This window comes from Clostridium grantii DSM 8605 (assembly GCF_900129965.1).
GTDB lineage: Bacteria > Bacillota > Clostridia > Clostridiales > Clostridiaceae > Clostridium_AF > Clostridium_AF grantii.
Window position 1 is genome coordinate 1 of the sequence record NZ_FQXM01000008.1, and the last position, 170,317, is coordinate 170,317.

Sequence of the window (170,317 nt, forward strand, 5' to 3'; positions counted from 1 at the left end):
TTTTAAATCCATGTGAAGTATTTTCAAAGGGTTGTACTTTACTAAATTCTATACCCCTGTAATCAAATGCTCTCGCATATTGAATTTCCTTTGCGATATCAATTCCTATAACTAAAGTTTTTTCTGTAATTGACAAAATCTTTTCATTTTGTGTATAATTCATATTGAGTACCTCCACTGATAATTTTTAATTAGGGATAAACGTTCGAACGTCTTATACCCCGTATTTTATCAGCAGGTGCTCTTTTTTTCAAATTTCATTTTACTTCATAACAGGAATGCTCCTAGTATAATAAAGCCATAGCAAACCTTATCCTAATTCTAAATTAATTTATATCTGAACTATGTGATGTAGTTCTTCTCTTTGATATTGTTCCAACAATTGACACAGCAATAAGTTTATATTTTCATTGTAAAGATATTAACATGCCACTTTCAGTGGAAACACAAAGCATCATATTTTGTTGTATAAAACTAAGTTTTTTTATAACCAAAATAAAATCTAATGCTAGTATAATATTAGTTCTTTATAATGCATGGAAAATTTTATCATAATTAAATAATGAATATAACCTGCTAAAATCAACTATATATGTTTTAATAAAGATACAAATATATGTGTATATGCGTATATTAACCCCAAAAGTCAATAAATAAAAATGTAATGTAGGTCTTTTGATTTTGATAATGCAATATTATTTATGTTTGAATATGTAGAAAAATTTTATAAGAATTTCAATTTTTGTATTTGATATATTCACTGATATCCATTACCTAGTGAATATACATTTTAAGCTTTTATAAAATAAACCTAATTTGATTCCACTTGGATTGCGATATAAATTTCAAACTAAGTTTTAATTTTAATATTTTTCTACATTTTACCATGTAATTTTATGTATTTAAATGTTTTTTTTTCATAATGTATTATATTTTACATTTTATAAAATTTCTTATGTTACATTGTATTTATTGTTTAATTAGTAGTTTTATTGCACCTAACTTTTTATTTAATAACCTCATATGTGAAAAATTCTACATGTTATTCCTTTGATGAAAATGTATTAACTCATAGTCGGACAAATGATTTATATATTCCTCCCAGGCTGCATTATCTAATTTTCTAGACATAGTTTATCCTCCCATCAATAATTTTATGAAATGATTTTATCAATGAGAGGACATTATGTCTAGGTACTTAATTTTTGACGCTCACTTATATTTCCCATAAAAAAACCAATCATTATAGTATTTTATCCCAATTGGTGTTAATGCATTTTAAATAAAGTGCGGACAAAACGGACAAATGACGAAAAAAAGCCTCTTGGATAATCTATCCAAGAGGCTCTTGCGTCAGTTATATCAATGGTGCCGAAGGTGGGAATCGAACCCACACGGTATTACTACCACAGGATTTTGAATCCTGCGCGTCTGCCAGTTCCACCACTCCGGCGCGTTTATTTATCTTACCGACGAAGATTATAATATCATGATTACAGATTTAAGTCAAGCTTATTTCAAAATATTTTTGATTTTTTATTTCAAAACATTTTTATTTTTTTTTCACAATATCTATTGAACATGTAATATTATGAGAATTAGGAGAATTTTTTTCATAATTCTTTCATTATCATGATATAATTAGTAAAATAAGTTACAATGATATTTATTGTTTTTTACGCTAAAAAGCTAAAACGTAAGCAAATTAAAAATTATAAAAAGGATGGTGCTACAATGATTAAACTTTCAAAGGAAATGCATGTTGATGAAAAAAGTAATTTTAGAGATGGGGAGGGGCTTATTTCTTTAACTAGAGTTCTGGAATCTGCACAGTTAAATGATAAATGTGATGTTTATTCTAAAGTTACGCTTCCTGTAGGCTCAAGCATTGGCTATCATGTTCACACTGGCAATACAGAAACTTATTATATACTAAAAGGAACTGCACTTGCCAATGACAATGGTATAGAAAGTGTTCTTGAAGCAGGAGATATGATTTTTACTCCTGATGGCAGTGGTCATGCTATTAAAAACATTGGCAATGTAGATTTAGAGTTTATGGCGCTTGTAATTAGAAGTTAAACTTTTTTTCATTTAAAAACAAAAGTATCTAATTCTTTATTATAAAGAATTAGATACTTTTTTAATAAATTTTAATGTTTTTTAAGTAATTCTCTTGGTATATGACAATACCCATTAGGATTTTTTTCTAAATACTTTTGATGATATATTTCTGCATCAAAAAAGTTTTGTAAAGATTCTATTTCTGTAACTATAGGTCTATCATACTTTAATTGTTCTTTATCCCTTGATGAAAGTATAATAGATAAATCGTCATCTGAATAATAATAAATGCCTGTTCTATATTGAGTACCTTCATCTGGTCCTTGTCTATCCTTTACTGTAGGATCTACTATAATCCAATAAGCTTCTAATAATTTCTCTAAACTTATTATTTTAGAATCATATTTAATATAACAAGCTTCTGCATACCCTGTTTCTTGTTCACACACCATTTCATAAGTAGGATTTTCAAAATTTCCATTTGCATATCCAACCTTAGTTTGTGCTACTCCATCTAATGTTTCAAAATAAGCCTCTACTCCCCAAAAACAGCCACCTGCTAACACAATTTCTCTCATTTTTCCCATCCTTCTCCATTTTATTTGATGTATTTTTAAAACCATAAATTTAATCATTTAATATTAACATTTTAGAAACATTTCTAACACAATAATGTCACATAAGTATATTAATATATAGATAAATAGTTAATAACTATTCCCCCTAAAATTTAATTTATATTTAAACCAGCTCTTAATCAGAAGTGCTGGTTTATTGTTTTGCTCTAATAACTCCTACTGCTTTTCCTATCAAATAAAAGCCTTCTTCCTTTACAATTATAGGTTTGTAATTTTGATTTTCAGGCATCAACATTACTTTTCCATTTTTATTATAAAGTCTTTTAAGAGTAGCATTTCCTTCAATGTTTACTGCCACTATATCATTATGTGTAGCAGATGATATTGTTTGAATCACCACCATATCACGGTCTTGAATATTAGCATTAATCATACTATCTCCTTTTACTTTTAGTATGAAACAATCTTGCATTCCTTTTGTCCAGTATTTAGGCAAAGAAAAGGAGTCCTGTTGTTCTGGTTCCATATATATAGGATCACCTGCCGCAATATTATTAAAAACAGGAATTTGATTTAATTCTTCTTTTCCATACTCTATTTCTTCTTCATCCTCAACTATTAATTCTTCAAAATTACTGCTATCTTTTAAAATATTAAATTCTTTTAAATGTTTGAGATCAAAATATTTAAACCTCTCCAAACTTTCATTGGGAGTAAAAGAGTGTTTTAAAGTATATTTTTTCGATACTCCAGGTAACTCTTCAGTATAAATACGTTTATTTCTTACAATTTTAGAAAATTGATTTTCTTTTTCTTTATTGTTAATATTAATAGAAAAGGTCATTGTTGAATGATCTTCATCATAATAAAGATTTTCAATTAATTCAATTTCAGAAGATGAAAATTTTTCTGTATCATCTACTATTATGTGGACATATTTACTTAAAAATTCACTTTTTTTATTGCTATTCTTTGAAGATAAAGTATTGTTAATATATTTAAGCATATCTTCGTAGTCAATATATCCTTGTTTTTCTAATTCTCTATTGTAATAATTATAAAGAGCTATTACAGCTTCTCTACTACTACTATTTTTTTTAAGGGTTGGCTTTGAATTACCTTTATGTTTCCATCCTTTTCTTGGAGAATCCAAATATTCTTTTACGTTTACCCATGAACTACTTTTTATCCATCTAATTTCGTTAGAAAAAAATTCCCAATTTTCTTTTTTTAATATTTTATTTCTTTTAAAATCTTTTTTTACTTCTTCGATGGCATTTACCATAATTTTCTCAATTTCTTTTCTTTCAATAAGTAGTTCTAGTTTATTATTTTCAACTAAATAATCAAAAAATAATTCAGAAATCACTTTTTCAAAAGTTACAAACTCAATGTTTTCTTCATTTGATAAAAAACCACTCAAAAGTGTATTGAATAATTCATCATTAGACCTACTTATTTTTTTATAACTTCTAACAAAATTTTCTTTATCCATTTGGTTAAACAATATGACCAAAATTTTATCTTTCGGATTTAATATATAATTATTTTTTAAAAATAATATTCTATAACTTAATGAAGTACTTTTACCACTAAATTTTTTGCCTTTAAGTATTTCAGTTGTTTTCCCACTTGGCTTACTTAAAATAAAGGACTTTTGTGATTTACTAGTTTCATAGTATTTATCCATTTAATCACCCCTCATCCTTCCACTAAAACTTTTTTTATTTCTACATAATTTATATTAATTATTCTAACATAAAAACTGCCTCTAAGGGCAGTTTTTTTATTATCTCAACTTTTGTTTTGTAAAATATGCGATACCTAGAGCACCAGGTCCTACATGTACGCCTATTACTGGTCCTATTGGACCTATTTGAATATCTTTTCCTGTTAGATTTTTCAATTTATCTGCTAAGATTTTTGCTTCTTCTTCACAGTTTATATGATGAACAATTGCCTCTCCTAAACCGTATTGTTCTATATCTTTCAAGAATATATCTATAATGGTACTTATAGCTTTTTTTGTTGTTCTAACTTTATTCGCAACTATTACTTCACCTTTGTCCACTGTTAGAATAGGTATAATCTTAAGCACGTTTCCCACTAAAGCACCTGCTTTTCCAATTCTTCCACCCTTTTGTAAATACTTTAAAGAAGCTGGAGAAAATACAAATTTTGCTCGCTCAATTATATTTCTTGTATATTCTATAACTTCTTTAAATGTTTTACCACTTGCAGCTGCTTTTGCTGCTTCTATAACAGCAAATCCAAGTTCCATTGAATTAGAGTTGGATTCTAATAACTCAATTTCTGCGTGAGGAAACTCCTCTAAAACCATATTTTTAACTAAATGAGCTGTTTGAAATGTTCCACTCATTTTAGAAGTAATAAATATTCCTATTACTTTATGTCCCTGTTTAATTTTATCGGCAAAAGCATCAAAAAGTTCTTGAGTTGATGGCTGTGAAGATGTTGGTATATAATCTTCTTTTTCTATTCTTTTATAAAATTCCTTATTAGTAATATCTTCTTCCCTAATGCTTTCATTAGGAAAAATAATATTAAGAGAAGCTATTGTAATGTCATATTTTTTTCTTACATCTTTCTGGATGTATGATGTACTGTCCGTTATAATTTTTATACCCATAATGCCTCCCTGAATAAATAATAAGTTTATTATAAATTATTGAATGCGACACTTTTCATGTCGCATTCTATAGGGAACCCATTGTGAAACTTAATTTATACTTGTTTCAAAAGCTCCGGCTTTTGGGAGTTTTGAGGCATGTATAAATTAATAGTTGAACTGGGATACCTATATAGACATACCCTACGTAAACTTAATCTATTCATGTCAAAAATCTCAGGTATTTGTGAATTTTGGACTTGAATAAATTTATAGTTGAAGTGGTATGTCTATAAGCTTAATTTGTAAATCAACTTATTTTGGATTATTTTTTACTTTTTCAGCCATTTCTCTTCCTAAAACACACAACTTTTCAAATTCTTCATATTTAGGGGTATAAGTAGCTTCAACCGCTTCTCCAACTCTTTCCCATTTAACTTTGTCTGCAAATTTTTCTAAAGTATTTACTCCTCCACCACTCCAAGATTTATTTCCGAAAATAGATAAATATCTATTTTTTAATCCTGAATGCTCTATCTTATTAATTACAGTTTCCATTGCTGGAAAAATTGTAGTATTGTAAGCACAAGATCCTAAAATAACTCCTTTGTATTTCCATATATCACTAATAATATGAGAAACATGTGTTTTTGAAGCATCATAAACTCTTATATTTTTAATGCCTGATTCAGCAATAATTCTAGCTATATACTCTGCCATTTTAGCAGTGTTTCCATACATAGAACCATAAACTATTACCACACCTTCTTCTGCCTCATATCTACTCCATCTGTCATAAAAATCTAGTATAGTTCCAGGCTTATCTCTCCATACTGCACCATGAGTAGGCGCAATCACTCCTATATCTAGTCCGCTTAATTTCTTCAAAGCACGTTGTACCATTGGACTATATGTAGAAACAATATTAGAATAATACCTTCTAATCTCATCCTCATAAAAATCTAAGTTAACTTCATCATCAAAAATAGTTCCATCCAAAGCACCAAAGCCTCCAAAGGCATCCATTGAAAACAAAATTTTATCTGTGGCATCATATGTAACCATAGTTTCAGGCCAATGCACCATAGGAACCATATAAAAACTTAATTTATGGTTTCCTAAATCTAACACGTCTCCTTCTTCTATGACATAATAGTTATCTACTATATCATAAAAACCTTTAATAAAACCAAAAGTTTTTTTGTTTCCAACAATTTTAACATCTGGCCACTCAGCTATAACTGAGGCCATAGAGCTTGAATGGTCTGGCTCCATATGGTTTACAATCAAGTAATCAACTTTTTTTTCTCCAATTATTGCTTTAATATTGTCAATAAATTCACTAGTTTTATTAAATTTAACTGTATCAAGAATTGCAACCTTTTCATCATTTATTATGTAAGAATTATAAGAAACACCTTTTTCAAGAGGCCAATAATTTTCAAATAAATGTGTCTCTCTATCATTAACTCCTATCCAGAATACATCCTTGTTAATGCTCATATTACATCTCAAACTAAACACGTCCTTTTTAAATATTATTATTATTTAAAACTTATTATAAATAAACATAAAATAATTTTAACACAAATCTATACTTATTTTAATATTAAATGAAATTTTTTTCAAAAGTTTAGAAATATTTTGACAAATGAGTGTTGATATAAATCATTGATTCTTGTTTTTTTCTAAGTATTCTCTTAAAATACCCTCTCTAATACCAGAATTGCTTACTATAATTGAATGAATATTAGTAAGTCTTAAGAAAGATAAAAGTATAGCTGCACCGCCTTTAACCACTTCTAAATTACGATCACTTACACCTTTTAATTCTTTAATGTCTTTTACACTTTTGTTTTTAATAAGATCATGAATTTCTTCCACATCTTCTCTACTGAAGTGAAAATTTTCATCCGTCAAAATACAAGAGAACAAATTGTGATTTATAAGTTTAGCCAGATTTTTCATAGTTCCACCTGAACCGATTACCGGAATATCGTTTTTGTTTATAAGCCATTTAATCTTACTAAAATATTCTTTAATCAAAAAAACTTCTAGTTCATCCTCTAATTCATCTGAAATTAAATCCTTAAGTTGAAATCTTTTGGTCATAGTTCTAGCTCCAATAGGAATACTAATAACATCAATTATACTATTTTCTTTAAAATAAATTATCTCTGTGCTTCCTCCACCAATATCAATCAAAATACCTTCGTTTATATCAAGCTCTTCCTTTACTCCTTTGAAAACATAATGAGCTTCTTGTTCTCCTGTTATAATATTAACATCAATATCACAAAGTTTTTTTACTTCGCTCAAAACTTGTTCCTTATTTTTTGCTTTTCTTATTGATTCTGTGGCCACCGCTACAATTTTCTTTACATCTTCATCTCTACAAAGATTGACGAATTTGTCAATGGTTTCTAAAGTTGCATTCATATTTTCTTCGTTTATGCTACCATTTTCGAAGTTTCCCTCTAAGCTTCTAGAACTTCTATACCTAATTTTGTTTATAATCTTTCCATCTTCCATTAAAGAAAAAATGTCTAGCTTTATAGAATTTGACCCAATATCTATAACCCCAACTTTATCCATTATTACCTCCGTGTAGTTTGATTATATTATATACATGAACAGTAAACTTAATATTTAGTTTATATTGATTTCCTTTAATTATATTTGAAAACAGAATACTCTGTAAATATCTTTTTAATTGAAAAACAAAAAAGATTCGCTTTTGCAGAATCTTTTTTATATAATCACCAAAAATTATATCTTATAAATTTCCATTTCAATTTTAAATATACTGGCAAAAATATCATTATAATTCATAGCATCTTTGATTTCAAAATCTATATTTCTATCCGACTGTACTCCTACCTTAAATTTATCATCTAAAATTTCACAACTCACAGCCTTTACACTTTGAGTTGCACTTCTATCCAAACTTTCAGCTATCCTTAACAAAATAGACAGCTTCTTCAAATTTTCAATATCCTTTTTATCTAACATTTTTTTATATTTAAAATATTTCTTTTTTATATCTCCATTTTCTTCTGCATCAATAGCTAAAGCTGTTTGAATTATTTCATTATGATTCATACCATTAATATCTATATTTAAAATTAAATAGGCAGAATGTGCTTTCCTTTTATCATAATTTATATTTATGCCACAATCATGTAAAAAAGCAGCTGATTTAAGAATTCTATCATATTTTTCATCTTCAAATTCACTTATATCTTCTAAAAAATAGTATAAAGCTTTTGTAATCTGATATATTTGATTGGCATGATTTATTTTTAAATTATTATTTATTAAAATATTATTTATAGAAAAGTTTAAAGGATTATTCATAGGAATTTTACTTCCTAAAACTCTTTCATAAATAAGTCCATCTCTTAATCCTTTTCCGCTTATAAGCATATCTTTTGTTTTAAAATACTTCATAGTAGCCACAACCGCTGTTAGTGCTCCTACAATAATATCAACTCTACTTTCAGATAAACCTCTTACATTTTTTCTTTGTAAAAAAGTCTTACTTTTAACTAAATCAAAAATTTCAAATACTTGTTCATTTCCTAACTTGTAATTATGTTCTAGATTCAACATATAGTTTACACGTTTTCTATGAATTTTCCCAATATTCCTTATACTTCCTCCTACTCCTATAAGAATAGGTTCTTTTACGCTTTTCATCCATTTTACAGAGTTCAATTGTTTTATAACGTATTCAGTTATATCCTCTTCTTGTTTCTTTGTTAATTTATCTTTTAAATCAAAATCTCTGGTTATAGTTATAGCCCCAAAAGGAAGGCTAACACTTTCCTTTATTTTTTTATTCTTTATATAAACTATTTCAGTACTTGATCCTCCAATATCCATTAAAATACCATCTTTTGCATCCATGGTATTCATAACCCCTAAATAATCATAGAAAGCTTCCATTTCTCCAGTAAGTACAGTTATTTCTATATCAGTTTCTTTCTTAACTTCAAGTAAAAATTCTTCTTGATTTTTTGCTTTTCTAACAGCTTCTGTGGCTACTGCTTTTATATCATTTACTTCTGACCCAACACATAAGTTTTTAAACATTTTTAAAGTTTCAATAGCCAAAGAAATTTTTTCATCGCTCAAAAATCCTTTTTTATTCATATCTCCTAATCTTACTGATTTTTTTAATACATCTATAATTCTATAATTCGTTTCTTCTTCATATTCACAAATAACTAATGTAAAAGAGTTTGACCCTATATCTATGAATGCTGTTTTTTTCATTTTTATCCACCTTTCCATAAAATAAGTTCAAAATTTATCATATATTATAAAATTATATATCTATTTCCTAGAATAATTCAAGATTTTTTTCTAAATACTCTTTTAAAAGCCCTTCTCTTATGCCTTTTTTAGAGATAATTATTTTTTCACAATTAATTTTTTCCAAAAAACAAGCTAGTATAATAATTCCTCCTTTTATAGTATCTGTTCTTCTTTCTGATAATCCTTTGAATTCTTTTAAATCTTTTATCTTTCTATATTCTATGAAATCATATAAATTTTTTACATCATCATATTTTATATGATATGCATTATCTTTCTTTAAACAAGAATTTAAGTTATGATTAATCATTTTACCAATGTTTTTAATAATTCCACCGGTACCAATCAAATAAATTTCACTTTCATTAAAATCATTGCTTATATCATTAAAATATTTGTTAATTATTTCCTTTTTGATTGAATCAAATGTTCTTTTATCAATAAAATCCTTAATCTCATATTTATTTGTAATTAATCTAGCTCCCATAGGAAAGCTATAACAATCTATTACTCTATTATTTTCAAATGACAAAATTTCAGTACTACTTCCTCCAATATCCATTAAATATCCTTTATTATTAATCAGCTTTTGGTCTACCCCTTTAAAAGCTAATTTAGCTTCTTCTAAACCTGAAATAACTTTCATTTCAATTTGACAAAGAGAATTAATTCTAAAAATTAAGTCTTCTTTATTTTTTGCTTTTCTAACAGCCTCTGTAGCCACAGCTATAATACTTTTAACATTAGAGTTATTACATAAATCAACATAATTTTTTACTACTCTTAGTATTATCGCCATGCCCTCATTAGTTATGTAATTGTTTTGTAGCATATTTTCAATTTTAGCAAAATTTCTCACTTTATTTTTCCTAATCATTTTCCCATCTTTTTTTATTACAAAAATGTCTAGTTTTATAGAATTTGATCCAACATCTATAATAGCTACTTTTTTCATAATTACCTCCCAGATTTTACTTCACTCTTTAATAATAATTTTTCAATGAATTAGGCCATAATATAAACATGTATATTTATATTTACTTTGTTAAGTACTGTTAAGTTTAATCCTTATAACTTTAATTTTTTGTTAAATTATGCTAGAATAAATAATAATATAAACTAATATTTTGTTACTTATATAAATATTATGTGAAGGGAAAGTCTATTATGAATAAATCAAAATATAATCTTATATCAGCCATAGACATAGGTTCTAATCTTATTAGAATGACTATAGCTCAAATAAATGAAGAAAATGAAATTATTATATTAGAAGATTTAAGAGTGTCTACCCTCATAGGCAAAGATACTTTTTCCTTTGGAAAAATTTCCTTTGACACAATTAATAAAACCTGCCATATTTTAAACGGGTTTCGTGATCTCATGGATTCTTATAAGATAGACTGTTATAAAGCAATTTCTACCTCTGGTATTAGAGAAGCTGCAAATAGAGATTTTGTTTTAGAAAAGATTATGTCAAAAACTGGTCTTTCTGTAGAAATAATAAGTGACTCTCAAGAAAGTTTTTTGTTATATAAATCTATATACAGCGATCTTATTAAAATTGAAGATATAAATTCCAAAGGTGCTTTAATTGTATATGTTGGCGCTGGCGGGGTGGAAATTTCAATTTTTACCAAAGGAAAGCTAGTGGTAACTGAATATATCAAAATTGGCTCTTTAAGAATAAAAGAATTATTACAAGATCTAGAAAGTAAAACTTTAGATTTTAATAAAATTATAGAAGAATATGTAGAATCTATTCTCAAACCTTTCTCCAGAGTATTCTCTACTCGTAAGTTAGGTTATTTTATTACTCTTGGAAGTAGTATTAAATATTTGTTATCCGAAGAATTTAGCCATATAGATTTTATTTCTAAAGAATCTTTTTCTACTTTTGTTAATAATTTTAAAAATATATCCGAGAATAGTTTACTTGATAACAGTATCACCAAAGATTCTAGTCCTGAGCTATTGATTCCTTCTTTAATTATTTTTGAAACAATATTAAAAATGTCTTCCTGCGAAAAAGTTTATACCTCTTTATCTCATTCTTTGAGGCATGGAATAATATCTGAGATAAACGACACTATGAGAAATACCGAAAGAAACATTATGCTTTCTCAGGATATAATAAATTCCATAAAATACACTGGCAGAAAATATAAAATCAATTTAGCTCATAGCCGTCAAGTAGAAAAATTATCTCTTTGCATTTTTGATTCTCTTTGTGATACCTTGAACTTGAATAAAAAAGATAAACTTTATCTACATATTGCTGCTATTCTTTGTGAAGTAGGTAAATATTTTGATATAAATGATTCTGGATTGCAATCTTATAATATAATTATGAACGAAAGACTTATTGGAATATCCGACAAAGAAGTGGAGATAATAGCAAATATAGCTTACTATAGTGGTTCACTTATTCCTAGTAACAATCATGACTTCTTTTCTAAATTAAGCTTTGATAAACGAATACTTATTTCTAAATTAGCTGCCATTTTAAAATTGGCTATATCCATGGATTTATCTCGTAAATCAAAAATAGAAAAATTAGATATAGAAGAATACGAAGATCATATTTATTTTTACGCTCATTCTAATTCAGACATACTTATTGAACAATGGGACTTTCAATTAAAAAGCGTGTTTTTTCAAGAAGTAACTGGGTTTATTCCTAAACTCGTTAGAAAGGAGATCTACTAATGCAAAAATTTATTAACCGCGAATTAAGTTGGTTAGAATTCAATGAAAGAGTACTAGAAGAAGCAGAAGACAATTCCAATCCATTGTTAGAAAGATTAAAATTTCTAGCTATTACATCTTCAAATCTAGATGAATTTTTTATGGTAAGAGTAGCAGCATTAAACGATCAAGTTCAAGTTGGTTATAATAAATTGGACCCTTCTGGACTCACTCCCGCCATGCAACTTACTCAAATTTGTACTAAAGTTCATTCACTTGTAAAAAAAGAATATAACACTTATACCAATATTATTTTACCTTTATTCAACCAAAACAATATTCAAATTTTAAAACCTTTAGACTTAAATTCTAAACAATTAAAATACTTAGAAGATTTATTTACTTCATCCATTTATCCAGTATTAACTCCCATGGTTGTAGATAGTTCTAGACCTTTCCCCTTAATATTAAATAAAAGCTTAAACATAGGAGTAGAATTAGATTTTGATGGTCAAACTTCCTTTGCTACTGTTCAAGTTCCTTCTGTTTTAGAAAGATATATAAAACTTCCTTCTATCGACTCAATTCACTATTCTTTTATTCTACTAGAGGATGTTATAAAACTTTTTATGGAAAATCTATTCTTGGGATATAAAATTGAAAGTATGTCTTGCTTCAGAATAACACGTAATGCGGATTTATCTTTTGATGAAGAAGGTGCCGAAGACTTGCTTAAAGAAATACAACAATCTCTACAGCAGAGACGTTGGGGTAATGTGATAAGATTAGAATCTGAAGAATCAATTAGTGATTTTCTTTTAAATACTTTAATTAAAGAAATGGATATTTCTACTGAAAATATCTTCAAAATCAAAAGTTCTTTAGATTTAACTTTTTTAATGAAATTAACTAAAGAAATTCCCAATAAAACCTTGTTATTTGAAGATTTTACCCCTGTAACCTCAAAAGAATTTAAGAATAGCGAAAATATTTTCGATGTTATAAAAAAGAACGATATTCTATTGCATCACCCCTATGAATCCTTTGAACCAGTTATAAAACTTGTTGAAGAAGCTTCAGTTGATCCCACCGTTTTAGCTATAAAACAAACCTTATATAGGGTAAGCGGAGATTCTCCTCTTACGAAAGCTTTAGCAAGAGCTGCTGAGAATGGGAAACAAGTTACTGTTTTATTAGAGTTAAAAGCTAGATTTGATGAACATAATAACATTGAGTGGGCTAAAAAACTTGAAAAAGCAGGTTGTCATGTTATTTATGGTTTAGTTGGTTTAAAAACTCACTGTAAGATATTATTAATAGTTCGTCGTGAAAAAGAAGGTATCACAAGATATGTACATATGGGCACTGGTAATTACAATGATATTACCGCAAAATTTTATACAGACATTGGCTTACTGACTTGCAAACCAAAATACGGTGCAGATGCTTCTGCTATCTTTAATATGCTATCTGGATATTCTAAACTTCACAAATTATTTAAAGTTTATGTAGCTCCTTTATCATTAAGAAACAAATTTTATAAGCTAATTGATAAAGAAATAGAACATGCTAAGAATGGTAAAAAAGCATCTATAATCGCTAAAATGAACTCTTTAACTGATAAAGAGATTATAGAAAAACTATATGAGGCTAGTGCTGCTGGAGTGAAAATAAAACTTATTATTAGAGGTATATGTTGCTTAATTCCAGGGAAGAAAGATTTAAGTGAATCTATTCAAGTTATAAGTGTTGTGGGAAGATTTTTAGAGCATAGTAGAGTTTTTTATTTCTATAATGATGGCAAAAAAGACATATATTTATCTTCTGCTGATTGGATGCATAGAAATTTAAGTAGAAGAGTAGAATTATTATTTCCAATTGAAGATCCTAATTTAAAAAATAGAATAAATAATTATTTGGAAATATATTTAAAAGATAATGTGAAAGCTCGTAAAATGACTTTAGATGGTAGCTATCATAAAGTTTCAAATAAACAAGATGATAAAATTAATAGTCAAGAATCATTCCACAAACTTTCGAAAAAAGGAAAATAATTTAAGCTACTGCTAAGAAGCAGTAGCTTAAATTATTGGGTCATTATATTCTTCTTCTTTTTTTGCTTCCATTTTATTTCTAATTTCACTTATTTGTTCTTGATCTAAACGTGTCTCATTAACAATTTGTCGAACACTCATTCCTTGTTGTAGGCAAGCTCTTACTTTTTCTACTGCAAGTTCATACTCACCTTTATTAAATCCTTTTCTTGTCAAACCAATCACATCCTTTCTGTAATTAGCTTAACCTTTATTGCTTAATACTATTCTTTTAAAATTCTCATAGAATTTAATACCGCAAGCAAAGCCACTCCAACATCTGCAAAAATAGCAATCCACATAGATGTTCTACCAAATGCAGCTAATAACAATACAAGTAATTTAATTCCTATAGAAAAAATTATATTCTGCATAACTATAATTCTAGTTGTTTTAGCTATTTGCAAAGCTTTTGCAATTTTATTCATATCATCATCCATTATAACAACATCTGCGGCTTCAATAGCCGCATCAGATCCTATTCCACCCATAGCAACACCTATGTCAGCCCTAGCAAGTACTGGCGCATCATTTATTCCATCACCAACAAAAATAATTTTTTCATTTTTCATCATACTATTTTTTATATTTTCAATTGATTTTACCTTATCTGCTGGAAGTAAACTATGAAATACATTTTTAATATTTAATTTTTCAGCAAAATACATTGCATTTCCTTGGTTATCACCAGTAATCATAGTTAAATTTTTAATACCCATTCTATTTAATTCTTCAATAGATTTTTTTGATTCTTTCTTTGCTTCATCATTAATTGTTAAATAACCAATAAAGGCCTTGTCCATACCAACATAAATATGTGTTCCTATATTTGTAATATTAGTTACTTCCATTCCCAATTCTTCTATTAATATTTTATTGCCCACTATTATAGTTTTTGTGTTATTTTCTTCTTTTATAGTTACTTTGATTCCCATACCAGCAATCTCTTCATAACTTAATACTTCAATATCCTTTAGATTTAATTTATTTTCATTCACAATAGCTTTAGCTATAGGATGTTGTGAATTACTTTCTGCAATAGCTGCATATTTCAATACATCTTCTTTTGTGAATTCACTAGTACTTTCAACATTTTGTACCACAAAAATTCCTTTTGTTAAAGTACCTGTTTTATCAAAAGCTATAGCTTTTACATTGTATAAAGCTTCTAAATAGTTACTTCCTTTAATCAAAATACCATTCTTAGATGCTAGTCCAAGTCCTGCAAAATAACCAAGTGGAATTGATATGACTAAAGCACAAGGACAAGATACAACAAGAAAAATAGCTGCTGTATAAATCCATTCTGAAAATGTCCCATTATTAAATATAAAAGGAGGTACAATAGCTAATATTACCGCCACAATAACAACAACAGGAGTGTATATTTTCGCAAATTTTGTGATGAATTTTTCTGTTTTCCCTTTACTATTAGAAGCATTCTCTACTAAATCTAATATTTTTGAAACTGTGGATTCCCCAAATACTTTTGTAACTTTTATTTTTAACAATCCATTCAAATTTATAGAACCACTATATACTTCACTATCAATACAAACATCAACAGGTAAAGATTCTCCTGTCAAAGCTGAGGTATTCAAAGAAGCTTTTCCTTCAACAATAATTCCATCTAAAGGGATTTTTTCGCCTGTTCTTACTTCTATAATATCTCCTATATTAACCTTATCTGGATCAACCTTATAAGAAATCCCGCTCATATATAAGTTTGCATAATCTGGCCTAATATCCATTATATCAGAAATCGATTTTCTAGATCTTTCTACTGCAGCATCCTGAAATAGTTCTCCTATTCTATAAAAAATCATTACCGCTACCGCTTCTGGATATTCTCCTATAAAAAAAGCAGCTAAAGTTGCTATAACCATAAGAAAATTTTCATCCAATAATTCTCCACTTTTTATCCCAGTAAAAGCACTTTGAATAATTGTTCCACCTATAATAGCATAAGATAACAAATAAAATATTAAAGCATATTTATTATCCCCATTTATCAATGCCAAAGCAAATATAGCTAGTCCAACCATTAAAACAATAAAATCTTTTTTATTTATATGCTGAGCTATAGTTATTTTGTTTTTATCCTCTTTTTTCTTAACTGATTTATCCAATAATTCTACCTTAACTCCTCGTTCAGTATTATCAACTATTATTCTAACTTGTTCTACCACTTCATCTTTATTGGTGTTTTTAGTATCCACCGTTAGTATAGACCTGGCAAAATTTAAATTTACATTCTCAATTCCAGCCAAGGTTTTCACCTTATTTTCAATTTTTCCTGCACAAGATGCACAATTTAATCCTTGTAATGTAATCTCAACTTTGTTTTTCATCCCGTTTTCCCCTCTTTTTATTATCTGACATTATTTCATTATTCTATTATGTGATCCAATCCTTGATTGATGATATTTCCAACATGGGCATCATCTAATGAATAGTATACGCTTTTACCTTCTTTTCTGTACTTAACTAATCTTGCTGCTCTTAAAACTCTTAACTGATGTGAAACTGCCGATTGCTGCATTTCCAGTAAATATGCTATATCACATACACACATTTCATTTAACAAAAGTGCATTTAATATTTTAATTCTGGTGGAATCTCCAAAAACTTTAAAAAAATCTGCTAAGTTTTTACACTTATCTTCATCAATCAAATCTTTTTTAACTTTATTAACTACTGATAAATGAACCACATTACATTTACACTTATCTAGCATTTCCTCTTTATTTTTCAAACAATCACTCCTTTCATATGAATAACTGCTCATATGTTTATTTAATAATACATCTTTTTTTTATTTTTGTAAATATATTATTTATTTTTATTTTGCTTAAAAGAGAATATTTTTTTCTTTTTTACAAAAAGTATATTGTATAAGTAAAAATCAAAAAAATTTCCACGTTTCTAGGAGTTTTCGACACTTATAAATTAATAGTTGAACTGGGATACCTATACTTTTAACTAAAATAAAATTAAATAAAGGAGATTAATCATGTATAATGCACCTCATTCACCAAAAAAAGCTACAAAAAAAAATAATGATAATAAATCAGACAGATTAAATCCAAACTCTAAAAGCTATGAAATGACACAAAAAGGTATGGTTAATAGAGTAGATGCACCGAATAATACTACTAAGAATAATAAAAGTAAATAATAAACTAAAATTTGATGAATAATTCTTTACTTTACGCTAATACTAACTATTGTAAAATTCAACATACAAAGGAGATAATATATGGCTAAGCAAGGAACTAAAAGACCTTCTGCTGAAGAAAATCAAAAGGGTCAATTTAATAAAAAACACAAAGGAAAAAATCCTAAGATGGTTCAAGAAACAAAATAATTTTATTCTCAAAATGACCAGTATTTGCTGGTCATTTTAATTTTTCCTAACACTTATTTTAAAAGCAATTATAATTATGGTATAATTCTATAGGGTTCCCATTGTGAAACTTAATTTATACTTGTTTCAAAAGCTCCATTTTTTGGGAGTTTTGAGGCATGTATAAATTAATAGTTGAACTGGGATACCTATAAATTCAAATCATAATAAAGGAGAATACTTATGAAAAGCGTTTTTATAGATACAGAAACAACTGGAATTAATCCTGGTAAAATAGTTCAATTGACTTATATAATAGAAGAAAATAAAGTTTTTACTGAAGCTAAGAATTTCTTTTTTATGATTGAAGATGGAGAGATGGAAGCTGGTGCTGAAAAAGTTCATGGCTTTAGTGTGGACAAACTGGTCACTCTTTCTAAAGGAAGAATATTTGAGGATTCAATAGATGAAATAATCGAGGACTTAACTGATTGTATTTTTATTGCTCATAATGTTAAGTTTGATAAAAAGTTTGTAGATGCCGAACTTAAAAGGCTTAACTTAAAATTGCCTTTCAATAAAGAATTTTGTACAATGAAATATTTTAAAGACATTGTAGAACTTCCTTCAAGAGATGGAAGAGGTTTTAAAAATCCAAAACTATCAGAAGTGGTTAAGTATTACAATTTAGACTCTAATGATATTCTAAAAACCACAAAGAAACTATTTCATACCAACGAAGTTTCTTTCCATGATGCAAGATTCGATACCACCGCTATGTATATGTGTTGTTTATTATCTCAAAATAGGCCAATGCTTGTAATAGAAGAATATGACCAAACAAATCTTTTTTAATCTTGCTTTTGGGTAAAATGTATTCAATTACAAACTGTGCTATTCAGTCATCTTTTTTTGAGTTGCTTGGATAGCATTCTATTTATAGCTTAATTATCATTTGTAAATATACCTATGAAAACTCTTTCCTTTAAAAATGAGCTTTTTATCAAGTATGTAAATTTCTAATTTTTAAGAATTACCTCTTGCAAATCCGAAGTTTTTTTGGTAATATATATTCATACCCATAGAAAAGGTTTTCTAGGTTGATTTATACCCATCTCACTTTCACAAAATCATTTTTTTGGACAATACCCCCATTATTATGTATTTGTGTAGAAAACCTTTTCCTTTTTGTTTTTATTTATTATATTTGAGTATACTATAGGTATATCACTGTGAAACTTAATATTATCTTGTTAGTCTTCCACCTTATGTGGGATAAAATATATACTAATTTTTAAGGGGGATATTATGAATATTAATTTTGAAATTGAAAGATTAATTCAATATGCTTTACATACTAACTTAATAACTGAGAGTGATAAAATATATTCTCGAAATAGAGTTTTATCTATATTAAATTTAGACAGTAGTGAAGAAGTTACAGTTGACTTAAACTCTGAATATAATCTTTCTGATATTTTAGATAACATACTTAATTGGAGCTTTGAAAATAATCTTTTAGAAAGTAATTCTCCAGTTTATAGAGATTTATTGGATGCTGAAATTATGAATTGTTTTATGCCAAGACCTTCAGAAGTTATTAATACTTTTAATGTAAAATACTCTTCAAACCCTGAATCCGCTACTGATTATTTCTATAATTTAAGCATAGCTTCAAATTATATTAGAAAAGATAGAATTGACAAAAATATTGTCTGGAAGGCTCCAACTGAATATGGAGAGTTAGATATTACAATAAATCTATCAAAGCCTGAAAAAGATCCCAAAGCAATTGCTGCCGCTAAAAATATGAAGTCAACCTCTTATCCTTTATGCTTATTGTGTAAAGAAAATGAAGGTTATAAAGGCCGTGTAAATCACCCTTCAAGAGGTAATCATAGAATTATACCTATTGAGCTAACAAAAACCCAGTGGTTTATACAATATTCCCCATATGTGTATTATAATGAACACTGTATTGTTTTCAAAGGTGCTCATGAACCAATGATAATAAATAAATCATCTTTCGATAGATTACTAGAATTCACTGAATTATTTCCTCATTACTTTGTAGGTTCTAATGCAGATTTGCCAATAGTTGGTGGTTCAATTTTATCTCATGACCATTTTCAAGGTGGCCATTATACTTTTGCAATGGAAACTGCTCCAATAGAAAGAAAAGTTGAACTTAAAAGTTTTCCAACTATAGAAGCTGGAATTGTAAAATGGCCAATGTCTGTTTTAAGAATAAGTTCTGAAAATAGAGAACTTTTATCTGAAGCTGCTGGCATTATTTTAAATAAATGGAGAGCATATAGCGATGAATCAGTAGATGTTTTGGCATTTACAAACGAAACTCCTCACAATACAATAACTCCAATAGCTAGAAGAAGAGGAAATCTCTACGAACTAGACTTAGTACTTAGAAATAATAGAACTAGTGATGAACATCCCCTTGGAATTTTCCATCCTCATGATGAAGTTCACCACATAAAAAAAGAAAATATAGGATTAATAGAAGTAATGGGTCTTGCGGTTTTACCTGCTAGACTTGAAACTGAATTAAGTGATTTATCTGCTTACCTCATTGACAAAGAATTAATTCTAGAAGATGAAGAATTATTAAAACATGCTTCGTGGCTTTCATTATTAAGAGAAAAATATACTGTTTCTTCTGAAAAGGAAGCTATGGATGTTCTAAAAAAAGAAGTGGGTAAAAAATTCATGACTGTTTTAGAACATGCTGGTGTTTATAAAAGAGATGAAAAAGGCGAAAATGCTTTTGTAAAATTTGTGGAATCAATAAAATAGATGCTATAAAAATTCAAAAAATCCTAACTATTTATTTAGTTAGGATTTTCTTTTAATTGTATTTTAATTCATCATTGAGAAAAATTGTGAACTAACTCGTAGGGGGCGGTTCCCACGCCGCTCCGCTATGCCTATAAATCACATATATAATATTGATAAAAAATACAAAATACAGAAAGTAGTATAATATTTTCATTACGATTTTACTGTAATTGTAATTTTATTAGGAAACAGCAGGCGGGCATGGAAACCCGCCCCTACAAATAGTTTCTTCGTCTTTTAACTTTAATATCCTTTAAATCAAATAATCATCACAACCAAAAATACTATCAAGACTATGGCAAATATAAAAATAGAATAATTAACGCTGTTAAAGGTAGTTCTTGCTTTCTTAACTCCCTCTTTTATATTTACAATTAATTTTTCTTCCCCTTCTAATATGTGTGTGATATATTCCACATCTTTTTCTGAATATAAGTTTTTGTTCATTTCAGAAAAATTTAATTTTACGTTTAGGTTTTTTCCAACCATTTTTTTTACTTTACTATACCCTCTTTTACTCATATCAATTTCTTTTTCACCAATTAATTCAACTGCATTTGAAGTTAATAAAGCTATAGTTGTTAAGCTTTCATCAACTATTTTAAGTAGTATTGATGAAACGATGATGATTGCTCTTCCCAAGGGTCTATATACATGTACATTTAAGTTAAACCAATTAAGAGCTATATTTTCGTAGTACCAATGAATTCCCTGTCCTTTTCTTAAAACTTTTCTAACAAAAATATAATAAATAACGACTCCTAATGAAATGGTAATTAAAGAGCTTTTTATATTTTCAAAATTATAAAATTCAAATTTTTCTAGTTTATGAATCTCATCAAAGGAATAAGTAACTTTATCTAGTATATTCATTATAAATTGTGGATTTAAACCTATAAATATAATCAATCCACCTAAAATAATCATTGGCATTAAAGCCCTCTTTGTTATTTTAGCTTTTATATTTTCAATATCATGATCACTTTCTTCTACAAAAACTGCAATAAATATTTTCATCAAATAAGCTACCGTAAAAGCTGAACTAATGATAAACACAGCCTCACCTAAATAAAACAATCCCCCATATATATGAGTTGCTTCACTTAAAGCATGATGTAGCAAAGTTTTACTAGCAAAACCTGAAAATCCTGGCAACCCAATAATAGCGCATAATCCAATAAAAAACACCATTTTTAATCTTTTTTGTTTTATTCCGAATCCACCTATTTTATTTATACTTAATTCATGAAGCACCATATAAACCAAACCTGCCCCTAAAAAAAGAAGTACTTTGTAAATAGCGTGATTTATAATATGAAATATACTTCCATATAAAGCAATAGCTTTATGCTCTCCTAAAAAACCCATTAAAGCTATACCAACTAATATATACCCCATTTGGCTCATTGAACTATAAGCCAAAATCCGCTTGATATTTCTTTGGAAAATAGCTAGTAAACCACCTGTAAACATAGTTATAAATCCTAATATCAATACAACCGTGGAAACTACTAAATCTCCTTCTAACATAAACTCAGTTATAATAAGTATGCCATATATTCCTGTTTTAAGTAGTATTCCTGATAGTATTGCTGAAGCTGGTGCTGGTGATGCCGGATGAGCTTTCGGCAACCAAACATGTAATGGAAACATTCCAGCTTTTACTCCAAATCCAAATATCATAAGTCCAGATATTAAATACTTAACACTTCCTATTTCCTGAAACTTATAATGAATTTCACTTATTACCAATGTGCCAGTGTAATCATAAACCAAGAATAATCCCATAAGAAGAACAAGTCCCCCTATTACTGCCATGGTTATATAAGTGTCTCCAGCATCATGAGCATAAACATCTTCATCATGAATAACTAATGGATAAGTAGTTAAAGACATAATTTCGAAAAATGTGAATAAATTTAGCAAATTCTCTGATAAAAATATTCCTATTGTACTCCACAGGGTTAACATAAAGAATAAATAGTATCTATTTCTATTTTTATAACTAATTAAATATTGAGTTGAATATATAGTTACTAAAAACCAAATAAAACTTGTTAACCACACAAAAACATATCTAAATACATCAACCTTTAAATAAAGCCCTGTCCCCATTATATAATCCACTTTAATCTCTACAGGAGAAACAGTTACAAACTTCCATAAAGCCATAACAGCTGCAAATGTGATTCCTGTCATTAAAACATTAAAAATATCTCTATATTTTTCATTTCTTAGTCCAATTAAAAATCCTATAGCAGACCCAAACAGTGGAAATATCATTATAAAAATCAATAAACTTATTTCATTCATGTCATCACCTCTCTTAATTCATAATCATAATACAGCTTGAGCTATTTCCCTTAAATAGTCTATTACTAAATTAGGAAATAGACCTAGAAGTATGGTTATTATTGTGATTGATACTATAGGTATAAGCATTTTAAGTGGTGCTTCTTTTATAACTCCTTCTTCAAAATCTCCTTTTTTGAAAAAGGCCGCTGAAACTACTGGCATTAAATACAATGCCGTAAGTAATGCACTGACCAATAAAATAATTGGGAAAATAATTTTTCCTACATGTAAACCCCCAATTGCTAAAAACCATTTTGATACAAATCCATTTGTTGGAGGTATACCTATAAGTGATATAGACGAAATAGCAAAACACCACATAGTTATAGGCATTCTTTTGCCAATACCATTTATTTCACTTATCTTTGTTTTATGGGTTGTATACATAATTGCACCAGCACAAAAGAACAATGTTATTTTTATTACAGCATGATTTATTAAATGTAATAAACCACCTATCAAAGCATCTTCATTTAATAAAACAATTCCTAGTAATATATATCCCAGCTGAGATATTGTTGAGTATGCTAATCTTTTTTTCAAATTATCTTGATGTAATGCTAAAAATGATCCCATCAATATAGTAAGTCCAATAAATACGCTTATTATTAATTGCCCTCCCGAATCTTCTATTGCTTTTGCGCCAAATATAAAATAACACATTCTAACCAAAGCAAATATTCCTGATTTCACAACTGCTACTGCATGAAGTAAAGAACTAACTGGCGTAGGCGCTACCATGGCTGAAGGTAACCAAGAGTGAAAAGGCACTAGCGCTGCTTTAACACCAAAACCCATAAACATTACCACAAAAGTAACTAATACAATTTCATTGTCTAAATTTGTTAAGTTAGATAAAATTCCCCCTGGCAAGAAACTCAAATCATTGGTCAAGCTAAACAATAATATCATTCCTACAAGTACAAGAGAAGCTCCACCAAATGAATATATTAAATATTTTTTACCTGCTTTTAATGCTTGTTTACTACCATTATGGATAACCAAAGGAAAAGTACATAAGGTTAAAAACTCATAGAAAAAATACAAAGTAATTAAATTTCCTGAAAATGCTATACCTAAGGTTACTCCTAAAGTAATTGAGAAGAACATAAAAAATCTATCTTCTTTTCCTTCATGTTTCATATATTCCATAGCATATAAAGCTGTAAATATCCATAATACTGATACTAAAAGTGCAAACATAATGCCCAACTTATCCACTTTAAAATAAATTTGCAAAAATTCATTTAATTTAAATAAGTGAAATTCTCTTACCCCTAAATATTTCAAAACAAATACAACAAAGAAAAAGTTAGAAGTTATTCCTATCCCCATTATATAATTTCTTATTTTTTCCTTTGGTTTTAGTAAAAATATCAAAACCGCTAATGCTGACGGAAATAAAACCGGCAACAAAATCCAAATGCTGTTCAATTTCCACGCCTCCTTTTAACTTAATCCAATTTCTATTAATGAAATTATTCCCTTAGAAGCTATTCCAACATAAACCATAGCTATAATAAGCATGATAACCGGAAGAATTGTTTTAAGTTCCATTGCCTTTGATTTATATACTTTATCCTTCAAATTTTCTTCTCCAAAAAAACCATTTATAACAATAGGCAAATAATATACTGCATTCAACAAACTAGATGCCACAATAATAAGAATCAACAATAAATTTCCTGATTCTATTGATGCTAATGCTAAATACCATTTACTAATAAAACCAGGTAGAACTGGTATTCCTACCATAGATAATGCCGCCATTAAAAATAAAAATAATGCTACTGGCATTTCTTTTCCTATACCTTTTAAATCTTCAATATTCTTGTATCCCGAATTGTGAATTACCGCACCCGAAAGCAAAAATAAAGCTGATTTTGTTACTGCATGCCCTATCATATGATATATTGCTATTGTAAATCCTAGTTGAGTTCCAATACCTATTCCAAAGAAAATATACCCCATTTGTGCCACACTAGAATAAGCAATAACTCTTTTTAATTCCTTTTGAAAAATTGCTAAAATTGAACCAAGTACCATTCCTGCGCCACCTAAAATCATCACAATTCTAAGCACTGGAAATTCATTTATTATTTCAAGTCCAAAGACTCTATAAAAAATCTTTATTAATAGATACACGTACCCTTTTAAAACTAAAGAAGATAAAATTGCTGAAGATGTTGTAGGTGCTGATGAATGGGCATCTGGTAACCAGGAGTGTAATGGAAACATTGCTGATTTTACTCCAAGTCCAATGGTAAATAACCCCAAAGCAATTAAAATAGCATCTGGATAATTTGTATAAACTTTCATCAAAGTTTCATGCATATAAGTTAAATTTAACTGGCCTGTTATTGAATACATAAATGCAATTGCCATTAATAATAATCCTGATCCTAAACTGCTCATAATTAGATATTTTAATGTGGCTTTAATATTTTCTTTCTTATCTTTAACAACAATTATTCCACATGAAGCTATTGTTCCTATTTCTACAAATACAAAAGCATTAAAAATATCATTTGTGTATAAAAGCCCTAGCAAAGAAGCTATTAATATATTTACAAGAAGATAATAAAAACTCATTCTGCTTTCTTTTATATCTTTATCTATGCTATAAACAGAAAACCATCCTATCATCACTGCTACAAATGAAAATACCGTTGCTAATAAAACCTCAATATTTCCCACATAAAATTCAATTCCTATAGGACCACCAAAGTGTCCTACATTATATATATATGCTCCATTATTATTTACAAAGTCAAATACTATAAAAGAAAGAAAAAATACAACAATCAATGAAATTAAACTTAACGCTTTTATAATTCCTTTATTTTTTATTAAAGGCATTATAAACGAAGTAATAAACAATATTAAAATCGAAATTAATGGCAAACTTTCTATCATATCCTATCCCCCCATTTTCATTATTTGGTCAAGTTCAATAGTACCGTAGTGTTCATATACTTTGATAGTTATTGAAAGTGCAAAAGCTGTTATACTTACAGCTACAACAATACCTGTAAGCATTAAAGCTGTTGGTATTGGGTTTACAAAATTTGTAGTTTTACTATTAACATCCAGTATTATAGGTGCTTCTGCTCCTTGAATATAGCCTTTTGCTATAAAAAACAAAAATACAGCAGTATCCATTATATTCATTCCAATTATTTTTTTTATAAGATTATTGTGAAGTAGTAGTATAGCAAATCCAATTCCGAATAATACTATAGCTGCAACTTCGTAATAATTTGTAATCAATCTCTCCATTTTAAACTTCTCCTTCACTGAATAAAGCATAAAATATATACATAGTTATTGATACAACAATGCCTACTAATATATTCAAGGGTAGAAGATACTTTCCGCTAAATACTTTTCCCGAAATTCCTATTCCAGGTTCTGGCAAATTAAGATGACTTCCTCCTATAAGAAAACTATATCCCTTAAGAACCCCGTATATTATTAATGAAATACAAATTACTTTCATCAATCGGCTGTAAGAAAGTTTTTTTTGAGCTTCTTTCATACCAAAAACTATTCTATACAATATAAAACTTGTTCCAATAACAGTTCCCCCTGCAAATCCACCACCTGGACTTAAATGTCCATGAAATATAATATATATACCAAAGATTTGTATAAAAGGAATTACGATTTTACTTGTTTCTTTTAAAATAGTATCCTTCATTTCAGCTCTCCTTATCATCTTTTTTTAGAACTATTAACACTGTAATGGCAGCTGTAAACAAAACACTAGCTTCTACAAAAGTATCAAAAGCCCTATAATCTAGTATAATTCCTGTAACTATATTAGTAGCCCCCGTATCTTTCATGGTATTTTCAACATAATAATCATAAACTTCATTATTAGCCGGATTATCTTTTTTTCCGAATTCTGGCAAGTCCATAACTCCCATTAATAATATAGAAATTAAACTAATAGCAATAAGAATAGAAAATATTTTTTTCATTTTTTAATCCCTTCAATCTTTTTTAAAGTCAAAACAAATAATAAGGTTGTAACTCCTGCTCCTACTGCAGCTTCAGTTATTGCTAAATCCGGAGCATTTAACTGTTCCCATATTATAGCCATAATCAAACTATATACCATAAAAACTATTATAGACCCTAAAATATTTTTTATAGATGAAACTGCTATTGAAAATATAATTAAAAACAATAACATTATTATGCTAAATATTTGCATTGTCTTTCACCTCTTTTTCCCTTATAACTTTTCCTTTTCCATAAGCCCCTTTAGTTATTATGTGAGTAGCTGTTGGATTGGTGATCCAAATGAAAATTATTATAAGTATGATTTTAAGACTCACCCAATTTATTCCGTTATATATAATTAGTGAAGTTAATGACAGCATAGCCCCTAATGTATCACATTTTGCAGCACTATGTGCTCTAGTAAAAACATCTTTAAATCTTAAAATACCTATTGTTCCGACCATAAAAAAGAATAATCCACCAAAGAGAAATATAGTAGCTATAATGACTCTCATCAAACCTCTCCTCCTTCTGTTTCTATGGATTTACTTATTACCACAGAAGCAATAAAACTTATCAAAGCGTAAACTAAAGCCACATCTACAAAATAAGTCTCATTCATAATAAAAGATGCTATTAATATAAGAACTATAGTTTTCGTGCCTACTACATTTACTGCTACTAATATATCTTCCACACTAGGTCCTTTAACCGCTCTATACATGCATAATAAAATAGTTACAGCTAAAAATATAGATGAAAATACTAATATATTATTCATATCTTTTCCTCTACTTTCAATAATATTTTTTCAAATTTTAAATTTTCCAAAGAAATTATATATTCTTCTTTTAAACAATGTATAGTTAATTCATCACCATTTATTTTAACGGTTATTGTTCCTGGCGTTAATGTAATTGAATTCGCTAAAATCGTTCTACAAAAATCACTTTTTAATTTTGTTTTATATACTGTAACACATGGATTAACATTACTCTTAGGATTTAATACAATCATAGCTACACTAATATTAGCTAAAACAATTTCTTTTAATAGTATAAATACATACTGACAAAGACATATAAAATTTTTTCTCACTTTTTTACCACTAAGTTTATTTTTTAAATATTTATCCGAATTTAAAACTAATATAATACTTCCCACAATTATCCCAACTATCACTGACTCCATAGTAAATTTTTCTGATAAAATAATCCAAAATATAGAATATATCAATATAATCAAATATGTCATTTAAGTTCCTCCTAATAAAATCTATAAGAATATAAGCTATAACCTTATTATGCAATTTTCATGCCAACAATACTAACGTTTACATTCGTGTTTGATTTTTCTTCTTACCCTTAGTCAAATGGCTATTTTGTTGAGATAAATCTTTAAAAATAAAAAAAGGATTGATTTATAATTTCAATCCTCTTTTTATGAGTGTATTATTTTGATACAGACTCCTTATATTTCTACTTTATTCGTGTATCAAAACGATTCATATGTGTCATTTTAATACATATGGTTTTTGCTATTAATATTTAGATATATTAATTATTTTGAATTTTTCTTCACTAATTTTATATTTTTCCATTTTTCTATATAAAGTACTTCTACCAACGCCTAAAATTTTAGCTGTTGCAGCTATATTACCCTTCATTTCCTTTAATGTTTTTTTTATGGCTCTACTCTCTAATTCTTCAAGAGTTAACAAGGGCTCTTCTATAAAAGTTACATCATTTGTGCTATTGTACTTTAAATTAGATGGCAAGTCTTTATATGATAAAATTTTTCCTTCTTCAACCACATTAACAACTCTTTGCATAACATTTTGTAATTCTCTTACGTTACCTGGCCAATTGTAAGATATCATAGCACTATAAAAACTTTCATCAATTTTATCTATTTTTTTCTCACTGCTATCGCAAAATTTTCTAAGAAAAAAGTCTACTAAAACCTTAATATCTTCTCTTCTCTCTCTTAAGGCTGGTGTATATATGGGCATTACGTTTATTCTATAAAAAAGGTCATCTCTAAAATTCCCCAATTCAACTTCTTTTTTTAAATCTTTATTTGTAGCCGCTATAACCCTTACATCAATAGGAATAACATCATGCCCACCAACTCTAACAATTTTTCTTTCTTCCAAAACTCTTAATAAGTTTGCTTGGGTATCTAAAGGCATATCTCCAATTTCATCTAAAAATATAGTTCCTCCATCTGCAAGTTCAAATTTCCCCGGATGCCCACCTCTTTTAGCTCCAGTAAAAGCTCCTTCCATATATCCAAATAGTTCCGAGGAAACAAGTTCTCTTGGAATAGCTCCACAATTCAAAAATACAAATGGAAAATCTCTTCTATCACTTTTATTGTGTATTGCTTGAGCAAACATTTCTTTACCTGTACCACTTTCTCCTTGAAGAAAAATTGTTGTATTGATATCTGCAGAGATACTCCCAAGTTTTTTTGCTTTTTTAATAGGTTCACTTTCTCCCAAAATATCATCAAAGGTAAATCTAGCGTTGGCCCCTACAATCTTATTTACTAAGCTATGAACAACCTTGCTTTCTCTAAAAGTAATAACTGAGCCATCTTTTACCACTCCACTTGAAGATTTAATGGGAAAAATATTAGCAATACACACTTTCTTTTGCCCTGTTCTTGTTCTAAAATGAATTTCCTCTTCTTCAAATTTTCTTCCACTAAGAATCCCTTTAATTAATTCCACTCTATTATCATGACTTAATATAGTTTTAAATTCTTCTCCAATTAGATCATTTTCTTTATAAGACAATAATCTTCTAGCAAATTTATTTACACTAACAATTCTTTCTCTACTACCTATTCTTAATATTCCTTCACTGATAGATTCTGTTATTTGTTGAAATCCATCATTAATACTTTTTAATTTCTCATTAGATTTTTCTATTGAAATTTCTTTTTCTATAGCTTCAGCTGCTGCTACAACCATGCCTAAGGTATGCGGATGCACCAATTCACAAGACCCAGTTATGCTTAGTACCGCAACTATATTGTTTTCTTCATCTTTAATAGGCGCTGCTGAAGAGGTCCATTTATGATTTTCTTTTAGATAATGTTCTGCACCAAGAACTTGAATAGGTTTACCTGTTCTTAAAGTTATTCCAATGGCATTAGTACCTATACTTTCTTCTTTAACACTATACCCATCACTATATCCTTTTTCAACGTAATTTTCTATAACTGTATCAGTCCCTATATGTAATAAAACATATCCTTCTTTATCTGTTAGTCTAATAATAAATTCTGTATCTTCTAGGAACTTATATATACTATCCATAAAAGGCTTTGACATTTTTAACAAAGGCATTAAATCTCTATACCTTTTATTAAGATTTTTTTTATCTAAAACATCATTTGTTTCACCGTTAAAAGGATCTATTCCGAACTCTTTGCATCTTTTCCATGATTGTAGTATTTCTTCTCTTAATCCTGTTTCTTCATTTTCTTCAATATATTTATTATTTATGAAACTTTCCCATTTCTCATATATTTTTTGATTATTATCTAACATTGCTTGAACCGGCAAACAAATCCCTCCTTTATCGAAAGATTATATTAGTTAACATCTCCCAAATAACAAGTGTTATTTAGTTCTTTACTTTCACCTAAATATTTTAATAATTCACTAGGGTAAACTCTATACTTATTTAATTCCTTTAATTCTATCCACTCTAAACCTATTTGCCATTCATCAGGAACATATCCTATTTCTAATTTTTCCTCGCTTACCAAATTACATTCAAACATAAATTCCACTTGATGAAAATCACTATCCCATTCAGCAAATTCGTGATTTCCTCCAATATATTCTCTTACCAATTTAAGTTCACCAACTTCAACTTGTGCTGATATTTCTTCCAAACATTCTCTTTTTAAAGTTTCCACCAAAGTTTCGCCATGTTCCTGCCCTCCACCTGGTAAAAGATAAAATTCTCCATTGTTATCTTTATTTTTTGTAAGTAATATTTTACCCTCTTTTATTATTATTGCTTTCGCAGAATTTCTAATTGAAATAGCCATTATACTTTATTCCTCCTAAATTAAAAATATTTTGTCTATATAATATTATCACTTTAATTTACATAAAACCATAAGATTTATAATATAAGAGAAAAAAGCCGCATATTTTGGCGGCTTTTTTCTTAGTTGTATCCGTATTCTTTTGTAATCTTTTCGAATAATTCTTTAAAGTTTGAATCTTTTCTGTATAAAACCGGTGGATATCCTAGTTCAGCATTCACCTGAATTTCTCCACCTTTAAATTCTTCCCCTGTCCATATATTAACCCAATTATCTTCTGGCAAATATAGTTTCCAGCTTCTAACTTTATCTTCTATTACAGGAGCAACCATAATGTCTTTTCCATATAAATATTGATATTGAATATCATAACTTTTTTCATCATTTTCATAATGCAAAAATAATGGTCTCATAGTTGGTGTTCCATTATCACTATTTTCTTTAACAATTGATTTTGTATAAGGAGCTAATAACATAAATATATTATTCATTCTTGCTAAATATTCTAAAGTCTCCTCATCTGAATCAAACTGCCAGTTATCATCCGGTCTATTTCCTTCATGTGTTCTCATCATTGGAGTAAAAGCTGCTTGTTCTGCCCATCTTATAAACAATTCTTTAGTTCTTTTCATTCCAAATAAAGTAGTATACCCTCCAATATCACTATGGCTAAGGCCCATACCACTCATTCCTAATGATAAAGCAGCAGGTATAACAGATGGAAGTCCATCATCTAATTCCCAATTAACATTTTGATCCCCTGCCCAAGCCATAGTGTTGTATTTGCTACTTCCAGCATATCCAGACCTCATAAAGAATACTATTTCTCCAAGTTTTCCTGCATCTTCAATAGCTTGTCTATTAACCTTAGCCCAAAGAGTTGGCCATAAGTTATGCATCAGCTCCCCTGATAATCCATTATGAAGAACAGCATCTGTAGGTAAATATTCACCAAAATCAGCCATCCATCCACTAAGTCCAAAATCTATCATATATTTTCTTATTACCCCTTTATACCATTCAAAACCTTTAGGATTTGTAATGTCCACTATTCCAATATCAAACTCACCTGCATCAATTAAATAATCTTTTCCTTCAACATTCTTTACCAAATAACCAAGACTTTCCGCTTCAATAAACAAAGAACCACCCGCTGATAAGTATGGGTTTATATATCCTAAAAATTTTACTCCTTTTTCATTCAATTTAGGAATTTCTTTATCTAAACCTGGATAAAGCTCTTCATGCCAAACCCAATTCCATATCAATCTTTTTCCAAAAGAAGTAACTCGCTTTCCTTCCCAATCTTGAGCCCATAAAGCTCCAACTTTAACCCCTTTATCCTCAGCCGCTTTTAATTTTTTTAATACGACATCTGTTCCTCCTTGTACTCCAAGCCATACTCCATCATAAACCCAAAATGGCAACTCAGGTTGTCTTCCAAAAAAATCCGTCAAAATTTTTAATAATTCTATATAATTTTCTCCCACACCTATAACTATCTCTTCAGGTATATTCCAAATTTCTAATTGATGATATTCATTTTTTGAGAAATCAAACTTCATATAAGAGCTATCTTTTACATGAAGAAAATATTTATTACTAGAAACAAATGTTGGTTGAGGATAAAAAGTAGTAAATTGATCTCCGCCAGCTCTATCTTCTACATCTGCCATAAATGTTTCATAAGTTTTTTTGTTTCTTCCAACTCCCTGCTCCGAAACCCAAAGGGGTACTATCTTACCTTTTAAATCAAAATGAGAAAATTGCTCTCCGCATCCATATAAATGTTCCTTTTCATTACCTTTTATTCGAATCCAAACTCTATTGATATCCTTTTCATTAGAAGAGAATTTAATTTTCAACAAATTTTCTTCCACAAATATTTTAACCTTTATATTGAACAATCCGTTTCGCGAAAAATCTATTTCCAACTCATCCTGTTTTTCATGAATCTGAAAATTACTTAATGCCATTTTTTCACTTATTTCATTAGTAATCTCAAAATTACCTCTGTACATATCATAACTCGCTTCTCCAATCCCTGCGAATATAAATGGACTTTTGTAACTATGATTAATTATCTCTCTTCCTTCATAAAAAAGTTGAAAACCTTCACCACTTCTTAATAACTCCATATCCATTCCTCCAATAAACTAAATATTAATTAAAAGATTTAACTTATATTTTGATTAATCCTTTACATAAATTTATTATCCAAATAAATTATATCATCTATATCGCTTAATTCATAGTATTAATTAAGTTTTTTTATATTATAATTTATAATATTTTTCAATTTTATTTAATTAACACTTTTAATTTATATCATTTTATAGTATTATAAGACTATGAACAAAACCAAATTTAATAATATATCTTAACTATCTTATGGAGGGATTCACATGAAAATAATTATAGGTTCAGACAAATCAGGTTTCACTTTAAAAGAGGCTGTAAAGGCTTACTTATTAGAATTAGGTCACGAAGTTACAGATGCAGGTACTCAAAACATTGATAGCCCTAAACCTTTCTTTGATGTAGCTCCTGTAGTAGCATCCGCTATTCAAAACAAAGAATATGAAAGAGGAATTTTGGTTTGTGGTACTGGTGCTGGAATGGCTATAGTTGCAAACAAATATCATGGTGTTTATGCAGTTGCTGTTGAAAGCGTTTATTCTGCAAAAAAATGTAGAGCTATAAACAATGCTAATATAATGAGTATGGGTGGATGGATAGTTGCTCCTGAACTAGGAATAGAAATGGTGGATGCTTTTGTAAACACTGAATTCACACAAGATTTAGAGCCATGGAGACAAGATTTCTTGAAGAATGCTTACAATAAAGTAGGCGAATTAGAAAAAGAAAAAAATTTAAGAGGTGGTAAAGATGGCTTGGACGTATTCACAACCCGTTAAAATAATTTTTGGAAACAATAAAATAGAATCTTTGCATGAAATTTTCACAGAACTAGGGTTGAAAAATGGTTTATTGGTAAGCGACCCAATATTTGTACAAAATAACGTAGCAGATAAAATAATAGACCATTCAAAAGGATTGTTAGTAAAGGTTTTCTCTGACATAGTTCCAAACCCTACTGTTGATAATGTAGATGCTTGTGCTAAATTAATCAAAGAAAACAACTTAGAATTCGTTGTAGCTTTAGGTGGAGGAAGTTCTTTAGATTGTGCAAAAGCTGCTGCAAGTGTTTGCGTAACAGAAGATTCAATAGTTCCTTATCACAACGGCGAAAAGAAATTTCCAGAGAATCATTTACCACTTATAGCAATGCCAACTACTGCTGGTACTGGAAGTGAAGTTACACCTGTTGCTGTTCTTTCAAATCCATATATAGGTAAAAAAGCTCCTTTAGCTAGCGATAATTTTTACCCTCTTTGTGCAATAGTTGACCCAGTGCTTACTACTACTACACCCAACTTTGTAACTGCCTCAACCGGACTGGATGTTTTAGCTCATGCCCTTGAAGGTTTTTGGAGTATACATCATCAACCAATTTGCGATGCAGTAGCACAACATTCAACTAAACTTGTATTTAAATATCTTTTAAGATCTTACAAAGATCCAAACGATATAGAAGCAAAAGAAAAAATGTGTGAGGCAAGTTTAATGGCTGGGCTAGCTTTTGGGCTACCTAAAACCACAGGACCACATGCTTGTTCATTTCCATTAACAAATTTATATCATCTACCTCATGGAGAAGCTTGCGCTTTCACCCTTGATTATTTTGCAAGAATAAATGCAGAAGCTGAAAATGGAAGACTTAATAACTTTGCAAAAGAAATAGGATTTGAAGATGCTTATGCTATGGCTGATGAAATTGCAAATCTAAAAAAAGCACTAAATGTAAAAACTACACTTTCCAATGCCGGAATAAAAGATGAAGATATTGAAAACATAGCAAAACTAAGCATGCATCCAAATATGTTAAATAATCCTGTAACAATGGACCAGGAAAGTTTAATAAAGATGTATGAGTCTTTAAGATAATATGACTTTAGTACCTATACTTTTATTTGGAATTGTGGTTTTAATTACACATTTCATTGAAGGAATTACGGGTTTTGGCTGCACAGTCTTAGCCCTTCCTTTCTGTGTTTTACTAGTTGGAATTAAAAGCGCAGTTCCTGTATTAGTTATCCTGGCATGGATATTAGCACTTTATGTAATTATCATTGATTTTAAAAATATTATATGGAAAGAATTTACAAGAATTGTGGTTTTTGTAGGTATTGGACTTCCTATAGGAATGATACTTTTCAGCAAACTGCCAGAAAGCATATTAAAATCAATTCTTGGAGTATTCATGATTCTTGTTTCTATAAGAGGTTTATATACTAGCTTTAAACCTTCAACAAAAACACTTTCTTTAAATAAATATGTCATGAATTTTATTTTATTCTTAGGAGGAATTATTCATGGAGCCTTTGGAAGCGGCGGTCCTTTTATAGTTATTTATGCAGCAAAAGCTCTTCCTAACAAAAGTAATTTTAGGGCTACTATTTGCCTTCTATGGTTATCTTTAAATTCTGTAATAATAGTTAAGAATATTTCTGTTGGAGCTATAACGCCGGATGTTCTAAAACTATTGTTATTTACTATTCCTTTTCTAGTGGTAGGGATGTTGTTAGGTAACAAAGCCCATAATACAATAGATGAAAAAATATTTATCAAAGTAGTTTATGGTGTATTACTTATATCTGGATTCTTTATGTTTTTATAACATTTAAAAAGCTCTGTTATGAGCTTTTTTTATTTACCCCATTATATAAGTTCTTTAATTTCTTACTTAGTAAAAACCAAATTACTGTTTTTTTCTAATTTATCACCTAAAATATTATTATATCAGTATTATTAATATTGACTAATTCCAAATACCGGTATACAATATATTTATTAGATTGCATTCATTTTTTCTGTATACAGTATGTAACTTATTAAATTTGTTGTATTTTCGGTATGAATTAGTTTAAAAGTTGTTTTTAAACTTAGCACTTAAAATAATCCCTAGAAAAAATTATTTTATCTATGCTTTATACTGAGTACATATTTTTTAGAAAATATTTATAAAAGGAGATGATAAAAAACTTAACGAATTAGCAATTAGCAAAAATATAATTAAGGGGGGTTACACAATGGCATTTAAGAAAAAAACAGTAAAAAAATCAGTTTCAGCATTTCTTGCATTTTCAATGATAAGTATGTGCACTACTTTACCTATTAAGGCCGTAGAACAAAATACTTTTCCTACAAACATATCCTTTGAAGATAATGAGGATTCTTTAAACTATACATATGGCGGAGGCAGTTCTGATGTTACAGTGATTGAAAACGATACCATGAATGGTGATAAAGCACTTCAGGTGGTATATAAAAAAGCAGATTGGCCTGGAATGTATTTAAGACCAAAAAATATTGACAATGACGATACAACTATAGAATATTGGGATTTAGGCGATGATGGATGTTTATCTTTTGATATAATGAATCCAATGGACATCACACAGGAAATTTGTGTGAAATTTGATGATGAAACCTTATCGGGCGGTAATTCTAATTCCGTAGTTTATAAAATCAGTGTTCCAGCTAACAAAAAATCATCTTTTTATGTTTCAACCGGAGGTGAATTACCTGAACTTGGTATGCACACATTACCTCCAAGTGATGCCGGAACTCCAGCTTCATTCGGATGGGGTAAAAAAGATATTAATTTAAATCATATTACACAGATAACATTTTGGATAAATTCAAATAAAACCGAAAAAACTTTACTATTCGACAATATTAAAGTTGTACCAAATTTAGCTTCTGACTTAACTTATATGAATAATGTTATCGACCAGTATGGTCAATATACAAAAGAAACTTGGCCAGGAAAAGTTACATCTGATCAAGAATTGATTGATAGTGTTGATAAAGAAAATGCTATCTTGGATGCTCAAATTCAAGCTATTAATGATGCAGGAAACTTATCTAAATATGGTGGTTTGAAAGATGAATCTATGCGTCAGGAAGCAACTGGTCGTTTTTATGTAAAAAAAGTAGAGGGTAAATGGACATTTGTTGACCCAGATGGATATCCTTACATTGCTACCGGTTTAGATATTGTAAGACTTGCTGACATGCTTACATGGATAACTGGTCGTGACGATGTTGACACATATGGTGTTAATATGTTTGAAAATTTACCTAGTAAGACAAGTTCCCTAGGAGACCACTATACAACAGTTTCAAACACGGTTAGACCACCCTACGGATTAACTTCCGGCGATGCATTTAACTTCTATTCTGCAAACCTAGAGCGTAAATATGGTGATGACTATTTATCTGATTGGACAGATATGACACTAAAAAGATTTAAAGCATGGGGATTCTCTTCTTTAGGCTGTTGGGCTGAACCTTCTCTTTACTTTGGTAAAGGCGAAGAGAATAAAATGCCATACGTTGCAAATGGTTGGATTAATGGAACTCATAAAAAACTAGATAACCCCGCACGTGGCGGTAAATTATCTGATCCATTTGATCCTCAATTCGCTATTAGTGCTGCCAACATGGCTACTAGTGTACAAGCCTATGGTGTAGATAGTGATAAATGGTGCTTAGGTATTTACGTAGATAATGAAATTGAATGGGGTAATGGACTTTCTGACTCCCAAATTTATTCAGTAATTGATGGTGTTTTTGCAATGGATGCTAACTTAAGTGATTCTTATGCAAAAAAGGCTTTTATAGAAATCTTAAAATCAAAATATGTTACAATTGATGAATTAAACTCTGCTTGGGGAACAACTCTTACATCATTTGATGATTTAAACGCTCCTTATACTGGAAAAATCAGTGATAAAAGTTTATTATTATCTTCACTTGCAGATAAATATTATAGTACGGTTTCAAAAGCAGTTAAAGAGAAATTACCTAATGTACTTTATTTAGGCTCTAGACTTGCTCAATGGGGAACAAGTGCTGAAGTTGCACAAGCTTGTGCAAAATATGCTGATGTTGTAAGTTTTAACTGCTATAAAACTGATGTAAATCAAACTTGGATGAACCTTGGCACTTATGATAAACCTATAATAATTGGTGAATTCCATTTTAACGCAACTGATAGTGGTATGTTTGCACCAGGACTTGTTCCTGTAAAAACTCAAGCTGACCGTGGCGCTGCATATAAAGATTATATGACCAGTGTTTTTGAAAGCGAATATTTTGTAGGCGCACACTGGTTCCAATATTATGATCAACCAATTTTAGGAAGAGCTTGGGATGGAGAAAATACAAACGCAGGTTTTGTTGATGTAGCTGACCAACCTTTTACAGAGTTAGTTGATGCTGCAAAAGAAATAAATGAGCAATCCTACTCAATTAAATTTGGTTATAATCCATTGCAAGAAATTTCATTGAATGAAACATCTATTGAATTAAACAAAACTAATAATACAGCTTCCTTAGTTGTAAACGCTACACCAATTGATGCAAGTAATTCTTCTGTAATATGGACCTCAAGTAATTCAAAAGTTGCAACTGTTGATACAACTGGTAAAGTAATTGCTATAGGAGATGGTTATGCTACTATTCAAGCAAAATCCGTTTCAAATCAATTTGCTATTGCTACTTGCTCAGTAAAAGTTACAGGTTTTGCAGATATCACTGTTCCTTCAACTTTTAGCAAGATTTCTTTTGAAGATGGAGAAACAAATAATATAAATCCTCTTGGTGGAAATGGAAAAGCTGTTGTAACAGAATTTATAAAAGATTCCACTCTAGATGCTGCAGTTACTAATGGTGATAAAGCAACAAAAGTAACTATTGCTAAAAAAAGTGGAAGCGATGGAGAAGTTAGTACTTTAGAATTAACCCCTGATAGTTCTTGGAGTTTTGGAAAAGGAAATAAATTAAAGCTTGACGTTACAAATCCAAATGATTTTGGCATTCAAACTCGTGTAAACATTATGGATAATAATAACAGATTGCGTACTTACTATTTCAATATTGCTGCTAATACAACTAGAACATTAACAATTGAAAACTTTGATAAATCAGCCGATAGTTGGGGTTCTGATGGATATTATGGTGCAAATGATGGTCTTGACACAGAAAACATTAAGTTGATTGCATTATATCTTTGGGAAGCAGATGGTAATATTCCTGCTGACACAGAAGTTTCTTATATCGTAGATAATATTTTTGTTAAAGAAACTAAATCTTATGATTTTGATAAAATTTCATTTGAAACTGGAGAAAATATTACTGCTGCTTGTACCGGAAATGGAAAAGCAATTGCATCAATTATCGATACAGATGGAGTTACCCACGGTACAAATGCATCAAAAATCACGGTGAGTGAAAAAAGCGGTAAGGATGGTGTTAATAGCACCTATGATATAGTACCTAGTGATACATGGAATTTTGGAAATGATAATATTTTGCATATAGACGTTAAAAATCCAAACAATTTTCCTATTCAATTCAGAACAAATATAAAAGATGATAATGGAGTATTACGCACCTATTATTTTCCTGTTTTAGCTGGTGAAAAAAGAACTCTAAGCATAAATAATTTTGGTGCTTCTGGAGACAATTGGGGTTCAGATGGTTTCTTTGGTGGAAGTGTAGGCCTGGATACTGAAAAAATCGATCTTCTTTCACTATATGTTTGGGAAGCTTCAGCGGATATACCTGCAGCAACAGAATTCTCATTTATAGTTGATAATATTTATATTGAAGAAGTTTCTCAAATTGTTGCTACTGCTACAACAGTTATTCTTGATAAATTAACAACTGACCTTACAAAGACTAACAAAGAAGTTATTTTAAATGCAGTTGTATATCCTGATAGTGCAGTTGATACTAGCGTTGTTTGGGCAACAAGCAATCCTCAAATAGCAACTGTAGACCAAACCGGTAAGGTAACAGCTGTTGGAAATGGCACAGCTTATATTAGTGCTACTGCAACAGATAATTCTCTTGCAAAAGCATTTTGTAAGATTAATGTAACAGGAATGGAAGTTGTTATACCTCCTACAACTGATACAACAACTACTACACCAACCAATACACCAACCGATACAACAACTACTACACCAACTGATACAACAACCACTACACCAACCGATACAACAACTACTACACCAACTGATACAACAACAACTACACCAACTGATACAACAACCACTACACCAACTGATACAACAACCACTACACCAACTGATACAACAACCACTACACCAACTGATACAACAACCACTACACCAACAACTACAACAGATACAAATACTCCTGCTGTTGTAATAGCTGAATCAATTGATATAAAAAATAATTCAAAAGTTTCAAAATCATACTTTGAATCAATACTTGGTAAAGATAAAACTATTAAATTTATTGGTAATGCAATTACATGGTCATTTAATGGATTAGATTTAAACAAAGATTTTATATCATCAATGACTGATATTGATTTATCTATGGAAATTCCTTCTGATGAATTAAAAGGAAAAATCAATGACAAAGTTAAATCAATGATTGGAAAAAATGTACCCGTTTATGCCTTCTCCTTAAGTTACGATGGTCAATTACCTGGAAAAGCATCTATTACTATATTTGTAGGAACTGAATGGGCTAACAAATCAATAGATGTGGCAAGATACTTTTCAGATAAAAACACTTATAAAATTGTAGATACAACTCAAGTTGATAAAAATGGTTATATGACATTTACAACTGATCATTGTAGTGACTACTTTATAACTGAAACATCTGTTGCAAAATTACCTAAAACAGGATCAAGTATTGATACATCAATTCTTGTACTATTAGGAACATTAATGACATTATCTGGCTTAGTTTTATTTATTTCAAACAAGAAGAAAAAAGAAATGGCTTAAATAATAAAAAATATTATTTTAAAAATACCTTAGAAATAAAATGTATCCTATTAGAGTAGACAGTAACAAAATCTACCCTAATAGGATATTTCTGTGTATAATAAAAAAAGTATTTATAGTTTGTAGTAGCATAATTATACCTATTTTATAAATGTTTACTTGTTACATGTTAGTAATGCAACTTTTATAGCTTTTTAAATGATTATTAAGTAAAATCAAAAGAAACAGTTGAAGATATTATTTGTTTTCCTCAACTGTTTCTTTTAAGATTTCATATTAAATTTTTATTTATTCTATTTCTTTAATTCAATAACTTCCTTAGCTGCTTTTACTATATCTTCAACTGTCATCCCATATTTATTCTTCAAGTAATCCATTGTAGCAACTTCTCCGAAGTGATCTTGCACTCCTATTGCTCTTAATGGAGCTGGACATTTTTCTATTAAAACTTCTGCAACTGCACTCTTAAGTCCACCAATAACATTGTGATTTTCACAAGTTACTACTGCTCCAGTTTTAGATACTGATTTTAAAACTGCTTCTTCATCTAATGGTTTGATTGTGTGTACATTAATTATTTCTGCTGAGATTCCTTCTTCTGCTAATAATTTTTCTGCTTTTAAAGCTTCATCAACCATTATACCTGTAGCGAAAATAGTAACATCATTTCCTTCTTTTAAAGTATCTGCTTTGAATAAATCAAATTCATAATTCTCATCAAATACTAATGGAGCCACCTTTCTAAACATTCTTATATAAACTGGTCCATCATAGTCTATTATTTGTTGAATTGATTTTCCCATTTGAACTGCATCTACAGGTTCAAAGATAACCATTCCTGGTATACTTCTTAAAACACCTATATCTTCCATACTCATGTGAGTTCCACCATTCAATTCAGCTGAAATCCCTGGGTCTGAACCTATAATTTTAACATTTCTTTTAGCGTATGCTATAGAAATAGCAACTTGGTCACAAATTCTTCTTGATGCAAAAGGTGTAAATGATCCTATAAAAGGAATAAATCCATATGATGCCATACCAGCAGCCACTGATGCCATATTTTGCTCTGCAATACCTACATCAAATGCTCTGTCTGGATATTTTGCTCTTAACCCCATTGTTCCATTTGCTCTAGCTAAGTCTGCATCTATTACAACTATTCTTTCATCTTTTGCCATTATTTCATCTAAAACTTCAGCTAATACCGCTCTAACTTCTTTATTTTCATACATATTTTTTCCCTCCTATTCTAATTCTTTTAATGCTTTTATTTTTTCTTCTTCACCAAAAGTCATGTTATGATTTGCTGCACCTTTATCTTCAACAAAGGATACACCTTTACCCTTGATTGTATTTAAAATTATCATAGTTGGTTTATTTTCGCATGTTTTAGCAGACTCTACTGCAGTTGCAATTTCCACCACATCATGTCCATCTTCTACTACAATAACATTCCATCCAAAAGCTTCCCATTTCTTATCTAATGGATGTAGTCCGTTAACTTCTTCTACAGTTCCATCTATTTGAAGTTTATTATAATCTGTGAAAGCTATTAAATTATTTAATTTAAATTGAGCCGCAACCATTGCTGCTTCCCAAATTTGTCCTTCTTGACTTTCTCCATCACCAATCATTGCATAAATATATGCATTATCTTTTTTGATTTGAGATGCCTTTGCTATTCCCACTGCACAAGAAAATCCTTGTCCTAATGATCCTGCTGTCATATCAATACCAGGTGTTCTAAGCATATCGCAATGACTTGGTAAATTTGTTTCTGGTTTATTTAATGTATATAATTCTTCCATTGGAAAGTAACCTTTTTCTGCTAATATAGCATATACTGTTGGGCCTGCATGACCCTTTGACATTATAAATCTATCTCTGCCTTCCATACATGGATTTTTAGCATCTACATTCATTTCTTTATAGTACAAAACCACTAAAGCTTCTACTGGAGATAAACATCCCCCAATATGTCCAACTCCTAATGTTCCTATTTCATCTACTACTAATCTACGAATTACTCGACTTTTTTCTACTAAAAATTCTTGTTCGTTGCTATTCATCCTTATTACCTCCTATTTATTAAACCTTTTAATTAATTATGGTAAAAAATAACATTTAATACGAACTCACAAAAGTCACTTTATCCATTTGTGAGTAATGATTGTTCTAAACTAGATATTATTATCCCTTTACTGCTCCATTTGTTAATCCTGAAATAATTTGTTCTTGTAGTAATACATATCCAATCATACTTGGAATTATACTAATAATTATTGCTGCATACATTGATGTATAGTCTGTTGTGAATTGGTTTGAGAAATATCTAATACCTACTTGCATTGTTCTATTGGATTGAGATGAAGTAAGTAACATTGCATATATAAATTCATTCCAACAATATAAAAACTGAAAAGTCGCGGCTGTTACAATACCTGATCTTGAAAGTGGAAATATTATTTTGTAAAATCTTTGATAGAAGTTGCATCCATCTATAACACCTGCTTCTTCAAGTTCTCTAGGAATTGTATTCATGAAACCTCTAATTATAAATGTTGATATCGGTAAACTTACAGCAGAATAAGTTAAGATTAAAGCTGCTTTTGAATCATATAATCCCAAAGTTTTTATTACCATGAAATAAGGAACCATTAAAGAACATATTGGCACCAATATACCTGCTGTAATTGCTACGAATATACCTTCTTTAAATTTAAACTCAAATCTAGCTATTACATAAGATGCCATCGATGCTATCATAATATTTAAAACAGTAGCACAAAGACTTACTATTACGGAGTTTACAAATAAAGTTCCTAAACCAGATACTTGAAAAGCATTAATGTAGTTTTGGAATTGTGGTATCTTTGGTAATCCGAAAGGTTTTGCTATAAGTTCTGCATTTGTTTTTAGTGATGATATAAATAACCAAACTATAGGCAACAAAGTATAAAACATAAAAAACAAAAGAACTATTTTTGAAATAACTGAGCCTACTGTAATTTTTTCTTCTTTATTTTTTTTCATTTTTTTTGGATTCACAGTTAGATTTACATTGTCAATTGTAGAATTATTCAATTCCTACACCTCCTATCCTATTACATTTCATATGATTGAGCGTTTATTAATTTTTTAACTGCTGAGATAACAAATACCCCTAGTATTAATAATATTACTCCTGAAGCATTGGCAATTCCGTATTGGAAATCATTTATTTTTTTGTATAAATAAAGTACCATTACTGTGGTTTTATTAGCTGGTCCTCCATTTGTCATAATAAATGTTTGTTCAAATTGTCTCAATCCATATACCATAGCTAATGTCATACAAGTTGCAATTGACCCTTTAATCAATGGAAGTGTTATATACATATCTTGTTTAAGCTTTGTAGCACCGTCAATTTCAGCCGCTTCATAATATGTTTTAGGAATTGATGAAATATCCGCTAATATTATTATCATAAAATACCCAATGTAAAATACTCCATATAATAAAACTGCTGGATAAGCTGTTTTTAAATCTCCAAGCCAATTTCTTGAAGCTCCTTCAAGACCCATCAATTTCAAAAGTGCGTTTAAAACACCATATTCACTATTATAAATAGCCATCCACATCATAGACATAGCAACTACTGATACTACATTAGGGAAATAATATACTGTTCTTAAGAATTTCCAACCTTTTGGTTTCTTAGAAAGAATAATAGCCACCAACACCGCTAAAGGAACTTGTATAAATCCACCTGCAAATACCCATCCCAAGTTATTAATTATGGAAGCATGAAATATTTTATCTGCAAAAAGTTTAGTGTAATTAGCAAAACCTATAAATTCCGGAGCACTCATTCCATCCCATTTAGTAAAGGATGTAACAATAAGAAATCCTACTGGGTAAATAAAAAACGCTGTGAAAACTAGTAAAGCTGGTGCTAAAAATAAGATCATTCCTATCTTATCTTTTATGGAATTCTTATGCATAAATTCACCTTCAATCCTTATTATTTTAATAAGGTTGAGCAAAGGTTTATTTACTCAACCTTATACTATTCTTTTAATTATTGTGCTGCTTTAAGCGCTGCTACAAATTCTTCTGGAGTTGTTTCTCCTAAAACAAGACTTGATAAAGCTTGTGGGAACTCAGTAGCTACTCCTGATGCCACGCTCATTGCAAAGTGTGGTGCGATATAAGGTGCTGCATTTGTTTGATCTATCATTTGTTTTTGAATTCTATCAACTTGATCACTGTCAGTGTATTCTGTTTTAACAACAAACATAGAACCTGCACTTATTGAAAGTTTCTTAACATTTTCTGCATCAGTTAATACTTTTAAGAATTCAATCACTGCTGCTTCTTTAGCTGGATCTTCTTGCTGTGCTGCACCGATTAAAGATTGAACAAAACCAATATATCCGCCTTCTTCACCTTTTCCACCTTCATATACAGGTGCTGGAGCAACTTGTACATTATCATATAAACCTTCTGCGCCTTCTGATTTAATTCTACCTATAAACCATGGTCCATTCATAAGCATATTTGTTTTTCCTGTTAAGAAATGACCAGAAGCTACTGCTGCATTAGCTCCCACTGCATCAGAAGTTGTGTATTCAAACATTTTTTTCATAACTTCAGCTGCTTCAACAAAAGCTGGATTATCTAATCCATCAGCATATACATCTGGTCCACCAATAGCAACTACTAATTGTGAATACCAAAGCATTGAAGTCCAAGCATTATCACCAGTCATTTGAGATAATGGGTCTACTCCATTAGCTTTCAACTTATCACACATTTCAAAGAATTCAGTGTAAGTTTTAGGGAATGAATCATATCCTGCCGCTTTTAATTGCTCAGCATTATATAAAACTGGAGTTACTCCATATTCATATGGAACTGCTTGTATTTTACTATCGTATGTAGCTTCAGTAATAGCTTCTGTTATAAATGAATCTTTCCATCCTTCATTCATGTAAGAAGTTAAATCCATTAATTTTCCTGACTTATAATATGGCTCAGCTTGTGTACCTGATTTGAAAATAAATATATCTGGAACTGTTCCAGCTGCAATATTAGTTTTCATTTTGTCTTCATAAGCATTGTAATCTGCAATTTCTTCTACAACAACTTTAATTTTTCCAGCATTGTCTTCATTAAACTTTGTTATGATTTCATTCATTACTGTTGCTTTAGAATCTTTTCCAACCCAAAATGATGGGAAGTTAATAACTATTTCCTTATCTTGTGTTGCTTCTGCACCAGTATTGGCACCTGAATTATTTGTTTTTGTTCCACAAGCTGTAAGTCCAACTCCAAGTGTCACTGCCATTACTAATGAAATAATTTTTTTACCTTTCATTTTTAACATTTAAAATTCCCCCCTTGAAATTTGTAAATATATATAAACATTAGAGAACAAAATATATCATGTTCGGAAACGTTTACTACTGAATTAAAAAAATTTTGTTGTTACTCCAATATTCTGACAATTTATTGATTAAAACATTTAAATATCATTGTTGGAATTATACATTTATGATAACCTATTACTCTTTGTATGTCTTATACTATGTAAATTATAACTTCATTTCTTTTCACAAGCTCTTTCTTTGTCCACAATATGATTATACAATATAATTAATTAAAAATCTATAGCAAACTTATATTTAATTAAAACTTTTAATTATTCTAATTTATTCTTCTTCTAATATATAAAAAAGTAAAGAGAAAGCTATGTATTTTAGTACATTCCTTTCTCTTTACCTTTCTATTCTATAGGTTCTCCATTATGATTCTCATATTTTGAACTATTTTTACCTTTTTTATTATTCCTATCAGCTGGCTTAATACCATCATTTTTTTTGCTTTTTTTATGAGTCTGACCTTTAATTTCCATAAATCATCCACCTTTCAATTTTACTTAAACTATAATTTTGTTTATATATACTTTCTAATCTTCTTTGGTTCATTTATAGTCTTTCCAAAATATTTATGGAATATTAACAAAAAAAGATTTTTTATATTACAAATGTTTACTGGGAATTTCTTGACATATTTTTATTTATATCGTAAAATTAGTTTATTCATATATTTAAATATTATAAAATTAAAGGGTGATAAAATTGGAAAACCTTAACGAAAAAAATTATAAAGAAAAAATACTGGACTACTCTGAACTTTTAAAAGCTATTGGTCATCCTATAAGACTTTGTATTTGTTTCAAGCTTTTAAAAGAAGATCTTAATGTTACAAACTTGCAGGATTGCTTAGGAGTTCCTCAATCAACAGTTTCTCAGCACTTATCTATACTAAAATCAAAAAAAATTATATCTGGCAATAGAAATGGTGTAGAAGTTATTTATTCTCTCATCAACAAAGATATAAGAAAGATAGTTAGCACTCTTTTTGATGAAATTGAAATAAACTAGTCAAAGAGTGTTTTTTTAATCTTGAAAGTTTATTTCTTTCCATAAAAGTTCTTTTCCTATAACTGTATTAGGAAAATATTTTTGAGCTACTTCCAAATACTCTTCTGGCTTTAGCAAGGAAGGACTAAAATGAGTAAGCCATAATTCATTAACATTAGCTTCCTTAGCCATTTTTGCACATTCCGAAAAAAGCATATGCTTATATTCTATGGCCTTTTCTATTAAATCATCTTCTCCATACATTCCCTCACCAATAAACAAATCTGAATTTTTAATTAAATCCACTATATTTTTACTAGGTCGTGTATCTGTAGAATAACTAATTTTTATTCCTTTTCTTTCATTGCCAAGTACCATTTCCGGAATATATGTACCTTTCTTTGTTTTTACTATATTCCCTTTTTGCAAACTACTCCAAATAGTTTTAGGAACATTATTTTTCAAGGCTTTTTCTCTGTTAAACTTTCTTTTTCTTTTATATTCTACACTATAACCATAACAATCAATACCATGGTCTACTTTGGTAGCATTTATAATATAATTTTTTAATTTGAAATTAGAAATCTTTTCTTCTTCTATAGTTACTAAATTCAGCTTAAAAGTAATTTCAGGTACTATTACAGTTAAACCTCTTACAACATCTTGTAACCCCTTTGGTCCAATAATTGTAATAGGTTCTTCTCGTCCACTATTTGCTATAGTACTTAAAAGACCTGGTAATCCAGCCACATGATCTGCATGAAAATGTGTTATTAATATTGCATCTATTTTTTTTAATCCCCATTTTAATTTTTTCAATTGAATTTGTGTTCCCTCGCCACAATCTATCAATAAATTACTTCCATTGCAACTTATTATTGCCGAACTCAAAAACCTTTCAGGCAAAGGCATCATTCCCCCTGGTGCCAATAAACAAACTCTTACCATCTTAATCTCTCCTAGAAACTATTTTCTTTATTTTCTTATATCATACCTATTGATTTGAAAAATCATCCAGTTATTATAATATGATTATGACATTCTGGTTCTAATATGTCAATTAACATAAATATATCTATTCATGCTTGTTGCATAACATTTAAATATAATTTTTTCATAAAACTTATAGTCTAATCTTCAGTATTTTTTTATGTAAAATAACAAACCCAGTAAGTCATCTTTTACTGGGTTTGCGTTAAAATATTGGGTTTTTCAAATTATTATTTCATATACTTATCTAAAAATTCAAATACTAATTCAAGATTACTCTCTGACTCAAATGCTTCTCCTCCATGAGCTACACCTTCTAATAAAGTTAATTGAACTTTATCTTCACCAATAACTTTTACTAAAGCATCTGAAAAGTTAATAGATTGTTGTGTTGGAACATTTCCATCTGCCGTCCCGTGTTGTATAAGAAACGCTGGATCATCTTCTGATATATAAGTTTCTGGATTTGCTTGTTCAGTAAGTTCTGGAGCATCTGTGATTAATTGCCCTATATATGATGATTCCGGTGAACTTTCAGAACTAGTTAGTCCAAAGACTGGCATAATACCTGAATCTTGAAATTGTTGATCCATTGATAAAAAGTCTAATGGTCCAAACCAATCAACAACTGCTGTTATTTTATCTGACACATTTTCCATTCCAAGTGATGAATCATAAAGATCGTTCGTTCCCGATGTTGTTCCAGCTATTGAAGCTAAATTACCACCTGCTGAGTCTCCCCAAGTTGCTATTTTATCAGGGTTTAAATTATATTCTGAAGCATGCGAATATATGTAACGAATAGCTGCTTTAACATCATTTACTGCTGCTGGGAATATAGCTTCTCCAGACAAACGATAATCTACACAAACCACAGCGTAGCCATGATTTACCCCTTCTAACATTGCTGTTAAGCCTCCACCTGTTCTATTTCCCATTTTAAATGCACCACCGTGAATGGCAATAATAACGGGGAAAGGTTCTTCTCCTTCATTTGGAAGATATATATCCAATTTTTGTGATTCAGACACCGTTGCATAAGCAATATCCAAATATTGATTTGTTATTGCCGAAGTATCAACTGATGATCCCCCTAATCCTCCACCCGTTGGTTTTTGCATTTCCGTAGAAGATGTTTCTGCTGTAGCTTCTGTTGTTGTATTGTTCGCTTCATTTGAACTACACCCCGTAAACAAACTAGTAATAAGCATCGTTGCAATTATTGATTTTACTGTGATTTTCATAATTAACCTCCATTTTTAATAATTTAATTTTGTTATAAATTAATTTTAAAATAAAACTGTGGCAAAAAAAAGGCGAAAAAAGGAAACAAAACGTACATAGTCTTGTTTCCTTTTGTATCACTTAAATTTTTCAACAGTTAAAGTAAATTCTGTTCCAATCCCTAATTGTGAGTTGACTTCTATTACTTCTCCAAGATTATCAATAACTTGCTTTGCTATTGCAAGCCCAAGACCTGTCCCTTTCCCTGTATGAGATTTGTCACTTTTGTAAAATCGTTCAAAAACATAAGGTAAGTCTCCCTCATTAATTCCTTCTCCCGAATCCGAAATCTTTATATAAACTTTTTCTTCTGTATAGTGAGCATCTATAGTAACTTTTCCCTCTACCTTTGTAAATTTAAAAGCATTATCAAGTAAAATTACTATAACTTGCATAAGTCTATCTTGATTTGTATAAAGTTTAGGCATATTCTGCGCAGACTCAGTTATGGTAAAATAAATATCTATATCGTCTGCAATATGTTGAAATTGATTGTATACTTGACTCATAAGAATCGAACCATCAACATCTGTTTTTTGTAGCGCATTATGAGTTTGTTGAATTCTAGAAATCTCTAGCATATCATTGATTAGTCTTTGTAATCGTAACGCTTCTCTAAATATCATTTTATAATATCTTTCCTTATCTTTATCTGATTGCAACATGTTGTCTGTCAATGTTTCACTCATGGCTCGAATAGAGGCAATAGGAGTTCTTAATTCATGGGATATATTAGCCACATAATCTCTTCTAGTTTGTTCAAGTCTAGCCGCTGCTTGGCTGTCAATGTCTAATTGAGCAGCTAAAGCATTAAAGGCATAAGATAGCTGTCCAATTTCATCTTGCCCATTTTTATCGATTTTTATTTTATAATTGCCATCAATCATTTTCTGTGCTCCTTCTATCATTTTATGTAAAGGATTAATGGTTTGCCTTATTATAATATATATAAGCATTAATGCAATGATAATTATTGCTCCCGTAACTAAAAAATATGCTAAATAAAATCCCTTTAAGGCAGATGTATAATCTACCACTGGTTGAATTACAAACACCATACCAATAACTACTTTATTTTTTATAATTGGTTCTCCAATAAAAATAGAGGTTCCGTCAACATACTTAAGTTTTGTTATTTTGGCCAATGATTTACCCATCAATACAGTATCCATGTAGGGATATATGGATTGAAAAATATTTTGTTCTGTAAAAGGCATACTTTGTTTATCTTCTTCAACTAGTTCCAAGAAAGGGTCATCAAAAACTTTAAGTTCATTCTTATAAACATCATAAACTTTAATAATCAATCCTTGTTTATATAAGTGGGAAGTAGTCTTTCCAGTATCACTGATTTCCAATGACAGATCCTTTATCTGAGGCCTCAATTCATAAACTTTTTGTTGAACAAAATAATAGGATAGTGCAATTCTCCCTACAATAATTCCTATTGTAAACATAGATGCAATAACAATAGTTATAGTTATAAACAAACGCATTACCAAACTTCTTTTCATTACCTCACCTCAAACTTATATCCCACTCCATAAATTGCTTTTATCTCCCAATTAACAGATTTATTTGGTAACTTCTTACGTAACCTTTTTATATGTGTATCTACCGCTCTTGTGTCCCCCAAATAATCATATCCCCATATTGATGCAAGTATTTGTTCTCTATCTAAAACCTTGCCTACATTTGAAGCCAAAAGATAAAAAATTTCTATTTCTTTTGGTGTTGATTCAATCGCTTCTCCATTAATCTTTATTTCATAGGCTTCCAAATCAATAATCAATTGATCAAATCTTAGAATTTTTTCTTTTATTTCTGCAATAGGAGCTATTCGTCTAAAAATAGTCTTTATTCTTGCGACAACCTCTCTCGGAGAAAAAGGTTTAACAATATAGTCATCTGCACCAATTTCAAGACCAAGAATACGGTCAATTTCCTCCCCTTTTGCTGAAAGTATAATGATAGGAACGTTGCTTTTTTTTCTAATAAGTTTACAAACTTCTGTACCAAATATCTTTGGCATCATCAAATCTAATATTATCAAGTCAGGTTTGATGGTTTCGAATTTTTCAAGTATCTCTGCCCCATCATAAACAGATGAATAAATCATACCCTCCGCTTTTAAATAAACACCTATAGTTTCATGTATGATCACTTGGTCATCACAAATTAATATATGCTTTGGTTCTTCCATAAATGGCACCGCTCCTTTTTATGGCTTTATTTTTTTCATTATACACTATGTTATATGATATTATACCGTTTAGTATTTAAACTTATTAATTCACAATTAAAGTATATTACGACGCATTGACTAATCCGTTGTGAATGATAACTGGAGTTTGTTTCGTTTTTTCTCCCTATTCCACAAAAAGTCCTGCCCATTGGGCAGGACTTAAAATTCTACATTTGTGAAAGTTTATCTTTTATTAAATCAATTACATATTTTCTATCTTCTGGTCTGTTTTCAAAGTCTAGATTGTCCACATTTACTCTAAGTAAAGGAGATATATTATAATCATTAAAATAATTGCTATAATGTTGGTTTAATCTTTCCCAATAAGCTGTCTCAACAATCTTTTCATAATCTCTTCCTCTTTTATTTATCTTGTTTACAGCACATTGAACTGATGTCTCAAGATAAATCATAAGCTTAGGTACATGACAATGCTCTATCATATTCTGAAACAAATCAATATATAGATCATACTCTTCTACGCTCATATCTCCACTTTCCATCAACATTTTTGCAAATATTAAATCTCCATATATACTTCTATCCAATATTGCATTTCCAAGACAAGCCGCTTCTTTTATCATTCTGAATCTATTATTCAAGAAAAATATTTGTAAAGAAAAACTATATCTTTGTCTATCATAATAAAATTTATCTAATATTGGGTTATTAACTACAGGCTCTAAAAAAGGCTGGTAGCTAAATTCCTCACATAAAATATTCATTAAAGTAGTTTTACCTACCCCCACAACACCATCTACAACTATCACTGGCCAGCATCCCTTCTTATTAATTTTATTAAGTATATCAGTATAAGACATTTTCTATCTCCTTTATGACAAATTACGATTTATTATTACATAAAACTCGAATTGTTACAAGTAATTATATTACAAATATTCTAAATTAATTAATTTCATTTCTTTTAATAAAAACATAATTTTTATAGTATAATCATTATATGTATAAATACATATATAATAAATATAGTCTTTAACTTTTTTTATTTATTTAGTATTACTACATACTCTTACTCTCTACCAAAGAGTAAACTAAGACTCAAGGAGGAAAATTGACATTGATACAATTACTTATAACCCTTATATTTTTGGTTTTTTTTATTGAATTACTCTGCAGAAATACTTTTACTTCTATCCTTAATTGGATAAAAGGGTATAGCTTTTATTTCTATGCTAATATTTTTTCATTATGGTGTGTTTTATCTATATTTATATTTATAACAAATAATTCTAAAATTAGCATACTTGCTTTATCTTCAATAGCATTAATTTTAGGTTACGTAAATAAATATAAATTTCGTTTTAGAGGCGACCCTCTATTTCCATGGGATTTGAAACTAAAAAAAGAATCCTCAAATATGAGTTCTTATATAAAAGATTTTGAAACCATAAAAGATATTATTACAGGGATTTTTATTTTATCTTTAATTTATGTAATATGCCCTAATATTTCTTTTTCAATTATAACAAGATTACTATGTCTTTTTTTATCATTAATATTTTTCACATTGATTTTATGGCGAAATTTATTTGCAAGCAAACTATTATTTAATGTTTCTGGATTAAATAATCATTTATTGGACCAACATAAATTCTACTCTTCCAACGGATTTGTGCTTGCTTTTTTGTTAAATATAAAAGATTATTTTATACCTAAAATTAACAACCATGAGAAAAATAAATTTACTTCTAATTTGAAAAAAAATGACATAGAAAATAAATCTTCCGAAAAAAAGCCAAATACTATAGTCATTATGAATGAATCATTTTGGGACCCAACTTTAATAAAAACTCTGGAATTTTCTAAAGAGCTAACTCCTACCCTAAACAAATTAAGAGAGACAAGTTTCTTTGGTTATATGGTTTCCCCAGAGTTTGGTGGGGGTACTAGTAATATTGAATTTGAAATTCTAACTGGTAACAGTATGTATTTTCTTCCTACTGGGTCAATGGCCTTTCAATCTTATTTGAGAAAACCTGTAGAATCAATTCCTTATGAACTAAAAAAAATTGGTTATGATACAATTGGTATTCATTCTTATGAAAGATGGTTTTGGAAACGCGAAAACGCTTATGACTTAATGGGTTTTGATAAATTTATAAGTTGTGAGAGCTTTAAAAATCCTGAAGTTAAAGGTCTTTATATTTCAGACATGGAATTTTCAAAGAAAATTATTGAAGTTTATGAGAACTCTAAAAATCCTTTGTTTTTATATGGAGTTACCATGCAAAATCATGGACCTCATGATGGATCTAGGTATAAAAAATTTGACATTAATGTGAAAGCACCTTTAAATAATAAAGCATTAGGTGAACTTAAAAGTTACTCTCAAGGAATTCACGATGCAGATAAAGCTTTGAAATATTTAATTGATTATTTCAAAAATGTAAAAGAACCTACCAACATTGTTTTCTTTGGAGATCACTTGCCTATGTTAGGCAAGAATTTTTCAACTTTTGTAGAGTGTGGCTATATCAAAAATAATAATCCTACAAGTTGGAGTTACGAAGAAAAATTAAAAATGGTTAGCACTCCTTTTTTAATGTGGTCTAACTATAAAAATGAAAAAAAAGACTTAGGTCATATAAGTGCTTGCTCTATAGGATGCAAAATATTAGAAAGTATTTCTTTAGAACCTTCACCTTACTTTAGATTTTTGAATGAATTATATAAAAAATATCCTGTTTTATGTAAAAGAGTTCCTCAAATATTTAAAACTGCTAAAGATACTAAAGACTTCGAAGAATTAACAGAAAAATATAAGCAACTTCAATATAACCAGCTTTTTGGACAAGATATTGATACTTCTATAACTGCTGCAAATGATAATCTTCCTTTTTTTAACTGATATAAATAATGTGCCACTAATATAGTAAAAAAAGAACTTTTCCTTTAAGGGACAAGTTCTTTTCTTAATTATTTTTTTGAATTAACTGGATTTCCTTTTCCAAAATTCTTTTTTTTATCTTGTAAATTTATTTCTCCATATTCATCCATGTTGACTTTTTCTAATTCCTCTTTGTTTTTCTCTGATAAAATATTTCCTTTACTTTTTTTACTCAAAATCAACCCCTCCTTTTTTTAATTATGGTTTAAATACTAACTAACGTAATACATTTCAGTGAATTTTCCTTTACTTTTAGTATTCTTCCCAATAATCAAAAAATAAATAACTTTTCGCTTAATGTAAAAGTTATTTACTGAAGATAATTCTATTCTCTATTTATACTTCTTTCTTCTTCAAATCCATTAGGGTATCTTTTTCTTAACTTACTTTTATTTAGCTCAGCTATTTCCTCCAAATTATATCCAATACTTTCAGTTAAATAGCCTATATACCACAATACATCTCCAAGCTCTTCCGCTAATTTTTCTTTCGAAAGCTCATGAGAATGATATATAACTTTTTTTATATAATCCGTCACTTCTCCTGCTTCTCCTGATATACCCATAGCTCCAAGAGTAAGACACTCTTTTAATTCTTTCATATCTCCTGCCGTTCTTTTTATTTCTTCTTGATATTCTTTAAAATCCATTTTCTCCCTTTACCCCTTTTATTTAATCTTTTATACTTTAATATTTTATATCATAATTTAAAAAGTATCCATTTACAAGTGCTTATTTCATATTTTATTTCGTAAATCTTGAAACAACTATTTATATGTACTGGTTTATAAGGAAGAAGCTAAAAAGGCCTTTTAAATTTTTAAAAGACCTTTTTAATTTGCTTAAAATAAATAGCTCCAAGTTTGAGGACCTACTATTCCATCTACTAATATTCTTTTAGATTTTTGAAAAGCTTTTATAGCATTTAAAGTTTTACTTCCAAAAACCCCATCTATTATACCAGGTTTAAATCCTAATTCATTTAACCTACTTTGCATAATTTTAACTTCAATTCCTGTCATATAAGGCCTTCTATATCTGAGATATTTCTTGAATTGTGGTTTTGAAGTTATTGTATTTACTATAGTTTCTTCTTGTTTTTTTTCCTCTTCTTTTTCTGTCACATAATCTAAAGGTAAATTTAACACCCCGTAAACAACTGCTTCTGCACATCTTTCTAATACACTATAATCTTTCAATTTTCCTGCATCTTTAATACTATCAATAAAACCAAATTCATTTAAAATTGCTGGCATATGACTAGCTTTTATTACATGAAAATAATCACCATTTCTACCCCGCTTAGTTTTAACACCTCTTGACTTGAATATGTTACTTAAATTATTTTCAACTCTAGTAGCGTACTCTCTTCCTTTTCCCCCATAGATTGAACACCAAACCTCTTCTCCTTCACCACCACCTGCATTTATATGATTAGAAATAAAAACATCTGCTCCCCAAGCATTAGCTGCACTAGTTCTAGCTCCCAAGCTAACAGTTTGATCTGATGCTCTTGATAATTTAACTTGATGCCCTAATTTTTGAAATAAATCTCTTTGCTTTAGTGAAATAGCAAGTGTTATATCTTTTTCTCTTAACCCATTCCCAACAGCTCCTGGATCACTTCCGCCATGTCCTGAATCTATAAAAATTTTCATCCTTTTTCCTCCCATTTTTTAAAATTTTTAATATTGTTTTTTAGTTCACCTTCCTTTCAATATATGATTTTAAAAATAAATATGTCACAAAGCATTTTTTTTGCTATCTTTCAATTTACTATCTAATATATGGAATAAACTTATTTTATTATTAATAAGTTTATTATAGAAATTAATTTTCTTCAGAGGTGATGATTTATGAAAAAAGGAAGTTTATTTGTTATAATTTTATTATTAATATTTTCTATACTATTTTTTGCAAATGAAGAATTAAACAAAAAAAAGCCTTACAATTTTTATTACACAAATCTTCTTGCAAAAAATCTTACTTTAGAAGAAATTGCATCTGTGAAAGCATTGGATGTTAATTATTATAAAACAAAGGATGTAACTCTAGATGACATAAGCACTATAAAAGATTTCATGAAATATATATCACAAAATGATTTTTCTTCAAAACCCATAGATTTACCTGTAGCACCTGTTTACAAGATTTTTTTTACTTTAAAAGATAGTAATGAAATGTTTGTAGTTAATGTTTATAGTTCAAAATATCTTTCTGTTTACCCTTGGGATGGGGATTTTGAGGTGGATTATATAGATATGAGTAACATTCCTGTAAGATACAATATTTACAATTTATGCAAGTACATATTTTGAAAAATAAACACAAAAGCTAGTTCCCCACAATGTGGAAAACTAGCTTTTGTCATATTAAAATCATTTCTTATTTCTTTAAATGTGACTCTAATTTTTTATATACATCAATAGCTTTTTCTTTACTAATGCAAAGTGTAAATAAAGTGTTATCACCAGCAATAGTTCCAACCACTTCTGTTCCATATAATTTGTCAATCATTTCCCCTACAATAGATGCTGAGCCATCAATGGTTTTTACCACTATCATTTCATTTAATGCTTTAATATCTAAAACTGATCTTTTAAACACTTCAATTAAAGTATCGTATAAAGGTTTTTCCCCTTTAGGTAAACTGTGGGAATATATATAATTTCCATCTGTTGCTAATGTTTTAAAAAGCTTTAATTCTTTTATATCTCGAGAAATTGTAGCTTGTGTAACATCTATTCCTTGCCTATTTAATTGATTAATCAAATCTTCTTGAGTTTGTATTTCATTTGTATCTATTATTTCATAGATTTTAGAATGCCTATTTTTTTTCATTTTTAACTCCTCTTTCATCTCATATGTGAAAATTATGCTTTTACTAAGCTTCGCAATTTAATTTATTTTGCTTTTTTTAATTTTATTGCCATATCATCACATTATAATTATACACCATTTTAGTATATATATTTAATAAATTTATATATATAATAATTCTTAAATACTAAAATATTTATTATAATATTATGAAATTAAAAATTCATTTTAGCTAAATAAATCAGTAAAGCGACATACTTAAATAGCTCCAAACAATCCTTCATGCTCAATAAAAAAGACACTTTAGAAAATCCTAAAGTATCTTTTTTCTTTGCTTTTAACTAAAAATTAAAAATATCCACAAGTTCATTAAACAAATCTTTATTTTCTTTAATTTTAATTTCATTTCCAAGTACGCATATAGAATTTTCTTTCATAACAGCTTCTACCATTTTTGAAAATTCTCTGATTTTTTCTGGACTTGTATTTAACACTTCATTTCTTTCTCTTTGTAAGTCTTCATTACTAACTCCACTCATATAGCAAGATATAGCTTTATCCAATTTCATAGATGGAGTTAATGGTGTATCTAAATTACTTATAGTTCCAATTATATATTTTGTCATTTCTCTAGTATCTACATCAAAATTTTCTAAATAAGTTTTCATATCATCATAAATATCTAAAGTTTCTTTTAAATTAGGATCTCTGTATGAAGCTAAAACCATATTTCCGCTTCTTCCAAAAGTAGCAAAAGAACCATAAGCTCCTCCTAGTACTCTTACTTTATTCCAAAGATAATCTAAACTACTTATAGTTTTCAAAACTAATAAGCTTCCACTATATTTATATCCTAATTTAATGAAATTAAACCCTTTTGTTACATATTGAACATCTGATTGTGTCAATAAAGCTTCATTCTTTTGAGAAAGAACTATATTATAGGAATTATACTCTATTTTATCATCATTTAAATTATTTATAAAATGTGGCAAATGATTTTTTACTTTTATAAAATCTTCTTTATCACAAGTCAAAGCTAGCGTTAAATTATTTTTATTAAATATTTTCTTAGATACTTGGTTCAACTTTTCAGCTACTTGCTGCCACTTGCTATCAAAGTTTTTATCAATATCCACAATGAATTTATAAAATTCTAATCCCGAAATTATATCATCATAATGGCTTCCCTTGGAGAAATAAACAAAGTTTCTATTGGCTGCAACAAGATGGCCTGAATCATAAATAGCCATTTCAAGTCTAGATTTCATTTCCTGTATTATCTCTTTTAATCTTTTTTTATCATCAAACTTAGAAGTATTGATTATTTCAATTATAAGTTCATTTAGTATTTCTATTTTGCTAGATAGAACTTTTGATCTAATGTTAAATCTAGGATAAAAAGTATCTGCATCACCATTCTTCATATATGTCACTGCTGAAAAACCAATTCCCCCTGTTGCTATATTGATTTCATTAGCTAAATCCATATAATTATGTTTTTCAGTGTCCACTCCACCTAACACATTTGATAAAAGCCCAACATAAGGCAAATCATTGAAATCTACTCCAGTAGAATTAAATAGCATTCTTGAATAAACAATTTTATTTGTAAAATCCTCTCTAGATATGATTTTAACTCCTTGTTCTTCTTGTTCATCTACAAAAATTTCTTCTATATTTGGATCTATATCTTCTAAACTCAAAAGTGGAACTTTTCTAAGATCTTCTTCCGTTTCTCCACTTTGTTGCCTTTCAATTAATGCTTTTGTATCTGAAATTAATTTTTCCATCTGTTCTTCACTTAATGATTCTTTATATTTTTTAAGTTTGTCTTTAATGGATTGAATTTTTTCTTCTGCCAAGCCTTTTTTTGGCTTTAATACAATAAGAGAGCTATGATTATTATTTAATAGATGTTTTTCAATTAATTCTTCAAAATAATTTGTATTCAAAGCTTTTTTAACTATTTTTAATGTTTCTTCATATTCTATATGAATTAAAGGCTGTTCATCATATAGCCAGCTACTCATGGCCTTTGAAAAATGTACTAGTCCTTTTGGATATGAACGAGTATCAGCTTCTCTTAATGCAAATTCTTTTGCATTTAATCCACCCTCTATTAATTTTTTATCTATCCCATTTTTAACTAAATCAGTTAAAGTATCCACAACCACTTCTTTAAATCTTTCTTTTTCTTCTACATTTGAATTTTTTACAACTATACTAAATATAGGCTGTCTTATGCTACTATCATAAAATCCGAAAACATCCTTACCTAAATTAGCATCAATTAAAGCTTTTTTTAATGGTGCTGCTGAAGTTTCTAATAAAAGGTACTCTAAAATATTAAAAGCTAAATAATTTTCTTTATCTGTGTTTTCTCCAACTACAAAATTCAAATTCAAATAAGTTTTATCAACACAATCATCTTTATCTGAAATAGCATACTCTGATTCTATCTCTTTAGGTTCTTCAAAACCCTTTTGCAATTCAATACTAGAATCTATTTCTATTTTATTAAAATTATCTAAATACCCTTCATCAATAAATTGAAGTTGACTGTCTAGATCTCCATTTCCATATAAATAAATATAAGAATTTGATGGATGATAATATTTTTTGTGAAAATCTAAAAATTCATTATATGTTAAATTTGGTATACTAACAGGGTCTCCACCTGATTCATAACCATAGCAAGTATCTGGAAAAAGAGTTTTCTCAATATTTCTATACAGTACATCTTCTGGTGAAGAAAAAGCTCCCTTCATTTCATTATAAACTACACCTTTATAAGTTACATCTTCTTCCTTTTGATTTAATTCATAATGCCACCCTTCCTGCATCAAAATCTCAGGGTACTTATATATATTTGGGTAAAAAACTGCATCCAAATAAACATCCATTAAGTTAAAGAAATCTTGTTCATTCATACTTGCTACTGGATATACTGTTTTATCTGGATAAGTCATTGCATTCAAAAATGTATTAAGAGAACCTTTTGCTAGCTCAACGAAAGGGTCTTTTATTGGAAATTTTCTAGAACCGCATAATACAGAGTGTTCCATAATATGAGCTACCCCAGTATCATCATTAGGGGGTGTTCTAAACCCAATAGCAAAAACCTTATTATGATCATCATTTTGTAAATTCATTAATCTAGCTCCAGATTTTTCATGTTGAAAAAGTCTGTATAAAGAATTTATTTCATTAACTTCTTTCATTTCTATTAATTTAAATCCATGGTAAATATTTCCTAATTGAAAATTCATAAGTTACCTCCATTTATATAATGTTTTAATTTTATAAAACTAAAGATTTATTTGTTTTAAATTATAAGCTCAAATATTTTTAGCATTATAAATACATTGTACCAAATTTTACCCCGAAAAATAAATATAATTCTATTTTTTTCTTACTACATTTAGTCTTATACTAAAAATCTCAATTATACAATCTTTTTTTCACAGATAAAATATTTTTATTACTACCCTTTATTTTTCTGCTACTTATAAATTACGCCAAATATCACTTACTTATGTAAATAATTATAATAATTTCTGCACATACTATTATGGAAAATTTATAATTTTAAGTTAAATTTACTTATCTATAATTTTTGAACTCTTTACTCAAAGGATGGTGAAAAACTGCATATGTGCAGAAGAAAACATGAGCGAACTTAATCTAGATAATGAAATGCTAAAAAAATTAGAAACCTATATTGATAATATTGAGGAAAAGGAAGGTTGTCTTATCAATGTATTGCATGAAGCTCAAAATATGTTTGGCTATCTTCCCAGTGATTTGCAACTATTTATATCTAGAAAATTAGATATACCTGCTGCTAAGGTATTTGGAGTAACAACTTTTTATTCTTTCTTTACTATGGAACCACGTGGAAAACATGTGATTAGTGTTTGCATGGGTACTGCTTGTTTCGTAAAAGGTGCAGACAAAATATTCAATGAGTTCAAGAAAAAATTAAATCTTAAAGACAGCTCCACTTCTGAGGATGGTATGTTCACATTAGACTCCCTAAGATGTGTGGGAGCTTGCGGCCTAGCACCTGTTGTTTTGGTAGATGGAAAAGTTTATGGAAGAGTTAAAGTTGAAGATGTAGAACAAATTATAATGGAACTCACTGAGGAAAAAGTGATAAAAGTTAATTAACATGGAGGGATTGATATGTCTAAAGTAAAATCCTTAAAGGAATTAAACTCTTTAAAGGAAGAATATAAAAAATTAATCCAAAACCGACTATCAGAAAATTTCGAACCACAGACTAGTAATATTGATATTCTTGTCTGTGGTGGAACTGGTTGTCATGCTTCTGGTGGTTTAGAGGTGATTGAAGCCTTAGAAAAAACCATATCTTCAAACAATCTGCAAGAAAAGGTTAAAGTTATTTCTACTGGGTGCTTTGGTTTTTGCGAAAAAGGGCCAATTGTAAAAATTATGCCTGAAAATATTTTTTATATTGAAGTAACTGCCCAAAAAGCAGAAAAAATCATTGAAGAGCATATTTTAAAAGGGAATTTAGTAGAAGAGTGTTTATTTAAAAGTCCTGAATCTGGTGAAAACTTACTCAAACAAACTGATCTCCCTTTTTACAAAAAACAAATGAGAATTGCTTTGCGTAATTGTGGACTTATTAACCCAGAAGATATTAGAGAATTTATCGCAATGCAAGGATATGAAGCATTAGGATTAGTTTTAGAATCTATGTCTGCCGATGAAACAATTAATAGAATAAAACTTAGTGGGCTTAGAGGACGTGGTGGTGGTGGTTTTCCTACAGGACTAAAATGGGAATTCACAAAAAAATCAAAATCAGATATTAAATATGTAATCTGCAATGCAGATGAAGGTGACCCTGGAGCTTTTATGGATAGAAGTATATTAGAAGGAGATCCTCATTCTATTCTTGAGGCTATGGCTATTACTGGATACTGCATAGGAGCTAATAAAGGCTATATTTACATAAGAGCAGAATATCCACTTGCTATACAAAGACTAAAAATCGCTATGAAACAGGCTTATGATTTAGGATTAATAGGAGAAAACATACTAGGAAGTAATTTTTCATTTCATATTGATTTAAAATATGGTGCCGGTGCTTTTATATGTGGAGAAGAAACTGCCCTTATTAATTCAATAGAAGGTGGTCGTGGAGAACCAACTGTTAAACCGCCATTTCCAGCACAAGTTGGATTATGGAAAAAACCAACTAACATTAATAATGTAGAAACTCTAGCTAATATAAGCCCAATTATATTAAAAGGTTCTGAATGGTTTAATTCTATAGGAACAGAAAAAAGTAAAGGAACTAAAGTTTTTGCTTTAGCTGGAAAGATAAATAACGTGGGCTTAGTTGAAGTTCCTATGGGTATCACCCTTAGAGAAATTATATATGAGCTAGGTGGGGGAATAAGAAATAATAATAAATTTAAATCCGTTCAAACAGGCGGTCCTTCTGGTGGGTGTATTCCTGTAGATTATTTAGATACTCCAATTGATTATGAAAGTTTAACTGCCATTGGTTCAATGATGGGCTCTGGTGGAATGATTGTCCTAGATGAAGAAGATTGCATGGTGAATATTGCTAAATTTTATTTAGAATTTAGTGTAGATGAATCCTGTGGAAGATGTACTGCTTGTAGAATAGGAAATAAACGCCTTTATGAAATACTAACTAAAATAACTGAGGGTAAAGGTGAACTTCAACATTTACAAGATTTAAAAGATTTAGGCACCATGATTAAAGATGCTTCTTTATGTGGTTTAGGTCAAACTTCTCCAAATCCTATTCTTAGCACAATAAACTTTTTTTATGATGAATATGTTGCTCATATTAAAGATAAATCATGTCCTGCAGGAGTTTGTACAAACTTATTAAAATATTATATATTACCCGAAAAATGTATCGGTTGCACAGCTTGTGCAAAAGTATGCCCTGTTAATTGCATATCTGGCACTGTAAAACAAGTACACTTAATTGACCAAGATATTTGTATTAAATGTGGTGCTTGCTTTAACAGATGTAAGTTTGATGCAATTACAAAAAAATAGTATGAGAAAGGAGGATTAATAAAATGATTAATCTTACTATAAATGGTTTCAAAGTCAAAGTCCCAGAAAAAACTTCAATTTTAGATGCTGCAAAATCTATAGGTGTACATATTCCAACACTTTGCTATCTTGATTTACATGATATAAAAATGGTAAATAGAACTGCTTCTTGTAGAGTGTGTGTAGTAGAAGTTGAAGGTCGTAAAAATTTAGCTCCTTCTTGTGCTACAGAAGTATCAGAAGGAATGGTTGTAAAAACCGATACTTTAAGAGCTATAAAAACACGACGTGCTATGGTAGAACTTTTATTATCTGATCACCCAACTGATTGTTTAGTTTGTGAAAAAAACACTCACTGTCAACTTCAAACTATAGCAGCGGAATTGGGAATACGTAAAATTAGATACGAAGGTGAAATGTCCAATTACCCTAAAGATTCTTCAAGTGGTGCTTTATACAGAAATTTAGATAAATGTATCATGTGTAGAAGATGTGAAACCATGTGTAATGAAGTTCAAACATGCGGTATACTCTCTGCTGTAGATAGAGGCTTTGAGACCGTTGTATCCCCTGCTTTTTCTTTGCCTATGTTAGATACCATGTGCACTTTTTGTGGTCAGTGTGTTCAAGTTTGTCCAACAGCTGCCTTAACAGAAGTCACTCATAAATCCGAAGTATGGGAAGCTTTATCTGACCCCGAAAAATATGTAATAGTTCAAACTGCTCCTGCCGTTCGTGTTGCACTTGGAGAGAAGTTTGGTATGCCTGCTGGAACTATTGTTACAGGTAAAATGGTTTCTGCATTAAAACGACTTGGATTTAAAAAAGTTTTTGATACTGATTTTGCTGCTGATGTAACTATAGTGGAAGAAGCTCATGAATTCATTGACAGACTTCAAAATGGTGGTAGATTACCTATACTCACAAGTTGTTGCCCTAGTTGGGTTAAATTTATAGAGCATCAATTCCCTGATTTATTAGATATACCATCCACCTGTAAATCTCCACATATAATTTTTGGCACTATTGCAAAAACATATTTAGCTGAAAAATTAAACATTAACCCTGACAAAATCGTTGTTGTTTCAGTTATGCCTTGCATTGCGAAAAAATATGAAATTGTAAGACCTGAACTAACTCATGAAGGATCAAAAAATGTAGATTTAGTAATAACAACTCGTGAATTTGCTGATATGATTATAGAAGCTGGTATAGAATTCAAAAATTTACCTGATGAAGATTTTGATCACCCACTTGGTGAATCTACAGGAGCTTCTGTTATATTCGGTACTACCGGTGGAGTAATTGAAGCAACATTAAGAACCAGTTATGAATGGCTTACTGGAGAAACTTTAGATGAAGTAGAATTCCATGGGGTCCGAGGCTTAGATGGTCTTAAAGAATGTACTGTAAACATTAATGGTGAAGATATAAAAATTGGTGTTGCTCATGGACTAGGAAATGCAAGAAAATTATTAGAATCCATACAATCTGGTGAGTCACATTATCACGCTATTGAAATAATGGCTTGCCCTGGTGGTTGCATAGATGGTGGCGGACAGCCATATCATTTTGGTGATATTGATATAGTGAAAAAAAGAATGGAAGCTATATATACAGAGGATAGAGGCAAAGCTATTAGAAAATCTCATGAAAATCCTGCTGTGATAAAAATGTACGAAGAATTCATGGGAAAAATTGGAGGAGAAAAAGCTCACAATCTTCTTCATACTCACTATACTCCTAGAGAAAAAATATAAGTAAATCTATATGTTTATTACGGATTTTATTAGCATTGTTAATTAATGGAATTATTTTCCAAAAGATAGATGAATTATCCATCTATCTTTTTCTTAATTTGTTTAAAGTTACATATTAAAAGATTAAATTGCAGTTATTTACACACATTTCGTATTTTTTTTTTATAAATTTAAAAATTTCTATTAATTTTTAAGTGTTTTTACTGTATAATATATAGTGGCTGATAAAAATATAACAAAGTATGGTTTATATCTTTTCAAGTAACCGTATTCTGTGTATTCAGTACAAGCATTATGTAAAATTGTGTTTAATATCTTTTCTTGGGTTAGAAAATGATGTTTATCAATCTTATATTATAATAAAGGAGGTATATATTAGTGTGTTCTAATGAGTTAGTAAAAGAAAAATTTGATGAATTGGAAAAATTCATAAACGAGATGCCAGATAAACAAGGTGCTTTAATTGAAGTATTGCACAAAGCTCAAAATATTTTTGGTTATCTTCCAGAAGAAGTACAAAGATTTGTATCAAAGCAATTAAATATCCCAGTATCAAAAATTTTCGGGGTAATTACATTCTATTCTTATTTTACAACTGAGCCTAAGGGTGAACATGTAATAAGCATTTGTATGGGTACAGCTTGTTTCGTAAAAGGTGCTGGAGAAATCGTAAAAGAATTCGAAAAGCAATTAGGAATAAAAGCTGGCGAAACTACACCAGATGGCAAATTTACAATTGACGTACTTAGATGCATAGGTGCTTGTGGCCTTGCTCCTGTTCTTACAGTGAACGAAAGAGTAATTGGTCATGTAACTACAGCAGCTCAAGTAAAAAATATTCTTAAAGAATACTAAGATTAGGAGGTAAGAAAATTGAGTATAATCAAAACTTTTGACGAACTTAAAGAACTTTATGCTAAAAATAAAGAATTGTTAAGCCTAAGAGAATGTTCTCATGAAGAAGAACTATCTTATGAAAATAAAAGATGTAGAAGAGAAATTTTAGTTTGTGGTGGTACTGGATGTAAATCATCAAGAGCAGATGAAATAATCTCTAATTTAAATACTGAAATAGAAAAAGCTGGACTCGCTGGTGAAGTAACAGTTGAAATAACAGGATGTTTTGGTTTCTGTGAAAAAGGACCTGTTGTTAAAATAGAGCCTGATAACATATTTTATGTTCAAGTAACTCCAGAAGATGCTGAAGAAATAGTTACTGAAAACTTAGTTAATGGAAGAACTATTGAAAGACTTCTTTACGAAGAACCTACTATAAGCCAAAAAGTTAAAAGACAAGATGAAATGTCTTTCTACAAAAAACAAATGAGAATAGCTTTAAGAAACTGTGGTTTAATCAATCCTGAAAAAATTGATGAATATATAGCTGCAAAAGGATATCAAGCTTTAGGTAAAGTTGTTACAGAAATGACTTCTGATGATTTGATTAAATTAATATCTGATTCAGGACTAAGAGGTAGAGGTGGCGGTGGTTTCCCTACTGGATTAAAATGGAGTTTTGCAAAAAAATATGATGCTGATCAAAAATATATCATTTGTAATGCTGACGAAGGTGACCCTGGCGCGTTCATGGACCGTTCTATATTAGAAGGTGATCCTCACAGTGTTCTTGAAGCAATGGCAATTGCTGGTTATGCAATTGGTGCTACTAAAGGTTACATATATATAAGAGCTGAATATCCTCTAGCAATCAACAGATTAAGAATCGCAATGAAACAAGCTAGAGAATTAGGTCTATTAGGAAAAAATATATTTGGTACAGGTTTCGATTTTGATATCGAATTAAAATATGGTGCTGGTGCCTTCGTTTGTGGAGAAGAAACTGCATTAATTAGATCTATTGAAGGTAGTAGAGGTGAACCAACATACAAACCACCATTCCCAGCTGAATCTGGTTTATGGGACAAACCTACATCTGTTAATAACGTAGAAACTTTTGCAAATATTCCTGAAATCATCCTTAAAGGTGCTGAGTGGTATTCATCTATTGGAACTGCTACTTCAAAAGGAACAAAAGTTTTTGCTTTAGCTGGAAAAATCAATAACGTTGGTCTTGTAGAAGTTCCAATGGGTACTACATTAAGAGAAATTATTTATGAAATCGGTGGCGGTATCAAAAATGGTAAAGCATTTAAAGCTGTTCAAACTGGTGGTCCATCAGGTGGATGTCTTCCTGCTTCTTCATTAGATACTCCTATTGATTATGAATCATTACAAGCTATTGGATCTATGATGGGTTCAGGTGGTATGATTGTTCTTGATGAAGATAACTGTATGGTTGACATTGCTAAATTCTATCTTGAGTTTACTGTAGAAGAATCATGTGGTAAATGTACTCCATGTAGAATTGGTAACAGAAGATTATATGAAATATTAGAAAGAATCACAAAAGGTCAAGGAACTAAATCTGATATAACAGATTTAAAAGAATTAGGCCAAACTATCAAAGACACATCTCTTTGTGGTCTAGGTCAAACTGCTCCAAATCCTATATTAAGCACACTACATTTCTTTATGGATGAATATGAAGCTCATATAAATGAAAAATCTTGTCCAGCAGGAACATGTACTGATCTATTAACTTACGATATTACTGATAAATGTATTGGCTGTACAAAATGTGCTAGACAATGTCCTGTTAATTGTATCGAAGGTAAAGTGAAACAATTACATGTTATTGATCAAGTTAAATGTATTAAGTGTGGAGCATGTTATACTGCATGTCCAGTAGACGCTATAACAAAGAAATAATTCAAAAGAGAGGTGTAAAAATTGAGTTTAGTAACTTTAAATATAAATAATATAAATGTTGAAGTAGAAGAAGGAACAACTATTTTAAAAGCTGCAAGAGAATTAAATATAACTATTCCTACTTTATGTCACTTAAACTTAGCTGATGATACAACTACAAATCATCCTGGTTCTTGTAGAGTATGTGTTGTAGAAATAGAAGGAAGAAGAAATCTAGCTCCTGCTTGTTGTACTCCTGTAGCAAATGGAATGGTTGTAAAGACTAGTTCTATAAGAGCTATTAAAGCACGTAGAACAATAGTAGAATTATTACTATCTGACCATCCTCAAGATTGTTTGATTTGTGAGAAAAACATGCACTGTGAACTTCAAAAGATTGCTGGTGATTTAGGTATTAGAAAAATTAAATACCAAGGTAAGAAAAGAAGCAATCCTAAAGATAACACAAGTTACTCTATAATTAGAGACTTTGATAAATGTATCCTTTGTAGAAGATGTGAAACAATGTGTAACGATGTTCAAACAGTTGGCGTTCTATCTGCTATAAACAGAGGATTTGAAACAACAATAAGCCCTGCTTTCCAAGCTCCAATGATGGAAACTAAATGTACATTCTGTGGTCAATGTGTTGCCGTTTGTCCAACAGGTGCTTTAACAGAAGTAAACTATATATCTGATGTTTGGGATGTATTAAATGATCCAACTAAAACAGTGGTAGTTCAAACTGCGCCTGCTATAAGAGCTGCTTTAGGAGAAGAATTCGGACTTGAAGCTGGAACTTTAGTAACTGGTAAAATGACAGCCGCTTTACGTGCTTTAGGATTCAATCAAGTATTTGATACTGACTTTGCAGCAGATTTAACTATAATGGAAGAAGCTTCTGAGTTTGTTCATAGATTAGAGCATGGTGGCAGACTTCCAATGCTTACAAGTTGTTGTCCAGGTTGGGTTAAGTTCTTTGAACATGACTTCCCAGATTTATTAGATATTCCTTCTTCTTGTAAATCTCCTCAACAAATGTTTGGTGCTATAGCAAAATCTTACTATGCACAAAAAATGAATATTCCTGTTAAAGACATAGTAGTTGTTTCTGTAATGCCTTGTCTTGCTAAGAAATATGAAGCTGCAAGAGAAGAATTAACAGTTGATGGTTTCAGAGATGTTGATATAGTAGTTTCTACTAGAGAACTTGCTATAATGATTAAAGAAGCTGGTATTGACTTTAATTCTCTTGAAGATGAAGATTTCGATGCACCACTAGGAGAATCTACTGGAGCTGGAACTATCTTTGGTGTTACTGGTGGGGTTATGGAAGCTGCTTTAAGAACTGCTGCTGAATGGTTAACTAAAACACCATTAGATAACATAGATTTCGGTGTTGTAAGAGGTCTTGAAGGAATAAAAGAAGCATCTGTTATGGTAGGTGACTTAGAAGTTAAAGTAGCTATCGCAAGTGGATTAGGAAACGCACGTAAGTTGCTTGAAAAAATCCAATCTGGTGAAGCTGATTACCACTTGATTGAAATCATGGCTTGCCCTGGTGGTTGTATCGATGGTGGTGGTCAACCATATATTCATGGTGACTCTTCAATTCTTGAAAAAAGAATGAAAGCTATTTACAGTGAAGATTCAAGTAAAACTATAAGAAAATCTCATGAAAATCCATATATCAAACAATTATATGATGAATATTTAGGTGAGCCTTATGGAGAAAAAGCACACAAATTACTTCATACTCACTATATAAAACGTTCATAATTAAAGCAAAAGAACGCAGTCCTCTGGGCTGTGTTCTTTTAAATTTTATTATTCCAGTCAACATCCACAGTGCCCTCTACTTCTTTAGTTATTTTAGCTTCTGCTGCTAACCTGCAAGCATCACGATAACACTCCCAATGTTCTTCTTTAAACTTCATGATTTCATCTAATTTTAAATATAAAACATAACATGGAAAAGTATTAAACCTACAAAAATTTTGCATTTCCATTATTCTTTCTTTACTAAAAATATAATTTAATGTTTCTATCTTATTAACAGGATAAATAATTTGAATTTTATTTTTTTCATAAGGAAGTAAAAAAGCTCTGTAATTATGTATTTTCATTTTCACATTTCCTTCTTTATTGCTAATTGTAGAATGAAAAGTACAATATTCCCTAACATCTTCTGGAACGCTTAACTTTAAAATAGTATAAATTTTTTTAATCTTCAGATTTAAATTTCCCGAAATTTTTCTTTTAGCTAAAACTGCTTCAATTGCTTCTGTTTCTTCCATAGATCTCACATTCATATCTTTTCCTTCTTTCTTTACTATCCTTTAAAGCATAGTAAAATTTCATACATTTTGTAAAAATTTACTTATTAATTAGTTTTATTTTTTTCTCATAATACTTATATTATTGTCATTATTATGTAATTTATTCATTTTTTATGGGTTTTGAGTTTATAAAAAAAGAAAAGGCTTGTAACATAAAAGTTACAAACCTTTTCTTTATAATTTTTTAATTATTATTTACTTATTTCACTAAGTTGAACTGCTATTTTAGAAGCTAATTCAGCATTATTATAAACTAATTTAATGTTGGAATCTAAACTATCCCCACCAGTGATTTCTTTAACTTTTGCAAGTAAAAATGGAGTAGTCTCTTTACCTTTTATTCCTTTTTCAAAACTCTCATTTAACGCTTCATTAACTGCATTATTTATAGTATCAAAATCCATTTCAAACTCTTCTGGAATAGGATTTGTTATTACCATTCCACCATTTAATCCCAGATCCCATTTTGTTTTAAGTGCTAAAGCTAACTCATCTATAGAATCAACTTTATAATCTACTTGAAATCCGCTTCTTCTAGTGTAAAAAGCTGGTAACTCCTTTGTCTTATATCCTACTACTGGAACTCCTTGTGTTTCTAAATACTCAAGAGTAAGTCCTAAATCTAAAATAGATTTTGCTCCTGCACATATTACTGCAACATTTGTTTTTGCTAATTCTTCTAAATCTGCGGATATATCAAAAGTTTCCTGGGCTTTTCTGTGAACTCCACCAATCCCACCTGTAGCAAATATTTTTATTCCAGCTAAAGCAGCAATTATCATAGTAGATGCAACTGTTGTAGCCCCTTCTACCCCTTTAGCAACAACAAAAGGAATATCTCTTCTGCTTGTTTTAACTACCTCTAAACCTTTTTTACCTAGGTGTCTTATTTCTTCCTCTGTTAATCCAACTTTTAATTTCCCATTAAGTATAGCTATAGTAGCTGGTACTGCTCCATTATCCCTAACAATCTTTTCAACTTCTAAAGCTGTCTCTGCATTCTGCGGATAAGGCATACCATGAGAAATAATTGTTGATTCTAAAGCAACCACTGCTTTATTATTTTTTAGGGCATCTAAAACCTCTTCTTTTATATCTAAGTATTGTTCTAACATAATCCTGTTTCCTCCATTTTTTTAATCACATTATTTTTTGACATATTAGGGTTTATGGTATTGTGATTGTCCATAGCCAGCATTGCTGCTGCCATAGAAAATCTAGCTGAATATTCTATTTCTTCATCATTCATATAACAATAGGCTAGCCCCGCCACAAAAGCATCTCCAGCTCCTGTAACATTTGTTGGTCTTATCCTAGGGGACTTAATTCTTTCCTCTTTTTCTCCATCGTTATAATAAATACCATTTTCACCAAGGGTTATAAAAACTCTTTTTACCCCTTTTTTTAAGAAATAATCTGACGCTTTTCTCATATCCCTTATGTTATTTATTTCTATGCCTGATAAAACTTCTGCTTCAAGTTTATTAGGTTTAATTGTATGAAAACATCCTACAAATTCTTTAATTTTTGTAGCTTTCGTTGTTGACACTGTATCTAAAAAATAATCAACATCATCAATATTGGTAACAGTATGTCTTATAACATCCTCTGGTATGTTTGTATCAATAACGCATAGCCTTGAATTTGAAATTATTTTTCTTTTTTCTGTAATATAATCTACATTGATTCTATCAAAAATATCCATATTAGAAATGGCTGCTATCATGTTTCCATTTTCATCTAAAATGCACATATAGTTAGAAGTGCTTTCCTCATCCATTACCAAAGTGTAGCTCAAATCTAAACCATATTGTTTTGCATCATTTAAGATTTTTTTACCATAAAGATCATCCCCTACCGCAGTAAGAAGTTTTGTCTCAGTTCCTAATTTTGATAAATTTTCACCTATATTTCTTCCTACACCACCTAAAGAAATATTAACACTACCAGGATTAGAATCATTATAAATAAATTTATTCTTTGAAAAACCTTGTATATCTATATTCGCTCCTCCTATGATAGTCACATAATCATGCTTATGCACAACATAACCCTTTCCTAAAACATATCCTTTTTTCATCAAGTTTGCTATATGCACTGCTGCTGAAGAACGAGTAATACCTAGTTTAATAGCTAACTCCTTTTGTGAAATTAAGGGATTGTTCTCTATAAGGTCTAAAATTTCTCTTTCTCTCTTAGTCATTTATTCACCTCTTTACTTTTGCTTATACACTAAACATTAGCTTATAAGTATAATACCAAACAATCAACAAAATTTCAATATAAAACATAAAAAACTTTTTATTAAAAATTTATATGCATATACAAGAAAAATTCCAGTAAATTTTTACTAGAATTAATTTATCAATATTGAAATATTAATCATCTAAATTTAACCCATAACATTCAGATACAGGCGTTACAAACATAAATCCTACTCCTGGATTATTATCATAATCTAATTCTTTATTTATCTTAACTATTACTTCTCTAAGTTTATCTTCTGTCCTAATCATACTTATTATAGTTTTATTATAAGGTTTATTCCCCTCAATAATTCTTCTCATTCCTGCAAAGATAGGAATATCAACTTTATTATTTATAAGTATTTTTCCCAATCCAACGCTATCTAAAGTAGTTGCCCCACATCCATTATCATAAAAAATAGCTAAAACATCATCTAATTTACTTAAATCATTTAATATCAAATAAATCGCATTCATAAAATATCCCCTTTATATATTAGCTTCTTTTGCTTTTATTATAGCAGTTTTAGTGCACATAGGTCCAATCAGTTCTGTAATAATTGTAGTTCCTAATAATATAGTTATTACTAAACTTCCTAACTGAGTTCCCTGAAATTCTCGACTAACAATGATAGCAAGTCCAACTGCTACCCCAACTTGAGAAAAAAGTCCAAACCCAATATATTTTTTAACAGTAGCTGGTGCTTTAGAGATTGTTGCTCCAATACTCGCTCCAAATAACTTACCTGCCATTCTAAACATCAAATAAGCTAGTCCCACAAATCCAATATGAGGTAGTAATGATATATCCAATCTAGATCCTGCCAAAATAAAAAATGCTGCAATTATTGGCGAAGAAAAACTCTCTAGAGTTGAAAAAACCTTTCTACTGCTAGATGAAACATTTGCCACTATAACACCAATTGTCATAGATGATAATAGAGGTGATAAATCAAATTTTAAAGAAATCCCAATATTCAATATAATAATTCCAGTTATATATGGAAGTAATTCATTACCTTTTGTTGATTTATTAATAAGAAAAACTAATATCACTCCCATTACAAACCCCAAAGACAAAGATAAAATGATTTCGGCTAAAGGATGAAATAAAATTTTATACATGGTAACTTCTTCGTGTTTAACAAAAACTTTTGCAATTGAAGAAGCTATTGCATATATCATTAAACATATGGCATCATCTACTGCAACCACACCTAAAAGAGTACTGGTTAATGGACCCTTGGCATTATATTCCTTTAGAACCATTAAAGTTGCAGCTGGTGCAGTCGCAGAAGCAACAGCTCCTAAAATTAATGCTGTAGGTACATCTTTGGTTATAAAAAACATAGCCGCTGTAACCAATACAAATGCTCCCAATGCTTCACAGGTTGCTATAATAAAGATTGTTTTGCCTAGTTTTTTAATAACAGATACCTCTAATTCACTTCCTATGCTAAAAGCAATTATACCTAATGCAAAATCACTGATAAAAGAAAGATTCTCAAGTACTTGGGAATCAACTATCTTTAAACCTGATATTCCTATTATCAATCCTGCAATTATATACCCAGCAACAGCTGGAATTTTAAATCGATTAGTCACTTGTCCTACAATTATTCCTACTATTACTGCAATACCTAAACTAATAAACGAATTCATACCCTATACTCCTTTACTTTTTTTATATCAAAAGGCTAAAACCGCAAAAAAGTAAGTTGGACTAAAACTATGCCCACCTTATATATTATTGCTTTACAAATAAAACACCTTTTTATTGTATAACCCATATATTATCTTAGTCCTATATTATACATTAGTAAAACTTCTTTTAGGATAATATAAAAGGAAATATAATGTTATATTAGTAAACCTTATTAACAATAGACATTATTTATAGTTTTACTCTTGATTGAAACGGTTTCTCTATGTATAATCATTTATTCTGATAAATTCTATAAAAAAATAAACCACAAAATTCACTTTGAGATTCAATTATCTTTTAGTTGAATTTTGTGATTCGGTTTTTCTAACCTTCAATCTTTCTCTAAGCCATACTTCTTACACTTCAAAGAAATAGTTCTATGAGTCAATCCTAATGCTTTGCCCGCTTTATTGAAACTTCCATACTTTTTCATAGCAATTTCAATTATTTCCTTTTCATATTCCTCGAAAGGCATAACTTCATCATTTATTATATTAATGAGCTTTGCTTTAGTATTTTTTAAATTTGATATATACATAGGCATATCTTCAATAGTAATTTCATTTCCATCACACATATTTATAGCTCTTTCAATAATATTTTCAAGTTCCCTTATATTTCCAGGCCAGTGATATTTTTGTAGCAACTGTAAAACTTCATTATCAATTTCTTTTATATCTTTGCCCATATTAGAAGAAATTTTATTTATAAAGTATTCCACTAATATATTAATATCTTCTTTCCTTTTTCTCAAAGGAGGTAGAAAAATAGAAATAACATTTAATCTATAATACAGATCTTCTCTAAATTCTTCTTTTTCCATCATTTCTTCTAAATTTTTATTTGTTGCCGATATTATCCTTACATCAATCTTTTCTGTAGTTATCCCACCTACAGGCTCAAATTCTTTTTCTTGCAATACCCTTAATAATTTAACCTGCATAGATTTAGGTAAATCACCTATTTCATCTAAAAATATTGTTCCTTCATTAGCTATTGCAAATTTACCTGGCTTATTCTTAATTGCGCCAGTAAAAGCTCCTTTAACATATCCAAAAAGCTCACTTTCAATTAAATTCTCAGGAATTGCTGCACAATTTATTCTAACAAATGGTTTGTCTGCCCTATCTGAATTGTTATGGATTACTTTAGCAATAAGTTCCTTTCCTGTACCACTTTCCCCTCTTATAAGTACTGTAGAGGTGTACTTTGATGCTTTATCAGCTATTACCAAACAATCCTTTAAGCTGCTACTATTCCCTATAATATTTGAGAAAGAGCTATTTAAAATATTATGCCTTTTAAGTTCTTGTTTATAATAATTTAGTTCCTCTTCAAATTCATCTAGTTTTTTAACTAATTCTTTTATTTCTCTCTCAGACCTGCCTATAGATAATACCCCTTTAAATTTATCATCAATAAATAACGGATACACACTAGTAATAAGATTCAATTTACCTTTTGCTCTCACCACATTTTCTAAAGTTTGTTTGGAATTGAACACTTTCATTCTCAAACCATCTGGCGAAACATTGATAAGGTCCTTTCCTAATACATTGCTATCATCTATTTTAAAGTGTTTTTTATAAGCAGGATTAACATAAGTTATTTCTCTTGTTTCATTAACAAAACAAATCATTTCATTTGTTGTCTCCAATATTTTATTTAATTTTTCATTTAATTCTTTTATACCAACTAATTCAGAAATATCTTGGAAAATACCCACTGCACCTATGGATTTGTTATTTGAAATAATTGGTGATCTATTGGCAATAACAATACGATTATTTATGTGTTGTATATTTCCGAATTTCTTGGTTTTAGTTACTAATATATTTGGCAAATCGGAGGTTGGTATGATTTGTTTTACAAATTTACCTATAACTTCCTCTCTTTTTTTCTCTATTAAATTTAAGCCATATTCATTCATCAATGTAATATTACCATCTGCATCAATAACAAGGATCCCTACTGGAATACTTTGAATAATTTGCTCATTTGCTATTGCACTTTCTTCTAAAATAGCATCCAAACTAGCAAAACTTTCATCATTTTTATTAAAATTACTGCTTATAAGTTCAATTAATTCTTTCACAGCGTTTTTTGCTTCTTTGGTGTCTTCTTTACAGGAAATTTCTATTTCCTCTCCTTCATGAATTCTCAAAGATATTAAGGCTAATATACTAATAGCAATTGGTTCTGACTTTGAATTTTTTATAAAAAGTTCTATCCCCTGTTTTAATTTTATTTGATCTGCTTTATGAACAATCATAGCAGCAATTCTTGTATGTATTCCATTATCAATAAGAATTTTCAGTTTTTCTATATACATATGTTTTCCTTTCGTTGATATATTTTATCATAACCTAAAAAGTTGATTGATATTTTTTATCAAGTTTACTTTCCCTTTAAAATAGCAGTCTTTTAGCAATTTATTCTCTTTTTTAATACTATTACTAAATTTCAACTTATTAACTTGCTAATTTTTATCAAACATTTTGCGCATTATTAATTCTAAATTTTACTTAAATAGCTTTATTTCAATTATATCAGTGTTTAAATAATTATTCTATATACTTGGCACATAAATTGCTTATATAATTTAATGAAGAAAACAAAATATATCTTCTTTTCGATAAAATCCTTGATTATTTTATCTGAAAAGTTAACTTTTATTCAAATAAAAAAGATATTGCGAATATATTTCCAATATCTTCACAAACTTTTAATAAGTATATTTTTTATAATAATGAGGAGGAAATAAAATGAAAAAGGGAATTGCTGCTTCAAAAGGATATGCAATAGGTACTATAGTTATAAAGGAAGATACAGAAATTATAATTGACACCACTAAAATCACTGATGTTGAAGGTGAAATATCAAATTTAAATGTTGCTTTAGAAGCATCAAAAGATCAATTAGCTAAAATTAGAGATAAAGCTGAAAAAGAACTTGGTGCAGATAAAGCAGCTGTTTTCAGCAGTCATATAATGCTTTTAGATGATCCTGAATTATCTTCTGCTATCATTGACAAAATTCAAAATGATAAAGATAATGCTGTAAAAGCTACTAGTGAAATTATAAATATGTATGTAGGAATTTTCGGTTCTATGGATGATGAATACATGAGAGAAAGAGCTTCTGACATAAAAGACGTAGGTAATAGAGTACTTGCTAATCTTACAAACTCTTCAACTGGTGAAGTTGATGATTTAGCTGAAAATTCTATAGTTGTTGCTCACGATTTAACTCCTTCTGATACTGCTCAACTTGATAAATCAAAAGTAGTTGCTTTCTTAACTAATATAGGGGGAAGAACTTCTCATAGTGCTATAATGGCAAGAACATTAGAAATCCCTGCAATTGTAGGTTTAAATGATATTACAACTAGCGTTACTAATGGTGATACTGTTATTGTTGATGGTTCTGAAGGTATTGTAATAATCAACCCTAATGAAGCAACTATAGAAGAGTACAAAGCTAAACAAGCTGAATTCGAAAAAGAAAAAGAAAGATTAAAATCTTTAATCAATGTAAGAACTATAACAAAAGCTGGAAAACGTACTGAAGTATGTGGTAACATTGGTAAAGCTGAAGATGTTAATCAAGTATTAGAAAACGGTGGAGAAGGTATTGGTTTATTTAGAACTGAATTCTTATACATGGATAGAAATGAAATGCCAACAGAAGAAGAGCAATTTAACTCTTATAAATATGTTGCTGAAAAAATGGGTGAAAAACCTGTTGTTATAAGAACTCTTGATATCGGTGGAGACAAAGTACTTCCATACCTTCCTCTACCAGAAGAAATGAATCCATTCTTAGGATATAGAGCAATAAGATTATGTTTAGATAAAAAAGACATATTTAAAATTCAATTAAGAGCATTACTTAGAGCATCTGCTTATGGAAATATTAAAATAATGTTCCCAATGATAGCTTCCCTTAGTGAATTCTTAGCTGCAAAAGAAGTTTTACAAGAATGTATGGAAGAACTAAGATCTGAAGGTAAAGATTTCAACGAGAATCTTGAAGTTGGTATGATGGTTGAAATCCCATCTGCTGCAGTTTGTGCTGACGAACTTGCTAAATACGTAGATTTCTTCAGTATTGGAACAAATGACCTTATTCAATATACTTTAGCTGCTGATAGAATGAACGAAAAAGTTTCTTACTTATATGACCCAATGCACCCAGCTGTTTTAAGACTTATTAAAATGACTATTGACGGAGCTCATAGCCAAGGTAAATGGTGTGGCATGTGCGGAGAAGCTGCTGGAGATGAAACTGTAATCCCAACACTTGTACAATATGGTTTAGATGAATTCTCAATGAGTGCTTCTTCAATATTAAGAGCTAAAGAACTTATAATGAATCAAGATGTTTAATTTTTAGTTAGTCCCTGTGGTTTAAACCACATTTGTAATCTAGTCTACTCTCAAATTAAGGCAGCATCCCCACCCAGGATGCTGCCTTTTGAGTATATTAATATTCAATATTTTTATACTATCACTCATTATTTTTATTTCTAAATTCATCATATAATGATTTTATAATAACTTTAATTATTGAATAAGTAGGTATAGCAATAAAAGCACCAATCACTCCAAACAATGATACAAAAATAAAGATCATGAAAATAACTGTTAAAGGATGAATATTTAATTTATTCCCCAGTATATTAGGAGTAACAAATTTACCCTCTATCTGCTGTACTATTATGGATAAAACTATAATCCAAAGCAAGAGTTTTATGTCCGTCATCAAAGCTATAAGTAAGGCAGGAAGTATTCCTAAAAAAGGACCTAAAAATGGTATAACTGATGTTATCATAGCAAATATACCTAAAGCAAGAGCATTTTGCATTCCTAAAATAGTGTACCCAATAAACATAAGCAATCCTATAAAAAAAGCTACAAACATCTGCCCTGATATATATGTATATAAGGTCGTATCTATTTCTTTAATAAGTTTAACAAAATAGTTTCTTTTTTTACTAGGTATCATATCAATTATATTTTGCTTAAACTTTTCTCCATCTTTCAAAAGATAAAAGGCAACGATTGGAACTAAAATTATTATAGTACTAACACTGGCTACATTTGATAAAAAATTCAATGAACTTTTAGAAATATTTTTTGCTGAACTCTGTAAATACGGGATTACACTATCATTTAAATTCTTTATAGTTTCCTCATCAATATTTAGTAATTGTAAATTTTTATAAAAACTTCCCTGTAAATTATCAATTTTTAGTGTTAATTCCTCATAAGATTCAGAAAAAGTATCAGTAACACTATTTCCGCTATACCCAACAATCCATACAATTAAACCTATAAATACTACAAAGGTTATTCCAGCTGCTAAATTCCTTTTAACTCCTCTTTTCTGAAGAAAAATCATCAAAGGTCTGAATAAATAATAAATAAACCCCCCAAATAAAAATGGAATAAATAAAGTATTTAAAATAACCATCAATGGTTCAATAATAAATGTAATTTTAGACATCATAAATAAGATAACTAATATCAAAAGTACTCCCAATCCATAATTATAAAACTTATTGTTAAATTTCATTATTTTTCCCTAACCCCTCGTTCTTTTTTCTTTGTTTTTCAGCATACATTTCACTATCCGCTTTGATTATAAGTTCATCAACATTTATTTCATCCTGTGGATTAAATTCACTAAATCCATAACTAATACTAATTTTATATTTCCTATCATTACCTTCATTATACTTAATTAAATTACTTTCTATTTTTCTAGTTAAACTTTCTTTTATTATTTCCTCACTACAAGGAAGTATAATTAAAAATTCATCTCCACCTAGTCTAACTAAATAATCTTTCTCTTTTATAGACTCCTTCAAAATATTGCATACATTATTAATTAGTTTATCTCCCTCATCATGTCCTAATGTATCATTGGTTATTTTTAAATTATCAACATCTATAAAACAAATCGAAAGGTAACATCCACTATTTGTACAATTTTTCATTTCTTTTTCTAAAATACTAATTCCTTTTCTTCTATTATATACTCCAGTCATTTGATCTGTTGAAGCTAATAGCTCTAATTTCTTTTCATTAAACTTGCTTTTTGATAATTCTAACATAGCTATTACGATAACTAATCCTATTAATATTAAAGATACTAATAGAATTCTTAATTCCCTTTTATAAGTTATGTAAAAAGAAGGGGCTTTATTAATTACTATGCTATCTTCAGGTATAGTACTCTCGTTTATTCCAAATCTCTCAATTGCTTTATAATCAAACATATACTTATTAGGACTATCTAAAATAGGAGATATAGAATTAATATCTTCCCCCTCTAAAACCTTTCTTCCTATATTACCAACTATTTGCCCTTGTTCTAAGCCACTTGTCATAACTCCGCCCACAACACCAGTGCCCAAATAAAAATCCCATAAAGCATATACAGGAACATTTGCTGCTTGAGAAACTAATTTTCCTATACTATAATAGTCAAAGTTATTATTAGCTTTATCTTTATTATATGTCATTAGCAAAATACAGAAATCTTTTTTTAGTATTTTTATATAATTTAGTAATTCATATATAGTACTTTCTTCTGTAAATCTTATTTCAACTTTCCCACTGTACTCCAAACATAAATCATTTACTAATTTTGCATTTGCTTTTCCTGTCACAGTAGAATCATTTATCACAAAAATCTTTTTTAAGGTTGGATTTTGCTTTATAGCTAAATCTATAGTGTGCCTTATATCTATACTTTCTACCACCCCAGATATATTATTCATTTCATTAAAGCTATTTTCATCAAAATAATTCACACCACAAAAAATTATAGGAGTATCTTGAAAAATATCCTGTCCGTATTTTTTCACAAAAACAAAAGCATCATCATCAGTAGTTATTATTAAATCAAATTTTTTATTTTCATACTTAGTTTTTAAAAGGTCTGATTGTTTCTTAATATAATCTGGAGCAAAATTCTTCTTAGTATCCATATAATCAAAGGAAAAAGAAAACTCTTCCTTTGATAGAACACTAGTAAGTCCTTGTTCGATATCGTCTGTCCATTGCATTCCATGATGATAAGAATTTAAAACCAAAATATTTTTCTTATCCTGAAAAGATTCATTTATTATCAAGCTATCCCAAGGCAATGCTGATTTTTCAATATTAAATCTTTTCATTTGCTCATAGTCAAACTGAAAAAAATTACCTTCCGATTGTATAACTTTTATATTTTCAGCACTTTCCCCTTGTATAATCCTATAAGCAATTCCAGCAGCTGTGTACCCTTGATAATAGCCACTTGTTACTTTTCCACCTAAGACTCCATTCCCCAAATTAAAATCCCATACAGTATAGATAGGCACTTGAGTTTTTTCTGATATAATATTTATAGCTTCATCATAAGTATATTTCACACCTTTTGTATCCTCAAAATAAAATAAATATAAGACTATACTGTCCTTTGATAGGTTTTTTATTTGATTTTCTATTTCCTTTAAATCTTTGTTTGAAAGATCATAAAACTTCATTTTTGAAGCAAATTTTTCTTTTGCTTCATCTAAATTATGTTTAACCGACTGCCCTGTCAAAGAGTTATCACTAACTACATACACATTTTTTACATCTTTGTCTATTTCTAAAGCTGTTTCTAAGGTATCCACTATATCGTAGCTTTCCACCACTCCTGTTATATCTTTGTAATTTTCAATTTGGGAGTAATCAAAATAATTTACACCGCAAAAAACCACAGGTGTGCTATGGAAAACTTCATCCTTTGCCTCCAAAATGAACTGATAAGCCGCTTCATCACAAGCTATTACAATATCATATTTTTCTTTACTAAACTTATTCTTATACAACTCATAAAGATTATTTAAATAAATCTTGTCATTTACTCTCTTTGTATCCATAAATTCTAAAGAAATTTCAAATTCTTCATTAAATTCATCAAACTTAGACTCAATCCCTGTTACTATATCATCAGACCACTTGTATCCTTCATTATAAGAGTTTATAACTAAAATTTTTCTTTTACTATCTAACTTACTTATCCCTTTCACTGAATTAAATCCGTTAAATAAAAGTATTGATATTATAAAAAAAGTAATAGTTTTTATTTTTCTTATGTTCCTCCTCATATATTATTACCTCTCTTTATTCATTCTATCATTACTTATATTATATCATAACAAATTTACCAATCTGATAAATTATTACAATTTACATAAAATAAATGCTATACTTATAAAAATAAATGCTACGCTTATATAAAATATAAGCATAGCATTTATTTAATTCTTAAATACTCTCCACACTAGTATCCAACTTAACATTTTCATAAATGGAATCCTCTACCATGGTTTCTTTTAAATTATTATTATCTTCTAAATTCTTATTAGCTACTGCAAGCATTAACTTAATTCTATTTAATTGATTAACTTCACTTGCTCCTGGGTCATAGTCTACAGCAACAATATTAGCTCCTTCATATTTTCTTCTAAGTTCCTTTATCATACCTTTCCCTGTTACGTGATTTGGAAGACATGCAAATGGTTGAATACATACTATATTTTTTACATCACTATGAATAAGCTCTACCATTTCACCAGTTAAGAACCATCCCTCACCAGTTTGATTACACAAAGATAAAATAGGTTCTGCGCCTTCTGCTATTTCTTTTATTGTAGACAATTCCCCAAACCTTTTACTTTTTTTCAGTTGTTTTTTCATATGGCCTCTAAAATTTTCAATATACCATATGGCTATATCACCCATGACCTTTGCCTTTAAAGACCCTGATAAATATTTATATTTAAAGGTTTCGTCATAAGCAGAATACAAGAAAAAGTCAATCAGATCTGGTACAACCGCTTCTGCACCTTCATTTTCTAATACAGATATAATATCATTATTAGCAATTGGATGGTACTTAACTAAAATTTCTCCTACGATTCCCACTCTCGGCTTTTTTATATTAATTAGCGGAAGTTGGTCAAATTCATTAATAATATGAGTTATATAGTTCTTAGCAGTTTTAACATCACATTCTGCTATAACTTTTTTAGCTTTATTTACCCATTTTTCATAAAGTTCATTAGCCGAACCTTTAACTTCTTCATAAGGTCTTACTCTGTAAAGAACTCTCATAAATAAGTCCCCAAACAGTAATCCCATCAAGGCTTTTCTAATCAATGGAAGAGTTACTGTAAATCCTGGATTGTTCTCTAATCCTACATAATTTAAAGAAATTACAGGTATATGTTCCATGCCTGATTCTTTAAGTGCTTTTCTTAAGAACCCAATATAATTACTGGCCCTACATCCTCCACCAGTTTGAGTCATTATTAATGAAATATTATTCAAATCATATTTACCTGATTTAAGAGCACTAATCATCTGCCCAACAACTATAATTGAAGGATAACAAGCGTCATTATTTACATATTTAAGTCCCTCTTCTACTGCCTCTGTATCCACTGATGGTAAAACTTCTAAATTATATCCCTCAGTATTAAAAGCACTTTCTAAAAATTGAAAATGTATAGGTGACATTTGAGGTGCTAATATTGTATGCTTACCTTTCATTTCCTTAGTAAAAGGAACTCTTTCCACTATTTTATATTCGTTTTTAGGTAAAAACCCATACTTTTCTCTTTCTTCCATAGCAGCCTTTAAAGAGCGTATTCTTATTCTTGCCGCACCTAAATTATTTACTTCATCTATTTTTAACACTGTATAGATTTTGTTATATCCCTTAAGAATTTCTCCAACTTGATCTGTAGTTACCGCGTCTAGCCCACATCCAAAAGAATTTAATTGAACTAATTCTAAATTGTTTTGAGTTGCCACATAATGAGCTGCACCATATAATCTTGTATGATAAACCCATTGATCTACAACTCTCAAAGGTCTTTCTATCTTACCCAAATGAGCAACGGAATCTTCCGTTAATACAGCCATTCCAAACTCAGTAATTAAATTTGTAAGTCCATGGTTTATTTCATGATCCACATGATAAGGCCTACCAGCTACTACTATACCTTTTCTACCTGTTTCTTCTAGATATTTTAGTACTTCTTCCCCCTTATCTCTTATATCTTTTCTAAAATCTTCCCTTTCTTTCCATGCTTTATCTACTGCATTAAGTATTTCTTTTTTTGAAAAGCCATACTCATGGAATTCTTGGAATAATCTTTTCCCTAACTTATCTTGTAAATCCATGGGAAGAAAAGGATTCAAAAACTTAATTTTTTCTTCTTTTAAAATATCCATATTGTTTTTAATAACCTCTGGATAAGATGTTACTATTGGACAACTATACTTATTATCTGCATTTTCATCTTCCTTTTTATCGTAAGGTATGCAAGGATAAAATATCATGTCCACATTTTTTTGAATTAAATTCATTATATGTCCATGTACAATTTTTGCTGGGTAACATACTGATTCTGACGGAATAGTTTCCATTCCCATTTCATAAATTTCTTTTGATGATCTATCTGACAAAACCACTTTATATCCTAGTTCTGTAAAAAAAGTATGCCAAAATGGGTAGTTTTCATACATATTTAATACTCTTGGTATCCCAACACTACCTTTTGTTGATTTTTCAACAGACCTAAAATCAAATGCTTTATTAAATTTATATTCAAATAAATTAGGTACATCTTTATTCTCATTAGCTTTTCCAGAACCAATTTCACATCTATTCCCCGAAATAAATCTTCCTCCATCTGGAAATTTATTGATCGTTAATAAGCAATTATTCCCACAAGCTCCACATCTTCTATGATCTATATTCACCGTGAAATCATTTAATCTTTCTATAGTTAAAATATTAGATATAGATTTTTTCGAAGATTTTTCTTTACTAATAAGCGCTGCTCCAAAAGCACCCATAATTCCTGATATATCCGGTCTAATAACTTCTTTACCAGAAATCAATTCAAAGCTTCTTAAAACTGCATCATTATATAAAGTTCCTCCTTGTACAATAATTTTTTCCCCAATTTCATCTGGATTTCTCATTTTTATAACTTTATAAAAAGCATTTTTTATAACAGCATAGGAAAGTCCTGAAGAAATTTCTCCCACAGTAGCGCCTTCCTTTTGAGCCTGTTTAACTCTAGAATTCATAAACACTGTACATCTTGAACCTAAATCTACAGGTTCTTTAGAATGAACTGCTGCTTCTGCAAAATCTTCTACAGACATATCAAGAGATTTAGCAAAAGTTTCAATAAAAGATCCACAGCCTGAAGAACAAGCTTCATTTAATAGAATATCTTCTATTATTCCGTCCTTCACTCTCATAAACTTCATATCTTGTCCACCTATATCAAGAATAGATTCCACCCCGGGCAAGAAGAAATTTGCAGCTTTATAGTGAGCCACTGTTTCTATTTCACCTATATCAATATTTAAAGCAGCCTTTATTAAAGATTCTCCATATCCTGTAACTGTAGTTTTTGCGATAATAGCCTCTTTTGGAATCAAACTATATAAGTTTTTTAAGATTACTATGGTTTGATTTAATGGATTGCCTTTGTTCCCTCCATAATAAGAATATAATAATTCACCATCTTCACCTATAAGTGCTGCTTTTGTAGTAGTAGAACCTGCATCTATACCCAGATAACAATTACCTTTGTATTTATTTAAATCGCCTCTATGGACTTTATTTTTTAAATGTCTAATTTTAAATTCATTGTATTCTTCTTCATTTTCAAATAGCGCTCTTAATCTTTGCACTTCATGATTTCTTGTTTGCTTTATATTTGGAATTTTAGAAAAAAGTTTATTAAAAGATATAACTTTTTCTTCAAAAGCTGATAAAGCCGCTCCCATAGCTACAAACAACTGAGCATCCTTCGGAAAAATAATTTCTTCGGAAGTTAACTTTAAAGTATCAATAAACCTTACCCTAAGTTCAGATAAAAATGATAAAGGTCCTCCCAAAAATGCTACATTTCCTTTAATGGGTTTTCCACACGCAAGTCCACTAATCGTTTGATTAACAACCGCTTGAAAAACAGATGCCGCAATATCCTCTTTAGAAACTCCTTCATTAAGTAATGGTTGAATATCTGTTTTAGCAAATACACCACACCTAGAAGCGATAGGATAAATAATTTTGTGATTTTTAGCAAGCTCATTTAATCCTGTAGCATCCGTTTCTAGCAGTACCGCCATTTGATCAATAAATGCCCCTGTTCCCCCTGCACATGTACCATTCATTCTTTGTTCAATAGATTTGTCAAAATAAGTGATTTTTGCATCTTCACCACCTAGTTCAATTGCAACATCCGTCTCAGGTATATATTCTTCTACAGTTTTAGTGCATGCAATAACTTCTTGTACAAATTCTGCCTCTAACCATTTAGAAACTGAAAGTCCTCCTGAACCTGTTATAACAATAGCTACATTTTGTTTAGTAAACTTTTCACATATTTCTTCAATTAATGAAGTAATAGTATTTTTTATATCCGAATAATGTCTTTTATAAGTTGAATACTCAATACCCTTGTTCTTATTTAAAACAACAACTTTTACAGTTGTAGATCCAACGTCTAAACCCATATAAAATGTATTTATCATAATTCCTTACAGCTTAGCTGTAATTCACCTCCAGTGAAAAATAAAAGAAAAAAAACTAAAAGAGCTTAACTCTTTGGCTAAACTCATGATAAATCAACTATAGATGTTTGTCAATTATTAAATATTATACCATTTTAATGGTTAATTTTTAATAAAAATTATGATAATAGATAAATATTTTTAATATACATTAAGTCTGCACAATATTTATCTATTATTATTTTATTTCAAAATTTTAGTTATTCTTAACAAAGAATTTTTATCTTTTTTCATTTTATCATTTATAATTTTTAAAATATAATAAGATAATCCCAAAAAAGCCACACCTATTAAAAATCCAAACAATTCATGATTCTTATACCCCATATTTTCAAACATACTATTTCCACTTACAGTCCCTAGTATAAGCATAATAAGTGGTAAAATATAAGCAAAAAACATCATTTTGTTGAATGATTTATTTTCTATCTCTACATTTACCCTATCTCCAACTTTAGCATTTACTCCATTAAAAACTTCCGTATTAATAAAAGTAGCACCACACTTGGACTTACAAGATGCACAACTATCACCGCAACCAGATTTACGTTGAAAACTCACAAAAGCTTTATCACCAACAAGCTTGTTAATAACTCCAATTTCTTTCATTAAAATTCAACACCTTTCAATTCACTTTTGTCTTGATATAACATTATAATTATATCATAAAAAATATATCTTTAATCCCATTTTTATTATGTGCTTTTGATTTTAATTGATTGTTTGAAATCATTAAAGTTTAATAATAATTATTGACTTTTTATGTTATTCCTGCTAAAATATAATTGAAGCATGTCGAATAAGGTAGGAAAGGGATGAATTATATGAAATCTACAGGAATAGTAAGAAAAGTTGATGAATTGGGCCGTATTGTAATACCTATAGAATTGAGAAGAACTTTAGATATAAATATCAAAGATCCCTTAGCAATTTACGTAGATGAAGATCAAATTATTTTTATGAAATATAATCCTTCTTGTATCTTCTGTGGAGATGCTAAGGATATATCTAATTTTAAAGGCAAGAACATATGTAAAACTTGTCATGGAATATTAAAAGACAGCTAAATGCAAGAAACTAGTGGTACAAGCCACTAGTTTCTTTTATATTTCAATATCTGCACTTACCAAATCTTCAATTCTTTTTGACAATTCTATGGATATTCTTTCTGCTTCCTTATAATTATTAGCTTCAGCAAAAAGTCTACAAAATGGTTCATCCGAATCTGGGAGCACAAGTGCCCAGGCTTCTTCGTAATTTAATCTTACACCTTCAATCAATTCAATAGATTTAGAAGGATTTTCTTCAATCAAATTTCTCATAACTTTACCCTTCATATTCCAAGGACATAAGATATCTTTTTTATTCTTATAATATAAAGGGAATTTCTCCACGATACTAGAAAGTTTTATATTTGATTCCGCCATAAAATTCAAAGTCAATGATAAAACTGAAAGTGCATCAAGACTTATCAAATAAGAGTCAATAATCTCTCTTCTACTTATTTCATCTTCTTTATTTAAATAAACTTTTAATATACTTTTGTGAGAAGTTTTAGTTCTAATAAATTCCACTGAACACATAGTTGCAATACTTTCCATAATCCTTGAAGATGTAACAGGCACTACCAAATAATGCAAATTAGATGATTTTAACATAATAAAGTTTTTAAGACCTTCATAAAGATCTTCTTTAATTATATTCCCCTTTTCATCTATAATAATTGCACTCTCACTTTCATCTGAAAGGATTACGCCTAAATCTGCCCCGCTAGATTTTATTTCCTTACTCATACCAACTAAATCTTTATAATTATCATATATTTTTACATTAACTTTTAATTCAAAAAGAATTTTTTGTACTGTAGCATTTAGTAAATGATTTCTTGTGGATAAAACTATTTTAAATCTATTTTTTCTTATTTCTTTCACTGATAATCTGTTAATAATTGATCTATAATAAATTTCCGAAGTATCAGATATATGAGTTATTTGCTTAAAATCATCATACTTGATTCTCCTAAAATCTTCTCTATAAAAATTATTTTCAATTTCTCTTTCTTGTGTTTTATCAATATTTACACCATTTTTATCTATAAAAAATATATTTACATTTTGAGGTTCTTCTCTGTCAACAGCTACGTGAATAGCTCCATTAACACCAAAAAATAATGTAGCAAATCTTGTCATGGCTAATGTCATTCTTTTAAAATCATAAACTTCTATTCCCAAAGATAATAATCCCGTTGCTAAAGAATATTTAAACATTTGCGCAGCTCCATCATCACTGCAACTTATAGCAACCCTTGCATTATTCTTAAGTATAGCTCCATAAGCTGATCCTATTTTAGACACTAGTTCCGGGGTTATGTCCACATTAATTTCACCAGATATGCCTTTTTTACCAAACAATGAATTTGAAACATTTCCAGCCCATATCACATTGGTTTTAACCACTGTACTAGCCTCAATAACTTTATTAGGCCATATTTTCACACCAGGTTTAATTATAGTTCTAGAACCAATAATGGTTTCATCCCCAATAGCCGCATCTTCAAAAACCGAGGCTCTTGATTCTAATTGAACATTTTTACACAAAACTGCTCCTCTAACTTCTACATTATCACCTATATATGAATAGTCTAGAATAACACTTCTTTTAATTGTGCTTCCTCTAGATATAATATTATTTCTTCCAATAGAACAATAAGGTCCTATTTCTGTATTTTCATATATCTTAGTGTTAGCTCCTATATAAACTGGAGCTACTATTTTAGATGATTCATGTATTTCACAGTTTTTACCTAACCAAACCCCTTCTTTTATTTCTGTTCCTTTCACATTAACTTTAACTATTTTCTTCAATACATCCACTTGACTTTTAAAATATTGTTGTATATTCCCAATATCGCACCAATATCCTTCAGCAACGTATGCATACATCGGAAGAGATTCTTTTAAAAGTATTGGAAATAAATCATTGCTAAAATCGAATTTTTGTTCTTTTTCATAAAAACTAAATATCATTGGATCAAGCACATAAATTCCAGTATTTACCTTATCACTAAAGACTTCACTCCAACTTGGTTTTTCTAAAAATCCTTTAATCATACCGTCTTTTTCTGTAACAACAACACCATAATCAAGCGGTACAGAAACTTCCTTCAAAACTAATGTGGCAATTGATTTTTTACTTTCGTGATATTTTATTGCTTGGGAAATATCAATATCTGTTAAAGCATCTCCACTAATAACAATAAAAGTATCATCTAAAAATTTTTCAGCATTTTTAACACTTCCTGCTGTACCCAAAGGTTTGTCTTCAAGAAAATACATTAAATTTACTCCAAAGTTTTTCCCATCTCCAAAGTAACTAATTATTTTATCTGGTAAGTAAGCTAAAGTGACTCCTATATCCATAATGTTATGTTTCTTTAGTAATTCTATGGTATATTCCATAACAGGTTTTTCTAGTATTGGCATCATTGGTTTTGGAATATTACAAGTCAGTGGTCTAAGTCTTGTCCCCTTACCCCCTGCCATTATAATAGCTTTCATCCTATCCACCTCCATATAATCAATGCTAATTACCGCATAATAAAATTAGTTTTTTATTTCTTTTATCTGTCTTTTTTCTTAAATTTTACTTTATTATAGTTTTTCAATGTAATAGTAGCAATTCTATTCCATGTAAAATCATCTTCTATAGTTCCAAAAGCATTTTCTATAAGAAATTCAGATAAATTTTTATCTCTTAAAATTCTCAATATATTAAAACTCAAACTATTGCTATCTTTGCTATAAAAAGTTAATCCATTGTTGTCATGTTTAATTATTTCCCTAAATCCACCTATGTCTGATGTTATAACTGGGCATCCAGCAGCCATTGCTTCAAGCGCAACTATACCAAAAGGTTCGTAAAAAGAAGGAAATACTGATACATCAGCAACTTTAAAAAGTTTTAACTTTGTTATTTCATCCATGTATCCTGTAAAAATAAATCTTGCTTCTAAACCTAGTTCTTTTACTCTATTTTTAAGAGATTCAGTCATAGGTCCTGTTCCACCTATTATAAACTTAACCTTTTGATAAGAGTTCAAAACTTGTGGCGCTGACTCTATTAAAACTTGAATTCCTTTTTCATAAACGTGTCTGCCTATATAAAATATTATTTTCTCTTCATTTTCAGCATAGTTTATTCTAAATCTATTTTTATCAAACTTTAAATCAAATTTCTTACTTTCTACTCCATTAGGTATTACCCATATATCCTGCCAAGAATATAAAAATAGTTTATTTATTTGTTCTCTCATATAATCGCTGCAAGCAATCACTTTGCTTGATTCTTTTACTAACATTTCTTCTGTACAACTTATATATTTTTGTTCTTCTGTCCATATACCGTTATTTCGCCCTTGTTCTGTTGCATGGATTGTAGTAATAATAGGTATTGTATAAGCATTTTTTATAGTCTTTGCTGCATATGCCACTAGCCAATCATGAGCATGAATTATATCCACTTTACCTATACCATCAAATAATGTTATAGCTCTTTCAATAATAGCAAAATTCAAATGCATTATGTTTTTCACAAAATCATTTGATTCAATATTTATTGGAAATACTCTATGCACATGCACTCCCATCACTATCTCTTCAATAAGTGAATTTTGGTATGCTGAAGTAATCACATGAACTTCTATACCCCTCTTAGCTAAGTTTTTTGACAAATAGTAAACATGGTTTGCAAGTCCCCCAACGTTCATTGGCGGATATTCCCAAGATAACATCAATACTTTCATTCTTTCACCCCAAATCAAATTTCATCTCTTGTCTTATTTTTAACTTACTTTATATTTTAATTATAAGTCACTTGTAAATAATTAGCAATAGTATCCAAAAGGATATCTTCATTAATTACTTAAGAAAAAAGCCTTTCTATAACTAGAAAAGGCTTTTATACTTTCAAATTTTTATTTATTTCCTTTTAACATTTCTCCGATAGCTGCTATTGATCCTAACGATGAAAGAGTTTCATTAGGTAAAATAAGTTTATTAGCAGGACTATTAGCCATTTCTTTAAGAGCTTCAACTTGTTTTAATGCAATTACTGCTTCATTTGTTCCAGAATTAATTATAGCTTGGTTAACCTTCATAATTGCTTCTGCTTCTGCTATAGCAACTATTTCAATAGCCTTTGCTTTACCTTCTGCTTCTAACAATTGTGATTCACGAAGACCTTCTGCTCTTCTGATATTAGCTTCCTTTTGAGCCTCAGCATCAAGAATTCTAGCTTGCTTGTCACCCATTGCTCTTTCAATTTCACTTTGTCTAGCACCTTCTGCCACTAATATAGTAGCTCTTTTATCTCTTTCTGCTCTCATTTGCTTTTCCATAGCTTGTTGAATTTCTGATGGAGGAATAATATTCTTAATTTCTACAGAAAGAATTTTTATTCCATAAGCATCTGTAATTTCATCAATTATTTCTAATAATTTTAGATTTATTCTATCTCTTCCAGATAAAACTTCATCTAATGTCATATCACCAACAATATTTCTCATATTTGTTATTGTTGAATATACAATACCTGATTTGTAATCTTCTATATTATAAACACTATCTTTTGGAGAAAGAACTTTATAAAATATTACGTTATCGATTGAAATATTAACGTTATCTTTTGTTATAACGCTTTGAGGTTGAATATCTAAAATTTGTTGTTTTGTAGATACCTTTCTTCTTACAAAATCAAAGAACGGAACAGTTAAATGCCAACCAGGTTCAAAAGTCTTGTGATATTGACCAAGTCTTTCTACAATGTAGACATAACCAGTGTGAACTACCTTAATTGATGAAACTAAAGAAATTAATACAAGAATTATTATAATACTAAAAACAATAAACGGACCCATAGGATCTCCTCCTTAAATTTTATTAATATATTTTAAACTATTGGTTTACTTTACTAACTACTAACTTATTACCATCAATGCCTGTTATAATAACTTCCTCACCAATTTCTATTTTTTCTCCTTTATTGATGACTGTCCAATAAATTCCTTCAAATTTTATCGATGCCTTATAACTAATTTTTTTATCAGAAACAAAAACTTTTCCAACATAAGATTGTTCCATTGTTGGAGTAAAAGGAACTGTTTTCTTAATAGTCTTCTTTACTATAGGATATCCTATAGCAATACAAACCAAACTTACCGCTATAAATGTTATAACTTGTGTTGCAAAAGCTACTCCTAAAATTGATTGAATTATTGCTACTATTCCACCAATAGTGAACCATACAAAAAAGAAACTACTAGTTACTGCATCTACAATCAATGCAACTGCTGCGATTACTATCCATAAAAATAATTGCATCCACACCATAAAAACCCCCTTCTATAATTTTAACTCTATACATAAATACTCTAAAACTTATTCAAATTAGAACTAATAATAATTCTTATCTAATTATATCAAAAATTTCATAATATAAACATAGATTTTAAATTTATATATATGATAATAATAAAAAGTATTTGTTTAAGTTTCAAAGTTACTTCTTGTATATATTATATAGTTTTTCCATCTTTATTAAAAGTTTTATTTTTACTCATAATATAGTATTTATAACTATTTATCATTGTTTTAGTTCCTCTATGTCTTTTTCTCTTAGTTTTACTTCATTTTAAAGCTCGTTCAATGTATTTATAATTAGCCCTAAATATTGACATAAAACTTTAATCAGTGTAATGTTTAATTATTGAAAAAATGCTATATACTTTTTGGGTTAAAATCCTTAAAATGTAGAAAATATAGAATATAATAATTGTTAGGAGTGATTCGATGAATTTTATAAAAATATCTACTGCTAGTTTAAAAACTAGAGTAAGCGATGTTGATTATAACACAACAGAAATAAAATCTTGTATAAATGAGGCCATAAATGCTAATTCAAAGTTGATTATTTTTCCTGAACTTTGTATAACATCTTACACTTGTGCTGATTTATTCTATCAACAAAAACTATTAGAAAAATCTGCAACAGCTATCAAAAATTTATGTGATTTTTCTGCTGGTAAAGATATATTAATATCAGTAGGTGCTCCATTAACATTTCAAAATAGCTTATATAATTGTGCTTTTATTATTTTTAATGGAAAGGTTTTGGGTATAGTTCCAAAAAGCTTTATACCAAATTCTTCTGAATTTTATGAAAAACGATGGTTTAGCAATGGAAATAAAATAAAAAGTTCTAATGTAAATTTATTTTTTCAATCTTCTATTCCTTTTGGAGTAAATTTAATATTTAAATGTGACCCTTTTAAATTTGGATTTGAAATTTGTGAAGATTTATGGGCAGTTATTCCTCCTAGTTCAAATTTAGCTTTAATGGGAGCAAATATTTTATGTAATCTTTCTGCTTCTAACGAATTAGTAAGCAAATCCACCTATAGAAAAAATTTGGTAGACTTGCAAAGCGCAAAATGCATCTCTGCTTATGCTTACGCTTCTTGCGGTGTACATGAATCTACAACAGACGTAGTTTTTAGTGGCCATATGATAATAAGTGAGAACGGTTCAACCTTAAATGAAAACGAAAGATTCTCAAGAGAAAGTGATATTATGTCAGCTATTATAGATATAGACAAACTGAATAATGAAAGATTAAAAAATATAACTTTTAGAGATAATACTGCTTTCTATGAAGAAGAAATAGTCGAGATTCCATTTATATATTCTGACACTTCTATAAAAAAATTTGATAGATATATAGATAAACATCCTTTTGTTCCTTCAAATATTTCTGAAAGAGAACTACGTTGTAAAGAAATTTTTAATATTCAAGTAGCTGGATTAGCCAAAAGATTATCCCATACTGGACTAACTAAAACAGTAGTTGGCATATCTGGTGGTCTTGATTCTACTTTAGCTCTTTTAGTAATGATAAAAACCTTTGATTTATTGAATTTACCTAGGAAAAATATATTAACAATTACTATGCCTGGTTTTGGAACTACAGATAGAACTTATAACAATGCAGTAGAATTATGCAAAAATTTAGGTACTGATTTTAGAGAAATAAATATAGTGGATGCATGTATTCAACACTTTAAAGATATAGGACACCCAACAAGTGTACATGACGTAACTTATGAAAATGTTCAAGCAAGAGAAAGAACTCAAATTTTAATGGATTTAGCTAATAAGGAAAATGGAATTTTAGTGGGAACTGGTGATTTATCTGAACTTGCTTTAGGTTGGTGTACTTATAATGGTGACCATATGTCCATGTATTCAGTAAACTGCTCTGTACCTAAAACTTTAGTAAGATACCTTGTAAAATATGTAGCTGATAAAGAAGTTTCTAAAAATATTTCGGAAATTCTTATGGATATTCTTCATACTCCAGTTAGTCCTGAGTTACTTCCTAAAGATGCTACAGGCGATATAGTACAAAAAACAGAAGATATTGTTGGTCCTTATGAACTCCATGACTTTTTCTTATATTATTTTATGAGACAAAGTGCTACTCCTGAAAAAATTATTTTCTTGGCAAACCAAGCTTTTAATGACAAGTATGATGAAACCACAATCCAAAAATGGTTTGATAAATTTCTTCATAGATTTTTTCAACAACAATTTAAGCGTTCAGCTTTACCAGATGGCCCAAAAGTAGGTACTATTAGTCTTTCTCCTAGAGGAGATTGGAGAATGCCTTCTGATGCAAGCAATAACGCTTGGAAATCTTAAAAAATATTACTTCCTTTTTAGGAATATCTTTTATTTCGCACAATAAATCAGGGTATAAGTGAAATTTATTAAAATTTATTAATGGGGTGATATTAATGTTTTACACGAAATCCGCGGAAGCAGTGGTTAATGAACTGAATTCAAGTATTGAAACAGGACTTTCCACTACTGAAGTAGAAGAAAGAAAAGCAACTTACGGTTTAAACAAGTTAGAAGCTAAGAAGAAAAAAACTCTTTTATGGCTTTTCTTTCAACAAATTAATGATGTACTAATATATATACTAATATTTGCTGCTATAATTTCAATAATCGTTAGCGAATATAGTGATGCAATAATAATAGGACTTGTTATTGTTTTAAATGCGACTATAGGTATAATTCAAGAGTCTAAAGCTGAAAAATCTTTAGAAGCTCTTCAAAAACTTTCTTCTCCTAAAGCATTAGTAAAACGTTCAAGTGAAATAATAGAAGTTGATTCTTCTGAAATTGTTCCTGGTGATATTATAATAATTGATGCTGGAAGATATATTCCTTGTGATATTAGATTAATTGAAACCGCTAATTTTAAAGCTGCCGAGTCATCATTAACAGGAGAATCTTTGCCTGTTGAAAAAACAGCTTCTTTAATATTAGAAGATAAATCTACACCTATAGGTGATAGAAAAAATATGATTTACAGTTCTACTCTAGCAACTCAAGGCCGCGCTATAGGTATTGCTGTAGGTACAGGTATGAATACTGAAATAGGCAAAATAGCTTCTATGTTAAATGAGGATAAAAAAGAATTAACACCCCTTCAAAAGAAATTAGATCAATTAGGCAAAATCCTAGGCGTAACAGCTTTAGTAATATGTATACTTATATTCGCAATAGGCTATTTTCAAGGCAGAGAACTTTTCGAATTGTTTTTGACAGCTATTAGCCTTGCAGTAGCAGCTATCCCAGAAGGATTACCTGCCATAGTAACTATAGTACTTGCTATTGGTGTTCAGAAAATGATTAAAGAAAATGCTATAGTAAGAAAGCTTCCCGCCGTAGAAACTTTAGGCTCAGTTAATATAATTTGTTCTGATAAAACTGGTACTTTGACACAAAACAAAATGACTGTAACTAAATTCTTTACAAATGGTGAAATAAAAGATATAAGTGCTTTAAATAAAGATAATTATTCTGATAACTTACTTTTAGAAAATTTAGTTCTTTGTAGTGATGCAACTATTACCACTTCTGGAAGTACAGGCGACCCTACTGAAATAGCTTTAATTCAAATGGGTTTAAATGTTGATACTTTAAGTGAAGAACTGAATAAACTTCATGCTAGAGTAAATGAATTACCTTTTGATTCTGATAGAAAACTTATGTCTACTGTTAATAAATATAATAATAGCTACTATGTTATGACCAAAGGTGCTGTTGACAACTTATTAAAGAAAAGTTCAAAAATTCTAATAGGTGAAGAAATAACCCTTTTAACTGAAGAGCTAAAAAATCAAGTGTTGCAAGCTTCTTCATTAATGTCAAATGAAGCTTTAAGAGTTATTTCTTGTGCTTATAAAGAAATAACTAACCCTGATGATACTAATTTAGAAAATGATTTGATTTTTATTGGTTTTGTAGCTATGATAGACCCTCCTAGATTAGAGGTAAAAGATTCTATTGCTTTATGTAAGAAAGCTGGTATTGATACTGTTATGATTACTGGCGATCATAAAGATACTGCATTTGCTATAGCCAAAACTCTAGGCATTGCGGATAATAAAAATCAATGTATTTCAGGTACTGAACTTGATTTATTAAGTCAAGAAGAATTAAACTCATCTATAGAAAATTTAAAAGTATTTGCAAGAGTTTCTCCAGAACATAAAGTTAAAATAGTTCAAGGTTTGAAATCTAAAGATAATATTGTTTCAATGACTGGTGATGGTGTAAATGATGCCCCTTCATTAAAAGCTGCAGATATTGGCGTAGCAATGGGTATTACCGGAACAGATGTAGCTAAAGGCGCCGCTGATTTGATATTAACCGATGATAATTTTTCTACTATTGTTTCCGCTATTGAAGAAGGTAGAAATATTTATAATAATATCAAAAAATCTATCGTTTTCTTAATTTCCTGTAATATGGGTGAATTAATAGCTATATTTATAGCCATTTTATTAAATTGGGCTACGCCATTAAGTCCTATTCATATTCTATGGATAAATTTAGTAACAGATTCTTTCCCTGCATTAGCGTTAGGTGTAGACCCTAACGACAAAGACGTGATGAATAATAAACCTAGAAACTCAAAAGAAAGTATTTTTTCTGGAGAACTTTTAAACGTGGTTGGAAATGGTTTGTTAATAGGCTTAATTACCTTAGCTGCTTTTAGAATTGGCTATAAAAACTATCCCGATTCATTAATTCATGCTCAAACCATGGCCTTTTTAGTTATGAGTATCTCTGAATTAATACATTCTTTAAATATGAGAAATAAAAGAAAATCAATATTCACTATTGGATTATTTACTAATAAATATTTGATCTACTCTATACTACTTGGATTATCACTTCAACTTATTTTAGTATTTACCCCTGGTTTAAATACATTATTTAAGATAACCCCATTAAATTTAAATGACTGGATTGTAGTATTAGGCTTGAGTATTGTTCCTTTAGTAATAAATGAATTAGTAAAATTAATTAAAAGATTAGCTAAATAAAAATAGCCACCATAAGTAATTATGGTGGCTATTTTTATTTAGTGTAATAAGGTTAAAAGGCGAAGTAACTATTTGTAGGGGCGGGTTTCCATGCCCGCCTGCTGTTTCCCAATAAAATTACAATTACAGTAAAATCGTAATGAAAATATTATACTACTTTCTGTATTTTGTATTTTTTATCAATATTATATATGTAATTTATAGGCATAGCGGGGCGGCGTGGAAACCGCTCCCTACGAGTTAGTTCATCTTTTTTCTCAATCCCGAACCACTTACTTCATCTATCCTGCAAATGACAATTCTTCCCAATTAATGTTTTCATTCAACATATCAACAAATTTAATCAAAAATTCTTTTTCAAGTTGTGAAAATCTATTAAAAGTTGGAGAATCAATATCTAAAACTCCATAAACTTTATCACCTGAACTTATAGGTATCACTATCTCCGAATTAGATGCACTATCACAAGCTATATGACCCTTAAATTCATGTACATCATCAACCATCATAATTTTATTTTCTGAAACTGCTGTTCCACAAACTCCTCTTCCAATAGCTATTCTATTGCAAGCTGGTTTTCCTTGGAAAGGTCCAAGAAAGAGTTCTTTATTATTCATGAAATAAAACCCAACCCAATTTATATCATCCATCATCTCATTTATTATTGCTGTAGCATTACAAATATTTGCCAATGAATTGTCTTCTCCTTGTAATTGCCCTTTTAACATTAAAATCATTGTTTCATAATTATCTTTTCTATTCATTTTCTACCTCTCTCTTATAAAATTCTGCAATTTCTTTGTACTCAAGTGCATTTGCTTCTATGCTTTTTATTTCCTCTACAGTAAGTTTTCTAATAATTTTAGCTGGAGACCCAAAGCATAAAACTCCTTCTGGTATATTTTTATTTTGAGTAACTAAGCTCCCTGCACCTATAATAGTATTTTTTCCTATTGAAGCACCATTTAATATTATACTACCCATTCCAATTAAGCAATTATTATTAATACTACATCCATGAATTAAACATTTATGACCTATAGATACATTTTCACCAATATATACACCATGTTTTTTGTCTGTATGAATTACTGTTCCATCTTGAATATTAGATCCCTCTCCTACAATTATTTCTCTTATATCACCCCGAATAACCACATTAAACCAAACACTTGAAAAATCTTTTATAAAAACGTCTCCTATTATGTCTGCAGTTAAAGCCACGAAAGCTTCACTGGAAATATTGGGTTTTTTATCTTTAAAGTTTATAATCAAATATCTCAATCCTTTCTATAATTCCATTTTACCATGAAAATTAATAGCATCATTTCTATTCTTACCCTTCTTTTTAGCTATATATAATTGCTTATCGGCCATATTTATTATTTTATTAAAATCAATATTATTTTTATTCCTTATATTAATATCTAATGTTGTTCCTGAAACAATTCCCCCACTTATGGTTATACTTATATTAATTCTATTATGATTTGAATCATAATCCACAATAGAAGTATTTTCTACATTTTTTCTAATACTTTCTGCTATATCAAAGGCTTTTTCCTCTTTTATTCCTTTTAGCAATACCATAAACTCTTCTCCCCCATACCTAGCAGAAATACTTCCTCTTGGCACCATTTCTTTTATTGCACCTGCAATAGAGCTAAGAACTCTATCCCCAATGGGGTGACCATACGTGTCATTGACTTTTTTAAAATCATCTATATCAAAAATCATTAAAGCAAATTCTTCTTTCTCATTAACTAAAAAATATTGTAATGAGTTAATAAAGAAAGTCTTGTTATACATATTTGTTAGTCCATCTGTAATAGATTTTTTATATATTCCCACATTATCACTAATATTAATGTATCCCAAATAAATCAACATTACTATCAATAAAATTTCATTAAACTCTATTCCATATGGCAAAGCCAAACCTTCTATTTGTAATATGATGTCAGTTACTAAAACCATAGTAGCTAATATAAATAATTGCTCAAATACCCTTCTTTTAGTTTTTCTTAATTTTATCCAAATTGTTGCCATTTCATATGTTATAACTAAAATAAACCACGCCAATTGAATTTCCTTTAAGTGAAAAAATTTTATTCCATCATTACCAGAGACAATTATTATACTCATTGAAAAAATCAAACTTAAATATAAAACAATTTTATCCATCCTATTCACTTTAAGTTTAATTAAATTGAGCAAAAAAGGAAGAGATATTATTACACTTAAAGATAAGCAAACAAACTTTATCTTTTCATAATTTATATAACTTACGTTTAATATATTTACATACCTATGGGAATAATAATTAGCCATAAATATTAAGATCCAACCAAAATAAAAATTTTCTTTTCGGATCTTACTTCTTAAATAAAAAATAATAAATACTATTCCCCAAAGTACAAATATAGTATTTAAAGCCAAAGTTATATTTTTTGCCAATTCTAATTTCCTTAAATTTAACATAAAATCTTGGTCATATCTGCATATATATGGTTTTATATCAGCTCCATATTCAAATGTACTAAAAGATTTAATTTTCAATGTGTTTTTTTCACCATAATTTATCAAACTTTTAGGTATAAAATAATAATATAGATTATTTTTATCATCAAAATCATGATTGGGAAACAACTCAGTTGCTCCTATCAAAACATCATTGAAATATACTTTATGACCGTTAGTTAATTGTTGTAATGAAATCACTAAATTAACATTTTGAAATGTATTTGGCACCATAGCTTCTGACTTAAAAACTATTAATTTATTTTGCATATCTTTATCATCAAAATCTTTGTAGTATTTAAATTCTATAGGATCCCAAACTTTTTCATCTCCTCCTACATTTAAATACCATTGACTATTCAAGGGAATATTAAAATTTGTCTTCGCAAAAATTTCTATATTATTAGCTAAAACTACTAAAAGAACTAAAATAATTAAGTAATATGCTTTTCTCATAACATTCTCACCCTTTCAGTGTTGAAACGTTTACTTTTGCATTTTACGCTATTGTTCGATTATAATTATATCATATCTTCATGTAAATTTTAACATAAATAACTTTGATTTTAAAACCGCATATAATATAATTAAATTATTATGCAAAATGATTTATACACAAATATCTTAAACCTACTTTTGGAAATAAAATTACTCTTGTATATTTTTAATTATTTTTATATAATACTATATGTGGAGTTTTCAAGAATCCCCAGCACTATATATTGGGGTTCGCGATTATTTATATAATACATACTCACTTATCAATTTTCACTAAAAAGCATTCAGGAGGTAACATTAATGGATAACATAGTTTCACTAAGTGGATTATTTAAAAGACATTTTACTAAAGATTTAATAAATAATCCTACTCAAACTGTATATGACTTATTTTCTTGGAAAAAAGTTAATGTACATATTAAGAATCATAAAACTGGGGATATAATTTTCGAAATGAAAAATTTAGAATTTCCAGAACATTATTCTCAAAATGCATGCGATATTATTGCTTCTAAATATTTCAGAAAAACTGGCATCCCAAATGAGATAGGTTACGAAAATAGTATGAAAATGGTAGCTCACAGAATGGTTAATTTTTGGGCAGAAGCACTTTTTTCCGAAGGTTTAATAAAATCTGAAAATGAAAAAGAAATCTACTATGATGAAATGGTATATGCTTTGTTAAATCAAATGTATGCACCTAATTCTCCTCAATGGTTCAATACAGGCTTAAAACTTTCTTATGGAATTGAAGGTAATTCTCAAGGTAATTTTTACTATGATATCAAAGAAAATAAAGTAGTAGAATGTTTAGATGCATACTCTAGAACACAGGCATCTGCTTGTTTTATATTATCAATTGAAGATAAATTACTTGGCTCCCATTCAATATCTGAGCAATACGTAACTGAAACCAAATTATTTAAAGGTGGTTCTGGTACTGGCACAAATTTTTCTTCTATTCGTGGAGTAGGTGAAATTCTTTCTGGAGGTGGATATTCTTCTGGATTAATGAGTTTTCTAAAAGGACTAGATAGAAATGCCGGCGCAATAAAATCTGGTGGAACAACTAGACGTGCAGCTAAAATGCTTTGCTTAAATATAGACCACCCTGAAATATACGATTTCATAACTTGGAAATCTAAAGAAGAAAATAAAGTTAGAGCTTTATCAAAAATGGGATATGATGCTAGCTTTGAAGGTGAAGCTTACGAAACTGTTTCTGGTCAAAATGGTAATAATTCTGTTCGTTTTTCCAAGAAATTTATGCAAAAGGTAGAGAACTTACACAATGATCCTGCTGCAATTCATAGGCTCAAAGGAAGAATAGATTCTTCTGTAAGTAAAGAAGTCAAAGTTTCAGATCTTTGGGATACATTTAACAAATCAGCTTGGGAATGCGCAGATCCTGCTCCTATGTTTGATGATATTTTTAATGCTTGGCATACTTGTCCTTCTGGAGAAAACGGGAAATATAACGCTCCTAATAATAGAATTAATTCCACAAATCCTTGTGGAGAGTATGCTTTTTTAGATGACACTGCTTGTAATCTAGCTTCAATAAATGTATATAAATTTTATAATGATGCAAATAATGAGTTTGATATAGATTCATATATTCATCTTACAGGCTTAATTCAACTTGCTTTAGAAGCTTCAGTTTTTTGGGGCCAATTTCCAACTAAAGATATAGCTAGAAAAACTCATTTATTTAGAACAACTGGACTAGGACTAGCAAATCTTGCTTCTTTATTAATGGTAAAAGGAGTTCCTTATAATTCTGATGAAGCAAGAGCATTTACCGCTTCATTGGTAGGAATTATGACTGGTCAATCTTATTTTGTTTCAGCTTTGATGGCTAAAGCTTCCGAACCTTTTGAATGCTATGAAATAAACAAGAAATCCATGCTACGAGTAATTAGAAATCATTGTAGAGTTGCAGGTGTTATTACCTCACCTTACGAGAATTTAGGTTATTTACCTCAAGAAGTTAATCACTTAACTTTAGAATCTTTTGGATTAGGTAATTTAAGTAAAGCATTAAAAGATTCTTGGATAAGAGCTTTAGAATTCGGTAATAATTACGGCTTTAGAAATGCTCAAGTTTCAGTTATCGCCCCTACTGGCACTATCTCTTTAGCTATGGATTGTGGAGCTACATCAATTGAACCCTTCTTTAGCCACGTAGTATACAAAAAATTATCTGGCGGGGGATATATGACAATAGCAAATCCTGTTTTGCCTCTTGCTCTTAAGAACTTAGGATATTCTAAAACTGAAAGAGATGAAATAGTAAATTATATAATGAAGTCAGAAATCACAGAAACAGATGGATTTAAATACGAAAAAATTGTTGACGGAAAACTGGAAGGTGCTCCTTTCCTAAAAGATGAACATTTAAGTATATTTGATACAGCTAACGTATGTGGAAGTGGTCAACGATATATTTCCCCAATGGGACATGTGAAAATGGTAGCTGCAATAACTCCACTAATATCAGGTGCTGTGTCTAAAACAGTTAATTTGCCTGCATCTGCTACTGTTGATGCCTTCAAAAATGTAGTTTTATCTTCCTGGCAACTAGGTGTTAAAGGAATATCTTTGTATAGGGATGGTTCGAAGGCTAGTCAACCTTTAAATAACTCTTTAGATACTAGTATTAGCGATAATTTGGAGGATTTAACTTACCATGAATTACTAGAAAAAGCAAAAAACTTGCAATTAGATATAGATAATAAAGATGAAATAATTAATTTATCTAAAAATAATAGCGACTCTATTGAGTCAACTAATAATGATTTTATCCAAGAAACTCATGAATATGATGACTCAGAGTCACCTTATGTAAAAGATGTTATAGCTCAACAGCATGCTTCTTTACCTAGTAGTGTTGATCATCATTACTCAAAACGAGAAAAAATCACAGGAATTAGAACTGGTAGAACTCATCCAGCTCAAATTGATGACTTAAAATTCTACACTACTGTAAATAGAAGTGCTTCTGGTGAAATTGCTGAGGTTTATATTACTACTGATAGAGAAGGTACTATCATAATGGGATTACTAAATTCCTTATCAAAATCTATTTCAGTAATGCTTCAATATCATGTTCCACCAAATGATATTGCTAATATGTTAAGAGGACAAAAATATGAACCTTATGGATTTGTAAAAAATCATCCATATATTAAATTCGTAACTTCTATCTCTGATTTGATAAGTAAAATCATTGATATTGAATTAGGTGATTTTACTAGATGCCAAGTGAAACCTGAGCAATATACTGAAGATACTAATGTAGAAAATAAATATAGCAAAAGTAGTGTTGCTTTTACATCCACTGATAACCATATAAATCATGAAAAAGAAGAAGAACCTAAACATAAAAACAAACCTACAGGTCATAGAGTATATGATAGTTGCTGTACTATTTGTTCAAGTACTAGATTGGTTAAAAATGGAACATGCAAAGTTTGCTTAGATTGTGGTTCAACTACTGGTTGTAGTTAAAATTTCTGCACTAAAAGTTTATTTTTAAAACTTTTAGTGCTTTTTTATTATCCTTTATAAACAAATTTTAATAATATAAACTATGAGCTTTAATAGTACTTATTGAGAGGATATAAATGAAAAATACAAAAATAACATGTAATTTAGAAAATAAAATAGTTGATTCTCTTCTTCCTGAAATAAAAATATCTTGGAATCTACGAACATTAGATCTTCAACAAGTAAAAGAAATAAAATTATATTTAGATAATAAAAGATTATTTCCTAAAGTTGATAAAAATTTTTTCAAGTTTTTACCTGAAAATGAACTCAAAATTGGAAAACATAAAATCAAAATAAAAATACAGCTTTCTAATGGCAAAAAAGAAAGATATGATTTTTCCTTTAAAGTAAATACCCTTGATAGTCCCTATAATCATTACTATGGTATACCTCATTGCCATACATCTATATCCACAGGTAAAGGAACTCCCAAAGAAGCTTTAACTCAAGCCTATGATAATGCTTTAAATTTTATAATCATAACCGACCACTACAAAGGATTAAAATCTAATTACAGCAACAATAACTCAATCTCTAATTGGGATAAATTAAAGGATGCATGTTTTCGTTTCAATAAAAAACATCATGATTTTTTAGCCCTTTATGGATACGAAATAAAAGGTATTGTTGATAATCATATCAATGTTTTATTTTCCACTGAATTAATAAATAATTTGAAAAATCTAGATAGATTAAAAAATTTAGAAAATATAGATAAAAATATTATCGTTGCTATTAACCATCCTCAAAAAAAAATCAGTGAATTAAAATTTAACCCTAGTTTAAATAATACCATACGGCTATTGGAAGTATGTAATGGTTCTCCACCTTTTAAATATAAGGAATATTACAATATATATTTTAAAATGTTAGATCACGGATGGAAACTGGCCCCTATAAACTCTCAAGATAACCACCTTAAAAACTGGGGAAATACTGATAATTTGACAGTAGTGCTTGCAAATAGACTTAGTGAAAAATCTTTTTGTAACGCATTAAAAAAAAGACGAACTTATTCAACTGAAAGCAAATCCTTTAAATTAGAATTTATAGCCAACGATAAATGGATGGGCAGTACTATTTCCCCTTTTAATGGTGATGAAGTTCATATTTATATAAAAGCTTGCGATAAAATAAATAAAGTCACTTCTATTCAGTTATACTCAAATAATAGTAAAAAAATATTTGACTATTCTTATAATTCTAACTCAGTTGAAATAAATGAAAAGATTAAAGCTTCCTCAATGGATTGGTTTGTTGTAAAAGTAAATTTAGAAGGTAATCTTTCTGCTTTATCTTCGGCCATTTATGTAATATAAATGACTTGATTTTTCTTACAAAAACAATTAGAACTTATTATTTCAAATAATAAGTTCTTTTAAATAATTGATTTTTTTATAATCTTTCACATTTTACACTTTATCGTACTCTTTTTTTCTATTTTTATAGTAAACAATCTTCAAATTATTTCTTTTTGCTATTTCAGCTGCTAAGTATATTTTGCTGCCAATAGAATCTTCGTGATGAGCATCTGAACCAATTGTTACATATTTACCGCCCAATTCTCTATACCTTTCACATAATAACTTTGTATTATTAATTGCACTAGGCATACCTAATCTTCTTGTATTTATTTCTAAACTAATATCTCTTAAAATTAATTCTTTAAATACTCCATCAATATAATCACTAAATCCTTTATAGTATATTTCAGTATCTTTATAACTAGCATATCTACATATATAGTCTATATGCGCCAAAGAATCAATATAAGGATTATCCTTTATACATTCAATTATATATTCTAAGTAATTCTCATACATTTGTTGTTTTGAATAATTTTGATATAGCTCTTTAGCTGCGTATAAATCTAATCCATCATATTCATGAATAGCACCTAGTATATAATCGAAGTTATATTTTTTCTCCAATATTTTATATTCATAAGTCTTATTTTTACTTAATCCAAATTCAATACCTAATAAGAAATTCTCATCTCTTAACTCATTATACTTTTTAAAATATTTATCCAAATCACATTTAAACTCATTTTCTTCTGGATAATTTAAATCCACATGTTCCGTAGTAATAATACTAATATTTAATTGTTTTCTTTTCTCTAAGGCATGCTCAATTTTCATTTTTGAATCTGATGAAAAATCACTGTGTACATGTGTATCAAACATATAACCACTCTCCTTATATATAACAAAAACAACAAAACTTAGTTTTGCTGTTCTATTTTTTACTTTTTATTTTTTTTAGCTTTCTTGCCTTTTTTTGTTTCAATAACTTCCATATTGGAATTCTTTAATCTTGTTGGTTTTGCTTTAGACTTAATAACTACATTTTTACCATCTTTGTTTGATACAACCTTTGATTGCATACGTTTGTTTAAGCCAGCCAAATCCATAAACCACATAAATAAAATGACAAAAGTACCTGAATAAACATATTGCCACCAACTGCCAAGTATACTAACATTCTTCACAAAAAAGTTTGGTAGAATAAATACTATAATAGCCATTATAAGCACTATCCATTTATTGATTTTAATCTTATCTAAAAGATATATCTTCAAAAAATTGTAGGCTATTAATACAACAACTACTAATGCTAACATTTTTAAAATTAAATAAACCCAATCCATTAACAACCCTCCTCAAAATACCTCTTCTTCTATTATACAATGATAATTATATATATCAAGTAAATAAAGCAAATATTCTCTCCCAAATATGCAAATAATCCTCCCTAAATTATGCTGTGTTTTTCTCAAAAACATTAAATTATTCATAATTCCAACAAATGTTCTCTTAATGCAATTATCAATTTTGTAATATAGCGACTCTATTTTGTTACTTTATTAATATTGCATTCTTATAACTATAAATGTTATAATTTATTATAATAACATCATGTTTATTTTGATAAATTATCAATATTTTTGGTATAATATTATTGCAATTAAAAAAATTGAGGTGAATTTTATGAATTTGAATATAAACGGATTAGACGAATTAGATCTTCAAATATTAGAAATATTAATTAAAGACTCTAGAACTCCTTATTTGGAAATAGCTAGAAAGTGCCATGTGAGTGGAGGTACCATCCATGTTAGAATGAAAAAAATGGAGGAAATGGGTATTATTAAAGGCACAAAACTTATTTTAAATACCGCTAGACTTGGTTTTGATGTTTGCTGTTTTATCGGTGTTTATCTAGACAAAGCCTCCTCTTACAATCATGTTTTAGATCAATTGAATCAAATCAATGAAATTGTTGAATTACACTATACTACAGGAGATTATTCTGTTTTTGCAAAAGTTATTTGTAGAAATATCTCAGATTTACAAAGCCTTTTAATGAATAAAATCCAACCAATTGATGGTATTCAGCGTACTGATACCTTTATATCATTATCTCAACCAATAGATAGAAATATTCAATTGTAATACGCCCTTTTTTTGCTTATCATCATAACATCTTCTAAAAATAAAAAAATATATATTTTTTACTAAACACTTATATTTTTTTTAAATTTACGAATACTATATTTGTAAATTTTTTTTAAAGGAGATGTTTTATATGAAAGCATTAGACATAACTGCACTCATTTTAGTAATCATTGGGGCTGTTAACTGGGGATTAATTGGATTTTTCAGATTTGACCTAGTAGCTGCACTATTTGGGGAATTGACTGCATTTAGTAGAGTTGTATATGCTTTAGTTGGAATTGCAGGATTATATGCAATATCTTTCTTTGGCAAAGATAATGAAACAAGAGATATAAAGTAGTTTAATACTAATTTTCTTCTCTAAAGCTGCTGATATTTTCAGTAGCTTTTTATAATATGCTTAACTTTTCTAATTTATAGTATTGACAAACATAATTATTAGGTATATCATTTATATAAATTAAAGATTTAATTTCTTTGATCAGGATTAGTAGCTATAAATCTAGTCACAGAGAGTTGAGGATGGTGGAATCTCAATACAATGTTTTATTGTGAATGGCCCTGTTAGAAGTAAACCGAAATTCATTTTTTATGAAGAGTAGTATTTACCGTGTTGGCACGTTATAGCCATAGGATATTTTTGTATCTGAAATGAGATATACTATTTGTTGTATTTTCAATTATTTTAATAGTATAATTTAGGTGGCAACGCGAATTAATACTTCGCCCTATTGTATAGGGCGGAGTTTTTTTTGTATTTAATTTTAAAAGTAAAGGAGATGATTAATTTGTTGTGAACTTATAAACTCTTAAATAAAGGCTTTAGCATCTTAGAAAATAAAAACATAATTATAAGGGGAGAAATCAAAATGAATAAAAATTTTAAAAAACAAATTACTCACTCACTTTTATTAGCTATAGGAACAATAATCAACATCATAATGCCTGGCTTTTTAGGAGGAATCAAACCTGATTTTATATTATTAATTTTACTTATGATTATATTATTAGACTCCGATTATAAAACTGCATTATTAACAGGAATAGTTGCTGGACTTTTAGGAGCTTTAACTACATCCTTCCCTGGAGGGCAAATTCCGAATTTAATTGATAAAATCATTATATCTCATTTAACATTTTTGTGTCTGATTCCTTTAAGAAAGTATAATACTGTCAATAATATAAAAGCAATTATCCTTTGCTTATTAGGAACTGTAGTAAGTGGCACAGTTTTTCTATCTACTGCATTAATTCTATTTGGTTTACCAGCACCTTTTAAAATATTACTTATTTCTGTTGTATTACCTACAGCTCTAGTTAATGCTATATTATCACCTATACTTTTAAATATATTATCTAAATCATTAAGAATATCTAATTCAAAAATATATGATACAAAAATTATACAAAGCTAACCAGTTTATAACTTTTCATCTACTCACTTGCTTTTGTATATGTTACTATAAATTTTAAAAAAATTTGAAAAGGAGGCAATTTATTATGTATAACAAAGAAACAGGTTTTTATGGGGATTTTGGAGGTAGATTTGTACCTGATAATTTGAGCGGTATTTTGGAAGAAGTTAAGGAAGCTTTTTTCACTTATAAGGATGATGAAGATTTCAAAAAGGAATTGCAGTACTATAATAAGAATTATGTTGGTCGACCTAGTCCACTTTATTTTGCTGAAAGATTAACTAATAAAATTGGTGGTGCTAAAATTTATCTTAAAAGAGAAGATTTAAATCATACTGGGGCACATAAAATTAACAACACAATAGGTCAAGCATTACTTGCAAAAAAATTAGGTAAGAAAAGAATAATTGCAGAAACTGGTGCTGGTCAACATGGTGTAGCAACTGCAACTGTATGTTCTTTGTTTGATATGGAATGTATAATATATATGGGTGAAGAAGACACAAGAAGACAAGCTTTGAATGTATTCAGAATGGAGCTTTTAGGCGCAAAAGTAATTCCAGTAACTAAAGGTATGAGAACATTAAAAGAAGCTGTTGATGAAGCTCTAGGAGACCTTATAGTGAACTATGAAGATACGTATTATATGCTTGGTTCAGCAGTTGGTCCTGACCCCTATCCTGAAATGGTTAATTACTTTCAATCAGTTATAGGTAATGAAGCCAAAGAACAAATTTTAGAAGCTGAAGGATGTTTACCTGATTACCTAGTTGCTTGTGTTGGTGGTGGAAGTAATGCCATTGGATTATTCTCCCCTTTCTATAATGATTCAAGTGTAAAATTTGTAGGAGTAGAGCCTTCCGGAAAAGGATTAGATACCGATATGCATGCTGCCTCTTTAACTTTAGGTACACCAGGAATTATTCACGGCTTCAAATGTTATGTACTTCAAGATGAAGTTGGCGAACCACTGCCAGTATACTCAGTTTCCGCTGGTTTAGATTATCCAGGTGTTGGACCTGAACATTCTTTCTATAAAGACTCAAACAGAGCAGAATACGTTACGATAACAGATGAAGAAGCTATAGAGGCATTCCAAGAACTTTCAAAAGTTGAAGGTATAATTCCTGCTATAGAAAGTGCTCATGCTATTGCTCATGCTATAAAACTAGCAGCAGAACTTGATAGTTCAAAAACTATTATCATAAATTTATCTGGACGTGGAGATAAAGATGTACAGGAAATAGCTAGTATAATAGCTAAATAAAAACATACTTATGTTTTTATTAGTTTTGATTCATCATTGAGAAAAATTGCGAACTAACTCGTAGCGGGGCGGTTTCCACGCCGCCCCGCTATACCTATAAATTACATATATAATATTGATAAAAAATACAAAATACAGAAAGTAGTATAATATTTTCATTACGATTTTACTGTAATTGTAATTTTATTGGGAAACAGCAGGCGGGCATGGAAACCCGCCCCTACAAATAATCACTTCGCCTTCTAACCTTATTATAAATTAAAATAATATCAATAATAAAACTAAGCTTCTACTTTCTTTCCTACAAATCTAACAATTACACCAATTATAACAATGTCTATTGGTAAAATCAACCAAATAGGCATTCCTAACCCTGCTGGAATATAACCACATATTACAGCTACTGCTGCAACTACTAAAGCATAATATAATTGGGTTTTCACGTGGTCTAAATGGTCAGCTGCTGCTCCCATAGAAGACAATATAGTTGTATCAGAAATCGGAGAACAATGGTCCCCAAAAATTGCACCTGTTAATACCGCACTAATAGCTACAACTACAAATGAATGTGTTGGGTCTAAAGCATATGCTAATGGTATTGTTAATGGCATTAATATACCCATGGTTCCATATGAAGTGCCCGTCGCAAAAGAAATAATAGATCCTAATATAAATATTAAAGATGGTAATAAGAATGCCGGGAATTTAATTGCCAAAACTTTTTCAACCAAATAAACAGCTGTCCCTAATTCTTTAATAACTGCACTTAATGACCAAGCTAATAAAAGTATTACTCCAGTTATTAATAATGACTTCATTCCTGATACCCATGTATCAATAGCTTCACTTACAGTGAAAATCTTTTGTGATACTCCCATTATCATAGCCACTATACCTGATAATAAAGCCGCTTGAAATAATACTATAGCAGCATCAGAAGCCCCAAAGCACTCACGAATTGCATAAGAAGAAACTGGTCTTGTCTTTAATAACTCTATCAATACAGTATCTTCTCCACCTGAGATAGCTACATATCCATTATAATAAAATCCTGCAAAAGCTCCTACAACTAAAACTAAAATTGGAACTAAAGCATTTGAAACCTTTAATTTTATACCCTCAACAGGTTGTAAATCTGTTGCTTCATCAGATATCATTGGTTTTGCACCATCTCTTAAAACTTTTCCAGTCTCTCTTGCTCTTCTTTCTGCTGTAAGCATAGGTCCAAATTCTCTTAGCATGACTGCAGTAAAAACTATAAAAACTAGAATTAATATATTATAAAATCTATATGGAATTGTTTCAATAAATATATTATATGGTTTGATAGTCACTCCTTGAAGTGCATCAATTGATTCAAAACCATCTTTTATAAGTCCCAGTTCATATCCTACCCAAGTAGAAATCAATGCTATCCCTGCTATAGGCGCTGCTGTAGCATCTACTATAAATGATAACTTTTCTCTAGAAATTTTCATTTTATCTGTAATTGGTCTCATTATAGGTCCTACAATTAATGAATTTGCATAATCATCAAAGAATACACATATACCTAAAAACCATGTAATAAGCTGCGCACTTGTTTTTGTTTTTGCTTTCTTTGATAATGATTCAGCAATTGCTTTTGCCCCACCCATTTTAGTGATTAAAGCAATCATTCCTCCAATAGCGAGACACTGCAATATAATACCTGCATTCCATGGATCTGCTAAAGAACCAAGTATCTCTTCTATTACTCTTAAAAATCCATAAAAAATACCCGAAAAAATATTTATTCCATTTAAATTAAGTAAAAATGCCCCTGAAAAAACTCCTACAAATAAAGATAAAACAACATTTTTTGTTATGAATGCTAGTACAATTGCAATCAACGGTGGTAATAAAGTAAAAATCCCAAACTTAATAGCATTTGCTTGTTGAACCTCTTGGTCTACAGCTAAAACCGTTGTAGCAAATATAAATAGAAATAATACTAATGATGTAATAAAAATACTTTTTCTTTTCAAAATATTCCCTCCTTTATTTAAATCATCTATGCCTGCAGACGCAACAAAAAATGTGTCGAGATAAGCTCAACACATTATATATACTTAATTATTCATATAATTAATAATAGCCCTCCACAGAATTGTGACAGTCTTACACATATTATATGCAACACCAATATACATCCTTAAAGCATAAGATATATATTTCGGCGACAAATCCTTTTCCAAAGTTTCACAGCGCTTAACTCCCCTTTGGTACTCTTAATTATCGCACCTCTACCTAATAGTATTTGATTTTATTTATACCTAAATATTATATTATAATTTATACACTGTCAACAAATATTTTACATTTTGTTCAAACTAAATTAACAACTTATTGTATTGCCACAAAAATTTACTTTACAGAACCCAACATACCTTCCACAAAACTCTTTTGTAACAAGAAGAATATTAAAAGTGTAGGTAAAGTAGCAATAACTATAGCCATCATTATAACCCCATATTCTGGAAAATAAGCTGATGATAAAGACGATATAACTAAAGTAATAGTCTTTTGTTTGTCTGACTGTAATATGATAAGTGGCCATAGAAAGTTATTCCAACTAGTCATAAATGCTATTATTCCAGCTGCTGCATAAGTAGATTTCATAGTTGGTACATAGATATAAAAGAATATCTGCCATTCATTAAGACCATCTACTCTAGCTGCTTGTATAAGTTCTTTAGGAAAAGACTTTGTATTTTGTCTAAAAAAGAAAATCATAAAAGCCGTTGCAACTGTTGGCAAGATAACTGCAATATGACTATCAAGCAATCCCATTTTGGTAAAAAATTTAAATAAAGGAATCATTAATGCAGCAAAAGGAACCATCATGGTCAATAAAATAACTGAATAAAACTTATCTTTTATTTTAGATTTATAAATTTCAAACCCATATCCTGCAAAAGAGGAAATAAAAAGTAATAACAGTGTAGAAATGATAGATATTTTTGCTGAGTTCCATAGAACTCTACCCAAATCAGTCATTTCTAATAATTTCTTAAAATTATTTAAAAACTCAGTTCCTGGTGTCATTTTCCCAACAATAATATCTTTTGCTGAATTGGTAGCCCCTATCACCATCCAAACAAATGGGAATATAGATACAAAAGCTGCTATACTCAAAAATATATATTTAATCGTTCCTTTTACTTTATACATTATCATCACCTGCCACTTTAAATTGAATTATAGATAATACAGCTATAATAATCACAATAACGTAAGATACAGTGGCCGCATATCCAAAATTAGGTACATACTTAAAGGATAAATCATAAATATATTGTGATAAAGTAAGTGTTGCACTTAATGAAGATGTTGACGCTCCACCACTAGTCAAATTTACTACCTCATCAAACAATTGAAGTGTACCAATAGTAGACATTATGGAAGTAAATAATACAATTGGCTTTAACATTGGAATAGTAATAGCCTTGAACTGTCTAAATTTACTTGCTCCATCAATTTCAGCTGCTTCATATATAGAAGGATCAATATTTTGTAAACCAGCTAAATAGAAAATCATATTATATCCTGTCCATCTCCAAGTTATAGCAATAATTACAGTAACCTTTGCCCAAAATGGATCAGATAACCATGCAATAGGCGTATTTATTATATGAATGCTTGTTAAAATCGTATTTACTAATCCATCTGCGCCAAACATACTTTTAAATAATATAGAATAAGCAACTAATGATGTAACACAAGGTAAAAATATGGCTGTTCTAAAAAAACCTCTAAACTTTAATTTTTTATCGTTCAATAGTACCGCAAAAAAGATTGCGCAAGTTAACATAATAGGTACTTGAAAAATAAAATATATAAAAGTATTCTTTAATGCAGTTATAAAAACCGGGTCAGAAAATAATCTTTTAATATTACCTAACCCATTAAACGTATAAACCACGCCTTTACCTGACATAGTAGATAATATTAATGAACTAATTATAGGATAAACACTAAAGAGGCCAACAAGCACTAATGATATTATTACAAATGTCCAACCAGTAAGATTTTTTTTTAAACTTTTAATGTTCATAATTATCTTCCTTTCTAAAAAAATAAAGGGAAACATCACTTTCCCTTTATTTAATATAACTTTATAGAAATTTGCTTCAAATTATAATTATTGAATTTGTGATTTAACTTGATCTTCAGCATTTTTTAAAGCTTCATCTATTGATCCACCGCCGTAAACTGAAGTCATGTTTGCAAAGATTGCTGCATCAGCTTCATAAGTGTACATTCCATAGTTTAATGCTGGTATTTCTTGCATCCATTTAGACATATCCTCATATACTTTTTGTCCACCAAAGAAAGAATCTTCTGCTGAATAAGCTTCTCCTGTTTGTGAAGGAATATAAGAACAAACAGCTCCTTGACCAACTAGAATTTCTTGATAAAAATCAACATTTGAAGCATAACTTTTGTTTAAGAAATCAACTGCTGTATCAGCAACTTTTGAACTTGATAATACATACCAGCTTGATCCGCCAAGATTGGATGCATTAACTGCACCATCTAAGTTTAATCTAGGTGTTGTTGCAACTGCCCATTTTCCTTCTTGTGTAGCTTCTGCTTTAACTGATCCAGTAATCCATACCCCTGTAGTTATAGAAGCAACATCTCCAGAGTTAATAGCTCCTACCCATTCTCCCCAACCAGAAGTTGTTTTAGTAATTCCTGAATCAAATAATTCTTTATAAATTCTCATAGCTTCTTTAATAGCCGCATTATTAGCCATATCTACTTCACCTTTTTCATTGAAGTACCAAGAACCTGCTGAGTTCATCATAACTCTCATTAATCCACCATCATTAGGGTCTAAAGCTAACATTTGTTTTCCTGTTTTTTCTAAAACTACTTTACCTATTTCAATAAATTCATCCCAAGTAAGGTTTTGTAAATCTTCTGCTTTATATCCTGCTTCTTCTAAATAATCACTTCTGTAGTAGAATCCAGTAACCCCAGAATCAAAAGGTACACTATAAACTTTATCTTCAAATGTAGATAATGCAACTTTATAAGGTGCAAAATCCGAATAATTCATTTTACCAGTCAAGTCTTCAAAACTACCTGGATAAGATTCTAAATATTTTTGTGCATTATAATCTTCAATTAAAACTATATCTGGTAAACCGTCTGTCAAACCTGAAGCTAAATTAGTGTGTAATTTTTGTTCTAAATCGCCTTTGGCAAATTCCACAATTTCGATTTCAACATTTGGATTTTCAGCTGCATAAAGTTCTTTAGCTTTATCCATAATTGCGATGTTGAAGTTTGGATCCCATGCCCAAATAGTAATTTTTTGATTTTCTTCTACAGCTACATCATTTTTCTCACCTTCATTACTTGCAGTTTCATTTTTAGTTCCGCAAGCTGCTAACGAAACCACTAAAAGTGAAGATAAAAGTACAGATAAAAATTTTTTCATAAAAATTCCCCCCAGAAATTTATTTTAGAAAACCTTTTCCACCACTCTATAATTAATTAATAATTTTAATTAATTATTTTTAGCTAGAAATTTTACTACTTCAAAATAGTTAAAGTTAAATCTTACCACACATTAAATACTATTGGTTTTAGAACTAACTCCTATTTTTTTAGTAATTAAAACGTTTTCTATGTTTAATATAACAAATGTTATGTTATTTGTAAATAGTTTTTTTATTCTTTAATCATTTTTTTCATTAATTCATACTTTTAATTATCTTTAAATCAACTAATACCAATTTAATGATCATATATCTTACATATAAATAAAAAAACGCTATTACCAATCAGCGTTTTTCTCTTAGCTCAATTCTTTACATTATTTTTTTTATTCCTTGCAATAAGGTATTCTTATAATCTATAAAATCATAAGTATCCTCACCAAATAACTCACTGAATTCTTTTAATTTTGATAATTCTATGTCTTCTATAGCAATTTTATTTTCTTCGCAATATAATACAATAGATCCTATAACACCATGAGCATCTCTAAAAGCCATTCCTTTATTCACTAAATAATCTGCTGCTTCTGTTGCATTTAAAAATCCTTTTTTTACGCTTGCGTACATGTTTTCTTCTTTTACTTTTAAACCTTTTATCATTTCATTCATAATCTTAATACATTTTAGAACTGTATCTGAAGAATCAAAAAAAGGTTCTTTATCTTCTTGCATATCCTTGTTGTATGCTAGTGGCAAACCCTTCATTGTTGTCAATAAACTTATCAAGTCTCCGTATACTCTACCCGTTTTTCCTCTAATAAGTTCTGCCGCATCTGGATTTCTTTTTTGTGGCATAATACTACTTCCAGTAGAATAAGCATCACTTATTTCAACAAAATCAAATTCTTTACTACTCCACAAAATGAGTTCTTCACTTAATCTACTTAAATGCATCATCAATATTGAAAAATCAGACATTAATTCTATCAAATAATCTCTATCACTTACTCCATCCAAAAAGTTATCTACTGGTTTATTAAAGTTTAATTCTGCAGCCGTAAATTTTCTATCAGTATTATAAGTTGTGCCAGCTAAAGCGCAACACCCTAAAGGGCTTTCATTTAATATTTCCATAGCATTTTCTAATCTTTTTTTATCTCTAATAAACATACTATAATAAGCCATCAGATGATGAGTAAACGTTACTACTTGTGCTCTTTGCAAATGTGTATACCCTGGCATAATAACATGATTCTTTTCCCCAACCTCTTTAGTTGTAGCAATTAATTCAGTTAAGTTTTCAATTATTTCTTTAGCTTTTTCTCTAGCATACATTCTCATGTCTACCGCTACTTGGTCATTTCTACTTCTAGCAGTATGAAGTTTTTTACCAATCTCATTAGTTCTTTGTATTAGATTTGATTCTACAAAGCTATGAATATCTTCATATTCTCCTTCAATAGCAAGCGATCCATTTTCAATATCATTTAAAATAGAAGTTAATCCTTCAAGTATAATTTTCATATCTTCTTCTGAAATAATATTTTGTTTACATAGCATTTTAACATGTGCCATGCTCCCAGTAATATCTTGATAATATAAATTTTTATCAAAAGCTAATGAACTATTGAAGTCTTCCATAAGCTTACTTTCTTCATCTACAAATCTTCCGCCCCAAAGTTTCATTTAATCACTCCTTAATCAAATTCAGTGCAAAGGCATGGATAATTTTCTTAGAAAATCTAAAATAATTCTTCCACAACTATGCACTGTGTGTTTTAAACTATAAATAAATTATTTTGCTTTCATTGCTTTTATTTTGCTTGGTAAAGAAAATAAATTAATAAACCCAGCTGCATCTTTGTGATCATATAAGTCTGAAGCTCCAAAAGATGAAACATCTTCATCATACAAAGCATATGGAGAGGATTTTCCTGCCACCATTATATTTCCTTTGTATAGTCTTAACTTAACCCATCCTGTAACGGTTTCTTGTGTTTTATCAACAAAAGCGTCTAACGAGTCTTTTAATGTTGTAAACCATAATCCATTATACACTAATTCACCATATTTTTGTGCAACCATATATTTAAAATGTAAAGTGTCTTTTTCAATTGTTATTTCTTCTAATTCTTGATGAGCTGCATATAAAACAGTTCCACCTGGTGTTTCATAAACCCCTCTTGATTTCATACCTACAAGACGATTCTCAACTAAGTCAACTACACCGACACCATTTTCTCCACCAATTTGATTTAATACCTTAACTATCTCTACTGCTGACATTTCTTCTCCATTAACTTTTGTAGGAATTCCTTTTTCAAAATAAATTTCAACAAAAGTTGGTTCATCCTTAGCTAGTTCCGGTGGTGTAACCATTTGATACATGTCTCTTTTATGATCATTCTTTAAATCTTCTATATCTCCACCTTCATGACTAAGGTGCCATAAATTTTTATCTCTTGAGTATATTTTTTCTTTCGTTACAGATATTTCTATTCCTTTAGCATTTGCATAATCAATAGCATCTTCTCTTGATTTAATATCCCAGATTCTCCAAGGCGCAATTATTTGTATACTTGGATCTACAGAAGCTATTCCCACTTCAAATCTAACTTGATCATTTCCTTTACCAGTACAGCCATGACAGATATATTTAGCTCCTTCTTTATGAGCAATCTCAACTAGTTTTTTTGCCATTAAAGGTCTTGCAAAAGAAGTTCCCAATAAATATTTACCTTCATATTTTGCATTAGCTTTTAATCCTTGGAACACATAATCTTCAATAAACTCTTTTGTTAAATCTTCAACATAAATCTTTTCTGCACCTGATTTTATTGCTTTTTCTTTTACAGCTTCATAATCATCATCTTGACCAACATTTATGCAACAAGCAATTACATCTAAATCGTAATTTTCCTTTAACCATTGAATAATTATAGAAGTATCTAATCCCCCTGAATATGCTAAAACCACTTTATCTTTCATAATTTTCCCTCCTGAATATATATATTTAATATAATTATTTTCTTGTTTGTAATATCTTAAACATATTATATTACAAAACTTATATTTATGCAACATTTTTTAATAAATATTCATAAATTTCTTTTATATAACTAAAACTCCGTGTATACACCGGAGTTTTAGTTATATTTATTATAAAATTTTATTTAAAAATGCTTTTGTCCTTTCTTCTTTAGGATTAGTGAATATCTCATTTGGTGAAGCTTCTTCTACAATTTTGCCCCCATCCATAAAAATAACTCGATCAGCCACTTCTTTAGCAAATCCCATCTCATGTGTTACTACTACCATAGTCATACCTTCTTTTGCAAGACCCTTCATAACATTCAAAACTTCTCCTACCAATTCAGGGTCTAATGCAGAAGTTGGCTCATCAAATAACATTATATCTGGTTCCATATTTAATGCTCTAGCAATAGCAACCCTTTGCTTTTGACCTCCAGATAATTTTGATGGATATGCTTCCAGTTTATCTTCTAATCCAACCTTTTTTAAAATCTTTTCAGCTCGTTGAAGAACCTTTTGTTTATCTTCTTTCTTTACTGTTATTGGTGCTTCAATTATATTTTCCAGTACAGTCATATGAGGAAATAAGTTGAAATTCTGAAAAACCATACCCATTTTTTCTATAGTTTCTCTTAATTTAGCTTTGTTATTAATTAAAAGCTTTTCCCCTTCAACAAAAACTTCCCCTGATGTTGGTTCTTCTAAATGATTCAAGCAACGCAAAAATGTACTTTTCCCCGAACCTGATGGGCCTATTATAACAAGAACTTCTCCTTTTTGTACTTTTACATTTAAATTTTCAAAAACATTAAGTTTACCGAAACTTTTGGATAAACCTTTAGTTTCTATCATAATAAAATCTTCCATTAAATTTCCTCCTTTAAAGTGTTAAAGCTCTATTACTAGTATACAGATAATTTCTTCTCAATTCTAGAGAAAACCACAGTAAATATTGTTGTCATGAACAAATATAAACACGCTGCTAAAAAGAATGGTTCTACCGTTCTTCCAGTTGCAGACATTCTAAGTTGCGCATTTCTCATCAACTCTTCCATAGCAATAGCCGAAACCAACGACGTATCTTTAAGCATTGTAATAAATTCATTTCCAACTGGAGGAATTATATTCTTAAATGTTTGAGGAAGAATTACTCTTTTCATTGTTTGAAAATAAGTAAAACCTAAAGCCTTACAAGCTTCGAACTGACCCTTATCTACAGATTGAATTCCTCCTCTAATAATTTCTGCCATATAAGCACCTGAATTTAAACTCAACCCTATAATAGCTGCATTAAAAGGTTGTAATTTTATACCTAAAGAAGGTAACCCATAGTAAATAACAAATAGTTGTACCAACATTGGTGTTCCTCTAAATATCCATGTATAAAAAGTAGCAATTTTAGAAATTACAATATTGTTTGATATTTTCATTAATGCAACTATAATACCTATAATAGAACCGATAAGAACCGATAACACCGTTAATTCAACAGTAATAACACTACCTTTTAAAAGAATTGGAAACATTTTTATTAAAATTTCAAAATCCATGATATTTTCCCCCTGTTTTAAAATAAATCCTTTGCTAAATAATTACCCTCGCGTGAACTTTTCATATCACACAAGGGTAAGAGAATTCTTTAAGCTACTTTTCTTTATTGATATGCATCATATCCAAACCATTTTATAGAAAGCTCTGATAAAGTCCCATCTTCTTTTAACTCTACAAGCGCTTTATTTAAAGCTTCAGTTAATTCTACATCTTCCTGTCTTAAACCCATGCCGATTGGCTCTTCACTAACCATTTCGTCAAGAACCTTAAACATATCCCCTTGTTCATCCTGTGCTAAGTAATACCCTCCAACTTGAGCATCCATTATTACAGCATCTACTCTACCATTTTTAAGTTCAATTATTGCTTCTGGAATCTTATCATATTTTTTTAATTCTTTTATAAAGCTTAAGTTTTTCTCTGCTGCTTCCTGACCTGTAGTTCCCATTTGACATCCTAAAACTTTATCTTTTAAATCTTCTTCTTTTTCTATACCAGAATCCTTAAGAGTAACTAATATTTGTCCTCCTAAAATATAAGCATCTGTAAATCCTATACTTTCTTTTCTTTCATCAGTAATACTTAAAGAAGATAAAATCATATCAAACTTAGATGATTGAAGTGCTAAAAGTATACCATCCCATGCAGTTGTTTGAAATTCCATTTCAACTCCAAGTTTTTCTCCTAAAGCCGCTGCTAAATCTACATCAAAGCCAACCAACTTATTATCATCATCTCTGTACTCCATCGGAGGATAAGAATCATCTACCCCAATAATTATTTTTCCTGCATCTTGAATTCTAGTTAAAGAATCAACCGTTGTTTCTTCTGAAGTAGATGCTTCATTGTTTTTATTTACATTATTTTCCGTTTTATTACTACTACACCCCACAAACACACCAATGCCCAAAGTTAATGTTAATAATAACGCAACTATCTTTTTCATAATACATCCCCCTTTTTCTTGTCCACTTATTTAATATTATATAATCTTTTTTATTTTTATGCAATATATTTTTATAATTATACATTTGTTTTAAAATTATTGCTTAACTATTCATCATAAAAATATTTGTTTTATTGATTATATTTTGTTTTATGTGGATTATTTTTATTACTATATTAATTATAATACTCTTTTTTTGTGTTTTTTTCAATAGTTGTTTTGTTTGTCATAGCTTTTTTACACGGTTTTTTTATAAAATTATACATAAAAAAAGGCGGCAAAGCCGCATATTCTTAATTCAAAATATAGCGTCAGGATTAAGCGTTAGCTTGCATAAAGCTTTTTGTAGTTTTAAATCATAAGTAACTTATCATGCACAAGTTTAAAAAATATACCTTTATACTTATTATTTTTAGAATACATTCCATAATATAGGGATCCCACTGTGAAAATTAATTTATACTTGTACAAAATCTCCATGTTTCTAGGAGTTTTGGACACTTATAAATTAATAGTTGAACTGGGATACCTATATCTAATCATTTTAAAATTCTTATCTAGTTTAACATATCTGTTTTTTGAGAGAGATAAAATCTCCTCTTTAGTAAATATTTTTTTACTCATGGTATTCACAACCTTTCTGATTTTATTGTATAAAAAAAGAGCCTATATGAATAGACTTTTTTAAGTGTCTATTCTATAGATTCCATTTTATTTAAGTATACAACCTTTTTTAATAAGTACTGCTGCAAAGTATACCAGAGAAAGTAGCTAACCATCCACTACCACTCCTTTGTGTGCTTTGTAAATATAGATAGCCTGTCCACCACATTCCATCTATATATTCAGAGTAAGGATAAACCTCAGGTATGCTAGAGTAATCAGAATAATATTTTGTAATAGTTTTTTGTTTTGACACCACAATATTAGGCTCAATTATTGATGCTTCAATATTATTCTGGATTGGATTTGTTAATTCTGTTGCTAAAGCTTGTTGCGGTAAAATTAACATAGCAAGAAAGAACATTATTAATCCAAATTTTAAAGAAAAATTTTTAATAGTACTCACTCCTTCAAATTATTAATTGGGCTTATTTTTTTATAAATAGCCATAAATTTCCGTGTTTTACCTATTCTTTCGGTTGAGTAAAGATAGAATTCATTTGTATCTTCACCTGACTCAATTCCAAATTGTTTTAGAGTAACTTTATCTCCTGCTTTTTTGCATTCATCCCAATTCTCATAAGTAGCTGATAATATTCCTTCTTTAGAATCATACGTAATATTATTTCTTTTCAATGTTGAAATTAATTCTTTTTCTTTATATTTAGCTAAAACCAAATTTTCTTTTCTTTCGGTTGAGTAAAGATAAAATTCATTTGTATCTTCACTTGACTGAATTCCAAATTGTTTAAGAGTAACTTTATCTCCTGCTTTTTTGCATTCATCCCAATCCTCATAAGTAGCTGATAATATTCCTTCTTTAGAATCATAAGTAATATTATCAGCTGCTAATACATTTATTGTTTGGATAACAATTATACATGATATAAAAAAAGTTTTTATAATTTTTCTTTTCAATTATTTGACCTCCTAGTTATCCCGTTTCCTTTTTTTCTCTAACAAGATAAATTATACCTATCAATTATGATAATGTCAATATTATGAAGAGAATACTAACATTATTTATGATTCATTTATGATAATGTCTCAATATATATGGATTCCACTGTGAAACTTGATTTATACGTGTCCAAAATCTCCACGTTTCTAGGAATTTTGGACACGTATAAATTAATAGTTGAACTGGGATACCTATACCACATTTGATTATGTCCTAAACATAAACATGTTATATATTAAAACTCATGACTAAAAATGAGGTGTTGTTAATGAGAAAGGTGAATTTAAATATGGAAAAAATAGATAAATACTCTACTATAAAAAAATTAATATAAACAAATGACAATAAAAAAAAGCCCTTTAGTGGGCTTTTTACATATTATTAATTATCTCATTTGCATATTCCATAGTTTTTGCATTTCCACCCAAATCAGATGTAACAACTTTTCCTGACTCTAATACTTTCGAAACAGCTTTTTCGATTTTGTCAGCAGCTTCAAATTCTTTTAAGTATCTAAGCATCATAACTCCTGATAAAATTGTAGCTGTAGGATTTGCAATATTTAATCCAGCAATATCTGGTGCTGAACCATGCACTGCTTCAAATACAGCCATATCCTCACCAATATTAGCTCCTGGAACTATTCCAAGTCCCCCAACTAATCCCGATGCCATATCTGATAAAATATCTCCATACAAATTAGGCATTACTAATACATCATATTTAGTTGGATCTTGAACCATTCTCATGCTCATAGCATCAACGATCATATCATTAGAAATAATTTCCGGATATTCTTCACCTACTTCTTTAGCACATTTTAAGAAAAGCCCATCACTAAGTTTCATAATATTAGCTTTATGAACTGCTGTTACCATTTTCCTATTTTGAGCTTTCGCAAGTTCATAGGCATATTTAGAAATCCTAACACTAGCTTTTCTAGTAATAATCTTAATGGTTTCAGCTGCATCTTCTCCTACCATATGCTCAATTCCTGCATACAAATCTTCTGTATTTTCTCTTACAATTATCAAATCCACATCTTCATACCTACAAGGAACCCCTTTAAAAGTTTTAACTGGTCTTACATTAGCATATAAATTCAAAGATTGTCTAAGTCCAACGTTAACACTTCTAAATCCCTTTCCAACAGGTGTAGTTACAGGCCCTTTAATAGCTATTTTGTTTTTCTTTATACTCTCTATAACATAATCTGGTAGAGGAGTGCCATACTCTTCTATAACCCCTTCCCCTGCATTCACTACTTCCCATTCAATTTCCACACCAGAAGCATTTACAACAGCTTGCATAGCTTCCATAACTTCTGGTCCAATACCATCACCTGGTATCATTGTTATTGTATAACTCATAATAATCCTCCTTTTTCCTATATTTCACCCTATTTCAATGTATTAATAAGTCCCCCACTAAGTATCATCCTCTTTTGTCTATCAGATGCATTTAATGTCATTTTATAATTCGTTCCTTTAGATAAGTTTTCTATAATAAAAGTTCCTGTTTCAACTGAAGATAATGCGTTATTTATAACTAATTCATCAAATTCATTTATATCCTCATAATCTTTAGCATTATCAAAAACCAATGGGATAATACCATTATTTAAAAGATTAGCTTTATGAATTCTTGCAAAAGATTTAGCAAATACCGCTTTAATTCCTAAATATAAAGGTACTAATGCAGCATGTTCTCTACTTGAACCTTGACCATAGTTATCTCCTGTTACAATAAATCCTCCACCATATTCTTTTGCTCTCTTTGGAAATTCCGGATTACATGGCGTTAAACAATAATCCGAAAGATGAGGAATATTTGATCTATACGGTAGTAGTTTTGCATCAGAAGGCATTATATGATCTGTAGTTATATTATCTTCTACCTTAATCAAAACTTTTCCTTCAACTTTATCTTGAAGGTCTTTACCTAATGGGAAAGCTTTAATATTCGGTCCTCTAACCACGTCCACTTCATTAGAATTTTCTGCTGGCGGAATCACCAAATTATCATTTATCAAAAAGTTCTTTGGCATTTCAACTTTCGGAGCCTCTCCATATTTTCTAGGATCAGTTATATATCCTTCTATAGCAGCTACTGCAGCAACTTCTGGGCTAACAAGGTAAACACCAGCTGAAGTCGTTCCACATCTACCTTTAAAATTTCTATTTATAGTTCTTAAAGATACTGCATTGTTAGAAGGTGATTGCCCCATTCCAATACATGGACCACATCCACTTTCAATAATTCTTGCTCCTGCAGCAATCATTTTAGCTAAGGCACCATTTTCAGCAAGCATATTCAATACTTGTTTTGAACCTGGACCTATAACTAACGAAACATTTTCATTAACAGTTTTTCCATTTAAAATATCTGCAACTTTCATCATATCAACATAAGAAGAATTAGTACAACTTCCTATGGTAACTTGATCTACTTTAATATTAGTAAGTTCTGATACTTTCACCACGTTATCTGGACTATGCGGAGCAGCTACTAATGGTTCAAGTTCGCTAAGATTAATATCTACAATTGCATCATAAGAAGCCTCTTCATCTGCTTTTAATTCTATATAATCCGTCTCTCTTCCTTGCGCTTTTAAAAATTCTAAAGTCGCTTCATCAGAAGGGAAAATAGATGTAGTCGCTCCAAGTTCTGCACCCATATTTGTTATAGTAGCTCTATCCGGAACTGAAAGTCCTTTAATACCTTCTCCACCATACTCAAATATTTTATCTACTCCACCTTTTACTGTAACTCTTTTAAGAACTTCTAAGATTACATCTTTTGCTGTAACCCACTGCTTTAAATTCCCAGTCAAATTAACTTTTACAACTTCTGGGTATTTTATATAATATTCTCCTCCACCCATAGCAACGGCAACGTCAAGTCCTCCTGCTCCGATTCCAATCATTCCTATTCCACCTGCAGTTGGTGTATGACTATCCGATCCAACTAATGTATATCCCGGAACTCCAAATCTTTCTAGATGAACTTGATGACAAATACCATTACCTGGCTTAGAATAATAAACACCATGTTTTTTTGTAACTGTTTGTATATATAAATGATCATCCGCATTTTCTGGGCCCGTTTGAAGTAAATTATGGTCAATATATGCCACAGATTTTTTTGTCTTTACTCTATCAACCCCTATAGCCTCAAATTGTAAATAAGCCATAGTACCTGTTGAATCTTGTGTCAATGTTTGATCAATCCTTATTCCTACTTCTGTTCCTTTCTTCATTTCTCCAACAACAATATGATTCTTTAGAATCTTTTCAACAATATTAAGTCCCATTTTATTTCCTCCATATAATCAGTAATTCTTTTGATGAATAAAAAGATTTTTGAAAATTTAGCCCCTTACACTTTCACTTAAAATTTTCCCTTTATTTTTTAGCACTCAATAAATATTCATTTTTGTTGAATATTTATTGGATATACCGTTTAAAATACATTTCATTCGCATAAATATACTACTATATTACCATATAATTCTTTTCTAATCAAAGTATTTTTGCAATTTCAATAATCATTTCATGCATTTTTTTAATAACCAAAAAAGAATAATAAGCTAAGTTATACTTATCTCATTATTCTTTTACTCTGTTTTTTTAATATTCAATATTCTTTTCTATTTCTTTGTATATTATCTCTGATAAGTTTTTCAATTCTTCCCTATCCATTTTATCTGGATAGATTGTTTGTCCTACCGTTATTTTTATAACGCCTTTTTTCATTTTATAATTGTTTCCTTCAAAATATTTATACCCACCATCTACTGTTAAAGGAACAATAGGGACTTTTGCTTTCAACGCCATTTTTAAACTACCTTTTTTGAATTCATTCATTTTTGGTCCTTTACTCCTAGTTCCTTCCGGAAAAATAAGCATAGAATGTCCATTTTTTAAATTTTCTGCTCCTTCATTTATAGCAAGAAGAGACTCTCTAATATCATTTCTATCAATAAATACACACTTTAATTCCTTCATCCATCCAGAGGCAACAATAATTTTCTTAAGTTCTTTTTTAGAAATTATTCCTATGTTTCTATCCAATCCACCTAGTATAGCCAAAATATCCATATTACTTTGATGATTTCCTACAAAACAGCAATTACCCTCTGGTAATTTTTCTTTTCCTATAACCTTTACTTCCAATAAGCAAGCACCTAATATACCATTAGCCCATTTATCCACTACTTTCCTTAAATAAACCTGTGCAGCCTCTTCTCCATGTATTTTTCTTATTATTTTTAACTTTATTTTTCTAAATATAGAAAATACCATGAATAAAAAAATATATATGTATGCATATAAAGTTCTCATTATTATCACCCTTTCAATTTCTTTCTGTGTTATATTATATTACTAGAAACTAACTAATTCAATTAAAAAAATACTAATTTAAATAAAGTTTCTTTTATTTAATTATCAGTTAATAATAAATAAATTGAAACCTTTAATAAATATATGTTAAAATTATTAATGAAATTAAAGCGAGGTGAATAAATGAAGTTAAAACCCAAAACTAAAAAAGCAATAGTTTTTATGGTAATAGGATTTCTAATTATTTTTATTGTCATTGCTTTTGTAAAAAATAATTCCCAAGTATATAAATCCATAGATACAAAAGGAAAATTACTTGTTCATTTCATAGATGTAGGGCAAGGCGACTCTATACTTTTAATGGCTGATAATAAAACTTTATTAATTGACACTGGTCCTAACTCAAAGAAAAATGAATTCTTAGATTATTTAAAAAGTACAGGAATCACTAAGTTAGACTACATTATAGCAACGCATCCCCATGAAGACCATATAGGGAATATGAGCTACGTAATCCAGAAATATGACATCGGAAAATTTTACGCTCCTAAAATAACATCCACCACCGATTCCTATAATTCTATGGTAAAAGCTTTAAATAAAAAAAGCAAAAAAATTACTGTATCTAAAGGTGGTATGTCTTTTAAATTAGGGAGTGATGTTTTATGTGAAATCTTAGCACCAAATAATTCCTCATATGATAATTTAAATAACTATTCAGTAGTTTTAAAAGTAACTTTTAAAGATACAAGTTTTTTATTAACTGGAGATGCTGAAAAAGAAAGTGAAGACGAAATACTATCTCAAAAATATATTTTAAAAGCCGATGTGCTGAAATTAGGTCATCATGGAAGTTCAACTTCTACAACTCCTGATTTTTTACAATCTGTAGATCCTAAAATAGCAATCGCATCTTGTGGAATAAATAATAGTTATGGTCATCCTAATGATGAGATAATAAATTTACTAACAGAGAATAACATTCATTTATTTAGAACTGATTTAGATAAAACTATCATTCTAGAAAGTGATGGAAAAATAATAAAAAGAAAGTAGTGATAATATGAATCCAATAGCATTCGAATTATTCGGAATTCCAGTACTTTGGTATGGAATTCTTATAACAACAGGTATACTTGTTGGTTTAATAGTTGCCAATTTTCAAAGTAAATTTTACAAAGTAAATTTTGACAAGGTTACTGATATAGTTATAATAGGACTTCCTATCTCCATCCTAGGAGCAAGAATACATTACGTACTATTTAATTGGAGCTATTATATTAGCGATCCTATACAAATATTAAATATTAGAGGTGGTGGCCTCGCAATTCATGGAGGTATAATCGGAGCAGTTTTAACATCTATCTTTATGTGCAAGTTTAAAAAAATCAATTTTTTCGTTTTCTTAGATATTTTAGCTCCTTCATTTATCATAGGTCAGGCTATTGGACGTTGGGGTAACTTTATGAATGGCGAAGCCCACGGTGGAATAGTTACCAACGAATTCATTTCAAACTTTCCTTCTTTTATACAGAAAGGTATGTTTATCGGCGGTTCTTATTATCACCCTACATTTTTATATGAATCAATGTGGAACTTACTAGTCTTTTGTGTACTTATTGTTATAAGTAGAAAAGTATTAACCTTAAAAAAAGGCGGATTGTTTTATATTTACTTACTTCTTTATTCAGTAGGCCGATTCTTCATTGAAGGTTTGAGAACAGACAGCCTTATGGTAGGCTCTCTACGTGTTGCTCAAATGATAAGCTTAATTTTAATCTTCATCTGTTCTTTGTTGTTATTACTTCCATCTAAAAATATAGATAAATACAACTCCTAAAATAAAGGTTTTTTAGAACTTTTAAAAATATATTTTAATATTTTCAAAAAACATATTGACACATAAACAATATCCTTGTATAATTCTATTTGTTGGCGAGATTATACACGCCGAAGTGGCGGAACTGGCAGACGCACAGGACTTAAAATCCTGCGGTGCTAACACACCGTACCGGTTCGATTCCGGTCTTCGGCACCAATATAAATAAAAAAACTGTAACTTTGTTACAGTTTTTTTATTTATATTATATTTTAAAGAAATATCAACTATTTAGTACTAAAATAAGGCAACCTCTTGAAGTTTACCCAGTTATGCTAAAGCCTATCTTTCAATACTCTCCTTTAAATATAATTATATTTCACATCAGAATTCAACAATCTTTTATAAATTTTAATTTTCTTATTAACTTCCCCTATTTGAAAAAATACTATAGAAAAAATTTCCCACAAAAGAACCCATCCTCCTATTAAAAACCCTTCTGGTATTAAATCACCTAAAAATGAATGATGAATAAATTTTTGCAATAAATATGCTACAAACAGTAAAACAACACCCCACACTCCATAAAGCAAGGTACTTCTAATCATATTTCTTTTTACACTAAGCTTATTTCTTATTTTGTAAGATATATGATTCTTAAATCCTATAATAATTTTCTCTTCTCTTTCAACATCTTTGATTTTTTGAGGTAAGAAAAAATTTATAATCACTTTATTTTTTAGTGGTATTTCCAAAGAACATTCTTCTAGATACTTTAATAACTCCTCATCTAAATCTTTAAACTTGTCTGGTGAATAATCCCATTCATTATGAATATCTCTATAATAATCCAAACTTATATCAATATTAAAGCTTTTACTTTTACTATCATATCTATAAATTTTTTTAGGATCATTATATTTATTTACTACAAATAATTTATTTACTACAACTAACTTCTTTAACATAAAAAAACTCCTTATATCTACTTTATCAAATCAATTTTACTTTACTAATATTCGAAATGCAACAATAAAATCAAAAATGCAAAATAAAAAAGCAGGTGAGTCTCCACCTACTTTCCCGTTAGATTGAAATAATTTTAGTCAAAAACAATACACATAATATAATTGATATTATTATTCTATAATATGCAAATACTTTCATATCTTTGTTTTTTAAATAACCTATAAACTTGTCCACGACAACTATTGCAACTATAAAAGACACAATAAATCCCAATGTTAAAGCTATAATTTGAACAGAGTTTAATGTTATTTGCATTTTAATGAATGATACTAACGATGCCCCTACCATCACAGGCAAAGCTAGAAAGAAAGAAAATTCAGCAGCTGCAACTGTTGATAATCCAGCTATCCAACCACCAATTATTGTGGAAGCAGACCTTGACATTCCTGGCCATAAAGCTAAACATTGAAATATACCTATAAGAAAAGCTTGTTTAAATGAAATATCATCTATGCTTTTTGTAATAGATTTGCCTTTAAACTTATTTTCTGCATATATCATCCATATAGCTCCCACAAATAAAGCTATTGTAACAGGTACAGCATGAAATAAATTTTCAGTTATTACATCGTCAAATTTTACTCCTAAAATTCCTGCTGGTATACAAGCAACAATAATTTTAGACCAAAACATAAACCCTGAATTCTTATGCTTAGGAGAAAAATTTATTAAAGTATCCATAATTTTTTTCCAATATAAAACTACTATAGCTAATATAGCCCCAAGCTGAATAACAACTTCAAACATACTTATATATTCTTTAGAGTATAAACTTGAAGGAATAGCTCCTTCCATGAATCCGATCAAATGACCCACAATAATCATGTGTCCAGTAGATGACACCGGTAGAAACTCAGTAAACCCTTCCACAATACCAATTACAATAGCCTTAAAAATAAACAATAAATTTATTGACAATTACTTTCCCTCTCTTCTATTTTAATTTATCAGAACGGATAAATTATACTATTTATTTTTATTAATGTCCACAATATAAAACATCCATACTATTTTATTCCTAAAGTTTACTCTTAAGAATAGCACTATGGATGTTTTATTATTTTATTCTTATATGAAATAAATTAAGTCAAACTACTAGCTTCATCAAATAACAAAGCTATTTTATTGAACCCAAAATCTTTTAATACTTTTATAGCAACCTTATGAATTTCTATTACTTCAACAACATCTTTTTCCGGCATTTCTTTTAAAATACTATCCGTAATATTTTCTATATCAGAAGTATTTAAAGGAATCTTTGCATCATCTGATGCCCTCATAATCGATACCTTAATTTTATTTTTATCAAAATCCTGAATCCTGCCATCTCTTTTAGTAACTTTCATCAAAGCAACCTCCTTAGTAATTCTAGTATATTATATAAACAATTATATCATAAAAAGAATTATTTAAGAAAATTAATTTATATTCTTAATTTACGTTAAGTTTCATATAATCATTTAATAACTTGTCTAGATGTTGACTAAGTTCAATAACCTCTGGATCAAGGCATCTTTTGTAACTAATGCCTACTTGAGCATTTAATACTAATCTAACTCTTTCTATTTCTTCTTCTATACTGCTCAATTCCTTTGTCCTACAAGAATTATTAGAAATCATAGTCATTCTCCTTTTTAATTATTTTGTATTTATATGTAATTATTTGTCATTTGTTGGATTTTTTTTATTTTTATTGTAATACATTTATACCATATTTTATGTTATAAAACAAGAGCTTACATTTTTTATTTATTTTCTTTTTCCATGGTTTTTGCACTATAAAAAAGCTATATTCTCAATATGTTGTATTATGCATACTTTTAAAGTACCAAATAAGCTATTTTAAAAGTAATTTATTTGTCGAAAAATTTTTTTAAAAAATTTATTTTTGTACTTTTGGTATTTTATGGTTCCTGTAAGTATTGAATTAAGTTTTTTAAATTTGCTTGTTCCACTGAAACATTCATCATACCAATTTTCCTACTTGGTATAAAGTTTCCATGGCAATCTGAACCAGCAGTTATAATTATATCATTTTTCTTGCACCAAGTAATACATTGCTCTGTTCTCTCCTTTGAGTGATTAGGATGGTAGCATTCTACCCCTTCAATTCCTAACTCATATAGCATACCCAGCCTTTTATCTGCATCTACATCTATATTAATATAATAGGGGTGAGCTAATACAGGTATTCCACCTGCCCCTTTAATTGCATCTACAACATTTACTGTATTTTCGAATACAGGTGATTTCATGTCTACATTACCCGCAAATACTCTTGAAAAATAATCTGATACATCTTCACACATTTTGTTGTCAATCAAAAAATTTAAAGCTTTCCATCCCCCTCTTTGTGGGTTGTGTATATATGATTCATAGTCTTTATATTCAATATTATATCCTTTATCTATTAAATATTTTATTGAGTTATCATCTTTTTCTTCTAATTGTCTTCGATTATTCATAAGAATATTAGTAAAGTTTTTATTACTATTATTTGTGCCATAGGCTAATATATGAAAAAGTTCCCCTTTATATAAACTAGACACTTCCACTCCTGGTATAAAATGTGTATCCTCTTCCAAAACTAGCTCTTTAAGCTTTTCAACATTCTCATAAGAATCATGGTCAGTTAAAGAGAATAACTTTATATTTTTAAATTTAATTTCCTCTAATATGTTTTTCGGCTCAAAAGTACCATCCGATGCTGTAGAATGTATATGCATATCAATCTTATCATATTTATTTAACATTTAATCACCAAACTTTCCCTATTTTCTTTTCTTACTCCTAAGTATATTTTATTATTATTTATAAGAATCAACAACTGTATTTTGAAATATTCCGAATTTTTTATTTATTGAATCTTTTTATTCATTTTTTATTAATTTGAATTATTTTATTCATTAGTATAAACTAGTAGTAGATATATTAACAACAAAATTAATTAGGAGGTATTTCATGGCAGAAACCATCAAACGTGATATTTCAAATAAAAGAGCATCTGAATTAAAATCTCAAATCTCAGATTTTATCTCTTCAAAAAACTCCATTCTTACAGGAACCTGCGAGGATAGCATAAAAAACAACAATGAAAACAAAACAAAAATTTTATCCTATTTTAATTCCACTGAAGAAGATTGGCAAAATTGGGAATGGCAACTTAGCCATCGCATTAAGGATGTGGATACATTAACTGCAATTGTAAATCTTCATCCTAGAGAAATCGAAGCACTAATAAAAGTTGGTAAAAAATATCGTTGGTCCATTTCTCCCTATTACCTTTCTTTAATAAATAACGATGAATTTAATCCCATTAAATTACAATCTATTCCTTCTATTTTAGAATTAAACGAAAATGGTACTTTAGATCCCATGGGTGAAGAATTCACAAATCCTGCCGGTTCAATAACAAGAAGATATCCTGATAGGTTAGTAATTAACCTAACTAATGAGTGCGCAATGTATTGTCGCCATTGTCAGAGGAGACGAAATATTAAAGGACAGGATTCTCATACTTCTAAACAATTAATTCAAGAATCAATTGTTTATATAAAAGATAATGAAGAAATAAGAGATGTTTTATTAACAGGTGGAGATCCTTTAACATTAAGTGATTCTTACCTAGATTGGATACTTTCTGAACTACGAAAAATAAAACATGTAGAAATAATTCGTATAGGAACTAGAACTCCTGTAACCATGCCTCAAAGAATAACAACCCAGTTAATAAATACTTTAAAAAAATATCATCCGATCTATATTAATACACATTTTAATCATCCAATTGAAATAACCGAAGAATCCATACTTTCTCTTTCAAAATTAGCAAATGCAGGTTTTCCTTTAGGAAATCAAGCCGTTTTACTTAACGGAATAAATAATGATAAATTTGTCATGCGTTTACTAAATCAGCAATTAACAAAACATCGCGTTAGACCTTACTATATTTTCCATGCTAAAAATGTAACAGGAACAACTCATTTCAACACTTCTATTGATGACGGAATGGAAATCATGGAATATTTAAGAGGCTATACCTCCGGACTTGCTGTCCCTACCTATATTGTAAATGCCCCAGAAGGCAAAGGAAAAACACCAATTAATCCTCAATACTTACTTATGAAAGGAAAAGATTCCTTTAAAATAAGAACTTGGGAAGGAAATGTTATGGACTATCCCAATCACGCTACCATAAACCTAAAAAAAGAACTCAAGAAATCTTTAAATAAATAAAACAAATGGCGTGATTCGCCATTTGTTTTATTTATTTATTTATTTATTTATTTATTTATTTATTTATACTTTCATAATCTACATCTATAACATCATTTACATCGTAATCAAATGCATCCTTATTATCTTCTACTTTAGAAAAATCTGGATCATCTTTAACTTTCTTTTTATTAAAATTTATATTTGCTATATATTTATATACCCTGTATAAACCCCACACTACTATTCCAATTGGTATTAAAATTACTAATCCTCTTATTATTAAATAAACTAACCCAATTATTAATATAGAATTTATAAGTGTTCCAAAAAAACCATTTCTATAATATGACACTTTTATCACTCACCTTTAGTTTATAGTTTTTCTTAATTACTATAATCATATTATATCATATTTTTTTATATGTAGTACTCGATATCACTTAAAATTGTATTAATAATTTGTTAATTCCCATTCACATTTTACTTTTTTCTTTCTTATAAAATAAATTTATGAATGTTTTCTACCAATAAATATAAATCATTCGTTGATTTGTTTATATTAACTTATTTTACTGTTGTAAATTATCTAATATTCGTATATTATATATATAAAATACACATAAATACTTTTATGCAAAGGGGGCTATTCAATGAGAGCAATAATAACAGTTTTGGGGAAAGATACTATCGGGATTATAGCAGGTGTTAGTAATATTTTATCAGACTCAAAAGTAAATATCCTTGATATAAGTCAAACTATTCTTCAAGAATATTTTACAATGATCATGTTAACAGATTTTAGTGAAGCAAACTCTTCTTTTACTGAAATCCAAGAAAAGTTGAACAAAATTGGGGAAAATCTTGGTGTTTCAATCAAAGTACAAAGAGAAGATATCTTTAATTCGATGCATAATCTATAGAAGTGGGTGGTCTTGTGATAAATCAAAATAAAATAATGGAAACAATTCAAATGATAGAAAAAGAAAAATTAGATATCAGAACAATAACTATGGGAATCTCACTCAGAGATTGTTCTTCATTTGATGGTAAAGCTTCAAGAAATAAAATTTACGATAAAATAACAAAAAATGCTGAAAATTTAGTTAAAGTAGGGGAAGAAATAGAAAAAGAATATGGAATCCCTATAATAAATAAAAGAATATCAGTAACTCCTATTTCAATGATTGCAGAATCTAGCAACGATAGCAATTATGTAGAATATGCAAAAATTTTAGATAAAGCCGCCTCTGCAGTTGGTGTTAACTTTATTGGTGGTTTTTCTGCTTTAGTACAAAAAGGATATTCTTCTGGAGATAGAAAACTAATAGCTTCTATACCAGAGGCATTAAGCGTTACAGAAAAAGTATGCTCTTCAGTAAACATAGGAAGTACTAGAACAGGTATAAATATGGATGCCGTTTACCAAATGGGAAAAATCATAAAAGAAACTGCAGAGTTAACAAAATCTACCGATGGATTAGGTTGTGCAAAGTTAGTTGTTTTTGCTAATGCTGTAGATGATAATCCTTTTATGGCTGGAGCTTTCCATGGAGTTGGAGAATCAGAGTGTATTCTTAACGTGGGCGTATCCGGACCTGGTACTGTAAAACGTGCTCTTGAACAATGCAGAGGTGAATCCTTTGATGTTGTGGCAGAAACCATAAAAAAAATAGCTTTTAAAATCACTCGTATGGGTCAATTAGTAGGCACAGAGGCTTCAAAGCGTATGGGCATACCATTTGGTATATTGGATTTATCCTTAGCTCCTACTCCTTTCCTTGGTGATAGTGTAGCTCATATCCTAGAAGAAATGGGTATTGAAAGTTGTGGAGCGCCTGGAACTACAGCCGCACTTGCATTATTAAATGATGCTGTTAAAAAAGGTGGGGTTATGGCAGCTACTCATGTGGGGGGATTAAGTGGTGCTTTTATACCTGTTAGTGAAGATATTGGTATGATTGATGCTGTTTTAAATGGTTCTATAAACCTTGAGAAACTTGAAGCCATGACTTGCGTTTGCTCTGTTGGTCTTGATATGATTGCTGTTCCAGGAAGTACAACTGCAGAAACTATTGCAGGCATTATTGCTGATGAAGCTGCTATTGGCGTAATAAATAATAAAACTACTGCAGTAAGAATAATACCAGTGCCTGGCAAAGAAGTAGGTGAAATGGTTGAATTCGGTGGATTGTTAGGTAGAGCTCCTATAATGAGAGTTAGTCCATATAAATCAGATGATTTTGTGAAACGTGGTGGCCATATACCTGCACCTATTCATTCCTTTAAAAACTAAGAATAAAGTCATATAAAAAAATCATCTTTCTCAAATAGAGAAAGATGATTTTTATGTTTTTCTAAAGATTAGCTTTAGTTTGATTCAATTCTTTTTTCAAATAATCAATGTTTATTAATCAATCCTATTAATATTATTAACTATATTTTGAATTTCAAGTATATCTGATATAAATCTAGGTTTATATGAACCTTTTTCTTCTTTTTTGTTTTCTTCTAAACTTATAATATTTTCACTGCTATCAGCAAATTCTATACTTTTATTTTCAACTAAATATTCCTTGTATTTTTTTAAACTATTTACTAAATCATCTATTTCTTTTACTTGTTCTTGTAAATCGTATTTATCATATTCTCTACTATCACTATTGATGGCTAATAAATGTACCATATCATAATTTAAATGAGTTATAGTTCTAAGTTGAAATAATAATTTCGAAAGATTTTCAATTTCAACCTTACTAACGCCTATATTTTTCAGAACAACTTTATACTCTTTTTTCATATCTTCAAACAATGAGGATATCCAATCTATATCAATAAAAGTACTAGGTAACTTTGCACTAAAACTTTGTATATCCTTCAATACCCCATTTTGTAAAATTGTTGATGTTTCCTCTAAATTTAATATAACTTTGTCCATGACAAATCTCACTCTTTTGTACATCATTTTTCTATATGATATTAAAGAAAATATAAAATTAAAAAATATAGCAACAAAAATACCCATTCCTAATGCAAGTATTCTCAATCTAAAAGTGAGTAGCAAACTTGGAACGCCACTAGAAGTTACCTGAACAAATTGAGTCATATAAATTGATGTAAAAATAGCCACCGGCGAGATTTCTCTCCAGTTTATTTTTAAGCAAACATAAATAGTAAATGCAACAGCTAGGGCTACAGTAAACATATTATTTCCACCAACAAAAATTATAAGAGAAGTGGATAAAGCTCCTAAAATAGAAGCATATACTTGGTTCATCCCGCTTCTAAATCCTGCTAAAGATACCGGTTCAAGTGTTAATATTAACCCAAACAAAACCGAAATCATGTCTACACTTATTAATGAATTAGATTTGCCAATAACATAAGCTACCAATACTGCACAAAAAGCTTTTATAATAAAATACTTTGAATCTAAAAGCTCTGCCTCATATTTTAATTTAAATATATTAATTACATTTTTCATATGTAAACTCCTCATAGCTTTTATCATAACTTTTAAACTTATGAATCTATAGGAATCCCACTGGGATACCTCTATTCTCTGGAAAAAACAAACTCCTGTTTTTTTACTTCAGCTTAACTCCATTATTTTCTATTGTTATTTTACCTTGTTTTAATAATCTACCCACAGCTCTTTTAAATGAATTCTTACTCATATTTAATTCTGATTTTATTGCTTCTGGAGCACTTTTATCATTTAATGGCATAAATCCAGAATATTTATTCTGTAATTTTTCTAAAATAAAACTAGAATCATCATCCATTTGCATATATGCTGCTTTTCTAAAAGAAATATCCAATTTGCCTTCTTCTGTAATTCTAGAAACTCTTGCTTTTATTTTGCTACCTACTTCTATATTTTCGTTCATCTCATAAAGTGGTAAAAGTGCTTTGAATTTATTATCAATAGCAACCTTTGCCCCTAAATCTGGATTAATAGAATAAACTGTACCTTGTACCATATCATCAACTTTATAGTTACTGTCTGTAAGTAATACATCCTCAATATACATTGAAGCACTTAATCTACCCGTTTTATCTACGTACATTGTAACTAAAAATCTATCTCCCACATGTACCTCATGTAATTGTTCCTTGTAAGGTAAAAATAAGTCTCTGTTTAAACCCATATTCAAAAATGATCCTATTTTAGTTACATCCAAAACTTCAAGTTCTCCTATATCACCTACTTGAATATATGGTGTTTCTCTTGTAGCTATTAATCTATCTTCTGAGTCTTTATATATAAATACCTTTACCTCGTCTCCTTCTTTTAAATTATCTTCTTCATTAAACTGGTTATTAGGTAAAAGTATATTATCTTCTTCATTTCCTGTTTCCCCATCTAAAAAAGCTCCAAAACTTTTAAAATAAGCTACCTTCATTTCTTGTACTCTTCCAATTTCCATTTTATTTCTCCTTTAATATAAATTTTCTTTAGATTATTAATGCTGAAATTAATACACTTTCAGCATTAATAGTCTTTATTTTTCAAGTATTCCTTGTTGCCTTTCTTTGCCTATAAAAAATATAGCTAGTGTGCCTGGTCCTCCATGAGTTCCAATAACTGGACCTATTGTATTTATTAATATTTTCTTAACATTGCTATTTTCTAATATCAAATCTCTCAGTTTTGTTGCTTCTTCAATGCAATCTCCATGACATATAGCTATAGTTTGTTCATCTGCCCTTTCAATCCTTTGCTCCACAAAATCTACTAATGTTTTTAAGGTTTTCTTTCTTCCTCTAATCTTTATTACTGGGATTACTCTTCCTTCGTTGTTTATTGAAAGAACTGGTTTCACATTAAGCACTTTTCCTAAAGTAGCGGCTGTAGCAGATATTCTCCCGCCTCTTCTCAAATGAGATAAATCATCTACTGTAATATAAATATTTAATTTTTGAACATTCATTTCTAAATAATCCACTACAAATTCAAAAGATGCTCCAGCTTCTTGCATTTCAAGTGCTTTTATTACAAACAATCCCTGTCCCAATGATGCACTTAATGAATCAAATATATATATTCTTCTATTGGGAAATTCTTTTATTATCATATCTTTAGCAATTCTTGCACTATTTAAAGTACCACTCAAATGTGAAGAAATTGAAATATATAAAACATCTTTTCCATCTTCTAAAATACTTCTGAATTTTTTTATAAATTCTTCAGCACTTGGCTGTGAAGTTTTTGGAACAGCACCTGCTTTCATATCTTCAAAAAATTTACTTGGATCAAGTGTTTTACCAAAATCATCAATATATTCATTACCATTATAAGAACAAGTTAAACTTACAAAGGGAATGTTTTTTTCTTTAATATAATTAAAAGGCAAATCACAGCAAGAATCGGTCATAACAACGTAATTTTTCAATATACACTCTTCCTCTCAAATGTTATTTAACAAATCTTATTTATTGTTATATTTTAATTATCATCTTTTTCAAACAAAATTTCAATGTATTTCGATAAAATCAGATAAATTACATGTATATTTTTCTAATTTTCTTTTAAATAATTTTATTATCTTAAAATTAAAGTAAATAATAAAATTATCTATTATTATTTTACCCTATATAATAATTTTTAGGCATTGCTTTACCAGAAGAAAAAAGTAGACTATTAAACTAGTCTACTAGAATCTATTTTACTGCTTCATAGGAATATTTATTTCCAGCATTCCATAAAAGATATTCATCTACTCCATTTTCTTCAAGTGCTTTTATTTGTGCCTTTAACTCATTTTCACCATATTTTATATGTCCTTTTACCCAAGGAGCTGTAAAATCTTGGATCCAAGGTCTTATGATTGCCGGAGTTGCAACATTTCCATTTCTTCTAACTGCATCTTTTGTACTATAAAAAACTGTTCCATAAGGGTCTGCATCTGGAATAGGTATTTCATAAGTACCATTAGCATAATGAGAAGGATAAATCATAGGACATATATAATCAACAACATTACTAATAGCTTCCCAATATTGTCCTAGTGACATATCATTTGTAACTGATGCAACTAATCCATAAATATCTGCACCAATATATACTTCATAAGGTTCAAGTTCCTTATGACCATACATTAAATATTCTTGTATAGCTTTAGCTTTAGATTCATTGTCATTATTTCTATAATCTAACACTTTGTCCAATTTCCCACCATCAGAAGCTGGAAATCTCACATAATCAAATTGTATTTCATTAAATCCTGCTTCCGCTGCTTCTTTAGCTACTGCTACATTATATTCCCAAAGATTTTTATCATAAGCTGAAACCCATGATAATTCATCAGAATTTTTAAATATTTCTCCAGTGTCCTTATAAACAATAGTTCTATCTGGATGAGCTTCTCCGTAAATAGGATCCTTAAAAGAAACAATTCTAGCTATAGCATAAATATTATGTTCTTTTAGTTTTTCAATGAAAGCTTTAATATCTTTTATAACTATATTATCATTGGCTTTTGGAGCAAATTTGTTAGCTGCATCAGTATAGAACAACATTTCTCCCCTATCATCCTTCACATCAATAACAAAAGTATTTATTCCTGATTTTTCTGCTATATCTATAAGATAGTCAAAATTTTGACTTACAGTTGAAAATTTTGTCACATAAACCCCTTTAACTTTTACTGGCTTATTATTTTCATATATTTTCTTATCTTGAGCAGAATACTCTAAATCTTTAAATTCTGGTGAAATTAATTCATATTTGTTAGAAACTACATAATCGGCGGAAATAAAACCTTGGGTATCTTCAAAGGATATTTTATACCAATGCCCATTTGTATCATCATTTATTTCTTCTTCCACAGTAACCGCCTCTCCTTTAAGAATCAATCCAACTTTCTTAGAATTTGAATTAGATTCTTCTCTAATAATTAAAGGATTAGCATTTATGTAAACTTCTTTTCCAATTATTGAATCATCGTTAGCAGTCTTTTGATCATCATTAGTAGATTCATCAATTTTAGTATCTTCCTTCTCTTCCGTAACCTCTTTATTATTATTTTCAATATTATTTTCAACAGATGAATTATTTTGATTTTTTTGTGAGGTACTATTACTACATCCCATAAAATTTGTTGTTAATAAGGAAACTCCAATCATAAAAATCAGAACCTTAGTTTTTTTCATAATATTCTCCTTTGCAAATTCATATTAGCTACTTTTTATTATATACTTAAATTTCACATAATTCATCATTTTTTTCACATTATTCCCCATAAAAAAGCAAGTAAAATTTTAATAAGTTCTCTCTAAATCAAATTTTATAGGTCAATAATTATTTTCTCCTTATAAAAAATTCAAATGCCTTGTAATAATACCCTTTTATTTAATAAAAATTCACTTTATATACAAACAAAAAACAAAAGATTCAAATAACCTTTTGTTTTTTGTATTATTGTGTTATTTTGTTAATATTTCGTATCCATTTTCCGTTACTACAACAGTATGTTCCCATTGAGCAGACAACTTTTTATCTGCTGTTACCGCTGTCCATCCATCCTTTAACACTTTACATCTAAATGTACCTTGATTTATCATCGGTTCTACTGTAAAAACCATTCCTGGTAGTAAAATCATTCCATCACCTTTATTACCCACATGATCAACAAATGGTTCTTCATGGAATTTATGACCTATTCCATGCCCACCATATTCTCTAACAACCTGATAGCCTTCTTTCCTTGCATGCTTATTAATAGCAAATCCTATATCACCTAAAGTTGCAAAGGGCTTGATTTCATTCAATCCTACCTCAAGACATTCTTTAGCAACTTTTACTAATTTTCTTGCCTCTTCTGATGCATTTCCAACTATAAACATTCTACTAGCATCACCATAATATCCATTATATATGCTCGTAACATCGATATTTATTATATCCCCATCTTTTAATTTTCTATTCTCTGGTATTCCATGACACACTACTTCATTAATCGAAGTACAAATACTTTTGGGAAAACCCATGTAATTTAATGGTGCCGGAATTGCGCCTAACTCCAATGTAAGTTTATGGGCAAAATCATTTAGTTCATTAGTAGTGACCTCTTCTTTAATCAAATCACCTATTTTGTCTAGTACTATAGCTGTAATGTGAGAAGCTTTTCTTACCCCTTCTATTTCATTTTCATTGAGAATAATATTTTTAGGTGGAACTAATTCACCCTTTTTCTCTAGTTGATCAATCAATTCATCCATTTCTAAATGACATCTTTTGTATTTTTTACCACTTCCACACCAACACAAATCATTTCTTGATATTTCCTTCATAAACACACCTTCTAACTAGTTTTCTTTTTCCAATATTTCTTTAGTCAATATTATTATATTTTAGATTGACCTCATTGTCCAATATTTAATAATTAAAATTTATTTTCACGAAAAGCTTTTAATTATATAGAATAATGTATATAATATTAATAATATTTAGGGGAAAAAATTTTAAGGGGGATATAAATGGAATTAAATAAAAGAGTACAGAATCTTAAACCTTCTGCTATAAGAAAATTGCTTCCTTTTGCAGCAGAAGCTAAACAAAAGGGAAAAAAAGTTTATCATTTAAATATGGGGCAACCTGACATCAATACACCAAAAGAATTTTTTGAAGCTTTAAAAAATTATAATACGGACGTAATATCCTATGCGCCTTCAAGCGGACATCCTGAACTAATATCAGAAGTAATAAAATATTATTCAAATTTAAATATTAGTTACAATACAGAAGATGTTTTTGTAACAGTAGGTGGAAGTGAGGCCTTTTCTTTTGCTTTAATGGCTGTATGTAATGAATTAGATGAAGTTTTGATGCCTGAGCCTTATTATTCAAACTACAACACTTATATGCAATTATTAAATATAAAAGCCGTCCCTATAAAAACAAAAAGTGAAGATGGGTTCCATTTACCCTCAAGAAATGATATTGAAAAACTTATAACATCAAAAACAAAAGCAATTTTATTATCCAATCCTGGAAATCCAACTGGAACAGTTTATACTGTAGATGAAGTAAAAATGATTGCTGATATTGCAAAAGACAATAATATTTTTGTGATTTCAGATGAAGTATATCGAGAATTTGTTTATGATAATCATCCTTATTTAAGTTTTGCATCATTAGATTATATAAAAGAAAATCTTATATTGATAGATAGTATTTCTAAGCGTTTTAGTACTTGTGGTGCTCGTATAGGATTTCTGCTTACTAAAAACAAAGAACTTCAATCTGCTTTTTTTCAGTTATGCCAAGCACGTTTAGCTGCTCCTATAGTTGAACAAATTGCTGCTACTGCTTTATATCAAACTCCAAAATCATATTTAGATTGTGTAATACATGAGTATGAAAAAAGAAGAGATTTAGTTTATGAATGCTTGTCCAACATAGAAGGTGTTTTTTGCAAAAAACCAGAAGGTGCTTTTTATATTATGGCCACATTACCTGTTGACAATGCCGAAAATTTTATCCAGTGGATGTTATTAGATTTTGATTACTGTAACGAAACACTTATGGTAGCACCAGCTTATGGATTCTATTCAACAGATGGTTTGGGATTAAATCAAGTTAGAATCGCTTATGTTTTAAACGAAGAAGATTTAAAACGTTCAATGAAAATTTTATCTAAAGCCTTAGAAGAATATTCAACCAAATCAAAAAAATAAATATTTCTACACTGTATAGTCTCTATACAGTGTTTTTTTTGTTTTTTATAATTTTTTCATTGATACCTATATTATTATATGTTATTATATAGATAATTCATTACCTAGTTTTTATAACTACGTATTAGCTTGGCTATATTCTCACATAAAGTAATTAACATTTCAATAAAGGAGGATTTATTTTGGAAAAGATAGCTTTAGTCGCAGATAGCGCTTCTGATTTAACCAAAGAACAAATAGAAAAATATAATGTTACTGTATTGCCTTTAAAAATAATATATAAAAATAATGAATATTTAGACGGTATAGATATAACCCCTGAAGAAGTCTACGAAAGACTGGAAGAGGAAATACCTTCAACATCATTACCATCCCCTCAAGATATTGAGAATGTTTTCACAAAGTTAGAGAATGAAGGATATACTCATGTTATAGCAATCCCTTTAAGTTCTAATCTTTCTGGTACCTATAACACAGTAAAACTAATCGCTGATAATCATCCAAAATTAACATCAACAATCTTTGATTCAAAATCATTAACCTTAGGAACAGGTTCATTAGTATTAGCTTGTGGAGAGATGCTTCAACAAGGAAAATCTTACAAAGAAATTGTAGAACAACTACCTTTAATGCGCGATAACGTTACTGTATATTATGTGGTAGATACTTTGAAATACTTAATAAAAGGTGGTAGAATAGGAAAGGTTTCTGGTACCATTGGTTCCCTTCTCAATTTAAAGCCTATTATTTCAATAGATAAAGATGGCGTTTATTATACTTATGCAAAAATAAGAGGAAAAAAACAAGCCACTAGCAAATTAATTTCCATTGCTGAAGAATCTTTAAAAAAAGGCAAAGCTAAAATTTGGATAATGCATGGCGGTTGTTTAGACGAAGGAAAAGCCATACTTGAAAAATTTAAAAACATGCCAAATATTACTTCTTTAGAGTTTGGATGTATAAGTCCTGCTCTAGGAGTTCATACTGGAAAAGGATTAATTGGTTTGATTATAGCAAATGAGCCTTTTCATAACTAAAAAAACACAGACTCTTAATTATTCTGAGTCTGTGTTTTTATTTTGTGCCATCATCATCTCTTGTTGTCTTCTAAATCTTTCTGGATCAATTTTAGGGAAATTTTCATCTACCTCTATTAATTCCCCTTTACAATTTTCACAAATCATATCTGTCATTGAATTAGCAGTATACCACTTCGTATGACAGCTTGTACATTGTAATTTATACATTAACTCATCCCCATCTGTATACTCAAACTATAAATATTATACAACTTTTTCCTAATGAATTCAATCATTTATTTCCCATATAAAGAAATTTCTTTCTACAAAATTAGACATTATTTTTACATTATCTGATAATTTTGCACCCACGTTCATTATATTAAATTTGAATTAATATTTTTTTTCCTGTATAATGGAAAAAAGTTATACAAATTTCTTAAGGGGGAAAGTCAATGGTTAATAAAGTATTAAAAACTATGGCCTCTAGTTTTATTGCTCTAATATTAATTGTTCTTGCTTTATCTGGCATTTATACTGTTAAAACTGGGGAAGAAGCTGTGATTTTAAGATTTGGTGAATATGTTGACACAATAAATGAAGCTGGTCTAAAATGGCATATACCTATAATTGATACCGTGCTAAAGGCTAATTTAAATGAATCTAAACGATTAGAATTCGGATTTTATACTACCAACCCAGGAAATTCTAAAAATCAAGCTACTTACTCATCAAATGAAAATGAATCTTTGATGCTTACTGGAGATGAAAACTTAGTAAATGTTGAAACTATAATACAATATAAAATAAAAAGTGCTAAAGAGTATTACTTTAACGTAGACGATCAAATTCAAACCTTATCTATAATAACCCAGTCTACCATAAGAAGAGTTGTCGCATCTCATTTACTGGATGAGGTACTAACAGACAATAAATTTGGAATTCAGCAAGAAATAAAAGACGACCTTCAAGAAACTTGTGATAAATATGGCCTTGGAATTGCAATAACTGCTATTCAGCTTCAAGACGTTAATCCACCTCTTGAAGTTGATGCTGCTTTTAAAGATGTTGCTTCAGCAAGAGAAGATAAAACTAGCTATATCAACGAAGCTAATAGTTATAAAAATGAAGTTATTCCAACTGCAAGAGGAAATGCTGCTGAAATGATAAATATGGCTTTAGGCTATAAAGAACAGCGAATAGAAGAAGCTAAAGGGGATGTAGCTAATTTTACCCAAGTTCTTCAAAAATACAATGATGGTAAAAGTGTAACAAGAACTCGTATGTATTTAGAAACATTGGAAGAAATACTCCCTGGTGTAGAAAAATATATAGTTGATGAAAAAGGCAATACCGTTAACATTTTACCGTTGGGTGAATCATCTGTAATTCCGACTACTGATTAAAGGAGGCTTAAAATGATTATAAATATAAAAAAGTTAAATACTATTGAAACAGGAAAAAATATAGATCAAAAAATAAATAAATCATCACTAGTAACAATTATTTTCATACTTTTAGGATTAATTATTTTTAGTGCTTCTACTTTTACTGTGGAAGAATTTAATGGAGCTACAGTTACAAGATTTGGGAAAGTCACAAAACTTATAGTTAATGAAAAAACTCCAGAAATCATGGATTCTATACAAGATAATTCCAAATACCAAAATATTAAAGTGACTGATAAAAAAGGATTATTCTTTAAAGTTCCTTTTATCGATAGTGTAACAAAGTATAGCTCGAAACTTCTTACTTACGATACCTCTGCTAGAGAGGTTACAACTAAAGATAAGAAAAAATTAATTTTAGATAATAATGCACAATGGCAAATTGTAAATCCGCTTTTATTTAGGATTTCTATGGGAAATGAGACAAATGCTCATACTAGACTTGATGATATCCTTTATTCAAAAATCAATGAAAAAATTGGACAAACTGAAGCTCATGTTTTAATTTCAGATAAAGATTATACTTCTAATATGCTAGATGAATGTGTAACTGATATAAATAAAAGTGTTTCTTCTTATGGAATAAAAGTTGTTGACATAAAAATCAAACGAACAGATCTACCTTCTGAAAATAGTGAAAATATATTTAATAGAATGAAAACAGAAAGAGAACAAAAAGCTAAAGAATATAGGTCTGAAGGGAAAGAAGAAGCCCAAAAGATACGCTCTGAAGCTGATAAGGAAGCCAAAATACTTGAAGCTAAAGCTTATGCTGAAGCTGAAACAATTAAAGGAGAAGGAGATGCTGAAGCTACCCATATATATAACTTAGCTTATAATCAAGACCCAGAATTCTATGAATTTTATAGAACACTTCAAACCTACAAAAAAACACTATCCAGTAAAACTAAAATTATAATAGATTCAAATTCTCCTTTTGCAAAATATTTATTTGGACAATAACTTCAATTTATTTTAACATAAGTTTGAAATAACTATTTAAAGAACAAAAAGGTATTGAAGTAAACTTCAATACCTTTTTTTATTATTCTTCTACTTCAAATAAATCTTTACCTACTCCACATAGTGGACAAACCCACTCTTCTGGAACTTCAGCAAAAGATGTTCCTGCTTCTACATCATTATCAGGATCTCCTTCTGTTGGATCATAAACATAACCACAAACAGTACAAATGTATTTTTCCATATAAATAGCCTCCCAATAGTATCAATTATTATTTAATAATAAATAATTAATGTAATTATAATATAGTTATTTAACAATATCAAGTATTTTATATTAATTACTATATTTTTTTGGTTAATTTTTCTCATATCCAGATCTATATTGCAATAATATTATATAATAATAAAACTTTAATATAGAAGGTGGATTATGGAAACAAGGCTTATTATGCCCTTAACCGAATTTATTATTTCGTTTTGTTTTGCTTTTTTGTGTGGTTTAAGTACTGGAATTTGGATTTCACTAAAAGTAAAGAAAACTAACTCAACCAAAAAATAAAATATTCATTAAATAGTCCTTTGAACTTTAGTTTTTCCTTTGATAGGTTTTCTATAAGCTCTTACTAAAATTGCTATTAAAACAATAGATCCTCCTAATATCGCCCAAATGCCTGGAATTTCACCAATAAATAAAAATACCCAAACTGGATTTAAAATTGGTTCAATCATAGGTATTAAAACTGCATCTATGGCTGGTACATTTTTTACTGCTTTTGAATAAAAAACATAGGGCAATCCTATTTGTAAAGTTCCAAGTAAAAACATACCCAGCCAACTTTTTCCATCAGGCATGCTTTGGAATATAAAAGGTACTGCAAATAAAGTAGTTAATATATTTCCCCAAAACATACTTTGAAGAGGGTCCTCTTCATGTCCAAGTTTCATAAAAATAACCATAAAAGCAAAACTTACACCACTTAAAATTCCTAATATATTCCCAATGTAATTACCTACCGTTAAATTATCTATAAAAAATAATATCATTCCACCTATAATTGCAAAAATACAAATCCAATCTTTTAAACCAACTTTTTCTTTCAATATCCACGCGCCAAAAATCCCCACATATATAGGCGCAGTATATTGCAATAATATTGCATTAGCTGCAGTAGTCATTTTAGTAGAGCAAACGAATAAAGTAAGCATGCTAGCATAAAAAAAAGCTGCAAAGAATTTTTTGTAAGAAAACTTAAAGTTAGGTTTTTTAATAACACCTAAAATAAACATTGCCGCAAATAAGCTTCTCATTCCTGCTATAGCAATAGAATTCCAATTTATTAATTTTATTAATACTCCCCCAAAGCTCCATAATGTAGCAGCAATCACTAAATAAATATTATATCTAACTCTATCACTTATATGAATTTTTTCTGTCATAATAATAGTTCTCCATCCCAGTTATATATTTTCGATTTCTTATAGTTCTTTCATTTCAACTGATACTTTGTACTTGTCCAAAAACTCTAAAAAAGGTTTTATACAAATATAAATTAAGCTTCACAATGAAAAACACATATTAAATCCTTATAGGCATCTTTACAATAAATTCACTTCCCACATTTAATTCACTTTTTACAGAAATACTACCCTTATGAGCTTCTATTAAAGTTTTTACAATTGTAAGTCCTATTCCTGCTCCTCCAGTTTCTCTGTCCCTAGATGCGTCTGCCCTGTAAAACCTTTCAAATATATTTCTTAAATCTTCTTCTGAAATTCCAATTCCATTATCCTTCACTCTTAGTACAATATTTTCTTTTTGTTTTTCTAAAGATACAATCACTTCACCATTATTATCGGTATACCTGTATGCATTGGATAATAAATTATATATAATTTGCTTAATTTTATCCTCATCCATGAAAACTAATATACCATCCTGGCCAATATACTTTAGTTCAATATTCTTTTTTATATATATTGGTTTAAATGTACCTATTATTTTTTTTATAAATTCTGTTATATCGAACTGTTCTTTATTTAAATTCAACTTAGACTCTTCTAACATATAAATATTATTTAAATTATCAACCATCTTAGATAATCTTAAAACCTCTTCTTGACAAGAAAACAATTTTTCATTATCAACCTCCCATATCCCATCAGTAAAAGCCTCAATATGATTATTTAATATAGTAAGAGGCGTTTTAATTTCGTGAACTAAATCGCTTGTAAGCCTTTTTCTTAAAGCTTCTTGTTTATATAAATTATCTGCTAAATAGTTTATTGAATTAGATAAATCATAAAACTCTTTTGTTTTTGTACTAAACTCTGTCCTTATAGTATAATTGCCGTTTTTCATTTCATTGGCTGTATTAGTAATTGAAGTTATTGGTTTACTAATTTTCTTTGAAATCAAAAAACTAAATATAAGCGCAACTCCCAAAACTATTACTCCTGATATAAGAAATGAAACATTCATTGCTGATTTAAAAATCAAATCCTGCTCTGTTAGATTATAAGTTCCTATATATCCTATATTAAGCTCTGCAATCTTCTCACTATTTATTATAATATCATAATTTTGCTCTATATATTCCCCCATATTCATGCCTTGGACGCCCATCCACTTCCTATTTGGCATCTTATTAATATTTTTACTTTCTAAAGCTTTTTTACCAGAAGTATATATAGTCTTACCTTTTTTATTTTCAATTTCAATATACAATTGGTGAATTGTAGATAATTCATTCAGTTGTTCCATTAATACTTCAAAATTACCTGAATCTTCATAATAAAAATTTTCTATAGTTTCTTTAATTTTCAACATATTTTCTTCATGCTGATTTTCAAGATAATTATTAAATCTTTTATCTATTATAGAGTTTGATATTACGCTAGAAATCAATAGTATTGCTAGTACAAATAAAACCAAAATTGTGGTAATCCTTGTTGATATTTTTCTTTTCATTACTCTCCTCCAAACTTATATCCAGCCCCATAAATAGTTTTAATATATTCTGGATTCTTAGCATCAAATTCTATTTTTTTTCTAATATTTCTTATATGAGTATCTATACTTCTGTCGAAACTATCATTAAATCCATCCATAGCTTTTTCTAAAAGTTCTTCTCTACTAAATATTCTACCTGGAAAGTTCACTAAAGCATTTAATAATTTAAATTCATAAGTTGTAAGTTTTACAATTTTCCCTTGTTTCTTTACTGATAATTTTTTTACGTCAATCTCAAGGTCTCCATCATTAAAAACCAAAATATCTGCTAATGCGTTGTCTTCTCTATAACTTCTTCTAATCAAAGCATTTACTCTACTTACAAGTTCTCTTGCTGAAAAAGGTTTAGTTACATAATCATCTGCTCCTATTGATAATCCTTCTATTTTGTTTTCTTCATTAGTTTTTGCTGTTAACATAATAATCGGAACATCTGAACTAACTCTTATTTTTTTACAAATATTTTCTCCAGAAATTTTAGGTAACATTAAATCTAGTATTAATAAATGAATGGTTTCTTCTGTAAATACCCTTAAAGCTTCTTCCCCATCATAAGCTTTAAAAACATTATATCCATCCTTTTTAAGGTACGCTTCTATTGTATCTACTATTTTTTTCTCATCATCTACTACTAAAATATTTTTCTTCAAATTAATTTCCTCCTGAACTTTAAAGTAGATTAAATTTTAATTTTTTTTATTTATATATATAATATCACAAAAAGGTTCTCAAAATGAGAACCCTTTGTATACTATTTATTTTCTTCTTCAATCTGGCTATCCATTTCAATTGTATTATCAACCTCAACTTCATTAGCATTTTCAATATTGGTATTGTCTTTATCCACACTCAAACTAAAATTAGTAGTTAAATTTTGTTTTCTTCTCATATACTCTTCATCATCAATTTCACCATTTGCATATCTTTTATTTAAAACTTGTACCGCCAAATCTTTGTTACTTAAATTAGAATACGTATAATCTGCATTATTTGCTAATTGTTTTTTCTTCTTTTTAGATCTTTTAGCAAAGAAAATTATTAATCCTATAACCACTATTGCTACTACTATCCCATGTATAAAAAATAAAGGATTTCTATAACCCATAGGTCCATAAGATTCAATATCATGCATATTTCCTTTATACCCACTCATACCTCTTGCTGCTAAATTACTTAAATTTGCTATTGTTTGTACCATAAATTATCATCCTCTCCATTATAAATATTTATTTTCAATTATTCTTTTCTTTAATTCATACTCTTCAATTTCAATTTCACCTTTTGCAAGCCTATTTTTTAAAATCAGTATATAAGGATCTTCTTCATGGGAATTTTTATATTTCAAACCTAAATTTATCTTATCTTCCTTAATTAAATACATAAATACCACTGCAATTAAAATCCATATCATAAACATCTTTATCACTCCTTTACTTTTTATTTCTTTCTTTGAATCAATTGTATTATAAAAATATCAAGGAATTATGAAGTTAAATTCTATAGGAATCCCACTGTGAAACTTAATTTATACTTGTACAAAATCTTCATGTTTTAAGGAGTTTTGGACATGTATAAATTAATAGTTGAACTGGGATACCTATATCTCCCTATACTTAAAACTCTACTACATCTATTCTTACTTACTTGTAACACAAAAAAAAATTATCCATATTATAATTAATGTATTTAATAATTTTTGAGGTGAAAGTAATGAAGACATATTCTATGAAATCTATGGACTGCATGAAAAATATGAAAGTAAATATGGATGAAAATAGTATGGATGCTATGAAATCCATGAATATGTATGGTATGCAACCTATGAACCCAATGCAACCTATTCAAGCAATGCAAAGTATGCAAGGAATGCAAAGCATGCAAAATATGCAAGCAATGCAAACAATGATGGCTATGATGTCTATGATTGCAATGCAAACAATGCAAGGTATGTATGGTATGATGAATATGCAAGCAATGCCACCAATGTCTGGTATGAAACCATTTGATGACGAAGATAGCGATGAAAATGAAGATGACGAAGATTAAACAAAAGCAATGTTCCAATAAATGGAACATTGCTTTTAAATTAGAATTTCTTCTATCTTATTTTGATCTATATTATTATTTTTCTGAGCATCTTTTAATTTCCTATATATAATTGAATGATTAGAATAACTACAGCTTTTTTTTATATCACATTTACTACAATTCCAACATTTTAACTCCCCTAAATTTTCAAATATTCTTTCTTTTTTTTCAAAAGTTATAAATATATTGTGAATAAGTATTTTTTCATAAAAATTTCCTAAAACATTTTCTATATCCTCATTATTCATTTTCTCTAATTTACAACCCAAATAATCTCTCAAACATTTAAAATAAATTAATTCATTTTTCAATCCAATTTTCAAAGCAAAATCAATGAATTTTTCAATAGCTTTTTTACAATTAGAATACTCTTTTAATTTGTAATATAGCACAGCTTTGTATAAATCTAAATCACTATAATACCATGGTAATGAATCCTCTGTAGAAAGATTTAGAATGCTGCTTACCGAAGTCCCTTTTCCCAATTTAAATCCATTCAACATGCATAAAAGCTGCTTTACACCATCTTCATCTATCTTATATAAATTTCTAATATACCTTTTAATCATATTGTAGTCTCCATAACTAACAATAGAATGAAGATCATTAAATTTCTCTATCTCACTAAACCCAGGTATTATGACATGATAGGTTGGAAATTGTAAAAAAGATTCATTTCTTACCATGATAGAATACCCCATTTTTTTTACAAAGGCTATTAAATAATCCAGAATTTCTTTATTATTATTAAAACTAAGTTTTTTAGGTTCTTTAAATTTATAGCTAAAATTTTCTTTAAAAAAATTGTCTGGATAATATCCTGACCCATTTTGAAGTATTCCCATTAAATTATTTTCTTTATTTTTTATATTTTTTTTATAAGAAAATTTTTTCATTCCCATCATATTTTTTATATTTTGTCCTTGTAATAGTTCGTTCAAAGTTCTATCCAAAGCTAATTCAAAAACAGGATGGGCTCCAAATTTAACAAAATAACTTTGATCATCTTTATTGATTAATATAACAGCAACAACAGGGTAATTTTTATCCATGGAACAATCCTTTACCAAAAGGTTTAAATTACCATTTGATTTTATTCTTTCTATTTTTTCCTTTATGTTTTTATATTTGTTTAAGTATTCAAAAGGAATTGTAGGTGGAACAATTCTATTTACAATAATATCAATATTTACAGCTCTCTCAAATATCTCTGAAATTCCTTGTACTAAAGCCTCTTCTGGAGTATTCCCCGCGCACATGCCATTAGACATATACATTTTTGAAATCATTTTTATTGGTATATTACAAACATCCTTTGAATTTAAATCATAGTATGGTATAGTTACTATCTCACAAGGTGTATTTTCATAAGAAACCTCTAACCATTTTTTCATCAAAAAAGTCACATCAGTTTTTTTATCTAATAAGTTTCTTTGAATTGTAAACCACTTATCTTCACTATTAATATATTCTTTAATAGTAAAATATTTTTCATCCGGGGCATAATAAAAATCATTATGCTTGTAGTCCTCATCACTCATATCATAGGACAATCTAAAGTAGGCCATATTTTGAAGTCTTTCCATTAGCTCCCCATAAGCACTTGCTAAAGCAAATTCTGATGTTTTCCCTTTTCCATTTGATGCAATATTGGTTCCTTCAATATAAACTGATACAGAATAAAATCCATTAACTGAATTTTCCCAATTTTTTTCAACAGTCATAATTTCCATACTACATAAAATATTTCTAATCTTGTTGATTGTATTTAAAGGTTTATCATCTTTAAATTCCAAATATGATGGTGATTTCATAATGTCCTCCAAAAAATATTCACTTTAGTATGTATATTATGAGGAATACAAAAAAATTCTCATTCTAATCTATTCTTTTAAATATCTAAACAAATAAGTATTTGAAATAATTGAAGTTATTATAAACACTAGAACTGTAGCAACAGCCGCCCCATTTGAGCCGTATTTATAAATTAAAATGACATCTAAAATTATATTGGCAATACCTGTTATAATTGCATTATAAAAATTCACCTTCACTTTTTTTATAGATGCTAAAATATTTCCAGCTGGTGCTCTAAAAGAACCTGCAACTATATATCCAAACATTAAAATCCTAAATGGAACTAATGCATCCATATAATTTTCCCCAAAAACTAATAATATAAAAGGTTTTGCAAAAATTATTAGTATTAAAGAAATTATTGTATTAAAGAAAAATAAATACTTCTGTAGAGTAATAAATTTTTCTTTTATCCACTTCTTATTGTTATAGTTTTTTGCAAAATAAGGATATACAAATACAATAATAGATGTTGGTATAAAAAGTAAATTAAAAGGTATCAATGTTGCTGTTTTATAGGCTGCAACTACATTAGTATCCTTTATTATTAAACCCACTAGAAAAGTATCTATTAAAAAAAGCATTTGAGATATAGCATTTGTTAAAGAGCAGGTAATAGAATATTTTAAAAATTTATTTTTATCAGGTCTATTAGGTGTTTCTACCTTTTTAAAGTCCTTGAAATATTCTTTAAAAAAGTAGACTCCAATAATAACTGAAATTACAAAAGCAAAATAACGTGCAAATACTACCCCTTTTATACCAAACAAATTTCCTAATACTATACTCCCAACAAATAAAGCAATTGCATTTATAACTGATAAAGTTGAAAATATTTTGTTTTTATAATCTGCTCTGTAAAAAACTATTAAACATTCAAAAATTATAGTGACAAGAGGCAATAAAAATAAGGTTCTTAAAATAGGTGTACTAGCTTTTATTGGTAGCTCAAATAAAGAAGTATAAATGTAAATTGCTATTGCTATAACTACGTTGGCTACCAATCCTATCTTTATTCCATATCTAAAGTATTTTAACTTTCTTTCTCTATCATCAGTCTCACTACAATATTGTAAAATCCCTGAATCCACGCCCATACCTTTTAAAAGCAAAAACATGCTTAATATATTTAAAGCATATGTATAATTACCATAATCTGTTTTTGATAATACTCTTACTAGAACTATAGTGGTTCCAAATTGAACTATTTTATTAATCATATTTGCACTGAAGATATGTAAAAAACCATTTTTTATACCAAATTTAATTGAAGATTTATCCATTATTTTTCTCCTATCTTACATCTATTTGCTTTAATCATTATATCAAATAGATCATTCCATATATACGAAAATATTATTAATAAAAGGTAAAATAAAAAAGCTCTAATGAGCTTTTTCATTTATTATCACTTTTATTTTCTAGCCTTTTCCATAATTTTAATAACAATATCCATACATTCTGCACCCTTAAGTAATTCTCCAGAGTCTATGTCCCCAAAAATATTAAGTAAAACTTCACCATAAGCTTTATTCATAATTTCAGTAAATCTTCTTCCATCTTTTGTTATACATATCCATACTTTTCTTTTATCTATTTCGTCTGCTTCTTTGTAAACAAACCCTTTTTTCTCCAAGTCATTTACTAAACTAGTTACGCTGCCTTTTTTCATTTCCAAAAATTTTGCAATATCCGTAGCTATTAATCTTTCATTTTGCTCTATCATAAACAAAGCTCTATTTCTATTTCGATTTAAAAGACCTTTTGGAGCGCTTTCTTTAGAATATTCAGTTGATAAATTATAATGCCATATATTTTCAAATTCATAAATGCTACGGGCAAATTTTTCTAAGGCATCTCTGTCCAATTCTATTTCCTCCATTCAAAACTACTTTTCTTTTTTAGTTGTATTTAGTACTTCCTTTTCATTATATTTCAAAAATATAACCATTGCAATAATACATACACCTGCTGAGAAAATAGCACTGATTCTTATCCCCATATCATTTCCAACTTCTTTACCTAATAATAATACTGAAGTAAATACTAGCATAGCAAGCATCTGACCTATTTTACTCATAAAAGTTCTTACGCCAAAGAACATTGCTTCTCTTCTAACCCCTGTTAATTTTGCATCATGGTCAGCTATATCTGCTATCACTGCATTAGGCAATATTCCAAATATAGCCATAGGTATAGCCGCAAGAATTATTAATATATAAGCTTGAATATTACTATTGAAGCTTAATCTACCTAGTGTAGACGTAAATGCATATGCTGCTGTAAATATAACAAAAGCAAAAATCAACATCTTCTTTTTCCCAAATTTCTTTGCTAAGATATTTATTACTGGATAGCATAAGAAAGAAATTATTCCAGTTAATACGGTCATCTGGAATGTCCAACTTGGAGAAAGTTTCAACAATACTGTAATATAATAAACTAGCCCTGTCTGATAAACCGTTATAGCAATCCAATAAGCTAAATCAGATATAGTAAAATATAAAAAGTTTTTGTTTTTAAAAGTAGCTTTCATAGATTCTAGTACTGGTACATTAGATGGTACGCTATCTGAATAATCTTTTTCATTAATAGTAAGTGCTGGAATCATCATAAGAACAAAAGCAACAGCTCCTAAAATTAAAAATGTTATTCTCATTGCAGCTACCATACCAAATCCCATATTAATGAATATTGGCCAAATACTCGAAGCCGAACTAGCTATACCAAAACCTATAAACCATGTAGCTGAAATGTAAGTGGATAAATCAAGTTTTTCTTCTGGAGTATGTCCAAATTCTGATATTAGTGCAGTATAAGGTGTAACATAAAAAGTAAATGCTACATAAAAAAGAATTAAAGTTATAAATAGCCAAAGTACATTTATACTACTTACTTTGCTTACTGGCGGACAAAACACTAAAATTGTTAATGCAGCTAGCGGAAGAGATGCCTTTGCCATAAAGGGTATTCTTCTTCCTTTAGGATTATTAGATCTATCACTAATAGTAGCTATTAATGGATCTGTTATAGCATCCACAAATCTTCCTATCATAGTTATAATACCTATAATTGTTAAAACTCCCAAAACTGCGCCTTGTGGAATGAATGTAGTTGTTATTCCTGATTCATTTGACGGAAAATAAAACCATACAAGCCAAACATTAATTAACCCCATTGCCAAAGACCAACCTAGTTGTCCTAAGGCATAATAAATTTTCTTAGATACCGGCATTTTTTTAACCATAAATTTTCCTATATAAATTTTAAATTTATATAGTCCCTCCTTTTCAATTTTATAGAATAGTAAAGCTTTTCATTTAATCATAAATAATTAAATACATAATTAAATTTTTAACTATTTTGTAATGTAGTTCGATTTCTAACTACTTATAATTTACTCCTTTTTTCTATCAATGTCAATATATTTTCCAATTTCTACTCTTAAAATCACCCTTTATAATAATTATTCTTTTACAAATGAAAAAAAAACACAAAAGTGTTTTTTAATTTTCTACTCTATTACAGACAAAATCATATCTCACTTTTGTTAATAAAAAGAATTCTCTTTCTACTTCCTTAGTAAAATATCCTTTACTTAAATCACTCAATAATTTTTCAGCTGAAGAATCTCTAATCATTTTATCAGCTAAAATACCATTATTATGACTTAAATTTACAAGTAAATTGATTTTTGCTCTTAATGGCATATCTGATAAAATTATTTTTCTTAAACTATATCTAGTTCTTATATATAAAAAAATATCCGTTTTATTCTCATAATTAACAGTATCATCATATAGTGTTCCTGGAAACCTTTTCTTTGTACCTTTATAAAGATTACATAAAAAATCATGAACTTCCTCTTTAGAATGTCTGTTTTTTATGTTTATATTTTGTTCTAGATAGTACAATTCTCTTATTAACCAAACTTTTGCAGATCCCTTTATACATTCATACAATAAAAGTTCAATCTTCTCAAATTGGTCTTCAATATATTTTATAGGTTCTTTATCAATTTCAATTCCTTTTTGTAATGACATTTTAATAAGAGCCGAAAGATATTCTAATTTATAATATTTAATAAACATTTCACTTTTTACATTATAATAGGGTAGTGTTCTATGAATTTCTTCCATATCTATTTCAGGATTTTTTGCATAAACATTATCTAAATAGCTAATATATTTATATAAAACAGTATCAACTTTTTCAATATCTTGCATACTTTCAATTACATCTTTTCCTATTACAGATTTTAATTTATGAAACTTAGTATACATAGCGTTTCCTCCATTCAAAAGTAATCCTACCTATATATAGATTTTAGTTTTATATTTAATTCATGTCTTTCTAACATATCTATAATATATTATATCATATATTTCTCTTTCATATTTGAATTGAAATTATTATATTTCTATATCTTCTTACTAATTATATCATTGTATTTTCATTAATGAAAAGGGTTTTTGTATGAAAAAAAGAGGATTTTTAAAAAACCCTCTTACATTTAAGCAAATTTAATTTTCGTCATCATAGGTGTCTAAAAATGAATATTTTTTTCCACCTTGTTCCCACCCAAGTATGGAATCTAAATTAACATTATTCGCTGCTTGGAATATGCATTTATCTACATCACTAAAATTCTTTTTCATATCTTTAATCATTGTTTTGATTTCACTTCTCTTACTAGAAGTTTTTCCAGCAGCAACTATACAGCCACAATTCATAAAACCAATACCACTATTAATAGTATATCTTTTTACATCGTCTTCATGAATATAAAACATAGGTCGTATTAATTCTAATCCTTCAAAATTCTTTGACTTTAATTTAGGTTTCATTGTTTTAAAACTTCCTGAGTATAATACATTAAGCATAGTAGTTTCAATAACATCATCAAAATGATGTCCTAATGCTAGTTTATTACATCCAAGTTCCAGTGCTTTTGAATATAAAAATCCTCTTCTCATTCTTGCACACATATAACAAGGATAGTCTTTAGCAATTTCTCCTACTACATCAAAAATTCCTGATTCAAAAATCTTTACTGGAATATTTAAATATTCGCAATTACTTTTTAGCAATTCTCTATTACTTTCATGAAATCCAGGGTCCATAGCTATAAATTCAAGTTCAAAGTTGAACTTTCTATGCATTTTAAGCTGTTGAAATAATTTAGCCATTAACATGCTATCTTTTCCACCAGATATTGCAATAGCTATCTTGTCTCCCTCTTCTATTAATTCGAAATCCTTTAACGCTTTAACAAATTTTGACCATATAGGTTTACTATAAGTTTTTACAATGCTTCTTTCTATTTCATTCAACGGTTTTCTTTCCCCTACTGGAACTAATAACTCACAACCGCTTCCTCCTAAATTACTCATTTTTCCACCTCATCTATTGATTCTTTAGTCATACTCATTAATTTTATTTCAAATGAGCAAAATTATCAATTATTTTTTTAGGAAAAGTGAATAATATTTATAATATCAAATTTTCTGAACATTTATTGCCATAAAACCTTTTTCTTTTTCAACCATGTCAAAAGTAACTTCTTCTCCTTCATGAAGGTCTTTATCATTAGTTTTTTCTTTTACTTGCATATGGTGAACATAAACATCACGTCCATCATTTGCTGAAATAAATCCATATCCTCTTTCATTATCAAACCACTTAATTGTCCCAGTTTCCATAATATAATCACTCCTTAAAAGTACTTTGGTATTTCATATTTATTATTTACAAAAAATTAAATATAAATACCAAACTATCTTCAAAGAATTTATTGCCATTGTGCCCATATTGCTGGTTCATATCCAACAGTTGCTTCATTGCTATTCCTAACTATAGGCGTATTATAAAGTTTAGGATTGTTTAAAAGTAATTCTTCTTTAATACTTGAAGTTCTAATATGCTCAATATTTAATTTAACATATTCTTTAGATTTATTGTTTATCAAATTATTAAGTCCTACTGCTGATATTACACTTTTAAGTTCTCTTTTACTTAAAGCTTTTTCATTTAAATCTATAAATTGAAATTTAACTTTTCTTTCTTTAAAATATCTTTCGGCTTTTTTTGTATCAAAACACTTTCTAGTTCCAAATATTTGTATATTCATAAAATCCTCCTTCTTTTATCCTTAATTAAGCTTCAACTTTATGCCACCTATTTAAATATTCTTTTTCAATCATGCTAACTGCTTCCTCAATGTTTTGAGAAAATATTTTCAACTCAAATAAATATCGTTTTGCACTTTTCATGTAAAGAGGATCATAATACTTAACCATTAATTCTTTTGTTACTTTAGCAAATTCATCCTTCATTAATAGTTCTCTATATAATTCAATATCCTCTTTTGATATATATTTTGAAAATTTAGTTAAGCACTCTATTATTTCATTTTTAGCATTTTCCGCTTTCATATATTCATCAACTATTAAATTAACCCTAAATTCTAAAGGAGCATCAACATAAATATGGAATCCTTCTTTCATTTTATTTAATATATATTTAGGTACATTTGCGCTTCCAATTCTGCTACTTTCAGCTTCAATAAAAATATAATCATCTTTTGATTCCTGCAATTGGTGAAATATATTACTTTCAAATTGTTTTTGATTATTTGTATTTCCAAGACCCACGTGACCAAGCATTGATCCTCTATGATTAGCTGCCCCTTCTAAATCTAATATACTATAACCTTTATTTTTTAAATTTTTTAAAATTTCTGTTTTACCAACTCCCGTATTTCCATGTAATACTATGTAGTTCTTATTTTCGTTTAATGTTATAAGTTCATTGATTACATAATTTCTATAAGATTTATATCCACCTTCAAGTTTAATTACATTCAAACCCATAGAATTTAAAAATCCTGAAATTATTGTACTCCTCATTCCACCACGAGCACAAAACAATACAATCTTTTCATATTGGTTTTTATACTTAAGCATTTCTTCATATATAAATGGAAGCTTATTCGAAGCATACTTAACTCCAATTTTTTTTGCTTTTTCTTTACTCTCATTCACATAAACAGTACCTATTTCGCATCTTTCATCATCATCAAAAATAGGAATATTTATAGCTCCATTTATAGTAGATTCTTTATATTCTAAAGGACTTCTAACATCCACAATTAAATAATTACTTTTAATATCTTTGTATTCTATTGATTGATACATACTTTCTACATTTCCCCTCTCATAAATAAAGTTATTGTCATAATTAATAAATTTATTCAACATTCTAAAAAAATAAAATTATTTAATTTTTCTTGAATTTTTTTCTTTGATTTTTCACATACTAATTTGGTAAGCAACACATATATCTAAATTTTAATAAATACGTGGAGGTATTTTTATGCAAGGAAAAAACGCTAGACAACAAGTACAACAAGTATGTGATCAACTTCAAACATGTAAATCAGAATTAAATCAAGCCATTAGTTCTGTGGAAAAACCACAAAACAGACAAAAAATTCAAGACACATTATCTGCAGTTGAAAAAGCTCATCAAGCTGCTACAACTACTTTATCTAATTATCAAGAATAAACTTTCTAAAAGAGGCTCTACAGAGCCTCTTTTAATATGCTTGATACTTTATAATTGTTTTCCAAAAATTGTAATAGTAAAATCAAATATTACTTTTAATTAAAAAAAATAACTACAACCATTATATAATAACATAAAACGATATTTTTTTTAACAAAACAAAGCAAACAATATTATACTATGGCAATTACTTCATTTAACAATAAAAAAACAGTTACTAAAGATGTTTGAAAATATTTGATTATAAAATATTCCCAAACAACAAATAAATGTTACCATCTCAATGGTAACATTTTAATTTATTTATATTTTCATTTTATATAAATCATAATTATCTAAATAATCTAATTCATCTTCATTCTCCTCAAATTGCCTACTTCTCTTAGTTTTTTTGTAAATTTTTTCTGATTCGTCTTCTTCTTCATATCTTCCTTTTTCATTAAATTGCCTTCTCTTACTTCTTGCTTCCTTAGAATATTCGATTTCAATATCCTTTTTACCCATATTATGATTCCTCCAGAATAAAATAATATATAGTGATTATAGTATAACCTTTATCCCATTAACCACTTAATAATAAAAATATATACCCAAACAAATAAAAAATCAATAGAAAATTTTTAATATTCATTAATTTTTTTTTATACCCCTATTGATAACATTTTTTATAACTATTAGACATTTTCTTTCTTATACAGTATAATACAATTTGATACCAATATATTAAAAACTATTGGAGGTAATTCCATGAAAATTTTATTAGCAACAGATGCTTTTTACCCCATGATAAACGGCGTCGTTACTTCAACTGTTATTCTATATGAAGAAATGAAAAAACTTGGACATGAAGTTAGAATATTAACTTTATCTGATAAAAGAGAAGAAAAATTCGAAGATGATGTGTATTATTTAAAATCAATTAAGGTAAATATTTATCCAGATGCTAGAATCAACTATTTATCTAGTTCTAATATTGTACACCAAATTGAAGATTGGGGTCCAGAAATAATTCATACTCAAACAGAGTTTTCAGTTATGATAGTGGCGAGAAAAATTTCTAACAGACTAAATATTCCATTAATACATACTTACCACACCATGTATGAAGATTACACTAACTTTTTAATAAGAAGTAAAAGAATCAACAAAAAGGTTGTTAGTGGTGTTATAAAACAGTTACTTGGTAACTTTTCTGGGGTAATAGCTCCTACAGAAAAAACTACTCAAACACTTCTTAGATATAAAGTAACTACCCCTATATATACCATTCCTACTGGGCTGTGTTTAAGTAAATTTACTCGTTCTATAGATGATACTGAGTTTGAGTCTCTAAAAAACAACTATGACTTGATTGATAAAAAAACCTTAGTTTATTTAGGACGAATATCCAAAGAAAAAAATATAGACGAAATAATAAATTTTATTGCTTTAAACAAAGATTATTTTATGGACAAAAGATTTCTAATTGCTGGTGGTGGTCCATATTTAGATACTTTACAAAAGCTAGTTAAAAAATCTAATCTAGATAATATTGTGAAATTTACCGGATTGATAGAACCTGATGAAGTTTATAAATACTATAAACTTGGTAATGTTTTTGTAACCGCATCCACAACTGAAACTCAAGGGTTAACTTATATAGAAGCCATGGCTACTGGAATTCCTGTTGTTTGTAGGAAAGATGATTGCGTAGAAGAACTTGTTAAGAATAATGTAAATGGCTTTAAATATACTGATGAAGAAAGTTTTATTAAGTCAATTGATTTAGTATTATCTGATGATGAGCATTATTCTACTATGTGTTTCAATAGTAAAAATAAGGCTGCTAGTTTTTCAAGCTCCACCTTTGCTTCAAGTGTTTTAAATGCTTACAGTACTTCATTAACTGGATTTAACTATAATAAAGAATTAGCACTTGACGATGAAGTATCTTTAGGTAATTTACTTGGAGACTTACACTCCCTATTCCACATTAGAAGAAATAAAGAAGAAACAGTTGCTTACTCTAAAGATATATTTCATTTTAGTGTTAAAACTTTAAAAGATGGTACTCTAGAAATAAAGCAAAATGTAAAAAAAAGATTAGAAACTGTTAAAGAAAAATATAAATCCTAAAAAAATAAAAACATAGACCTATAGAAGAACTTAATTTCTATGATCTATGTTTTTACTATATCTTCACTCTATCTTTTTATTGACATAAAAATTTAAATTGTTATAACTTTCTTGCATCCATTGTTCTTTGCTAAATTGAAAAGTTCATTCATCATATTATCAGATGGTGAGGAACTTTTTAATAAATTAGTTCTAACACCCATAGGCCTATATTTCATTAATTTATATATAATATTATTATTTAATGTAGAAATCAATCTACTTATCTCATTAACATTATAATAATTATCCAAGGTTTCTGGCACTATGACTGTTCTAACTTCATATAATTTGTTAACACTATTTAAATATTTCAAATTTTCTATTACAACAGAATTGCTTTTTCCTGTTAACATTTTATGCTCTTTAGTCTCAAAAGACTTCACGTCCAACATAAACATATCCGTCAACTGAACTAGCTCATTATTTTCCCATAGTGGGATGGATCCATTTGTATCAACAAAATTAGACAGTTTAAGTTCTTTAGTTTTTTTAAATAATTCAATTAAAAAAGGAGTTTGAAGAGTACACTCCCCGCCAGAAACTGTTATCCCTGAAATAAAATCTTTAACTTTCTCAATTGTGTTAATAATTTCATCTACTGTCATAGTTGTAACTTTAGGAGTGCTATTATATTTACATGTCTTTAAACATTCATCACATTGTGAACATTTTTCCTTCTCCCATTTTATTTTTCCACTTTCCATGGATATTGCTTCATTTGGACAAGTTAAAATACATTCTCCACAATTTACACAAGTATTTATAGTTTCTGGGTTATGGCAATAAAGGCAATTGAAATTACATCCTTGCAAAAATATTGCTGTTCTATTTCCTGGACCATCTACAGAACTAAAAGGTATAATTCTATTAATATATCCTTTAATCATTTTTTCTAATCTTTCTTTCACCCACACGATTATTTTCAACTGCCCCTAATCCCAATACTGTTGTATCTCTCAAAACTGCTTCTCCTGCTTTTAATTTTTCAATCTCTGATTTTTTAACTAAATACCCTGTTATCCTAATGACATCACAATCAGATGAATATAATGAAAAATATCTCATATTTTGTTTAAATGCACCTTTTATAATGTCTAAAATAAACTCTGGATTTTTCTTAGCCGTTTCATCAAAATTAAAAACATCGCCAATACCAGAAGGGAAAAATTTATGGAACTTTGCAGATTGAATTACATGTTGATGTATTTCTGGTTCATTCCCAATAGGAATACGGCATCCTGGACTTACGCCTATATCTGAATCTATTCCAACTTGAGCATGAAGTACAAATTTGCCATTTGTAACTTGGCAATAAGGACTATCATATTTTAAAACTTCTTCTTCTAATCTCTCAATTATCTTATAACCTAGATTATCTGCTACATCACTATGCCCAAATTTATCCTTTAAATCATTTGCATTTAATAGTTTATTGGTTGCTTCAGCTAACCCAACCATTCCAAACATTGCAGTAAATCTTTCCTTACTAATAAAACCTTCTTTAACCAAAAAATTATGATTAAAAAATGGTGTTTCTTCAATTAAAAACTTTATTCTTTCATCCATATATTCACACATTGTTTTAACCGCATTAGGAAGTTTATCTTCCATAAAATCATCAATGTTTTTTGCACTTAAAGCTAATTTGGCAAGATTAAGTCTACTTAATGTGTAGCTGCCACCACCTATATAAAGACCGTTGTAACAACTTACAATAGCATATTTTTCACCTAAATCACTCTTAAAGATTTCATCATTTGCAAATGAAGGTTTTGCAGTTACAAGTGCTGTTTTAATTGATTCAATAGCTAATTCATCTGGTGTATCCTTATTATACTTTAATGTTATATTTGGAATAGGTGTCTCAAGTTCACTACTTGCTTGTAAAATCAAAATTGCTGCTTTATTCGTTTCTGGTCCAATATTTGCATGGCAGAAAGAATCAGTTATTGTTCTGTCTATATGCATCAAAAATAATTTTATAGCTTGGTAGGCTTCTTTCTCATTCTTAATAAATGGATTTAGCAACTTATCGATATTTCCTATATAAACAGGAAAAGTTGTTATTGAAGGTACATGTTTGTAAAATATCAATAATGTATTAGTTGCTTCCCATATATCCTTTGGAGGTGCTAATTTTAAAAATTCGCAGCCTTGTTTCATTAGTTTCTCATAATCAGGTACAATGTATCTAGGCCTATATGGTGCATTACCTTCAAACAGATCACAAATAATACCTTCATTTTTGAGTTTTACATACTCATCACTGTAATTCAAAACATTTAAAGAATTTTCTGCTTCTTTTGCTAAAGAAATAACCCTTTGTTCAAATGTTAATTTTTCATTTTTAATAATATTCAATACATTACTCATAAAAAAACCTCACTCTCAATTTTGGTTTTTAACCATGAGCTCTTTGGTTATTTAACATACAAGAATATATTTGTTTTAAAACAAACATAGCTCATCTAAAATATTGTATGCTGTTAATACTATAATATCAATTTCTTAATAAATTATCAACCTCTCTTCATAGGAACAAAATTTAATTATTTAATTTTAATTTCAGATAATAGTTTTTCATCTCCATTTAATGAAACAAACAACTCCCTTTTAAATTTCCCTTTTGTATTTATAAGATTTCTAGCCATTTTATCTATAGCTACACTTGCTAACACTGCTTGAATGTATCCATCAATAAGATTATCTAGCCCCAGTCCCAGTGTGTTAAAATCTTTTCTATCCATAAGCTTTAACCTAACCACATCTGAATCCCAACTACCATCTTCCTTTAAAATAGAAAGATTAGTTCCCAACATATCCCATGATTTATGCGAACTATCTATAATGCTTTCTAAATGCTCTCTTCCCCTTCTAGCATATAATGCTACTGGCCTATAACCCTCTTCACCTGAACATATCATCATTCTCAAATCAGATACATATATTTTATTTTTTTTAGAAGGAACTGTTCCTACATGATAAAATTTACCTTCACTTCCTGAAGTACTCCAGTTGAAATTACCAATCAAACTTTGAATTATAAATTGATTATACCTTTGCTTAGTACACATAAATTCTTCAAGCTCAATTTCATTTGTTATTGTGTATACCCCTTGCCCTGCATTACCATAAGGATTTTTAATAACCGCATGACCCCCAAATTTCTGAACCCATAAAGGAATTTCATCAAAATTTACATCTAATATAGTTTCTGGCGTAGTAATTTTAAGGCCATTTTCCTTCAATTCATTATTAAATAATTCATAGGCTTTAGCTGCAACTAATTTATTTCTTCCTCCTGCCAAGCATCCCACTATTGGATTAAATATAAAAGTTTTACTTTCTATAGGTATCCTATTCCATGGTCGTTGTGTTACATATCTATAGGCTGCACGAATAGGATGCCACATTCCTTCTTCATCACGAACTTCCATTATACCTTCTTTAAATCTCACTGAAGGATTAGGATCATTATCATAAAAGCTCACCAAATATACTGGTTCCTTTAATAGCTCTTCAAGAACAAAAGCATATCCGGACGCTTCCATATAGTTTTTATCATACATTACTGCAATAGCCCCCATAGGAAGCTTTTTCTTTTTAAGTAAAGGAATAAATGTTCTCTCTAATAATAGCTTATATCCTCCCATTTCTTCATGTTCTTGTAATAAAGGCATGGACTTTTGACCCGATGGAGAAGAATTAGTTTCCACTACTAACATTCTTCTATCCCCTTCTGCTGTTGTTACATGAAACAAATCTGCTCCTGCCCAATAAAGATATTTAGGTTTATAATTTAGAATTTCCTTTAGATATTCAGCTGAAACTTTAGGATTTAAATGACAATACCTATTTATAATTCTTTCATTGCTTATGTTAAAAAAATAATTAACAAGAGGATGAAGCTGAGCATTTAAAACTTTTGTATAAAAATGATTTTCTAATTCATAAGAACTTGATTTTACTAAGTATGCTGGAAGCCCAAAATTTTTTCCCATAATATTCACATCTCCTCTATAACTTTCTATTTGTACTTATAATTTATATTTTCACTTTAATGGTTTTATTTCAATAATAAGTATATTTTTTCTTGATTCTTATATTCTATCATATGAAAACAAGAAAATATATTTAGTTTGTGTTAAAAAAAATTAAAATATATTTTCAAAATTTATCAAAATATTATTTATGAAAATCATATTGATTTATATTGTCTATATACTATAAATAATAAAATAATCATCCCTTTTTTTCTAAGTATATGGTATAATGATATGTCTGTTGTAAATATGATTAATTTTCTCAACTATAATATGAATATATTTACAAAAAGATGTTCAATATATAATAAAGAGGTGACTTGTTATTAAAAGTAAAATTTCAACTGAAACTAACCAGTATAGAATAGAAGGAGAGTTCGCTTATATTTCTTTAGCAAAAAAAGATGGTTCTATTATAGAAACTAAAATTAATGCAAAAGATTTAGATAGTGTTCTTGCCAAAGGAAATTGGTTCGCTGAATGGCATAAAGATTTTAATAATTATCTAGTTCAAACTGTAACTTTAACTGAAAAAGATGGTAAGAAATCAAAAGAAAAAATATCCTTACACAATTTTATTCTAAATCTTCATCCTAAAGCCCCATCTATACACATTAATAGAGATACTTTAGACAACAGTAAATCTAATCTTAAAGCATATTCTGAAAAAGAGAATAACGAATATGAAGAAATAGATGAAAAAACTGTTGCTTTAATGCTAAGAGATAAGTTAGGTGTAGTAAAAGCAAAAGCTCTTATTGATAAAAAAGATCTTAAAAGAGTTCTTGGATATAAATATGCTTGGTGTTATCATAAAATTGGTGATAAAACTTATGCAGTTGCTAATACTCCAAAAGGTAGAGTTTTCCTAGATAAATTTATACTTGATTATCAAGAAGATAAAGAAATCAAACATATAAATTTAAATCCTTTAGATAATAAAAGGAAAAACTTAGAAGTAGAAAAAGTATCAAAGAAAATAGAGGAAAATGCTCCTTTATTTTAATAAAAAGCTCAGTAAGAGAATATCTTTTACTGAGCTTTTTTATTTAAAGCAAATAGGTGGTAATGAAGTTAAAAGACGAAGAAACTATTTGTAGGGGCGGGTTTCCATGCCCGCCCGCTGTTTCCTAATAAAATTACAATTACAGTAAAATCGTAATGAAAATATTATACTACTTTCTGTATTTTGTATTTTTTATCAATATTATATAT

145 protein-coding genes, 2 tRNA genes, 1 pseudogene, 1 riboswitch and 1 other annotated feature are annotated in these 170,317 nt (G+C 29.0%); of the genes and pseudogenes, 43 read left to right on the forward strand and 105 right to left on the reverse strand.

All coding sequences use genetic code 11. From position 1 onward, the window contains the following. A pseudogene (locus BUB83_RS22430) lies at positions 1-163 on the reverse strand (IS110 family RNA-guided transposase); the annotation flags it as partial. 1,203 nt (positions 164-1,366) lie between these two features. Next, positions 1,367-1,453: transfer RNA gene (locus BUB83_RS08540), tRNA-Leu, on the reverse strand. Between the two features lie 281 nt (positions 1,454-1,734). Between BUB83_RS08540 and BUB83_RS08545 the strand changes: the two genes are divergently transcribed. Then, a complete protein-coding gene (locus BUB83_RS08545) occupies positions 1,735-2,082 on the forward strand; it encodes a cupin domain-containing protein (RefSeq protein ID WP_084133472.1) in 348 nt (115 codons plus the stop codon). 71 nt (positions 2,083-2,153) lie between these two features. Here BUB83_RS08545 and msrA read toward each other — a convergent pair whose 3' ends face one another. From msrA to BUB83_RS08580, 7 genes are all read right to left on the reverse strand, one after another. After that, a complete protein-coding gene (msrA, locus tag BUB83_RS08550) occupies positions 2,154-2,642 on the reverse strand; it encodes a peptide-methionine (S)-S-oxide reductase MsrA (RefSeq protein ID WP_073338045.1) in 489 nt (162 codons plus the stop codon). Positions 2,643-2,835: 193 nt separating this feature from the next. Continuing rightward, positions 2,836-4,332 (reverse strand): LexA family protein, encoded by a 1,497-nt coding sequence (locus tag BUB83_RS08555; protein ID WP_073338046.1) that lies wholly within the window; start codon positions 4,330-4,332, stop codon positions 2,836-2,838. A gap of 99 nt (positions 4,333-4,431) precedes the next feature. After that, a complete protein-coding gene (locus tag BUB83_RS08560; RefSeq protein WP_073338047.1) occupies positions 4,432-5,292 on the reverse strand; it encodes a DegV family protein in 861 nt (286 codons plus the stop codon). 294 nt (positions 5,293-5,586) lie between these two features. Further along, positions 5,587-6,774, reverse strand: coding sequence for an FprA family A-type flavoprotein (locus BUB83_RS08565; protein ID WP_073338174.1), 1,188 nt, complete (start codon positions 6,772-6,774; stop codon positions 5,587-5,589). 165 nt (positions 6,775-6,939) lie between these two features. After that, positions 6,940-7,866, reverse strand: a complete 927-nt coding sequence (locus tag BUB83_RS08570) for a Ppx/GppA phosphatase family protein (RefSeq protein ID WP_073338048.1) — start codon at positions 7,864-7,866, stop codon at positions 6,940-6,942. 174 nt (positions 7,867-8,040) lie between these two features. Further along, on the reverse strand, positions 8,041-9,549 hold the full coding sequence (locus BUB83_RS08575) for a Ppx/GppA phosphatase family protein (RefSeq protein ID WP_159434064.1): 1,509 nt from the start codon (positions 9,547-9,549) through the stop codon (positions 8,041-8,043). Between the two features lie 67 nt (positions 9,550-9,616). Beyond that, positions 9,617-10,546, reverse strand: coding sequence for a Ppx/GppA phosphatase family protein (locus BUB83_RS08580; protein WP_073338050.1), 930 nt, complete (start codon positions 10,544-10,546; stop codon positions 9,617-9,619). A 212-nt stretch (positions 10,547-10,758) separates the two neighbouring features. Here BUB83_RS08580 and BUB83_RS08585 point away from each other — a divergent pair, with 212 nt between their 5' ends. Further along, positions 10,759-12,300 (forward strand): Ppx/GppA phosphatase family protein, encoded by a 1,542-nt coding sequence (locus tag BUB83_RS08585; RefSeq protein WP_073338051.1) that lies wholly within the window; start codon positions 10,759-10,761, stop codon positions 12,298-12,300. Next, positions 12,300-14,333, forward strand: coding sequence for an RNA degradosome polyphosphate kinase (locus BUB83_RS08590; protein WP_073338052.1), 2,034 nt, complete (start codon positions 12,300-12,302; stop codon positions 14,331-14,333). Before BUB83_RS08585 ends, BUB83_RS08590 begins: the two co-directional genes overlap by 1 nt. A 27-nt stretch (positions 14,334-14,360) precedes the next feature. Here BUB83_RS08590 and BUB83_RS08595 read toward each other — a convergent pair whose 3' ends face one another. The 3 genes from BUB83_RS08595 to BUB83_RS08605 are packed head-to-tail and all read right to left on the reverse strand — an operon-like array spanning position 14,361 to position 17,160. After that, positions 14,361-14,549: a hypothetical protein gene (locus BUB83_RS08595; protein ID WP_073338053.1), complete on the reverse strand. Its 189-nt coding sequence runs from the start codon at positions 14,547-14,549 to the stop codon at positions 14,361-14,363. A gap of 47 nt (positions 14,550-14,596) precedes the next feature. Beyond that, positions 14,597-16,723: a heavy metal translocating P-type ATPase gene (locus tag BUB83_RS08600; protein WP_073338054.1), complete on the reverse strand. Its 2,127-nt coding sequence runs from the start codon at positions 16,721-16,723 to the stop codon at positions 14,597-14,599. Between the two features lie 38 nt (positions 16,724-16,761). Continuing rightward, positions 16,762-17,160, reverse strand: a complete 399-nt coding sequence (locus BUB83_RS08605) for an ArsR/SmtB family transcription factor (RefSeq protein WP_073338055.1) — start codon at positions 17,158-17,160, stop codon at positions 16,762-16,764. Positions 17,161-17,385: 225 nt separating this feature from the next. Between BUB83_RS08605 and BUB83_RS21895 the strand changes: the two genes are divergently transcribed. The 3 genes from BUB83_RS21895 (at position 17,386) to galT (ending at position 20,529) form a co-directional block, all read left to right on the forward strand. After that, on the forward strand, positions 17,386-17,550 hold the full coding sequence (locus BUB83_RS21895) for a hypothetical protein (RefSeq protein WP_159434065.1): 165 nt from the start codon (positions 17,386-17,388) through the stop codon (positions 17,548-17,550). Positions 17,551-17,961: 411 nt separating this feature from the next. After that, positions 17,962-18,573: a 3'-5' exonuclease gene (locus BUB83_RS08610; protein ID WP_073338056.1), complete on the forward strand. Its 612-nt coding sequence runs from the start codon at positions 17,962-17,964 to the stop codon at positions 18,571-18,573. Positions 18,574-19,026: 453 nt separating this feature from the next. Continuing rightward, positions 19,027-20,529 (forward strand): UDP-glucose--hexose-1-phosphate uridylyltransferase, encoded by a 1,503-nt coding sequence (galT, locus tag BUB83_RS08615; protein WP_200801456.1) that lies wholly within the window; start codon positions 19,027-19,029, stop codon positions 20,527-20,529. Between the two features lie 300 nt (positions 20,530-20,829). On the opposite strand, the gene BUB83_RS08620 is transcribed toward galT, so the two are convergent. The 13 genes from BUB83_RS08620 to BUB83_RS08680 all read right to left on the reverse strand — a co-directional run bounded on the left by BUB83_RS08620 (position 20,830) and on the right by BUB83_RS08680 (position 33,140). After that, positions 20,830-22,884 carry a complex I subunit 5 family protein gene (locus tag BUB83_RS08620; protein ID WP_073338058.1) on the reverse strand — a complete coding sequence of 685 codons (2,055 nt, stop codon included), beginning with the start codon at positions 22,882-22,884 and terminating at the stop codon, positions 20,830-20,832. Between the two features lie 24 nt (positions 22,885-22,908). Beyond that, the gene (locus BUB83_RS08625; protein ID WP_073338059.1) at positions 22,909-24,360 is read right to left on the reverse strand and encodes a monovalent cation/H+ antiporter subunit D family protein; all 1,452 of its coding nucleotides are present in this window, start codon (positions 24,358-24,360) and stop codon (positions 22,909-22,911) included. A gap of 15 nt (positions 24,361-24,375) precedes the next feature. Further along, positions 24,376-25,842 carry a complex I subunit 5 family protein gene (locus tag BUB83_RS08630; protein ID WP_073338060.1) on the reverse strand — a complete coding sequence of 489 codons (1,467 nt, stop codon included), beginning with the start codon at positions 25,840-25,842 and terminating at the stop codon, positions 24,376-24,378. Between the two features lie 3 nt (positions 25,843-25,845). After that, positions 25,846-26,205 carry a sodium:proton antiporter gene (locus BUB83_RS08635; RefSeq protein ID WP_073338061.1) on the reverse strand — a complete coding sequence of 120 codons (360 nt, stop codon included), beginning with the start codon at positions 26,203-26,205 and terminating at the stop codon, positions 25,846-25,848. A 1-nt stretch (position 26,206) separates the two neighbouring features. After that, positions 26,207-26,626: an MnhB domain-containing protein gene (locus BUB83_RS08640; protein WP_073338062.1), complete on the reverse strand. Its 420-nt coding sequence runs from the start codon at positions 26,624-26,626 to the stop codon at positions 26,207-26,209. A 1-nt stretch (position 26,627) separates the two neighbouring features. Further along, positions 26,628-26,909 carry a hydrogen gas-evolving membrane-bound hydrogenase subunit E gene (gene mbhE, locus BUB83_RS08645; protein WP_073338063.1) on the reverse strand — a complete coding sequence of 94 codons (282 nt, stop codon included), beginning with the start codon at positions 26,907-26,909 and terminating at the stop codon, positions 26,628-26,630. After that, entirely contained in the window at positions 26,906-27,145 is a 240-nt protein-coding gene (locus tag BUB83_RS08650) for a hydrogenase subunit MbhD domain-containing protein (protein ID WP_073338064.1), read from the reverse strand. The genes mbhE and BUB83_RS08650 overlap by 4 nt, the downstream gene beginning before the upstream one ends. After that, on the reverse strand, positions 27,132-27,449 hold the full coding sequence (gene mnhG, locus BUB83_RS08655) for a monovalent cation/H(+) antiporter subunit G (RefSeq protein WP_073338065.1): 318 nt from the start codon (positions 27,447-27,449) through the stop codon (positions 27,132-27,134). Before mnhG ends, BUB83_RS08650 begins: the two co-directional genes overlap by 14 nt. Beyond that, positions 27,449-27,715 (reverse strand): MrpF/PhaF family protein, encoded by a 267-nt coding sequence (locus BUB83_RS08660; protein WP_073338066.1) that lies wholly within the window; start codon positions 27,713-27,715, stop codon positions 27,449-27,451. Before BUB83_RS08660 ends, mnhG begins: the two co-directional genes overlap by 1 nt. After that, on the reverse strand, positions 27,712-28,188 hold the full coding sequence (locus BUB83_RS08665; protein ID WP_073338067.1) for a Na+/H+ antiporter subunit E: 477 nt from the start codon (positions 28,186-28,188) through the stop codon (positions 27,712-27,714). Before BUB83_RS08665 ends, BUB83_RS08660 begins: the two co-directional genes overlap by 4 nt. A 286-nt stretch (positions 28,189-28,474) precedes the next feature. Further along, positions 28,475-30,508 (reverse strand): sigma-54-dependent Fis family transcriptional regulator, encoded by a 2,034-nt coding sequence (locus BUB83_RS08670; RefSeq protein ID WP_084133474.1) that lies wholly within the window; start codon positions 30,506-30,508, stop codon positions 28,475-28,477. A 29-nt stretch (positions 30,509-30,537) separates the two neighbouring features. Further along, entirely contained in the window at positions 30,538-31,002 is a 465-nt protein-coding gene (locus BUB83_RS08675) for an NUDIX domain-containing protein (RefSeq protein WP_073338068.1), read from the reverse strand. Positions 31,003-31,124: 122 nt separating this feature from the next. After that, positions 31,125-33,140, reverse strand: a complete 2,016-nt coding sequence (locus BUB83_RS08680) for an alpha-glucosidase (RefSeq protein WP_143160503.1) — start codon at positions 33,138-33,140, stop codon at positions 31,125-31,127. Positions 33,141-33,407: 267 nt separating this feature from the next. On the opposite strand from BUB83_RS08680, the gene BUB83_RS08685 reads away from it, so the two are divergent. The 4 genes from BUB83_RS08685 (at position 33,408) to BUB83_RS08700 (ending at position 40,901) form a co-directional block, all read left to right on the forward strand. Further along, the gene (locus BUB83_RS08685; protein WP_073338070.1) at positions 33,408-33,920 is read left to right on the forward strand and encodes an RpiB/LacA/LacB family sugar-phosphate isomerase; all 513 of its coding nucleotides are present in this window, start codon (positions 33,408-33,410) and stop codon (positions 33,918-33,920) included. After that, a complete protein-coding gene (locus tag BUB83_RS08690; RefSeq protein WP_073338071.1) occupies positions 33,892-35,010 on the forward strand; it encodes an iron-containing alcohol dehydrogenase family protein in 1,119 nt (372 codons plus the stop codon). Before BUB83_RS08685 ends, BUB83_RS08690 begins: the two co-directional genes overlap by 29 nt. A 1-nt stretch (position 35,011) precedes the next feature. Further along, on the forward strand, positions 35,012-35,743 hold the full coding sequence (locus BUB83_RS08695; RefSeq protein ID WP_073338072.1) for a sulfite exporter TauE/SafE family protein: 732 nt from the start codon (positions 35,012-35,014) through the stop codon (positions 35,741-35,743). Between the two features lie 412 nt (positions 35,744-36,155). Further along, positions 36,156-40,901 carry an Ig-like domain-containing protein gene (locus BUB83_RS08700; RefSeq protein WP_073338073.1) on the forward strand — a complete coding sequence of 1,582 codons (4,746 nt, stop codon included), beginning with the start codon at positions 36,156-36,158 and terminating at the stop codon, positions 40,899-40,901. A 293-nt stretch (positions 40,902-41,194) separates the two neighbouring features. On the opposite strand, the gene BUB83_RS08705 is transcribed toward BUB83_RS08700, so the two are convergent. The 6 genes from BUB83_RS08705 to BUB83_RS22705 all read right to left on the reverse strand — a co-directional run bounded on the left by BUB83_RS08705 (position 41,195) and on the right by BUB83_RS22705 (position 46,800). Then, positions 41,195-42,136, reverse strand: coding sequence for a transketolase family protein (locus tag BUB83_RS08705; RefSeq protein WP_073338074.1), 942 nt, complete (start codon positions 42,134-42,136; stop codon positions 41,195-41,197). A gap of 12 nt (positions 42,137-42,148) precedes the next feature. Next, positions 42,149-42,973 (reverse strand): transketolase, encoded by an 825-nt coding sequence (locus BUB83_RS08710; RefSeq protein WP_073338075.1) that lies wholly within the window; start codon positions 42,971-42,973, stop codon positions 42,149-42,151. Positions 42,974-43,094: 121 nt separating this feature from the next. Then, on the reverse strand, positions 43,095-43,988 hold the full coding sequence (locus tag BUB83_RS08715; RefSeq protein WP_242950655.1) for a carbohydrate ABC transporter permease: 894 nt from the start codon (positions 43,986-43,988) through the stop codon (positions 43,095-43,097). A 20-nt stretch (positions 43,989-44,008) separates the two neighbouring features. Next, positions 44,009-44,887 carry a carbohydrate ABC transporter permease gene (locus tag BUB83_RS08720; protein ID WP_073338076.1) on the reverse strand — a complete coding sequence of 293 codons (879 nt, stop codon included), beginning with the start codon at positions 44,885-44,887 and terminating at the stop codon, positions 44,009-44,011. Positions 44,888-44,964: 77 nt separating this feature from the next. Then, a complete protein-coding gene (locus tag BUB83_RS08725; protein WP_073338077.1) occupies positions 44,965-46,272 on the reverse strand; it encodes an ABC transporter substrate-binding protein in 1,308 nt (435 codons plus the stop codon). A 399-nt stretch (positions 46,273-46,671) separates the two neighbouring features. Further along, entirely contained in the window at positions 46,672-46,800 is a 129-nt protein-coding gene (locus tag BUB83_RS22705) for a hypothetical protein (RefSeq protein ID WP_278336923.1), read from the reverse strand. 226 nt (positions 46,801-47,026) lie between these two features. On the opposite strand from BUB83_RS22705, the gene BUB83_RS08730 reads away from it, so the two are divergent. Then, complete coding sequence (locus BUB83_RS08730) at positions 47,027-47,332, forward strand: ArsR/SmtB family transcription factor (RefSeq protein WP_084133475.1); 306 nt, start codon at positions 47,027-47,029, stop codon at positions 47,330-47,332. A 15-nt stretch (positions 47,333-47,347) separates the two neighbouring features. Here the strand turns inward: BUB83_RS08730 and BUB83_RS08735 are convergent, their stop codons facing one another. From BUB83_RS08735 to BUB83_RS08755, 5 genes are all read right to left on the reverse strand, one after another. Next, on the reverse strand, positions 47,348-48,259 hold the full coding sequence (locus BUB83_RS08735; RefSeq protein WP_073338078.1) for a ribonuclease Z: 912 nt from the start codon (positions 48,257-48,259) through the stop codon (positions 47,348-47,350). A 272-nt stretch (positions 48,260-48,531) separates the two neighbouring features. Beyond that, a complete protein-coding gene (locus BUB83_RS08740) occupies positions 48,532-49,545 on the reverse strand; it encodes an alpha/beta hydrolase (protein WP_200801457.1) in 1,014 nt (337 codons plus the stop codon). Positions 49,546-49,662: 117 nt separating this feature from the next. After that, complete coding sequence (locus tag BUB83_RS08745) at positions 49,663-51,099, reverse strand: sensor histidine kinase (RefSeq protein ID WP_073338079.1); 1,437 nt, start codon at positions 51,097-51,099, stop codon at positions 49,663-49,665. Continuing rightward, a complete protein-coding gene (locus BUB83_RS08750) occupies positions 51,099-51,788 on the reverse strand; it encodes a response regulator transcription factor (protein WP_073338080.1) in 690 nt (229 codons plus the stop codon). The genes BUB83_RS08745 and BUB83_RS08750 overlap by 1 nt, the downstream gene beginning before the upstream one ends. A gap of 209 nt (positions 51,789-51,997) precedes the next feature. Next, positions 51,998-52,651 (reverse strand): deoxynucleoside kinase, encoded by a 654-nt coding sequence (locus BUB83_RS08755; RefSeq protein WP_073338081.1) that lies wholly within the window; start codon positions 52,649-52,651, stop codon positions 51,998-52,000. Between the two features lie 251 nt (positions 52,652-52,902). Here BUB83_RS08755 and BUB83_RS08760 point away from each other — a divergent pair, with 251 nt between their 5' ends. Beyond that, a complete protein-coding gene (locus BUB83_RS08760) occupies positions 52,903-54,699 on the forward strand; it encodes an LTA synthase family protein (RefSeq protein ID WP_143160504.1) in 1,797 nt (598 codons plus the stop codon). A gap of 68 nt (positions 54,700-54,767) precedes the next feature. Here the strand turns inward: BUB83_RS08760 and BUB83_RS21900 are convergent, their stop codons facing one another. From BUB83_RS21900 to BUB83_RS08770, 3 genes are all read right to left on the reverse strand, one after another. After that, on the reverse strand, positions 54,768-54,914 hold the full coding sequence (locus BUB83_RS21900; RefSeq protein WP_159434066.1) for a hypothetical protein: 147 nt from the start codon (positions 54,912-54,914) through the stop codon (positions 54,768-54,770). Between the two features lie 149 nt (positions 54,915-55,063). Next, positions 55,064-55,387, reverse strand: coding sequence for a nucleoside triphosphate pyrophosphohydrolase family protein (locus BUB83_RS08765; protein ID WP_073338083.1), 324 nt, complete (start codon positions 55,385-55,387; stop codon positions 55,064-55,066). Between the two features lie 192 nt (positions 55,388-55,579). Further along, positions 55,580-56,395, reverse strand: coding sequence for an N-acetylmuramoyl-L-alanine amidase (locus BUB83_RS08770; RefSeq protein WP_073338084.1), 816 nt, complete (start codon positions 56,393-56,395; stop codon positions 55,580-55,582). A 198-nt stretch (positions 56,396-56,593) separates the two neighbouring features. Between BUB83_RS08770 and BUB83_RS08775 the strand changes: the two genes are divergently transcribed. After that, positions 56,594-57,055 carry a DUF4883 family protein gene (locus BUB83_RS08775; protein ID WP_073338085.1) on the forward strand — a complete coding sequence of 154 codons (462 nt, stop codon included), beginning with the start codon at positions 56,594-56,596 and terminating at the stop codon, positions 57,053-57,055. Between the two features lie 67 nt (positions 57,056-57,122). On the opposite strand, the gene argR is transcribed toward BUB83_RS08775, so the two are convergent. Then, a complete protein-coding gene (gene argR / locus BUB83_RS08780; RefSeq protein ID WP_073338086.1) occupies positions 57,123-57,578 on the reverse strand; it encodes an arginine repressor in 456 nt (151 codons plus the stop codon). A 320-nt stretch (positions 57,579-57,898) separates the two neighbouring features. Then, on the reverse strand, positions 57,899-60,829 hold the full coding sequence (locus BUB83_RS08785; RefSeq protein ID WP_073338087.1) for an insulinase family protein: 2,931 nt from the start codon (positions 60,827-60,829) through the stop codon (positions 57,899-57,901). A 400-nt stretch (positions 60,830-61,229) separates the two neighbouring features. Between BUB83_RS08785 and BUB83_RS08790 the strand changes: the two genes are divergently transcribed. The 6 genes from BUB83_RS08790 (at position 61,230) to BUB83_RS08815 (ending at position 69,916) form a co-directional block, all read left to right on the forward strand. After that, a complete protein-coding gene (locus BUB83_RS08790; protein ID WP_073338179.1) occupies positions 61,230-61,730 on the forward strand; it encodes an NADH-quinone oxidoreductase subunit NuoE family protein in 501 nt (166 codons plus the stop codon). A gap of 15 nt (positions 61,731-61,745) precedes the next feature. Next, positions 61,746-63,629, forward strand: a complete 1,884-nt coding sequence (locus BUB83_RS08795) for an NADH-quinone oxidoreductase subunit NuoF (protein WP_073338088.1) — start codon at positions 61,746-61,748, stop codon at positions 63,627-63,629. 23 nt (positions 63,630-63,652) lie between these two features. Then, positions 63,653-65,389, forward strand: a complete 1,737-nt coding sequence (locus tag BUB83_RS08800) for an NADH-dependent [FeFe] hydrogenase, group A6 (protein WP_073338089.1) — start codon at positions 63,653-63,655, stop codon at positions 65,387-65,389. 378 nt (positions 65,390-65,767) lie between these two features. Then, the gene (locus BUB83_RS08805) at positions 65,768-66,244 is read left to right on the forward strand and encodes an NADH-quinone oxidoreductase subunit NuoE family protein (protein ID WP_073338090.1); all 477 of its coding nucleotides are present in this window, start codon (positions 65,768-65,770) and stop codon (positions 66,242-66,244) included. 18 nt (positions 66,245-66,262) lie between these two features. Continuing rightward, a complete protein-coding gene (gene nuoF / locus BUB83_RS08810; RefSeq protein ID WP_073338091.1) occupies positions 66,263-68,158 on the forward strand; it encodes an NADH-quinone oxidoreductase subunit NuoF in 1,896 nt (631 codons plus the stop codon). Between the two features lie 21 nt (positions 68,159-68,179). Continuing rightward, the gene (locus BUB83_RS08815) at positions 68,180-69,916 is read left to right on the forward strand and encodes an NADH-dependent [FeFe] hydrogenase, group A6 (protein WP_073338092.1); all 1,737 of its coding nucleotides are present in this window, start codon (positions 68,180-68,182) and stop codon (positions 69,914-69,916) included. Positions 69,917-69,954: 38 nt separating this feature from the next. Here BUB83_RS08815 and BUB83_RS08820 read toward each other — a convergent pair whose 3' ends face one another. The 6 genes from BUB83_RS08820 to BUB83_RS08845 all read right to left on the reverse strand — a co-directional run bounded on the left by BUB83_RS08820 (position 69,955) and on the right by BUB83_RS08845 (position 76,759). After that, positions 69,955-70,449, reverse strand: coding sequence for a hypothetical protein (locus tag BUB83_RS08820; protein WP_073338093.1), 495 nt, complete (start codon positions 70,447-70,449; stop codon positions 69,955-69,957). Positions 70,450-70,667: 218 nt separating this feature from the next. Further along, entirely contained in the window at positions 70,668-71,591 is a 924-nt protein-coding gene (locus BUB83_RS08825; RefSeq protein ID WP_073338094.1) for a pseudouridine-5'-phosphate glycosidase, read from the reverse strand. Then, complete coding sequence (locus BUB83_RS08830) at positions 71,585-72,679, reverse strand: PfkB family carbohydrate kinase (protein ID WP_073338095.1); 1,095 nt, start codon at positions 72,677-72,679, stop codon at positions 71,585-71,587. Before BUB83_RS08830 ends, BUB83_RS08825 begins: the two co-directional genes overlap by 7 nt. A gap of 175 nt (positions 72,680-72,854) precedes the next feature. Next, entirely contained in the window at positions 72,855-73,199 is a 345-nt protein-coding gene (locus BUB83_RS08835) for a hypothetical protein (RefSeq protein WP_073338096.1), read from the reverse strand. Between the two features lie 12 nt (positions 73,200-73,211). Further along, positions 73,212-74,384, reverse strand: a complete 1,173-nt coding sequence (locus BUB83_RS08840) for a cation:proton antiporter (protein ID WP_073338097.1) — start codon at positions 74,382-74,384, stop codon at positions 73,212-73,214. Between the two features lie 374 nt (positions 74,385-74,758). Then, on the reverse strand, positions 74,759-76,759 hold the full coding sequence (locus tag BUB83_RS08845) for a sigma 54-interacting transcriptional regulator (RefSeq protein WP_073338098.1): 2,001 nt from the start codon (positions 76,757-76,759) through the stop codon (positions 74,759-74,761). A gap of 433 nt (positions 76,760-77,192) precedes the next feature. On the opposite strand from BUB83_RS08845, the gene ptsP reads away from it, so the two are divergent. After that, positions 77,193-78,815, forward strand: a complete 1,623-nt coding sequence (ptsP, locus tag BUB83_RS08850; RefSeq protein ID WP_073338099.1) for a phosphoenolpyruvate--protein phosphotransferase — start codon at positions 77,193-77,195, stop codon at positions 78,813-78,815. 121 nt (positions 78,816-78,936) lie between these two features. Here the strand turns inward: ptsP and BUB83_RS08855 are convergent, their stop codons facing one another. The 4 genes from BUB83_RS08855 to BUB83_RS08870 all read right to left on the reverse strand — a co-directional run bounded on the left by BUB83_RS08855 (position 78,937) and on the right by BUB83_RS08870 (position 87,680). Then, positions 78,937-80,004 (reverse strand): AI-2E family transporter, encoded by a 1,068-nt coding sequence (locus BUB83_RS08855; protein ID WP_073338100.1) that lies wholly within the window; start codon positions 80,002-80,004, stop codon positions 78,937-78,939. Then, positions 79,994-82,573, reverse strand: a complete 2,580-nt coding sequence (locus BUB83_RS08860; protein WP_073338101.1) for an ABC transporter substrate binding protein — start codon at positions 82,571-82,573, stop codon at positions 79,994-79,996. The genes BUB83_RS08855 and BUB83_RS08860 overlap by 11 nt, the downstream gene beginning before the upstream one ends. Before the next feature lie 160 nt (positions 82,574-82,733). After that, positions 82,734-87,032 carry a 2-hydroxyacyl-CoA dehydratase gene (locus BUB83_RS08865; RefSeq protein WP_073338102.1) on the reverse strand — a complete coding sequence of 1,433 codons (4,299 nt, stop codon included), beginning with the start codon at positions 87,030-87,032 and terminating at the stop codon, positions 82,734-82,736. Between the two features lie 222 nt (positions 87,033-87,254). Further along, positions 87,255-87,680, reverse strand: a complete 426-nt coding sequence (locus BUB83_RS08870; RefSeq protein WP_073338103.1) for a SoxR reducing system RseC family protein — start codon at positions 87,678-87,680, stop codon at positions 87,255-87,257. A gap of 215 nt (positions 87,681-87,895) precedes the next feature. Here BUB83_RS08870 and BUB83_RS08875 point away from each other — a divergent pair, with 215 nt between their 5' ends. Then, positions 87,896-88,138, forward strand: coding sequence for an AbrB/MazE/SpoVT family DNA-binding domain-containing protein (locus BUB83_RS08875; protein WP_073338104.1), 243 nt, complete (start codon positions 87,896-87,898; stop codon positions 88,136-88,138). Positions 88,139-88,174: 36 nt separating this feature from the next. Here BUB83_RS08875 and BUB83_RS08880 read toward each other — a convergent pair whose 3' ends face one another. The 4 genes from BUB83_RS08880 to BUB83_RS08895 all read right to left on the reverse strand — a co-directional run bounded on the left by BUB83_RS08880 (position 88,175) and on the right by BUB83_RS08895 (position 93,457). Next, positions 88,175-90,628 (reverse strand): sugar phosphate nucleotidyltransferase, encoded by a 2,454-nt coding sequence (locus tag BUB83_RS08880; RefSeq protein ID WP_073338105.1) that lies wholly within the window; start codon positions 90,626-90,628, stop codon positions 88,175-88,177. A 62-nt stretch (positions 90,629-90,690) separates the two neighbouring features. After that, a complete protein-coding gene (locus BUB83_RS08885; RefSeq protein ID WP_073338180.1) occupies positions 90,691-91,872 on the reverse strand; it encodes a glycosyltransferase family 4 protein in 1,182 nt (393 codons plus the stop codon). 171 nt (positions 91,873-92,043) lie between these two features. Beyond that, positions 92,044-92,985: an SPFH domain-containing protein gene (locus BUB83_RS08890; RefSeq protein ID WP_073338106.1), complete on the reverse strand. Its 942-nt coding sequence runs from the start codon at positions 92,983-92,985 to the stop codon at positions 92,044-92,046. Between the two features lie 37 nt (positions 92,986-93,022). Next, complete coding sequence (locus BUB83_RS08895; RefSeq protein WP_073338107.1) at positions 93,023-93,457, reverse strand: NfeD family protein; 435 nt, start codon at positions 93,455-93,457, stop codon at positions 93,023-93,025. A gap of 459 nt (positions 93,458-93,916) precedes the next feature. Here BUB83_RS08895 and BUB83_RS08900 point away from each other — a divergent pair, with 459 nt between their 5' ends. Together BUB83_RS08900 and BUB83_RS08905 are read left to right on the forward strand one after the other, a co-directional pair. Next, positions 93,917-95,824: an NAD(+) synthase gene (locus BUB83_RS08900; RefSeq protein ID WP_073338108.1), complete on the forward strand. Its 1,908-nt coding sequence runs from the start codon at positions 93,917-93,919 to the stop codon at positions 95,822-95,824. Between the two features lie 95 nt (positions 95,825-95,919). Further along, a complete protein-coding gene (locus tag BUB83_RS08905; RefSeq protein ID WP_073338109.1) occupies positions 95,920-98,526 on the forward strand; it encodes a calcium-translocating P-type ATPase, SERCA-type in 2,607 nt (868 codons plus the stop codon). A gap of 281 nt (positions 98,527-98,807) precedes the next feature. Here the strand turns inward: BUB83_RS08905 and BUB83_RS08910 are convergent, their stop codons facing one another. From BUB83_RS08910 to BUB83_RS08920, 3 genes are read right to left on the reverse strand one after another with little or no spacing between them, the layout of a single operon-like run. Further along, on the reverse strand, positions 98,808-99,290 hold the full coding sequence (locus BUB83_RS08910) for a GAF domain-containing protein (RefSeq protein WP_073338110.1): 483 nt from the start codon (positions 99,288-99,290) through the stop codon (positions 98,808-98,810). Beyond that, positions 99,283-99,801 carry a gamma carbonic anhydrase family protein gene (locus BUB83_RS08915; RefSeq protein WP_073338111.1) on the reverse strand — a complete coding sequence of 173 codons (519 nt, stop codon included), beginning with the start codon at positions 99,799-99,801 and terminating at the stop codon, positions 99,283-99,285. The genes BUB83_RS08910 and BUB83_RS08915 overlap by 8 nt, the downstream gene beginning before the upstream one ends. Positions 99,802-99,816: 15 nt before the next feature. Next, a complete protein-coding gene (locus BUB83_RS08920; RefSeq protein ID WP_073338112.1) occupies positions 99,817-101,502 on the reverse strand; it encodes a GGDEF domain-containing protein in 1,686 nt (561 codons plus the stop codon). Positions 101,503-101,853: 351 nt separating this feature from the next. Between BUB83_RS08920 and BUB83_RS08925 the strand changes: the two genes are divergently transcribed. Next, the gene (locus BUB83_RS08925; protein WP_073338181.1) at positions 101,854-105,054 is read left to right on the forward strand and encodes a vitamin B12-dependent ribonucleotide reductase; all 3,201 of its coding nucleotides are present in this window, start codon (positions 101,854-101,856) and stop codon (positions 105,052-105,054) included. A gap of 116 nt (positions 105,055-105,170) precedes the next feature. After that, the gene (locus BUB83_RS08930) at positions 105,171-106,415 is read left to right on the forward strand and encodes a CehA/McbA family metallohydrolase (RefSeq protein ID WP_084133479.1); all 1,245 of its coding nucleotides are present in this window, start codon (positions 105,171-105,173) and stop codon (positions 106,413-106,415) included. 93 nt (positions 106,416-106,508) lie between these two features. Here BUB83_RS08930 and BUB83_RS08935 read toward each other — a convergent pair whose 3' ends face one another. Beyond that, on the reverse strand, positions 106,509-107,282 hold the full coding sequence (locus tag BUB83_RS08935; protein WP_073338113.1) for a histidinol-phosphatase HisJ family protein: 774 nt from the start codon (positions 107,280-107,282) through the stop codon (positions 106,509-106,511). Between the two features lie 59 nt (positions 107,283-107,341). After that, positions 107,342-107,746, reverse strand: a complete 405-nt coding sequence (locus BUB83_RS08940; RefSeq protein WP_073338114.1) for a hypothetical protein — start codon at positions 107,744-107,746, stop codon at positions 107,342-107,344. Between the two features lie 340 nt (positions 107,747-108,086). On the opposite strand from BUB83_RS08940, the gene BUB83_RS08945 reads away from it, so the two are divergent. The 4 genes from BUB83_RS08945 to trpB all read left to right on the forward strand — a co-directional run bounded on the left by BUB83_RS08945 (position 108,087) and on the right by trpB (position 111,236). Next, complete coding sequence (locus BUB83_RS08945) at positions 108,087-108,551, forward strand: Lrp/AsnC ligand binding domain-containing protein (RefSeq protein ID WP_073338115.1); 465 nt, start codon at positions 108,087-108,089, stop codon at positions 108,549-108,551. A 133-nt stretch (positions 108,552-108,684) separates the two neighbouring features. Continuing rightward, complete coding sequence (locus BUB83_RS08950) at positions 108,685-108,894, forward strand: DUF378 domain-containing protein (RefSeq protein ID WP_073338116.1); 210 nt, start codon at positions 108,685-108,687, stop codon at positions 108,892-108,894. Between the two features lie 128 nt (positions 108,895-109,022). After that, positions 109,023-109,288: a binding site (T-box leader), on the forward strand. A gap of 135 nt (positions 109,289-109,423) precedes the next feature. Further along, entirely contained in the window at positions 109,424-109,969 is a 546-nt protein-coding gene (locus BUB83_RS08955) for a tryptophan transporter (protein WP_073338117.1), read from the forward strand. 85 nt (positions 109,970-110,054) lie between these two features. Further along, entirely contained in the window at positions 110,055-111,236 is a 1,182-nt protein-coding gene (gene trpB, locus BUB83_RS08960) for a tryptophan synthase subunit beta (protein ID WP_073338118.1), read from the forward strand. 281 nt (positions 111,237-111,517) lie between these two features. On the opposite strand, the gene BUB83_RS08965 is transcribed toward trpB, so the two are convergent. The 14 genes from BUB83_RS08965 to BUB83_RS09030 form a co-directional block, all read right to left on the reverse strand. Next, positions 111,518-113,272, reverse strand: coding sequence for a Na+/H+ antiporter NhaC family protein (locus BUB83_RS08965; protein WP_341465347.1), 1,755 nt, complete (start codon positions 113,270-113,272; stop codon positions 111,518-111,520). 69 nt (positions 113,273-113,341) lie between these two features. Beyond that, a riboswitch (Lysine riboswitch) is annotated at positions 113,342-113,511 on the reverse strand. Positions 113,512-113,621: 110 nt separating this feature from the next. Next, positions 113,622-114,434: a carbohydrate ABC transporter permease gene (locus BUB83_RS08970; RefSeq protein WP_423231141.1), complete on the reverse strand. Its 813-nt coding sequence runs from the start codon at positions 114,432-114,434 to the stop codon at positions 113,622-113,624. Next, positions 114,421-115,311 carry a carbohydrate ABC transporter permease gene (locus BUB83_RS08975; RefSeq protein ID WP_073338120.1) on the reverse strand — a complete coding sequence of 297 codons (891 nt, stop codon included), beginning with the start codon at positions 115,309-115,311 and terminating at the stop codon, positions 114,421-114,423. Before BUB83_RS08975 ends, BUB83_RS08970 begins: the two co-directional genes overlap by 14 nt. A gap of 87 nt (positions 115,312-115,398) precedes the next feature. Beyond that, on the reverse strand, positions 115,399-116,706 hold the full coding sequence (locus BUB83_RS08980; protein ID WP_073338121.1) for an ABC transporter substrate-binding protein: 1,308 nt from the start codon (positions 116,704-116,706) through the stop codon (positions 115,399-115,401). A gap of 373 nt (positions 116,707-117,079) precedes the next feature. Beyond that, complete coding sequence (argH, locus tag BUB83_RS08985; protein WP_073338122.1) at positions 117,080-118,393, reverse strand: argininosuccinate lyase; 1,314 nt, start codon at positions 118,391-118,393, stop codon at positions 117,080-117,082. A 108-nt stretch (positions 118,394-118,501) separates the two neighbouring features. Next, entirely contained in the window at positions 118,502-119,695 is a 1,194-nt protein-coding gene (locus BUB83_RS08990; RefSeq protein WP_073338123.1) for an argininosuccinate synthase, read from the reverse strand. Positions 119,696-119,866: 171 nt separating this feature from the next. Then, entirely contained in the window at positions 119,867-120,607 is a 741-nt protein-coding gene (locus BUB83_RS08995; protein WP_073338124.1) for an amino acid ABC transporter ATP-binding protein, read from the reverse strand. 35 nt (positions 120,608-120,642) lie between these two features. Then, entirely contained in the window at positions 120,643-121,290 is a 648-nt protein-coding gene (locus BUB83_RS09000) for an amino acid ABC transporter permease (protein ID WP_073338125.1), read from the reverse strand. A 104-nt stretch (positions 121,291-121,394) separates the two neighbouring features. Beyond that, on the reverse strand, positions 121,395-122,237 hold the full coding sequence (locus tag BUB83_RS09005; protein ID WP_073338126.1) for an amino acid ABC transporter substrate-binding protein: 843 nt from the start codon (positions 122,235-122,237) through the stop codon (positions 121,395-121,397). A 733-nt stretch (positions 122,238-122,970) separates the two neighbouring features. Then, entirely contained in the window at positions 122,971-123,306 is a 336-nt protein-coding gene (locus tag BUB83_RS09010; RefSeq protein ID WP_073338127.1) for a hypothetical protein, read from the reverse strand. Next, on the reverse strand, positions 123,303-123,818 hold the full coding sequence (locus BUB83_RS09015) for a hypothetical protein (RefSeq protein WP_073338128.1): 516 nt from the start codon (positions 123,816-123,818) through the stop codon (positions 123,303-123,305). Before BUB83_RS09015 ends, BUB83_RS09010 begins: the two co-directional genes overlap by 4 nt. Positions 123,819-124,232: 414 nt before the next feature. After that, positions 124,233-125,231, reverse strand: coding sequence for an isocitrate/isopropylmalate dehydrogenase family protein (locus BUB83_RS09020; protein WP_073338129.1), 999 nt, complete (start codon positions 125,229-125,231; stop codon positions 124,233-124,235). A 29-nt stretch (positions 125,232-125,260) separates the two neighbouring features. Continuing rightward, entirely contained in the window at positions 125,261-127,174 is a 1,914-nt protein-coding gene (locus BUB83_RS09025) for an aconitate hydratase (RefSeq protein ID WP_073338130.1), read from the reverse strand. A gap of 316 nt (positions 127,175-127,490) precedes the next feature. Further along, positions 127,491-128,204 carry a lysophospholipid acyltransferase family protein gene (locus BUB83_RS09030; RefSeq protein ID WP_073338131.1) on the reverse strand — a complete coding sequence of 238 codons (714 nt, stop codon included), beginning with the start codon at positions 128,202-128,204 and terminating at the stop codon, positions 127,491-127,493. A 183-nt stretch (positions 128,205-128,387) separates the two neighbouring features. Here BUB83_RS09030 and BUB83_RS09035 point away from each other — a divergent pair, with 183 nt between their 5' ends. From BUB83_RS09035 to BUB83_RS09045, 3 genes are all read left to right on the forward strand, one after another. Continuing rightward, the gene (locus tag BUB83_RS09035; protein ID WP_073338132.1) at positions 128,388-129,260 is read left to right on the forward strand and encodes a ComEC/Rec2 family competence protein; all 873 of its coding nucleotides are present in this window, start codon (positions 128,388-128,390) and stop codon (positions 129,258-129,260) included. 7 nt (positions 129,261-129,267) lie between these two features. Next, positions 129,268-130,044, forward strand: coding sequence for a prolipoprotein diacylglyceryl transferase (lgt, locus tag BUB83_RS09040; protein ID WP_073338133.1), 777 nt, complete (start codon positions 129,268-129,270; stop codon positions 130,042-130,044). Between the two features lie 109 nt (positions 130,045-130,153). Continuing rightward, positions 130,154-130,242 (forward strand) — tRNA-Leu (locus tag BUB83_RS09045). A 143-nt stretch (positions 130,243-130,385) separates the two neighbouring features. Here BUB83_RS09045 and BUB83_RS09050 read toward each other — a convergent pair. The 5 genes from BUB83_RS09050 to BUB83_RS09070 all read right to left on the reverse strand — a co-directional run bounded on the left by BUB83_RS09050 (position 130,386) and on the right by BUB83_RS09070 (position 133,805). Next, complete coding sequence (locus BUB83_RS09050) at positions 130,386-130,991, reverse strand: hypothetical protein (RefSeq protein ID WP_073338134.1); 606 nt, start codon at positions 130,989-130,991, stop codon at positions 130,386-130,388. A 118-nt stretch (positions 130,992-131,109) separates the two neighbouring features. Next, positions 131,110-131,970 carry an undecaprenyl-diphosphate phosphatase gene (locus BUB83_RS09055; protein WP_143160505.1) on the reverse strand — a complete coding sequence of 287 codons (861 nt, stop codon included), beginning with the start codon at positions 131,968-131,970 and terminating at the stop codon, positions 131,110-131,112. Positions 131,971-132,134: 164 nt separating this feature from the next. After that, complete coding sequence (locus tag BUB83_RS09060; protein ID WP_073338135.1) at positions 132,135-132,398, reverse strand: ATP cone domain-containing protein; 264 nt, start codon at positions 132,396-132,398, stop codon at positions 132,135-132,137. Positions 132,399-132,483: 85 nt separating this feature from the next. Further along, positions 132,484-132,672 carry an aspartyl-phosphate phosphatase Spo0E family protein gene (locus tag BUB83_RS09065; RefSeq protein WP_073338136.1) on the reverse strand — a complete coding sequence of 63 codons (189 nt, stop codon included), beginning with the start codon at positions 132,670-132,672 and terminating at the stop codon, positions 132,484-132,486. A 284-nt stretch (positions 132,673-132,956) separates the two neighbouring features. After that, on the reverse strand, positions 132,957-133,805 hold the full coding sequence (locus BUB83_RS09070) for a PHP domain-containing protein (RefSeq protein WP_073338137.1): 849 nt from the start codon (positions 133,803-133,805) through the stop codon (positions 132,957-132,959). Positions 133,806-134,013: 208 nt separating this feature from the next. Between BUB83_RS09070 and eam the strand changes: the two genes are divergently transcribed. Next, the gene (eam, locus tag BUB83_RS09075) at positions 134,014-135,288 is read left to right on the forward strand and encodes a glutamate 2,3-aminomutase (protein WP_073338138.1); all 1,275 of its coding nucleotides are present in this window, start codon (positions 134,014-134,016) and stop codon (positions 135,286-135,288) included. 55 nt (positions 135,289-135,343) lie between these two features. Here the strand turns inward: eam and BUB83_RS21905 are convergent, their stop codons facing one another. After that, the gene (locus BUB83_RS21905) at positions 135,344-135,622 is read right to left on the reverse strand and encodes a hypothetical protein (protein ID WP_073338139.1); all 279 of its coding nucleotides are present in this window, start codon (positions 135,620-135,622) and stop codon (positions 135,344-135,346) included. 298 nt (positions 135,623-135,920) lie between these two features. Between BUB83_RS21905 and BUB83_RS09085 the strand changes: the two genes are divergently transcribed. Together BUB83_RS09085 and BUB83_RS09090 are read left to right on the forward strand one after the other, a co-directional pair. Further along, entirely contained in the window at positions 135,921-136,190 is a 270-nt protein-coding gene (locus tag BUB83_RS09085; protein ID WP_073338140.1) for an ACT domain-containing protein, read from the forward strand. A 17-nt stretch (positions 136,191-136,207) separates the two neighbouring features. Continuing rightward, positions 136,208-137,563, forward strand: coding sequence for a PFL family protein (locus BUB83_RS09090; protein ID WP_143160508.1), 1,356 nt, complete (start codon positions 136,208-136,210; stop codon positions 137,561-137,563). Between the two features lie 114 nt (positions 137,564-137,677). On the opposite strand, the gene BUB83_RS09095 is transcribed toward BUB83_RS09090, so the two are convergent. The 5 genes from BUB83_RS09095 to BUB83_RS09115 all read right to left on the reverse strand — a co-directional run bounded on the left by BUB83_RS09095 (position 137,678) and on the right by BUB83_RS09115 (position 143,562). Further along, positions 137,678-138,751 (reverse strand): FUSC family protein, encoded by a 1,074-nt coding sequence (locus BUB83_RS09095; RefSeq protein ID WP_073338142.1) that lies wholly within the window; start codon positions 138,749-138,751, stop codon positions 137,678-137,680. A 103-nt stretch (positions 138,752-138,854) separates the two neighbouring features. After that, entirely contained in the window at positions 138,855-139,697 is an 843-nt protein-coding gene (locus BUB83_RS09100) for a CvfB family protein (RefSeq protein WP_073338143.1), read from the reverse strand. A gap of 75 nt (positions 139,698-139,772) precedes the next feature. Beyond that, the gene (locus BUB83_RS09105) at positions 139,773-140,663 is read right to left on the reverse strand and encodes a DegV family protein (RefSeq protein WP_073338144.1); all 891 of its coding nucleotides are present in this window, start codon (positions 140,661-140,663) and stop codon (positions 139,773-139,775) included. A 268-nt stretch (positions 140,664-140,931) separates the two neighbouring features. Then, a complete protein-coding gene (locus BUB83_RS09110; protein ID WP_073338145.1) occupies positions 140,932-142,422 on the reverse strand; it encodes a putative glycoside hydrolase in 1,491 nt (496 codons plus the stop codon). 273 nt (positions 142,423-142,695) lie between these two features. After that, positions 142,696-143,562, reverse strand: coding sequence for a methionyl aminopeptidase (locus BUB83_RS09115; protein ID WP_073338146.1), 867 nt, complete (start codon positions 143,560-143,562; stop codon positions 142,696-142,698). 186 nt (positions 143,563-143,748) lie between these two features. On the opposite strand from BUB83_RS09115, the gene BUB83_RS09120 reads away from it, so the two are divergent. Both BUB83_RS09120 and BUB83_RS09125 read left to right on the forward strand, forming a co-directional pair. Further along, complete coding sequence (locus tag BUB83_RS09120; RefSeq protein ID WP_073338147.1) at positions 143,749-144,948, forward strand: pyridoxal phosphate-dependent aminotransferase; 1,200 nt, start codon at positions 143,749-143,751, stop codon at positions 144,946-144,948. Between the two features lie 182 nt (positions 144,949-145,130). Continuing rightward, complete coding sequence (locus BUB83_RS09125; RefSeq protein ID WP_073338148.1) at positions 145,131-145,985, forward strand: DegV family protein; 855 nt, start codon at positions 145,131-145,133, stop codon at positions 145,983-145,985. An 18-nt stretch (positions 145,986-146,003) separates the two neighbouring features. On the opposite strand, the gene BUB83_RS09130 is transcribed toward BUB83_RS09125, so the two are convergent. Beyond that, positions 146,004-146,195 carry a hypothetical protein gene (locus BUB83_RS09130; RefSeq protein WP_073338149.1) on the reverse strand — a complete coding sequence of 64 codons (192 nt, stop codon included), beginning with the start codon at positions 146,193-146,195 and terminating at the stop codon, positions 146,004-146,006. Positions 146,196-146,422: 227 nt separating this feature from the next. Here BUB83_RS09130 and hflK point away from each other — a divergent pair, with 227 nt between their 5' ends. Next, positions 146,423-147,373, forward strand: a complete 951-nt coding sequence (gene hflK / locus BUB83_RS09135; RefSeq protein WP_073338150.1) for an FtsH protease activity modulator HflK — start codon at positions 146,423-146,425, stop codon at positions 147,371-147,373. A gap of 12 nt (positions 147,374-147,385) precedes the next feature. Next, a complete protein-coding gene (hflC, locus tag BUB83_RS09140) occupies positions 147,386-148,378 on the forward strand; it encodes a protease modulator HflC (protein WP_084133483.1) in 993 nt (330 codons plus the stop codon). 82 nt (positions 148,379-148,460) lie between these two features. Here the strand turns inward: hflC and rd are convergent, their stop codons facing one another. From rd to BUB83_RS09170, 6 genes are all read right to left on the reverse strand, one after another. Beyond that, the gene (gene rd, locus BUB83_RS09145; protein ID WP_073338151.1) at positions 148,461-148,622 is read right to left on the reverse strand and encodes a rubredoxin; all 162 of its coding nucleotides are present in this window, start codon (positions 148,620-148,622) and stop codon (positions 148,461-148,463) included. 326 nt (positions 148,623-148,948) lie between these two features. Next, on the reverse strand, positions 148,949-149,818 hold the full coding sequence (locus BUB83_RS09150) for a DMT family transporter (RefSeq protein WP_073338152.1): 870 nt from the start codon (positions 149,816-149,818) through the stop codon (positions 148,949-148,951). 139 nt (positions 149,819-149,957) lie between these two features. After that, a complete protein-coding gene (locus BUB83_RS09155) occupies positions 149,958-151,349 on the reverse strand; it encodes a sensor histidine kinase (RefSeq protein ID WP_073338153.1) in 1,392 nt (463 codons plus the stop codon). Then, positions 151,349-152,041 (reverse strand): response regulator transcription factor, encoded by a 693-nt coding sequence (locus tag BUB83_RS09160; RefSeq protein WP_073338154.1) that lies wholly within the window; start codon positions 152,039-152,041, stop codon positions 151,349-151,351. Before BUB83_RS09160 ends, BUB83_RS09155 begins: the two co-directional genes overlap by 1 nt. A 101-nt stretch (positions 152,042-152,142) precedes the next feature. Next, complete coding sequence (locus BUB83_RS09165) at positions 152,143-152,589, reverse strand: SHOCT domain-containing protein (RefSeq protein WP_073338155.1); 447 nt, start codon at positions 152,587-152,589, stop codon at positions 152,143-152,145. A gap of 18 nt (positions 152,590-152,607) precedes the next feature. Next, a complete protein-coding gene (locus BUB83_RS09170; RefSeq protein ID WP_073338156.1) occupies positions 152,608-152,808 on the reverse strand; it encodes an SHOCT domain-containing protein in 201 nt (66 codons plus the stop codon). A 293-nt stretch (positions 152,809-153,101) separates the two neighbouring features. On the opposite strand from BUB83_RS09170, the gene BUB83_RS09175 reads away from it, so the two are divergent. After that, positions 153,102-153,437 carry a hypothetical protein gene (locus BUB83_RS09175; RefSeq protein ID WP_073338157.1) on the forward strand — a complete coding sequence of 112 codons (336 nt, stop codon included), beginning with the start codon at positions 153,102-153,104 and terminating at the stop codon, positions 153,435-153,437. A 35-nt stretch (positions 153,438-153,472) separates the two neighbouring features. Here the strand turns inward: BUB83_RS09175 and BUB83_RS09180 are convergent, their stop codons facing one another. The 9 genes from BUB83_RS09180 to mnmH all read right to left on the reverse strand — a co-directional run bounded on the left by BUB83_RS09180 (position 153,473) and on the right by mnmH (position 162,532). After that, positions 153,473-155,293: a YcaO-like family protein gene (locus tag BUB83_RS09180; RefSeq protein ID WP_073338158.1), complete on the reverse strand. Its 1,821-nt coding sequence runs from the start codon at positions 155,291-155,293 to the stop codon at positions 153,473-153,475. Positions 155,294-155,362: 69 nt separating this feature from the next. Beyond that, positions 155,363-156,619: a flippase gene (locus BUB83_RS09185; protein ID WP_242950656.1), complete on the reverse strand. Its 1,257-nt coding sequence runs from the start codon at positions 156,617-156,619 to the stop codon at positions 155,363-155,365. A 131-nt stretch (positions 156,620-156,750) separates the two neighbouring features. Continuing rightward, positions 156,751-157,203, reverse strand: coding sequence for a MarR family winged helix-turn-helix transcriptional regulator (locus BUB83_RS09190; protein WP_073338160.1), 453 nt, complete (start codon positions 157,201-157,203; stop codon positions 156,751-156,753). A gap of 21 nt (positions 157,204-157,224) precedes the next feature. Continuing rightward, the gene (locus BUB83_RS09195; RefSeq protein ID WP_073338161.1) at positions 157,225-158,583 is read right to left on the reverse strand and encodes an MFS transporter; all 1,359 of its coding nucleotides are present in this window, start codon (positions 158,581-158,583) and stop codon (positions 157,225-157,227) included. 259 nt (positions 158,584-158,842) lie between these two features. Then, on the reverse strand, positions 158,843-159,619 hold the full coding sequence (locus BUB83_RS09200; protein WP_073338162.1) for a hypothetical protein: 777 nt from the start codon (positions 159,617-159,619) through the stop codon (positions 158,843-158,845). 240 nt (positions 159,620-159,859) lie between these two features. After that, positions 159,860-160,729, reverse strand: coding sequence for a tRNA 2-thiocytidine biosynthesis TtcA family protein (locus BUB83_RS09205; protein WP_073338163.1), 870 nt, complete (start codon positions 160,727-160,729; stop codon positions 159,860-159,862). A gap of 105 nt (positions 160,730-160,834) precedes the next feature. Continuing rightward, complete coding sequence (locus BUB83_RS09210) at positions 160,835-161,038, reverse strand: cold-shock protein (RefSeq protein WP_073338164.1); 204 nt, start codon at positions 161,036-161,038, stop codon at positions 160,835-160,837. Between the two features lie 89 nt (positions 161,039-161,127). After that, positions 161,128-161,466 carry an arsenate reductase family protein gene (locus BUB83_RS09215; RefSeq protein ID WP_073338165.1) on the reverse strand — a complete coding sequence of 113 codons (339 nt, stop codon included), beginning with the start codon at positions 161,464-161,466 and terminating at the stop codon, positions 161,128-161,130. A 25-nt stretch (positions 161,467-161,491) separates the two neighbouring features. Further along, positions 161,492-162,532, reverse strand: a complete 1,041-nt coding sequence (mnmH, locus tag BUB83_RS09220) for a tRNA 2-selenouridine(34) synthase MnmH (RefSeq protein ID WP_073338166.1) — start codon at positions 162,530-162,532, stop codon at positions 161,492-161,494. A gap of 178 nt (positions 162,533-162,710) precedes the next feature. On the opposite strand from mnmH, the gene BUB83_RS09225 reads away from it, so the two are divergent. After that, positions 162,711-162,902 carry an EscE/YscE/SsaE family type III secretion system needle protein co-chaperone gene (locus tag BUB83_RS09225; RefSeq protein WP_073338167.1) on the forward strand — a complete coding sequence of 64 codons (192 nt, stop codon included), beginning with the start codon at positions 162,711-162,713 and terminating at the stop codon, positions 162,900-162,902. A 303-nt stretch (positions 162,903-163,205) separates the two neighbouring features. Here BUB83_RS09225 and BUB83_RS09230 read toward each other — a convergent pair whose 3' ends face one another. Further along, entirely contained in the window at positions 163,206-163,406 is a 201-nt protein-coding gene (locus BUB83_RS09230) for a hypothetical protein (RefSeq protein WP_073338168.1), read from the reverse strand. Positions 163,407-163,649: 243 nt separating this feature from the next. Between BUB83_RS09230 and BUB83_RS09235 the strand changes: the two genes are divergently transcribed. Beyond that, entirely contained in the window at positions 163,650-165,017 is a 1,368-nt protein-coding gene (locus BUB83_RS09235; protein ID WP_073338169.1) for a glycosyltransferase, read from the forward strand. A gap of 92 nt (positions 165,018-165,109) precedes the next feature. Here the strand turns inward: BUB83_RS09235 and BUB83_RS09240 are convergent, their stop codons facing one another. The 3 genes from BUB83_RS09240 to BUB83_RS09250 form a co-directional block, all read right to left on the reverse strand. After that, positions 165,110-165,946 carry a YjjW family glycine radical enzyme activase gene (locus tag BUB83_RS09240; RefSeq protein ID WP_073338186.1) on the reverse strand — a complete coding sequence of 279 codons (837 nt, stop codon included), beginning with the start codon at positions 165,944-165,946 and terminating at the stop codon, positions 165,110-165,112. Then, a complete protein-coding gene (locus tag BUB83_RS09245; RefSeq protein WP_073338170.1) occupies positions 165,939-167,432 on the reverse strand; it encodes a YjjI family glycine radical enzyme in 1,494 nt (497 codons plus the stop codon). Before BUB83_RS09245 ends, BUB83_RS09240 begins: the two co-directional genes overlap by 8 nt. Positions 167,433-167,608: 176 nt before the next feature. After that, positions 167,609-169,060, reverse strand: a complete 1,452-nt coding sequence (locus BUB83_RS09250; RefSeq protein WP_073338171.1) for an ATP-grasp domain-containing protein — start codon at positions 169,058-169,060, stop codon at positions 167,609-167,611. 757 nt (positions 169,061-169,817) lie between these two features. Between BUB83_RS09250 and BUB83_RS22435 the strand changes: the two genes are divergently transcribed. Beyond that, entirely contained in the window at positions 169,818-170,108 is a 291-nt protein-coding gene (locus BUB83_RS22435) for a hypothetical protein (RefSeq protein ID WP_242950657.1), read from the forward strand. The last annotated feature ends 209 nt before the right edge of the window (positions 170,109-170,317 follow it).

Bases quoted from the DNA above. Each gene is read 5' to 3' on its own strand.
- BUB83_RS09100 (WP_073338143.1), bottom strand. From the start codon at position 139,697: ATGGAAATTGGAAGAGTACAAGAAATGAAGGTAGCTTATTTTAAAAGT.
- BUB83_RS09060 (WP_073338135.1), bottom strand. From the start codon at position 132,398: ATGAAAGTTACTAAAAGAGATGGCAGGATTCAGGATTTTGATAAAAAT.
- BUB83_RS08660 (WP_073338066.1), bottom strand. From the start codon at position 27,715: ATGAATAATATATTAGTATTTTCATCTATATTTTTAGCTGTAACTATT.
- BUB83_RS08995 (WP_073338124.1), bottom strand. From the start codon at position 120,607: ATGGAAGATTTTATTATGATAGAAACTAAAGGTTTATCCAAAAGTTTC.
- BUB83_RS08825 (WP_073338094.1), bottom strand. From the start codon at position 71,591: ATGTTAGAACAATACTTAGATATAAAAGAAGAGGTTTTAGATGCCCTA.
- BUB83_RS08885 (WP_073338180.1), bottom strand. From the start codon at position 91,872: ATGAAAGTATTGATGTTATCTTGGGAATATCCGCCAATGAACGTTGGG.
- BUB83_RS08745 (WP_073338079.1), bottom strand. From the start codon at position 51,099: ATGAAAAGAAGTTTGGTAATGCGTTTGTTTATAACTATAACTATTGTT.
- BUB83_RS08570 (WP_073338048.1), bottom strand. From the start codon at position 7,866: ATGGATAAAGTTGGGGTTATAGATATTGGGTCAAATTCTATAAAGCTA.
- BUB83_RS09085 (WP_073338140.1), top strand. From the start codon at position 135,921: ATGAGAGCAATAATAACAGTTTTGGGGAAAGATACTATCGGGATTATA.
- BUB83_RS09065 (WP_073338136.1), bottom strand. From the start codon at position 132,672: ATGATTTCTAATAATTCTTGTAGGACAAAGGAATTGAGCAGTATAGAA.
- BUB83_RS08890 (WP_073338106.1), bottom strand. From the start codon at position 92,985: ATGGGTCCGTTTATTGTTTTTAGTATTATAATAATTCTTGTATTAATT.
- BUB83_RS09130 (WP_073338149.1), bottom strand. From the start codon at position 146,195: ATGTATAAATTACAATGTACAAGCTGTCATACGAAGTGGTATACTGCT.
- hflK (WP_073338150.1), top strand. From the start codon at position 146,423: ATGGTTAATAAAGTATTAAAAACTATGGCCTCTAGTTTTATTGCTCTA.
- BUB83_RS09150 (WP_073338152.1), bottom strand. From the start codon at position 149,818: ATGACAGAAAAAATTCATATAAGTGATAGAGTTAGATATAATATTTAT.
- BUB83_RS08980 (WP_073338121.1), bottom strand. From the start codon at position 116,706: ATGAAAAAATTTTTATCTGTACTTTTATCTTCACTTTTAGTGGTTTCG.
- BUB83_RS09110 (WP_073338145.1), bottom strand. From the start codon at position 142,422: ATGAAAAAAACTAAGGTTCTGATTTTTATGATTGGAGTTTCCTTATTA.
- BUB83_RS08700 (WP_073338073.1), top strand. From the start codon at position 36,156: ATGGCATTTAAGAAAAAAACAGTAAAAAAATCAGTTTCAGCATTTCTT.
- argR (WP_073338086.1), bottom strand. From the start codon at position 57,578: ATGAAAAAAAATAGGCATTCTAAAATCTATGAAATAATAGATACAAAT.
- BUB83_RS08975 (WP_073338120.1), bottom strand. From the start codon at position 115,311: ATGAACATTAAAAGTTTAAAAAAAAATCTTACTGGTTGGACATTTGTA.
- BUB83_RS08820 (WP_073338093.1), bottom strand. From the start codon at position 70,449: ATGAATGTGAGATCTATGGAAGAAACAGAAGCAATTGAAGCAGTTTTA.
- BUB83_RS09235 (WP_073338169.1), top strand. From the start codon at position 163,650: ATGAAAATTTTATTAGCAACAGATGCTTTTTACCCCATGATAAACGGC.
- BUB83_RS08935 (WP_073338113.1), bottom strand. From the start codon at position 107,282: ATGTTTGATACACATGTACACAGTGATTTTTCATCAGATTCAAAAATG.
- BUB83_RS08860 (WP_073338101.1), bottom strand. From the start codon at position 82,573: ATGAGGAGGAACATAAGAAAAATAAAAACTATTACTTTTTTTATAATA.
- BUB83_RS09170 (WP_073338156.1), bottom strand. From the start codon at position 152,808: ATGTTTATGATATGGATTTTAATTGCAGTGGTATTTATGTATTTAATT.
- BUB83_RS09025 (WP_073338130.1), bottom strand. From the start codon at position 127,174: ATGGGACTTAATATTGTTGAAAAGATTCTAAAGAATCATATTGTTGTT.
- BUB83_RS08685 (WP_073338070.1), top strand. From the start codon at position 33,408: ATGAAAATAATTATAGGTTCAGACAAATCAGGTTTCACTTTAAAAGAG.
- BUB83_RS08755 (WP_073338081.1), bottom strand. From the start codon at position 52,651: ATGTCTTATACTGATATACTTAATAAAATTAATAAGAAGGGATGCTGG.
- BUB83_RS08585 (WP_073338051.1), top strand. From the start codon at position 10,759: ATGAATAAATCAAAATATAATCTTATATCAGCCATAGACATAGGTTCT.
- BUB83_RS08970 (WP_423231141.1), bottom strand. From the start codon at position 114,434: ATGATAATGTATAAAGTAAAAGGAACGATTAAATATATATTTTTGAGT.
- BUB83_RS08735 (WP_073338078.1), bottom strand. From the start codon at position 48,259: ATGGTAAGAGTTTGTTTATTGGCACCAGGGGGAATGATGCCTTTGCCT.
- BUB83_RS09020 (WP_073338129.1), bottom strand. From the start codon at position 125,231: ATGAGTTATACAATAACAATGATACCAGGTGATGGTATTGGACCAGAA.
- BUB83_RS08555 (WP_073338046.1), bottom strand. From the start codon at position 4,332: ATGGATAAATACTATGAAACTAGTAAATCACAAAAGTCCTTTATTTTA.
- rd (WP_073338151.1), bottom strand. From the start codon at position 148,622: ATGGAAAAATACATTTGTACTGTTTGTGGTTATGTTTATGATCCAACA.
- BUB83_RS08620 (WP_073338058.1), bottom strand. From the start codon at position 22,884: ATGAATGAAATAAGTTTATTGATTTTTATAATGATATTTCCACTGTTT.
- BUB83_RS08680 (WP_143160503.1), bottom strand. From the start codon at position 33,140: ATGGAGTTATTAAGAAGTGGTGAAGGTTTTCAACTTTTTTATGAAGGA.
- BUB83_RS09030 (WP_073338131.1), bottom strand. From the start codon at position 128,204: ATGAGAACTTTATATGCATACATATATATTTTTTTATTCATGGTATTT.
- galT (WP_200801456.1), top strand. From the start codon at position 19,027: ATGAATATTAATTTTGAAATTGAAAGATTAATTCAATATGCTTTACAT.
- BUB83_RS08855 (WP_073338100.1), bottom strand. From the start codon at position 80,004: ATGAAATTTAACAATAAGTTTTATAATTATGGATTGGGAGTACTTTTG.
- BUB83_RS09115 (WP_073338146.1), bottom strand. From the start codon at position 143,562: ATGAAGGAAATATCAAGAAATGATTTGTGTTGGTGTGGAAGTGGTAAA.
- BUB83_RS09050 (WP_073338134.1), bottom strand. From the start codon at position 130,991: ATGTTAAAGAAGTTAGTTGTAGTAAATAAATTATTTGTAGTAAATAAA.
- BUB83_RS09215 (WP_073338165.1), bottom strand. From the start codon at position 161,466: ATGAATATACAAATATTTGGAACTAGAAAGTGTTTTGATACAAAAAAA.
- lgt (WP_073338133.1), top strand. From the start codon at position 129,268: ATGAATCCAATAGCATTCGAATTATTCGGAATTCCAGTACTTTGGTAT.
- BUB83_RS08870 (WP_073338103.1), bottom strand. From the start codon at position 87,680: ATGAAAGAAATTGGAGTTATTAACAAGCTTGTTGGTGATAAAGCTTTT.
- BUB83_RS22435 (WP_242950657.1), top strand. From the start codon at position 169,818: ATGCTAAGAGATAAGTTAGGTGTAGTAAAAGCAAAAGCTCTTATTGAT.
- BUB83_RS08580 (WP_073338050.1), bottom strand. From the start codon at position 10,546: ATGAAAAAAGTAGCTATTATAGATGTTGGATCAAATTCTATAAAACTA.
- BUB83_RS08945 (WP_073338115.1), top strand. From the start codon at position 108,087: ATGAATTTGAATATAAACGGATTAGACGAATTAGATCTTCAAATATTA.
- BUB83_RS08740 (WP_200801457.1), bottom strand. From the start codon at position 49,545: ATGAAAATCACAGTAAAATCAATAATTGCAACGATGCTTATTACTAGT.
- BUB83_RS08635 (WP_073338061.1), bottom strand. From the start codon at position 26,205: ATGGAGAGATTGATTACAAATTATTACGAAGTTGCAGCTATAGTATTA.
- argH (WP_073338122.1), bottom strand. From the start codon at position 118,393: ATGAAACTTTGGGGCGGAAGATTTGTAGATGAAGAAAGTAAGCTTATG.
- BUB83_RS21895 (WP_159434065.1), top strand. From the start codon at position 17,386: ATGTATAATGCACCTCATTCACCAAAAAAAGCTACAAAAAAAAATAAT.
- eam (WP_073338138.1), top strand. From the start codon at position 134,014: ATGGCAGAAACCATCAAACGTGATATTTCAAATAAAAGAGCATCTGAA.
- BUB83_RS09035 (WP_073338132.1), top strand. From the start codon at position 128,388: ATGAAGTTAAAACCCAAAACTAAAAAAGCAATAGTTTTTATGGTAATA.
- BUB83_RS08590 (WP_073338052.1), top strand. From the start codon at position 12,300: ATGCAAAAATTTATTAACCGCGAATTAAGTTGGTTAGAATTCAATGAA.
- BUB83_RS08940 (WP_073338114.1), bottom strand. From the start codon at position 107,746: ATGGATTGGGTTTATTTAATTTTAAAAATGTTAGCATTAGTAGTTGTT.
- BUB83_RS09165 (WP_073338155.1), bottom strand. From the start codon at position 152,589: ATGGTACAAACAATAGCAAATTTAAGTAATTTAGCAGCAAGAGGTATG.
- BUB83_RS08770 (WP_073338084.1), bottom strand. From the start codon at position 56,395: ATGAAAATTTTTATAGATTCAGGACATGGCGGAAGTGATCCAGGAGCT.
- BUB83_RS08560 (WP_073338047.1), bottom strand. From the start codon at position 5,292: ATGGGTATAAAAATTATAACGGACAGTACATCATACATCCAGAAAGAT.
- BUB83_RS09250 (WP_073338171.1), bottom strand. From the start codon at position 169,060: ATGGGAAAAAATTTTGGGCTTCCAGCATACTTAGTAAAATCAAGTTCT.
- BUB83_RS09120 (WP_073338147.1), top strand. From the start codon at position 143,749: ATGGAATTAAATAAAAGAGTACAGAATCTTAAACCTTCTGCTATAAGA.
- BUB83_RS08910 (WP_073338110.1), bottom strand. From the start codon at position 99,290: ATGAATAGAAAAGATAATTATGAAACAATGATTTTAATGTTAAAAGGG.
- BUB83_RS08675 (WP_073338068.1), bottom strand. From the start codon at position 31,002: ATGGCTATTTCAATTAGAAATTCTGCGAAAGCAATAATAATAAAAGAG.
- BUB83_RS09200 (WP_073338162.1), bottom strand. From the start codon at position 159,619: ATGTATACTAAGTTTCATAAATTAAAATCTGTAATAGGAAAAGATGTA.
- BUB83_RS08710 (WP_073338075.1), bottom strand. From the start codon at position 42,973: ATGAATAGCAACGAACAAGAATTTTTAGTAGAAAAAAGTCGAGTAATT.
- BUB83_RS09240 (WP_073338186.1), bottom strand. From the start codon at position 165,946: ATGATTAAAGGATATATTAATAGAATTATACCTTTTAGTTCTGTAGAT.
- BUB83_RS09155 (WP_073338153.1), bottom strand. From the start codon at position 151,349: ATGAAAAGAAAAATATCAACAAGGATTACCACAATTTTGGTTTTATTT.
- BUB83_RS08785 (WP_073338087.1), bottom strand. From the start codon at position 60,829: ATGAATTTTCAATTAGGAAATATTTACCATGGATTTAAATTAATAGAA.
- BUB83_RS08545 (WP_084133472.1), top strand. From the start codon at position 1,735: ATGATTAAACTTTCAAAGGAAATGCATGTTGATGAAAAAAGTAATTTT.
- BUB83_RS09000 (WP_073338125.1), bottom strand. From the start codon at position 121,290: ATGGATTTTGAAATTTTAATAAAAATGTTTCCAATTCTTTTAAAAGGT.
- mnhG (WP_073338065.1), bottom strand. From the start codon at position 27,449: ATGAGAGTCATTATAGCTACTATATTTCTCTTTGGTGGATTATTCTTT.
- BUB83_RS09230 (WP_073338168.1), bottom strand. From the start codon at position 163,406: ATGGGTAAAAAGGATATTGAAATCGAATATTCTAAGGAAGCAAGAAGT.
- BUB83_RS08665 (WP_073338067.1), bottom strand. From the start codon at position 28,188: ATGACATATTTGATTATATTGATATATTCTATATTTTGGATTATTTTA.
- BUB83_RS08565 (WP_073338174.1), bottom strand. From the start codon at position 6,774: ATGAGCATTAACAAGGATGTATTCTGGATAGGAGTTAATGATAGAGAG.
- BUB83_RS08640 (WP_073338062.1), bottom strand. From the start codon at position 26,626: ATGAAGGATACTATTTTAAAAGAAACAAGTAAAATCGTAATTCCTTTT.
- BUB83_RS08905 (WP_073338109.1), top strand. From the start codon at position 95,920: ATGTTTTACACGAAATCCGCGGAAGCAGTGGTTAATGAACTGAATTCA.
- BUB83_RS09195 (WP_073338161.1), bottom strand. From the start codon at position 158,583: ATGGTTAAAAAAATGCCGGTATCTAAGAAAATTTATTATGCCTTAGGA.
- hflC (WP_084133483.1), top strand. From the start codon at position 147,386: ATGATTATAAATATAAAAAAGTTAAATACTATTGAAACAGGAAAAAAT.
- BUB83_RS09180 (WP_073338158.1), bottom strand. From the start codon at position 155,293: ATGAAATCACCATCATATTTGGAATTTAAAGATGATAAACCTTTAAAT.
- BUB83_RS08765 (WP_073338083.1), bottom strand. From the start codon at position 55,387: ATGGATTTTAAAGAATATCAAGAAGAAATAAAAAGAACGGCAGGAGAT.
- BUB83_RS22705 (WP_278336923.1), bottom strand. From the start codon at position 46,800: ATGGAAATTAAAGGTCAGACTCATAAAAAAAGCAAAAAAAATGATGGT.
- BUB83_RS08835 (WP_073338096.1), bottom strand. From the start codon at position 73,199: ATGAATGCGATTTATTTGATATTAAATGATTTAAGTAAATTAGATGAT.
- BUB83_RS08875 (WP_073338104.1), top strand. From the start codon at position 87,896: ATGAAATCTACAGGAATAGTAAGAAAAGTTGATGAATTGGGCCGTATT.
- BUB83_RS08920 (WP_073338112.1), bottom strand. From the start codon at position 101,502: ATGAGAAAAGCATATTACTTAATTATTTTAGTTCTTTTAGTAGTTTTA.
- BUB83_RS08600 (WP_073338054.1), bottom strand. From the start codon at position 16,723: ATGAAAAACAAAGTTGAGATTACATTACAAGGATTAAATTGTGCATCT.
- msrA (WP_073338045.1), bottom strand. From the start codon at position 2,642: ATGAGAGAAATTGTGTTAGCAGGTGGCTGTTTTTGGGGAGTAGAGGCT.
- BUB83_RS08610 (WP_073338056.1), top strand. From the start codon at position 17,962: ATGAAAAGCGTTTTTATAGATACAGAAACAACTGGAATTAATCCTGGT.
- BUB83_RS09185 (WP_242950656.1), bottom strand. From the start codon at position 156,619: ATGGATAAATCTTCAATTAAATTTGGTATAAAAAATGGTTTTTTACAT.
- BUB83_RS08630 (WP_073338060.1), bottom strand. From the start codon at position 25,842: ATGATAGAAAGTTTGCCATTAATTTCGATTTTAATATTGTTTATTACT.
- BUB83_RS08990 (WP_073338123.1), bottom strand. From the start codon at position 119,695: ATGAAAGATAAAGTGGTTTTAGCATATTCAGGGGGATTAGATACTTCT.
- BUB83_RS09175 (WP_073338157.1), top strand. From the start codon at position 153,102: ATGAAGACATATTCTATGAAATCTATGGACTGCATGAAAAATATGAAA.
- BUB83_RS08955 (WP_073338117.1), top strand. From the start codon at position 109,424: ATGAATAAAAATTTTAAAAAACAAATTACTCACTCACTTTTATTAGCT.
- BUB83_RS09210 (WP_073338164.1), bottom strand. From the start codon at position 161,038: ATGGAAACTGGGACAATTAAGTGGTTTGATAATGAAAGAGGATATGGA.
- BUB83_RS08720 (WP_073338076.1), bottom strand. From the start codon at position 44,887: ATGCATAAGAATTCCATAAAAGATAAGATAGGAATGATCTTATTTTTA.
- BUB83_RS08695 (WP_073338072.1), top strand. From the start codon at position 35,012: ATGACTTTAGTACCTATACTTTTATTTGGAATTGTGGTTTTAATTACA.
- trpB (WP_073338118.1), top strand. From the start codon at position 110,055: ATGTATAACAAAGAAACAGGTTTTTATGGGGATTTTGGAGGTAGATTT.
- BUB83_RS08575 (WP_159434064.1), bottom strand. From the start codon at position 9,549: ATGAAAAAAACAGCATTCATAGATATAGGGTCAAACTCTTTTACATTA.
- BUB83_RS08830 (WP_073338095.1), bottom strand. From the start codon at position 72,679: ATGACTAAGAGAGAAAGAGAAATTTTAGACCTTATAGAGAACAATCCC.
- BUB83_RS08650 (WP_073338064.1), bottom strand. From the start codon at position 27,145: ATGCAAATATTTAGCATAATAATGTTATTGTTTTTAATTATATTTTCA.
- BUB83_RS08930 (WP_084133479.1), top strand. From the start codon at position 105,171: ATGAAAAATACAAAAATAACATGTAATTTAGAAAATAAAATAGTTGAT.
- BUB83_RS08800 (WP_073338089.1), top strand. From the start codon at position 63,653: ATGATTAATCTTACTATAAATGGTTTCAAAGTCAAAGTCCCAGAAAAA.
- mnmH (WP_073338166.1), bottom strand. From the start codon at position 162,532: ATGTATCAATCAATAGAATACAAAGATATTAAAAGTAATTATTTAATT.
- BUB83_RS08790 (WP_073338179.1), top strand. From the start codon at position 61,230: ATGAGCGAACTTAATCTAGATAATGAAATGCTAAAAAAATTAGAAACC.
- BUB83_RS08775 (WP_073338085.1), top strand. From the start codon at position 56,594: ATGAAAAAAGGAAGTTTATTTGTTATAATTTTATTATTAATATTTTCT.
- BUB83_RS09070 (WP_073338137.1), bottom strand. From the start codon at position 133,805: ATGTTAAATAAATATGATAAGATTGATATGCATATACATTCTACAGCA.
- BUB83_RS08725 (WP_073338077.1), bottom strand. From the start codon at position 46,272: ATGTTAAAAATGAAAGGTAAAAAAATTATTTCATTAGTAATGGCAGTG.
- BUB83_RS09245 (WP_073338170.1), bottom strand. From the start codon at position 167,432: ATGAGTAATGTATTGAATATTATTAAAAATGAAAAATTAACATTTGAA.
- BUB83_RS08795 (WP_073338088.1), top strand. From the start codon at position 61,746: ATGTCTAAAGTAAAATCCTTAAAGGAATTAAACTCTTTAAAGGAAGAA.
- BUB83_RS08880 (WP_073338105.1), bottom strand. From the start codon at position 90,628: ATGAAAGCTATTATAATGGCAGGGGGTAAGGGGACAAGACTTAGACCA.
- BUB83_RS08895 (WP_073338107.1), bottom strand. From the start codon at position 93,457: ATGGTGTGGATGCAATTATTTTTATGGATAGTAATCGCAGCAGTTGCA.
- BUB83_RS08845 (WP_073338098.1), bottom strand. From the start codon at position 76,759: ATGTATATAGAAAAACTGAAAATTCTTATTGATAATGGAATACATACA.
- BUB83_RS09095 (WP_073338142.1), bottom strand. From the start codon at position 138,751: ATGAAAAATGTAATTAATATATTTAAATTAAAATATGAGGCAGAGCTT.
- BUB83_RS08750 (WP_073338080.1), bottom strand. From the start codon at position 51,788: ATGGAAGAACCAAAGCATATATTAATTTGTGATGACCAAGTGATCATA.
- ptsP (WP_073338099.1), top strand. From the start codon at position 77,193: ATGAAAAAGGGAATTGCTGCTTCAAAAGGATATGCAATAGGTACTATA.
- BUB83_RS08840 (WP_073338097.1), bottom strand. From the start codon at position 74,384: ATGAATTCGTTTATTAGTTTAGGTATTGCAGTAATAGTAGGAATAATT.
- BUB83_RS08900 (WP_073338108.1), top strand. From the start codon at position 93,917: ATGAATTTTATAAAAATATCTACTGCTAGTTTAAAAACTAGAGTAAGC.
- BUB83_RS08950 (WP_073338116.1), top strand. From the start codon at position 108,685: ATGAAAGCATTAGACATAACTGCACTCATTTTAGTAATCATTGGGGCT.
- BUB83_RS09225 (WP_073338167.1), top strand. From the start codon at position 162,711: ATGCAAGGAAAAAACGCTAGACAACAAGTACAACAAGTATGTGATCAA.
- BUB83_RS09205 (WP_073338163.1), bottom strand. From the start codon at position 160,729: ATGAGTAATTTAGGAGGAAGCGGTTGTGAGTTATTAGTTCCAGTAGGG.
- BUB83_RS09005 (WP_073338126.1), bottom strand. From the start codon at position 122,237: ATGAAAAAGATAGTTGCGTTATTATTAACATTAACTTTGGGCATTGGT.
- BUB83_RS08865 (WP_073338102.1), bottom strand. From the start codon at position 87,032: ATGATAAATACATTTTATATGGGTTTAGACGTTGGATCTACAACTGTA.
- BUB83_RS08605 (WP_073338055.1), bottom strand. From the start codon at position 17,160: ATGAGCAGTTATTCATATGAAAGGAGTGATTGTTTGAAAAATAAAGAG.
- BUB83_RS08690 (WP_073338071.1), top strand. From the start codon at position 33,892: ATGGCTTGGACGTATTCACAACCCGTTAAAATAATTTTTGGAAACAAT.
- BUB83_RS08705 (WP_073338074.1), bottom strand. From the start codon at position 42,136: ATGTATGAAAATAAAGAAGTTAGAGCGGTATTAGCTGAAGTTTTAGAT.
- mbhE (WP_073338063.1), bottom strand. From the start codon at position 26,909: ATGAAAAAAATATTTTCTATTCTTATTGCTATTAGTTTAATTTCTATA.